Below are 230,686 nucleotides of genomic sequence, written 5' to 3' on the forward strand. Positions count from 1 at the left end.
GTTCAGCGGAAATAAAAAGCCTCATAAAAGTGAGGCTTTCTAAATGGGTTCTTATTTTTTATATCAGTAAATCTAATTTAGAATATTAGATGAGCTACACCAGCGATAACTGGAAGCGTAACTAGAGTACGCAGAATAAAGATAATAAACAGTTCCAAGATGTTCACTGGAATCTTACTACCTAGAAGCAGAGCGCCTACCTCAGACATGTAAATCAGTTGAGTTACCGACATTGCTGCAATAACAAAGCGAGTCATCTCGTTGTCGATAGAAGCTGCAAGGATTGCTGGGATAAACATATCCGCAAAACCAACAACGATCGTTTCAGAGGCTGCAACAGCTTCAGGAACACCAAGTAGCTCTAGGAATGGGATGAAAGGCTGACCTAGGAATGAGAATACAGAAGTGTATTCCGCAATTACCAACGCCATGGTACCAAGACCCATAACCACAGGCAGTACACCAAAGACCATATCAACAGCGTTACGAACGCCTTCGCCAAACACAGACTTAGCCGACTTCACTTGTGACGCTTTGTTTACTGCTAGCTCAAGACCCCAAGATAATGTTGAGTGGCCTGCAGGAATCGCGTCAGCGTCTTTGTGCGGCTTGCTACCGTCAATGAAGGTATCTTTCTTCATGCTTAGTGGTGGGAGGCGAGGGATGATTACTGCCGCCACAATACCCGCTAGACAGATTGCTGCGTAGAAGGGCAGGAATAGGTGCTCTAACTCTACTTGAGCGATAACTACAAGACTGAAGGTAATAGATACTGCAGAGAAAGTCGTACCAACAACCGCAGCTTCACGTTGAGTGTAGAATTTCTTTTCGTACTGTTTGCTTGTAAGAAGGATACCAACGCTGCCGTCACCCAACCAAGAAGCCATACAGTCGATAGCACTACGACCTGGCAGGTTGAAGATTGGACGCATCACTTTGCTTAGCAAGGTGCCAAACAGTTCAAGCAAACCAAAGTTAAGCAGCAGTGGCAATAACAAACCAGCAAAGATAAACACTGAAAACAGTGTTGGAAGTAGGCCTTCTAGAACTAATCCACCAGTGTTTTCTTCCCAGATAAACTCAGGGCCTACTTGGAAGAAAGCCATGAATGCTGCTGCACCACCGATAAGACGTACCAACAACCATAGAGGAGATGGGTTGAAAAGGCCGTTCAAAAATGAGTTCGATGTAATGAATGTAGGCTTGAAAATGGTGCTTAAAACGGAAGCGACAGACATGAAAGCGACGATCGTAGTGATGATAGGGATTAGGTATTCACCGAAAACCGCTTGAATTGACTTGGCTAAGATAGCAACAGGGATGGTGAGATCGCCTTGATAGCTAATTGGCGCCATGAAAAGGAATAAACCAATCAATGATGGGATTAAGAAAACCCAGAAACTGCCTTTAGATTTCTCTGTTGGAGCAGTGTTCGTGTTGTTAGACATGTTATTATTCTCGAATTTCTACACGTAAAAAAGCCATATCCGTGGCATTTTTATTCATTAAACATCCGTATTTTCTTATTGGATGCAAGATTACCCAGTATTAATATCGCTTGCAATACTATTCATCAAATATCGCTAAGTATTCACACTGGTTATTCTGTAACTCTTTAAAAGTTTAGAATAAAGTGTTGCAGATGTTACTTATTTTGAGGATATATTGCCAGTTATTTATAAGTTTACTGGAGTTTCAGTTCGATAGGTTAGGTAAAGCCAATAGCTAAATGCGATAATAAAAGCGAAAAAGGCAGGTAAAGCCAGCGCTAAAATTTCGAAGCGTTGGAACAAGCACGCACCCGTTAACCCTCCAAATAGAAACCCCCGATAATGAACATCAGTAATTTGGCTTTACGTCGATCGAAAGGCGTACCTTTTAAAAGTGCGCCAATCATGATGCCAAGATCAGTGATGATCCCGATCATGTGTGTGGTACGAATAATCGCGCCGCTATAGGTGGTTATCATCGCATTCTGCAGGCCACACGCGACAGTATTGTTGCAGTTTGTCTTGATGTTGTTTCTATATAGAGATAAAGGTCAGTAATAAGCTAGTTGTAATGGCTCATCTGATGGTCAAACTTGACCCAACCGTGTTTACGTTCTTCATAGACTGAAAAGCTTGGTAATGGGAAATCTTGCTCTTTAAACAATCCTAGTGGGACGATATAAAAATCGGCGGCGGCAACGGACTGTAAAAGCATGGTGGTGCCACACTTGGGACAAAACTGATAGGTAACTTCATTGCCAGTATCGCTGATGCGTGAAAAAGAGGTCACTTCTCCGCTTAGCGTCACTTGCTCTATTGGGTACCGAGCCTGAACGCCGAACACACTTCCGGTGCGCTTCTGACATTCATAACAATGGCATACCGAGGTGCGTTGAGGTTCGCCTCTGCATACTAGGTTGACCGCTCCACAGCGGCACTCGCAACTTCTGATACTTCTATCTTTAATATGATTGATATCCATCCATGCTCCACTTCCAGTTAACCCCATATTGATAATTATACTAAAGCCCTTTATGGTCTGCACAACTGGATGAAAATAAAAGAATATAATTGCTCATGAAAAAGAAAATCTTACCTATACCTCTGATTTTACTGATTCCGATTGTCATGTTAGTGGTGGTGATAGTGGCGGGTATCTATCGCTTTAGCTTAAGTGACGAAGAGATCTTGGCGAAGTTTCCTTCCTCTCAAGTCAGTTACGACCCAGTCGTTGAAACCGTTTTTGATTTGAAGACGACCAACCCATGGACAATTAAAGTACCTGAGACCAACGCTTACGCCTTTATAAATGAAGTCGATGAGACAAAAGCAATCGCGTTTGGACGTTATGATTCTGGTATTGAACGTGGTGTGGCGACAGTAGACACCAAAAGCCTGTCAGCGGTGACATTGGGCAAAGCGAGTTTCTTTGTTGCGCCAATGTGGATATCTAACCAAGGCAGTGGTGTATTCTATTACCTTGGTCTGTTTAAACACGATCAGCAACGAAGCCGTGTTGTGCTCGTCGACCAGCTTTTACTAGGCGATCGCGTACAAATCCAAGCCTTAGATGTGACTCAGCCTCCTGAAGGTACCTCAAATAGTAAACTCACAGGGAAAGGTTTTATCGGCTTTACTCAGCATTCTTCGGAACAATCATTTGCAAAAGCACCGTCTGAAAAGGTGTTAATGAGCTTTTCTTTTGATACACAATCAATTGGTAAGCAATAACGTTTTGGTTCGTGTAAGGATCTGTTGTTTATGTGAGCTAAATTACATATTATCGTAGTTAGATGAATGAAATTTAGACACTCTTCAAAGCCGTGTCTGCTTATATTTTTACAAATGGAGCTTGCGAATGATTAACAAACGTTTTTTTAAAACCAAAGATGAAGTGGAAGTGACCTTCGAGCTGGAAGCTCAAGAAGCAAACTCAGTTTCTATTGTTGCTGACTTTCTTGATTGGAAGGCAACCCCAATGAAAAAGTTGGCGAAAGGGAAAGTCTATAAATTCAAAGCTCGTCTGCCTAAAGATGGCGAGTTTCAATTTCGTTACCTTGTTGATGACCAAGAGTGGGTGAACGACGCGAATGCTGATCGTTATATCCCCAATGATTTTGGCGGTGATAATTGTTTGGTATCGACGGTTACTGTTTAACGCAGTTACTTAGTTATTTAACTACTGACTCAAGATACACACTGTTATATAGGGCCCGAATTCAACTCCGAAGTGCGACACTCTCCAATATCAAGCAGCCAATACCATTTCTTTAAAGACAATCGCTGGTTGCTTGAAGTCTAAACACTTTTTCGGTCGATAATTTATCCGTGATACAGCGAATTCAATATCGCTGTCTGTTACCGTTGTTAAGTCGGTTCCTTTCTTCACATATTGCCTTAAAAGCCCGTTAGCATTCTCATTGGCTCCACGCTCCCAAGAACTATAAGGGTGGGCAAAGTACACATCAGCCTCCAACGCCTTTGCGATGGTTTCGTGGCCTGCAAACTCTCTCCCGTTATCTGCCGTGATGGTATGGACATGTTCCTTATAAGGCATGAGTAGCTCGATGGTGGCTTTGGTGACATCATCTGCTGACTTCGATGGCACTTTCTTGACCACGTAAAATCGTGTTTTACGCTCTAAAATTGTCACCATAGCACCAGTGCCATGTTTGCCTAATACGGTGTCGATTTCCCAATCACCCAATCGCTCCTTACTGTCAACGATGCTTGGCCTATCATCGATAGAAACAGCATTCTTGATCGCTGGCGCTTTCTCTTTTCTACCGCGACGATACCGCTTGTGACCTTGCCTCAAGTGGCGATATAACTTGCCTCCCAAGCGTTTATCCTGCGCAACAAATCGGTAGATCCACTCATGGCTGACAGCGGCACCGACTCTCGTTAATACACTGGAAATCTGCTCTGGACTCCAATCCGATTCCAAAAGGAGACGGATAAAATCAACACGCTCCTGAGGTATTCTGTATTTACGAGCTGATGTGCGTTTTTTGATTGAGAATACCTGAGCTTCGCTTGGGCAATAATGACTGCCTCTACTGCCGCGTTTAAGCTCACGATATACCGTAGAGCGATGGCACTGAACAGTTTTAGCTATTTCAGAAACCGAAATCCCCCGTTCCAAAAGAGCAGAAATCTGGTATCTTCTGCCCTCGGTCAACTGCTGATAATTCATGGTAGTACTGCTTGTTTCTTTGGCGAGAAGAGCGTACCACTTTCAGCAGTTGGCTTCCTCTTCTACACCTTTCCATGAATGTCGCACTTATTATCTGAAATCGGGCTTTAAAATCATTATTACCATACTGATTAAATATGTTTATTTCTGTTAACCTCATTTCAAATTTTCTGCTTAATGCTGATATAACTAAAACTGAGTTTTTTAATTTTAATTATCCTTCCGACGTGTTTTACTAACTTTAAAGTTAGTATATTCATTAAGATTGAAGTATGTTTCGAGTTCTTGACAGTGATTCAAAGTAAACTATTTACACTTTTAAATTGCTCATTGATGGGGGGAGTGAGAGTAATATGCTTTCAGCTCTTCGATGAATACTTTAACTTTTTTCGGCGTGTTGGTGCGTTCACGATATAGCGCATAGACATTCCGTTTGGATAGTTGGTAGTCGTTCAGTACTTCAATCAATTGACCTCTTTTGAGTTCTTTTTCTGCTAATTCTCTGGGTAGCATAGCTACGCCGAAATGTTGCTCTAGTGCGATTTTTACGGCTTGCACGCTGTTCACTGAAAGCGATGGCACAATCTGTAAGGCCTGCTCCTGCCCTTCTTTAGTAAATTGCCATATCTTGTGATTCATTAAATTAAGGTCTTCTATAATCCGGTGCGAGTGCAAATCAATTGGTTGTCGAATTGGAGCATTGGTTCGCAAATAATCTGGAGACGCACAAATTACATTGTGATGTTCAGTGATTTTTTTGGCCACGAGGTCCAAATCTTGTTTAACTAATTGCCCTGAACGAATTGCCACATCATAACCTTGCGCTGAAATATCACTTAGATTATCACCCAGAAGTAAATTTACACTTAACTCCGGGTATTGAGTAGTAAAGTTGCATATGAAGGGCATCATCGTAATTTCAGTTAAGCCGTTTGGGGCAAGCACATTTAAAGTTCCTGACATTTCATGACTTGCAAGTCTTACGGAATCATTTAGCGATTCTAGCTGAAAAATCAGTGTATGCGCCTCTTGATAATATTGTCTCCCAGCATCGGTGAGAGACAGCGTTTTTGTTGAGCGATTCATCAATCGAGTTTCCAGATAGATTTCGAGGTCGCGCACATTGCGGCTGACAAGAGATTTAGATACTCCTAGCTTCTTGGACGCATTGGTAAAGCTGCCTTCTTCTACCGTACTGATAAATGATTTTATCAACGTAATTAAATTCATAATTGGATCTACTGTTTACTATTTGTTGACAGCCTATCGACCTTTTGAGGCCTATTCAAGCTTCATTTATTCATTAATAATACAATGAATTCAATAGCAAACTATAAGGCGGGAAAATGACAAGTGAACAAGTTCAAACTGTAAAAGATTATTTTAAGTTTTGCGTTGACGGAAAAGAGACAAATCGAGTTGGAGAGTTCTTCGCTGAAGATGCCCTTATCCATCGGCCTGATTGTGGTAAAACCTTAAAAGGGTTGGTGCAATTTGAAGCTAAATTGAAGTCTTGTGTTACTGAACGTTATGAGAGTGTAGAAACAAGCTTTCAGCGTATTGTTGAAGGAGGTGATCAAGTTGTTGTCGCACTCACTCACAAAGCAAAGAATGCTAATACTTGGATGGGGTTTGACGTAACAGGCAAAGACTTAACGTGGACAAGTCTCACCTATTTTCGCTTCAATAAGGAAGGCAAGGTTATTGAAGAAATTGTAGAAAGAAACGAGTTAAGTATGGCAACTCAGTTGGGGCTGCAGGTAACTCAATGAAGATAGGTTGATTGAAGAATCATAGCATCACCCTAACTTTTTGCCTTAAAGGTAATGAACAGATGGCTTAGCTCTTGCTTAATTGACTCATAATACCGAACCAATTATCAGTGTACAGTAGGGGTAATGTTAAAAATTGGGGTATTAGTGAGATAGTGAGGCTTAAACCATCTTAACTCAATGCCTGTGGTAATTTTCTTATGTATTGTCCCGTCTATTACACAGTGGAGGGAGCCGATTAACGAGAGGTAAATCAATCACCACTCGGAGGTGGTTACAGTGACTATTCTACCTCGATAGCGATCTTTCGCTATCGAGGTAATCTCAATCTTCTTATTCAAAATTGACGTCTGAATTTAGATCTCAAGCAGGTAGTTTTTTCCTTCATTTTGTAGACGATCAATCAATTTATGACAGTGGTCTAAATCAAGATCTTGCTTGAAGCGTCGCTTGAGGTTCATTAAAAAGAAGATGTCTTCACACATCGCTTTTTCTGGTTCATCGCTGATCTTCGCTACTGGAGAGCCATTGCATGTTACCATTTTGATTACGATCGAAAGCGGTGAATACGCTTTACCGTTATCATTGGAGTAATTACCCATATCGTTTGCTAAAAAGGTTCCGATACCAAAGCTCACTTGAACTCGGTGTTGAAAGTGTTCGCAAATATCTAGCGCTTGCTCAAAGTTTAGTCCATCAGTAAACACTAATGTTTTACTCATTGGATCGATGCCATGTGATTGATAATGTTTAATTACTTTCTCGCCCCATTCAAAAGGGCAACCACTATCATGTCTTACGCCAGAATAGGCATGGCTTAAACTTTCATCAAAGTCTGTTAGGAAAGCATCAATACCAATGGTGTCCGTCAAAGCAATGCCTAACGCTCCATCGAACATATTATGCCAACGTTGTAGAGCGACTTTTTGTGAGTCTTGGACATTCGCAAGTGCTTGATGCCCCATAAACCATTCATGCGCAACGGTTCCGATTGGAGTTAGGCCTAGTTTATGAGCAAGATGATAATTACTGGTTCCCGTTAAACACTCAGGTAATGTCGAGCTAATATAATCTAACATCAACTTTTGCGTTTTATATGAAAAACGTCGACGAGTAGACATATCAGCAAATTTAAAGTTAGTAATATTACGCCGTTTCAATTCTGCTTTGAGGAAATGTACTTTTTCATGAAGCACTGCAAGAAAGTGATCAGATGGAATCTCTGCCCAGAGTGTTCGGCTTCGCACCTCGGAAACGATACTCATTATGAGTGTTTCATAGAGAATAACTTCCTGCCATAAACCTTCGATAGTAATGTGCAACTGATTTTTACCATTCGAGTTGCATCTAATGTTAAAAGACACATTTCGATTAGGTGTAAAGCAAAATGATTTGAGAGACTCAATAAACTCTGTTGGTAAATATGGCGCAACATTTTTAATGTATTGAAGCTGCTCAGAGGTAAATTTAATCTTTTGAAGCTGATTTACTTGCTTTTTTACTTCAGGCAGCAAAGTGGAAAGATCTTCGTCGCTTCGAACAATGAACTTATAAGTCACTTCAATATCTGGGCAATATGATGCTACGGCTGCCATCATATTTACTTTATACACGTCAAAATCTAACGCACTTTGGATGATACGAGAAGAAAATAATTTATCGCTCATTTGGAACCCTTTTGATATCGACTCAAGCTTGTTCCAGACTTCTGAATAGTTAGCATATTACGACACTGAAAAGTTGTGATACCGAAAAATTTGAGTTTATAACTATTTGTTACTTACTGGTTGCGTAAACAATAAATACTTCAAATTTTTTTGTCAACTTTTGTTACCAGCTCTTTTTAAGACTTACTTGTTTAATAGTCTGCCATGCTTCATTACCTCTTGATAAAGCTCTGATGAAGTTATGAATATCAACGACATATTTGCTTAACCTTTGGTGGGATCGCTCAAATGATCACAAACTGCTGAAGTTTGTATCACACTGTTGTTTACCTGTTGATTGAGTCGCGCTTATAAGCTAAATTGCCCACAAATCATATTTAAGGACTTACTATGATTGTTTGTGTCGATATTATTCCGTTTCGATTGTCTGGGTGCGTTCAAAAAAAACTTGAGGTGCTATTGTTAAAGCGATCCAACCCTAGTCGCCCTCACTATGGTATGTGGGCACTACCCGGGGGCGTCGTTTTTGATAAAGACATGACAGACCAAGGGGGCCAACTAGCGGATGAAAGTTTTGAAGCCGCACGTCGTCGAATTTGTCGAGAAAAAATTCATACTTACCCCCGTTACTTTAGTGAGGCTTTCTTCGACAGCGATGCAAAACGAGACCCGGAAGAGTGGAATTTAAATGTCACTCACTATGCTTTGTTGGATAGAAATAACGTAGAGCAAATCAATGAGAGTGGTATAAAAGAGTATCAACTAAAATGGTGTTCGTTACAGTCTCTTCTTGATGGAGATGAAGCTCTTGCCTTTGATCATAAAGGAATGATCGAAATTGCCAGGAAAAAGCTACGAGCATCCATCGAATATACCTCTGTTTTATTATTTGCTTTAGATAAAGAATTTTTGGTCGCTGATGTTATCGCTGCTTATAGAGAGTTTGGTGTTCCTATTAGCCGAATGACCATTAAACGTCGTTTGATTGACTCGGGTGTAATAGTACCAACCAATAAGATTGCATCAACGAGCAAGGGAAAAGGAGGTAAGCCAGCTATGGTTTATAAACTCGCTGATGATGGCGTGACTTTCTTTCAAAACTGCTTACGTGGCTGAGTAGTGTTTCGTTACTAAATGAGACTGAACCAAAGGTATCGAAAATTTTTATAAAAACTCTATTGTGTCAACAATCAAGCATAGAAGGGTAGGAACTTTATGACCATTCAAGTTAGGTACCAAAACACAGCAGTTATTGATGTCGACCCTCAACAGGGGTTTACTGAGCTGTGCCCTAATGAACTTCCAGTAAAAGGGGCTTTGGCCATTGTTCCCGAATTGATAAAGAATCACACCAAAGGCCGGTTCAAGCTTGTCAGTCGTGACATGCATCCACCTAAAGCGGCTTGGGTTGCTGAAACACCAGCGAATATGTTACAGCCCGTTGGTTTGCCAAATGTTGATGTTAAATGGAACCGACATTGTGTGGTCGGCACTCCAGGAGTCGAGTTACTCGATGGGTTGCCTCAAGTTTTAGAGTATGATTTTCAAGTTAATAAAGGCATGGATCCTAATGCTCACCCTTATGGGGTGTTTTTCCATGATATTGCAAATACCATTTCAACAGGAGCAAATGAATTTCTTAAATTCAACCGAGTCGACACTCTTATTATTGGTGGACTGGCGCTCGATTTTTGTGTCAAGAAATCCATCTCTCAGGCTCTTGCTTTAGGCTTTAATGTGATTGTTAATCTCGCATCAACCCGAGCGGTTTTACCTGAGAAAAGCAACGAAATGATCGCTAATTTAGAAAAGCAAGGTGCTATTTTTGTCGCAACAGCTGACGAAATTGTTAGTGATCTAATACTATAATTTTAGTCTTTGTTAGCTTATTGGATTCAGTATTTAGTACTAGCTATAAGTACAGACTTAAGAATGCTTGACTGGCTGTATTACTCTTATTGACAGCGATTTAAGGCGTTTTGGAATGTCTTGAGGAGTGTTTGATAAGTGATGTATGTATTATGGACTTTTGCTTAGCGGTCGACCATATCGTTGCGGTTAAACCACACATTCTACACAGCTCTTGATCGAAACCTGTTACTTTCTGGCCAGCGCAGATGGTCTATTTATCGTAGATAAAATAATAAAGCTTCTTTAGTATATTCGTATTATATTTATTCTGACTATGATAATAATGTTATTATAAGTATTGGAAATTATGCGCCCCGATTTGAAATTTAAAAATTTTTTATTCGTTGTTTTTTATAGTTATTAAAATAGTATTCTCTAACAATTAACTAATCACCCTTAAGGTCAGTGTATGCTGGAGAAAATTAAATTTTTATTACTATTATTACCCTTGCTGTTTACTAACTCAGTGCTAAGTTCAGCTTTATTTATAAAGAATAGTTTGGATTTTTCTGGAGAAAGTGCCAGCGAAGGAATGAAAGTTTTCTATTCCATCAATAAAGGCGCTTGGATTGATATTAATCAGCTTGATATGAATGATCCGAGTTCCTTGTCTAATCTCATTAATTACAACGATGGTGATAGGCTAAGAATCAAAGTCATGACACCACGCTAGTATTCGAACCATCAAGCTAGTTTGGTTTAAGTCTAGTTTGGCATAGAACTGCTACGTAGTTTTAGACTTACCTTGATACTAAAAGAGCCTCGATGAGGCTCTGTTTTCTGTTTTCTGTTTTATGATATGTGTCATCAAATGGTTGCTTTCATCGGGTTATCTGAAGTTATCCATCATCAGCTCGACAAAGACAGCGCGAACGACAACAAAATAGGCAAGGTAACTACGCTCAGGAAGTTGCCGAACAACACCATGGACGCGACCTTGGGTGGCTCTATATTGAACCTTTCTGCAAACAGGTAGTTCATCACGGCAGGTGGCAGCATGGTGAACAGCACCATCATTTGTAGCTGAAGCGTTGGCAGCGGAATAAAGAAGTAGATGATGCTGAAGGCGATGGCGCCAGTAAACAGCGATTGAGCCTTGCACAACAAGCCAACTTTCAATCCGCTCAGTCTCAAGTTGACCATTTGCGAGCCCAACGACAGCAGCATTATAGGGACGGCAGCTTGCCCAAGCAGGGATGTTGCTTCATAGATTGGATTCCACACTGCAATGCCAGATAGGTTCAACGTCATCGCTAATGCAGCGGCTAAGAATATCGGCATTTTGAGGATCTGCTTGATCGGATTACCTTCACTCAACAGCGCCAAACCAACGCTAATGTGCACACACGCCGAAACCACAAACAGCAGTACCGCAGGGGCTAACGCGCTCTCCCCAAAGGTATAAGTGAATAGGGGAATGGCCAGGTTGCCACTGTTGCGAAACATGTGTGGCGGAGCCCAGGCTTTGAAATTGAGCTTAAAGACTTTACAGATTGGAATCATCAATAAGGCTGGTACCAACACCGCTACTAAAGAGGCGGAAATCAGCGGCAGTTGTTCGGTGTCGAGAGGCATGGTGGTCAGCGATGCAAACACCAACGCAGGAATACAAACATCCATGTTGATGCGATTGATCGGCTTGAAATCGGGTTTGAGCCAACGACCGACCGCAAAGCCAGCACTGGCTAAAGCAAAAACGGGAAACAGAATGCTGACGACCTGTTCGAACATAGAATTCCTTTCTAGATTGAGTGCTTCCATTTAGCTACGAAACGAATGTTTTAGATATACGCCAAACGAAGTATGAAGTCGATATGTATAAACATTAACCTATCAATATAATGACTTGGCGTCACCGAAGATGGTTGTCTGTGAGCGGTTAATTTATATTTCTTTGAATGAAGCACAAAAAAGACCAGTGGCATTAGCAACTGGTCTTTAAAGGCTAGATAAATCTGGACGGATTTTTAATTAACGACTGCTGTCGCTGTCTAGCGATTGTTACTCGGTTTTAAGTCTAGCTAACGAGCTTTTTGTAATCTTTGAAATTCACGTCGTAGGCTTTTTCACCGTAGATGTAAGTCTCGCTGACGGTTCTGTCGTCACCCAAGCTCATCATTACGAAGAGCTTCTCTTCAAGCTTGGTGGCTTGTTCCATTCTAAACCGCATCAGCTGTGTGGTATGAAGATCCAACACCACGAAATCCGCTTCTTTACCCACTTCCAAGTTGCCGATCTTGTCTTCTAGATGCAGGGAACGTGCGCCGCCCAGAGTAGCTAAGAACAGTGATTTAACTGGGTGCAGTTTCTCTTGTTGAAGCTGCATGATTTTGTAGGCTTCGCTCATAGTTTGCAGAATCGAGAAGCTGGTGCCTGCGCCCACATCGGTTCCCATACCGACACGAATGCCGTGTTCTTCCATTTTTGGTAGCTTGAATAAGCCAGAACCTAAGAATAGGTTCGAAGTAGGGCAGAAGGCGATTGCAGAATCGGTATCCGCGAGTCGTTTACATTCGCAGTCTGATAAGTGAATACCGTGGGCGAATACCGAACGTTTGTGAAGTAGACCATAGTGGTCATACACATCCAAATAGCTGTTGCGTTCCGGGAACAGCTCTAACACCCAATCGATCTCTTTCTTGTTTTCAGAAAGGTGCGTATGCATGTACACATCTGGGTATTCTTCTAGCAGTTTACCTACCGTTTCGAGTTGTTCTGGTGTACTGGTTGGTGCGAAGCGAGGTGTTACGGCATAGTGCAAACGACCGCGCTTGTGCCATTTTTCGATCAGCTCTTTTGAGTCGGCATAGCCAGATTCTGGTGTGTCGGTCAGGTAATCTGGCGCATTGCGATCCATTAGCACTTTACCTGCGATCATACGTAGGTTGCGCTTCTCAGCTTCTTCAAAGAAAACGTTAACTGACTCTTTGTGCACGGTACCGAATACCAGTGCCGTGGTGGTGCCGTTGCTTGCTAATTCGTCTAGGAATAGCTTCGCCACTTTGTGTGCGTAAACTGGGTTTTTGAAGCGTTTTTCTTCTGGAAAGGTGTAGTTCTCTAACCAATCAAGAAGTTGCTCACCGTAAGACGCGATCATCCCTGTTTGAGGGTAGTGGATGTGCGTGTCAATAAAGCCAGAGGTGATCAGTTTGTCTTTGTATTCTTTTACTTCGAGTGCTTTAGGTTGGCGAGCCAATACCTCATCGGCAGGACCTAAGTCGACGATATGGCCGTTCTCAACCACTAAAACACCGTCTTCAAAATAGTCGTAAGACTCATCGATACCGACATCTTTTGGGTCGGCGACGCTGTGTAAAATACTGGCGCGATAAGCTTTGCGTTGTGTTGTCATGTTTACTTCCTTTTAATGACTTCAGCGACTTGATGGCCACTGAAGCTTTGCGACTTTTGTTAGGCGATCTTCTCTTCCAATAGTGGTTCGCCTACATCGCTTGGTTGACTGTGTTGATCGGTCAAATCCTGATTTCGATATTGTTTGGTTGGGCGCTTTTGTTCAAGTGCTTGGCCTTGATAGTGTGCGATCAGTTCACCCGCAACCGATACCGCAATTTCCGCTGGATGTTTACCATTCACCGCGCTTATACCAATCGGGCAAAGCATGGTTTCAATTTGCTCTTGGCTGTAGCCGCGTTGCTCTAAGCGGAAATCGAACTTCTTGCGCTTAGTCAGAGAACCAATCATACCAAAGTAACGGCTGTCTTCACGGTCGATAATGGCTTTGGTTAAGTCAAAATCGAGCTGGTGGTTGTGGGTCATCACTAGGTAATAGCTGTTCGGTGGCATGTGTTTCACTTCGCCAACCGGATCGTCTGAGACAAGCTTTTTCACACCGTGTGGTAGCGTTTCGGGGAACACTTCTTCACGTTCATCAATCCAGGTCACACGGAAGGGCAAGGTTGCGACAATGTGCAGCAGCGCTTTGGCAACGTGCCCAGCGCCAAACAGCACAAGGTGATTCTGTTGAGTGCCAATCGGCTCAAAGCTTAACGTTGCCATTCCGCCACAACATTGGCCTAAACGAGCGCCTAGGTTGAAGCGTTCCACTTTGAGCGATTTTTCGCTGGCAATCAGCATTTCACGCGCCATTTTAGTAGCCACATGTTCAAGGTGACCACCACCAATCGTAGCGATGATTCGGTCACGAGTAACAAGCATCTTGGTACCCGCATCGCGTGGAACGGAACCTCTATCTTCGAGCACCGTCACCATCACACATGGTTCATAGCTCTCTTCCAGTTTTGCCAGTTCGTGAATCCAATTATCCTTAAACATATGTCCTCCTAAATCCTTTTTATGCTTCCTAAGCTATTTATTACGCCTTAAACGATCCACATGAGCCTTAAGCCGTTTCTGATTGAGCATCGACCGAAGTCGGAGTCGTTTCAGTTACTTCCTGTATTGCCATCAGAATGCGTTCTGGCGTTGCAGGGGTGTTGAGCTTAGGAATCGCTCCATCGACAGCGACATAGCTAATGGCATCTTTCAGTGCGCTCCATACCGACATACCCAACATGAAAGGCGGTTCACCCACGGCTTTCGAGTTGAAGACGGTGTCTTCTGGGTTGTTACGGTTTTCTAAAAGGTGCGTCCTGAAATCAATTGGCATATCAGCAATTGCTGGGATCTTGTAACTCGCAGGGCCATTGGTCATCAAGCGACCTTGCTGGTTCCAAATCAACTCTTCCGTCGTTAACCAACCGACACCTTGCACAAAGCCACCTTCGACTTGGCCGATATCAATCGCAGGGTTCAATGAAGCGCCCACGTCATGCAGGATATCAACACGCAGAATCTTGTTTTCACCGGTTAGGGTATCGATGATAACTTCCGAGCACGATGCGCCATATGCGTAGTAGTAGAAAGGGCGACCGCGTGCTTTCTCGTGATCGTAATAGATTTTCGGAGTGCGGTAAAAGCCGGTGCTCGATAGCGAAATTTGGTTAAACCATGCCAGCTCAACAAATGAGTTGAAGGTCATGATCTCATCGCGGATCTGTACCATGCCATTCTTAAATACAACCTCTTCAGGCCACACTTTGAAGTGCGAAGAAGCGAAGTCGATCAGGCGCTGCTTTATGGTCATTGCGGCGTTTTGCGCGGCCTTACCGTTGAGGTCGGTGCCCGATGAGGCTGCGGTTGGTGATGTGTTCGGAACTTTGTCTGTGTTTGTAGCGGTGATCTGGATACGTTCGACATCGACTTGGAACTCCTGTGCAACGATTTGTGCCACTTTGATGTTCAAGCCTTGCCCCATTTCCGTACCACCGTGATTCAAATGAATACTGCCATCGGTGTAGATATGGATGAGCGCACCTGCTTGGTTCAAGAAAGTCGCAGTAAACGAGATACCGAATTTCACTGGTGTGATCGCTAGGCCTTTCTTCAAGATAGGGCTTTGCTTGTTGAACTCGGCAATGTCTTTACGACGGGCGTGATAGTCACTGCTGCGCTCAAGCTGTTCGGTTATCTCAGGTAAAAAGTTGTCTTCAACGGTTTGGTAGTAATGGGTTACGTTACGGCCTTCTTCGCCGTAGTAGTTCGCCTTACGTACTTCCAAAGGATCTTTTTTCAGGTAACGCGCAATCTCGTCCATGATGTGTTCGATGGTCATCATGCCTTGCGGGCCACCAAAGCCACGGTAAGCTGTATTCGATGCCGTGTTGGTTTTGCATCGATGACCCACTACAGTTGCATCACCTAGATAATAGGCGTTGTCTGAGTGGAACATCGCACGGTCTACGATTGAGCTTGATAAGTCTGGTGAGTAACCACAGTTACCTGCAACGGTAATGTCGGCACCTTGAATCACACCGTTGTCGTCAAAACCGACTGTGTATTGGTTGTAAAATGGGTGGCGTTTACCGGTTTGCTGCATGTCTTCGTTACGCAGCAGACGCATTTTGGTAGGTCGGCCTGTAAGGTGGGCAATAACCGCAGCCATACACGCTGGAGAGGCTGCTTGGGTCTCTTTACCACCGAAACCACCGCCCATACGACGCATATCAATCACGACTTTGTGCATCGGTATGCCAATCACTTCCGCAACCAGTTTTTGAACTTCGGTTGGGTTTTGTGTCGAGGTGTACACGATCATGCCGCCGTCTTCGGTTGGCATTACGCTACTGATTTGGGTTTCTAGGTAGAAGTGTTCTTGTCCGCCGATCTCTAGGTCACCAGAGATTACGTGTTTTGCTTTTGCCAATGCGGCTTTTGAGTCCCCACGTTGTTGAGTGTGGCTTTCTGTCACGAAGTGTTCTTTCTCTAGTGCTTCTTTTACATCAAGAATCGCTGGCAATTCTTTGTATTCAATAATGGCTGCATGTGCGGCTTTACGTGCCGTTTCTAAATCGTTGGCTGCTACAGCAATCACGGGTTGGCCGTAGTATTCAACTTTGCCATCGGCAAGAAGTGGGTCACCTGGAAGAATCGCACCTATATCCAGTTCACCTGGTACGTCTTTGGCTTGAATGGCAATCGCCACGCCTTCGAACTCGTAACACGGTGATAAATCTATCTTGGTGATGTTCGCGTGTGCTTGCGTGCTCAGGCGTGCGTATACGTGCAGCTGATTTGGGAACTCAAGGCGGTCATCAATGTATACCGCTTCGCCCGTAACTTGCTTGGCTGCACTGTCGTGTTTAACGCTTTTACCTACGCCAGTTTTTAGGTCTTGTTTTGCAATGGTAACCATCTCTTCGTGGGTCATCGCATGCTCGTGTGATTTAGACATAAGACGTTACCCTTGTTTCGATTTGGTTGTTTTTGTTCTGTCGTTCAATGAAGTAGCGACGCAGCATGTTGGCCGCCGACAATGAACGGTATTCTTGGCTTGCACGGAAATCAGAGAGCGGCTCAAAGTCGTTATACAGTTCCTGCATCGCTAACTTAATATTAGTGTCTGTCCACGGTTTGCCTAATAACGTATTTTCACAACGCGCTGCGCGCTTAGGTGTTGCTGCCATACCGCCAAAGGCGATGCGAGCATAGGAAACCTTGCCATCTTCAATTTGAATATCAAACGCACCACAAACCGCAGAGATATCATCGTCTAAACGTTTCGACACTTTGTAAGCTCGGAAGCTGTCATTGGTTGGCTTTGGAATAATAATCTGTTCAATGAATTCACTCTCTTTCTGCGCCGTCACTTTGTAGCTGATGAAGTAATCTTCGATCGGCATGATGCGAGACTCATCCCCACAGCGCAGTTTAATTTTCGCGTTAAGCGCAATTAGTAGAGGAGGCGTATCACCGATAGGCGAAGCATTGGCAACATTACCTCCGATGGTGCCTTGGTTACGTACTTGCAGCGAAGCAAAGCGGTGTAGCAGCTCACCAAAATCTGGATAGTGTTTTTTCAGTAGTGAGTAAGAGTCACTGATTGGAAGGTTGGCACCAATGATTAAGTCGGTGTCTGTCTCTTCACATACCTTCATGTCTTCAACAAGGTTTACGCTGATCAGTGTTTCAATCTCGCGATGGAATTGCGTCACTTCCAGTGCTAAATCCGTGCCGCCAGCAACCAGCTTAGCGTTTGGATGCGCTTGAAAAAGCTTGGCCAACTCATCAGTACTTCTCGGGGAAAAAGCAGTGAGGTGGCCAAGACGTAAGTTGGCTTCGGTGTCTTGAATACTTTCGAGTTTCTCGATGGTTTTTCGCTCGAGTTCAGCAAATTGATCAATCAAAGGTTGGTCTGTTGAAAGCGACATTGCAGCATCAACAATAGGGCGGTAGCCAGTACAACGGCATAGGTTACCTGCCAATGATTCCATTACGTCTTCTTTGCTTGCATCAGGCTTGTTTTTACCAAGCGCAAACATCGACATGATGAAGCCCGGCGTACAGTAACCGCATTGAGAGCCGTGAAAATCGACAACCGCTTTCTGTACCGGGTGTAATGACTTATCTCGGTTTTGCAGATCTTCTACTGTGATCAGCTGCTTACCGTGTAACGCTGACACAAATGTAAGGCATGAGTTCACCGAACGGTATTGCAGTTGTCCATCAACTACTTCACCGAGAACGACGGTACATGCGCCACAGTCACCAGACCCACAACCTTCTTTGGTACCGGTTTTATTAACCTTGGTACGAAGGTAGTTGAGCACTGTCATATTCGGCGACAGATTGTCTTCACGTCTTATTTCCTGATTGAGCAAAAAAGTAATCAAGAGACCTCCTTGTAAATCGACATTGTTCCATGTGTATTCTTTTTGACTTCTAGGTCAATAATTATCCATCCTGACCCTGTGGTCAACTATTTATTTACAAAAATGCAACAATGTAGTGCTCATTGGTATTGTGTACAATCCGATTTCATATTTAGGACTATGTTCTATATGGGGTTTTGCTATAGGTATTCAGTTTTATGCTATGACTGAATTGTTAGCTATGCATACAAAATGAAGGCAAAGTTTTTGGTGCTTGTTGCATTATGTAAACGAGAGCAAATTCGTCGTTTAGATCTGAATACGGAGTGTTTAGAGGCGAAAATGAACCGATCTTTGTGTTTAGTAAGCTGAGGAGTGCATAAAAAAGAGAAGTAAACATAGAGGCTTACTTCTCTCTTGTCTTGTTAACAAAAAGTTGTTAACAAAAAGCGGCTAAAAGAAGGTTGGTAACAAACAATTGCTAGCGGTTCGTTAGAAAGGTCGCTTGTTACGATTTGCTTTTAAGTAGATCAGAGAACACAACATGCAAGTCGCTTGATGCGGTGCTGCTGTCTAGATTGAGCTTAGATCGGATGTGGCTTAGGTGTTCTTTCATTAAGTCAACTGCCTGTTGTTCGTCGCCGGACTCAATCGCATCGAGTAACTGTTCGTGCTCGTCTTGAGAGCAGTTTGAGTGGATACCTGTTTCGTATTGAGCGATTAACAGGGACGTTTGAGAGACTAAGCTGCGTTGGAAAGCGAGCAGTGGTGCGTTTTCTGCCATTTCAGCAAGTTTGATATGGAACTCACCAGACAGTCGTAAACCAGAACCATAGTCGCCTTGTTCAAAGGCGCAGTTCTCTTTCGCAACCAGCTTTCTGCACTCATCGATCTGAGCTTTAGTCGCGTGTTTAACGGCAAGCTCTATGATAGCAAGCTCCATGACTTCGCGCGCTTTAAAGATCTGTTTAGCTTCATCTACTGTTGGTGCAGCAATCATGGCACCTCGGTTAGGACGGATCACCACAACTTGCTCTAAAGAGAGACGAAGCAAGGCGCGGCGGATGATTGTGCGGCTAACTCCGAAGATTTCTGCTAAAGCTTCTTCGCTTAATTTTGTGGCTGGAGGCAGCCTTTGTTCTAATATCGCGTCGAAGATATGGCAGTAAACAACATCGTCTTGAGTCTGGCCTGTTACTTTTGTTTTTACACCTTTGGAGACAGAGTTTTTGAGAGCTGTCATAGAGATAAGGGCCCTTGTTTAGTCGAGTCGAGTTGGTCGAGAGTAATTCATGAGTATTACTCTATATTGTATACATTTATCTATACAATGCCACCGAGTGAAAGTGCGATGCGCGCTTATTTGTTAATGACTTATAACATTTAGTTTGCAGGGAACTGTGTGCAATCTAAAGGTTTAAGCCATTATTCTTTAAACTAGACGCGATTATCACCACAACTGTACGCAACGATCTGGCTAATTTCGCTCAGGCTACGACCTGATTGCTGCTGCCATTCATTGAAAGCTTTACTTGCCGCAACTTGGGCTCGCTTGGTGTTACGTCCGCTGTCGATCACATCTGTACTTCTCAGGTGCGCTTCAACGTCAGAAGAGAGGATAAAGGTGTCTTTACCCATTTGACGCAGGGTGTAGGCGCCTGTATTTCCGCCCAATCGCTTGCCGTGTTTTTTCAGGTAATCCCACAGCTCAGTAATCCGTTCTGAAGGCCAGTCGGCTACCATTTGAGAGAAAGAATCCGCTTCACGCTTGGCATTGCGGATCATCATGGCATTAGCAGGAATCGTCATTACCTTGGTGAGGTGACGGATAATACGCGGGTCTTGCGCTTTCTGCTCCCACATTTCATTTGGCAGCATCAGCATTTTTTCGATGTCGAACTCAAAGAATACTTCTTCAAATTGCGGCCATTTCTTCCTCACTACACCCCATGAAATACCACACTGGAATACCTTTTGTGTGAAGGCTGCCAGCCAACGGTCGTCGGTGATTTTTGATAAATCGTCTTGTGAAAGAGGTGCACGAACAATCTTTTCGAGCTCTGTTGCACCGCCTTTACGGTGAGCTGCTCGTTGGTAAATGGTGTCGAATTTTTCTTGGGTCATGGAAGGTTCCAAATTAATGCGATTTTCTAAGATATGGGGTCGAATCTGGCAATTAAAACGAATTAGCTGAGCTTTAATTCCATTTGATACAAGGACCGCGTTTGGTTTTGTCGCAAAGTTAGGATGAAGTACAAGTGTACTGATTTTTAGATATAAATAGGCTGCTAGGACGTAAAATTGTTCCCAAGCAGATAAGCCTTCAGGATTATAGAGCTGTCCATCGTTAATTATCGACCATAGTTCCACGCCTGCTAAGGTGGAACTGGCTCCCTCATTAGATTTCTATCTTAGGCACTGATGCAATTTACCTTTCACTTTTCGGTGACTTTGCTCAACTATATTGTTCAGATATTTAACTTGAAACACTTCAACCAAGTTAATTATCTTTCTCACTAATCAGAGTTGAACATTGATGTTATGCAGTGCTAACGCGTTGGCTCCACTCTTATCGATAACCACTTTTTTGGTAACCCATTATGGCCGATTGCTTTAGTGAATAAAGCGCGAGCCACTTTCTCATCACGGCGATCGCAGAGTAAAAAATCAACCGCCCGGTAGTAATATTTCCACTGACCCTTGACGTTAATGTATGTTTCGTCCATTCGTCACGAAGAAGCGACTGGCTTTTTTATTTTACGTGACTGGTGCTCGAGTAAGGGAGCGTATTTAATGACCCAACGGTTCAATGTTGAATGGTTAACATTGAGGCCGCGATCAGCTTGTAGAAAACATAGTAACGAACGGACTGCCGTATGGTCTCAGAAGGAATGTAACGGCCAGTAAACTTAATAGTTATGATGTTAAAGCTGATGAATGTTAAGGGTGATCATAACCTATAGCCTTGTTTGCGACAAAACCTGAAATCATGATTTGTCAGATTTGTTCGCAATGCTCTCAATATACGTCGAGAGGTGGTTTTAGTCTCTCGTCCACTAGGCTTTAACCTTTTTGCTTCGCCTTGAGTTGAATTACATTTTTTTGCCAACGCTTGGTATAAGAACCACTTCGGGATTTGGAAAAATCATCAACGCTCCAGATGAAGACATGCTTGGGAAGTGATTTGAAGGAAGAGTGGTTCGGCTTTCTATTGGATATCAATACCGTGGCAAACTCTTCATCTAGTATGTCGTTTTGCTCAACGATTGGAAGTAACGTTGAAGAGGCGAGATCTTTTAGCTCTGGTTTATCAATCACGACTTGCATGAACTCTAAATCAAATAGAGCGGTCTCTAATTGAATCTGGCTTTGACGCAATGACTTGTGCATTTGGTCAAAGTTCTGATTTAACAGACGTTTAACCTTGTCTAATTCTTCGATTTGATGGTGCTCAATGACTAGCAATAGATCGCGATGGAGAATACCAAGCATGATTAAGCTGTTTGCAGGGCTTAGCCAAAAGTAACTGGCTGATTCACCTTGATGCTGTAAAGTCGCGACTTTCTCGCCCTTGGGTAATAACGCTTGTGCGACATCAATTGGTATAACGGCGATATTTTGGTTTCTCAGGGCAGGGTAAGCGTCTACATTTTTCCAAACAGACGATATTCCGATCACAGCATCTGCCATAGGGTAGGCTTCAGGTGGTTGTCGTTCCAACCAACCCGGAATACGTTTTATGTTGTACTTTGTAGGAGGTAACAGTGTCATTTCTATAGATGTATTTTCTACCAACTCTTGAGTCATGCTCGCGACAACGGGGACGATGGTAACCAGTTTTAAATGGGCAGACTGTTCAGTCGAATTTGCGTGAGCACAGCTAGAAACGAGAAGTAGCCCAGCGAATATGGAAGATATAAATTGAGTGGCGAATCGAATAGAAAACATGATTACGCAATCCTTTTTTGGGTTTGTCTATGAGCAAGGCTGACCAAGAACCATCCACAAGCAAATAGGGTAATTGCAGGACCTGCTGATATCGGCCATTGCAAGTACATTGGTATCAGCACACCAAATACAGATGCGGTACTAGAAAATAGAACGGATAGAATCAAAAGCTGTTTTAGATTTTGTGCGACTAATCGCGCACTGGCTGCAGGAATCAAAAGTAGCGCTCCAACCAGCACCGCCCCAATGATTTTCACAGATGCAACGGTAATCAGGGCAATTAAGATAACGAATGCGTAGTCGTGAGCTTTCACTTTAATTCGTTGGCTGTGTGCAATTTCTGGCGACACAGCAACTAAGTAAGCATGGTTGCCGTAGAAATAACTCATAGCGGCTACCATGATGCAGATGCTCGCTAGCATAATTAAATCAGTATGGCTGGCGACTAAAATCGATCCAAACATAACTTGTTCTATTAAATGTGCATTTACCTTCTTTGCCACATAAAGAAGTAATGCTGCACCCGCCGCCAAAGCAAACGACAGAAATACACCAATTAAGGCATCGTATGGGATCGTTGAACGTCCTTTCACCCACTGTAGCAGCAGAGCGAACAAAATGGAGAAGCTAAATAGACTGATAAGAGGGGATGTAGCGGGCTCGCCGAGCAGAATACCAATACTGACACCCGTTAAAACACTATGGCCAACCGCTTCTGAAAGGAACGCGAGGCGCTTTACTACAACAAGTGTTCCAAGCAGCCCGAGTAGTGGGCCGATCATCATGCTGGCGAACAGTGCATTAATGAGAAATTCGTACTCAAACATCTCAGGCAATAGACCTTGCTCAACCCAGTGAGCAAAAAACTTATAGATAATGTCCATGTTATTGCCTTATGTGGTTGGAATGGACTGTAACTTTGAAGGTTGCTGATACCTTTCAAAAAAGTCTTGGGCGCTAGATTGAACCTGCAGAGTCTTATCGATCCAATAGACGTTATGACAGTGTTGTTGAACTACTTCCCAATCGTGTTCCACCATCAGAATTGTACCGCCAGCTTGTTGGAATTTAGACAGCAATGCCAAGCACTGCTCTTGACCTTGTTGATCCAGTCCTGTCATCGGCTCGTCTAATATCAGTAGGCTTGGTTCTTTTAATAGGGTGATTCCTAGCACCAATCTTTGACGTTCACCGCCCGAGAGGTCACCAAGCTTTCGATCTAATTTTTTACTCAATCCAAGCTCTTCCAGTACTGACTGGACATTTGGACTCAGTGCTCGTTTGAACCATACTGGTCGAGTCGATAAGCTCATCAAAACATAATCACGAACGGAAATGGGTAGACTCGAGTCGAATGGTGATAACTGTGGCATATAACCGATGTTATGCGATTCTGTATTTGGCCAGTGAATCGCGACTTGTCCCGAATGATGAGTTAACCCTAATATGGTTTTTAACAGTGTGCTTTTACCACCACCATTCGGCCCCAAAATTGCGTGCCAACCACCGGCTTCAAACTGAGTTTCAACATGCTCTAATATTGTTAGGGCCCCTTCTTGTAAAGTGACGCTGTTGAGTTTGACGCTTGGTCCAGCAATCATGTCTGGTATTAATTGGCTCATGACTTCGGACTTTCCTCAGCGTATTTTAGTGACTTTACTAATGTCTTGAGGTTGTGCTGCATGTCTATCTCGACAAGGTCTTTGCGATAGTCCCCATAGGTCATATGAGAAAAGTGAAAGATGCGAGTACCAGTCACGTTTTCGATGACATTGATGTATTGGTTCGCCATGTTCAATTCGGTAAACAGGACTTGTACGTTGGCATTGCGGATTTTATTGATGGTATCTTGCAGTTGTGAAGCGCTCGGGGAGACGCCATGAGCCGGCTCAACCACCGCTGATACGGTCATACCAAACTCTTGTAAAAGGTAGCCGTATGCACCATGTGTGCTTGCGATACGAATGTCGCTGATATTTAGTTTTGCCACCTCTTTTAATGCACTAGATTTCATTTTTCGGAGTTTCTTTGCGTACATCAAAGCATTGCGTTGGTAATACTTTGCGTTTGCAGGATCGAGGTTGGCGATCCCTTTAGCTATCGTATAAATCTGGCGGACTGCGGCGTCAATGGAAACGAAAGTATGTGGGTTGTGAACTTGTCCGCCACTTTTGCTAATCAGTGGAACGTCTGCATTCGCCTGAATAACGGTAAGATCGGAGAGGTTCAAGCTTTCTAAAGCTTCAATGGCGAATTGGTCGTGTCCAATGCCATTCACAACAATGGCGTCCATTGACTTTAAACGAGTTAAATCTGCCGGTGAAAGTTTGTAAGCATGTGGATTAAATCCAGCATCAATTAGAGGAGTGACTGTGGCTTTATCGCCAACAATGTTACTAACGTAGCTGTAGTAAGGGTGTAACGTGATCCCAATATTCAGTTTAGCGAAAGCCAAAGAAGGGAATGTTAAGGGTAACACTGCGATAAGAATAGCAGCAGGAATACGAAAGATAGACATTAAGAAACCTTCATTAATGGCTGTGTAAATGGTTGGGGTTGATGGCGTTGCTATCGCGCCACAGCGTCATGTTTTGGGGTGAACATAGCTCGTCTACAGAAAGCGCATCAGATATACGCCAGTCTGTTGAAGCACTGTTGTTTTCATCAAAGATCAAACGAATTTGGTAGTCTGTGTTGCTGATTTGGGTGTTACCGATAAAACAGTGATTAGCTTGCGCCCAACTAACATTTGGTAGGCTCGCAATCGCATTTTGAGCGAATGGCGCTATTTCAAGATCCGACAGTTCGGAAAGTGTCGGTACGCCCATGTCCAGTTCCATCATCATACTTATTTCATCTGCCGCGATTGATAGACTGGTTAAGTGCGCGTGTAAACCTTCAGGTATGATGACTTCCTGTTCTTTTTGAGCTGGATACAACCAAAACAATAAAGATGATGCGATAACAATGATAGAAACCACGCACATTAGGACGACTCTATTTTCAACAACGCCATCAGCTGGTGGGACGACTTCAACAACCGCATCACCAGAAAGTGCTAGCTCGTCTTTACAGTCGATAGTTTGGTTCATTTTATGAGTTCCACTTAAATACAGTTTCTAGCTAGAGGGTATTGCTAACTTCGTCGTTAGATATCTCTAAAACGTGGCCAGGGCCTGCATCCATCAATATGAAATAATCACTGTCCGGTAAGGGGAACTGGTACATCGCTTGGTCATCGGTCGTTCCAGATGCGAGCACTTCGTCTTCGTCAGAAAAGATTTCCATAATGACATTCGGTGCTTTAGCGCGATTGGAAAAGCTTGCCTCGCATATCACTACTTTTTTCTCATTTGTTTGTTGTACGCTGCACGTGAGAATCGGGTAGTGCGCAAAACTTAATGAACTCATTAAAGTACTGCATATTGCGATTAAAAGAAAAATTGTCTTTCTTAACATGTTTAAAGCCTTCTCTACGCTTATTGGATATTGGTTGTTCGTTTGTCGAATGTCACTTTGCTGTCTGGTATAAGTGGCCAAGAAGTTTGATAAAACTCTCCGCTCCAGTCTTCGATGGTTAGCCATAGCTTAGGTTCTTCTGGCAGGGTTCTAGGGACTACAACATGAGCGGCTAAGTTGCCTGTCACACCATGAATAACAAAGCCAGGGGCTCGTAGGGTTCGTGGCTTTTTAAAATCCACATACATAAACTTAATGTTTGAAAAGTCGCCTTCCACAAAAGCGTTAACGTTAGTTTTTCGTCCTGGTGTTATTGGAGGTAAGTCTTTTTCTAAAAGGCCAAGCACGACTTGTAGGCTCACTCTCCACTCTCCAATAGTTTGTGGTTGGTAATGGTAACCGCCGCTATTTGTGCCTTCTCTTTGAAGTTTGAAAGCAATACTGATCCCGATACACATGACTAAAACGAACAGCCAGTTGAGGTACTTAAATCCTGACATTGGTCCACCCCAAGGTCGAATGACTAACCAAGTTCTTAATAGGTGTTTCTTGGTGTTAGACATTGAAGGTCTAATGACACGAGACACTTCTGAGCGAGTACGTTTGTAGTAAATGATCGTCCCGGAGATAGAAAGTGCTGTCATTGCAAACCCGAAAATGAACCAAACGCTCTTAACTAGTAGATCGGCTAAACCTGACTCACCGAAAGTACCGTAGTGGAGTGGCTTCATGGCTCTATCGAATCGACGCCCAAAACTTGCGTCCTCCATTAACCTAGAACCGATGATTGCTCCGGTATAAGGGTGAACAAAGTAAACACTGTCAACGGTGCTCGTCAGTAAATCGTCTTTCATTCCGCGAACGGAGTAAGCCATACCGTTGTGTTCAGGTGGCCTCAGTAATATGACGGTGAAGCTTGGGTCATGTTTGTTTACGGCCTCAATAATTTCGGCAGATGACAATTTAGTTGGTGTGTTTGTACCTAGCTGTTTAATGTCTCTTCTGGACAACCCCGGTTCGATGGGCATAGCCTCTACTACAGGAGGCGCAAGCTTATAAAGAACTAATGGGTTGTGATAAAACCACCAACTGCCGGATACGCCAATGATGAGTACAAACCAAAGCGACCATAGCCCAATGAATTTGTGGAGATCGGCGAGGAAGCGATGAAATTTAACCCCTCGATAACGAGGTAAAGTGAAAAAATGGCGCCAGAAGCGTCGATATGCAATAAGGCCAGTCACTAGCCCAATTAAACAAAGTACACCGAAGAAGTTGACGAACGCGCGACCAACCAGTGGCATGAAAAGGTTGGTATGCAGAATTCGAATAAAACTACCGACCGTTAAAAAGTCGGTCTCCCCTTTGAACTCACCTGAATAGGGGTCTATGTGTACAACGGTGAATCCACCACTTGTTGTGCTCTTTAATGCTGTCGCAGCCGTTTGTTCGCGATCAGCTGCTGTATAGAACGAAGAAATTCCGGACTCCGGAAATTGAGCTTGGAGTTTATCGTAGACGGCACCAGGATTCATTCGTTCTGGTGCCACGGTCGCTCTTTTTTCTGCATAAAGTAACCAATCGATCTCTTCATGAAAGACGGCAATGGTGCCACTTAGCAAGACGACGCAAAAGATGACGGATAGTTTCAGCCCAATAAAACTGTGTATTAAAAATGCAAGCCTACCTGCTGTAACCTTCTTGTTTTTTTTGTTCCTAAAAATGCGCTCGTTACTCTCGTCAACTGAGCTTCCAGACACTGACACATGCGTGTTCACACTGCTCTCCCTGCAATTATTTTTATTCTTAATGCTCTTCTAGACTTTTCATTTTTAGCTAAATCCAACTAAATCAGGGCATTATGTTCATTTATTTTTTTGGGTGATGATTATTAATAAAACCAATAACAAATGCAAATGATTATTATTATTATTATTATTACTGATCTAGTATCTTCGTCACATTCATAGCAAAAATATAAATAAGGAGATGTGTTTTGAGGATTTCAGCAACCGCATTAGCAGTTTTAGCTGCATTGTCTAGTGAGGCTGTTGCTCAGTCGGATAACACTGATATGAGTGAAGCAGAAGTGATCGTGGTAACAGGCCAGAAGATTGCTCGCTCAACACAAGAAACTAAGGAAAGTGTCGCAGTCGTAACCGATCAAGATATTGAAAGGTATGAATTGCAAGATCTGAATGACGTTTATGCTCTCTCTGCCAACGTTTATGACATGGGGGCTGGAGAGACGTTTGGTATACGTGGTGTATCACAAAACTCTGCTTCTACAGGTGGGGGCACTGGAGAGATGGGTAGCCTTTACATTGATGGCGTTGCTTATACTGGTTATGCGAGTCGTTTTTTGGCAAAAGATCTTTGGGATATGGAGCAGATAGAAATTCTCCGTGGTCCACAGTCTACTAACGTGGGTCGAAACGCACTGATCGGTGCCGTGGTTGTTGAATCTAAAAAACCTGAGCTTGGTTACTATGATGCTGCGATGCGAATTGGAGCGGGCAACTATGGACGTAAAGTGCTTGATGGCATGTTTAATGCGCCGATTAATGATGACGTCGCCCTAAGAGTTACCGGTCAATTTCATGAATCTGACGGATTTATGGAAAATGCTGAGCTAGGTAATGATGACTTTGATGCTCGTGAAAACCATAATGTTCGAGCACAACTTTTGATTGAACCGAGTGATGAGTGGAGCCTGAATCTTATGGCCCAGTTCGCTAAGTCGGATCGTGGACAAGATATCTACTACGTTAACCCAGCCAATGGTTACCCACTTGATAGCCGCATCTCTTATGATGATGTAGTCGCCCGAGAAAACTATGATGGTTTCACGGCAGCAATCGATTTTACTTATTATCTTACTGACCAATGGACTCTAAGTTCGCTCACCTCTTATCTAGATGGTGATTACGTGCGAACGGATGACTCTGACAGAATTCCGGGTGTAACAGGAAATCAGGTTGATCGAACGGTAGAAGATAGGAACATCGCTCAAGAAATTCGCTTTAACTTTGATGGCCAAGATTTTCGTGGTGCGGCTGGTGTTTACTTGACCCAAGTTGACCAAAAGATATCAACTAACCGTTTGCAGTTAGTTGGTGTTCACCCGTTGATTTCTAGTGGCCTAAACAACTTAGGTGCAGGTGCTTTAGAAGGGGCCATTCTTCCGCTTTACATGGAAAATGCACAGGTTGATGACCGCATCGCTTACGATAAGAGCGTTCAGAACGTGGCGTTTTTCACCGAATGGGATTATGACGTAACTTCAGCATGGACAGCTTCAACGGGTTTCCGTTACGACTATGAAAAGAGTGAAATCGCACCTGCTCAGCAGTCACGTAATGTCGTTGGTGGATTGAACTTACCTGATGCTGCTGGCACAGGTGCTGCAATTGACGCTGCTGCAGGATTGCCAGCTGGTATGGGTCAAACGATTCTATCAACGATCAACAATCAATTGAGTTCTTATGTCGGTTTCTCTGACCAACCTAAGCAAGAAACGTCTTACCACGCACTATTGCCACAAGTCGGTTTGACCTACAACGTGAATCAAGATGCGTCAGTCAGTGCTTTCTACAAACGAGGCTATCGTTCTGGTGGTACAGATATCGATGCTACAGGCGTTTCTCGTCGCTTTGATCCAGAACACTTAGATAACTTTGAATTGGCGATCCGTACTGCGTGGCTGGATGGAGATTTAATTTCAAATGCAAATATATACTACGGTGATTGGAAAGATCAGCAAGTGAATGTGTGCCCAGATGGAAACTCGATAAACTGCTACACCGAAAATGCGGGTTCATCAGAAATCTTCGGTTTAGAGTTTGAAAACACCTATCTGTTTAATCAAGACCTAACGTTATTCGCTAATCTAGGTTTTGCTAAAACAGAGTTTAAGGACTACGTAGGAGCACAGGGCGATCTGTCTGGAAACCAATTCGCATTTAGCCCTGAATTTACTGGATCTTTAGGCGCGAATTATTTCTTCACTGAGCGTGTTTATTCAACGGTGAGTATGGATTACATCGATGAAATGTACAGCGACCAAGAGAATAACGAGTTTTACAAAACCGATGCTCGTACCGTTTATAACCTAACGGCAGGCTATTTAGGTGATAACTTTAAAGTTGATGCATACGTGAAAAACCTAACGGATGAATTTTATATTCAAGGTAACTACTCTGACTACTTAGGCAATCAAAATATTAGAGCGGGCGCACCAAGAGAATTTGGTGCGAACCTAACAATATTTATGTAGTCAATTTTATAAAACAAACTGGTAAGGGCAGAGTTAATCTGCCCTTTTTTGTTACTATGAACTTGATTAATAAAGTTTTTTACCGCAAAGTTAAGATGAAGTACAAGTGTACTGATTTTTAGATGTATTTAGGATGCTAGGGCATAAAATTGTTCCCAAGCAGATAAGTCTTGAGGAGTATCGAGCTGTCCATTGATAATTATCGACCATAGTTCCACGCCTGTCAGGGTAGAACTGGCTCCCTTATTAGATTTCGAACCAAGGCGCTGATGCATTTTACCTTTCCCACTAACTAGAGTTGGACATTGATGTTATGCAGTACTGACGCGTTGGCTCCACTCTTATCGATAACCACTTTTTTTGGTAACCCATTATGACCGATTGCCTCGGTGAATAAGGCACGAGCCGCTTTCTCATTACGGCGATCGCAGAGTAAAAAATTAACAGTATGGCCGTACTTATCAACCGCTCGGTAGTAATATTTCACTGACCCTTGACGTTAATGTATGTCTCGTCCATTCGCCACGAAGAAGCGACTGGCTTTTTATTCTCGTGACTGGTGCTTTCTTCCTTGTTGGCTAACTATTTTTCTAAGCAAGTAGGCCGTTAAACTTCTGCGCTCAACTGTTCAAGAAAGCCACGCATGTAGTCGGTGCGTTTGTTGGCCTCTAACTTGGCGGATTCGGTATTCATGGTTTCAGCGAGCTTAAACAGCTTCACGTAAAAGTGATCGACGCTGTAGTGCTTGTCATCCAAGTCACGTTGCGTCGCGAACGGGTCTTCGTGGTTGTATAGTTCAGCGTTAAAGCTTTGACCAACGTACAGGCAGCGAGCAATTCCAATTGCACCGAGAGAATCAAGGCGATCCGCATCTTGCACGATTTGCGCTTCTAAGGTTTCCGGTGTGATGTTGGCGCTATAGCTGTGCGTGACAATGGCATGATGGATCTCATTAAGATAAGACGCGGGGTAGTTGATAGATTTAAGGAAAGAGATCGCCTTGTCTGCTGCCATTGTTGAGCTTTGGGCTCTATCCGGGTGGTTCTTAGGAAAGGTGAAGCAATCATGAAGACAAGCAGCTGGTAACACGACTTCAAGCTTAGCTTGTTCTTGAGCACATAATGTCTTTGCAGTTTTGACGACGCGCTTGATGTGGCTGATGTCGTGCGCTGCATCTTGTATCATCTCTCGCTGTGCAAAATCAAGCAGCTGGTCTTCAAACTTTTCCTTCACGCGTCTCTGTCTCCATATTTAGACGTTAGCAATCTTGTTGATTACCTAGCATTTATTTCACATCGACTATAACAGTTTCAAGCGCGAGTTTTTATCTTTTATAAAAGGAATATCCACAAAAAAACCGACTCTGTGAGTCGGCTTAATAGAGAGGTTTGTCTACGTTGATAAAAGGATTATCAACAGCAGTGATAGCTTAAGCTGCAGCTTGTTGAAGCTGTGCCAATACATCATGCAGAGAAGGGCTGATCGTGTGTCCAAGCGTTTTTACTTCGTCACATGGTTCGACTAAATCAGGGATCTGGAAGCAGATCATGTTGGCTGCCATAGAAGCGCGAATGCCGTTGTTTGAATCTTCAAACGCTAGGCAGGTTTCAGGGGCAACACCTAGGCGTTCTGCCGCCAGCAAGTAGATCTCTGGATGAGGCTTGCCGTGAGTCACTTCGCAGCCTGTGCTTAGTGAAGTAAAGTAAGAATCTAGGCCAGCCAACTCAAGTTTTTTCTTCGCGATATCAAGCTGAGTTGAGGTCGCCACCGCGATTGGAATCTCGTTTGATTTTAGCCATTCAAGCAGTTCAATTACGCCGTCTTTTACAGGGATCGCTTGGTTTTTAACAATTGCACTGTAGCGCGTGCGCCATTCGTTATTCAGTGCCGGGTAGTCTAGGTTTTCACCGTAGCCATTTCGAAAAATCTGTTCGATGGTTTTTGCGTTACAGCCAATGATGCCTAGGTAAATATCCTGCAAAAACGGAACACCTTGCGCGTGACATGCTTCTTCAAAAACCTGCATACAAAGTCGCTCGGTGTCGAGCAGCAGTCCATCCATATCAAAAATAGCAGCTTGAAATTCATATCCGTGGTTCTTTATGTGTTGTCATCGTAAGGGGGGTATTTTGACATAGTGTCTTGATATAGGCGAGTCAGTGTTCAGTTAGAATATGTCGAATTGTCTCGATAATATGCTCTTGAGTGACCTGGGGCGCGATTGGTTTCACCTGAAACAATATCGTTTGGTTATGAGATTGGTGTTTTATAGGCAATGCAGATCTAACAGAAACAATTATGGTTATCCCACATAACAAATCTAGGTTGAGTGCCTGTCTTCCTATTACAATTCATGAACTTACAGGCATATTAACGTGACCATAATCTTATAAAAAACAATTTGTGGAAGCATGCAGTGATAGTGTGACCAAGCAAAAAGTAAATGGAGGAACTTACGGACAAAATATAATTAGTCCACATTTTTATCAAGGTTTCTTATGTTGTATTTTGAGTTTCTATTTTTATTGGTCGTACTTTATATCGGCTCTCGGTATGGTGGTATTGGCTTAGGTGTTGTTTCTGGTATTGGTTTGGTTATCGAGGTGTTTGTCTTCAAGATGCCACCAACGTCTCCACCTGTCACCGTAATGCTGATCATCCTCGCTGTTGTTACCTGTGCTTCTATTCTTGAAGCGGCTGGTGGCTTGAAATATATGCTGCAAGTAGCGGAAAGGGTGCTCAGAAAGAACCCGAAACGCGTCACCTTGATAGCTCCGTTTGTTACCTACTCAATGACTTTTCTATTGGGTACTGGCCACGCGGTTTACTCAATCATGCCGATCATCGGTGATGTGGCATTGAAGAATGGCATTCGTCCTGAACGCCCGATGGCGGCTGCGTCTGTTGCATCTCAGTTGGCGATTACTGCATCGCCAATCTCGGCAGCTGTGGTGTACTACCTCGCACAGCTTACAGATATTCAACACTCCATAACTCTGCTTTCTATTTTGATGGTGACGGTTCCTGCAACGCTGTTCGGCACACTTTTGCTTTCTCTGTATAGCTTGAAACGCGGCAAAGAATTGAACGAAGACCCTGAATACCAAGCGCGTCTAAAAGACCTTGAGTGGAAAAAACGCATCGAAAGCACCACCGCGACTTCTTTGGATGAAGTTCTGCCAACTTCGGCTCGTACTGCGGTATTGATTTTCCTATTGTCGATTGTGGTGATCGTTATCGTGGCGATGGTGCCTGAGATCAGAACCATTGTAGACGGCGACAAGCCAATCAAGATGTCGGTCATTATCCAAATGATGATGCTCTGTTTCGGCGGTATCATCTTACTGGCAACCAAAACTGATCCGCGTGATGTACCAAATGGCGTGGTATTCAAATCGGGTATGGTGGCGACAATTGCTATCTTCGGTATCGCCTGGATGTCGGATACTTACTTCCAATATGCAATGCCTCAGTTCAAATCGGGCATCGTGGAAATGGTAACTAACTACCCATGGACGTTTGCGTTAGCACTATTCATCGTATCGGTTGTAGTGAACTCACAAGCCGCAACAGCACGTATGATGTTGCCTGTGGGCCTTGGTCTAGGGTTAGACCCAGCCTTGCTGATCGGCTTGATGCCAGCTGTTTACGGCTACTTTTTCATCCCGAACTACCCATCAGATATCGCAACAGTAAACTTCGATGTCTCTGGCACCACCAAGATTGGTAAGTGGTACTTCAATCATTCATTCATGTCGGTTGGTTTAATCGGTGTGGTCGGTGCATGTTGCTTGGGCTATGCACTAGCACAGATTTTTATCGCTTAATTGAACTAGCGATAACGAGATAAGAAACGAAAAACAGCGCCTATTGAGGCGCTGTTTTTGTATTGGAAACCCCTGCAGTTCGCTCCTACTAACTAACCTCATTAACTTTGGTTAAGTGAAAGTAGTTAACGAAACAATAGTCGCTGATGCTAACTTTTTAGGCCTTTACTATATGATCTAGCAAAATCGAAGAAGATCTTTTTGATCGGACTCTGAGCTGGATTGAATGTAATCAATTCTGTACTGATGGTGTCGAGATGATCGTTGATATCGATGATCTTGACGCCTTTTCGATAGTAATTCTTGACCGTTCCTGCATGTAAGCTGATACCAAACCCAGAGCTGACTAAGCCTAAAATGGCTTCGGTATCATAAGCTTCTTCCACTATGTTTGGCATGAAGCCAGCATTGCGACATACCCTTTGAATGATCTTGAAAAAATGAGTCCAGTTATTGGCATTCCCTAAAATAAACGACTCATGTCTTAGATCGATAAGGTCTATAGATGGTTTATATGACAGTGGATGAGAGTCTGGAACGATTGCGACGAGTGGGTCTTGCTGAAAAGGAAATGACGTGATGCCTTTATAGATTAATGGACCAGTAATGAAGCCAAAATCTAAACGTTCTTTTTCTAGAGACTCAATTTGATCGGCTGAAAACTGATGAATAAGTTCTAGTCGAATCAACGGGTAAGAATCTTTGAATGCCTTTAGAAGTTGAGGTAATTGACCTGTAATCGCAAAGTTCGTATAGCCAATTCTCAATGATCCTTCTTCCCCTATCTTCACGCGCATCGCACTCTTTTCTGCGTCGATTAACGATAGAAACGCTTGGTGTGCTCCCGCATGAAATGTTTTTCCCGCGTCGGTCAATTCTACGAGGCGAGTGGTTCGAATAAAAAGAATTACTCCCAGGTCAGATTCGAGTTTTTGTAATGATCTCGATAACGCTGGCTGAGCGATGTTGAGCTTCTCTGCAGCTCTTCGAAAATTCAATTCTTCCGCCAATGCAAAGAAGTGTTTTAGATGCCGGATTTCATAATTCAAACTCATACTCATTCCTAAAAGGTATCAAGATATATCTTTCTGATGCTTTACGGGAATCTATCAAATAATTAACATCCTGGAAACATTAAATTAAAAAGAGAATGATTAATGAACAATGTACTCGTCGCAGCAGATATTTTTTCTTTGGCCGAACAGGGTGAACTATGGGCAGGTCATTTGATTCCTGACCACTGTGTAAATCGTGAGTTGTCTTTTCCTACTATTGCTCCACATAACAAGTCTGTGATTGGTGCAATTGAATCTGGTAGTCCAGAAATCGTTAATCTAGCTGTGAATGCAGCTCGTGAAGGATTCAATAACGGCGAGTGGTCTAAATTGAACCCAGCGGAGCGTAAGGACGTGATGTACAAGTGGGTTGCGTTGCTTGAAAAGCATGCCGAAGAGTTAGCAGCACTCGATTGTATTGAAGCAGGTAAACCTATCGCTGAGTGTCTTGAAACTGATATTCCAGAAACTATTTCACTTATTAAGTGGTACGCAGAAGCGGTAGATAAGCAGTTCGGTAAGGTTTCACCAACTAATGGTGATGCGATGGGACTCATCGTCAAAGAGCCGATTGGTGTTGTAGGGGCGGTACTACCTTGGAACTTCCCCGCGTTAATGTTCGCATTCAAAGCTGGCCCAGCATTAGCTACGGGTAACTCTGTGATTGTAAAACCTGCAGAACAAACCTCATTGAGCACGTATCGCATGGTTGAATTAGCGCACCAAGCAGGTATCCCTGAATCGGCGCTTCTTATGGTCACTGGTTATGGTGAAGACACAGGCCAACCGTTAGGTTTGCACAATGATATCGACATGATTTCATTTACTGGGTCAACTGAAGTTGGTCGCAAGTTCTTAGAATATTCAGCACAAAGTAATCTAAAAGAGATCGTTTTGGAATGCGGTGGTAAGTCTCCTCAAATCGTTTTCTCAGACATCCCTGATATGGATGCCTTCATCGATGACATGCTAAACGCTGCATTTTGGAACATGGGTGAAAACTGCAGTTGTGGTTCTCGTTTAATTGTTGAGCGTACTATTCGCGACCAAATTATCGAAAAAATGATCACGAAAATGCGTGATTGGAAGATGGGCGACCCAACTCAGGCTGACACTATTGTTGGCCCAATGATTGAAAAAAAACACTTCGACAAAGTGAAAAGCTATCTAGATAAGGCTAAAAGCGAAGGCGCGCAATTGGTTTACGGCGGTACAGCCTCTGATGAGGTCGGCCTGTTTGTTGAGCCAACCATTTTTAGTGATGTGACTGCGGATATGAGCATCTTCAAAGAAGAAATCTTTGGTCCGATTCTAGCGGTAACGGCCTTTGATACCGAGGAAGAAGCTCTCAAGCTTGCCAATGATACTGATTACGGTTTAGCTGCCTCGATTTACACCTCTGATATCTATCGTGCTCAACGCGCAGCGGCGGCTGTGAATGCTGGCACTATCTCGATTAATGGTTTTTCTGAAGGGGATATCAGCACACCTTTCGGTGGTTTTAAGCAGTCTGGATTTGGCGGTAAAGACAATGGCGTTGAAGCATTTGACCAATACCAACAGACGAAAACTATTTGGTATGTAAATAAATAGCCGTTAATAAAAAGTATAGAAACTGATGCATATGTCGTTATATCGAGGATGATAGCGACATATCGTAGCCATAAATGAAAGGGGCGATTTTATGATTAAACCATTTGAGGTTAACTTGAGTGATGATATTTTGTTCAACATTAGAAAAAATGTTGCTGAGTACCAATGGGGTTATATGCCTGACGACGGTGGTTGGGATTACGGTACGAATATAAAATACCTCAAGGAGTTGTGTGACTACTGGGTGAACGAGTTTGATTGGCGTGAACAAGAACAAAAAATGAATAAGTTCTCGCAATTTACGGCTTCAGTTGATGGGATGAATATTCACTATATCCATATTCGCGGCAGCTCTGTAGAACCTCGCCCTCTACTTATTAGTCACGGTTGGCCCGGTTCTGTTGCTGAGTTTCTTGATTTACTTGAACCTCTTGCTTTCCCTGAGTTGTTTGGCGGCAAAGCAGAAGATGCGTTTGATCTTATTGTTCCTTCTCTGCCCGGTTTTGGTTTCTCTGACCGACCAGAAAGACCAATGGGACCAAGAGCTATGGCTAAGGTACTCAACAGCTTAATGACTGATGTACTTGGTTACGATGATTATCTGGCACAAGGTGGGGACTGGGGAAGCGCGATTTGTAGCTGGCTGGGTCATGATTATGCCGACCACTGTAAAGCGATCCACATCAACTTCCCGACGATGCGTCATATTGATGGCCCTCAAGATGAAGAAGAGCAAGCATGGTCAGATCGCGTAGATAGTGAATCTGTTATGGAGGATGGCTATCGAACTTTGCAAGCAACACGCCCACAGACACTAAGTTACGCTATGCAAGATAACCCAGTTGCTATTGCAGCTTGGATAGTTGAGAAGTTTTACTCATGGTCGGATCTAGACGATGGGGACATTGAAAGCGTTCACAGCAAAGATGAGATGTTAACCAACATCATGATCTATGTGGCGACAGGGACTTTCAACTCTTCCACTTGGATCTATTACGGACGCCGTGAAGAAGGCGGTCGTATTTTAGGTGAAAACGGTAGTCGTGTAGAGGTACCGACAGGAGCTGCACTGTTTCCGAAAGAGACATTGGCGTGGCCACCGAGGAAATACTCAGAACGTATGTATAACATCAAGAGCTGGACGGTTATGGAACGCGGCGGTCATTTCGCTGCAATGGAGCAACCTAAGGCGTTGATGGCAGATATTCAGCAATTCTTCCGCGGCATGTAACTTCGGTTGACTTACAAACTTTGAATTGTCTGTAAATTTTGGACTGTATTTGGGCGGTGATCTTTCCCTTTTCACTGAATGTTATTGTGGAAAGACCTCGCTTTGAAACTGATAGGAACACGTATTTGCGTGAGTGAGCAGTAATAAAAACGTGTTAGATCAATAAAGGATTATTTTATGTCATCATTGTTTTTTCCATACGTAGGAGCCTTTTTTTGGGTCGGTGTATTGCTGTCTTTTGCAGCTTTCCTACGCTCAAGAGTTACCTTCTTTCAGAAGAACCTGATTCCTTCAGCTCTGATTGGTGGTGTGATTGGCTTTGTACTCATGAACTTCGGTTTAATAGGTATGCCAACTCAAGAAGGCTGGAAAGAGATACCAACCAGCGCGTTTGGTGTTTTGGTTTCTCATTTGTTCGTGTTTGGTTTTATCGGTATTGGTTTAATCCAACAAGATGAACCTGAAACTGACAAAGCTAATTCTAGCTGGATAAGAAGTGGGGCACTTTGGCTTGCTCTGATTTACTGCCTTATCTACGCGATACAAGGGATCACTGGGCGTACTGTTTTTGAACTTTATTCGTACCTTACCTCGGGCGAAATCTTTACTGGCTACGGCTACCTAGTAAGCGTTGGGTTTTCACAAAACCCTGGAGCTGCTCAAGCTATTGGAGGTATCTGGGAAAATGAATATGGCGTACAAAGCGCAAGTACAGTTGGGTTAGCCTTTGGTGCCGCTGGTTTTCTGTTTGCTGTACTCATCGGTATTCCATTTGCCAATCAAGCGATTAAGAAAGGTTGGTTATCTGAAAAGCATTTATCCAGTATGCCGAAGCCGTTATTAACCGGCATCATGGGTAAAGGTAATTCTGAGCCTTGTGCACAATCTACGACTCATAGTGCGAATATCGACACTTTTGCTTTCCATTTTGCTGTGATGTTCGTGTTGTACGGTGCGGGTTATGTTTTCGCTTTGGCATGGGCGACATTCAGTTGGCCTGAGTCCATTGAGAAGGTGAGAGGCCTTGGCTTCGGGATGCTTTATGTTTGGGGTATGCTAGCTGGCGTTATCACGAGAAAGACATTAAGAAAGGTCAAATCGTGTCACGTGTTAGATAACTCTACAACGCGCCGTATTACGGGCACAACCGTTGATTTCATGATTTGCGCGGCCTTGTTGCTTAAATCGATGGAACTAAATCAGGAAGCTACGATCTGATCGGATACACCCATCAATCGTCGTAGTCTCATGCCTAAACCTCGTTACAAAACAACTAACTGGAAGCAGTATAATAAAGCCTTAATCAACCGTGGCTCTCTGACCTTTTGGATTGATGAGGAGACGTTAGCCGAGTGGAAGCAAAACAAACAAGGCAAGCGTGGTAGACCTCGCCGATTCAGCGACTTAGCCATTACTACCGCTCTGATGGTGAAACGCGTTTTCTCTATGCCATTGAGAGCGCTGCAAGGTTTTCTAGACTCCGTCTTTAAGCTGGCTAACATCCCTCTGGTTTGCCCACACTACACCTGTATAAGTCGTCGATCTAAGGATGTTGAGGTTTCATTTAAAACTAAAACCAGAGGTGCGATACAACACCTAGCCATTGATGCCACTGGTCTCAAGGTTTATGGCGAAGGTGAATGGAAGGTCAAGAAGCATGGAACTGATGGGAAGCGAAGAGTCTGGCGTAAGCTGCACATCGCAGTAGATACAAGCACCCACGAAATAGTCGCAGCAGAGCTGAGCTTATCTAACGTAACCGATGCCGAAGTGCTCCCCAACTTACTCAATCAGACACGTCGGAAAATCATTGAGATATCAGGTGATGGCGCTTATGACACAAGGGATTGCCATGATGCCATACGGATCAAGCGAGCTGTTCCGCTCATCCCACCAAGAGAAGGGGCTGCCTTCTGGGAGCGTGGTCACCCCCGAAATCTCGCCGTGGGTTGCCAGAAGTTATATGGCTCAAATAAGTATTGGAAAGAGCGGTATGGCTATCATAAGCGCTCTCTATCAGAGACCGCGATGTACCGAGTAAAACAGCTGCTAGGTGGGAAATTAAGCCTGAGGAACTACAACGCTCAAGTTGGCGAGACTTACGCTATGATTAAAGCCCTGAATAAGCTTACAGGGCTTGGTATGCCTGAAACACAGTATATCGATTAAGAATTAAGCACAATGGGGCAGGCATGCCTTCTCTCTGAATTAAGCAACAAAGCCGATTTGCGCAGTGTTCTTGGCGATTGGTATTAACGATATCCAGCAGATCATTGTCCCGTTCTTAACGACAACGATTTGTGCGTCAGTGATCAGTTTCTTCGTAATTGTGTGGTTTGCTCGTCGTATGCCTAAATATGGATTTGAGCGAGGCCTAGCGGCATTTGGTTGTTATACTGGTACGGTTGCTTCAGGTTTATTACTGCTGCGTATTGTTGATCCTGAGTTCAAATCACCTGCAGCATTTGAGTTGGCAATTATGAACATATTTATTTTGCCAATTGTGCAGGTTATCTACATTAACCTGCCATTTGCTCCATCAAGTAACTCGATCATGTTGCCTGTATTGACGGTCTATGTAGTGACGATGATTGCGTCTTTGTTCTTACTTGGTTTTGTTAAAAAGCGAGCTTGGTAGAATCAACGATTTAAGTTCATTCGGACATAAACTAATAATAAAAACTGCGCCTAACTAGGTGCTGTTTTTGTTTAATTTGTCTTGGGAATTAACTTTGATAGGAGCTCTAAATCAATGTTAACGTGGCTCAAGAGCCAAAGACTGAATTGCTTCTTCTACAGTTAGGAAGTGAATTTTCATCAGGCATACTTCTGCTTTCTGGAACTCGTGATTTCGAATCAGTTTAGTCACGCTTTCAACCGAATAGTGGTTTGCTCGTTTAGCGAGAGACAGTTGATTTGAGCTCGATTGAAGCGAGTAGCTGTCACCTTCAGAATCAATTAGATAATCATCTTCGCCTAAGATCATGTCTGAGCATTCTGCCTGAAATTTTTTTTCGGATGCGACGTAAATAAGCTCATCATCACCGTCGAGTTTTACTAAAGATGGCCAACTGATCATTACTGCCTCTGGATCATGTATGTTGAAGTTGAGTCTCGACTATAAACAGTTTTGAGCCTTGGATCATCTATTGTCTTAGCTGCTCAAAACTCTACTTACTTAAAGACCGCCCCAACGGCGCGAAATAACCTTGAAGCGCTTGATAAATCTCTTTGCGATGCGTGAGGTCTGGGTACAGAGGGAACATATCCGGTTTGGTTGTGCCATCGACTAAGTAAGAATTCTCGATATCTGAGCAGGACTCAATCGTAGCTTCAAAGGCTCGCGCCATCATTTCTGTTGGTAGTGAGAAGTAACGAGCAGACGTTGCCTTGTCTGCAATGACACTGCGTGTAACGTAGTCGTGTTTATCTAGGTTGTTGTCACTGAGTAGTGTGGCATCAAACACAGACATTAAACTCTCGTTTAATTGATGAGGTCGCACCTTTCTATCGTGTAACCAACAATCGCTAGCAAACAATATGTGTTTACGGGGTCCTGAGGTATCGCCAATCTCAAACGCCTTTTCAGCGATATAGTGGTCAAATGCATGCCAAAACTCGTGAGCGAGCGCACCGGCACCTGCGTTTTTAGCAAGCGCTAATTCACGTTGGTTTGGCGCGTAATGTGCTTGCACGCCTTTTCTGCCGCCACTGCCGAACGCTAAGCCTAATGTGCCACGTAAGCCAATTGCTTCTGGCGGCAGAGCCAAGATGTAAGCCAAATCTGCTAGCGAATCGAATATCAGATTCGCGGCTAGTTCTTTCTCTTCTTTCGTAACCCAGGCACCTACGCGAATACTGCCCATACCGAAGGTCTGTTTGATGTCCATGAAAGACACCTGATCGCCATGCCGATAATCTGGGCCTTTGCGCGTTTTGTATTTAAAGTGGGTTAACTTCAAAGGATTCCTTGGAAATGGGCGTAGATTTAGTTTAGCTCTGTAGAATGCGTATTAGGTGCTGGTGTGAAAGTTAGCACCTTTGTGAGTAAATTACCGAACAAAATTACCCTAAATTCAGCTCACGAGCTTCCCATGATGTTGGGTTTCCTTCACGAGTAAGCGGAAACAGAGACTTATTTGGCTTGGCATAGCTTAGACGATGTAGTCTTTGCGTGACGTGGTAGCTATCGAGCCCTGAAATTGTGACTAGATCTAACGCTTCTAAATCAAGATAGCCATCCGGCATCACGGCACGCTTGGGTGCTTGAATCGTAATAACCTCTCCAATCAGCATCTGAGTTTGATTACTCTCTATTGATATCTGCTCTTTCAAAACCAAGCCAATTTTGAGTGCACTTTCTAATACGAACGGCGCGGGAAACATATCGTCATAGTAAGGGGTGAGTCCGACGGCTTTGAATTCGGATGCCGACTTTGGATAACGAGCTGAGGTTTGATGCGATTTTTGAACAAAATCAGCGCCGATGCTGTTGATGGTGAAGTGTTGAGTTTCTAGGATATTCTCTAATGTGTCGCGACGACTTTCTGCTGGCCGAACTATGAAGCCAAACAAAGGTGGATTCGATCCTAGATGAACAACAGAACTCACCACAGCAAGATTTTCCAGCCCTTTTTTATCACACGTGCCAATTAGGTTTGCGCTTTTGAACCCCGATAAGGAGTTAATTAAGCGAGCACGTTCTCGCTGATCCATCGTTTGGATATCTTGTCTTGAAAGGGTCATGTCCTTCATATCTTCTCTTCTTCTCATTTTTAATTTTCGACGACTTGCTCACTAACCAGACCATATTTACGTAACATCCCCTTCAACCGATCAAAGAGTTTGTCTATCAACTGGTTCATTTGGTTCGGTTATCTGGAGTGCTGATGCTTGATTGACGTGAGTTATGAGCTTGATATCAGACACATACTGACTGTTCGAATTGTGCCTCTGGATAGTTGATTGTTGGCACTCGCCAAAAAGGAACGAAGTTACTCAATTTTCTATTGCAGCGGTTTGCTATTGAGCGATACCATGTATAGCTGTTTTATTGGTAAAGATTGCAAAATGTCAGATGAAAAGCTCGCGTTAGAGTGGATGCGCCAACAAGCGCACAAAATTGATCCGTATGTTATAAATCCATCATTTGATGAGTGTGTTGAACTGCTTGAGCCTGCTTTCAAAAAGGGGAAAAGTGTCGCGCAGCTAAAATATCTATTATCAGAAGCCGATCGCCGAGCGGGGGCTGCCGAGCGTAAACATGCCGCCTTAAAGTTCGCTAAAGAAAAAAGCCCAAAGGCAGGCCAAAACCTTCGTCTGCAAAGCAAGCTCCAGCAAGTGCAGTTAGCGCTAAAGCTTGCAACTGGCGACAATAACATGACCATATCGCAGTTTTGTTCTGAATATGATGTTAGCAAGCGAGACGGTAACGTAGCGTGGAATGAAAAGCTGGTTGAGCAGAACAAGAAGAAGTGATTTTCGTAATGCCTTATGCCTTCTGAAGTGATAAGTGATAAGGTTTCATTGATCAAATACCAATTTCAAACCCTACCAATAAATGCCGTTCGACTTTATTTCAAAAGCCTGAAAGGCATCTTTTCTTCTCAGGCTTTACTAGCGGCTGCTCAATGATGTAATAGGCCCATTGCTTCGCAAGCGCTAGAGCCTCTTTTTCTCCGGTAAGATGATAAAGCACACCATAAGCATCATTTTGACGCGATTTCATGCGCGTAAATTCTTTGCCAGAGTGTGGCGTGATCCAGCCTCGATCTAACTCAGAACAAACGTTGGTCACATCAAGTAGTGTCCCGTCATCACAACGAAGTGTCGTGAAGTTGCCTATTGGTTCTCCCTGAGCGCTAGGCATCAGCCAGTAAAGTGACAGCCCTTCAGAAGCATTATTGATCCAGTCTTCTCTAGAGGGAAGGGTGACATTGGCAGATACAGTGAAACTGGGCAAGCTGAGTAATGTGATCTTTGCTCGTAACGTGATGTTTATCTTAATGATTTGAGTTTTGTTGAATATAAACAATCACATCTGCACATTGTGATTAGGCGATCACAATCGATCAAATTATTAGGAAGTAAATGGAAGTCTGATGAAAATGGATTATTGGGTTGGAACTTTTAGAACCCGGAGGTTGACATCTCATTTTATTGATAGAACGCATACTAGATTGACTTTGTGTTATTAAATTTAAATCGATATTAAAATATCGTTTTGCGATAATTTTTTGTTGATTATCATTTTTCTTTGGCTTAATGTTGCCTTCATCAATTCAACAGGAATCTAAGTATGTCTAACATTCAAAAACAAAGCCGACGTGTTCGTATGCTATTACAATCCCTTTTTGCACTTGTACCAATCATGGTGTGTTACTTTTGGCTCGCCGTTCAAACTCCCTATGACTTCCTTACTAATATGGGTATTGTTCAGTTTTCTTACGAAATTGAATCTTTTACGACATTGCCATTAACATTGACCACAAGAATCATCGCGATGCTCACAAGTTTGGCCGTGTGGAGCATTGTTTTGTATGCGTTAATGGTTCTTACACGTCTATTCCGTAATTATGAACGCGGAGAAATCTTCTCACTAGCAAATGCAATGTCTTATCAGAAGCTTGGTTACTGCTTGTTTTTCTGGGTATTTGGGTCGGTTATCTACGGTGCAGCGATGTCTGTAGTGTTGTCGTTCAATAATCCTCCTGGTGAACGAATATTGGCAATTAGTTTTGTCGGCATGGACTTTTTAACCCTGATATTGGGTATGATTATCTTGATCATCTCATGGGTGATGAAAGAGGGGTATATTTTGGCCGACGAACACAGCCACACGATTTAAAGGACTTGTCATGACTATCTGCATTAATTTAGACATTATGATGGCCAAACGAAAAATGCGATTAAAGACATTGGCACAAGAGGTCGGGATTACCGAAGCCAACTTGTCGGTGTTAAAGAATGGCAAAGCCAAAGCGGTAAGGCTATCTACACTAGACAAGTTGTGTGAAGTGTTAGAGTGCCAACCGGGTGACATATTGGAATTTGAAGCGAACGTTCACCAAGACAGCGTTACTGCTGAATAGCGACTCAGTAAATCGTATTCCCTTACGAAAACAATGAGTCTCGAAGTTATTCGAGACTCATTCGATCTAAATTAAACAGGTTCCCCTGCCTCGTCTTCTTCAATGATATCTTTTTCTAAACTTGCCTCTGCCAACCATTTCTTTATCGACGGACTATTCAACACACGTTGTTGATACTGTTGGGCTTTATCCGAAAGCTTGATGCCGTAGGTTTCGAATCGCAGCGCTACAGGTGCAAACATCGCATCAGCAATCGACCATTCACCAAATAGCCAGCCTTCTGGATATTGCTCCATCTGTTCTGACCAAATTGCATTGATGCGGGCGATGTCTTTCTGGGCGCTCTCACTCAAAACTGGCTTTCTATTGGCTCTGCAATTCATTGGTAACTCATTTCTGATGTTGAAAAAACCAGAATGCATTTCTGCCGAGATGGCGCGGGCTAAGGCACGTTCAGCGACTGAAGCTGGCCAAGCGACGCCGTTTAGATAGGCATCGTTAACGTATTCGAGAATTGCCAATGAATCCCACACCGCAACGTCACCATCAACTAGGGTTGGAACCTTGGCCGTTGGTGTCACTTTCGTCAGGGTGTCGTAGAAATCAGAGGTGAATAGTTTGAGCTTGATGACTTCTGCATTGAGATTGTAGTTGTCGAATATTAGCCATGCGCGCAGTGACCAAGTTGAGTAGTTCTGGTTTCCAATATAAAGCTGCATAGAAGCTTCCTTGCGTTTAGTGGGTATGCTTTTGAGCTTAGGGGATTGTATTGCGGCGCACTAACGGATAATTTTGATGTAATACATTAATAAAAACGATGGGTAGTGATTTCAATATGGATATTGATGCGTTGCGAGGTTTTCTCGCGTTTGTGGAAACCAGTAGCTTCACGCGTGCTGCGAAACAGATCAATCGCACCCAATCCGCGTTTAGTGCTCAGATGCGTAAATTAGAGGAAGAACTTAACGTCACCCTGTTTCAAAAACAGGGACGCAACTTAGTTTTGACTGAGGCGGGCTTGGCGCTGCGCTCTCACGCTGAACAGCTGGTCGCACTCCACAATACCGCGCTTAAACAAGTAAAGCGTTACGAAGACAAACAGCCCCTGCGATTAGGTTGCCCTGAAGATTACAATAACACCATTCTTCCGAAAGTCATTCGCCTGTTACAGCAAGCAGAACCTACCTGTTCCATCCAAATATTTAGCCTACCAAGCATTACGCTTAGAGAGTGGCTTGATGATGGTAGGCTTGATGCTGCGATTGTGACCCGTTCTCCCGATAGCGAAGAGGGATATTGGTTAACCAATGATGTAGGCGTTTGGATAAGCAGCCCTGATTTTGTGTTTGATGACTCTAAACCTGTCCCGCTCGCTCTGTTCCAGACTGATTGTAAATACCATGCTGCGGCGGTGAATGGCTTAGCTAAGCAGGGAACGCCTTATCAATTGTTGGCGTGCAGCAATACGGCGTCAGCGCAGCGCGCTATCGTAAAAGCAGGGTTGGCGATTGGAGCTATGGGTAAGCTCAGCGTGACTCCGGATTTAAAAGTTCTTGAAGATATGCCGCCGTTACCTTCGGTCGATATTGTGCTGATCTTAGCGAGCAAGCATCATCCTGTATTAGACAAAGAAGTGCTCAATCAACTTGTCGAGTTAGACTCTGATTAGCTTTGTTTCTTGGGATAGTTTATTCGGAAAGTTTTGTTAGGCGAGCTTGGTTCCGTAAAAATTAATAGATGAACTGCAACCGATGAGTTTGAAGCTGAATGGGAATTAAGAAATGAAGAGGCCGAGAACATTGCGTTTCTCGGCCTTATTTTATGGAAGACTGAACGTGAGTTAAGAGAGCTTAAACTTACTCAGTTCTCCATGCAAATCACCAGCTTTTACTGTCAGATCGTTACTAATTTGGACCGACGATGTCATGGTGCCCATCACCTCAACGGCAGTGTCATTGATGATCACCACATTGCGGTTAATCTCTTCTGACACTGAGCTTTGCTCTTCAGCAGCCGAAGCAATCTGATTGTTCATGTCGTTGATCACTTCAATCGCTTGGTTGATTTCCGACAAGGCGAGATGTGCTGCTTGAGTTTCACCTTTGGTATCGTTCGCTTGCTTTTGGCTTTGCTCCATCAATACTACGATAGATTGAGTCTCTTGCTCTAGGCGAGCCAACATAGAGCGAATCTCTTCGGTTGAACCTTGAGTGCGATTTGCTAGGTTACGTACTTCATCAGCAACCACTGCAAAGCCTCGTCCAGCTTCACCCGCACGGGCTGCTTCAATGGCAGCATTAAGTGCAAGCAAGTTAGTTTGCTCTGCAATACCACCAATCTCGCTCAAAATGCCTTGAATTGCAGTGCTCGAATCGACTAAGTTTTGCGTTTGTTGCTGCGCATCATTAACCTGAACTGCTAAGCTATCCACCGCGCTGGCAGCATTGTTCATACGTGTCATGCCGTTAAGGCTATTACTTTGTACTTGGCTAGCTGCGGCAGCGGCTTGCACGGCTGAGTTCGCCACTTCTTGCGCAGTTGCACTCATTTCATTGATTGCAGTGGCGAGTGAATTCACTTCGTTTACTTGGGCGTTCAGCTGCTCACGGGAAACCTCTGCACGAGCTTGACCTTCAGTCGCGTTTTTATCGACTTGGTCTGCTGTCGTCATTACAGTGAGCAGCATCCCTTGTATACGAGATAGGAAGGTATTAAACCAGTGAGCCAGTTGCGCGGTCTCATCTTTTCCTTTTACTTCGATGCGGTAGGTTAAGTCGCCTTCGCCTTGTGCGGCATCTTTGAATCGCTCGACCAAGTTATTGAGGACTTTCCCCAGAGAGTTGGCGATCAATGCCATAGATATAATGCCTATAAGAACGGCGATGACCCCCGCCCATACACCTTTTTCAAGCGCTTTCGAATTCTGTTCATCACTCCACTGGGTGTACTCGTCGACACTTTTTGTAAGGTGACTACTGGGAACCGATACCATGACTACCCAAGGTGCGTCGCTGGTCTCTATAGCAATTATGGCGTACTCATCTCCGCCAAATGTAACCAACCCAGCCCCAGACTGTTTAGCAATAGACTGAACGCGCGACCACTCTTTTTCGAGCTCTGGTGAAACTTTTTTACCAACCATGTTTCCAGCACTACTGTTGGCTAGGGTAATACCTTTCCATGAAGTGATGAGGATTCTACCTTGTCCGTCGAATAGCTGACGAGCAAGACCTTCACTCTGGCTTTGCAGTTCATGAAGTGACAAATCGAAGCCAAGTGAGCCGATGATCTTACCGTTCTGTTTGATTGGCTGGCTGATAGTAGTAATAAGTTCTTGCTTACCACGAACCGGATAAAAGTACGGTTCCATTACGAATGTTTTACCGGTTTGATAAGGCATTAAGTGCCAGTCGTCTTTGCGTTCGCCATTACTGTTTAACTCGGTATTGCTGAAGCTCTCCATTGCGACCGCATCAAAGCTGTTTTGGTCATTGGGAGAGAAGAAAGGGGCAAGATAGCCCTGACTATTAAAGCCTAATTCACTGTCCAAGCTGATCTCGCCATTGAGATCGGTTTGTCGTGGCCAAGTTTTGTTTTCCCACACCATGTAGCCAGCAAATACGGCTTTGTTTTGTGCTTCTAGTGCGGCAGTGAACTGTTTAACGATAAAGTCTGCGCTAGCGTCAGTTTCTGAACTTAACTCTATGATTGAACGTGCTTGTGTTAAGTTGGCGAGTACCGGGTTAAGTTGGTTGGAAATGTTCAACCCTTGCTGAAGTGCCGTATTCTGTAAATCGGTTGTCGTAGCATCGGTTAACTGGAGTTTTACTTTCTCTGTGACTTGTTTGTTCACATCAGTAAAAGCGCTAGTGGTCATGCCCATTGCGATCAACAGGGTGAAAGCCATCGCTCCGCCTGCACTCACCGCAATTCGCGTTCGTATACTGTTAAACATATGATCTCTCTAGCTAAATAGTGTTAGTTTTGCAGAGATTTTAAACAAGATAAGTGAACGGAAAATGCAAAAAAATGAACACAAAAAGAATAGGGAGATCAAAAATATAAACAAGATTGTATAACGTGCGGTTTTGGCTTTGGTCGCAACGTTTAGAGGAAGATGAAAATCATCATTTAGCAATCACTAACTTTCTGTATTTATTCGTTTTAATGATATTTAGGACAGCTTGATGCTTTCCTCAGGCTGCGATTTTGCCTGTCTAGTTTGTGACCGCGAGTCTAATACTCATTATATGATGACGGTCACAATTAATTTTATTTAAGCCAATGAATGACCACTCTTTTTATAAGTAATATCAAAGAGAGACCGCGTTGTATTAGTTTGCTCGTGTTGTTTTGCTTTGTTTCTCCGGTGGCCTAACGTGGCGTGCCAAAATACGACTTCGTTCTTGTTTCACTTCCGTCAGCTTTCTCCATGACCATAAACGCACTCGTGCTTCTTTAGCGCTAGCTTCGAGATCGACGACTGGATTAAGGTAAGGGGAATCTGGTTCAAGCTCATGCATTATTACTTCCATAGGCGTCATCTTCCAAGGCTCAAACAGAAGTGGAGTGGGTATGTCTGAAAGTTCTGGTACCCATTTTCGGATGAAGTCCCCATCAGAGTCGTGTTCTTGGGCTTGCTTTGTTGGGTTGTAAATTCGGATGGTGTTGATGCCTGTTACCCCTGCTTGCATTTGAAACTGCGGGTAATGAATACCGGGTTCAAAATCGAGGAACAGCTGAGCCAAGTGAGTGACACCATCACGCCAGTCCATGTTCATATGGTGAGTGAGAAAGCTCACCAGCATTGAGCGCATACGGAAATTGATATACCCCGTATGATGCAAACAGCGCATACAGGCATCGACCAATGGCACACCTGTCATCCCCATCTTCCATGCTTCTAAGCGTGCTGGATCTTTTACCGTCTCTTTTTGTAAGAGTGCTTCGTAGGCGTGGTTGATGCAGATAAACTCCATCTCGCATTCCGATTCAAACTTCTGCATGAAATGACAGTGCCAGTGAAGCCTTGAAGAGAGCGCAATCAAGCTGCGACGAAATCCCGCGACTTGCCAGTGCCCCAATAGGTGTTGATAAACCTCACGCAGCGATATGTTACCCCAAGCTAAATATGGAGATAGACGTGTACAGGCATGTCGCGAGGCTTCTGGGCTTGAGATGCTGCGGTAGTAATCTCGACCACGGCGCTCAAAGAAGTCGTGTAACGTTTCCCATGCCAGTGCACTTCCGCCCGTTTGTATACCCTTAACTTTGGTTAACCATGCTTCTAGAGGTTCCATAGCGAGTTCAAGCTCTTCAGCGTCAAGAGTATGCAGTGATTCCGTGGTCAACTGACTTTTTGCTGTGGGCGTGCGCATGACACTGTTCCAGTGTTTGTCCCAACCGATTCGGTCTTTTGACCCTCTAACGACAGCGCCCTGTGCGAACTCTTGCCAATGGATGTTGTGTTCTCTAAGCCAAGCTGAAAGTTGTATGTCACGCTCAAAGGTGCAATTTAAACCTATCTCTTGATGGGAGAATACATTTTGGATGTGGTAACGAGATTGGATCGCTTCGAAGCAGTCCAAAGCACTGCTTTGAAGTATTGAAACCTGATGTCCATGCTCTTTTAATGACTGGTTCATACATTGCAGTGACTGCCAAACAAACCGCCAGTGTCGCTCAGAATAATGGGCATTGTTTAACAGTATGGGTTCGAATATGTAGAGCAATATCGTTGGGTGTTGTTCTGATAAAGCGTGTTGTAAAGGTGCGTGGTCGGTGAGTCTTAAATCGCGCTTTAGCCACACTATGTTGATTGTTTGCATCTGAGCCCTCGTTCGTTTTGAAGCATTACGAATCAGAGGGCAAAATGTCTCACTGGAAGTGAATTTTATTTATTGATAACGAAAGGGCAGGCCAAGATCGTACGTGGCGATTATTGGAGAATCCCCAAGCTTTTCAGCTTTCGATAAATGGTATTGCGGCTGATGCCAAGTATTCGTGAAGTCTTGCTGATATTACCTTGGTTGGCTTGATAGGTTTGCAACAAGGTTACTTCAACGGTGCTTCTTAAATCGGACTTTGACCTACCTTCGGTGGCATAGGTTGTCATGAACTTATGATGATCATCTTGCGCTAATGACGTGAGGTGTTGAGTCAGATGGCTAGGAACATGTTCTAGCGTGAGTTGTGGTTCATCACTTGCCAATAGAGCAGCAACTTTAAGCAAGTTGTCTAGTTCGCGGATATTACCGGGCCATGAATAGGCGCACAGCAAATTCATTAAGTGCGGACAGATTGTCTGTTCATCTTCTGCGTATTTATTGTGAATGTGCTCGATTAAGGCGTGTTTGTCTTGTCGGTGTTGCAAGCTTGGCAGAGTAAAGGCCAAGCCATTCAGGCGATAAAAGAGATCTTGTCGAAATTCTCCAGTTGCGACTAGCTGCTCTAGGTTTTTATGAGTCGCGGCGATGATCTGACAATCGACTTGGTAGCTTTGGTTCGAACCCACAGGCACCACGGATTTGTCTTGCAGAACATGCAGCAATCGACATTGAGCCTCCAATGGCATGTCGGCAATTTCATCGAGAAACAGAATTCCCTTGTCTGCTTGGCGGATCTTACCTTGGAAACCTTTGTGGCTTGCGCCAGTAAAAGCCCCCGGCGCGTACCCAAACAGTTCTGACTCGATAAGATCTTTCGGTAGCGCCCCACAATTCACCGCCACTAAGGGCGACGATTTACGCTGGCTTTGCTTGTGTAATGCTTTAACAAACTCGCCTTTACCAACCCCAGTTTCACCTAAGATCAGGAGGCTAATTCCTTTATCGATAACCTTATTAGCTTGTTGCCAAGCGTGCTCTATCTGTTGTTCTCCATGGTGCAGATCACATGATGCTGAAATGGAGCGCGTACGTTTGGTGGTTGGTTGTTTGAGGTGCTGTTTTTCAAATACAAAGGATGCATCAAATGAGGCTCGATTAAAGAGGGTCTCGATGTATTCGCCGACGATCGAGGTTTGATCCAACAGTTGAGAGGCGACCTGATTGTGCGCGACCACCTCTCCAGCTTCATTAGCGATTACAATCCCTTGCCAACCGCTGTGCAGTAGCGATTTATCGCACGCGAGATCAATACGAGTCGTGCCTTGTGGGATATGGCTCAATAGCTGGTTCTCAATAAGCTGAACCATATTCTGAACAAGTAGCTGTACCGAACCGTCGTGTTGTTGCTGCTCACTGGTAATGTCCAGTATGCCAACCATGTGCCCTTGGTGATCAAACACAGGGCTCGCTGAACAGCTGATAAACCGATGCTGGTGGATGAAGTGCTGTTCACCAATGATAGTCACGGGTTTAGCTTCTACAATCGCCGTGCCGATGGCGTTGGTGCCTTTGAGTTGTTCCTGCCAACACGCACCAGAGCTGAGTGCAATCGAAGTCAGTTTTTCCCTAAACCGCTCTTGTCCCCAACTAGACAGAATCACCCCTTCAATGTCGGTCAAGATCAAACGACTGTCGGTACGTGCAAACATCTGGTTGAACAGAGGCAGTGCATTGCGCTCGACGATTTGAATCAAGCTCGATGACTGATGACGTCGCTGCTTAAGAATCGACTGTGGCAGGCGAATATCTTCGGGAAGACGTCTCTGTTTTAGCCCCGCTTCTGTGCTGCGGTGCCAAGAAGATGAAAGCCAATCTGATGTGTTTGCTTGTTGAAGGTGCATGACTGTTCCATGTCGTAACAGTGAGAGTGTACCAAATTGGAACAGTTGAACACTGGAGTGGTTTCCATACGGCCGTTCAATGCCAACTCACTTTGGGTTGTAAATCTTTGGCAATCATAGTTTTACAATTTATTAACAACAAGTTTTGAGGTTATGGCGTGTGATTTGCGTTGTTCTTGTTGTGAAGAAAGTACGAAGTATCAGTGTTTTAAACAGAAAGCATAAGCATGGGCGTCTTGTTATGAGTTCTCTTCGCAGGAGAAGTCGCCAAAAAAAGACAGCTCTCGCTCAATAACGAACAACAAATTTAAGAAGGATCTATCTATGATTTACGCACAGCCTGGTAGTGACAATGCAGTGGTGAACTTTAAAGCTCAATACGATAACTTTATCGGTGGTGAGTGGGTGAAGCCTGTCAGCGGCGAGTATTTTGATAACACTTCACCAGTGAATGGTCAGGTGTATTGCCAAGTGGCGCGCTCAACTGAGGCTGATATTAGCTTAGCACTCGATGCAGCACATGCAGCTCGTGCAAGTTGGGCAGCCACTAGTGTGACAGAGCGTTCTAACATCCTACTTAAAATTGCTGACCGTATTGAAGCAAACCTAGAAGAGATCGCAGTGGCTGAGACATGGGAAAACGGCAAACCAGTTCGTGAAACTCTGGCGGCAGACATCCCGTTAGTTGTCGATCACTTCCGTTATTTTGCGGGTTGTATTCGAGCGCAAGAAGGCAGTGCAGCCGAGCTTGATTCAAACACCGCTAGCTACCACTTCCAAGAGCCAATTGGCGTAGTCGGTCAGATCATTCCTTGGAACTTCCCCATTTTAATGGCGGCTTGGAAACTTGCACCAGCACTGGCAGCGGGTTGTTGCGTGGTGATGAAGCCAGCTGAGCAAACACCGACATCGATTTTGGTGATGATGGAGAAGATTGCCGATCTTCTGCCAGCAGGCGTGGTCAACATCGTGAATGGTTTTGGTTGCGAAGCCGGCCAAGCATTAGCAACCAGTGATCGTTTGGCGAAGTTGGCCTTTACTGGTTCAACAGAGGTCGGCCACCATATTCTGAAATGTGCGGCTGAAAGTTTGATTCCATCAACGGTTGAGCTTGGCGGTAAGTCTCCAAACATCTACTTCCCAGACATCTTTAACCATGAAGATGAATACCTTGATAAGTGTGTCGAAGGTATGTTGCTGGCGTTCTTCAACCAAGGTGAAGTGTGTACCTGTCCATCACGTGTGTTGATCCATGAATCGGTGTACGACAAGTTCATCGCCAAGGTAGTCGAGCGTGCTCAAACTATCAAGCAAGGTAACCCGTTAGATACCGATACGCAGGTGGGCGCACAAGCTTCTAAAGAGCAGTTCGATAAGATTCTGAGCTACCTTGAGATTGGTCGCCAAGAGGGCGCGAAAGTGCTGACAGGTGGTGAAATTGCTCAGCAACCAGATGATCTTGGCAATGGTTATTACATTCAACCAACCATGCTAGAAGGACACAACAAGATGCGTGTGTTCCAAGAAGAGATCTTCGGCCCAGTTATCGCAGTAACGACGTTTAAAGACGAAGCAGAAGCGTTAGAGATCGCCAATGACACCGAGTATGGCTTAGGTGCAGGAGTGTGGACGCGTGATGCAAACCTAGCGTATCGGATGGGTCGTAATATCGAAGCGGGCCGTATTTGGGTTAACTGTTACCATGCTTACCCAGCGCACGCGGCGTTTGGAGGATATAAGAAATCAGGCATCGGTCGTGAGACGCACAAGATGATGCTCGACCACTATCAAAATACCAAGAACCTGCTGATCAGCTACGATACGAATCCGCTAGGCTTTTTCTGATTAGACAAAAAATCGATTCTGAGTTCTATTTTGAATCAATAAAAAGCGCCGTATCAACGGCGCTTTTTCCCATTTTATTGTCCCGATCCTGAAGGGCCTGACTCACTTTTGGGCATTGTAATCGAGTCGAGTTCACCTAAGTGTTTTACAAACAACTCGAGTAGTTTGGGCTGTCTAGGGTGGTATGCACTCAGTAGTACCATCTTTCGGTTGTATTTCTTGTTGGTTATTGGTGTGATGGTGATGTGTTCGTCAAAGAGCTCCAAGCCAGGCCAGACTGGAACAATTGATACTCCAACCTCTTCCACCACCAGTTGAGCAATCGCCTCAAGGGAATCTAGGTCGAAAATGGTATTTTTAGTCATGCCCATGTCGTTCATGAATCGTTCCGACATTTGCCCGCCCCAACAGGTAGGGTCGTACCTAATGTAAGCGTTGTTATCGAGTATACTTGCAATAGACCCTTGAATCGTTTTGTTATGAATTAACGCAAGAGGCTCATTTCTCAGTTCTCTACATCGCAATGTTTTTGGAATGACTGAGGGAGGGGCAACGACAATCGCTGCATCAAGGTCGCCATTGATAAGGCTCCGATTTAAGTCGATAGAATTCCCAGGAATGATATGAAATTTTGCCTGTGGCGCAGCTTCCCGGATGGACTTGAGAGTCGATGGGATAAACGCGGTTAATGACGTTGAGTTAGCCCCCACTCTCAACGTGCCCTCTAATCCCGACCCTTGTGCAACTTCAATAAGATCACGAGTCTCCCTGATAATCGATTTTGCTTTAGGGACAACTGCCAAACAGGCATATGTGGCCTGGACAGTACTTCCTGCTCGTCTAAACAGCTTACAGTTAAACTCGCTTTCTAACGCTTGAATCCTTTGACTGATGGCTGCTGGTGTTATGCCTTGCGCACGAGCCGCAGCGGCTATTGATCCTTCCTCTGCGACTGCGACAAGGCTTTCAAGAAATCGAGTGTCCATAGATTTCCTTACGAGTGAATAAATAAAAACTTAGTTTTTCTACCTTTGTGTGATGAGTAAACTAACTACAACTGCGGCTTAAGTCTAGAGCCGATCTCACTTTAGTAGGAATCTTAAATGAATTTTGATTTGTGGTTTACGTTTTTGATGGCGTGTATTGTTTTGGCTATTTCTCCTGGTGCAGGAGCTGTGAATATGATGTCAATAACAATGAGATACGGCTTTCGCCGAAGCTTGATTTCAAACCTTGGATTACAAGTTGGGAATATGTTCAATATTGCGATAGTTGGTGTTGGACTTGGTGCTGTTCTTGCCCAATCAGAGGTTGCGTTTATCGCTATAAAATGGGTTGGGGCATTCTATTTAATTTATTTAGGCATCAAGAAGTTCACAGAGACGGTGGATAATACAGATTACAAAGGACAACAGCAGAAGGTCAGTGGCTTAAAAATGTTTTGCCAATCGGTAATTGTCAACGTTACCAACCCCAAAAGTATTGTTTTCCTTGTTGCTCTTCTGCCTCAGTTTATTGTGTCAAGCAGTCTCCACTTAGAGCAGATACTAGTGCTAGGCAGTACTTTACTTACTGTCGATATGCTTGTGATGTGTGGTTATGCACTGTTAGCTAGTCGTTTTACCGGATTAGTGAAGAATCGCCGTCATATGATTGTGCAAAACCGTATTTTCGGCAGTGTATTTATTGGAACAGGCAGTTTATTAGCGGTGGCTGGGCGAAGCTAATATGGGCTTTAAAGGATATGATGAGTTTATTGATTTATTTAACTCAGATATTGCCTCTTTGAAAGCGCCTATTAATGGCGCTTTTTTCATGGTGTAAACTTCTCGAACAAACTTTTTATTATTCGCTTTTAGAAAAGAAGATTTCTGGCTTATGAGTAGGCCCTGAATTGCCTTCGAGTTGAGTCAGCTCCAACCCTTGTTTGCCAACCAAAGAGGCGACCATTTGACGGTTGAACGGGTAGTTTTCAGTGTTATTGATAAATTCTTCCACATTCAACCATTTGGCTTCTGCAATTTCGTCAGTGTCTTGAATCGCAATCTCTTGCGTTTGAGCGATGAGATGACAAATAAAGTAAAGATTCGATTTTCCAAACTGGTATGGATGGCGGGTTGCCATGCCAACTACCGATACAAACTCTGCTTTGATGCCAGTCTCTTCCATAGTCTCTCTAACCACAGACTCTTCAATACTTTCGCCTAGTTCAATGTGGCCGCCAGGTAATTTATAGCCCGTCATACCATGCTCTTTGATCATCAGTACTTGGTTGTGTTCATTGGTGATCAATGCGCCAGCACCCAAGGTGTGAGTGGGAATAAAAGGCACAAACTCAACAATCTCGGATTTGTGAATCAGCGTAATTTCGTCCTCTAAGCAGTTGTGGAACACAAAACCAAGTTCAGTCGCTACAGGGATAAGGTGTGATAATGCAATTGGTAAGCTGATCCAAATGATGCCTTTGTTGTTTTGCTTTGAAAATTCGGTGATCTTGTTGAGTTCAGCATGGAATGAGTCAACATCATATGTGACTGTTGCTGGATTGATGATGATGCCGTTAAATTTATCGAGCGTAAATTCCACAGATGATCCTTTATTTTTTTGATTTATTAGACGTCGAGAATTGGGGCAGCTTATACCATCTTAGGTGTCGATAACACTCCAATCATTAAAGGAGATGTAAGAGGTAACCCCATGCCTTAGTAAATACGATCATAAGTTGAGTGTTATTGTTAAAATAGTAAATTAAATATCCTAACTCTTTATTTTAGCGATCGCTTAGGAAGTCAATCAATAACCTTAAATCCCTTTTCTATTAAAAAACTGTGCCTGCCAAGGGCATGCCTCCCCTTATCTAAATGTGTTTTATGTCAATATAATAAGCGGGCCTTTTTTTATAAATTATATACCCTTTCAACTTGAAGATGCAGGTATCAGTACCTGAAAATTATCTGTAATTCTGGATACAAGTGAGCCTGCAACTTCTGGTAACGTCACATCGAAAAACTTTTTGATAGCAGAGGTGAATGCTGTTTTGGAGGGAAAATAGACATTGTTCCTCACATGCTCATTCATTACTTTCCAAAGCCGCTCTATTGGATTTAAGTTTGGGCTGTATGGGGGTAAGTAATGAAGCTCTATATTGAGTACTTTTGCCGCATTCCTAAACATTTCTGACCGATGGTAGGCTGCACCATCAAGCACAATATGCACGGTTTGCTCTAGTGGATAATGCTCTTTCTTGAGTTTCCAAAAGAAGCGAACAATACTCTCGCTATCTATCGTTTCATAAGTATCTGTGATCGTTGCGCTGATGTTTTTCAATGACAGAGCACCGATTAGATTCACTCGAGTGCGGCTACCTGTCGTTTCAATTAGCTTATCCTGTCCCTTACGGATCCAGCCACAGCTAAGTTTTGTTGATTGAGTTGGATGAACGGCGTCCATGAAAAGTACAGGCGCATCCTTGGGCTTAAGTACCTCGTTGTAATACTCGATAAATGCTTGCTGCTCTTCAGGCTTTAGTTTATGTGGTACACCTTTGGGCTTTTTGTATGCAAAACCGTGGTGATGTAACCACTTATTAATCCCAGAAACGGTGTAGCTCACACCGAATTCAGCTTCGACGTAAGTAACGATTTGACGCGTATGAAAATAGGTTTTCTCAGTCAAATGCTCGATGAGCTGCATCGTCTGAGTATCAGAAAGTAGACTCTGGCTCCCGCCATTCTCAGGTTTAAGTTTTTCAGATAGAGCATAATCACTAAGATGACGAGCAACTGTAGATTCATGGATACGAAGGGCTTGAGAGATCATAGGCGGGCTCCAACTTTCGGAAGCTAGCAAGACCGCTTTTATACGGTCGCATACTCGACGATCACGCTCAGTATTGTGCATCTGTTCGAGTTGTTGTTTTTGCTCAGGAGTTAGTACCATTTTCATGGTGAGTAGCATGATCCTGATTTCATTGAAAATCAAGCATCTTCAATGATCACGGGTATAGTTATTTGCATTTATGTGCGATACAGGGAAATATAGCGCACGCAAATGAGAATCGTTTGCATTATTATTACTATATTCGTTTGTTTTTTATTAGATATTACTTATTTATGGATAAAGGTTGGACCTATGGCGTTAAAAGTATCTAAGCTAGCATTTAGTGTGTGTTTATCATTAAGTTCCTTTACTGTATTAGGGGAAGCTATTGACCCTGATAAATTAGAAGTTATGGTGGTGACGGCTGGAAAGGTAGCCGAAGAATCACAAAAGTCCCCGATTAGCATTTCAGTGTTATCGGATTACGATGTTGAAAGAGCTGGTATCGAAAACACGTTTGATATTGTAAAAAGAACCCCAAATGTCTCCATGATTAAAGCAGGTAACCCTTCCGATGCGAGTTTCCTTTCTATGAGAGGAATTACCCCCACCATGGAAGGCTCACAATCTGTACTGTTTTTAATTGATGGTGTCATGTATCAAACCTTTGACACAGAATTACTCGATATTGAACGTATTGAAGTATTGCGTGGGCCATAAGGTACCCTATATGGACGGAATGCTTCATCAGGTGTCATTAGTATCCATACAAAGGATCCTGACTTTTTCACTGAAGGTAGCGCCGGGTTAACCTACGGAAGTTATAACCAAATTAAGGGCAATCTTATTTCGGGCGGTGCTATTGCAGATAGCGATGAGTGGGCATACCGTACTGCGATTCAATATTCGACGGATGACGGTTATTTTACAAGGGACTATGACGGTAAAGACGACGTTAATAACGTAAAAGACTTTAATGGTCGATTAAAAGTTCGTTGGATACCCGTTGATCAGTCATGGGATGTAATTGCGACTGTCGATGCCCAAAATCGTAGAAATGGCAATATGTCATTCGCTACGCTAGAGCAGATTAGTCAAGATAGCCACAAAGTCTACTCCAACTTAGAGGGGCAAGCGAAAGCCGATATCCTGACTGGTTCAATTCGTGCAAATTATGCTGCAGATAATTTCGATTTTACGTCTATTACGGCTTATACCAAAGAGGATAAAGTTGATAATCAAGATTTAGACTTTACTCAAGTTGACGACCAAGAACTGTTTATTGATTCAGACTTCTCTCGCATGACACAAGAGTTCCGATTGAGTTCTGATCAAAATGATGCCATTCGTTGGCTGAGTGGCCTGTACTTCTTTGATGAAACTGCCGAAAATGACATTGATATGCGTATGAAAAATTACGGTAGGTTTAATAAAACTAAAACAAAAACAAAGGTAAGTAATTACGCTGTATTTGGTAATATTAACTATCGATTCTCTGACAAATGGGAAGCGATTGCTGGTTTACGTTATGACTATCAAAAAGTTAAGTTTGATTATCTTGACCTTTGGAATACGCAATTTCCAAATTCAAATGGCTCAGATGAAGCTAACTTCAATGAATTGTTGCCTAAAGCGGGTCTAAATTACTACGCGACCCCCGACATTATGATGTTTGCGAGCATCGCGCGCGGTTATAAAAGTGGTGGTTTTAATATGCTAACTCCGCCAACTATGTCACCAAAGTATGATCCTGAATACACAATAAACTATGAAATAGGAATGAAGAGTGAATGGTTGGATAATCGTATTCGCTTTAATTCGTCAGTATTCTTGATTGATTGGAAAGATCAACAAGTTGAACAGCAGATTTATCCTAAGTCCTTTACCCAAAATGCAGGAAGTACCGTTAGTAAAGGGGTTGAGTTTGAACTGTCATGGTTAATCCAGCCTGGGTTAACGACTTGGGTTAACGGTGGTTTTAATGATGCAAGCTTTGATGACTTTGTTAGCAAGGATTACAGTAACGGTGGTGACGTAACAGGTCAACATGATTATAGCGGTAATCGCCCTGCTAACTCCCCTAAATATACTTATAGCCTGGGTATAGATTATAACTTCTTAGAAAACTACTTTATTTACGCTGATTATAACGTAACGGGTGATTTTTATTTCGATAGTGCTAACACGACTAAACAAGATGCTTATGGCGTTCTGAACTTAAGAGGTGGTTACACAAGCGATAATATTGACCTGACTCTTTGGGCGAAAAATGCATTAGATAAAGAATACCTCACACGCGCTTTTGAGATGGGCGGTGTTTGGTACGGCCGCTCTGGTGACCCTGCGACAATTGGTGCCACTGTCAATCTAAAATGGTAGTTCTCCAATAATATACTCCCCCTCTGTTTGAGGGGGATAACTACAAATTAATCGTGTAGGAAAAAATAATGCAAGAAATTGTAGCTGGCTGGGTGCAGCAAAGGTTAATGCATAATTTTGAAAATAATGCATTAGAAACAGCATTGAATGATTGCACTGGTGAAAAACATCAGAGCTATAGTTATCAAGAACTATTTTATGAAGTGAGTAAAGTTGCTCGAAATATAAAGTATTTTTCCGGGGAAAGAGCATTATTATTAGTACCAGGGGACTCAAGTTTTATTTTTTCGTACCTAGCCTGTCTGATGGTGGGGGTTACTGCGGTACCTGTCAATTTGCCTGGTGTTAAACGGTTACAGCGAGTTAAATCTAATATTGAGCATATCCTGGATGACTGTGAACCCAACCTCATTGTTGCTTTGTCAGCGACCAAAGGAGAAATTGAAAAATTTGGTTGGGATATAAACCGAGAAGTTGTATATCTGGATGAGTTATTCGGAGAGGAACAACCACTTTGTTGGAATGACCTGTGCCCACCCACAGGCCCCGTTATGTTGCAATATTCATCGGGCTCAACGGGAAGCCCAAAAGCGGTTTGTAATTATGATAAAAATATTTATCATCAATTCGACATTATGCTTCAAGTAGAACCAAGTCTTCAGCATATCCACACCGCAAATTGGTTACCTTTTTATCATGATCTAGGCTTGTTCTACGGTCTTATGTTCCCTTTATTGTCTGGTGGTACGTGCAGTTTTATCCGGCCAAGTCAGTTTTCTGTAGAACCAGAAAAATGGTTAAACATGATAGAGCAGTACCAAGCCACAATTACCGCTGCGCCTGATTTTGCCTACCAACTGTGTGTTGATTCTATTTCAGATCTTCAAGCCAGTGAGCTGGACCTCTCATCTTTGAAGGTCGTGATGAATGCTGCTGAGCCAATTCGAGCTTCAACGATAAGGAGCTTTTCTCAAAAGTTCGAATCGTCAGGTTTCCAGTTATCTAGATTCTTACCTGCATATGGAATGGCAGAAGCCACGCTTATTGTGAGCCATAAACCCGCGAATACCCCTGCAGTAATGAAGACTTTTGATGTTGGCTGCCTTGCTGAAGGACATGCTGTTGAATCTATGTCGGGGCGGGAGTTAGTGAGTAGCGGTAGCCAGTTTAATTCTTGGCAAGTTGAGATTGTTGACCCTCATACCGGTACTGCTTGTGAGTTGGGACAGGTTGGTGAAGTTTGGGTTCGCGGTAATAGCGTGGCGAAAGGTTACTGGAATAAAGCTTCGCTCACTCAACAAACGTTTAATGCATCGATGAATTCAAGTTGTAACAATGGGGAGTATCTGCGCACCGGAGATCTGGCTTTTAAGTGGGGTGGTGAATTGTATATTTGCGGTCGCTTTAAAGATGTCATTATTGTTTCTGGTGAAAACCATATGCCTAACGACCTAGAATCTACGATTGAGAGTATGTGTAGTGACATCGAGGTTGGGGGGGCTTGCTTTGTTCAAGATATTGAGTCAGGTGAAATCCATGGGTTATGCGAAGTGCATCGCCATACAGAACAAAAGCAATTAATAAAAATTACCAAAACAATTAAGTCGCTTATCGCTAAAAATCATAAGTTGCCAGTTAGTCAAGTTACCTTCATCGCAAGAGGTTGCTTACAAAAAACTTCTAGCGGTAAGATCCGTCGAAGCTTGATGCTATCAGAGCTCCAAGCACAAAAATTAAAGCCACTATATATATCGTCGCTACCAGACACTCCCACTTTCATTACTGATAGTTCTGAATATTTGCGAAATTCCCTTGAAGCTATTGTCGGTATTGAGCTATTTGGTGACAAGCAAGGTTTCACTGATGTAGGACTGACAAGTTTGCTTGCGACACAGTGGTGCGCACAAATTTCGAGTCAGCTTGGTGTCTCGATTTCACCTGTGCAGTTATTTGCTTATCCAAATCTATCCGCTTTTAGTCAGTTTGTTCAACAGCAACACAGGCAGCAGTCCCCAAAAGAATTAGTGGAGGAGTTTTCATCACGGTCAACTGATATTGCGATTATTGCAATTAGCAGTCGTTTACCGAAGCAACAAAACGCAAGTTGGGTTGAGTACGCAGATTGGCTAATTAAAGGCGAATCAGCACTAGCGAGTGTGAGTGATGAGTTACGCACATTTTCTTTACCCATAGGTGCGGTTGATAACATAGACAAGTTTGATGCTAATTTCTTTGCTATGTCTTCTCGAGAAGCTTGTTTGCTCGATCCACAACAACGCTGGTTGATGGAGTCAAGTTGGCACCTTTTTGAACAAGCGGGTTGGTTACCTTCGAAATTAAAAGGGTTGCCATTAGGTATTTTTGTCGGCCAGGGAAGCCAAGACTATAGTGATCTGTTGGCTAATCAAAACGCTCCTGAGTTTTTAAAAAGTTATTTAATTACTGGTACGAGTCGTAGTGGTAGTTCTGGTCGACTTGCTAAATATTACGGTACAAGTGGCCCAGCTATTACTTTAGATACCGCTTGTTCATCGTCTATCGTTGCCATTGATATGGCTGTCCAAAATATTCAATCAAAGCGTTGTGAATCTGCAATTGCTGGTGGTGTAAACCTTCTTCTCTCGTCTCAAATAGAGAGTGCTTTACAAAAAGCAGGGATGCTTTCTCCGAACGGGCGATGTGCCACTTTTAGTGTTGATGCTGATGGTTATGCTCGTGCTGAAGGTTTAGGGTTACTACTGCTAAAAGATTATGATGCAGCTATACGAGATGGTGACCCTATTTTAGCGGTTATTGAGGCTACAGGTGTGGCACAAGACGGTGAGAGTAGTAGCTTGACGGCACCTAATCCCCTTGCACAGCAAACACTGTTGAAAGAAGTATTAGCGCGCAGTGGAAGAACAGAAAATGATATTGATGCAATTGAAATGCATGGCACCGGTACACCGCTTGGCGACCCTATCGAATTAAGTGCTATTGATGGTGTTTATCAGAGTCGTATTCAACCGCTGCATTTGACTGCAGGCAAAGCGCAGTTTGGTCACCTAGAATCTGCTGCTGGTGTTGCGGGGGTGATTAGGGCGATTGCTCAAATGCGTGCACAGACTGTTTTCCCTCACCCAACATTTAAATCATTTAATCCTGAGCTACGGCCTTGGGTTGAACGTTATATTTTTGAGAACGACGTTCGTCCAATACCGCTCAGACGCATGGGGGTTAGTTCCTTTAGTTTTACTGGGACTTTGGGTCACATTATCATTCGTAATCATCAAGATGTGACGGACAAATCAGAGTATGTACTACCACATATAGGGTTTATTCCCTTAACAGCAAGTCATATTGATAGTCTTAGTCAATTGGCTAAAGCTTGGATTCAAACTATAGAATCACACCGTCACAATGCTGTTGAGCTATTCCATGCTTGGAGAGATAAACGCGAGCATCACTTACCAATCCGGCGATGTGTTCCATTTACAGATATTGAAGACTTACTATGTAAATTAAAACAAATTGCCGTAGGTCAATCTTTCATTCCGTCGGCATTACCAGCCGAGCTTGAACAATGGTGCAATGGTGCTGATTATGACTGGTCGCGATTTAGTGAGAAAGTAGCTTATCCAACCGAAATTTTATTGGCTTTACCGCTATACCCATTTAAACGAGAAAAATACTGGGTTGAACAGCAAAATACAGGTAGCAAAATTTATATAGAGGAAGCCACTCTACCCACAAAATTAATCTTTGATCATCAAGCATTCTTAGCTGAATGGCTGAGCGATGTGCTACTTATCGAGCCAGGAGAAATAGGCTTAGACGATGATTTGATTAACCTAGGCTTGGATTCATTGCAGATGATGGATCTTGTTGATGAAGCGAAAAAGCACAATGTTGCGTTTGAACTTGTTCGGATGTATGAAGCGCCAACTTTAGCTGCGTGGTCTGCATTATGGCAATCATCAGTAAGTTGTGACCAATTTGCTGAAAAGTATTTAGATGCTAAAAAAGAGCAAGATACTGAAACAGTGTTAACTCACCCTTTCGAGTTGACTAGTGTTCAACAAGCGTATTGGCAAGGTCGGAACAGCACACAAACTCTTGGTGGGGTTGCATGCCAGGTCTACTTAGAGCTTGATAGTGAATGGATTGATAGTGACAAACTTCGTTTAGCGCTTGATCGCCTATATGTCCGTAATAGCATGTTACGAATGAGGATGAATAGCGATGGTCTTGGCTATATTACAGCGAATGCTCCAACGCAAATCCATGAATATGATTGGAGAACTCTTGACTGTGAATTAGCAACAAGTAAACAGGCAGATCTAAGGCGTAATTTAGAAGCGCAGATTCTGGATTTAGAAAATGAATCTGGCTTGGCAATTCATTTGAGTCATAGTCCGCGAGGTAGTCGTCTTCACTTCAATATTGATATGGTGGTTGCTGATGCATTAAGCATTCAAATCCTGCTTGATGATCTAGCTCAGTTCTATCTCGATGATAATTGTGAACAACTTGCGCAACCAACCCTGCATTTCCCTCAATATCTATCAGCAATACGTGAGCAAGCGCAGGTAGAGGCTGATCGTCAATATTGGCTAGAACAACTGCCTAGCTTGCCTTCGGCGCCGCAATTACCGTTGGCAAAACGACCGGAAGAAATCAAGCAACCTGTGTTTGTTCACCGTGAATGGCGTTTAGCTGCTGATAAATGGCGAGCATTACAGCGAGCATGCCGTCAACACCGTATTACACCCTCAATGATGTTAGCGAGTTGTTATGCGGAGACCTTAAGAGGTTGGAGTGATAATAAAGATTTTTGTTTAAATCTTACGATTTTCAACCGACGTCATACCGCCATGGATGTGTCGGGTGTTGTTGCTGATTTTACTACGCTGATGCTATTAGCATGCCGTGATGGAGAAGCATCCAATATCTTAGATAATGCAAGTGCATTGAATCGCCAATTTATGGCGAATCTTGACCATAGTGACTTCGATGCAATTCGCTTGTTAAGAGAGCTTTCCAAGCAGAGAGGCTCCCAAGTTGCCATGCCGATAGTTTTCACTAGTAACCTAGGTAATGACTTCCTTGGTGATAGTTGTCTGGGTGAGATGAATTATGTCATCTCTCAGACGCCTCAGGTTTGGATTGACTGTCAGGTAATGGAGAGAAAAGGGGAGTTGATTATAAGTTGGGATACAGTCGATGATTTATTCCCAGCCAATATGGTCGATCAGATGTTTGCTAGCATGGGAAGGCTAATCACTGAAATAGCGCAGCGACCTAACATGCTGAAACAAACGGTGCCCGCGTTTTTAACCGAAGAAGCAAGAAAAGATCGTGCTTCGAGAAACAGCAGTGACGTGATTTCGTACGCCCCGCGTACTCTCCATCAGCGATTCTTTGAATTGGCAGAGGCGCAACCAGATGCCATTGCGGTTATTGAAAATAAAGCGTCGATGTCTTATCGCCAGTTGTCAGAAAGTGCTGGTGAACTTGCCTATCGTCTCAAGCAAGAAGGTGTACTGCTTGGGGATCGTGTGGCGATTTTATTGCCAAAGGGAGCATCACAAGTTGTCGCGGTGTTGGCAATACACTTATTGGGCGCTAGTTATGTCCCTCTTGATATTGAGCAACCAGTCGCTCGGTTGAATCAAATTATTGAGCAAGCAGCAATTAAAATCGTTGTAATAAATCAGGATGCAGTAGAGGCAATTGCCAACCAAGAATCAATGGCTGGTTGGTCATTACTCGATATTGATGAACGTGGGCAAGAGCACATCATAGCAACACAAATTGCTTCGGTATCACCACACGATGTTGCTTATATTATTTATACCTCTGGATCTACTGGTATTCCTAAAGGCGTTATTACTACCCATCAAGCAGCGGCCAATACTATTGATGATATTAATCAGCGTTATCAGTTGGTTAGTGACTATCGGACATTTGCTTTATCGGCACTGAACTTTGATTTATCTGTCTTTGATATTTTCGGACCACTTTCTGTGGGGGGCTGCGTTGTTGTTCCTCAACAGTCAGAACGAAAAGAAGCAAAAGCGTGGATTTCATTGATTCATGAATATCAAATTACGATATGGAATAGTGTGCCTGCACTGTTCGAAATGTTGTTAATTGCAGCTGAAAATGACACTCGTCAATTGCCAAGCTCGATGACAAATGTTCTGTTGTCAGGCGACTGGGTTGGTTTGGATTTACAACCAAGATTAAATGCTTTGAACCCATCAATTCAATTGACGGCATTAGGAGGGGCAACAGAAGCTGCGATTTGGTCTAATGCTTTTGATGTCAACTACGTAGAGACGGATTGGACAAGCATTCCATACGGTTATTCATTGAGTAATCAAAGTTACCGAGTGATGGATGCCTTGGGCCGAGATTGTCCTGATTGGGTGATTGGTGAGCTCTGGATTGGTGGTCAGGGGGTTGCAGAGGGGTACTTTGCTGACCCTGAAAGAACAGCAGCACAATTTATTTTCCATGATGGGCAACAGTATTACCGAACTGGTGATATGGGACGTTTTTGGTCTAACGGGATCGTTGAGTTTATTGGGCGAAGAGATAACCAGGTCAAACTTAATGGCTTTAGGATTGAACTTGGGGACGTTGAGCATGCGGCAGAGCAATTTTCTGGGGTGCAAAAAGCGATAGCGCTATTGCTAGATAAACCACAGAAACATATTCAACTTTTTGTTTCTAAACAGCAGGGTGAGGTGAGTGCTCTTCAAACAGAGTATGAAGCTGATATGACGCTGCTTAATACAAAGGTATCGCAACCCACACCACAAAAGTCTGTCGATCACACCGCTATTGAGCAAGCAATGGCAACGCATGTTATGCGTTTGGTGCTCGATAAGATGGTGATAGCAAATAACGTTAAACCGGGTGCGTCACTGACGCTGGATGAGTGGCTATGTAGTTTGCATATTACACCTCGTTTTCAAGCTGTATTTGAAAGCTGGTTGCATGTTCTCGTTGAAACAAAGCAATGGTCAGCTGAGCGGGGATATTGGCGTCAAGAGCAAGAAGTCGCTAGTCCAATGGTTGCCTACCAAAAGACGGTCGCGCATATGCCTGCTCATGCTTCAATCTTATCGGCATTAGAAAATAAGGTTGATTGGTATGTTGATTTGATGCAGGGCGAGGTGAGTGAAATTACGCTTATTGATGACCCGGTGTTGACACCTGAAGCGTTAGCATTAATCCACCCTGATTTTTCATCAACGGAACAATATATTGTTGAAACAATCGTCTTACTTTCTAAGCAATTGGGTCGAGCTGTAAACGTTGTCGAACTCAATGGTAGAACGGGTCATTTAGCATCACATATATTGAATCAATGTGACGCTAGTCAGGTAAGTTACTGCGTAGCTGAACAAGCTAAGTCGGTTCTTGATCAAGCGACATTTCGACTAGCGGGCTATGGGGATCATGCTTTTGTTTGTGCATTAAGCGACGTTGAAAGGCATCACGCTGATTTGGTGATCAGTAACAATGCACTCCATCGTTTTAATGATGTGAATGAAGGGATTAATCTAATGTCTTCACTTATCGCACCAAGTGGTCATTTTGTTGCGATAGAGACGCAAGCGCTTAGCCCTCTTGCATTATTAACGGTGACATTAATGCAGCCAGAAGCGTTAATGAGAAGCGTAGATCAAAGCCCTTATCATGATTGTCGCCGAGGGGAGTCTTCACCTCTACTTGATGCCCAACAATGGCAAACTAGTTTGCAAGCTTCATCACTTAGCATGAATGTCTTGCCTGCAGTAAATAAAGCGAACTTATTAGTGATGACGGGGCGCCAGGCTGAAACCCTTGCTGTGTCTGATACCTCTCAACTGGCTGACTGGTTAGCATTACAGCTACCCAATTATATGTTGCCTCAACACATTGTCGTTTGTTCAACAATGCCTTTAACAAACAATGGCAAAATTGACCGTGCTCAACTGCGCTTATCAGCTGCCAATATTTCTATGGTTACTCATGAAGATAAACAAGATTGCGTAACCGACAATGAAAAGTGTGTTGCAGAGGTTTGGGCGCAAGTTCTTGGTGTAACACCATCACGTGCAGATAATTTCTTCCTGTTAGGAGGCGATAGTCTTCATGCAACAAGAATTACGGCGGCATTGGGCGATGTTGGCTTTAATAGTGTGAAGTTGTCCGATGTCTTTTCGCTTCCTGTGTTGAGTGACTTTGCTCGCCATTTAGAATTTGATGCAGGTGAAATTTCATCACAAATCACGTTAGTGCATAACGAGAATGAACGTTATCAACCTTTTGCGCTGACTGATGTTCAACAAGCCTACATTATGGGGCGAAACGAAGGCTTTGTGATGGGCGGTGTTGGCACACATTTCTATTCTGAATTTGAAGCTGATGGCTTTGATGTGATGCGTCTAGAGCAAGCGCTTATGCGTTTAATTGAGCGTCATGACACCCTTCGTATTGTGTTTGATGACAAAGGGCAACAAGTTTGTATTCCGTCAGCACTTTACTGTCCGATGGAAATTGTCTCTTGTACTGAAAAACAATGGGAAGAAGTTGTTACTCATCAACGTGAGGTGCTATCTCATCGAGTGTTAAATCCTCAGGTATGGCCGCTTTTCCACCTTACACTCATTGAGTCTGAATGTGGGAAAAAACGGCTATGTATCGGCTTAGACAATGTCATTCTTGATGGTCTTAGCATGCGGATTTTCTTTGCTGAGCTTGGAATTTTATATCGTGATTTGGAAGCCGACTTGCCAGAGTTGGGGATTACGTTCCGTGATTATCAACAGCAAGTTTATCTGCAAGAAGAGCATGAATCCCAAACATTAGCGAAGAGTTATTGGTTAAGCAGACTACCTAGTTTACCGGAGGCTCCGCGTCTGCCGTTAAGCATGGAGCCAAATCAATTAGAGAAACCACGCTTCGTTCGACGCCAATCCTGCTTGTCTAAAGAATTATGGAGCCGTTTAACAGAGAAAGCACGAGAGTGTGCGATCACGCCGTCTTGTTTGTTGCTTAACTGTTATGCGCAAGTATTGGCAAAATGGTCCGAATCCTCATCGCATTGCATCAATGTTACTTTGTTTGACCGCAAGCCTGTCCATGACAATATTCAGCACATTATGGGGGATTTCACCTCACTGTTGTTACTCGAGACCAATCAAATTGCAGGTGAAAGTTGGTTGCAAAGTGCTGAGCGTTTGCAACAGCAGTTATGGCAAGACTTGGAATACGCCGATGTTTCTGCTGTTTGGGTGATGCGTGAGTTAGCCAAGTTAAAAGAAGTGACTGATTTGAGTATGCCTGTGGTGTTCACTAGTGCACTAGGTGCAGACACTAGCCTTGATGAGCCTTCTAAGTTAGGCATTACCCGATCTGTATGGGGCGTATCTCAAACACCTCAAGTTTGGATTGACCATCAAGTATTTGAGCAAGATGGAGAATTACACTTTAACTGGGATGTTGTCGAGGCGTTGTTCCCTGACGGCGTAATTGATGCAATGTTTAATGCATATTGCCAATTATTGGAGCAACTTGCTGACTGTGATTGGTTACAGCCATCGCCAATAGCGTTACCTGCATCGCAGCGAGAAGTTCGCACTCTTGTTAATAGCACTCAAGACGTCGTGCCTCTGCGAGCAATGCACATTAGTGTGTATGAAAAAATGCAAGCAACACCTGAGGCGACGGCGATTGTCGCTAATGGTCAGAGCTATAAGTATCGAGATCTGCATACAAAAGTGAGTCAGGCAGCGTACCAGTTGCAAAAACATGGAGTTGCTCAAGGTGATTGCGTTGGTGTCATGTTGCCGCGCTCTATTGAGCAGATTGCTTCTGTCCTTGCAATTCAGTGGATTGGAGCGGCTTATGTACCATTAGCAACTGATTGGCCAAAAACTCGGGTTGAGTCTGTATTGGCGCAAGCATGCATCAAGTTCGTGATTTATGACCGTAACGAGTTGTTTGAGAATGGTGGCCAAGGGATCAATGTTGAAAGCTTGCAGGCTTCCGAAGAAGCTTTGGTTGAGCCGTTTCAGAGCGCGCTTGATGAGTTGGCTTATGTGATCTTCACCTCAGGCAGTACAGGAACACCGAAAGGGGTTGCGATCACTCATGGCGCGGCCATGAATACCATTGAAGCGATCAATCGCCAGCACAATGTAACTGCAGATGACAGTGTCTTAGCGTTATCAGCCTTGTACTTCGATTTATCGGTATATGACATTTTTGGCTTGCTGTCTGTGGGCGGGAAATTGGTGCTTATCAACGATGAACAAACCAGAGACGTTAGCGTTTGGTTAGAGTTGGTTCAGCAGCATCAAATTACCTTGTGGAATACCGTACCAGCATTGTTAGAAATGCTTTTGATGGGGAATGAGTCACAGGCTGAACGTCAGCTATTGACCTCATTGCGCTGCGTTATGTTGTCTGGTGACTGGATCAATCTGGAATTACCTGAACGCTTACGTCGCAATAGTTGCCTTGCCAAATTCGTGGCGATGGGAGGCGCGACTGAAGCTGCAATTTGGTCGAACTATTGCGTTGTTCAGCAAGTTGAAAAGCAATGGCGTTCAATTCCTTATGGTAAGCCTTTACCAAATCAAAGTTTTAGAGTTGCAAGTGATATTGGTGATGACTGCCCTGATTGGGTTGCCGGTGAACTATGGATTGGGGGAGATGGTGTCGCCCAAGGTTACATTGGTAATGAGGAATTAACTCAGCAGCAGTTCTGTGAATATCAATCGCAACGTTGGTATCGAACCGGTGATATGGGGCGCTACTGGCCTGATGGAACCATAGAGTTCCTCGGGCGTCGTGACCACCAGGTTAAAGTGGCAGGGCTGCGTATTGAATTAGGTGAAATAGTTAAAGCGCTTAAGTCATGCGCTGAAGTGAAAGATGCGATTGTATTGATTGAGCATCATGATTTTCGTCCTAAGATTCATGCTTATTTGTTGTCGAATATGGCAGTCGAACTGTCGATTATTCAGCAGCAATTATTAAATTATTTACCAAGTTACTCTATGCCTGATGGCTACGCCGTACTTCAAGAATGGCCACTCACAGCTAACGGTAAGGTAGATCGAAATATATTAAAAGCCTTGGAACTTTCAATTTCTATTGAGAGTGAGTTTGTTGCACCAAGTACAGATGAAGAGATTGTTCTGACTCAAGCAATGCAACAAGTTCTTGGTATTAATACGTCAATTAGCGCGAGTGATAACTTCTTTGCCTTAGGCGGAGATTCATTTGTTGCGATTCAGCTAGCGAGCATTCTCCAACAACAGCACGGTATTACTTTACCACTTCACGCTGTGTTCAATTTACAAACTATTTCACGTATAGCACTTGCTCTTGAAACCTCAGAAAAAAAAAGCAACGAGGTTGATTTTGAGGAAGGAACATTATGACAAAAGGAACAACATTAATGTCACCATTAGCGTTACTGCAACATTTAGAAGCAAAGAAGGCCGAGTTTTGGCTTGAAGCTGAAGCCTTGAAGTTCAGAGCTCCACAAGGCGTGATGACCAAAGAGATTGTTGAGCAACTGAAAGCAGTAAAAAGTGAATTAATAACAATACTAAAAGAGCGTGAATTGGGCGCTGTTCTTTGTCCTAGTACGGATGATAAACATGAGGCTTTTCCGATAAATGATGTACAGGCCGCCTATCTTATTGGACGACAAAATGTGTTTGAGTTCGGTGGCACAGGCTGCCACGGTTACTTTGAGCTCGAATTTGCACTCCTTGATATTGAGAAACTAAGCCAAGCTTGGAATAAGCTCATTGAACGCCATGAGATGTTGCGAGCTGTAGTTTTTTCTAATGGTACTCAGCAAATATTGTCACAAGTACCTGATTATAATATTGAATGTGATTTGCAAACGGATACGAGGTTAACGTATCGGGCAAACATGTCCCATCGCGTTTATGACACTGAAGCATGGCCTCTGTTTGACTTAAAAGTAAGTAAGTCGGAAGGTAAATCATGCCTGCATTTTAGTATTGACCTATTGATTGCAGACTTCATGAGTATTCAGGTGATCTTGTCTGAGTTGATTCATTTTTATCATGAGTCTGAATTGGTGCTAGCGCCTCTTAGCTTATCGTTCAAAGATGTCATGGAGTTTGAAAAGCGACAGAAGCTGACAGATAAATATGCGCAAGCGAGGCAGTACTGGCAAGAGCGGGTGTCTCATTTGCCAATGGCACCTGAGTTACCACTTTTCGCTGATATTAATGATGTTTTGACGTCGGTAGCTAAGAAAGAAAAACCGCATTTTACTCGCCATGAAATGCAATTAGCGCCAGAACAATGGGCTGAACTCGAAAGTCAATGTAATCATCAAGGGGTTAGTCCTTCATCGCTATTACTGACGCTCTTTAGTGAAGTGTTAGCTAAGTGGTCTAAATCAAAACATTTTTGCTTGAACATGACGGTAATGAATCGTGAGCCGATTCATCCAGATTTACTCAATATGGTGGGGGATTTCACAAGTGTTAACTTGCTGGAAGTAAATCTTACGGAGTCGCGAACCTTATTAGCACAAGTGAAAGAGCAGCAGAATCAATTGTGGCAAGACTTAGAGTATAAAGCGTTTAGTGGCGTTGAGGTTATGCGTGAAATAGCCCGACAACGTGGTGCTGATTATGCTCGCATGCCAATAGTCTTCACGAGTGCATTAGTCGGTAGTAATAGAGAGCAAGTTTCAGAGACCAAAACTCAATATGAGATGGGGATGGAGGTTGCCTATGGTATTAGTCAAACGCCTCAAGTTTGGATTGATTGCCAACTTATGAATCGAGACCGCTGTTTGTGCATCAATTGGGATGTACTTGACGGCATATTCCCTGACTCAATGATCGAGTCAATGTTTACATGTTTTGAAGGTGCGATTGAACAAGTCATTGCTGGTGGGCTTCAGCAATGGGATCAAGCTACTCGCCTTGCTTTACCTAATAAACAACAACAGGTTCGCGAACAGGTAAACAATACGGTTAAACCTGTTGCTGAATCTATGTTGCATCAACTGGTGTTAGAGCAAGCAGTGTTAACGCCATATGCGACAGCACTGATTACGCCCGAACAAACACTGACATACAATGAGCTGATTGTTCGCGCAAAGTCACTGGCGAGTAAGTTACCTAAGGGAGCTCGTATTGCGATTGCGATTGATAAAAGTGTTGAACAAGTTGTTTCAACATTAGCAACGTTATTAGCTGATGGGGTGTATTTACCGCTTGACGTTAGTCAGCCGGTTTCTCGTATGAAGCAAATTCTGTTTGATGCCGATGTAGAGTTGGTGTTGACGCGCTCAAATGAACTTGCCCAACAGCTAGCAGACGATGGGTTTGAGGCCGTAAATATTTGTAATGCTCAAGCGCTACAAGGTCGTGTTAATAACATGGGCAGTGCAGAGCTAACTCAGCCATCTGAACGACTGGCTTACATTATTTATACCTCTGGTAGTACAGGAACCCCCAAAGGTGTCATGGTAAGCCATCAAGCCGCTGTGAATACTGTGGTCGATATCAATCGTCGCTTTGACATTACAGCAAATGATGTGGTGTTTGGCTTGGCTAAATTAAGTTTTGATCTCTCTGTTTATGACATCTTTGGTACCTTGGTTTGTGGTGCTACATTGGTGTTACCTTGCGAGAAAGATATTCAAAACCCAGCAGAATGGACTCGTCAAATTCGAGAACATAACGTCAGTGTTTGGAACTCTGTACCTGCGCAGATGACAATGTTAACGCGATATTTAGCCGACGAATCACTACCTACGCTGGATAGTATTAAATGCGTAATGATGTCTGGTGATTGGATTCCGGTCGCATTACCTAAAGCGATTGCTACCTTGATACCTGCCGCCCGACTATACAGCTTAGGTGGCGCAACAGAGGCCGCTATTTGGTCTATTTATTTCCCAATTGATCCTACCTTTGATTATTACACTTCTATTCCTTACGGTACTCCGTTATCAAATCAGATGTTTGCTGTACTGGATGACAAAGGTATGGCCTGCCCTGACTGGGTTGCTGGTGAACTGTGTATTGGCGGTAGCGGGGTAGCGGGGTAGCGCTCGGGTACTGGCAAGATGAAGAGAAAACGGCTGCCCATTTCTTCCAAGATGCGAATACCGGAACATCTTGGTATCGAACGGGTGACCGAGGTTATTACCGAGATGATGGTGTGATCGTGTTTGTTGGTCGTGATGACAACCAAGTAAAAGTTCGAGGGTATCGAGTTGAGCTTGGTGAAATAGAATCAGCGTTTGAGCGTCAACCATCAGTATCTCAAGCTGTCGTCTTAGCGCGAGGGGATAAGCATAATTATCACCTTCAAGCTTACATTGAGCCGGCTATTTACCAAAATGATGCAAAAAGTACTTTGTTCTCGCATCAATTTGCAGAGACTGAAACCGAGTTAACTTTGACGGCAGAATCTATTAGGCAAACAATGCCAGAGAAGTCGGTAACAGACTTTGTTTATTATTTAGATAGAGTCGCTTTGCTTCATATGGTTCAAGCATTGCAATCAAGTGGAGGATTAGGTGAAGGTCAACAGAAAAACATCGATGACATGATTGCTGATGGTAATTATGCGCCTCGTCATAAACAATTATTAAGTCGATGGCTAAAAGCGCTTATTGAAAATCAGTTAGCACGACATGATGGAGAAACATACGCTTTACTTCAGCAAGTGAGCGAAGATGATATCTCGTTATGTTGGAATGGATGTTACGAAGCACTGGAGTGTTTGGATGGTGATAAAGGCTTAGTTAACTACCTTGAGCGAAGTAGTCAATGTTTGCCTGAGTTACTGCAAGATAAGGCCGATCCTCTTGATTTGTTGTTTCCTGATGGCAAATTAGATGTCGCGACATCAACTTATCAAGATAACTTGATCAGCAAAATGATGAATAAAATGTTGATCACAGCGGCGTTAAGTAGAGTAAAGCACTTAGCAGAACGTGATCAGCCAATTCGTATTCTAGAGATTGGTGCTGGTGTTGGTGGTACAAGTAACGAGCTGATTCCCGCTCTAGCAGCACATAATGTCGAGTATACCTTTACTGATGTTTCATCATTTTTCCTCAATGAAGCCAAGCTTCGTTACCAAGGTTATGATTTTGTCGATTATCGCTTATACGATTTTAACCAACCTGCGTTAGAGCAAGGCTTTGATTGCGGTCAGTATGATCTGGTTGTTTCTTCTAATGTGTTGCACAACGCCGTTGTTGCGCGTGAAGGATTAAATCACTTACGTGAGTTAATGAAGCCAGGGGCTTGGTTACTTGTAATTGAGGCGACAAGAGATAATTACCAACTTATGACTTCAATGGAATTCAAACATGGCTTGACCGCTCATAATGATGAACGTTTAGCATTAAATTCTCCATTTATGCCTCAGGAACGTTGGTTAAACGCAATGTCGGATGTAGGGGCTGAGAAGTTATTTGCGTTCCCAAATAATCAAGAAGCCTTATATCAATTAGGTCAGAGTTTTATGCTGGCCCAATTCAATGGTCAGAAGCATGAATGTGATAAGACTGAAATCTTAGAACAGCTTAGTAAAGATTTACCTAGTTATATGGTACCTGCGCAATTGGCTGTCTTAGACCGTTTTCCGCTTACGAATAACGGTAAAATAGATAGAAAGGCGTTACCTGAAATTATAGGCCATCAAGAGACTCTACAAAACGAGGTATCAGAAGATCTTGATCAACTTGAGACGTTATTACTATCGTCATGTCGGGATGTGATTGGTAATCCTAATATGGGGCCAAATGATGATTTCTTTGGTGCGGGTGGTGACTCATTATTGATAACGCAGTGGGTGAGTAGGATCCGCCAAGAGTTAGGTGAAGAATCTGTTCCCTGGGAAGGAACACTTCGCCAGGTATTGCAAACCCCCACTATTAAAGAGCTTGCGATCTTCTTACGAAAACAAAAGCCAATTCAGCAGCACAGCAGTGCGATTGAAGATAGTTCAACTCCTTTGCAACGTATTAAAGAAGGTGACGGCGCGCCTATCATTATTCTTCATGATGGTAGCGGCACTGTGATGCCTTGCTTAGCACTTGTAGAGCACCTCACAGCGCCGGTTTATGGCATTAGTGTTCAAGATAGACAGCAATATTTAACCATTCCAAGTGAACATTTGATCGTTGAATTAGCTGATCAATACAAAGCCTTGTTGGAAGACAATTTTGATTTGTCTAAATGCCATCTTTTTGGTTTTTGTATGGGGGGATTAATAGCTTTTGAGCTGGCAAGACAAGCGATGGAATGTGGCTCTCCGTTCGCATCATTGACGATCGCAAGTAGTTATCAAATTCCGTACAAAGTAAATGACCCTATGATGACGGATGTCGCTCTTGCTAAAGAACTTAATGTACCAAACCCTTGGAGCGGCATTGATCTACTCCAGCTTGAGCAAACTTATTTGGCTTTATTAGCCACTAAGCCTAATCAAATTAATATTGAAGATGTAGTGGCTAAAGCTAAACAGCTCGGTTTTGATGAACTTTCACTAAATTATGCGAGTAACGCAAAAGCAAATGAAGCACAGCGTATCGCTAATTTTCAAACAGTGCTTGATATCCAATCAAATCAACAAACGGTAAAAGTAGGAGATATTTCTCAGCTCTATCCAGTGTTCCATCACAGTTTACAGGCTGTGACTCATTATGAGCCATCTTTCTATAGTGGTGATTTCACTTTCGCTTGTCAGCAAGATGAAACTTATTTACTGCCCACGCTTAAAGCCGATATGCATGACTTTTGGCAGCAATATAGTATTGGTGACATTGATGTTATTTCACTTGAAGGTGATCACTTTACCTGTATGCAATCATCTCAAGTTTTACCCCTAGCCAAGCACTTAAACACAGTTGCTATGCAAGGAGGAAAGTATGAGTAGAGTCGCAATCTTCGGAGCTTGTGGTGAAGTGGGACAGCATGTAGACCAAGCGCTTTGTGCGCTTGGTTATCAAGTTACTCGAATAGGACGACAGCCACGTCCTGACTTAACACATTATAGGGTTGTTGATTTGTTTGATCAGAAGGAGGTGGCAGCTGTTTGCCATCATCATGATTTGATCTTAAATGCAGCAGGGCCTGCGTCGGCGATTCGAGACAATATAGCTCGCGTTGCAATAGACACTCACACCTTATATGTCGATGTGGGGGGGGAGCATGATGTTTTCGGTCACGTTCAACAGCAGTTGCAGGGGCGAGACTTACCAGTTAGCTGTGTTTTTGGAGCGGGCTTTGTTCCCGGTTTTACCTCGTTGCTTCCTTTTATTGCCAAAGAAAAGCTACAAGAACTGTACAGGATTGAGCTTTATGTCGGGGGTATTGAAGCATTTACATCAACGTCTGCGATAGATTTTATTGCAAGCTTAGGGGGTAATGATGCTTTAAGCGGGGTGGTAATTAGAGATGATATAAAGGTGAGAGAGGGGACAAGAGAGGGGTATCAACCACTACCTGAGGTAAAAGAATTTACCGCATTACCTTATTTGAGTGCTGAGCATCAACGCGTCGCTAACACACTTTCAATATCTAACTTCGCGGCCTTTAATTTAGTCGCTGATCGACAGTTATTAATGTCAGCACATGAAAGTGATAAGGAGCAAACTGCAGCGTTAGTTAGCCTGAGTCAATCCATGGTTCAGAAGTATGGTACTCAGCAATATTGCGCAATGGATGCGCAAGGTTGGATTGCTCAACAGCCAGTTAATTTAACGCTTCGTTGTAAGTTTAATGATGGCTATCGAATGACGGGACTGGTCGCCGCTTTTACTGCGCACCAATTGTTAACGCAATCATCGTCTCACTTAAATAATGGTGTGTTTTGGCTTTCTGAAATAATTGAAACAGGTCATTTAATCTCGTTTTTGCACGAACAAAATATGTTTAGTCATTGGGACCTCTCGATTGAGCCTAATTATGAATTGGCGTTTGAAGAGGGGGCTTTGTGATGAAAACATATCGTGTTGTTGTATGTGGAACGCTTTTTGGTCAGGTATACCTTTCCGCATTTAAACGCCAATTCCCAGGATTTGAACTTGCTGGAATTTTAGCAAGAGGGAGTGAACGCTCGTTAACAATAGCTAAGGAGTATGGTGTGCCTTTATATCGTGAGGTATCAGAATTACCTCACGATATTGATATTGCATGTGTTGTTGTTCGTTCTGCAATTGTAGGGGGGGCTGGGTCACAACTTGCCCGCGCATTATTAGAAAAAGGCATACATGTTCTGCAAGAGCATCCCGTTTATGAAAAAGAAGTCGTGGAGTGCTTAAAGTTAGCGAGGAAAAATGGATGTCATTACCAAATTAATACTCATTATCCGAATGTGCCAGCTGTTCGCCACTTTGTTGAGTACTTAAAGAAAGCGCGTGAAACTCAGCAGCCTTGCTTTATTGAAGCGACCTGTGGAGTACAAGTGATTTGCGGCTTGCTCGATATGTTGGGGCAGGCATTAGGAGGGGTTACGCCATTTGAGTTCCATTCTAATGTTGATTGGTCTGAGGTGAGAAAATTAAAGTCAGAGCTATTACCGCCTTATCAAGTAATTCACGGTGTCTTTGCTGGGATTCCGCTCATCTTGAAGATTCAGAACCAGTTGGATCCCGGCGACCCTGATAATCATTTCCACATTATGCATCGCAGTACTGTGGGGTTACCGAGTGGCAATTTGGTGTTAGTGAACACACATGGCCCAGTGTTATGGAATAGAGCTTTTCATATACCTCGAACCCCTGAGGAAAATGGGGTGAGAGAGTTGCTCGATAAACAACAAGCTCCAGAGTTTTATCAGCCCGCTTCTTGCGAGTTTCTATACAAAGAAATGCCAAGCTTAGAAGAAATTATTGACGAGCATTGGCCAGAGGCAATCAGAACTGCATTACATGGCATGGTAAGTAATATTGAATCACCAACCCCTGCATCAGCACAATTCTTACTAGGGCAAGCATCAGTATGGCGATCTTTAATGGGGTGCATTGGTAATCCTGAAGTCATTTCGGCGCAAGAACCAATGTTGACGAGACCTTCTATTGAAGGTTGGTTGGTTGAATATCATCAGGAGAGTGAAAATGCATAAGCAATTGAAACTCATTAAACCAGGCACACGTAGGCAGCTAATCTGTTTTCACTTTGCTGGAGGGAATGCGGAATATTTCATGCCGTGGCGTGACCATATTGATGATCATACTGCTGTGTATGCAGTTCAACTCGCAGGTCGTGGTCATCGATTGTCAGAAAAACTCAAGACTTGCTTACATCAGTGTGCTGATGAGGTTGCGCAAAGTTTATCTTTTTTGCCTCATCGTCCCACCTCTTTTTTTGGCCACAGTATGGGCGCTGCTTTGGCGTTTGAAACCGCAATACGCTGGGAGCAGAAGGGTCGTAAATTAGCGTATTTCTTTGCTTCAGGACGAATTCCACCGCATAAAAGTAGAGGAACCGACTACCATAAGCAAAGTGATGATGCTTTGGTTAACAAAATCATGGGGTTGGGAGGAACATCAGAGGTTGTGTTTGATAACCCAGCCCTTAGAAAGTTAATGCTACCTATTATTCGTGCTGATTTTGAGGCAATAGAAAAGTATCAACGCGACTCTTTACCAACACTTTCTTGTCCTCTTAGTGCTTTGCTAGGTGAGGGAGATACAGAAGTAACAGAAGGTGAGATTCTAGATTGGTCATTAGCAACTGCGGGGGAGTTTGATTTTCAGCGTTTTTCTGGTGGGCATTTTTACCTTAATAACCTTTGTCCTACATTGTTTGACTACCTTAAAAATAAAATGTCTTAGTTCTTTATTGGGGGCGTAAGGTGAAATCTTACGCTTTTGTTTTTATTTCTTTATATAGGCAAAAAAATGAAAGGAACGCCGTTTTCATGGTTAATTCAATTGGTTGCAAATCAACGCCGTAAGCTTTTATCGTCTATGGTATTAGCCGTTGCTTATTCTTTACTTACGGTTGTACCAAGGGCGGGATCGAACTTTAGTTATTGAAAATAAATAACTTTATTTTCAATTGGAACTTTTCCTGATAGTCACGATCAGATCATGAAATAAAAAATATGAGAAACTCGCATGATTATCATTGAACAGCTAAAAAAAGTGAAAGATACCCGTTCGCACATCAACCAAGTCTACCCTGTTATAGAAGTCGCTTTTGTTGTCATAACAGCCATGCTTTGTGGTCAAAACAAGTGGACGGATATCAAGGATTTTGGTGAAGGAAATATCGACTGGTTACGTGAGTATTTCCCCTACGAAAATGGCCTTCCTACTCGTCATAATATTGCAGCAATTATGAGGACTATTGTTCCTGAAACACTCTTAGAAGCTATGGTGGGCTGGGTTAATTTGCATAGAGAGAGGCATGCTCAACCTATCATCAGTGTTGACGGGAAGGTACTAAAAGGTGCTAAAGCAAACAAACAAGATAACCCCCTTTATATGGTCTCGGCATTCGATGTTGATGAAGGTTTGACCCTCACACATCAACCCTGTAAAGGCAAAGGGACGGAGCTAACAGCGATAAGAAACCTGTTAGATACTTTAGATATAAAAGGATGTCTATTAACGGCTGATGCCCTGCATTGTCAGGTTGAAACTCTGAATAAAGTGGTTGATAAAGGTGGCGATTTCTTAGTGCAAGTCAAACTGAATCAGCCCAGTTTGCTTGCAGAAGTGGATGCACAATTCCAAGACTATTGGTCTTTGCCTGAAGATAAACAAGAGTCATACATCACCGAAGATAAAGGGCATGGCAGAAAAGAGGTTCGTGAGGTTTACGTTCTCCCAGCAGCCTTCAGTGAAGCACTCAGAGAAAAGTGGTCTGTCGTTAAAAGTGTTGTTGCAGTGGTGAGAGATAGAAGTGTCAAAGGGAAAGGAAGTTATGAAACATCGTATTATATTTGCACAGATCACTTGTCGTTAGAGTTAGCCTTACAAGCGACCAGAAAACACTGGCACATCGAGAACCAGCAGCACTGGGCGTTGGACGTTATTTTCAAAGAAGATGAACAATGTATTTATGCTGGAGATTCAGCACTAAATATGGCTTGTTGCAGACGTTTTGTTCAGAACTTGTTTAGAAAATCCGAAGGGAACTTGTCAGTACCCAGGAAGATGAATAAAGCGGTATGGGACAAAGATTACAGAGCTTCGGTTTTGTTTACATCAAATTAACAAAGTACATTCGTGCCCTTCGGTTGTACCATATTTTATTATTTACCATTTGGTTGATGGATTTATCAATGACGCTATTGCTGACTCTTATATTGTCTGGCAATTAGTTTTGCTTGCTGCGATTGCATTAGCAATGAAAATGCTGTTGCAACTAGCATCTGGATTATTGTCGCATAAAGCTGCTTTTCAACTGTTATTTGAAATACGCCAACAAGTTATTGATAGTGTAGGGCAGTTATCATTAGGTGAAAGTAATAAACAGGCTGCGGCATCAATGAAAAAAATCATTTCAGATGATGTCGACAGAATTGAGACTTTTATTGCCCATCATTTACCAGATATGGCTGCTGCGATTGTGAGCCCTTTAGTCGCGTCACTGCTCTTGTTATATATCGATTGGCGATTGGCACTTATAGCTCTTTTGCCTTTACCTATCGCCTTGGTTTTACAAGCTCTTATGTTCAAAGGCTTTAACGTTAGAGTAGATGAGTACCATAAGGTTGTTTCCAATTTGCATATTAGTGTTGTCGATTTTGTAGCATCTATACCTGTAGTAAAAGCGTTTAACATGACGGTTGATTCGCATCAAAAATACCGAGATGCGGTGAATGAGCATCATACACTGGTGACGAATTGGTTGTTAGATACAAAAACGCCAGCATCTTTATTTAAGTTATCGCTTGATCTTGGTTTACTTTTTTTATTACCTGTTAGCGTGTGGTTATACGCCCAAGGTGATTTAACGCTATCGACATTATTTATTTTTATATTACTAGGTATGGGGTTGATGGAACCTCTTTATAACCTTATTCAATTTGGTGGTATGTTCAGTGAGATGCTAAAAGGAGTTGAAAAGATAAAATATTTCTGTGAAATAACTCCTCAGAGTGAAGGCTCTCAAGAGCAAACTATATCACATACAGGTATCACTTTTGATCATGTAACGTTTAGACATGATAAAGCGATTAAAAGTACTGTTGATGATGTTTCTTTTACTGCTATGCAAGGAAAAATTACCGCTATTGTGGGGCCATCTGGCGCCGGTAAAACAACAGCGGCTCAGTTGATTCCTCGATTTTTTGAATACCAGAGTGGTGAGATCACTATAGGTAATAAGCTGATAACTGATTTTCCATTTGATCAGTTGATGTCGCTTGTTAGTTTTGTTTTTCAGGATGTTTATATTTTTGAGCAGACTATCAAAGAAAACATTCGCATGGGGAATAATGAGCTCTCTGATGAAGACATAGTTAATGCAGCGAAGGCAGCTTGTGCTCACGAGTTTATTTTGTCATTACCAGAAGGCTACGAGACGATAGTTGCTCAAGGGGGTTTAAGTGGGGGGCAAGCTCAAAGACTTGCGATTGCTCGGGCTATTGCTAAAGATTCGCCTATTTTGATCCTTGATGAAGCAACGGCTTATGCTGATGCGCGCAATGAAGTTCGCATCCAGCAAGCAATTTCAAGTTTAATGCGAGGCAAAACAGTATTAGTTATTGCGCATCGTTTAAATACGCTTACTCATGTCGATAAAATTATTGTTATGGATAAAGGTAAAAAAGTGTCAGAAGGTACACATGGTGAATTGCTAGAAGGCTGCGAGCTATATCAGTCCATGTGGGAAGCACACCAAGAAACTAAAGCTTGGCACTTTGGGCAATCATCAAATGGTGAAGAGACTATGACAGTGTCAGAGGGTGTCGAGTCATGTTAAGAATAAAGACCTTAAAGCGTTTAACCGGTACGTCTCTGAAAGGTTTAAATCGAACTGTATTTCTGACAGTGCTTGATGCTTTCTTTGCTTCTGCTCCCTATGGCTTTCTTTATTATATTCTGCTGGATATGTTAGCCGATAAGCCAGATATACAGCATCAATTTATGTTGGTGATCGGGTGTGCTGTCATGATGATCATACGGGCCCTATTGGCACGAATCATTCACGTGAACATTTCTCTCATTGGTTTTGATGCAGGAAAGCAAATTCGTCAGCGTTTAGGTGACCATTTACGGAAAATGCCAATGGGTTTTTTCCAGCGTTCTGATTTTGGCAGTGTTAATAACACCTTGCTAAAAGACATTGATATGATTGAGCGGATTTTTACTCATTTGTATGCGCCAATTATAGCCACTGGTTCAGTATTGTGCTTTTTTGCCTTAGGCTTGATAGCTAAAGATTGGCGAATGGGGCTGGCTATGATGTCAACCCTGCCATTAGCTTGTTTCGCTTACTTACTAACTCGAGCTTATGCTAGGAAGTGGCAGAGTCACATGCAGCATTTGATGCATCAACTGAATGATGCCGTAATGGAGTATATGAATGGCTTAAAGGAACTCAAGTCATATAGCATGATGGGGAAAGCTTTTTCACGTTTAAATGATGTTTTAACATCAACACGTAATCAAGCCCTAAAAGCTGAGAAGGCAGCTGTATGGCCTGTATATAGTTTTAATGTACTGGTGGAGTCAGGCTTAATTGTATTGCTGGTTGTACTTACTTGGGCTTGGTTAGAGCATACTATAGCTTTACCGGAAGTATTATTATTTTTGATTGCAGCAGTTCGCTTTTTCAGGCCGCTACTTAACATGTCAATGTTTTTGGCTGAGCTAAATTATTTAGATCTGGCTGTAAACCGCGTTGATGAAGTGTTGTCATTACCTACTATGCCACATGGTCAAGGCCGACCGCAGATTTCAAATATGGCGATCACCTTTAAGGATGTGAGTTTCACTTATCCGGGTTCAAAATTTCCGCTTTTTGATAGTTTAAACCTAACGCTCCCTCACAATAAAGTAACCGCACTTGTCGGGCCATCAGGTTCAGGTAAATCGACAATTGCGTCATTGATAGCTCGTTTTTGGCAGCTTGATTCAGGCTCAATCTCAATAGGAGAACAAGGAAGTCAGGTTGATATTGCAAGTATGCAAGTTGAGCATTGGCTTCAGCATGTCAGTATTGTGTTTCAATTGAATTATATTTTTAATGACACACTAGCGAATAACCTTCGTGTTGCTAAACCAGGTGCGACAGATGATGAATTGTGGCGTGTTATAGAGCTCGCGAAACTCAAAAATTTAGTGTTGGAGATGGAAAAGGGGCTTGATACCGAGATTGGTGCTGGTGGTGTACACTTATCAGGCGGTGAAAAACAGAGACTTTCAATTGCTCGCGCGCTTCTTAAAGATGCGCCACTTGTTATCTTAGATGAAGCCACAGCCTCTCTAGACCCTGAAAATGAGCGAGATATCCAGGTTGCAATGCAAGCTTTAGTTCAGAATAAAACCGTACTTGTCATAGCTCATAAGTTATCAACAGTTCAATACGCTGATCATATTGTTGTTTTAGACTCAGGGAAGATCGTTGAGCAAGGGGGGCACGACACTTTGCTGCAAAATAAACTTCTTTATAATGAGCTTTGGAACCTTCAACAGCAAGCTCAAAGTTGGCACTTTATTTCGTAGCTTTTTGTTGTTGAGAGAAAGCTGGCAAGATAACTTTTTTGCCAGCTTTTAGTTTCTTGGTTTATACAAGCATAGCGTTGTGATCTCATTTCTCTTGGTGTCATAGCGATAGTTGCACGTGATAATTTTGTTGATGTTAAAGTTTTTGTTAAGGTTCGTGGATGTAGAAAAGGTCAGGATTGATTTATGATGATTAATATTGACCAAATTAACAGCATCAAAATTGACTATTTCCATAATATGTGGGTATATAGCTTTGTATATGCTCTCTTTAGCCGAAAATAACAATGTAGTGCAATATTCATTAGAGTAATTAAGCTTCTTCAATAGCAATAATTCTGTTATTTCAGCAACAAGTGGTTGGATGCTTTTGCTCTGTTGCTGCGACATTAAAGTCTGGATATCGATGCCAAATGAAAGGTTGTCGCCTGAGTGTTCTTTTTTACCCACTATTGCAATAGCACTATTATCGGTATGAGATATTGAACCTGTTAATCCGCAAGGCCATTTTGGCGAACGATCTGCGGAGATTGGTACGTCGATTGCGTAACCCAAATTCTTTTTTATCAAGTACTTGGTGCATATCCGGCCTGCCAAAAACTCCCTCTTTCTTTTGGGTACAGACTCTCTGACTGAATTTGGACATTCTATATCAAAGTGAAAAAATAAGTTTTCCCTAAATTTATCTGGAGAAAAACTAATTTTCATTATATCTAACGATTTACCTTGATAATCAAAATTAAAAAACTTGAAGTCATTAATAAATTCTGATGATAAATTTTCCATTACTTTAAAATTATGATTAAATTACTTGTTGCAAATAATTATCATTTACTTTTTTTTATATGTAAAGCATAATTTAGTTTCTCAGAAAACCATACACTAATTTACCTATTGAACAGAAATGAAATTAAGGACTTTTATGGAAAGCTGCAATATTAAAGGTGAGAGTGAAAATTTAAAATCTAAACAAAGTAATGTCTTTTTTGTCATTATTTGTAGTCTGTATTTTGTTCAAGGTATTCCTATTGGTTTAACATTCCATGCTATTCCTACACTATTAAAAACACTCGGTTTACCACTAGAATTGATCTCAATGGTACCGCTCGCTGGAATTTTTTGGGCAATTAAATTTTTATGGGCGCCATTAGTGGAAAATAATTGGCTAGGCTCTCTTGGGCGAAGAAAGTCATGGATCATACCTATGCAATTGGTGATGGTAATGACACTGATAACATTAGCGATGATTAACGTTACTGAACAGACTTTAGCCATAGTAACATTATTACTCGCGATAATTTCTATTGTGGGAGCGACGCAAGATATTGCGACTGATGGTTTAGCAGCAGACCATACAGAGAAGTCACAACTCGGTTTAGTGAATGCGATTCAGGTTTCAGGAATTATTATCGGGATGTTAATTGCAGGCCCGTTTGCAATGGTTGCTTTTGAATATGTTGGGTATCGGGTGACTTTACTGCTACTGGCCGCAATAGTGTGTGTATGTCTAATACCAATTATCACCTGGCAAGAGCCGAAAGTGAAGCACAGCAGTACAACAGCAAAGGCATCCCTTCTCAAGTTTTTCAAAGCCCCAAGAGCGACTTCAACGTTGGTACTATGTTCATGCGCCACTTTGTGTGGAGTCATCACAATGGCGCTGTCAAAATTTATCTTGGTTGACTTATCTTGGTCTATGTCGCAAGTAGGAATGCTAACAGGAGTTGGTCATTTGCTAGTAATGCTCGTAGGTTGTTTCATTGCTAGCAACATGATAAAGCGTTGCGGATATCGTTCAACATTGCTGTTTGGCTTGCAGTTGGTTATGTGCGGCGGTTTTCTTTGGATAGCGATCGCCGAAGATTGGCTTTTGGGTGCATGGTGTGTGTGGCTAACATCTGTCATTGTAGGTTTGGGGATGGGTTTTATTGCGGTGAGCACCTATACATATTCAATGCGTTTTTCTCAGCAGACTTTACAGCCTGCAACAAACATTGCTTTCTTTCAGGGAACACAGACTTTTGGAGAGATAGTCTTTTCTTCTTTAGCTACCAGTTTAGCGGGGGTTAGTGGATATAGTAGTGCTTTGGTACTCGGACTAGTGATTGCATTGTTTTGCTTATTTGCAGTGTTGAAATCGACTCATTATCGCCACTGGAGTGATGCGTACAATGACTGAGTTTTATCGATACTTGAGCAAGTAAGCAAGCGCCATGGACTGAATATGTATTGTTCTCTAGGAGCACATTGCGCTCGGCTTGGACGCTGGAGCGCAGTTTTAAAAAGGCTAAACAAGTAGTTAGTTAACGGACGTAGTTCGCATCAACGCTGACATACCAGTGCTGAAGCGTACCGTCCGTTTTTTTGATCCACAAATCGTTTGTGTAACTCTCGATCTTACCATTTACCGTTAGCTTAAACGTGTTTTCGTCGAACTCGCCAAGTTTTACAAACTGGTCTGTCGTAATCAAAAACGGGTCTATATCATCGATATCAACAGCATCTGAAATCACGTAGTAGTGATAAGTAAATGGCTTACTCGTATCATTTGGATTACTACGGTACGCCACAAGTTTGAACGGTTCCGTCAATGGAACATCAAGTGTTTGCTTATCTATCGTCGCGGGGATTGAAATAAACAACCAAGCCGTGAATAGACCGCAAGCTAAAATCATCAGTAGAAAAAGAGTCTTAATTGCTTTCATGGCAACTTTTAAAATAGGTGATGTTGAAGGTGATATGGTAACAGGTTTGACTTGTCAATTGTAAGAGTAAGTATAAGTGAAAGCGGCATCACTCTGTAAGGAAACCTGAAAGAATTGACGCACTGTTCAGAATTTTCGGTTCAGACGCTTTCTATCTAAAAGCGCCTGGATAAATGAGTGCGCGTGGCCTTGTGATAGGTTGATCAACATGACGCCTGTGGCAACAAGTCCCATGCCAATCCAAACTTTTGTGTCTAGGTGTTGGCTGTAAACGAAGCTAGAGATTAAGCTCACCGTCAAAATCGCTAGTCCAGCCCATAAAGAGTGCACCACACCAACTGGCATCTCTTTCATGGCTTGGCTTAAGAATAAAAATGCGGCCAAGTGTCCTGAGATAACCAGTAAAGCTGGGACTGGTTTAGACAAACTAAAACCATCGGTGGCTTTAAGTGCAACGTGAGAAAGTGCTTCCGCCATTACGCCCATTATCAAGAAAAACCAGCTCATAGTCGTACCTTTTGGTTGTATTGTTTTTGTGGGTATAGCGGAGTGTTTGAAAGAGCGAATCTTTGTTGTTGCTATTACGTAATCGCGGTTTCGCCTAGATAGCAGGTACAAAAAAGCCCACACCTCACGCTTTTGCAAGTTGTGGGCTAAATAGGAGTGACTACTTGTTTAGGTAAGCAGCGTGGAACTCAATGTGCTCGTCAATAAAGCTAGAGATAAAGTAGTAGCTGTGGTCATAACCAGGCTGCATACGTAGCTCTAAATCGGCATTGTTTACTGTGGCTGCTTCAACTAACTGTTCAGGTTTCAGTTGTTCAATTAGGAAGTTGTCCGCTTCGCCTTGGTCAACCAACATTGGCAGCTTAGTGCCTTTCGTTTTTAGAAGCTCAGAGGCGTCGTACTGTTTCCACTCTTCAATATCTAAGCCTAAATATTGGTTAAATGCTTTTTGGCCCCAAGGGCATTGCATTGGGTTGGTGATTGGGCTGAATGCCGAGATAGAACGGTAGCTATCTTCGTTCTTGATGCCAATCGTTAGGGCACCGTGTCCGCCCATGCTGTGACCAGAAATCGATTTCACAGAAGTCACAGGGAAGAAAGACTCAATCAAGGCTGGGAGCTCTGTTACCACGTAATCGTACATGTGGTAATGGCTGTCCCATGGTGCTTGAGTTGCATTTACATAGAAGCCCGCACCTTGGCCTAGATCGTAGCTTTCATTGTCGGCAACGCCTTCGCCACGTGGGCTAGTATCGGGTGCAACAATCGCGATGCCTTGCTCAGCCGCGGCTTTGAAAGCGCCTGCTTTTTGCATGAAATTTTCATCGGTACAGGTTAAGCCTGATAACCAATACAAAACAGGAACTGGGTTTTCTTTGCTTGCATTTGGCGGCAAGAAAATCGCAAAACGCATGTTGCAGTCAAGCGTTGCAGAAAAGTGGGTGTATTGTTTGTGCCAACCACCAGCAACCTTTGCTTGGCTAATGTTTTCGATTGTCATCTATTGTGCTCCGTTAGGTTGATGGTTTTGGGGAGTAACATGTCTATATCATTTAAAGTTTCACCACCCACCGGGCAGGAGGTGGTGAAGACAGTTTGTTGCTTGTGATTTATAGCTTTGGCCTCGATGTTCGAAAGAATCGAGGCCAAGAGCTGTTACTTATCCATATGTAGAACAGTACGGATAGATTCGCCTTTGTGCATTAGGTCGAATGCTTCGTTTACGTCTTGCAGACCCATAGTGTGAGTGATGAACTCTTGCAGACCAAACTCACCCGCCATGTAACGGTTAACGATTTCTGGAAGCTCAGAGCGGCCTTTAACACCACCGAAAGCAGAACCACGCCATACACGACCAGTCACTAGTTGGAATGGACGAGTTGCGATTTCTTGGCCTGCACCTGCAACACCAATGATGACTGATTCGCCCCAACCTTTGTGACAACACTCAAGTGCTTGACGCATCACGTTTACGTTGCCGATACACTCGAAAGAGTACTCAACACCACCGTCTGTCATCTCAACGATAACGTCTTGGATTGGTTTGTCGAATTTAGTTGGGTTGATGCAGTCAGTCGCGCCAAGCTGTTTTGCTAGCTCGAACTTGCTCTCGTTGATATCTACACCGATGATGCGGTCAGCACCAGCCATGCGAGCACCAATGATTGCAGAAAGACCGATACCACCTAGGCCGAATACAGCAACGTTGTCGCCTTTTTCAACTTTAGCTGTGTTAAGTACCGCGCCCATACCTGTTGTTACACCACAACCTAGAAGACAAACTTCTTCAAGCGGTGCTTCTTTGCTTACTTTCGCTAGTGAGATTTCTGGAAGTACTGTGTACTCAGAGAAAGTCGAGCAGCCCATGTAATGGAAAATCGTTTCGCCATTAATAGAGAAGCGGCTTGTACCGTCTGGCATTAGGCCTTTACCTTGCGTTTCACGAACGGCTTGGCATAGGTTAGTTTTACCAGATTTACAGAACTTACATTCGCCACATTCAGCTGTGTAAAGTGGGATAACGTGGTCGCCAATCTCAACACTTGTAACGCCTTCGCCGATCATCTCAACGATGCCGCCACCTTCGTGACCAAGAATTGAAGGGAAGATACCTTCTGGATCGTCACCTGATAATGTGAATGCGTCAGTGTGACAAACGCCAGTCGCTACGATGCGAACTAGAACCTCACCAGCTTTAGGAAGTTGTACATCAACTTCTTCCATTTTTAGTGGCTCGCCAGCTGCCCATGCAACCATTGCTTTTGATTTGATATGCGTTTGACCAGGTTTAATTTCGATTGTCATTGGATGTTTCCTATATATGTCAGTACAGCGGATAACCGTGTAATTAAATTCAACCCGTTAAGAGTAGTTGAGCTTAATTGTTTCCGCTCTCTCGTTTTGTTGGAGCCAGTATAGGTGTGATTCTAATTTTTGATAATCCCCTAAAATGGAAAATGATTGTTACATATATGTAATAATAAATATTGGGGGGAACGCATGAACAAAGCCTGTTAGTCATGAGTTAGAAGGTTTTTTATTGTTGTGGACTCAAACATGCTTTTATCTGTCCTGCCTCCAGTGATGCTGTCACTTGCTATCGTGCTTGAAGTTGCCGTAACTTCTCTATTACCTAAAACGCAGCAATTTACTTCTTTACCTACCACTGCCGCGGTATTAGATAGCTACGGCTGTGCCTTTTATCTGTTGTCTCTCACAGTGCAAACCATGCCCTTGGGTGTGGCGTATGCGATTTGGTGTGTGGCAGGGATCGTGTTGGTCGCAGCGCTGTCTTTGCTAATCTACGGCCAAAAGTTAGACATCTACGCGATCATTGGCATCACTTTGATTTTGGCAGGAGTGGTGATTATCAACCTGTTTTCGACGTTGGTGAGTCATTAATAGTCTATTTTCCACTTCTGAAGGAACAAACTAATTGGAATGCTAGAGTTGTCGACCTTAAGATTAAGATATTGAATATAATATATTAACTTCAATAAATGCATTTTGTGCATGTATTTTATGAAAACAGCTCACTTTACTCATAGATTGGTCGGTTTAGTATAGCCAGCAGAAACCAATGATTATAAATAATCATCGATATTATTTGTTTATCAATAACTTAGGAGGTCACTATGACTATTCCGACAACCAATATGATGGAAGCTTGGGTGGGATTTCAAGCTGGCGACTGGCAAACATCCGTTAATGCACGTGATTTTATTCAGCGAAACTACACCCCTTATGAAGGCGATGAGTCTTTTCTTGCGGACGTGTCGGATTCGACGACACAGTTATGGGAATCTGTGCTAGAGGGTATCAAAGAAGAAAGTCGTACTCATGCCCCTGTCGATTTTGATACTGATATCGTTTCAACTATCACCTCACACGACGCAGGCTACATTGCAAAAAACCTCGAAAAAATCGTTGGTCTACAAACCGATAAACCACTAAAACGCGGAATCATCGCTAATGGTGGTATTCGAATGGTGAAAACGTCGTGCGAAGTTTACGGTCGTGAATTAGAGCCACAAATCGAAAAAATCTTCACTGAGTACCGTAAAACGCATAACCAAGTAGCGTTTGATCTTTATACTGACGAAATTAAAGCATGTCGCCGTTCTGGTATTATTACTGGCCTGCCAGATGCTTATGGTCGTGGACGCATTATTGGCGACTACCGTCGTCTTGCTTTGTACGGTATCGACTTCCTGAAATCAGACAAAAATGAGCAGTTCAAATCGACTCAGAAGATGCTTGAAACGGGTGGTGATTTAGATAAGACATTACGTTTACGTGAAGAGCTTACTGATCAAATTCGTGCTCTTGATGAAATGCGAGAAATGGGTTTGAAGTATGGCATTGATATGTCTTCTCCTGCTCTTACTGCGCAAGAAGCAATCCAATTTACCTATTTTGGCTACTTAGCTGCGGTTAAGTCTCAAAATGGTGCTGCGATGTCATTAGGCCGTACATCAACTTTCCTAGATGTTTACATCGAACGTGACCTTAAACTTGGTCTGATTGATGAAAAACAAGCGCAAGAGTTGATTGACCATTTCATCATGAAGCTTCGTATGGTTCGTTTCCTACGCACACCTGAATACGATTCATTATTCTCTGGCGACCCAATTTGGGCAACAGAAGCAATGGCTGGTATGGGCGTTGATGGTCGTACTCTCGTTAGTAAAACGACTTTCCGCTACTTGCACACATTGCACACGATGGGTCCAGCACCAGAGCCGAACATGACCGTTCTATGGTCTGAACAACTACCTATCGCTTTTAAACAATACGCGGCTAAAGTGTCTATCGAAACCTCATCACTTCAGTATGAGAACGATGATCTAATGCGTGCAGATTTTGATAACGACGATTACGCTATTGCGTGTTGTGTGAGCCCACAGGTGGTTGGCCAACATATGCAGTTCTTTGGTGCTCGTGCAAACCTTGCTAAAGCGCTGCTTTACACCATTAACGGTGGTGTTGATGAAAAATCTAACATGCAGGTTGGCCCTCAAGTTGCTCGTATCGAGGATGAGACTCTTGATTTTGACCGCTTAATGCCTCGCTTTGATGACATGATGGATTGGCTTGCAACGCAATACGTCACTGCGCTGAACGTGATCCATTACTCGCATGACCGTTACAGCTATGAAGCGTCGTTAATGGCATTAATGGATCGCGATGTTCATCGCACAATGGCTTGTGGTATTGCAGGGCTGTCGGTTGTTGCTGACTCGTTAGCGGCTATCAAATACGCGAAGGTAACACCAGTACGCAACGAAGATGGCATCGCTGTCGACTTTGAGATTGAAGGCGAATATCCCAAATTCGGTAACAACGATTCACGTGTCGATGATATTGCTTGTGATCTGGTTGAACGTTTTATGAAGAAAATTCAGAAAATGAATACCTACCGTGAAGCGGTTCCAACTCAATCTATTCTTACGATCACTTCAAACGTTGTATATGGTAAAAAAACCGGTAACACGCCGGATGGGCGCCGCGCTGGTATGCCATTTGGCCCAGGCGCAAACCCAATGCACGGTCGTGATGAAAAAGGTGCGGTGGCTTCACTTTCTTCAGTTGCCAAACTGCCGTTCGAGTACGCTAAAGATGGTATATCTTACACGTTCTCAATCGTACCAAATGCACTAGGTAAAGATGACCTAAGCCAAAAAGTGAACCTTGCAGCACTAATGGATGGTTATTTTCATCATGAGGAAAATGCAGGATCGATTCGTGTTGAGGGTGGGCAACATCTTAACGTGAACGTGCTTAACCGTGACATGTTGTTAGATGCCGTTGAACATCCAGAAAAATACCCGCAATTAACTATTCGAGTGTCGGGCTATGCAGTGCGATTCAACTCGCTAACACGTGAGCAGCAACAAGATGTAATTAGCCGTACATTTACTGCTAAGATTTAGCTGTAAACCTCGAGTTATACGGTTCTAAAAAAGCGCGAGAATGACATCCGTCTCTCGCGCTTTTTTATGCGTCGAATATAGCGTAATGATGCTGTTGGGCGGCGTGCGGTCTTAGCTAGACTACGGGCAAGAACTCGATATCTTCTCAATCATCGGCATTGCTTTGATTCTGGCTGGTGTGGTGATTATCAACATGTTTTCGACGTCAGTGAGTCATTAGGGGAACTAGTTGTGTTATGCGTGAGGGGGGCACAACTTTGTGACTCGTTATGTACGCAACACAAGAGTTTCAGCTACTGAACTTGTTAAGTTTAACCCTCAAGAACTTATTCCTAGTTAACTTCTCAATAGTCGAATCGGTTGATTCTCGACTGACACATCCCTGCCGGTTTATTTGACAGATTGAATACTCTACACAATTTAGCGACGAGCCTTTCCCGACTAGAATTCACTCAAACGCAGTAAATATTCAAAATATGCAACAACAAGCATTTTGTTTGGTTGACTTTCTTCTAACTTATTGATTTTATGGAAAGTTACAAAGAGAAGATCGCATTATCTTATTACTTGCTATTTAAAGGTCGCTATAGCGACTTTGCTACTACTTGTTATAGATTTTGTGGAAATCACAAGTTACACACATAAATAATAATTATTACTTATACAACAGAGTCAGAGATGCGAATTTTAATTTTCTTAATAGTTTCTATTAGCTTGGCTGGGTGCACTCAAGATCGACATCAAGAAGATATTGAAGCAAAAAAAGCTGCATACTTTCAACAGGCAGAGCAAGGGGACGCTCATGGTCAATTTAATCTAGGCGTTATGTATGAAGACTGAAAAGGTGTATCTCAGGACGATACACAAGCAGTGTTTTGGTTTAGAAAGGCCGCTGAGCAAGGACACGCGCTAGCTCAAAACAATCTAGGCACCATGTACGCAGAAGGCCGAGGTGTTTCTCAGGACTATAAAGAAGCGGTGTCTTGGTATAAAAAGGCCGTCGAGCAAGGACATGCGCTAGCTCAAAACAATCTAGGCGTTATGTACGGAGAAGGCCGAGGTGTTTCCCGAGATGATAAAGAAGCGGTGTTTTGGTATAAAAAGGCCGCTGAGCAGGGGATTGTAGATGCTCAACATAACCTTGGAATGTCTTACGAGCAAGGTGCGGGTGTTTCTCAAGACGATAAAGAAGCGGTGTATTGGTATGAAAAGGCTGCAGAGCAGGGGCATGCGAGATCTCAAAACCATTTAGGGTGGATGTACGATGAAGGCATCGGTATTTCTCAAGATGATAAAGAGGCGGTGTCTTGGTACGGAAAGGCCGCTAAGCAAGGACTTGCGACAGCTCAAAACAATCTAGGCGTTATGTACGCAAAAGGTAGAGGTGTTTCTCAAGATGATAAAGAAGCGGTGTCTTGGTATAGAAAAGCCATGGAGCAGGGTGATGTAGATGCTCAAAACAATCTAGGTGTTATGTACGCAAAGGGCACCGGTGTTTCTCGAGATGAAAAAAAAGCGGTGTCTTTGTACACAAAAGCAGCTGAGCAAGGACTTGCGACAGCTCAATACAATCTTGGATCAATGTACGCAGAAGGTAAAGGTGTGACTAAAAACAATAAAACAATAAAACATCTTACATGTGGTTAAAATTAGCTCAATATAATGGCAAGGAAGGGATGCAAAACGACTTCGATATAATGACTAAAAGAATGACATTAATCGATGTCAATGAGGCGAAAAAAAGAGCTAAAATATGTTTGGAGTCTGATTACATTCGATGTAATTAAATACAACCTTCATGCAACGTCGATAGTTGATTGAACTTAACCGCACTTAATCCGCTCCGAGATTTAGACATATAACAGGCTCCCATAGGGAGTAATGCCGATCAGTTAAAGCCAAAGTGATCGGTTGAACGATCCTCCAGAACTGTCAAAATCCAAGTGTATTTAATGCACTTGGATTTTTTTATGGATGTTTCCCAAGCTCTAAACATAATTAATGATTGGAAACCTAGCAACGTTGAAACTTTGTCTGACTTGCTTCCAATTGACCTCATCGATGAAGCTTATTCTCTTACTGATACTGTCACTATGAGAAAGAGGAAATTAACTCTAGAATCCATGGTTTGGTTACTTGTTGGAATGGCTATCTACAACAATAAATCCATGAAAAACTTAGTTAACCAGCTCGATATTGTCGACCGTACAGGTAAAGCTTTTGTCGCACCGAGCGCGTTGACTCAACGACGAAAGACGTTGGGTGAAGACGCAATTAAAGCGGTCTTTGAGCGAATGACAACCTCATGGTTAAAAAGTGCAAAGTTACCCCAGTGGAATGGATTAACGCTGCTTGGCGTCGATGGAGTTGTTTGGCGAACGCCCGATAATCCACAAAATGAAAATGCATTTTCTCGACAAAAAGGGACACAATATCCGCAAGTGAGAATGGTCTGCCAAATGGAACTAAGCAGTCACATAATCACGTCCAGTGCCTTTGATAATTACAATACAAACGAAATGGTATTAGCTGAAAAACTGATAGAAAAAACACCGAATCATAGTGTGACAATGTTCGATAAGGGTTTCTATTCTTTAGGTTTATTACATAAATGGCAAGACTCTGGCTCAGAGCGCCATTGGCTTATTCCCCTCAAGAAAAATACACAATATGATATTGTTCAATCTTTAGGGCGAAATGACAAACTGGTTCAACTACACAGTAATCCAAGGGCGAGAAAGCTATGGCCTGATTTACCAAAGTCGATAACCGCTCGACTTGTCACTCGTAAAATTAAAGGAAAAGACTACCAAGTATTAACTTCCATGACGGACTCTCTGCGTTACCCATCAAAAGATATTGTAGGCCTCTATGAGCATCGTTGGGAAATAGAGTTAGGCTACCGAGAACAAAAACAATACATGCTTGGAAACCGTCTTACGCTGCGAAGTCGTTTACCGGAGCTGGTAAAGCAGGAGTTATGGGGCATCTTGCTTACTTACAATTTAATCCGATATCAGATGGTCGAGCTTTGCTTCAATTTAAAGGGAAATTATCTTCCCTATCAACTGAGTTTTAACGGCACATTGGCTCATGTATCAGCGTTACTTGTAGGCTTACCTTACTCAACACCAGGCGCAATACCTCGGCAGTTAAAGGGGTTCCACAACATGGCTGAAAGCTTAATACTTGAAGGGCGAAGGGAAAGAACATTCCCTAGAAAAGTTAAACCTAGGCCACAACGATATGCTAAGAACAAAAATGCCGTTCACTCTTAAGTGAACGGCATTACTCCCATAGGGAGCCGTTTTTACACTACAAAGTCAATTCGAAGGGTGAATGTCTTCTAGCTACACCGCTAAAGGCTTTTTATTCAATAATAGTGGTTTGAGTGGAACCGCATTTAGTTGGCATCTAAACTAACCTTTTACTAGTGCGATTTTACGCATCGTGCTCGCTCTCCAATACTCACCTTTCCATACCTAAAGTTACCCACGACTTGCTAATTTAGAGTAAGTCCTGAGACACTTTTGTCCAACAATGAGCAGGGCTACCCTTTCTCACACCCCAATACAGCCAAAAACGCATCCAAATACTGCTCAATAGTCAAATCCGCAGATACTGGCGGTAGTTCTACAGTAATACACGGTAGGCTTCTTTCTTGGCACCATGTGCCGAATGAGCCAGGGGTTTCGTAATCGACGTCTTCGACGAGCGGTAGGTTGAACTGTTTGCTTAGCCAAGAAGCGAGTTCCGATTGAGTTGGGTCGTCGACCATAGCGAGTGGTTCGTGGAAAGAGATGACGAATTTGGGCTTACGCTGTTCAATGAGCTTGATGAGTGACTGCACTTCTGGCTCGATCTGGTTGGTTTGCCCCGTCTTTACTTTTACGTCTCTGACTGGGGTGTTGGAGCTCCAGCGATAGACGGTGCCGTTCTCTGTCCAGTTTTGAGTCGGGAAGGCTCGGTTTAAATCGACTTGATTGGCGTTAGCGCGAGTGCCTAACTGGTTGCCATCTGGGTTCATCGACAGAATCACATCGTGTCGTAAGTTGGCGGCAGGCAAACTCCTTAGCGCGCAAGACAAACCCACGATAGAAGCAGTTTCATCGCCGTGTGTACCCACTAAAATTAGCCCGCGAGATTCGCTTTTTATTTGCGCTGGGAAATAGAGCAAGGGTGCGCCCAATACTGACTTGCCATATGGCAGCGGCTTTATTGAAAATGCAGCTCTTTCCGTTCTTGGAATTAAACTCACCTTAATCTCCTGATTGATCAAGTACTATCAAGTATTGACTATTACACAAACCTACTTAAATAAACTAAAGCGTTAAAACTCGTCAACAGTCGCATTGTTAATTTTATTACTTGCTTCAAAGATAGGCTAGGAGAGCAAAAACATATGGATTTTAAGAAATATTCAACGGCGTTACTTATTTCATCTCTATTGCCCCCTTTTATCTCAGTGACTGCCGTTGCTGACACATTGCCTGCCGGAACTTCTCTGGCGAAAGAACAACACTTAGTGCGTGCGAGTGATGCAGAAGCGGCGACACTCGATCCTGCAAAGGCAGAAGGCTTACCTGAAATGCACATACTACGCGATCTGTTTGAAGGCTTAGTGATCCAAGACCGCGATGGTAATATTACCCCAGGTGTTGCACAGTCTTGGGAAACCGAAGATAACCAGACCTTTGTATTCCACCTGCGTAAAGACGCGCAATGGTCTAATGGCGATCCGGTGACGGCCGATGATTTCGTGTATGCGATACGACGAGCGGTAGACCCTAAAACGGCATCGCCAAATGTGTGGTACCTGAAGCTCACCAAAATCAACAATATTGCAGATGTGGCAGAAGGTAAGAAGCCGATTGAAGAGCTAGGCGTGTCGGCTGTTGATAAACACACGGTGAAGTTCGAACTCGACAGCCAAGTGCCTTACTTTGTGGCCATGACGGGCCACACATCCATGATGCCAGTGCATAAATCAGCCCTAGAAAATAGCGACAAGCCGTGGAGCGATCCTAAGCAGTTTGTGGGGAATGGCGCGTTTGTATTGGACGAGTGGGTGGTTAACGAGCGCATTGAACTGAAGAAGAACCCGAAATATTGGGACAACGCAGATACGCACTTAACCGAAGTGACTTACATTCCGTTCGAGAACCAGAATGCCTCGATCAACCGTTATGCGGTGGGCGAGGTTGATATTACTTCAGACGTGCCGACACACATGGCGCAGCAGCTCAAAACCAAATACCAAGATGCGTTTACTGCAGTACCTTTGTTGTGTACTTACTACTACGCGTTCAATACCACGCGACCTCCATTTGATGACGCGCGAGTGCGCAAAGCGGTGTCGTATTCAATGATGCGTGATGTTATCACTAACGGTGTCACTCAGGTGGGTAACTTACCGGCTTATACCTTTGCCCATGAGTACACGGCTGTTTTGATGCGACTCAGCCTGAATACAGCACATGGACTCAAAAGGAGCGCGACCAAAAGGCGAAAGAGCTGTTGAAAGAAGCGGGCTACGATGCAGCTAATCCATTGGATTTCAAATTGCTCTACAACACCAGTGAATCGAATAAGTCGATTGCAGCGGCGATTGCTTCCATGCTGAAAGGTAATCTAGGCGCGCAAGTTGAGCTAGAAAACCAAGAGTGGAAATCTTACCTAGTATCACGTCGCCAAGGTGATTTTGATGTGATGCGGGCTTCTTGGTGTGGTGATTACAATGAAGCGTCGACATTCTTGAGCCTACTGCGTTCTGAATCTTCCGGTAACTTCGCGCGCTACAACAACGACAAATACGACACAGCAATGGACAGCGCATTGGCCGCAACCAGTGAACAAGATCGTCAAGGTTTCTATGATCAAGCGGAACAGTTACTGGCTGAAGATATGCCTATCGTGCCAATTTATTACTACATGCAGGCTCGCCTAGTGCGACCAAGTGTTGGTGGCTTTGCGAAGAACAACGTGGAAGGGCGCATCTATTCTAAGGATCTCTACATCACTGAGTAATTGAGCCTCTGACATATCAATAGAAATAGAAGAAAAGGGACGTTGATCATAAATATCTGATCAATGTCCCTTCGTCATTAATCTGTAACTGGAACCGCAAAAAACTGAAACCTGATTGAAGTATTTTTCACTTTTATTTCAATCAGGTGAAGCCATGTTACCCCTTTTACGTGCCCTTGTAGCGTTCGAAGCTGTTGCCCGCCTCGGTTCTATCGGCGCTGCTGCCCGAGAGCTTTGTGTTACGCAAGCTGCGGTGAGTCAGCAGCTCAAAAGTTTAGAAACCTTTCTCGATACCACCTTGTTTGAACGCAGCTCTAAAGGCGTGAAGCTGACGTCGGCTGCCCAGCATTACCAACCGATTGTGGCGGGCTCACTCGCTCACCTGAAATTGCAGACTCAAATCCTGTTCGGAGAAAAAGAAACCGACGTGTTGAGCCTGCGCGTTAACCACACCTTTTGCCATAACTGGCTGTTACCTCGCCTGCCATCTTTTTATCAAAAATACCCTTTTATCAGGCTCGATATTCAGCTGGTGGACTGGCCATCAACCACTCCTTGTCAGAATGTTGATATGGAGCTGACCAACGGCAAGGTCGAAAGCGAAGACACTCATTGCGAGCGATTGTTTCAAGAACATTGGCAGTTGGTGTGCAGCCCTCAGTTCTAAGCCGACCATCAAGAACTACTTAGTAAGCCTGACTTCGCTGCGCTGCCAACAGTTCAGGTGAAAGGCTACCGAGAAAACTGGTTGCAATGGCTCAGTCATAACCAATTCGAGATGACATTGCCCAAAGTGTTGCTCGAAGTGAGTAACTCTCTGCATGCCTTAGAAGCGGTCAAGCATGGCATTGGAATGTTGTTAGTGCGCTCCCTCGCTGTGTCTGAATTGCTAAAGAAAAACGACCTTGTATTAGCAAGTGATTCGTCAATGCCTGCCGAATCGGCCCACTACCTGATTACCAAACACAGTCGCAGTGCCAAGGTGAATTTCTTCTGCGATTGGCTCTATCACCAGATGGAAGACGGTGAACTGGAGGAAAGATTTTCTAATGGGTAGCCATAAAAAAAATGAAGGGCGCTCTTACTAACCTGTCACACAAACCCCTTAATTTAACCGCATACAAATAAGGACGAGGTCACTATGAGTGCTTTCTCAGAACCAATGAAAAACCGCTTAAAGGTACTGTTATTTACCGCACCGTTGTTGGTGCCACTGTTTACTTTTTGGCTCGTACCATTTGGTTATTCGATTTATATCAGCTTCACCGATTGGGATTACATCTCGCCAGATTATTCGTTCATCGGTTTAGAAAATTATCAGTACATGGTTGAAGACTATGAGTTCATTCAAGCGGTACTCAACACGTTTTGGTTCTCGGTTGGTGTGGTGATTCCCACCATCATTCTTGGTCTTGTGTTTGCGATGTTGCTACACAAAAACTTCAAGGGCAGCCAGTTTTATTCTGTGGATACAGAAAACCACGGGTTTACCCGTGGATGAATGCCTTTGGAGACGGTACGATGGATAAATGCAATATTACACCTCATCCCATAGTGTCTACTACACGAAGTATCACGTAGTTTGGGTAACTAAGTACCGTCGGAAAATCCTGAATCCTGGTATGTGCAGCTACCTACGGAAGGTTATGCCAAAGTTACTGCGAAGTTTACCTGGCGTTGAGATTGAGACGATAGGCTTTGATGAAGATCATCTGCATATGATGATGCTTATCCCACCGAAATACAGTATTTCAGACGTCATGGGTAAACTAAAAAGCCAATCGTCGCACCACATGCGAAAAACGTTCAGTTGGCTAAGTAAGGTTTACTGGAAAGAGAACATTGTGTGGTCGCCAGGTTACTTTGTCAGTAGCGTAGGCGTGAATGAACAAGTTATAGCGAATTACGTTAGACACCAGGGCGAAAAGGATTCTGGTCAACTCCGCATGGAGTTGTAACAGTAAGTACCCCGTGCATGCACGGGGGTATCTACCGTGCGGTGATCTTCTCCCCTTGGATTACACCAACCGTCGCGGTGTCGATTGTGTGGTCTTGGGTTTTTGAAACTAAATCGGGTTTGGCAAACCACTTACTAGAGTCGGCAGGGTTTAGCGCTATTCCATGGTTAGAGAACGGAAATACAGCCTTGATTGCGGTGATTATCGTGACGGTGTGGCAGGCGATTGGCTGGACGATGCTGTTTTACATCAGTGCGCTTAATAAGATTCCTGAGTCTCTGTATGAAGCCTCTTTGATTGATGGTTGCAGCAGCTTAACGCGATTTTTGAAGATAACGCTGCCGCTGATTTCCCCAACGACGTTCTTCTTGGTGGTGGTCAACATTATCACGGCAATGCAGGCGTTCGATCAGTTCCAGATCTTAACGCAAGGTGGGCCGGGTGGTGAGACTCGTACCTTGTTGTACTTGTTCTACCAACAAGCGTTTGAACGTTACGAAATGGGACCTGCGGCCGCGACATCGTTAGTGATATTCCTGATTACTGGATTACTGGATTACTGGATTGCTGGCACTTATTAATACCTACATCGGCAAGCGCTGGGTGTACTACTAGTCGATTTTTGAAAGGACAGAATTATGACCACGCAAGTATTGGATGCCAACCAAGTATTAAATCAGAGCGCAGCGAAAACCAAAGTTAGAGCTCAAGTCAAAGCGACGAAGTCAGAAGTTGCGTCAAAGAAAGCCTCAGCGGATTGCCGTTCGTTCCTCACACTGGCGAAGCACCTTTTCTTGGCAACCTGCGGAACCATTATGGTGTTTCCGTTCTTATGGATGCTGTCTGGTTCGCTGAAAAGTAACGATGAGATCTTTACTAACCCGCTGGACTTGATTCCAGAGCAGTTTCGCTGGGAAACCTTTGTTGAAACTTTCCACAGCGCGCCGTTTGGCTTGTACATCTTCAACAGCTTTAGTGTGGCTTTGTTCACTACCTTGTTGGTGATTGTGAATTCAGCGATGTTTGCATACGCGCTGACTCAGCTGAAGTTTCGCTCGAAGACAGTGCTCTATTTCGTCGTGATGGGCTGTTACATGCTGCCGGGCGCAGTGACGTACATTCCGTCTTACATCACCTTGGCAAAACTGGGTTTGTTGGATTCACACATGGGCTTGGTGGCGTCGAACGCGGCGTCGGTGTTCGGTGTGTTCTATTTACGCCAAGTGTTTATCAAGGTGCATCCGTCGCTGATTGAAGCGGCACGAATTGATGGTGCAGGTGAGCTCAAGATCTTATGGGCAATCATCTTACCGCAATGCCGAGCAGCAGTCGCAACACTGTTCCTCATCACTTTTATTACCAATTATAACAGCTACATGTGGCCAAGTCTGGTGATTACGACTCAGGATTTAAACCTGATCGCTACTGGTATTCGTCACTACTTTATTGCCGAAGGTAACTATGGGTTGAACTGGTCGCAAATCATGGCGGCGAGCACCATTGCAGTATTGCCTTTGTTAATTCTATTCGTCATTTGTCAAAAGACGATTCTTTCAGGTATCGCCGATAACGGCGTAAAAGAGTAAACGGAAATGAAACTAAAAACTCTCGCACTAGTGTGTGCTGGCGCAGCAAGCGCGTCTATGTTCTCTAGCAGCGTTCTTGCCGCAACCGAAGTTAACTTTTGGTATTCCGGTGGTACTAAGCCACAGCAAATGATGACTAAGCTCATCGAAGAGTTCAACGCGAGCCAAGATGAGTATGTGGTGAAGCCAGCATTGCAAGGCAACTACACGGAAACCTACCAGAAGCTACAAGCTGGCTTGGCGTCGAAAACCGCGCCTGAACTTGTGTTGTTAGATTCAGGTCGTGCGGAAGCGATGCACGGACGTGGTTTGAGCCGTGACTTAACGGCTTTCATGGATGAAGAGTTTAACTTCTCTGACTTCATTGGTGCGTTTAAAGATCAAGTCACCGCAGACGATGGCACCATCATCGGCTTGCCTGCTTACGGCACAACTCAAGTGTTTTACTACAACAAGCAGGTATTGGCAGACAACGGTTTTACCGAGCAAGACCTAAACACATGGCAAGGCGTGGCTAAGGTCGCTGAGAAAGTCACACAACGTGATGAGAAAGGTAATGTGACCTTCTACGGCTGGGAGCCGATGTGGGGGCAAGACAACATGATTGACGCGGCATTTTCTAACGGCGCTAAGATCATCAGTGATGACGGTAAGAAGGTGCTGATTGACTCTCCTGAGTGGGTTGAGGTTTGGGACAGCTTCCGTAAGTGGATTCACGATGATCAAATCATGCGTATTCACTACGGTGGTCAAGGCTGGGAATACTGGTACAAAACCATTGATGACGTGATGAAAGACAACGCTCTAGGCTACACCGGTTCATCGGGTGACCAAGGTGACTTGGACTTCACTAAGCTTTCAGCAACCACGCAACCAGGTTGGGGCTCAAACCCTTCTGCACCACAAGCGGGTGCGCTGGTTTACGTAATGCCAAAAGGCACAGATGACGCTGCGGCGAAAGGTGCATTTGAGTTTGTTGAGTTCTACACCAACGCGAAAAACACCGCAGCTTGGTCAATGTTCACCGGTTACATCCCAGTGCGCAACAGTGTTTCTGAAGTTCCAGAATACCAAGCGTTCACCAAAGATAACCCGCAAGCCCTGATTCCGTTGAAGCAAGCAAACACGGCGACCAAAGATTTCCTCGACCCTACCAACGGTAAGATCATGGATGCGCTGAAGGTAGCTACGGACCAGATTCAAATCCAAAACGTGCCTGCTGATAAAGCGCTAAAACAAGCGGCTAAGAAAGCACAACGTGCACTAGACCGAGCGAATCGTTCTTAATCTGTAAAGTGGTTAGCTCTTGGCTATTAGTAACGAAGAGCGATTAACTAACAAAGGCCCATCTATTCGGGTGGGCCTCTTTTTGACCCAGTCCTTCAATTAGGACGAATTTGGTGAAGACAATGACCCAATTTCAAGGTGAGCTGCCGTTTGGCAGAGTACGTATCTCCTTTGATGTGCCAGCAGGTTCTCACAGCGTAATGATTACCGGCACAACGGTGAAAAAAGGATTCTTGTACGCAGCGGCGTATGATGCTAACCAAGCATTTCGTGGCAAAGTGCTGTTTGAAAAGGCGCACAAGTCACTCACTATCCAACCGGAAAACTCTGGGCTAGGCGCGATTGATGGTGCGATTCCATCGGGCGAGTGGTTTTTAGAACTTTACAACCTCGAAGGTGAGTTTCGTACCGAGCGTGCGATGCAGTATCAAGTCGATGTACTTTGTTCTGAAGAGTTAGTTAATAGCGATGCTGAGTTAGAACTGACCCCAACGGTGACAAGTTCTCACGATATCGAGTTTGATTACAGCCACATACTGAGTTCTGATTCGCGTTGGTATCGTGGCGATTTACACGCTCACACTCAGCTTTCTGATGGTCACAATACCTTGGCCGCGGCTAAAGACATTGTGGAATCACAAGGGCTCGATTTTTCTTCTTTACAGAGCACAACATCTGCCAGCCCAAGTTGCCTGTTTCTAACCAGTGTTTGTTTTTGCCTGCGTTAGAAGTCACGACCGATCTTGGGCACTTCAATGTTCATGGCCCAGTTAAGTCTTTGGACCTTAGAGACGTTGAACACAGCAGCCAAGCGACCATGGAAGCTGGATTGAGCTTAGCTAGAAGTGGACACAATGTCGGACACAGTTCCCTTGGCATTAATCACCCGATGATGAAGCCGTGGCACTGGCATTACGATCAAGTCGATCTTAGCCAAATTTCTACGTTTGAAGTGTGTTGTGACCCAACTTGGTCGACTTCACCCAAAGCGACCGAAGAAGCGTTGTTGGTGCTTAATGAAATGTGGAATTGTGGCCAGCGACTTACCGCAATTGGCGGCAGTGATTCGCACCTTGAACCTCATGGGCGTAATCCAAAATCGGATGAGCCTTCTATTTACGGTGACCCATCAACTTTCGTATACAGCCACGGCTTGAGTGGTGAAGGCATCTTGTCTGGTCTGCGTAATGGGCAAGTTTACTTAGAGCGACGTTGCGGCTTGAAGTTTGACATCAACTTAGGTGATTTACTGCCGGGCAACGATTCTCAAGGCCAACCACTAACATACCGAATTGCGGTCTCTGATTCAGAAAACCCTTACTACGCAGAGTGCGTGGTGGATGGCGAGATTGTTGACCGAACCGCTTTAAATGATGAGCTGCAAAGTATCCATATTGATGAAGGCTACCGTTGGTGTCGTGTCGATATTCGTCGTGGAGATCTTCCATGCTCAACAGGATCGAACAGCACTCAACCTTCATCTATTAATAATGAATTTGAAGGCTGCATCAATGCCGTATTCGACGGCAAACAACCAGAATTTAACCAACCCCTAGTGCGTACTTGGGGAGAACTAATGGAGCGAATGAGCCGTGATGGAGTTTAAGGCGATGTTATTTGATAAAGACGGCACATTGTTAGAGTTCCACAAGATGTGGCTCAACGTTTCTCGTGGTGCTTGTGAGCGTGTGAAATCTTTCAGTGACCAGCATCAGGGTAATCAAACTATCACACCTGCTGAGTTACTCTTGGCCATCGGTGTTGAAGGTGATGTGGTTGATAACTATGGGCTATTAGCCTCAAACCCAGTGGAAGATACCGCGACAGCGTGGTTCAACATGCTGCAACCTAATGTCTCACTCGCTGAGTTCACTAAGGTGACCAAAGCCGCTTTCAATGACGAAGTGGAAGAAAACCCAAGCTGGATTGAAGCACTACCAGGTGTGGCTGAAAAGCTGGGTGTGTTTAAACAGCAGGGCATGATTTTAGGCATCGCGACCGCAGACACCAAAGACTCAACCATCTACACACTAGAGCAATCGGGTTTGAGTGAGATGTTTGATTATATTGGTTATTCCGATGGTGATATCGAACCTAAACCAGCGCCAGCACTGCTCAATGCCTTCTGTGAGCAATGCGGTATTGAGCCACATGAAGTGATCATGTTTGGTGACACGGTTTCGGATATGGAATTTGGCCGCAATGCAGGCGCAAGCAATGTCGGCGTGCTGACGGGTACAGCACAACACAGCGAGTTAGAGCCAGTGGCGGATCTGGTTATCGCATCAGTCGCTCATTTTGAGCTCAACCAATTGCAAGAACGTGGCTAAAACGTCCACGACAGATTGCAAAGATAGTATTTAACCAATTGATTTAAGGACAGGTTATGGCTGAAGTAACACTGCGAGGGGTAGAAAAAACCTACCCAAATGGTTTTAAGGCCGTGCACGGTGTCGATCTGAATATTCGCGAAGGTGAGTTCATGGTGTTTGTTGGGCCGTCTGGCTGCGCAAAATCTACCACACTTCGTATGATCGCAGGCCTTGAAGATATCTCAGAAGGCGATGTCTACATTGGCGATAAGCGTGTAAATGAATTGCCACCTAAAGATCGCGGCATCTCGATGGTGTTTCAGAACTACGCGCTTTATCCGCACATGTCGGTGTATGAAAATATGGCTTTTGGTCTTAAGCAACAGAAGCTGCCAAAGCATGAAATCAATGAACGTATTGAAGATGCAGTCAAGACTCTGGATATCGAACACCTGCTAAATAATAAGCCAGGTGAAATGTCGGGTGGTCAAAGGCAGCGTGTGGCTCTTGGACGTGCAATGGTGCGTAAGCCAGATGTGTTTTTGTTTGATGAGCCTTTGTCTAACTTGGATGCGAAGCTGCGTGTTTCAACGCGAGTCAGTATTGCGCAGCTACACAATAACCTGAAGCAAGAAGGGCAGAACGCCACCATGCTCTACGTGACACACGACCAGGTGGAAGCCATGACTCTTGGTGACCGCATCTGTGTATTGAATCAAGGCGAGATCATGCAGGTCGATACACCAATGAATCTTTATCAGTACCCAGCGAATAAGTTTGTTGCAGGCTTTATTGGTTCTCCAGCCATGAACCTTATCAAGGTCAGGGTGGATGAGATTGACGGTGTAATGAATGTGGTATCAGAAAGTGGAGCACGCTGGACGCTGCCACAAGACAAGCAGGCTATCGCCTGTGAAAAAGTAGGAGAGTGGTTGTGGTTTGGTGTTCGCCCTGAGCATATTCAATTGGCCAACCACGATGCATCTTTGTCGGAAGTTAATACTCAAACGCACAGGCTTGATGTGGTTGAGTCTATGGGTAATGAGCTGTATCTCTATTTCAAACTCGGTGCAGACAAGCTGGTGGCACGTGTACCTTTCGATACAGATCGCATTGCAAACAGCGGCGAAGAGACAGTACTCCATTTTAATACGCTACAGTGTCACTTGTTTGATTTGGAAACCGAAGAGACGCTTGTCCCTCAAGGTTGATCAAACTGACGTTACAGAGCCAAAGTTTGTTACCAATTCGTCTAGTAACTAAAATCCCCATTCGCTGACAAAACGAGCGGGGATTTTAGTTACTAGGGGGTTAGTAATTTTATCTTCTAACTTGTTTCAGATTTTAGATAGCCACCATAGTCGCGGCTTTCTTCATGGCTTCCTTGGTTGAACATTCAATCACGTTCGCGTTAGCAAAGCGGTGAGCGTCTTTCACTTGAATGTCGTGTGCCAAGATAACCAGTCTCGCGTTCGCTACATCTAGGTCGCTGATGCGGTTCTGAATACCGTTTTGACCTTGAGTTTCTACCTTAATCTTAAGGCCAGCTGCTAAGCCTGCTTTCTCTAGTGCTTTCGCTGCCATGAAGGTGTGTGCAACACCTGAAGGGCAACATGTTACGGCTACGATGTCGTACTTACCTTGGCCTGTTACAGGTGCTGTTTGAGCTTGTACTGGTGCTTCAACCATGTCTTCTTCGGTTTCAACCGCTACAGGTTTCCAGAAACCAACGATAACCGCTGTTGTCAGTGAGCCTAGCGCAATACCGACGACGTACATTGGAATGTTGCTAGATACTGGTGCTGTGATTAGGCCGCCCCAAGGTGCGTGTAGCAGAACGTCTGTCATGAAGCCGAATACACAGCCCACGATACCACCGGCAACGATTGAAGGAAGTACGCGCATTGGGTCGTTCGCTGCGAACGGGATAGCACCCTCAGAGATACCGATAGAACCCATGATTGCCGCTGCTTTACCTGCTTCTTGCTCTTGTTTAGAGAACTTATTTTTGAATAGGAACGTCGCCAGTGCCATGCCTAGAGGTGGTGTACAAATCGCGATGCCTACGCCGCCCATTAGCCAAGGTTGCGTGTCTACTTGAGTTTGAGCAAATAGGGTCGCTACTTTGTTGATAGGGCCGCCCATATCAAACGCAGTCATACCGCCAAGGATTGTGCCTAGAACCATCTTAGATGCGCCAGCCATTGAAGCTAGGAACTCGTTCATTGAAGACATGAACAGTTTGATTGGCTCACCGATGCCCCACAGTACGATACCTGCAGAGATTAACGTGCCTAGAAGCGGGTAGATGAAGTAAGCACCCAGCGCCGTCATGTTTGCAGAAAGCGGGATCTTCTTAAGTTGGAACACCACGCCACCGGCGATAAAGCCTGCCACGATACAACCAAGGAAGCCGCCGCCCATGTCAGCCATGATGCCAGAAGAGATCATCGCTGGCGCTAGTGCTGGTTTATCTGCAATGGAGTAACCAATAAAGCCGCCAAGAATGATTGGGAAAAGGACAAGGCCCTTGATACCGATATTAGAGATGTCTGCCAGCAGGCCATCTGCAGGTACAGCGCCTTTGCCTGATGCCATTACCGCTAAGGCCAATAGAACACCCCCGGCTACGATGAAAGGTAGCATGTGTGATGTTCCGAAAAGCAGGTGGCCTTTCATGGTACTAAGGATTTTTTTATAGTCGCTACTATTATTTCTATTGCTAGTATTGGCAGCTTGATTTGCTAGGGTGCTCATAATTTTCTACGCCTTATGAATTAATTAAAATATTAAGGATTTGATGTTTATCTTTTGCGTTATGGATATTCTGGATAAATTCATCGCTGAATTTTCCAAACAGTTCTTGTAGTACATAAATATGATTGTCAGCACAGTTGTCTGGTGATGCGATCATAAAAAATACGGTTGGATTGATGCCGTCTTCATCGCCATAATCAATGCCTTCACGTTTAACACCGACAGCGATAGCCGGCTCAGTAACAGCCTTGCTTTTTGAGTGCGGGTAAGCGATGCCATCCATCGAGGTGATACTTTGAGATTCACGAATTTCAATACCTGATAGGAAAGTATCTTTGCAATTAATTCGGTCGTTCTCAAATAACATGCCTGCCAATTCTTCAAACAGTTCTTTTTTATTATTCGCTTGAAGATTGTTATTAATTAAGTTGACGTTAGTTAGCTGTGTGATCATTTATTAACTCATTCACTATTGAAGTTCTTGAATTAAAATTAATGGATTAACCCGATTCGCGAAATAGCAAATAAAAGCCCTTCACTGTACATTTGTATCCAGCAAAATTAAGTGTGATTTGCATCATTCATCCAGTGTGAGATGAGTCATATTTGATGGTGTACTTCGGTGTTGAGATAGCATTCACTAGGGACAAAAATGCCCCGCAAAGCAGGGCATGATCGGTGTTTGTATCTACTCGGAAGAGCTAGCTGTAAGCACGCGCTACTCGGCCAACGCAGTCCAGTTTGTAGCTCTCAGCATAAGCAGGAATGAATACCGATTGGCCTTTCTCTATCACGCAGGTTTCGCCGCACTGGTGAGTAAGCACCATAGATTCGTCGATAGGTAGTAGGATCTCGGCACCTTCGGTAGTGATCTGTCGCTGATGTGAGTTTTGCACGATAGAGAACTTAAAATCTTCGACCGGAATTTGGTATTCCATCACATCACCTTGCTCTATCGGGCTTAGCAGCAATCTATCCGCGGGCTTTTCATTAAATCGAGTACAAGAAACCAGCTCATTCACGTCCATATATTTAGGCGTCAACCCTGCGCGAAGCACATTGTCTGAGTTCGCCATGATTTCTAGGCCCGTCCCTTTGATGTAAGCGTGGGGCGTTTCTGCATCCAGATACATGGCTTGCCCCGGCTTTAGAGTGATCACGTTCAATAGCAGTGGAGCAAACAACCCGACATCACCCGGGTATTGCTCTTCCAGTTCTGAAATCAACTGGAACACAGGTGTATCTGAAAGCTTCGCCTTCACCAGCAACATGGTCAGCGCCATGCCTTTTTGTTCTCCTTGCAAAGACAATAAGCTCGCGAAGAAGCTCGCTAATCCATTGGGAGTTTGGTCGCCCTCTAGGTCATTGACCATCGAATGCAGCTCTGGAATATCAAGGTAGTGGAAGTGCTCAAGGATCTCGCTGATTGATCTAAAACCATTCATCGCGGTGTAGTCAGTTAGGGCATACACCAATTCTGGCTTGTGGTTGGCATCCTTGTAATTACGATTGCCAGCCGTCATCGGAATGCCTTGCTGCTCTTCAAGAGCGAAGCCAGATTCCGCTTGTTGCTTGTTCGGGTGAACTTGCACCGATAGCGCTTTCTCTGCTGCTAACACCTTGAATAGATATGGCAGCTCACCAAATCGACTTGCGACTTTCTCACTTAGAAACAGGTTTAGGTTCTTAGAAATCAAGCTCGACAACGTGGTCTGTTGCCCGTTGTCAGTGACCATTGAGCAACCATTAGGATGAGCGCCCATCCAGATCTCAGCTTGTGGCTCACCAGATTGGTTATCAATACCAAACAGTTGGCTGAACGAAGAGGGGCTACCCCATGCGTAGTTTTGAATCACGTTGGTCATAGGATAGAAAAAGCGTTGTACGAACGAGTCGTTCGCTAAGGAAAAATCAGACATCGAAATCACCATGAGGGAAACATGGCTTGAGCTCCATTTGTTCCTAAAAAAGGAGTGTAGAAGGCCTCAAGCCATTGGAGTTGAAATGGCTTAAGCCGCTGCTGCTGTTAGCTTGACTTTACGTAGATTTTTAAGTGCGATACAAGTAACCGCAGTTACGCCCGCACCTGATGCCATGCACAGAAGTGCCATCACTGGGTAGTTCATAGCACCTAACAGAGCCACAACTGGACCACCGTGAGCAACGCTGTTGGTGATGCCGAATGAGAACGCCATAACCGCTGCAGTCATTGAACCAAGTACGTTGGCAGGGATAACCGACATCGGGTCTTGAGCCGCGAAAGGAATCGCACCTTCAGAGATACCCACCAAGCCCATCGCGCCTGCTGCTTTACCTGCTTCAATTTCAGAAGATTCGAACAGGTCGAACTTACGGCCAAGTCTGGTTGCGATAGCCATACCCAGTGGAGCTACAGGGATTGCACACGCCATCGCACCCATGAATTGAGTTTGACCGCTGGCAATCATGCCGACCGAGAATAGGAATGCCACCTTGTTGAATGGGCCGCCCATATCAAAACCAGCCATACCACCCAGTACGATGCCTAATAGAACCACGTTGCCTGTGCTCATGCTCGTTAGTAGTGCAGTAAGAGCATCCATCAGGCCAGCGATAGGTGCACCAATAACAAAGATGAACAGACCCGCGATGAACAAAGAGCCAGTGATCGGAGCGATCATGATAGGCACAAGCGGTTGCACGAATTTGTGGTAGTTAAACGAGGTAATCCATTTAACGAAGTAGCCGACTAATAGGCCAGCGATGATTGCACCAATGAAGCCTGTACCCGCGTCAGCGCCATAGAAAGAGCCGTTGTTAGCAATCCAACCACCGATAAGGCCAGGGGTTAGGGCAGGGCGGTCAGCAATCGCGTAAGCAATGTAGCCAGCCAAGATTGGGATCATCAATGTGAAAGCAACCACACCGACTTCTAGAATTTGGTTCCACATGCTGCCAGCAGGAATTGCCATGCCAGATTCACTTGGCTCGCCACCAATCGCCAGTGCTAGGGCAATCAATAGGCCGCCAGTCACTACGAATGGGATCATGTGTGATACTCCATTCATCAAGTAACGATAAAGGTCTGAACGCGCTTGTGATGCTTTCTCTACAACAGATTGGTTGGTCGGCGTTTGGTCAGCTTGGTAACTAGGTGCGTTGAGTGCTTGCTTAATCAAGCCTTGCGCATCTTTGATTGGCGCTTTTACGTTGGTGCAGATGACACGTTTTCCGGCAAAGCGAGCCATGTCGACCTGCTTGTCACAAGCCACCACAATGGCGTCTGCACGTTCGATCTCTTCTTGAGTAGGGCTGTTTTTAACGCCGATAGAGCCGTTGGTTTCGACCTTGATGTCGTAGCCAAGATCTGCCGCGCTTTTCTCTAGCGCTTCAGCTGCCAAATAAGTGTGTGCAACGCCTGCTGGGCAGCCTGTCACACCTATGATGAAGCCTTGCTTCTCAATGTTGGTTTCGGTTGCTGATGGTTCAGGTTTGGTAAGCAGTAGTTCCAACGCGGATTGTTCAGAGTCGGCGTTCATGAAGTTTTCGATAAAGCCTTCTTCAATCAGTTTTGAAGAAAGCTCTGCCAATACTTCAATGTGGTGATTATCGCCGCCGTCAGGAGAGGCAATCATGAAGAACAGTTTTGATGGCTGACCGTCATCTGCCCCGTACTCGATGCCCTGTTTATGGACGCCGATAACAACTGCGGGTTTGATCACCGCGCTACTTTTTGCGTGTGGCAGGGCGATGCCCTCTTCAAACCCTGTATTACCTTGTTCTTCACGCGCCTTAATGTCGGCAAGAAACTGTGTTTTGTTTGAAATTCGACCTTGCGCATAAAGTACGTCTATCAGCTCTTTAAATACGTCTTCTTTTGAATCAGCGCTAAGCGAAAGCTTAATCAAATCTTGATTGATCAATGTCGTGATCATAATGAACCCCTACTCTGTTTTTATTTTGTTAGGGGTATTCTGGAATCTACGTCTTATCTTCTGTAGTGAAGAAAAAATGCATTTACTGGATGATTAATGCGTTCTAAATGGAGTGTGATTTTGATCGGTTAGTGGTGCGTTTTTTGGTCACTGTTGACAGCGTTTTTGAGGTGATGACGCGTTTATTTATAAGGGCTTCAGCGTGTTGGGCTGTTAGAGGGATTACGTACTATATCAGATTTGTGACTGGAGATTTATGTCTATGACTGGATTTTTGTAACCTAGATCTCAAATTGTGATTTTGCTCAATAGCACTATTTTTTACTAAGGAGTATATCTACTCCCGTAGCCTTATTGCTGCCTATAAGAGTTCGAATAAATGATTTTTCATGACCTAATCTCGTCGGTGTTAAACGAGCGAGGACCATTTCACAACATCTGGTTTGCTGGAGATTTTCACACGCCTTCAGCATGCAGTTATCAGGTGAGCTTTCCGCGCTTAGAGCTGGTGCTAGATGGAGAGTATATTAATGAAATGGAGAGTCATGATCGCAAGATCACCAACGTTATTGCCGAAACCGGAGACGCGATTTTCATCCCACCCAACTGTTGGAATAAACCAAACTGGGATACCGATTGTTCGGTGTTGAGTATGTTGTTTGGTCGTCGTCAGCTAGGTTTAAGTTTGGTGAGCAAACGCAAAGGCGAGGAGAGTTTTTATGATATTCAAAAGCACAGTATTCAGACTCGATCTGGATTTGCGATTGATAACATTCTAGAGGCGCTTAGCTCACTCGCGAGAGAGAGTAACAAGCAGCCAATGGACGAGCTATTACTGCAAGCGCTGCTTCAATACAGCAAGACGATGTTAGATGCACCTATCGAGAAATCCCACAGCCGAGTGCAGGATGTGTATCAGGGCATTTGTATCTACATTCAAGAGAACTTTCACCGTCATATCACCCGGGACAGTATCGCCTCGCGCTTTAGTATTTCATCCAACCATTTGTCGCGAATGTTCCGTCAACAAGGCCACATGACGCTGGCAGAGTACATTACTCGCGTTCGTGTTGACCGCGCTAAGTTCATGCTCAAGAAGTACAACTTCAAACTCAATGAAGTGTCAGTCCGCTGTGGCTTTAAAGATGTGAACTACTTCTGCCGAGTATTTAAAAACCGCACCGGAAAAACCCCAACCGAATATCGTGGGTCAATCTAGCCCCAAGCTATTTGATGAATCAAATCAGACGTGAAGAGATGTACATCAATAGGGCTTGTAGGTCGACGCTGCTCCGGGTCTTCTGTAAACGTTCATTGACTTGATCGTGAAGCAGGTTTCTGGTTAGGTTAGTGGCCGCCACAATGTGCTCTCGCTGTGGCTTCGTTGGCAATACCAAAGCGATAGCAACGTGCACCTCACCAATGCGTGAAGCCCAATCAATCGGGTCGTCACTGACGATGACCGCGATCGAGAGATCTTGGGTGGATTTAAACATCACATGGGGTAGTGCGATCCCCGGGGATACACACGTAGAAGAGCGTTCTTCTCGTTTAATAAACGCGAGAATCAGTTCATCTGGGTCTTGTGGATATACCAGATGAGCAAGCCCCTTAAGACATTCAAATTTGGTTAGTTGAGTTTGTGCTTTGGCATGGTGCCACTTGATGTCACAAGGTGGACATATCTGCGGCATACGCTGGATGAGATCTTTCGAGAACTCATGGTTCACTTGTGAGCCAACCATAGCGTAATGCTCAGCAATTACGTCTTTAAGAACGAAGCACGCTAGTTCGGCATCAATACCGATCGCGGTGATCTGACACAAATCGCCACGAAGTAGGCCCACTTGCAACATCGCAACAGATTTGGAGAGATCAGCCGTTCGGTTTTGAGTGATGTTGATAATACGGATGGTACTTTTGAATTTCTTTGCCAAGCGGCTAAGTGGCTGTGAAACGTGTGAGTTAGCTGCAGGATCGTCAACGAAGAAGGTGATCTGATATTCGTTCATGAAAGGTTTAGGTTCGACAATGCTTAATAAAGACTTTATCGACACTCAACAACACTTCTTCCATTGGGATGAATAAGGTTTTAGCTGGGTCGAAGCGGCTTGGTTGTTCAATGTCGACATCAGAGACGATCAATACCTTGTCTGCGAGGCTAATGTCCTGTGCAGAGAGTAAGTTTTCAATACCCATAGCACCTTGTGTTTCAACCTTGATTGAAACGTTGAATTTAGGGGCTGTCTTATTTAGAGCATCAGCTGCCATATAGGTGTGTGCAATCCCTGTAGGGCACGCAGTTACCGCTACAATTTTCATTATTATTCTCGGTGTACTTAGATCGACAGTTTACTTGGATCGATAGGGCTATCTGAATCTGTGATTTTTATGGATTTCCGTTTTTAATTCAAAGGTGGACGTCACATTCTAGATTCTTGGTTACAATAATCTAGTTAATGCACCTTTCGTCCTATATATTGAGCGGGCTTGCATCGTTAATCTTTTCATATCATTAACCTCTTTACCTCATTTACTTAAATTGGTATTTGTACGAGGCAGCACATGGACATCACTAACATCATAGAGCCTGAGATTATCTGCTTAGATTTGAAGGCAGATTCTAAGCAAGCAGTATTTGAAGAGCTTGCTGAGATGCTTGATTCAGCAGGAAAGCTCTCCAGTAAAAGTGATTTCCTTGTTGATTTGTGGAAGCGAGAAACCATAGGTAATACAGGCTTTGATGATGGTATTGCGATACCACATGCGAAAAGTTCTGCTGTCGCTAAACCAGCAGTGGCGGTTGGAGTTAGCCGGTCGGGTATTGATTATGGCGCAGACGGCGGTGAACTTTCGGATGTATTTTTCATGCTCGCTTCACCAGACAATAGCGATGACCATCATATTGAGGTGTTGGCTCAGATCTCGACTCGATTGATTGAAGATGGCTTTGTTACAAAATTGAAGGCGGCTGAGTCAGTAGAAGAAGCGCAACAACTGTTCATTGAAGCGAATTCTGAATCTTTCGATAGCTACGCTTCTAGCCATCACGAAGTGTACAGCGAACCATTAAGTCCTTGGGCACAATCTCTTAATCGTCTCAAAGAGCACTTGTTGTACGGCACTTCGCACATGATCCCATTCGTGGTTGCGGGCGGTGTGCTCTTATCTTTGTCTGTGATGATGTCTGGCCACGGTGCAGTACCAGAAAGCGGCGTGCTTGCTGATATCGCACAGATGGGCATCGCGGGCTTAACCCTATTTACAGCAGTACTTGGTGGCTATATCGCTTACTCGATGGCAGATAAGCCGGGTTTAGCGCCCGGAATGATTGGTTCTTGGGTCGCGGTGAACCAATACAACACCGGTTTTCTTGGTGCGATTGTGGTTGGCTTCTTCGCAGGTTTCGTGGTTAATTTGCTCAAGAAGATCAAACTGCCAGACAGCATGATCTCGCTGAGTTCTATCTTTATCTATCCCTTAGTTGGCACCTTCATTACCTGTGGCGCCGTGATGTGGGTGATTGGTTCTCCTATCGCGTATGTGATGCTTGAGATGAACCAAATGCTCACCGGCATGGCGGGCTCAGGGAAAGTGGTGTTGGGCAGTATTTTAGGGGCGATGACGGCCTTTGATATGGGTGGCCCAATCAACAAAGTGGCGACGCTGTTTGCTCAAACGCAGGTGAATACTCAACCTTGGTTGATGGGAGGCGTCGGTATTGCCATCTGTACGCCACCATTAGGCATGGCTCTTGCCACTTTCATATCACCTAAGAAATTCAAACTAGACGAACGCGAAGCCGGAAAAGCGGCGGGTATTATGGGAATGATCGGCATCAGTGAAGGTGCGATCCCATTTGCAGCGGCTGATCCTGCACGTGTTCTGCCTGCAGTGGTTGCTGGTGGCATTGTCGGTAATGTGGTTGGCTTTATGTTCCATGTTATTAACCATGCACCATGGGGCGGTTGGATCGTGTTGCCAGTGGTTGATGGCAAAATTGGCTACATTGTTGGAACACTAGCGGGCGCGCTAACAACAGCCTTTATTGTGATACTACTGAAAAAGAATGTCGTTGAAGACGAGTCGCGATTGAATCGAACAACAGGTGGCTCGGTCACGGAAGAAGGATTGGCTGATGTGCTGGCTGTTACTTCTTGTCCATCTGGTGTTGCCCATACGTTTCTAGCGGCGAAGTCTTTGGAAAAGGCTGCTCATCATCTCGGGGTTAGAATAAAAGTTGAAACGCAGGGCGCCAGCGGGATAGGCAATCGCATCACACAAAAAGATATTGAACGGGCGAGGTTGGTGATCTTCGCTCACGACGTGGCGATTAAAGAAATCGAGCGCTTTGCGAACGTCAAAACCTTAGATGTCAGCACCAAAGAGGCGATGCTCAATGCGCAGACGTTGATTATGAGGAAAGTATAAAAGTAATCGGCTTTAAGATTGTCTGAAAAGCGATAAATAAAGAGACGCTCAAGTATTGTTAGTAATACTTGAGCGTCTTAAAGTAACTAACCCTTTGATACTGTTTAGCTATGTTCTTACTTTTCGAGAGAATGGTTAGGCTAAGTATTTACTTGCCAAGGAACGCACATACTCAGGCTCAAGCTGCCCACCACACAGGGTTTGGTGGGTTAGCAGGCCGATGAGGATGCTGTACAGCTCAATCGCATTCTCGGCATCGATATATTGGGCAAGCAGTTGTTGATACTTATTGTTGGCGATTTCGATGCTGGCATCTTCAGCTACAGCTTCTTGACCAATCACATCAATGTAATCAAAGACCAACTTCATTTCTTGGAAGTGACGTGATTCGATGGCCTGAAAGATATGGACGAAGTTTTCAATCTTCTGCTCAGTTGTGGCATCCACAGCTAGAGGCAAGTCGGCGAGGTTACCGCTATCGTGTCGAACAATCGCTTCGGTCGCAGCCTTGAACAGCTCATCTTTACTTTTGTAATAGTGATAAACCGCGCTTTTGCTCATGTTGAGGTGTGAGCACAGTTGTCTCATTCCCAGCTCTTTATAACCAAACTCCAAAAACACACAAGCGGCTTTCAGTGCGATCTCTTCGCGTCTTTTGTCATGATCGACGATCTTTGGCATGAGTCTTCCTCGGAGTTCATTAGTTGAAGGTTTAGTCAATTTAGGCAACTGAAGCAATAGCTTAATGCATCTGATGAGTGTCATCTTAGTTTAAATTAGTCCAGGTGGTCAAAATAATTCTTTACAGTGGTTAAACTTCGATCTAATTTAAAAAGACCAAGTGTTCTAAAAAATTAAACGACGATTATTCGAGGTAACTATGGGAATTGATTGGAACCTACCCCCATTCAGAGCGGGCTTCTTAGGCGGACTAGATAAATTCATCGGTCCGGGTGCGACATCCGCAGAGAAGAACCTGCAGCTGTACATTCCGTTCATAGCGGGTGCGCTGATTGCTGCGTATGCCAATCATGCAGAGTTGGGATGGTCTTGGGGACAATACCTAGCAGCGGTTCTGCTAACCATTGACGTGTTGGGGGGCGTGATCACCAACGCGACATCAAGTGCCAAGCGTTGGTTTCACAGAGAAGGGGAAGGCTTTAAGCAACACATGACCTTTATCGCTATTCACTTCATTCAGTTAACAGTATTCAGCTGGCTGTTCTTGGATTTGAACCTAGTGTGGGTAGCAGTGACGGGGAGCTACATGATGTTGGCGTGTGCCTTGGTATTGAAAACCGCACTCTATCTACAACGTCCGGTTGCTTTGATTCTGTATACACTGAGCTTTATCTTATCGCTTTATGTTTTGGAATCACCTGTCGGCTTAGAGTGGTTCTTACCTGTGTTCTATTTGAAGTTATTAATCAGCCACATTCTACGAGAAGAGCCTTACCGTCCGAAAAGTGAAGAGGTTTAATCTATCTGGAAGAGAGTCACAATATGTGTTTACGCTAGTTCGGATGGCTTGAATTCAAACTAGCGTTGGCTGTCAACTATCAACAACTTCGACGGTTTTATGCTGCGCGCCGTAATAGGTGCCTTCATCGATAGTGTACATCAGCGTTTCTTCGCACTCTGGGCAATCGAATTCTTCATTAGGTTCGATTGCTGCTTCTTCTACCCATTCCCATCCAATGTGTTCTTCGCAAGCGGGACAGTCCATAAAAACCTCTAATTATGCTTCTACGTTAATTGAATTCGTAACTTTTTAAGCCCGGCATTATACATAGTTGGCGCTGAATATGTAGCGACAACTGAGCAGAAAAAGGGTGAGCACATACCTCTTTAGGGTTATAGAAAACTTTCATTTTTCAGTCACTTGCGTCGGGAAAATGTTGTTGCACGGTTTTTATGTTTTCTAAAGTTGCATAGCTAACAGTTTTACAAATAAGTCAATGAATTTTGTAAGGTTAAATGCTAGCGTTATCGATTGTCGTCCAATATGGCACGGTAATTGATAAAACTAAATATTATTATGATCTCAGTAAAGGTTCACCGTTTTAGAAGTGTGTCTAATTACACGACAGATATAGATTCATTAGCCGCTAGGAAATAAAAATGAAATTAACCGATATGTCTTTTAAGCAAAAAATCATCGCTTTGCTTATTTTACCGATCTTAGGGTTTCTCTGGCTCAGTGTTTCTGCGATATCCACAGGCGTAGAAACAAAGACAGAAATGTCCTCATTGAATCAACTGACACGCCTTTCGGTTGTGTACAGTGAGTTAGTGCATGAGTTACAAAAAGAGCGAGGCATGACAGCGGGTTTTATTGGCTCTCAAGGAACCAAATTTGTCAGTGAATTAGCCGCGCAGAGAACCAATACCGACAACCGACGTAATGAAAGAAACGATTACTGGCAGTTTTCCAATATCAATCTGCTGCAGATCAATCGCCTGAACACAGAGATAAGCCAAAGCCTTAATCAGATAACGACGATTCGAAATCGAGTGGACTCTCAATCGATTCCGCTTTCTGAGGCCTTGGGTTACTACACCCAACTGAATGCAAAGCTGCTTAGCGTATCGGCGTTAATTGCTGAGTTAAGTTCTGATGCCACCATCACTAATGAAACCATCGCTTACTACAACTTCTTGTAAGGTAAAGAGCGAGCGGGTATCGAGCGTGCTGTCCTAAATAACACCTTTTCTAAAAATGAATTTGGCCCGGGTATGCTGGTGAAATTCATCTCTTTGGTGACAGAGCAAAATACCTACTTCTCGAACTTTGAAGTGTTGAGCAACCCAGCGAACGTTCGTTTCTTTGAGCAACAGCTAAATGACCGCTCTGTAGCAGAAGTTGAAAAGCTTCGTAGTTTGGCTGAATCTAAAATGAGCGGTTTTGATGTTGACCCTGTGTACTGGTTCTCTCAATCTACTGCTCGTATTGTTCAGCTAAAGAAAACAGAAAACCACCTAGCAGAATCACTGATTGTGCTGACCGAGAAAAAGATGTCAGAAGCGCAGTCTGCGATGATGATGAGTATTGGTCTATTTGCTTTGATTACTTTGTTCGCAACCTTCGTCAGCTTTAAGGCGATCAGCGACCTGACGATGAGAGTGAAAGATCTGACGGTGATGTTGTCTAAAGTTCGTAATGACAATGATCTAACGGTTCGTGCTAAGTACGTTGGTAATAGCGAGCTTGGCCAGATCTCTTCGGCACTCAACGAAACGCTAGAGAAGTTTTCAAACGTTATCGACAACTTGTCTCAGTCGAGCCTGACCTTAGCTTCTGCTGCTGAAGAAACCTCGCAAACTTGTCACTACAACTCAAATACGTTGGTTCAACAACAAGATCAAATCGGTTTAGTTGCGACGGCGACAGAAGAGTTATCAGCAACGGTAAATGAAGTGGCCGCGAAAACTCAACAGACAGCTAGCTCCGCTAAACTGGTCGATGAGCAGTCGCAAGAAGGTTTGAGTACGGTTCAAAACTCTTACCACTCTATCGAAAAACTGGCATCTGAAATTAATGACCTAGCGGAAAAAATCACGCACCTGCACGAGAGCAGCAATAACATTAACAGTGTGATTGATGTGATTAAGTCGGTTGCAGACCAAACTAACTTACTGGCATTGAACGCGGCGATCGAAGCAGCGCGAGCGGGCGAGCAAGGCCGTGGATTTGCGGTGGTTGCCGATGAGGTTCGGACACTGGCACAGCGCACGCAAGAGTCGACATTGGAGATTGAAGGCTTCATCAGTTCACTACAATCTGATGTGCAGACAGCCTTCAATGTGATTGATAACAGCAAGAAGATGTCATCAAAAGCAGTAGAAGATTCAAAAGAGGTCGAGCACACCTTACAAAGCATCTCAGCTGCGATAAGCGAGATCTTCAGCATGACAGAACAGATCGCTACTGCTACAGAAGAGCAAGCGGTTGTGACTCAAGACATCGCGCAAAACGTGATGGCTGTTGAGCAGAAATCGACAGAGTCGACCACTGGCGCAACACAAATTGCAGCAACAGCCAAAGAACAAGCTGAACTGGCGGCGTCATTGAAAGAGATCGCTAGTACGTTTAAGAGCTAACCTTTAAAAACAGCCAAAGGTAGTTTGATTAGAGCCGCCTTAATGAAAACTAAAAAGCCCGTGAATGAACTGACCCCCAATAATTGGGGGTCAGTTCACATGTGCTGGCTTTGCAATTCTTGTGCGATGCTATTTGTTAGCGCGCTTCTACTGTGGAGCTATACTAACTTCATCTCTTGGATGATATCTGAAGCGATTTCTGGCTTCGTACTGGTTGGCTTCTCGTGTAGGTCGGATTTCAATTGTCCCTTACGGTTGCTTAAGCCTGCTTCAAGTTTCTTAAGCGCTGCAGCGATAGCTGGGTACATAACATCGTCTGTAGCTTTGGCTGTTACTCGTACACCTTCGTAGTTGGTGAATACTTCAACCTGATGTTGACCGTGTTCTTTAGTAATGATGATGTCGCAACTGATCAGTGATGGGAAATGGTTAGATATCTTCTCGAATTTACCTTCGATGTCTTTGCGTGACTCGTCGTTAATTGATACATGATGTGTTTGAACATTTATTTTCATAAATCATACCTTTCCAATGACTGTGTCATTTAAACGTAGCAAACATCGCACAGATTAACCAACTGAGAATTAGCACATGTGTGATTCACTTCAGTGTTATCAAATATTCTCTTGTTACTCCCTTGAAAGTCCGATGAACTGATCGCATATTATGTTTCGTGAATTCCAAACGTGTTAAAAAAAACTCATTCTCGAAATATTGCTCCAATTGACTTCGCTCACTTAGATTTTATCGCCTTAATCAAGCACCACCACAATGACTTATTCTAGTCTTAAATTTATAAACCACCTGTTTTTGATACAGATTCCATTCTTTCACTCAATATCACAATTACAAATATAAGCCTTTGCAGCCCCTGTTGAGTTTCAGAAAATCCCAGAGATGATGCAGCAGTTTTGATAGCGCTGATTTGTACGTTAATAAGTCGGTTACTCTAGGTCGTTTGTCTGCTGAATCTGAAATTGGCGTTGATTTTCTTACCTACGTTTCGATGTAAAGGGCGGTGACAGCTTAGAGACCAATAACGTAATAACGTAATGACGTGCGATGTGGTTATTGCGAGCATGCCGAAAGCGATTGTTGATGATGTTTTCAACCAATGGCTAGTACCTAAAGATACTTGGATCAGCAGCTACGGTTTTTTGCCAACCTCGACCACTGAATTTAAGCCGTTTAAGCGCATTAAAACCATCAAAGCCATTAAGATTGATATAGAAATGCTTAAGCTGCTAGGCAGTTAAGATGGGAATACAGCGATGAGCAAAGTGAGCAGGGATGAAAAAGGAATGAAGGTTTATAAGGATGGCTACTTAGCTGATTATGAGTAGGGGATTGCCCCTCATGAGATGCAAGAAAACTACGAGCTAGCACCTAAGTAATTTGATTCAACTTTAGAAAAGCGCCCTATTTTTATGGGGCGCTTTTTTGTAGGTAAAAGGGCTATTACTGATGATTATTGATTGATCAGTATTGAAGTTTAGGCATCACTAAATTCATAAGAAGAGGGCACCACGATAACGCCCTGTTTCGATATGTGGAAGCGTCTAGAATCAGCAAGGCTATCAATGCCGATTTGGGTTCCATCTGGCACCTTTACATTTTTGTCGATGATGCAGTTTTGAATGTGGCAATTTCGACCAATCTCAACGTCTTCAAACAGAATACTATCAATCACAATCGCGGCATTGCTTACTTTGACCTTAGGGAAGAAGATAGAATTTTGCGCCGATCCCCCTTCAATCACCACCCCGTTCGCGATCATCGAGTTGATGAATATCCCTTGGTTCCCTTCTACAGAAGCGATGGTTCGTGCTGGTGGCAGTTGCGGATCATAGGTGCGGATTGCCCAATCCGGTTGATATAAATCGATAGGAGAGGCTGGCTTTAACAGGTCCATGTTGGATTGGTAATAAGAGTCGATAGTACCAACGTCTCTCCAGTACGCATCTTGGGTCACTCGGCCTTCTTCATCACCAAACTTATACGCGTAAACGCTGTTGTTGCCGACTAACTTAGGAATGATGTCTTTACCAAAATCGTGGCTCGAACTTGGATCTTCTGCATCCGCCAGTAATGCTTGAGTCAGTACTTCCTTATCAAAGATGTAAATTCCCATTGAAGCCATGCTTCGAGTTGGCCTACCGGGCACGCAAGCGGGGTAACGTGGTTTCTCAGTAAAGCTATTAATCTGCAGAGATTCGTCTATCTCCATCACACCAAACTCTTTGGCTTCATCAATCGAAACCTCCATACACGCTACCGTTAGATCTGCTTCATTCTGCTTGTGTTGCTTGAGCATTGGTGCGTAATCCATACGATAGATATGGTCGCCAGACAACACTACTACATGCTTGGCTTCACTGCGAGACAGCAAATATAAGTTTTGATAAATCGCATCAGCAGTACCGCTATACCAGCTGTCACCTGTGCGCATTTGTGGGGGAACATTGGTGATGTATTCACCGAGCTCGGGGTTAAGCACCGACCAACCATCTCTTAAATGTTTTTGTAAAGAGTGAGACTTGTACTGAGTCAGCACCAGTATTTGACGAAGCCCTGAATGCAGGCAGTTCGCGAGTGTGAAATCGATGATTCGATATTTGCCACCAAAAGGTACCGCTGGTTTTGCGCGGTTATCGGTGAGGGGAGAAAGCCGAGAGCCAACACCGCCGGCCAGAACGATTGTTAGAGTGTCTTGCATATTCAGAACCTCAATGTATTTATGATTATGAACATAGACTTGCAAGCACTAAGCCAAATGTAACTCATTGAATATTAAATGAGGTGAGAGTGATTATTGTGGTAATGCACCAAATTGATGCGTACGAGATATTGGCTTGCTCTATTTTGATCCAAAGAGCTCGGGCCAAAATGGAAGGGTTGACCTTAACAAAATGATGCACGGAAAATTACATTACAAAACTGTCAATAAAATGAAGAGGTAAAGTGATCGAGTCGATATAAATTTACATAAATAATCACCACTTTTCACAAATTGATTTCCATCAATAAAGTAGGGCTATTCTATGCTACCTTGCACGAAAATAAGAAATGATTACTCATTCACCAATAAAGAATTAAGCCCTCAAAAGGAAATGACAATGAAAAAAACAGTATGTGGTATTTCGGTTATTGCGGCTCTTATGTCAACCAACGTTCTTGCTCATAAAGAAGGTGATTTCATCATCCGTGCAGGTGCAGCGACAGTATCTCCAAACGACAGCAGCGGTGACGTTCTTGATACGGCTGGAGTTAAATTTGGTGTCGATTCTAATACTCAACTTGGTCTTACTTTCGGCTACATGTTTACTGATAACATCAGTCTTGAAGTATTAGCAGCTAGCCCTTTCTCTCATAACATTTCAGCTACTGGCCTTGGAGACATTGCAGAGACTAAACACCTACCACCAACGTTTATGGTTCAGTACTACTTTGGCCAAGCGAACAGTGACTTCCGCCCTTACGTAGGTGCGGGTATCAACTACACTGTATTCTTCGATGAGTCACTAAACCAAGGTGCGAAAGATCTAGGCTTAAGTGACTTATCTCTTGATGATTCTTGGGGCTTAGCGGCAAACATTGGTATGGACTACATGATCAACGAAGACTGGTTCCTAAACGCATCAGTTTGGTATGCAGACATTGGCACTACAGCAAAATATAAGTTTAATGGTCAACAGTTCTCAACAGACGTTGATATCGACCCATGGGTATTCATGATCGGTGGTGGTTACAACTTCTAATCCCCCTTATTCGTTTACTAAAGGCGCTCAAGCACCAGCCAGCTTGGGCGCTTTTTTTTTTGCTTGCTTGTTAATGAAATGCTTAATCCAACTTACTGTTATTATGGGTAAAGTAAACTGATTGTTGTCATTTATTGTTAATAAAAGAGAAAGACAACTGTCATAACAGCCCTCTATGATCGCGGTTCTAATTATGGAGGATATATGAATCGTAAATTTAATAAGCTGACTTTATTACTGCCTATCGCGGTAAGTTCTGCTCTGGTTGGGTGTTCTCAGTCAACTTCAACGACTGCAGCATCATCTCAAACATCACTTGATGCTTTTAGCCTTCAATGCCAATCCATCCAACAACCGAACAAGACAGATGCCACTGTTACTGGGATTAGTCTGGTTGGTCGTGCTATTGCTAACGCCCCGTTTGGTACTTCTGCAGCCGAAATCGTCAGCTACGATTCATGTACCGATAAGCTTTATGTCGTCAATGCTCAAGCACAAAAAGTCGATGTGTTATCGATGAACTCTGACAGCGCACCAACATATGAGGGCTCTATTGACCTCCAGTCAGCGGCTGCGGCTTCTGGTATTGATATCGGTGCAGCAAACAGTGTGTCTACTCATCAGGGTTTAGTTGCGGTCGCGATTGAGAACACCGACAAACAACAAAACGGCATTCTTGCGCTTTATCGTTCAGACACATTAGAGTTGATCACCACTTACGTTGCTGGCGCATTGCCAGACATGGTGAGCTTTTCTAAGGACGGCCGTTACATTGCATCTGCAAACGAAGGTGAGCCGAATGCGGATTACAGCATTGACCCTGAAGGCTCAGTGACTCTGGTTGATTTAGCCGATGGTCCTCTGCAAGCGAAAGTGACTCAAATCGATTTCAAGGCATTCAATCAAGGTCAGCCTCGCCATGCAGAATTGACCGACAAGGTTCGAATTTCAGCGTCTAATGCGACTGTTGCTCAAGATCTAGAACCTGAATACCTAACGTTTGCGGATAACGGTAAGCTTTACGTTGCCCTTCAAGAGAACAATGCATTAGCAGCGATTGATGTGGCGAGTGCACAAGTCGATGCGATTCTGGGACTCGGTGGAAAACCTTGGGGTACCGCTCAGTTGGATGCGTCAAACAAAGACAAAAACATCGGTAACCTACAAAGTTACGCAATGTTAGAAGGCCTTTACATGCCAGACAGCATCATCAGCTACAGTGTTGATGGTAACACCTACATCGTGACGGCGAACGAAGGTGACGGACGCGAGTATGGCATCAAGACAACGCAAAAAGTGTGTGACGATAAAGGCTTTGAGTGGGATGGCGATGACTATCAAGGCTCTGAGAACTACACCACAGAGAAAGACTTTTGTATCGCATATGTTGATGAAGTCCGTGGCAAAAAGTTAGATGTTGATGCTAACCACCCTTTGGCTGTTGCATTGAAAGATAATAAGCAACTTGCACGTCTTAAAGTGATCAAGCCACAAGGCACGCTTGCTGCTGACCAAAATGTTCAAGCATTCGGTAGCCGCTCTTTCTCTATCTGGAATGACTCAGGCGAATTAGTGTTTGATAGTGGTGATGACTTTGCTCGAATCGTACTTGAGCAAGATCCTGCAAACTTCAATAGTACCAATGATAACAATCAGAGTGGTGACGATCGCAGCGATGATAAAGGGGTAGAGCCTGAAGCTATAGAAGTGGCTGAGATTAATGGTAAGCACTATGCCTTTATCGGCCTTGAACGCCAGGGTGGCATCATGGTTTACGACGTAACGCAGCCTATGAACGCAAGCTTTATCAGCTATCTCAACAATCGTGATTTTACTCAGCCAGTGTGCACTAAGGTTGATGAAGACGGCGATTGTGATAACGATACTTACAACTCGAAAGCCGGTGACTTAGGTCCTGAATCAATCAAATATTTTACTCGTTCTGGTAACCACTTTATTGCGATTGGTAATGAAGTAAGCGGCAGTACATCAGTTTATCGCGTTGATTTCTAATCACTCTACTGCTCGTCATTAAACTAAATCAAAACAAAAGCGCCACTATTGGGTAAGTAGTAGCGCTTTTTAGTTTATGGCTTATTTTACCGCTGATTCATTAGCGATAGATAAGTCCTATGGCTGTTGCTTAGTTGGTGCTAGAGCAATTTCACGGATACATACGTTCTGTGGTTGTTGGTAAGCGAATGATACCGCGCGAGCAATATCGTCAGCTGCCAATACGCCTCCCATGTCTTCTTTCCAAGAATCGTAACCGTCTTTGATCTCTTGAGAGGTTGTGTGAGACAGAAGTTCTGTTTCTACAGCACCCGGTGCGATAGTGGTAACACGAACATTTGAAGCAGCAACTTCTTCACGAACGTTTTCAGAAATAGCGTGTACCGCGAACTTAGTACCACAGTAAGCAGCATGGCTTGGGAATGTTTTCTTACCCGCAATTGAGCTGATGTTGATGATAGTACCTGTGTTGCGTTCCATCATCGGAGCGAGTACAGACTGCATGCCGTTTAGAAGACCAATTACGTTCACGTCGAACATTGTCTTCCACTCTTGAGCGTCTTGAGTGTCGATTTGACCAAGAAGCATTGCACCTGCGTTATTGATAAGCGCATCGACGAGACCAAATTTCGCTTCACCTTGTGCGATTGCTGCATCAAAAGACGCTTTGTCTGTTACGTCTACTTTTACAGATAGAGAGTTTGGTAGGTTTAGCGCTTCAAGGCGGTCAATACGACGAGCTAAAAGTAACAGAGGGTGACCTTCATCGCTTAGACGACGAGCGATTGCTTCACCAATACCAGAGCTTGCACCTGTAATTACGATTAGTTTTTTCATTTTATTTCCTCTGTACTTTAATTGCGTCGGTTGGCTACGACGTATTGTTTAAGTGCATTCGAATCAAGTGCTTGTTGCTTTGCTTCGTTGCGATGGAGGTATATTAAGGAAAATAGCATTGTTGATATATAGCTCTTTACTTGAAACACTGTTGCTGTGATGCAACAATAAACACGTTCACTTTATTACTTCATCACCTTCAAATTACCAAGTAAGCTGCGGCCATGCTCAATCAAATTAACCTATCTGATATTCGTTCTTTCGTGCTTATCGCTCGTTTAGGTAACTTCACTAAAGCGGCGGAGGAGCTTGATGTCTCGCGCTCCCACGTTTCACGCCAAGTGAGTAGCTTAGAAAAGCAGATGGGTGTAACGCTGTTTATCCGCACCACTCGAACCTTGAGGTTGACTCACGCAGGGCAAGATCTATACGCGAGATGCGAACAAGCCTTAGATAATATAGACCAAGCCTTGATTGCTGCTGTGGACGATGTCGAAGAAGTGCGCGGCGACATAAAAGTAAACTGTGTCGGGGGTTATCTTGGTGAGGTGATCATCGCGGATCTGGTGAATGAGTTTATGCAGCGCTACCCAGACATCAGTATTAGCCTTGATTTCAGTAGTAACCGAGTCGATCTGATTGAAGACGCTTTCGATATCGCTTTTCGCATGGGGAGCTTAGAAGATGCAGGGTTTATCGCAAGAAAGCTTCTGGACATTGAGATGGGAACACTCGCGAGCCCTGATTATTTTGCTCGTAAAGGAAAGCCTAATCACCCCAAAGATCTGATTCACCATGACTGCTTAACGGGTTCGGTGCGTAAGTGGAGTTTTCAAGCTTTGGATGACACCAAGAAAACGGTCGATGTACATGTGACGGGCAGGCTGCAATGTAAGAATGGACGAGTGTTGGTACAGGGTGCGAAATCAGGTAACGGAATTATTCGCGTTCCTACCATCTATTGTTTACAAGAACTCAACGACGGGCAACTGCTGCAAGTGTTTGATGAGTGGGTGGTGCCGAAAGTGGACTTTTCAGCGATCTACCATCTAGACCGCTATCAACCAAGCCGAATTCGAACCTTCATTGATTTTGTGAAAGGGCGTTTTGAGCAAATGCCAGTCAGTTAAATGCTGCTTGCTGTCTTCCTTCTTTTATCTTCTGTTTTTTGTCTTCCGTTTTTGTGAAAAGAGTTTGACTGGCTCGAACTTACATCTCGTCGATTTCGTTTTGTAGATTTTCCAACTGATCCAGTATCCGTAAAAATTTCTCACCGAACGGCGTCACTTGGTATTCAACCCTTGGTGGCAGTTCGTTGAACATTTGCTTATCTAAAATCCCAAATTCTACATTTCGCTTCAAACATTCATTCAAAACCTTGGTTGATAGCCCTTCTACTGAGCGCACCATTTCTCCGGGGCGATTAATGTCATTTGCTAGCAATTGGTAAACCGTTAGCGACCATTTACAGCCGTAGATGGTTTCCACCATGCGAGCTGAACGCTCTGGCGCTGATTTTCTTGAAAAAAAGTTTTCCTGATTTTTCATAAAGATGTACCAATAAGTACCTACCTAACCGATTTGTACTTACTATTCATAGTGTTAGTTCAAGGCCTAAGATTACCACGTTCACATGACTTAGGAGATAACAAAATGAACTTCACTAAAAATGGTATTGCAGTCGTAATCGGTGGCACAAGTGGTATGGGTTTTGAAACAGCGAAGCAGTTAGTCGCTCAGAACATCCATGTGATGGTTGTCGGCAATAACCCAACTAAGTTAGATAAAGCGGTGTCAGAGCTGCAATCGTTAGGTCACGCTGCTGGTTGGCAAGCTAACCTTTATGATGACGCGAGTGTGTCTCGCCTCATTGAACATCTTGAGTCGTTAGATGAAGGTATTGGTTACCTTGTTAATGCGGCTGGCTACTTCAACCCTAAAGCGTTTATTGAGCACCAAGAATCTGATTATGATCAATATATTCAGCTCAATAAAGCAACCTTCTTTATCACTCAAGCGATAAGCAAATTGATGATCAAAAACGGCGGTGGCAGTGTGGTTAACGTTGGCTCTATGTGGGGTAAGCAAGCAATAAAAGCGACGCCATCTTCTGCCTATTCAATGGCTAAAGCTGGCCTACACGCATTAACACAACATATGGCAATGGAACTGGCTGAACATAAAATTCGTGTGAATGCTGTGTCTCCGGCAGTGGTTAAAACGCCGATTTACGAATCTTTCATTAAACCAGAAGAAGTGGATCAAGCGTTAGAAGGCTTCAACGCATTCCACCCTATTGGTCGAGTAGGTTTGCCGAAAGACATCGCGAATAGCATCTCTTTCTTACTGTCAGATAGTGCCGATTGGGTAACGGGTGCAATCTGGGATGTTGATGGCGGTGTGATTGCTGGTCGCAATTAATTAGGATTCTTTTTAGGTGGCTGTCGCGCAGGAAAATAGCAGCGAGATGGCCTCCTTGATGAGTATTCGCGTAGAATAAAAGCTAGAAAGATAATAAGAATAATTAAAACGATAATAAGAGTAAGGTCGGCATTATGTACAACATGGACTTTTCAAAAAAGCTGGTTATTGAAACCGAATCATTAGACTGGATTGCAAGCCCTGCCAAAGGGGTATGGCGCAAGCCGCTTGAAAGAGAAGAGAAAGAATCAGGTCACACGACTAGCGTGGTGAAGTACGATCCTGAATCTTCGTTTTCTGAACACCCGCATCCGCAAGGCGAAGAGATCTTTGTGTTAGAGGGTGTCTTCTCTGATGAAACCGGAGATTTCCCTGCAGGCACTTATATCCGGAACCCTCCGGGCAGTGCGCATTCTCCATCAAGCAAAAATGGCTGTACGATCTTAGTTAAGCTTAATCAGTTTGATGCGAGAGACTTTACTCAAGTTCGTATCAATACGCTAGAAACGGAATGGCTTCCGGGTATTGGTGGTTTACAAGTGATGCCACTGCATGGTTTTGAACACGAAAATGTGGCCTTGGTGAAGTGGCCCGTTGGCGAACGTTTTCAGCCGCATCGTCATTTTGGCGGTGAAGAGATCTTTGTGTTGTCCGGCACCTTTAAAGATGAACATGGCGAGTATCCAAAACATACATGGATACGTAGCCCTCACATGAGCGAGCACTTCCCCTATGTGGAAGAAGAGACTGTCATCCTAGTGAAAACAGGTCACCTGCCACTGGATTAAAGGAATGCTTAATATAAAGATGAGAAAGCCGCATTGTTTTGAACAAGCGGCTTTCTTAGTTTTTACTTACTTACTTTTTATATATCTCTTTTGTACAGGCTTAACTTTTACATATAGGTTGACTAGTAAGCGACACCAATACGTTGGCGTGAGAACTTGCCAGCTTCTAGTTCATCAACTATCGCAATCGCGTAATCGCTGACGGATATTTTTTCGTTGCGACCTTCGTCGGTGAGCAGTTGGTCGCCACCTGCACGTCAGTTCATTGATTTTGCTGCAGAAGCTTGGTCTAGTGATATTAAATCTGGGGATGTTTGAGGCTATATATCTTAAGTACACAAGGCATAAACACATAAATACAAAAATCCGATATCAAAGGTGATATCGGATTTGAACTCAATAATTTAGAGTTCCAGCACGCTCTCCTCTCACGAAGTCTTTACATGTAATGATGTACGGATAATCGAGTATTTATCACTTTTTCGTTGATGTCTGGTAAAGGCTGATACAAGCTTCTCGTAATGTCGGATAATACTTGGTCGTAGACTTGCAACACAACGCTAGAGATATCACTGGTTAATTCGTACATGCTATCTGCCGGTTGGGTCGCTTCGTTGCTTGATGCGATCTCTGTGAGTGCATGCATCGCTCGTGTGCAAACCCGTGACCCACTGCTAATAGGGCAGATAATCGATAATTGGTTGAGTTTTCTGTGTGTCTGAGATGCGTAGAATTTGAATCTCGCGTACTCCTCAGGCTTCTCCATATCCGCCTTCTCTATTCCAGGGATAGACATACGTAACTTGGTCAGGATTTCCATGCAATCCAAGATCTGTTGCCAGTTCATGTGGTACTCGCGGCTCATGTCTTCTCGTTCAGACTGAATCAACCAAATGATCATCACCTCATCCATCAAAAACATACTGTGACGAATTGTTTTGCCATGAATTGATTGGTTACGCACCAAGCTACGGTTTTGCCAGTCGCTGTGCATGGCGATGAGTTTGAGGTGGTAGATCCGATACATAGGACGGCTATCGAACGACACATGGGATTGAAGCAGTTCAGACACTTCAAGTATGTTGTCGTAAATCTCATTCACTTTTCGAATCGAGTCGCTAGACAATTTATAAGCCAGAGCATAATGCGTTGCTGCACGATGTTTGCGTGATAACAACAATAATTCTCTGAGCAGAACCAAGGTTTCAAACCTGTGTGATAGCACCGTTTGTCTCTTCCTTGAAAAATGAAATAGGGCAGCAAGTACTGCTATGGATAAACCAACTGAAATAATTACAAACATATTTAACTCCTAATATGTGTATACCTACTTAGTGGTAGTGCAGACGCCGTGCCAAAATCAATAATTTTTATATTTCAGAGGTTTATGTTTTTTTATTATTTATAGATGATCAATGATGGTGCATGACTTCACCATTCGAGTGAGTGTTTCTCATATTTTTGCAGGATTTTTTGAGAGGTTACGCTTTTCTAACGATAGGTCGGGGAGGTTTCGATAGGTAGAGACACTTCGGCGATCAATCTCTAACTCGTCTCAAAATACGGAAATTAAAAAGGCCTCATTTTTTAATGCTATTGACTATAAACAGCATTAAAAAGTGAGGCCTTTCAATATTTATTAGCGATTCAATTATCGCCAGCGCTGGGCACTGACGATTAAGTGTTATGCAAGCTTAAGGTCGAACTCAGTGCGGTACATAACCATATCTTCAATGGTCAGCACTGGCATGTTGTGTAGTTTTCCGAAAGCAACGGTCTCTGGCGCTTTTGCCATTGTGCCGTCTGGGTTGGTTACTTCACACAATACACCAGCCGATTGAAGGCCTGCCATTTGCATCAGATCCACAGTGCCCTCTGTGTGACCGCGGCGAGCAAGTACACCACCTTTACGAGCGCGTAATGGGAATACGTGACCAGGGCGAGCTAGGTCAGTAGGCTTAGCTGTTGGGTTTGCAGCTGTCTTGATCGTTGTTACACGGTCAGCGGCAGAAACACCTGTCGTTACGCCTACTTTCGCTTCGATAGTTACGGTAAACGCAGTTTGGTTTGCGCTGTTGTTATCAACAACCATAGGTGGAAGTTCAAGTTGGTTCGCTTGCTCGTCAGTTAGACATAGGCACACAATGCCGCTGCATTCGCGGATCATAAGCGCCATTTGAGCATTCGTTAGGTGTTCTACTGAGTAGATGATGTCGCCTTCGTTCTCGCGATCTTCATCGTCAAGTAAAAGTACGCCACGACCTTCGCGTAGAGCTTGCAGTGCGTTTTCAACGCGAGTGATTGGTTCGCCAAATTCGGCAAGTAGTGAAGACTGATTCATGGTTAAACTCCTAAAATATCACCAGAATCAGGGCTGTATGAGGGATCTCAACCGAGCACAACAAAGCCTACTCATTACAAGTAGACTTGTACCAATCGTAGTAAACAACTGGTCATTCTAGCTGGTTAAAACCCTTGATAACGGCGTTAAAATTTTTGACTGTAGAATAACTACTTATCGAAAAATTTTGCCTTGTTCTCAAGCGTTTTTCCTGTGCTATCTCTGATCATTTATTTACTGTGATTGGTATTAGCTCATTATGGTTTTATCCAAAACGAAATGCACCCGCCTAAGTTGGAGGCACGAACCCAACTCACGCGGGTACGCCTTTCCAACTTAAACGAGTGTGTTTTCATTCTCTCTCATCCGGACTATGACCGTCGGCTCTGGCATCTCACCAGATCTGCTGACCTCGACGAATCGAGCGCTCGCGGGCTTATCTTTAGATTTTGCTAAGGACATACCGCCGGTGGGGAATTTCGCCCCGCCCTGAGAATAAAAATTAATAATCTGTTTTGCTTTGAAAGCAGATAAGATGGTAATCCTTTCAATAGTGGATTTAAAGGACTGACAGCAAAGTTTTTAAGATTCTGGCCTTATAATCCGGTAAGTGTTCACTTTATCATCAGAACGCTTCAGTCAGTCTTCAGTGGGATGATGCCTTTGCTTCGTCTGGTTTCAGTGGGCTTTGTTGTCTCTATGAACATAAGTGGATGTTGAACATTATTGATGCGGGTGTGGCAGTTCACCTAATCAATACTCAAGCTCCGCATTAATCGAATATTGTTACACCATGACGGCTTGCTGACCGTTTTGACATAAAATTGATGTTGGCGATGCTAAGCTGCGATAGCATCCGACCACTTTATCCAAAAGATCTTAGCCATGACTTCTCTGTTCTCTAACAAATCCAAAGGCTTATTACTGCTCGTTCTAAGTCTGTATTCTCTCGTACCCTTTTTGATCTTTGGATCGGACTTTGACTTTGGAAATGCGGTTTTGCCTTTCTATGGCGCCTTCATGACGTTCGTGACTTACTCAGCGGGTAATCAAGGATTCTTGGTCACGTTAGCTGTTTTGTCTTTGGCATTACTCACGATGAAATTTTCCAAAGCTAAGCTAGTCAGCCTTTGTCTGCAGCTTGGCATATTGTTGGTGCTTAGCTTTGCAGCTAAAACCTTCTTAAAGCATTCAACAGAAAGCCCGCGTCCTTATTCTGAGTATTTGGTGACACAAGAAGTAGTTGAAATGCCAGAAGTATTTTATGAAATGCTACTAGTAGAGAAGAACGCAGCAATTGCATCTGTGCAAGATAAGGTGAGCGAGTGGCGAACGCGCCATTGGTTGGGTGAGACGGACTATTCTTTCCCATCTGGACACATGATTTTTGTTGGCGTGTGTCTGGCGTTTTTTGGTGGTTTGTTCCTAGAAGCGAAACGTTTTTACTTAGTGGGCGGTTTGCTGGTTTGGGCTGGTGGCGTTGCTTATAGTCGTGTTTGGCTTGGTATGCATCGACCTGAAGACTTGGCGGCGTCTATAGCCTTTGCAGGTCTTATCTATCTATTGGTGCCAGTGGTTCCAACACAAAAAATAGAACCTTTACTGCCTAAGTTCTTAAGAGCGACCTAATCTTTTAAGAGCCTTTGAAATTTCTAGGATCTGCCTGAATTCTAAAGCGTTAACATAGTATTGGATAACCGATGACAAGCAGACAGTCTCTTTATTGATTGAGACAGAGTTCTGCTTGTTTCTTTTTGGTTAGCCCTAAAGACACAATTCGGTGTGACTCAGTGAGGTAGTATCTCAGCTCCTCATCCCTTTTTGGTGTGCTTTCAAAAAGCTGAATCCACTTCATACCACGCGAAGCAAAGTAGGGAGCAGGTTTATAACCGGGCTCCTCTTTCAGAAAGTCGAAATTCTGATCGGACGCTTTGAAGATAAACGCAGGCTCGTCGTTCGGCCCCCAACCACCAATCGCAAACACTTTCCCACCCACTTTCCAAACGTGAGAGTTATTCCACTGCATCACATAGCTGGTGGCAGGTTGTGACTCACAGAATGTATTGAACTCGTCGTATGCCATAGAGCGTCCTTTCAATAGGTTGGTGTTGGATTTGTGCTTATTTCTTTATCAGCATTTTCGTTATGAATTAGCCAGCTAAACCCTGCCAGATAGCAGTAAATCCACTGATAGAACATAATAATAAAGAACCGATACGTATCTTCTCTTTAGGAATGCTTTGCGTTATCATTAACGCCACTTTGTAGCCCAACCAAGCCGCAGGAAGCAACGGGATTGTGATGATCAAATGTTGCATCGTGAAGAAGCCAATTGGGATCTGTACCAGTAATGAAATGATAGAACTAAACACGAAAAACGCAGAAAGGTTACCACGAAGCTGATTGGCATCTTGGTGTTGCAGCAGCAGTGCCATCGGTGGACCACCAATACCTGAACTGGTGCCAAAGAATCCTGAGAAGAATCCCGCGATGCCCATTTTGGTTGGTGTCGGCTCTAACCTAAACGGAAGCAAACTGACAATCACCGCAAACACCACCAATAAACCTAACCACAGTGATAATACGCTCGTTGAAACCATTACTAATAAAGCACCACCTGCAATTGAACCTGGAATACGGCCAAGCAGTGCGATTTTTAATCCGCCGATAGAAATGTTTGCTCGGTGTTTAAACGCATTGAATATAGAAATGAACAGGCCAACGAGACAGATAGGCGCGGGTACATAGTCGGGCGAGACTAAAAACAACAACGGGGCCGCCACAATAGCCAAACCAAAGCCGATAGCTGTTTGCACAAATGAGCCGACGAAAATAAGTGCCATCGCGATAAGGGCGGTCTGATCTAGGTATTCCATAAGCCTGCGGATTAGTTTTAAAGGAGCGAACGAGTACTATAAATTAAAACGATGGAAATAGTCTTATTATTCAGTGAGGTTTATGCAAGTTTCGCTAGTTATCATTTCGATTATAATGACCAACAAAAAAGCGAGTAAACATATCAGGATATTTCCTTTCAATACTCACTCGCTTATTGGAACGACTTGTTGTTTACGCTAGTGGGGGAGTCAGCATAAAACGTTAAGCCATTGCCAATTTCAGTCGCTCAATCGGCTTGTCATTGATGGGTAAATGGATAAGTGCTGCTGCAAATGCCAGTACCACCGTTGACCACCAGATTGGCTCGTAAGATCCGTAGTAATCGTAAATACGACCGCCAACCCAAGCGCCTAAGAAGCTACCCACTTGGTGAGTAAAGAAAACCAAGCCGTACAAAGTCGACAGGTAACGAGCACCAAAGATCTGACGAACTAAACCAGATGTTAGCGGAACCGTACCTAACCAACAGAAACCAATCGCCGCACCAAAGATAGCAGCGGTTGACTCTGTTACTGGCAGAGTCACAAACGCACCAATAACCACAGTACGCACTAAGTACAGTGCCGACATTACATGACGCTTGCTGAATTTATCGCCCATCACACCCCAGAAGTAAGACCCGAAGATGTTGAAGATACCCACATAAGCTAGTGCCATTGCTGCGCTGCTCGCGGGTAGACTTTTGTCGGCTAAGTAACTCGGTAAGTGTGTCGCAATGAACATCACGTGGAAGCCACACACGAAGAAGCCCGCGTGAATCAACCAATAACTTTTGTTCGCAAACGCTTCAGACAGCGCTTCTTTTAGTGTCTGGTTGTCTTCTACTTATTTATTGGTTGCCGACTTCGGCGCTCGCATAAATAGGGCAAAAGAGATCATCAAACAACAAAGTACGCCAAATACTTGCATCGCACTCTGCCAATCAAATTCGTTCAACATGTATTGCGCACCCGGAATCACCGCGAACATGCCAAACGAACCTGCTGCTGTTGTTAAACCAAATGCCTTAGCCGCGTGCTCTGCAGGTACTACTTTTGCTACTGCGCCTAACACGATCACATAGCTCGTGGCACTTAATCCAAGGCCAACTAATGCGCCTAATGAAACGTAAAGCATGCTTGATTCGGTAGAAATAGAGGTAAGAAGTAAACCCAAACCGTAAGCACATGCGCCTGCAATAATGATGCGTCTTGCTCCCCATTTATCAGCGGCCATGCCCACAAAAGGTTGGAACACGCCGAACAACAGGTTTTGTAGAGCTATAGCGAAGCTGAAAAATTCGCGACCCGTGTCGAAATGCTCTGAAATTGGCATCATGAAAATGCCGAATGATTGTCTGATCCCTAGACTGATAATAAGTGTGCCGATCCCAAGCCATACCAGCAAAGGAAAACGGAAAATGCTCATTCTAATACTCTTAAATTAATGGTGATGATGTGAGTGGTCTTGTGCTGACATGTGTTGGTTAGTCATATCATGGTGATGTTCGTTCCCAGAGTGCCCATGCGCCGACTGCTGATGACATCCACTACTCACGGCATGCTGAGCCAAGAGATCAATCAATGGCTGACTGTGATGCACAATAACCAAGCAAATGACGAGAAATAGCGTCATTCTGGCCAGTTGTGCAAAAAGAGATTGTGAAAACATAAGGTGTTTACATGCGCTCAATGTTGTAAGAAGTCGCGCATCATAATGACGAGTGAGATATGTATCAAATGACCATTTGTGATTTAGTCTATGCGTTTTATGCATAGATCTATGTATGGTTTTATGTGTCTCTAGAATTAGGGCGAAACGTGACCAATAAATAGGAAAACTCGAAGTTTGTTGGTTAATAGACAGAAGTCTGTAGTTAAGAATAAAAGTTCAAATACAAGATTATAACTTTATGTTTAACTGAAGATTTAACAAGACTGTAAAAAATAATATACAAATCAATCAATAATTAACATTGGCTGTTCACTCGACTTATCTGTCAAACATCGTAAATTTGGGCGTAAATCGTTTCAAAACTACTGAAACGCGATGTTAAAAGATTCAGGGAGAGTCATTCACATGGATAAAGATCATAACCTTCGCGAAAACTTACTGGCACTGATCTTAGGTAGCGCATTAGTTTCACTCGGCGTTATCTTTTTTAATCAAGTCGGTTTGCTCACCGGAGGCACGGCTGGTCTAGCAATCTTCATTACCAAAGTGACAGACCTAAGCTTTGGCCAAGTGTTCTTCGCACTTAACTTACCTTTCTATATTTTATCTGTCGCTCGTATGGGATCACGCTTTACCATCAATACGTTTATCGCAGTTTCGATTGTTTCGTTCGCAGTGGATCACTTGTATCACGTAATTCAGATTGCCGAAATTCATGCGTTGTATGCAGCGTTAATTGGCGGTGGCCTTATTGGTACCGGCATGCTGGTGATCTTCCGTCATAAGATGAGCTTAGGTGGCTTCAACATTCTGGCGTTGTTCTTACAGGAACGGTTTGGGATTCGCGCAGGCAAGGTTCAGATGGCATTAGACTGTACGATTGTTGTGCTTTCACTGTTTATTGTTGATGCGTCACTGGTTCTACTGTCTGTGCTTGGCGCAATAGTCACCAACTTGATTCTAGCGATGAACCATAAACCGGGCCGCTATCAACCGGTCGTCAAAGCGGAAGCAGCGTAACTAGATTCGCTCAAGCACTAGGTTAGTTAGCTTAAGCAAAGTGATTTAAAGATTCCAAAAACAACAAAGCCAGCATCAATTTGGCTGTCACGTTGCTGTCGAGCATGTTTACGACAGAAAATCGATAATCGTGTGATTGGCTAATTGGAATAGCCACGATTTTACGCTGCTCACATCTTGCACCTTATCTAAGTTCTGATAAGTCTTAATCAAGATCTCTTGTAGTAAGTCGTCTACATCTGCGGTGTTGTTGACCTTGGAATGCAAGAATGACTTTAACGCTTGCTGATACTCAGCTCAAACTTGTTCCAAATTCAAAGATACTCTATTCAAAGGTGCCTTAGTTGCACTGTTCATCCACGCAACACTCGTCTTGTAAGAAATTAATCACGCCTTCTAGGCATTCATACTCTGCTACGCAAAATAGGGTTCTTCCCTCACGTCTTTGGCTGATTAGGCCTGCCGACGCTAGGCTTGAAATGTGGTGAGACAAGGTAGAACCAGGAATACCGAGTTCTTCTTGTAGGCCGCCAACTGCAATGCCTTGGTAGCCAGCTTTAACGACACTCTTATAAATAGTTAGGCGAACAGGGTGCCCCAACTCTTTAAGTGCTTTCGCAACGACTTCTAAGTTCATATTAACTCCTCAATATTTAATTTCGATATTAGTCGAAATGTAATCAAAATACAAATGTAAAAACCGTGATTCTGTAACTCATTGAAAATCCGACTTTTTAAAATTCAATTCGATTTTTATCGAAATAAAACTTGATCTGTTACGAAATATTTCTATAATTCGAGAATATTCGAAGTTAAGGGTTGGTTACTTTCCTTATAGAGTCCCGCCTTAAATCCAGTTTGGAGTTAATTATGAGTAATGAAATGTTAACAATGCTAAAAGACGCACTTGATATGTTCGCTTTCCTAGCGGTAGAGCTAATCATCCTTTTCTTAGCGATTAGCTACATTGTTGGGATTCTGCAAGAATTTCTTACGCCAGAAAAGATTCAATCTATCTTGAGCTCACGTAATGGTAAAGGCTATGTGGTTGCAGCGCTATTGGGTGCAATTACGCCTTTCTGTTCATGTTCAACGATTCCTTTCCTTAAAGGGTTGCTGCGTGCTCGAGCAGGTTTCGGTCCAATGACGGTATTCCTATTCGGTAGCCCTCTATTGAACCCAGTGATCATTGGCTTGTTCGTGATTACGTTCGGCTGGCAAGTGGCTGCGTTCTACTTCATAGTAGCAATGACGGTATCGGTGGTGGCAGGTTACGCACTTGAGAAGCTCGGCTTTGAGCGTTACGTAAAACCTGAAGCGTATGAATCGACAGGTTCTTCTTCAAGCTGTGGCACTAGCTGTGGTGATTCTGCTCCTAAGAAAGCAGCGCCAGCGAAGGCTGAATCTTCATGTGGTACAAGTACATGTGGCGAACCTGCACCAGTAATGGCTAAAGAGGCATCTTGCTGCGATTCGAAAAAAGAAGAGCCACTAGTAACGGTTTCATGCTGCTCAATCGATGGAAGCGCAACGGCTGAAATCGCAGAGAACAAAGAGCCTAGCCGTTGGATGAGAATTTGGTTCTCAACTTGGAAAGATTTCAAACAAGTTTTCCCTTACCTAATGATGGGTATCGCGATTGGTTCATTCATCTACGGCTTCATTCCTACAGACCTAATTGCTGAATATGCTGGTGAAGATATGTGGTATGCGATTCCTGTAGCGGCTGTGATTGGTATTCCACTGTACATTCGTGCTGAAGCGGTAATTCCACTAAGTGCTGCTCTAGTTCAGAAAGGCATGGCGTTAGGTTCGGTAATGGCGTTGATTATTGGTAGTGCAGGTGCAAGTTTGACTGAAGTTATTCTTCTTAAGTCAATCTTCAAAAACCAAATGATTGCAGCATTCCTATTCGTTATTCTAAGCATGGCGATGGGCGCAGGCTTCCTATACAGCTTCATCTTTAGTTAATCAGTTCTGGTTACGAGATAGCACCATTGATACCAAGAGGTAGATAACAGAAAGAGAGCTCACTAAATGAGCTCTCTTTCTGTTTAGACTATTAGTTCGGAGATTAGAACCCGCGAATGTCCATCTCATTGTTGATCAACACAACACACTGAGAAGCAAACAACATGTTTGGACCTAAGCTGATTTTCTCTGTCCCTAAACGCTTCAAGCTGTTGTAGCTTTTCTTCGGCATAGGGATATGGTCAGTTAGAAGGAAACATGGGCTTTCCGCAATCTCTGCGTCACGAATAAAGTCGCCTTTCTTATCCATCATGTACAGCTGGTGGTCTTCAGCCAGTTCTTTAACCAACTTTTCAAAACTCATAGTACGAACAGTGATGCCTGGTTCAACCTGACGCGTCTGTTCTTTCGTCATACCCTGAGAAGTATCAACCGCTCTTACTACCGCAGATAACAATGCAGACTCATGGAAGCCACCAATGTTAGTGATCTCGTTTGAATCGAATGTAATAGTACGTGAAAAGTCTTTAGTACTTTCTAACACAAGGTGCACGGTGACATTTTCACGGTGAGATTGAGCAACGAAGATCGTGTTCATCAGAGTATGAGCCAGAATCTCAGTATGAGCGTCTTGCCCAACACCTTCTAAGATAAGTTTGCTCTCTGTAGGGGCTGCGCGAGCGCGTAATACAAATGAACGCATGAAATGTACCTTGTCAGTATGTGATAAAGCGAAACAGACTTTATCAACATGAATTGATGAATAACCAAAATTATGACGGTATGTAACTCTTTTCTAATAATGAAGTCAAATGGAGTTATGTATAGTACTGATCAGAAGAACTCTACGTATTAAATAGAGAGTGACCACATTAAAAGGTGGTAAAGGTTGAAGCGCCCCAAGGTTTACATAGATAGTATGCGCAAATTATTAGGTGACTTATACCAATCACGGTAAGTAAGTGATCATAAATAGCGCAGGAAAAAGGCTTGAGAACAAGGCTGCTCTATTCGACAAAGAGTTTCGATAAGTAGTTATTCTACAATCAAAATTTCTAATGCAGTTATTGAGCGCTTTAACCAGCTAGGGTGAACAGTTATTTACTACGATTGGTATTATATAAGGAAGTAGTCGATGAAGTTACAAAAGATTAATAAAGAAGAATATAGAAAGAAGATGAACCTGCTGTTGGTTTCATTGGTTGGGTCACTTGCCTTGTTTGCTATCGTATTCGGTAGCATTCTGATTGAACTTTTTGGTTCAGCTGGATCCGCTACTGGGGAAGTGACAGGTAATTTCCATTTGAATGTACTCGGGGTGATTTTATCAGTCGCAATGAATGGGTTTATTGCGAGTCGTGTGAAAGGGCATGATTACTTTAAAGAAGCGCTTTATGTGTGGAACCTAAAACAAATGCACAATCAAATCTATCGTAAACTTAAGCGTATTCAACCAAAAGCAGAGCAAGGCGATCGAGAAGCATTAACGATCCTTTACTTCTATTACACTACGCAAAAACAGGTATACGACCTAGATAACAATACATTGACGATAAAAACGGTTCAGCAATCGCTAGATAACATTATGGGGCTGAGTGAAAAGTGGAGTATCGAACTGGATATAGAGGAGTTTTCGAAAGATCTAGTCGCGAAATTCTAAGTTATATGCTCTTGATTGTATTTTCTTTAGCCCGTGAAAGAGGGTTTTGACGTAAAAGTAGCCGCTTAAGCAACTTTTATGAATTTTTATCAAAATAGGGGTTGCCATGTTTTCGATGATCTCTATAATGCCGCTTCACTGACACGGCAGACGCCACAAGGCTTCAGCGGTAATCAGTAAGACGGAAAGTTCGAAAGAAATTAATTTTAAAAAGTGTTTGACACTCAAAATTAAATCGCTAGAATCCACGTCCGCTTTCAAGGATTTCTCTGTAAAAAGAAAGTTTCGATAAGCAAAGCTCTTTAACAATTTAAACCTATCAATCTGTGTGGGCACTCGTTGATGAATATCAAAACGTTTTATCTTCCCTTTTAATTAAGAGAAGTAAAACAGATTCCTCGGAATCAACTTTGGTTTCAATGAACTGAGTGACCTGAGCTAGAAATAGTTCGAATGCTTTTTGATTTTGCTTTTTATTAAAAAGTGAAAACAACAAGCGGCACAGTCAATTCATTATCTTTCTGTTCCTATTTATTTAAGAAGAGAGAGATAATAGCTTTAGAATTACTTTTTGTAGTTTTGAAGTCAGTATTCATTGAGCCGACAAAATCTTAAATTGAAGAGTTTGATCATGGCTCAGATTGAACGCTGGCGGCAGGCCTAACACATGCAAGTCGAGCGGAAACGACACTAACAATCCTTCGGGTGCGTTAATGGGCGTCGAGCGGCGGACGGGTGAGTAATGCCTAGGAAATTGCCTTGATGTGGGGGATAACCATTGGAAACGATGGCTAATACCGCATAATGCCTACGGGCCAAAGAGGGGGACCTTCGGACCTCTCGCGTCAAGATATGCCTAGGTGGGATTAGCTAGTTGGTGAGGTAATGGCTCACCAAGGCGACGATCCCTAGCTGGTCTGAGAGGATGATCAGCCACACTGGAACTGAGACACGGTCCAGACTCCTACGGGAGGCAGCAGTGGGGAATATTGCACAATGGGCGAAAGCCTGATGCAGCCATGCCGCGTGTATGAAGAAGGCCTTCGGGTTGTAAAGTACTTTCAGTTGTGAGGAAGGGGGTAGTGTTAATAGCGCTATCTCTTGACGTTAGCAACAGAAGAAGCACCGGCTAACTCCGTGCCAGCAGCCGCGGTAATACGGAGGGTGCGAGCGTTAATCGGAATTACTGGGCGTAAAGCGCATGCAGGTGGTTCATTAAGTCAGATGTGAAAGCCCGGGGCTCAACCTCGGAACTGCATTTGAAACTGGTGAACTAGAGTGCTGTAGAGGGGGGTAGAATTTCAGGTGTAGCGGTGAAATGCGTAGAGATCTGAAGGAATACCAGTGGCGAAGGCGGCCCCCTGGACAGACACTGACACTCAGATGCGAAAGCGTGGGGAGCAAACAGGATTAGATACCCTGGTAGTCCACGCCGTAAACGATGTCTACTTGGAGGTTGTGGCCTTGAGCCGTGGCTTTCGGAGCTAACGCGTTAAGTAGACCGCCTGGGGAGTACGGTCGCAAGATTAAAACTCAAATGAATTGACGGGGGCCCGCACAAGCGGTGGAGCATGTGGTTTAATTCGATGCAACGCGAAGAACCTTACCTACTCTTGACATCCAGAGAAGCCAGCGGAGACGCAGGTGTGCCTTCGGGAGCTCTGAGACAGGTGCTGCATGGCTGTCGTCAGCTCGTGTTGTGAAATGTTGGGTTAAGTCCCGCAACGAGCGCAACCCTTATCCTTGTTTGCCAGCACGTAATGGTGGGAACTCCAGGGAGACTGCCGGTGATAAACCGGAGGAAGGTGGGGACGACGTCAAGTCATCATGGCCCTTACGAGTAGGGCTACACACGTGCTACAATGGCGCATACAGAGGGCAGCAAGCTAGCGATAGTGAGCGAATCCCAAAAAGTGCGTCGTAGTCCGGATTGGAGTCTGCAACTCGACTCCATGAAGTCGGAATCGCTAGTAATCGTGAATCAGAATGTCACGGTGAATACGTTCCCGGGCCTTGTACACACCGCCCGTCACACCATGGGAGTGGGCTGCAAAAGAAGTGGGTAGTTTAACCTTTCGGGGAGGACGCTCACCACTTTGTGGTTCATGACTGGGGTGAAGTCGTAACAAGGTAGCCCTAGGGGAACCTGGGGCTGGATCACCTCCTTATACGAAGATACTTACGATGAGTGTCCACACAGATTGATTAGGTTTAGAAAAGCAAAGAGATGAAGAACTCCCAAGGTTCTTCGAAGTTTATTTCTACTTTTAAAGTGGAGATAAATTAGCAGTGTCCCGTTCGTCTAGAGGCCTAGGACACCGCCCTTTCACGGCGGCAACAGGGGTTCGACTCCCCTACGGGATACCATTGGGTCGTTAGCTCAGTTGGTAGAGCAGTTGACTTTTAATCAATTGGTCGCAGGTTCGAATCCTGCACGACCCACCATTTCCTCCCAAGGAAATAAAATTTGGGGCGATTAGCTCAGTTGGGAGAGCACCTGCCTTACAAGCAGGGGGTCACTGGTTCGAGCCCGGTATCGCCCACCATCTTTAAGTATTCTCGTAAGAGAGTATTTAAAAATGGGTTTAAAAGTTTAACGCTTATAACTCTTGCTCTTTAACAATTTGGAAAGCTGACTGATTTGATTACTTACGAGTAATTCAAATCAAATTTAAAAGTTCTCAATGTTTATCTGCTCTTAGTTAATAAGAACAGTATAAACACAATAAACACATTCAAGTGTCTTGTATTCGAACGATCAGAAATGATTGTTCATTTTTTTATTCTACTTTTTATTAAAAAGTGGAAACAAAAAGTAAATTGAGTCCGGCAAACAGTCATTAAGAATTAACCCTTCTTAATGACAACCAAAAACCTTGGTTAGTTGCCATACGCTTATTTGTCTTCACTTTTTAAAGTGAAAGCAAATAGAAACCCTTTCGGGTTGTATGGTTAAGTGACTAAGCGTACACGGTGGATGCCTTGGCAGTCAGAGGCGATGAAAGACGTAATAACTTGCGATAAGCCCAGATTAGGTAGTAATAACCTTTTGAGTCTGGGATTTCTGAATGGGGAAACCCACGTGCATAAGCACGTATCCTGTTGTGAATACATAGCAACAGGAGGCAAACCGGGGGAACTGAAACATCTAAGTACCCCGAGGAAGAGAAATCAACCGAGATTCCGAAAGTAGCGGCGAGCGAAATTGGATTAGCCCTTAAGCTTTTAATGATGCAGGTGAAGCCTCTGGAAAGTGGCGCAATAAAGGGTGATAGCCCCGTAACCGACACATCATAATCAGTGAAATCGAGTAGGGCGGGACACGTGATATCCTGTCTGAATATGGGGGGACCATCCTCCAAGGCTAAATACTACTGACTGACCGATAGTGAACCAGTACCGTGAGGGAAAGGCGAAAAGAACCCCTGTGAGGGGAGTGAAATAGAACCTGAAACCGTGTACGTACAAGCAGTAGGAGCACCTTCGTGGTGTGACTGCGTACCTTTTGTATAATGGGTCAGCGACTTAATTTTAGTAGCAAGGTTAACCGTTTAGGGGAGCCGTAGGGAAACCGAGTCTTAACTGGGCGTACAGTTGCTAGGATTAGACCCGAAACCAGGTGATCTAGCCATGGGCAGGTTGAAGGTTGAGTAACATCAACTGGAGGACCGAACCGACTAATGTTGAAAAATTAGCGGATGACTTGTGGCTAGGGGTGAAAGGCCAATCAAACCTGGAGATAGCTGGTTCTCCCCGAAAGCTATTTAGGTAGCGCCTCGGACGAATACTACTGGGGGTAGAGCACTGTTAAGGCTAGGGGGTCATCCCGACTTACCAACCCTTTGCAAACTCCGAATACCAGTAAGTACTATCCGGGAGACACACGGCGGGTGCTAACGTCCGTCGTGGAGAGGGAAACAACCCAGACCGCCAGCTAAGGTCCCAAAGTATAGCTAAGTGGGAAACGATGTGGGAAGGCTCAGACAGCCAGGATGTTGGCTTAGAAGCAGCCATCATTTAAAGAAAGCGTAATAGCTCACTGGTCGAGTCGGCCTGCGCGGAAGATGTAACGGGGCTAAGCTATACACCGAAGCTGCGGCTACGTACCTTAGGGTATGTGGGGTAGGGGAGCGTTCTGTAAGCCGTTGAAGGTGGTCTGTAAGGGCTGCTGGAGGTATCAGAAGTGCGAATGCTGACATGAGTAACGATAAAGGGAGTGAAAAACTCCCTCGCCGGAAGACCAAGGGTTCCTGTCCAACGTTAATCGGGGCAGGGTAAGTCGACTCCTAAGGCGAGGCCGAAAGGCGTAGTCGATGGGAAACGGGTTAATATTCCCGTACTTCTTACAATTGCGATGGGGGGACGGAGAAGGCTAGGTGGGCCTGGCGACGGTTGTCCAGGTTCAAGTATGTAGGCGGAAAGTTTAGGTAAATCCGGACTTTCATTAACGCTGAGATACGATGTCGAGCTACTACGGTAGTGAAGTCATTGATGCCATGCTTCCAGGAAAAGCCTCTAAGCTTCAGATTGTAAGGAATCGTACCCCAAACCGACACAGGTGGTCGGGTAGAGAATACCAAGGCGCTTGAGAGAACTCGGGTGAAGGAACTAGGCAAAATGGTACCGTAACTTCGGGAGAAGGTACGCTCTTATCAGTGAAGTCCCTTGCGGATGGAGCAGACGAGAGTCGCAGATACCAGGTGGCTGCAACTGTTTATTAAAAACACAGCACTGTGCAAAATCGTAAGATGACGTATACGGTGTGACGCCTGCCCGGTGCCGGAAGGTTAATTGATGGGGTTAGACTTCGGTCGAAGCTCTTGATCGAAGCCCCGGTAAACGGCGGCCGTAACTATAACGGTCCTAAGGTAGCGAAATTCCTTGTCGGGTAAGTTCCGACCTGCACGAATGGCGTAATGATGGCCACGCTGTCTCCACCCGAGACTCAGTGAAATTGAAATCGCTGTGAAGATGCAGTGTACCCGCGGCTAGACGGAAAGACCCCGTGAACCTTTACTACAGCTTGGCACTGAACATTGAACCTACATGTGTAGGATAGGTGGGAGACTATGAAACTGCGTCGCTAGATGTGGTGGAGTCGTCCTTGAAATACCACCCTTGTAGTTTTGATGTTCTAACGTTGGCCCCTGAATCGGGATTACGGACAGTGCCTGGTGGGTAGTTTGACTGGGGCGGTCTCCTCCCAAAGAGTAACGGAGGAGCACGAAGGTGGGCTAAACACGGTTGGACATCGTGTGGTTAGTGCAATGGCATAAGCCCGCTTGACTGCGAGAATGACAATTCGAGCAGGTGCGAAAGCAGGTCATAGTGATCCGGTGGTTCTGAATGGAAGGGCCATCGCTCAACGGATAAAAGGTACTCCGGGGATAACAGGCTGATACCGCCCAAGAGTTCATATCGACGGCGGTGTTTGGCACCTCGATGTCGGCTCATCACATCCTGGGGCTGAAGTCGGTCCCAAGGGTATGGCTGTTCGCCATTTAAAGTGGTACGCGAGCTGGGTTTAGAACGTCGTGAGACAGTTCGGTCCCTATCTGCCGTGGGCGTTGGAAAATTGAAAGGGGCTGCTCCTAGTACGAGAGGACCGGAGTGGACGAACCTCTGGTGTTCGGGTTGTCATGCCAATGGCATTGCCCGGTAGCTAAGTTCGGAATCGATAACCGCTGAAAGCATCTAAGCGGGAAGCGAGCCTTGAGATGAGTTTTCCCTGGCACTATAAGTGTCCTAAAGGGTTGTCGTAGACTACGACGTTGATAGGCAGGGTGTGTAAGTGCTGCGAGGCATTGAGCTAACCTGTACTAATTGCCCGTGAGGCTTAACCATACAACACCCAAGGGGTTTTGTGGACTCAAAGACAGACCTTGAATGCGTTTGAAGAGATACAACTTTTATCGCTCTATTGAATAGAGAATCAGCTTTCCAGATTATTTTGCCTTCAGTTTTAAAAACTGAAAGTAAAGCAAAATTTGCTTGGCGACCATAGCATTGTGGACCCACCTGATTCCATGCCGAACTCAGAAGTGAAACACAATAGCGCCGATGGTAGTGTGGGGCTTCCCCATGTGAGAGTAGGACATCGCCAGGCTCTAAATTTATTTTCACTTTTTAAAAGTGAAGACAAAAGATATCGTTACTTGCATTAGCAATTAACAACATCATTAGTGTACTAATCTATTGATGACAATTTGTTGGAGGGATGGCTGAGTGGTCGAAAGCACCGGTCTTGAAAACCGGCAACCGTTAATAGCGGTTCTAGGGTTCAAATCCCTATCCCTCCACCACCATTGAAAAGCCCGCTGAGAAATCAGCGGGCTTTTTCATATCTAAAATCCACATGATTCAATTTTCCATTTGAATCCAGATTTCCGAATAAAGTTTTGCTCTGTGTTCAATAATTGATAAAGTTTGGCGAGCGCGAGGTTTTTGCAAGATACAAAAAATCGCATGTTCTTAAGAACGATGCGATTTTTTAGTTGAAGTAGAGGCTGTATAGCCCACCCGGTATATACAGGTTACAGTATCAAGTTTGAGTCTTTTGCAGTGATAACTTGTTTGATTGGTTTAGTACCGTCGTAAAACCAAATCTCTGCCAGTAAGTCTCCTTGGCTATCAGATACATTAAATTCAAAATCTGCCTTGCCATCTTGTAACGGGATAGAGGCGACTTTACTTGAGTAGCTTGCTTTATAGTTTCCAGAGCTGTCCTCTTCGAATTGCTTGTACAAACTCAAATGTGCACGTTGTGTTGAAAAACTACTTATATCTACGCTCAGTGTGCCAGATTTTACCGGGTTGTAGTCAAAGTCCTGAGGCACAACTAAATCATGCATGCTTGGTACCTCATCTGATTCGACAAAAGCTACTGGAGGTGGAGTGGAACTGCCCTCATTGCTGGAGTCTCCGTCAGAGCCGTCACCACCCCCGCATGCAGCCAATGCGAGAAGTACTAAGCCAATAATCATTGCAATTAAATATTTCATTATGTCCTCTCTTTATGGCTGGTCGTAAGTTTTGTTAGCGGCAGGCGATTGGTGCCAATCTTGACTTGTCGTTCCTCCGGACTCTGCCCAAACTTGGAACTCTGGGTAGGCCTCGACGATGTCAACGCGTTCAAGTGGCCATTCCCAATCTTCAACGATGAGTAGTGCCCAAGGAAGGTAGGTTGCAGTTTTAAAGTAGTTGTTTGAACCGTTCAAGCTCGCGTCAACACCGATACCGTATAAGCTGACATCGAATTGTTCCGTTGGTGCTTGCCCCGGTAAATGAATCTCCAATGTTCGTCCAGGTTGGAATGGGAGCCCTTCTCCATGATAAGTACTTGGTGTTGCGAAGATGAACGGGTCATACGGCATGTTGGTAACGGCGGAGCGATCCGAGTCTTCAGTAAAGTATATATCGAGTGAAAAGTTGAACAGCGAGGCACTGGTATCACAACCCAATTCAGTTCTGAAGTAGTCACAACCACTACTTGCACTGGCATGAATACTCATGTCTTCGTCGATAATAAATATCGCTTCATCGGAGATAGATTCAAGACCGTTCGATGCTTGAGCTACCCCATCAAATTTTAAGATTGTTAAGGCATTCTCAATACTACTTCGAGTGATGCCTGGTAGTCGAATCGCGAAACCATTTTTGTAGCTGGCACCATAGGCAGCTAACCTGCCTGAGATTTTTATAATCTCAACATGGCCGGCGAGCGTTGTTTCTGTTATTTGGAGGTCCATAACAACATCATTCATGTCGTAATCCGCAGTGTAAGGCCAGTTATCCTCGTAAGCGACGGAAGCATAGATGTCGACACTCGGGAAGTGTTCAACGGAGTAACCATTCCCTGTGATAGTAATTGGATGATCTTCTACCTCACCAGATGTTGAGCCACCAGTATAGTTAAGGCCGGTTTGTTGGCTAAAGCGGAACCGGCTCCAACTTGAGCCTGCAGTTGCAGAGTCAGATACAATAAATGGAAGAGTGTTGCTGCCAGCGTCAAGTAGCTTATCAGTGAAGACTTGCTCACCAGCGTCATCAAAATCACCATCTCGGTTCCAGTCAAACCACGCGGATAAATAGCCAGTCGTGGAAGCTGTGACCTCAACAACAGAGCTTAGGCCTGGGTCGAGGACAGATACGAAGCCGACCCCTTCTTCATCGGCCGTGTCGACGGCATTATCATCGACTTGTCCGCCAACATCGCCATCAGGTGCGACACTACCGAGGTAAGTGACACCATCAACTTCGTGGCGAGGACCATTCGATGTAAGGCTCGTACTGTAGGTGTCTGGTGCATCACCAAAGTCAATCGGTTCATTGGGATCGATAATCGGAGCATTGGCACAGCGGGCACCATCGTTTTGATTGGATACAGGGCCATTAGAAACGAATTCGACGGCAGGTACATTTCCTGAAGCGAGATTCGCCGCTGACAAGTCCATTCGGAAGATTTTACCATCGGAGTTACGTGACACGTATAGATTGGCTTCGACATCAAAGTAAGCTGCGCCAAAGCTGCCTGTTACACCAGTGTCACCGACCAGTGTCGTTGAGCCACTAGTTCGATCTATGCTATAGAGACGACCAGTATTCGTATCTACCGCATATATGTTGCCGTTATCGGGATGAAATGCAAAGTCAGCAATAGTAAGCGTTGCGGTAGAGTTCACTTGGACCAGTGATAGCGTCGCATTTGGATCGCTGTCGAGTGGTAATAAATCTATTTTATAGACACCTTTATTTTTTCTGTATAAATAGTAAACGTGATCGTAAACATCACCAACGAAAAAGTGATTCCCGGTGCCAAGTAAGCCTGACACATTTAATACTTCTGCTTGAAAGTCCTGCCCCAATCGTACGACGCGGTTTTCGGTTGTATCATAGCCGTAAAGATAACGGTCGGTGAAATTAAAACCAACTGCATTGACGTTTCCTGGTATTTCCGTGTCTGATTGTAATAATACCGTTGAGCCGGTTACAAGGTTAACCCCATAGATTTGAGTGGGGTGGATTGGAATAGGTATGCTTTACTTGGACATGTATCAAACGGTGCGGCATGTGCGCTAGTCCCTAATAAAATAGACCCGAGTAGTAATGATATTCTTCTCATGGTAACCCCCTTAACAATGTGTGGAGAATTACATGAAAAAATCATACCATTAATAAAGTATTGAAAATAATGAAATTTTTTTTGGTTTTGTTATTTTTAGAATATGCATGTCAATATGAGTAGCAGTTTAGGAAAAAGATTCATTAACACGCTGAATAAGGTTTCGACGAAGCAATCAAATATCGTTTTTGAATGCTCAGTTTTATATTGTAGAGATGCAAGGAATATTTTCTGGGCGCATTCGAAAAGGGCTGGAAGAAAATAATAATGCCTACAGTGTTAAATAATATTGCCAGCATAAGCGCAGTCTTAAACTATGTATTAGTTGCACTCCACTATAGCGAGAATGTCTATCACACCAGTCTCAAGTACTACCGGGCTTAATCTTTGGAAGTTCTCTACTTCAAACACTGCTCTGCGAGTGCAAACGACTTCGCTGTTATTGATGTCAGTATTTTAACGGTAGCCCCTTCGTTGGAAAGGCATTTTTACTCTCATACTCAGGAAATGCGACCTAATTTTTCTCTACATTATCTTGGATACGTATTCCTACTTCCGACACTCTACCCTGATCTAATTGTTCAGGTGTCGGAGAAGCTGTGCGCGCTTTTTGATCAAGCACCCACTCTTAAAGCTGGCTATTTTAAATCTTTCAGAAGGGATGCCGCTGCGATTGTTTATGAGGATAACTTCACATAGTAATAGGTTTTATTCATATTTTTGTGTGGATCTTATTATAATTGAGTTAACGTCTTGACTATAAAAGATTTATAAATTTGGTCGTGAATAACCTGAATTCAAGAAAGAACGAAACCCTTTATGTAGAAGTAAGGTGTTATGTAAGGTGCGCTACTCGTAAAAGGTCGTATTTGGGCGAGCCATAAATCGTAAAAAGGTAAGAAAAAGCAGTCCGAGTGGCTGCTTTTTGTATTTAACAACTAAAAGTTAAAAGCTTGCTAGCGGATTAGCTGGTAATTTTAGCTTCAACTTGGCCTAAAGCGCGTTGGTACATAAACCATGCGCAGGTTCCTGCAAACACGTTACCGACCATGGCACCCCAGAATAGGCCTTCAATTCCAGCCAGATGAGAGCCAATCCATAAACAAGGCAAGAAGAAAGCGAACAGACGCAGTGTTGAAATCGTTAATGCGGTATAAGACTTACCTAATGCGTTAGAGACAGAAACCATCAGCATACAGATCCCTAATGGCCCTAAGCTAATAGGCACGATCAGTAGGTGGTAGTTTAAAATCGTCGAGACTTCGCTTTCACTGGTCATCAGGTTTGCTAGTCCGCCAGAGAATAACCAAGTCACCAGTGCAATCACCAACTGGAAGCCCAATACGAACATCACTGCAATCTTAACGAGCTTGCGTATGTTTTCGAGGTTGTTCTCTCCTAGCATGCGGCCAATCATTGGAGGCATCGACATTGTTAGTGCCAATACAGCGACAATCGAGAAGAATTCAAAACGTGAACCCAGCGCCCAAGCTGCAACGGCAGCGGTGCCATAGCCAGCAAGTAGCTTAGTGGCGAACATTGATGAAACCGGTGGCAGCAGCTGACTGATCATAGCTGGCCCCATAATGTTACCAATAGATCGAACATTCTTACCAATGTCAAGATCGTGCCAGTCGAACGTCATCCAATGCTTCTTAGTCACCTTAGGAGCAACGATAAAGATACCCGCACCGAATGCCAAGATGGTCGCAATGGCGGCTCCATTGATGCCCATGTCGAGCGTAAAGATGAAAATAGGGTCCAATATTAAGTTGATGATACTGGTCGCGATCATCATTGAGCCGGGCAGCATGGTATTGCCATTGGCACGACACACACTGTAGAAAAAGTAGAGCAATGCACCTGTCCAAGAGCTGACTAGCCAATAGATCCAGTAAGAATCAATGATTGGTAATACCGTCGGTGGCGCATCCAATAACTGTAGAATTGGCCCACGTAACAGATAGATGATGACGGAGAAAAGCGCGACACTCACACTGCCCATCGCAATCACTAATCCACCGAGTTGTTTAGCGTAGCGCGTTTCATTCGCGCCAATGGCTCTAGCGATTACCGCGGTCGTCGCGATACCTAGCCCGACTTGAATACCAATGATGATCATCTGTATTGGAAGCGTGAAGCCCTGAATAGCGAGCGGTAGCACGCCTAGCTGGCCAATAAAAGCACTGTCTATAAGCTGGAAACTCATTAGGGAAAGTACCCCAAACAGCATTGGCCATGTCATTGTATAGAGTTGTCGGCCAAGAGAAGGCGAGGGAGTTGCGGTAATAGAATTCATAACACTCTTATCGGTCTTGAAGTTAGGCTTGTGATGACAAACCTCTCAATGAAGAATTGTGTAAAGGATAACGCAAGGTCAGCGCGATACCAATGTTTGTTATGATAGGCAGGTTATCTTTGTTGGCTTTCGGTGAACAAAAAGCCAGTCCCAATGACTGGCTTTGTAATGTCTACTTTTCGTTGTATTTACTTGTTGAGCTAAGCGTTACTTATTAGCAACGTTACCTAGCTTCAACCACGTGTCGATAACCGTATCTGGGTTTAGTGAAACAGAGCTGATGCCTTGTTCCATTAACCACTCGGCTAGGTCGTCATGGTCAGATGGGCCTTGGCCGCAGATGCCTACGTATTTACCCGCTTTAGCTGCTGCATCGATTGCCATTTTCAGCATCGCTTTAACCGCTGGATTACGTTCGTCGAATAAGTGAGCAACGTCACCTGAATCTCGGTCTAGGCCAAGTGTCAGCTGTGTCATGTCGTTCGAACCGATAGAGAACCCATCAAAGTACTTCAAGAATTCCTCAGCCAAAATCGCATTCGATGGAAGTTCACACATCATGATGACTTTCAGACCTTGGTCGCCACGGCGTAGATTAAACTTAGCCAGAATGTCGATAACCGATGCCGCTTCGCTTGGAGTACGAACGAAAGGGATCATGATTTCAACGTTCTTCAGTCCCATCTCGTTACGAACGCGTTTTAGCGCTTGAGTTTCAAGCTCGAAACAGTCTTCAAATACTGGAGATATGTAACGAGATGCACCACGGAAGCCCAGCATTGGGTTCTCTTCATGTGGTTCAAACGTTTTACCGCCAACAAGGTTGCTGTACTCGTTCGACTTGAAGTCAGACATACGTACGATCACACGCTTAGGCCAGAATGCAGACGCGATAGTCGCGATGCCCTCTGTTAGCTTGCTTACGTAAAAATCGATAGGATCTTTGTAGCCACGAATACGCTGGTTGATTTCTGCTTTGATCTCATCCGTTTGCTCTTCGAAGTTCAACAGAGCTTTAGGGTGAATACCGATCATCTTGTTGATGATGAATTCAAGACGAGCAAGACCAACACCTTCGTTTGGAATTTGAGCGAAGTCGAAGGCACGATCTGGGTTACCCACGTTCATCATTACTTTGGTTGGCAGCATTGGTAGCTCATCAACTTCAGAACGCTTGATCTCAAAGTCGAGTTCGCCGTTGTAAACGTAACCTGTTTCGCCTTCTGAACATGACACTGTTACGGTGTCGCCGTCATTTAGGCTGCTTGTCGCGGTACCACAACCAACAATTGCAGGGATACCGAGCTCACGAGCAATGATTGCTGCGTGACAAGTGCGGCCGCCACGGTTAGTCACAATCGCAGACGCTTTCTTCATCACAGGTTCCCAGTCTGGGTCTGTCATGTCAGTTACTAGCACGTCGCCTTCTTGAACCAGTGACATTTGGTCTAGAGAATCAACCAAGCGAACAGGGCCAGAACCGATACGTTGACCGATAGCACGGCCTTCAACCAAGACATCCGCCTTGTTGTTTAGCTCGTAACGCTCGATAACGTTTTGGTCGCTTTGAGAACATACGGTTTCAGGGCGAGCTTGAACGATGTAAAGTTTGCCGTCGATGCCATCTTTTGCCCACTCAATGTCCATAGGGCGTTGGTAGTGCTTCTCGATGATCATCGCTTGTTTTGCTAGCTCTTTGATCTCTTCATCGTTCAGTGAGAAGTCGTTGCGTTCTTGAGTATCAGTATCGATGATATCAACTTGCTTGCCGATCTCTTGGTTGGTTGAGTAGATCATCTTGATCAACTTAGAACCAAACGTCTTTTTAACAACGGGGTAGTGACCAGCCTCTAGCATTGGCTTATGAACGTAGAATTCGTCTGGGTTCACCGCGCCTTGTACGACCATTTCACCTAGGCCCCAAGAAGAGGTGATAAATACCACTTGGTCGAAGCCTGACTCAGTATCAAGTGTGAACATCACTCCTGAAGAAGCTTTGTCTGAGCGAACCATACGCTGGATGCCCGCAGACAATGAAATACCTCGGTGGTCAAAGCCTTGGTGTACTCGGTAAGAGATAGCACGGTCGTTAAACAGGGAAGCGAACACGTGTTTAGTCGCTTCGATAACTGCATCGATACCTTTCACGTTAAGGAAGGTTTCTTGTTGGCCTGCAAAAGAAGCATCTGGAAGGTCTTCAGCCGTTGCCGATGAACGAACCGCAACAGACAATTCTTCGTTGTCTTCAATCAGTTCGCGGTAGTTATCACGGATGTCTTGCTCTAGTGATTCTGGGAATGGTGCGTCTAGAACCCATTGTCGAATCGTTGCACCTGTCTTACGCAGTGCATCAACGTCTTCAACATCAAGTTCATCAAGGAGTTGGTGAATGCGCTCATCAAGACCTTTGTAGTCAAGAAAGTTATTAAACGCATAAGATGTGGTAGCAAAACCATTAGGTACTGATACGCCAGCGTTGGCTAGGTTAGAAACCATCTCGCCAAGTGAAGCATTCTTACCGCCGACTTTGTCGACATCTTCCATGGAAAGGCCATTGAACCATAGGGTGTTATTTTGCATTTATTTCTCCAGAAACATAGCAAGCATTGTAGGGATTTAAAGGCAAACGATTACGTATCAGTTTAAAAAAATGTAAATTATTTTTAAAAGCTGTGGGGGACGTAATAGTCAGCAGGGTTTCGTTATATATATTATGGTTCCCATCCTAATCAAAATAATTTTAAACATTAAATAAAAAATGCAAATTGATATTCAAAGTCGTGATGTATTCTATGTTTCTGATGGAACGGCCATAACATGTGAGACTTTAGGGCATGTTGTTCTAGGCCAATTCCCATTCAAAGCTAATGAGAAAACCTTTCCGTTTGTCGAAAGTGAAGACAAACTTTCTGATTTATTAAAAGAGATCGAGATTTCATATCGAGCAACAGGGCATGAACCTTTGGTGTTCTTCTCGATTGTGATTCCGGAGATAAAACTCAAGTTGCTAGATGCGCCTGCACACTGTTATGACGTGTTAGAGAGTATTGTGCAGAAAGTACAAGATGACATCCATATGGCGCCGACTCCTAAGCTGCAACGCTCACGTAGTGTAAACAAGGACTCGGTGAAGTATTTCGACCGTATTGCTGCTATCGAATACACGTTAGCGCACGACGACGGCATTACCTTAAAAGGCTTGGAGGAGGCAGACATTATCTTGTTGGGTGTCTCTCGTAGCGGTAAAACGCCAACGAGCTTGTACATGGCAATGCAGTTTGGTTTACGAGTCGCAAACTATCCGTTTATCCACGATGATATTGCTCGCTTAAGGTTGTTACCGGAGTTTGAGATTTATCGCCATAAGCTGTTTGGTTTGACAATTGATGCGGAAAGGCTGACCGAAATTCGTGAAAATCGATTGGCTGGCAGTGAGTACGCGAGTGACTCTCAATGCTTGTATGAGCTGCAAACGGTAGAAGGTTTGTTCAGACGTGAAGCCATTCCATACATCAACACCTCGTCACTGTCTGTTGAAGAGATTTCGACACGAATCTTGGAGCGTACAGGGTTAAGAAGACGCTTGCTCTGATAAAGGGAATTAAGTGTATAAAGAAACGAGAATCTCATTTGGTGAGATTCTCGTTTTTATTTGTTACTTGTTATTTTTTAACGAATTAACGAATTAACGAATTAACGAATTAACGAAGCAGAGACAGTTTAAGTGTTTCGCTTTGCTTCTCTAACCAACGTTCAAGCGCTGGTGGCCATGTGATACTTGGTTCAACACAGAAGCCTCGTAACATAGAGAAGTACACCGCTTGATCGATAAGTGGCAGCGAAGACTCACCGTTTTCTAAGTTCAGTAGTAGCTCTGCATCTTTCAGAAGCGGGTTAATCTGTTCAACAAACTGCGGTGTTTGTTCAATCAGCTTGTCGAAGTTGAGCTCTTCGGTTTCTTTGGCTGCGCGCCATGCTTCTTTGCTTGCTGGTGATTGGTACTCGGCAAGGTCCAGTTTCCACCAACGTGGTAGGCCAATGCGCTGGCTTAGCGGGAATGCGCGAGTTTGGAACAGCGTTACTTGCTCTGATGGTACACGCTGCTCATCACTTGATTTCAAGTCCATGAAGTAAGCGATGATATCTAGGCTCTCAGCCATGATAGAGCCATCGTCTTTTTGTAATACAGGTACCATCTTTTTACCGAGTAAATCGATAAGAGTTTGGGCATCATCATAATCCACAGAAACAAGTTCGATGTTTAAGCCTAGAGATTGAGCAATGTAGGCGACTCGTGCACAGAAAGGGCAGTGGTCGTAAATATAAAGCTTCATAGCTTCCCTCAGTTCATGGTCATTGTAAGCATAAGATGATGCTAATGTACCAGAAACTTCTGTAAACACTAAGCATCAATAGAGAGTGCGTATTAACCGGCAATAAGTGCTTGGTGTCGTTATGCTTTGATTCATTCTATTGTCCGTCGGATTCGGCTTTGCTGCAATGACTAAAACTGTGGAGAGCTTGGCGGGGAGTAGCAGATATAAAAAAGGCCCTGGCTGCTCACTCTAATGCAGAAGAGTAAAGCAGCCAAGGCCTCAATTCTGTTACTTTTAGCAGAGTGACTACTAAAAGAGCAGAGTGGTTAGACTATGCTTTTTTAAGATCTTGCACTGGGTAAGTAAGCGTCATTGCGCCTTCTACAGTTGTAACGTGAACGTAGCCGCCACCAGCGCTTAGGCCAGTCACTACCATTTCACCAAGTTCAACACCTTATGTTGCTAAAACGCGATCATCAACTGAAAACACTTTACATACCTTCAATAAATTAAATAAGTACTATAGATATCGAACGCGGATTTAAACAGATGACTCTCTAATCAACTAATCCAGTTGTTTGTCGTAAAGATTAAATTTGGTTATGTATAAATGACTACTTCTTAGTTATCAGACCATTAGCGTATTTGTAGTGCCTATTTGTCTGCAGGGTAAACGACACCAACTTGCTGACGCATCTCTGTAATTAGCTTGGCAACGGTTAAAGCGCGCTGTGTTGTTTGAGCTTTGGTTGATTGATCGCCATGGATACAATCGGCAAAGGCTTGCGCTTCATAACTCATTGAGTTCTCACTTTGATGCTGCGTGAGGCTTTCTAGTGTGCCATCACGATAGCGGATCTTAACGTCGGTGCATTCAGCGATGTGATCGATAATGATCGCCCCTTGTTCACCTTGGATCTCACTAGGCGCATAGGAATCACTGACCTTAGAGTGCGCTAGAGTCACATCAAATTGAGGGTATTGGAAGATCGCACAGCCATGAGCATCCACACCAGAATCAAGCAATTTAGCAGAAGCGTGAGCTGCTTGAGGCTTGCCAAACAGTGCCACGGAAGCGGCGACGCAATAAAAACCAATGTCGACCATTGAGCCGTTTGAGAAGGCAGGGTTGAACGTATTTGGATTTTCACCGTTGAGGTACTTTTGGTAGCGCGATGAATATTGGCAGTAGTTGATGTGCGCTTTATGCACTTTGCCTATTTTTTCTAACCCAAGTTGGATTTGCTTAAAGTTCGGTAGAAACTGAGATTTATACGCTTCAAATAACACCACGCCGTTTTGCTCTGCGACTCCAAACATTCGAGTCGCTTCATCAATATTCGACGCAACAGGCTTTTCACAAATCACATGCTTTCCGTGCTTCATCATCAAGATCGATTGCTCACAGTGCATTGAGTTTGGAGATGCGATGTAAACCGCTGTTATTATACTGTCACTGGCTAATGCATCGAGTGAGTCATAAGTCGTTTCAACATTAAATTTTTGGGCGAACTGTGCCGCGCTGTCTAAGTTTCGTGAATAAACCGCAGCAAGTTGCATCGATTGAGTTTCATGGGCAGCTTGAACAAACTTTTGTGTAATCCAATTGGTTCCAATTACAGCAAACTTAATCATATAGGTATCCAGTCGTTAGTGTATTGATTCTGCAGAGATAGTAGCATTCAAAGGTCGTCAATGTGCCTTAGATTTGCGGAACAATTCCCGCTAAAATACATCCTAATATCCATTTTTGGCCTCAATAACATACCTGAGTTGGCTAGGGCAACGGTGCACAAGTAAGTCATTTTTGCTAAGGTATTATGGAATTCAAACAAGGTGATGATATGCAAATTCGTACCGCAAAGGTAACTGACATCCGCTCTATTTTAGCGCTTTCTGAGCAGATAAACCGTCAACATCATCTTGGTGCGCCTATGGTTTTCGCGCCGCCATCACAGAGCAATGCAGACGGTGAAGAGTACTGGCTCGGCTTAATGATTGACCCGATTGGGGCCTTCTTTGTCGCTGTTGAACAGGATGTAGTGCTTGGCTTTCTTGCTGGTAAGGTGACGCAAAACAAAGGCGTGAGCTTTATCCAATCACACAAGGTGGCAAGAGTGAACACTATTGTGGTGAATGACCAAATTCAGAGTAAAGGCGTGGGTAGAGCACTGATGAAGTCATTCAATCAGTGGGCGCAAGCTCAGGGGGCGATAGAGTTAAGATTAGAGGTGATGGAGTTTAATCAACAAGCCCTGAGTTTTTATGAGTCGCTTGGAATGGAGACTCAGTCTCGAATCATGTCGATGCGTTTTGAGGAGATATAAGGGTGCGTCCGTTTTTACCATTATCACTATGCTTATTCTTGATGAGTCCGCTCGCGCACGCCGAGAAGAGCGTCGTTGAGAAAATAGTGTCTGACGCTACCGCTATTGAAACCATTGTCTTTGAGTCAGCACTGGCTCATTCGCAACGTATCTCAACTTCCTCTCCTAACTCCACTAGCACTTCAAAATCAAAGCATGTGATTAATGTGGATGAGGTGCTGGGTGAGGACCAATCCACTCACATTGCTCAGCTGGCACAAGGTTCATCGCAACGCTTATCTAATGCTTCTACTCAAGCTTCATTATTAGAGCCCTACATGGCGCCAGACTCTTTTTCTGAAATCGATCCTCTGTTGCAAGTGGTGACCTTAGTGAAAGTCGATAAATCGAAACGCAGAATGTATCTACTCAAAGGGGATGAAGTGGTACAAGAGTTTCGTATCGCTTTGGGTAAGGAACCGCAAGGGCATAAACGCTTTGAAGGGGATAACCGAACGCCAGAAGGGGAATACACGCTCGACTATATCATGGAGCGCTCTGAGTTTTACCGTTCGGTACACATCAACTATCCGCGCTCTTCTGATAGGCAGTGGGCTGCAGAGAATGATGTTGACCCGGGTGGTAACATCAAAATTCATGGTATTAAAAACGGTGAACGTCGTGCGCCAGGTTTTGTCCAAAGTTTCGATTGGACTGATGGCTGTATTGCATTAACCAACCAAAATATGGATGAGTTTATTCAACTGGTCAAAATGGGCACCCCTATCCATATCGAATGGTAGGTATGGGTACCCATCTTCCTTTCAGAAATTAGACCGCTCGTTACAACAGAACTCGACCTGCACTGAAAAACGCAATCACGATAAGCAGCCCGATAGTGACAGGCTTAAATTTCTCGCCACCAAATCTTTCGAACAGTTTCGAACCAAAATAGCCACCAAACATACTGCTTGGTAACAGTGCCAGTGTAAGCCAAACCACATCACGGTCGACGAGCCCAGCAATGGATGCAGAAACAAAGGCACTCGAATCCGCTAATACAAAGAACGCAATCAATCCAGCTCTGGCGATGTGCGGAGCCACAGGGTTCGCTAATGCATGGGTGCCAATAGGTGGACCAGACATAGAAGCCGCACCATTCATTACTCCAGCAAGGCTTCCTAGGATATAGGGAGCAAATCTCGGTTCACTTTTATATTGAAAGCCTCGGTAGATCATAAGTGCAGACACGAAGATAAAGGCGCTGATGATCAAGATAATACTGTCTTGGCTAACTGACTTGAGTAAAAGCAGGCTAACAGGTGTGAACACAAGATAAGGGATAAATACCTTGGCTACCCAACGCCAATTGACATGTTTCTTGACCTTAGGCAGTAATTGAACGTTACCAAGTAGGTCGATAAGCATGAACACAGGGACAAGCTCAATAACCGGTACGAACAACGCACTTAAAGGCAATGCGACTAAAGTGAACCCGAAGCCTGAAAAGCCACGAACGATAGCGGAAAAATGAAGATTGCACCCAAAATTGGGTAAGTTGGACTAAAAATGAGATCCATAAATTGAGTAACCAATGAAGCTGTCTGAATAGAGCGAGCTAATGAAACCAAGTGAGCAGCGGAATGTACTCCTACTCACTTGTGTTTGCTACTTAATTTTGAGGTTTATCGAGGTAAATTTTCCCGTCTTAAACGTTTATCATTTTGGTATTTATCTGGTCAATTTTTCGCGCCAAATCTATCTGGAAAGTCAGTGAATATTACATCGACGGTGGATAGAAATTTAAACTGAGACGGATCATTGACGGTGTAGCACCATGTTTGAATGTTTGCTTCTGCAAGCGTATCAAGATCATCCTGATTGACGTTTTCGTAATTCATATGACAACTGAACGCTTTTACCTCATTGATAAGCATAAGATCGGCTTGGGTCAGTTGCTCTGTGATCACGCCAACTCGGTATCTCGGTAAATGGTGAGCCATTTCAGCAACGACTTGGTGACTGAAGCTTGAAAGTAAGATCCTGTCGGTATCCAGTGTTGAGCGGAGCAGTTCAGTGTGCAGAAGATCGACCACATGAGGCGCTTGGTGTTTGCTATCGACTTTAATTTCTAGATTAACACTCAGATCATGCGCTTCAACCAAGCTCAACAGCTCAGTGAGAGTCAGTATTTTTTCACCGGTGAACTGTTCTGATTTCCAGCGACCAAAATCTAACAGGCGCAGCTCTGCCAAGGTGTGTTCATCAACTCGGCCTTTACCATCACTACAGCGTTCTAGTGTGTGATCGTGACAAACGACAAGTTGGTCGTCGAGAGTCACTTGAATATCGACTTCGACCCACTTCAAGCCAAGATTAGCGGCTTGCTCAATGCTTACTTTTGTGTTTTCTGGGTGGGTACCTGCCACACCACGATGACCTACGATGATAGACGACATAATTAATCCTTCTTTAAGACGCATCGTAAATGTTTATTAAATATCAGTTTTCTCTATTACGCCAGAGCAATCGTGGAGCCAAATCGCCGTGTTGTGACTCTGCTAATGAAAGCGGTCGATTAGACTTGTCACTTATTGTGATTCTCATCTACGAAAGCCTATCGATGGAGAGGCGTTCGATGACATAGGCTCGGGATAAGATAGAAATTGGACTGGATTAGATTGGCTTAGCTTAGTGTGCGATGTCCAATTGGTTGTCTTTCACGCCATTAATACGGAACCAACCAGCGATACTGAATCGCTCGGTGTTGGTTGGCAAAACCTCGTGTGGGAACTGTTCAGATAAGAATATCAACAGTCGACCACCTTTTGGTGGAATGGTCGCAATGTGATTGTCTTTTAGATAGTAAACCACGAGCTCCCCAGCGTCTTCCTCAGACCATTCGTCATTCATGTAGAACACGACGGTGGTCAGACGGCGGTTTTCGTTGCCTTTAAAGCAGTCTAAATGCTTCTGGTAGAAGTCGCCTTTTTCGTATTTCGCAAAGTGCGCTTCATATTCGAACAGACCTAAAAAGAACGCTTGGTTTGCTTCTAAACGAATTTGTTCCATTTTGTCGAGGAACAGAGATGCTGGTTCGCCCATATCACGGCGTACCCACTGAATTTTGTCACTACGAATCGTTGCTTCTCGTGCTACGTCATCGTTACGGCCAATCCTAGCCTTTTTCTAGTTCTCTGGAATGCAATCCCTAAATGCCACCACTTCTTCATGAGTTAAGAAGTCATCCCAAACAAAGTAGCCTTGGGTAGAAAGAGCATCGATTAGTTGGTTCATGTATAGCACTCAGACAATAAGTTAGAGGCGCATATATAGTCTTAATAACTTAGGTCAACAAATCACGTATTTTGTCGTCATGATAAAAGTGCGGAAGAGTATGGTACTTTGATGTAATTTTCTAGTTAACAAATTTGTTACAACTGAGTCTGAGTTTGCTATGGTGTAGGTCTGACCAGTTGGTTTATCACAAGGAGTGGGTTTGCAGCTGCATACCATTAAAGGTTACATCCAAGATATGTATTTGGTGGAGTATCCAGACAAATTACTGTTACTTGATGGCGCATGTCGAGCCGACATCCCGCATTTGAAAGCTTTCATCGAAACAGAGCTTATGCGTGATTTTGCTGATCTGCATACGGTTGTGGTTACACACATGCATCCAGATCACGCAGGGGCAGCACACAAACTCAGAAAGCTCACGAACTGTAATTTGGTGGCAGCAAATCGAGATAAGGATTGGTACCACGGCATCGATGGCATATTGATGCATTTGACCGATCTGGCATTGGCTCGATGGATGGCAAATCGATTGGGTAAGCCCAAAGCAAATCTATGGTATTCAAGAAGGTTGAAGCCGGACTACAAGTTGTCGGATGGTGATAGCATTCCTGGCTTTGACGACTGGTTAGTTCTGGAAACGCCAGGCCATACCGACAGAGATCTTTCTGTTTATTGCCCATCTCACAGTGTCGCCTATGTTGCGGATTTAATGGTCGAAGTGAAAAAGAAGCTGATTCCACCTTTCCCTATCTTTCATCCGAATAAGTACCGAGAGTCGATATCTCGTATTTATGACATGCAGCTCGATACCTTGCTGGTGGCGCATGGTGGGCAAGTCGATTTCAGTCAGAAGGCTTTTGAACATCTGTTGATGAGTGCGCCAAGAAGGCCAGTGACGCATTGGCGAGTGACCAAAATCAAAACCAAGAAATTACTGTTATCGATTTGGCGATTTGGTTTTCAATTTCATGGTAAATCGAAGAAATAGATCAGAAGTCTGAATGCAAAGCAGTGTATTCAGAGCTGAAAGTAGAAAGCGGAAATAGAAAAATAGAACTCAATAAGGCCAGTCATGAGACTGGCCTTATTGCGTTGTGACTAGCTTTAGTTATAACCTGTGGAGCGGTTACGATGACTCGGATTAGTGAGTCAGCAGGAATTCACCCGCTGGGTCAACAATCACTTTGTCACTCATGCCTTGACGACCAAGTAACATCATGTAAGTCATGTCTTGACGGTTGCTTAGCGTGATATCGATAGGCCATTGTTGGCCACCGATTCTCAGCATGGTTTCAATCACACAACGGTGTTCAACTTCGCCGTTAGATGATTTAATCTTTTTACTTGTTTTCAGTTTTGCCTTGCAGCGCACCGTCTCTTCTAGGTGATAAACGTCTGGGTGAAGGTCGAACTCTACGAATTTCTCACCGTTTGATTTAACACATAGTAGATTGTCTACGTGTAGAGAAGAGGTTTGAGCTCCTGTATCAACACGTGTATGTAGTCCAGTTATCCCTAACTCTGGTAAGCAAAGTGCTTCGATATTCCCTATGATCATTTTATTGTTCATTTTCTTTCCAATCATGAGTTTTCGGTATTCAATCAGCCTTTGCCACGAGTACGGTTAGCGTTTGGTTTTGCATTCTTCTCGATGAATTCGAAAATCATGTCAGCTACGTCTTTACCCGTTGCCTTCTCGATGCCCTCTAGGCCTGGAGAAGAGTTTACTTCCATTACCACTGGGCCATTCTTAGATTGTAGAATATCTACACCACATAGGTTTAATCCCATGATTTTCGCTGCATTGATTGCTGTCGCGCGCTCTTCTTTGGTTAGTTTAACCAGTTGAGCTGTGCCGCCACGGTGCAGATTAGAGCGGAATTCACCCTCACCAGCTTGACGCTTCATTGCTGCGATTACTTTGTTGCCAACAACAAAACAACGGATGTCTGCACCATTTGCTTCTTCAATGAACTCTTGAACCAAGATGTTCGCTTTTAGGCCCATGAACGCTTCGATAACGCTTTCTGCTGCTTTATTTGTTTCAGCTAGAACCACACCGATACCTTGAGTACCTTCAAGCAGCTTGATCACAAGTGGCGCGCCACCTACGTTTTTGATCAGGTCTTGAATTTTGTCTGGGCGGCTAGCGAACCCTGTTTTTGGTAAGCCAATACCTTTACGAGACAACAGTTGTAGTGAGCGCAGTTTGTCGCGAGAACGACTGATAGCTACTGACTCATTGATACAAAAAGTGCCCATCATTTCGAATTGGCGAACAACCGCAGTGCCGTAAAAGGTAATGGAAGCGCCAATACGTGGAATAACAGCATCGTATTGAGGTAGCTCTTCACCCATGTAGCGAATCTTCGGATTGTTAATCGCGATGTCTATGTCACAGTGCAGCGTGTCGATAACATCGACCTGGTGACCACGAGCTTCTCCTGCCGCTTTTAAGCGAGAAGTAGAGTATAGATTTTCGTTGCGAGAAAGAATTGCGATACGCATGGCGTTTCCTTAGTTAATACCTGATTGGTAACTGCAAAATTATTTAGTTGTTCGCTGAGCTTTCAGTTTTTTCTGAGGCTCCTTGCTTGCTTCGGGGCGAACCTTAAGGCTTTTTGTTTAACTAAGAAAACGAATTAAATTTGTCGAGTCGACAACGGAAAGTTATCGAATGTGTGAGTGATTGGTACTGCAGGGTTGAGAGTGGGTTTGGAATGGAAAAGCGAGTTGAGACCTAACTCATATTGGGGGTAGGAGCATATTAGGTTGTACTCAACTCGCGTTAACTCGGTGCTAAAAAGTGTACTAATAACGCCAGTTACACAGCTCTATAAGTGTTCGTAATGCTTCTCTTTCGAGCTTACTGCAGGTGCTTTTTAACTTATTAAGATAGTATTTTCTCATGGTCATTACTCTCTCTAGTTAGGCTTTATTTACAACCTATGGTTTGTTGCTGACCCGTTCATTATGGTTAATTAAGAGGAACTAAAAAACAGATAGTATTTTTATTGGTTGTTCCTGTTTTGGTCATATCACACTACTTTTTTACGATTGTGTTTTATAATGGGCTTAATTAGGAAGAGCTACGTTTAAAAGGTTCATTATTTGTCTGATCTAAACATGATGCGTTACTACACGCGGCTAGAATCGTTCGAGCCAAACATTTCTCACTCCGTGACCTTAACGGAAGTGGCAGATAAGTTGTTTACAAGCTTGCGCCACGCTCGAACCTTGTTAGGTAAAATGCATCAAGCTGAATGGGTCGTGTGGGAACCAAAAGTTGGCAGGAATCAACGTTCTAATCTGACCTTACGTTTTAGCCATCAAGAATTGACTCAACATGTTGCCAGTAAATTGATAGAGCAGGGCAAATACGAAAAAGCACTGTCAATTCTAGACAATGACCGCGCTGTATTTGGGTCTCTCCTCCAAGAAACCTCTGGCGCGACGATGCGTGAAGGGCTACTGCACGTTCAATTAACCTACAAACGTAAGTTTGAAGACCTATTCCCACACCATATTCACCGTAGTAGCGAACGATTTTTGATCAGGCAAGTGTTCAGCTGCCTCGTCACTTGTAATGGCAAGGGCGAGTTAAAGCCTGAACTGGCGCACCATTGGGAGTATGATGCTTAAAATTTGGTTTGGACTTTCTATTTGCGCCCTGGCCTAACTTTCCACGATGGCCAACCCGTTGACGCCACACAGCTAGTTTCGTTGTTTACCGCTTTACAACCGCTACCTTTCTATCAGACAGAGTTAGCTCATGTTGCATCGGTTTACAGTGAGCAGCCGTTAAGGATCAGCTTCCAACTGACCAAAGCAGATACCGGCTTCGCGGGCTTACTTGCTGGCGTTAAGTATTCGATTCAACCCGCTGCGCAAGTGACCCGTGAGCCATCGCTCTTAAATTCGGTCTATCATGCTGTGATTGGAACCGGCCCTTTCAAAGTGGTTGAGACCAATAATGAACGCATCAAGCTCGCGGCATTTGAGCTTTATTATGGTTGTCGCTCTTTGACTGATGAGGTGACTATTTGGCAGTTTGAAGAATCGATGACGGGCAGCGCTCGTTTCGATGACAGCCAAATGCAGGTGTCGCCTTATGAAGACTCGTCTTGTTTTCATCAACTCGGAAAAAGCGATGCGAAGCTGGTGTCGGCTGAAACCGATGGCCTTCGTAGTCGAGTTGAGGATGGGTGTTTATTTATTCTATTCAATCAGAATTCAGCTTCTAGTCTGTTCACTGATGAGCAGCGTAAGTACATCGCTGGGATAGCTAACCCACAAGCGGTATTGTCTCAACTTGAAAAAAATCAAGGATTGTTCAGCGTCTCTTTTGCTCAGAACATTCTACCAAGTTGGCAAAAATTGTATCGAACGCCTTCGAAAGAGACGCAACTTCCGAAAAAGATGAGGATTGCCGTTTACAATTATTACGCGCTCTATCGATGTGCTATTTGCGTATCAGACATACTCAAACGATATGGTGTGGAAGTTGAGGTGAATTCCTACAGCTTTCGAGAACTGGCACAGCTCTCTCAAAGTGGCGATTTAAAAGAAGACTTGGTGTTGTGTAACCTCAATCTCGATGACAATGCCCCTTCTTCATTGTTCTCGTGGTTGATGAATGACCCTGTTTTGCACTCGGCACTAGGAGAGATGAACAGTGATTGGCTCAAACAGCGCTTAGATCATCACAAAGCATCGGTTGAACTACCGAATTATTTGGCAGAGTTGGAGCCCGTTGCATCCACGTTGATTTCTGATTATTGGTTAGTCCCGATGTTCCATCACTTACAAACTGTGCGTTTCCAAGGGATTCTGAAAAACGTAGCCATCACCAACTGGGGATGGCCAGATTTCAAGAATGTATGGTCTGCTGACTAACTTGAGTGGAGTGGTCAGCGTATTTCGCGTTCCATTGAAGTTAGCATTTGAATTGAGAAACCAAACTCGTTAAGTGCATTGCCTTAGCTCGCAAGTGCTGGCACTCCTGAGCTGTTTTCTCAATCATGCTATCGCTCTCTCTGGCGATTTCAGAAATGCCTGAGATGTGCGGTGAGATCTCGTTGATGACGTTAGATTGCTGGCCCGTTGCTGAGGCGATCTGCATGTTCATCGCATTCATCTCATCGACACTTTGAGAAATGCTTGATAGCTGCTGCTCTGAATTAGAAGCCTCAACCTGGCAGTTACTCCCAAGAGTGGTGCTAGTATCAATCGCAGCCACGGCTTGTTGAGTACGATGCTGAAGCTTCTCGATAATGCCGCGTATTTCTTCAGTTGATGCTTGGCTTCGTGAGGCGAGCGTTCTAACTTCGTCAGCAACCACCGCAAAGCCACGGCCTTGCTCTCCAGCCCGAGCGGCTTCGATTGCTGCATTCAATGCCAACAAGTTCGTTTGTTCAGAAACATCGCTGATCACATCCAACACAGTGTCGATAGAGTTGGCATCTTGAGCGAGTTGATTAACGATTGCCGTGGTGTCGTCGAGTTGCTGGTTCATGTGTTCGATACTTTCTGAGGTGACGGTGACCGATTTTTGACCGATAATTATCGCACCTGAAGCTCTGCTCGCGCTATCGGCAGCACCGTTAGCGTTTTGGGCTATTTCGTCAGAGCTGGCTCCCATCTCGTGAATGGCTGTGGCGACTTGTTCTATTTGGCTAGTTTGTTGTTTGATGTCTTGTTCCATTGATTGAGCCATTCCATCCACGCTCTGAATGGATTCTGATATTTGTTGACCCGTATTCGACACGTCTTTAAGCAGGTCGCTAAGGTATTGAACAAATTGGTTATATCCTTTTGCAATCTGGCCTATTTCATCATGACGTGAGTCATCCAAGCGAAGCGTTAGATCGCCACCGCCTTTTCCTATCTGTTGCAATAGTTCTGCAACCTCAACGAAAGGCAGCAACAGTTTGTTGGTCGCCCATGCTGCGATTGGTGTGTAGATTGCAGCGATGAGTAAAGCCATAAAGATAATAGTTTGACTGAAGTCGTTTAATTCACTTAATACTTCTTGCTTGGGGATTTGAGTAATCAAAGTCCAACCAATACCCGGCATCGATTTGGAGCCTAGAATTTGAGGCTGTCTGTCAACAACACCCTCATGAACAATGGTTTGCTGACTACCGAGTAACAGGCTACTTTCAATCCCGATAGAGTCCATTGATTGACCAATTAGGTTTTTGTCAGGGTGAACCTTGATGATCCCTTGTTTATCGACCAGAAAAACAATACCGTTTTCATCCACGCTGTGATTGCTGATCAATTGGGTAATACTTTCCAAGGTTAAGCCGATGCCAGTCACACCGATACGTTCGCCGTTTCGAGTCACCACATAGTTGACAAATAGCGCTGGGATGCCAGTACCGGCATCAATATCTAAAGAGAGCTCAAATGTTTTGTCTGACTGGATGAAGCGGTAGATCCATTGGTCATTTTGTTCATTGGCTGAGATGGTTTTTAGTATGCCGTTGTGGGTGTAGTAAGTGCTCGCTTCGTTGGAAACGTAATAGGCACTGATCGCGTTGAATTCGTTTTTAACAGATTGAAGATAGGTCCGAAGCTCTTCTTCCGAGAGTGTGGTTTGCTGCATTAAAGGCGAAAGCGTCATCATCTTTGATGCGAGAATAGGAGTTTCCAGCTTAAGGTTGATTTCATTGCTCACCTCGCCAAGTGACGCGGGCAGTTCTCTTTCAAAGGTCCTATCAATCAGGATGGCTCGGCTTGATTGAAATGAATATATCCCCATTACGCTAATAATGGCCAGAGTAGCGATGATCGTCGCCAATATTGCCTTAGTTCGTATAGTAAATTCCAATTTAGAGTCCCTTCTAACAACGTCCAATGTTTATTTGTAAATATAATGTTAATTAAAACCTGACCTAATGGTCAATAAATGAATCCTAGAAATGAGCGCTGTGCGATATTTGTACAGATTTGAGGCGTCACATTTACTTGTCCTTTGACTGAGGGCTTTTTCCGGAGTTAAATTCAATTAATAAAAATTACACTCATTGGTTTACTTGTTTGATATGTAAACATTGCTAATGTAGTTTTTGAGTTGGGCCTACCCCAACGTTGAAGAGAGACCAATGAAAAAATATCTATTACCGATTTTAGGAGTACTTGCCATGGTCGCTATCGTCAGCACAGGTTCACAATCAAATGACAATCTAGATAAGCTTCCGAAGAAGTTTGTTAACAGTGAATTGGAATACAAATCGGGTATGTCGGATATTTTTTCAATCTTGAAAGCTTATGTGACAGTGGAAAGAAATGAGCCAGTGCCACGAACCGCATTGCCTCTCGTTCCAATGACTGCGGAACAGTTGATTGAAGAGCAAGAAGAGGTTGCGTACCGCTTAGGTCACTCAAGCGTGATGATAAAGCTGGATGGCAAACTAGTTATGACAGATCCTGTGTTCAGTGATCGTGCATCGCCAGTTCAATGGATGGGGCCAAAGCGTTTTCATCCAACACCAATCACATCGCAAGATCTACCCGATATTGATGTGATGGTGATCAGCCACGATCACTACGACCATTTAGACAAAGGTGCTTGCCGATAAAGGAGGTACGTTTTTGGTGCCAATTAGAGTCGGTGGGCTACTGGAAAAGAGCTGTCATCCAAATAGACGTAGCTAAACCGTTAATGTGTATAAACCTAGCTTATACACAAAACGCCACCGATCTTACTATTCGGTGGCGTTTTTTGCTTTTTGAAAAGAGTGGCTTGTTCGAAAGGGCTGCTTGTTACTTAGATCAATTTTCGAGGTTCTTAGCCATTTTGTTCGCTATTTTGCTGAACTGTTCTAATTCATCTTCGGTCATGCCTTTGGTCATTCGTTGTAGCATGTCTCGATCAATATTAGAGACTTTACCCATGATCTCTTCACCCTTATCAGTCAGGACCAACAATTGGCTACGTTTGTCTTCAGGGTTTAGAGACTTCTTCACAAGCTCTTGATTGATCGTTGTATTTACTAGTCTCGTGACTTGTGCTTTATCACGGCATAGGCAGTTTGCGATATCGATAGCGGTACATGGAGATTTCTTAGTAATGATCTTCATGACACGAATGTTCATAGGTGCGATCTCAGAATCTAAGCTCTCAATCTGTTCACGCATTTGGCGTTTAAAAGAGTGTACTAAGCGAAAGATGGATTCTAGCGATGTGTTATCAGACATAAACGATCCTCGGGAATACAGCTGATAGTATCAACCATTGTGCTTGTAATTGACATTATCACTTAGCGGTTCGTAAATTCAAGTTAGGAGACAGTAATGACGATGCAAATAATCACAGGCAAAAACAATAACTATCGTATCACTATTGAAGAGTTGAGTGTTAAAGAAGACTGTGAACTTTAAACCATGCAGCTTGAAATTGAAGACAGAGAAAACATGTTCACGATTGTTGAGAAGATCAAAAAAGACAATGGCTTAGATGAGAAATCAACAGCGCTTCTTCGACAATGACATATTTAACAAGTTAGCAAACTGATCATCAGGTGCTGGCTTTTCTTTTGTTATATTGACTTAGAGGTATGTGTTTACTTGCGGTACATGTGACAATAAGCCTTTGAACACTTTACGGTGCAACCATCGTATGAGTGATGCAATTGTCCAAGCCTATTTCTAATCGTTCTAAATTTAAACGGTATATTATGACAAGTATATTTGAGCAGGCGGCTAAAGAGTTATTAAGCCGTCGCACCGCGGGAACTAAAGCACCAAGGTTAATCGAACAATATCGCCCAACCAGTTTAGATGATGCGTTATCCATTCAAGAATCAATGATTGAAATACACGCAGATAGAGTGGGGGGCTGGAAGTGTCTGTTACCTCTTGCAGAAAATAAATTTATCGTAGCGCCTATTTTCGCTGACAACGTGCAGCAAGGAGATGTTTGTGAACTGTTCGCAGACACAGGGTCTTTACCAGGCAAAGGGGTAGCCCGAGTTGAGCCAGAAATCGCTTTTGTGCTGACTAAGTCATTGCCTGCGAACTCAAATGGCTACAGTGAAGTACAAATCAATAATGCAATTGGTTCATGTCGTATGGCATTGGAGTTGATTCAATCTCGCTTTGCTGATGACAGTGGTGCAGAGTTTTACGAAGTTTTAGCCGATTGTTTGGCAAACCAAGGCCTATTTCTTGGTCCTGAAATAGAGAAAGATGAAGCGTTTGCGGCTGCCAAGGTCGAAGTGGCTATAACTCAAGCTGGAAAAGTTCAGGCATTTTCTGGCGCTCACCCTAACGCATTAGCTCAAAACCCTATCTACTGGTTGATCGATACGATGACCAAGCGTGGAGTCAGTTTTGAAGCGGGCGAGGCGATTATTACAGGGTCTTACTGTGGTGTGGTTGAGGTTGACTTCGATGAGCTAACAACCGTTGCTTATGATGATATCGGAGAGTATCAAGTGACTTTCAACCAAAAGCGCTAAGTTCTTTACAAGCTCTGTTTATCAAGAGAGCAGCTCTCTAAAACTCTGCTTTACGCATAGGCAATTTGTTCTCGAAAGGCTATTTACTGGTGAGTAAATAGCCTTTTCTATTATGTGATCTTCAATAGAGTTCTTATTACTTTGCATTAAATTGGGCGTTTAGACGTCTAGACGTTGACAAGTCCTAAGTGTGACATTAGTCTGCTCTCCTCCCTGTTCTATAGTGTTGTCGTTCCATGTCCAATTCAAAAAATTCTAATGCGGTTATTGCTCCTTCGGCAGTTGCGCTTATCCCTCTGATCGTGTTCCTAGCGCTGTTTATTGGCGTAGGCACGTACTTGTCACTGCAAGGCGTCGATTTTGCTTTCTATCAGCTGCCAGCTCCGATTGCGGCTTTGCCTGCTGTGGTGCTGGCGTTGTTGCTAAGCAAAGATAAATTGAACCGTGCTATCGAACAATTCTTAGGTGGAGTCGGTCACAAAGACATTATCGCAATGTGCATGATCTACCTATTGGCGGGTGCTTTCGCAGCTGTGGCTAAAGCGTCTGGTGGCGTTGACGCGACGGTAAACCTCGGTCTGTCGGCGATCCCGACGAGCATGATTCTGCCGGGGATCTTTCTGATTTCAGCTTTCATCGCGACAGCAATGGGTACGTCGATGGGCACCATCGCTGCGGTTGCACCTGTGGCGTTAGGCATTGCTGACTCAGCAGGCATGAGCATTCCACTGACTGCAGGCGTTGTTTTAAGTGGTGCTATGTTTGGTGACAACCTTTCTATTATCTCAGATACCACGATTGCCGCGACGCGCTCGCAAGGCTGTGAGATGAGAGACAAGTTTAAAGAGAACATCCGTATCGCACTTCCTGCTGCACTTATCGCGGTTGTTATCTTTGCTTTCAATAGCACAGCGACTCAAGTGCCAGAAACGGGTCCTATTGAGTGGCTTAAAGTGCTGCCTTACATCACGATCTTGATTCTTGCAGTATCAGGCATGAATGTGTTCGTTGTGCTGACCATCGGTATCTTACTGGCGGGTGGCGTTAGCTTAGGTTCAGTGGAGAACTACGGCTTAACGGATTACGCGCAAGATATCTATGCTGGCTTTGGCAACATGCAGGAAATCTTCTTACTGTCGATGCTGATCGGTGGTTTGAGTGAGCTGATGCGTCGCCAAGGTGGTCTAGCGTTCTTGACTAACCTGGTAAGTAGCATGATTCGTGCGTTCGGCTCTTCACACTCTAAGCAAGCGAATGGCCGCGCAAGTGAGTTAGGTATTGCTGGTTTGGTATCTATGGTGAACATGTGCACGGCAAACAACACAGTAGCGATCATTGTCTCTGGTAGTGTTGCTCGTCAATTAGCAGAAGAGAACGATGTATCTCCACGTCGCTCGGCGAGCTTATTGGATATCTTCTCTTGTGTGATTCAAGGTGTGTTGCCTTATGGTGCGCAGGTGCTGCTATTAGGTTCGGTATTTAACCTATCGCCGTTAGAGATCGTTTCTAACTCATACTACTGTTTCGCATTGGCTATCGTGGCAGTGATTGCGGTATTCATCAAACACCCTACGCGCCAAACTGCAGCGACATAATGAAAGCTCGTTTCTAGTAAAAAGGCGCCTTAATCGGCGCCTTTTTTTGTGCTCTTAATATGTAGACCGTCAGTTTAGGCGGTCAATCACGAATCTGAGTGCTTACCACTAATACGGATCTTGATTAAAGCAGCTTCTCTAGCTCGTTTGTTGTTGCAACGTTGCTATAACCAAAGCTAAGTGCTGCCATGAATACGGCGTGCACATGTGCTGCAGGTACTTTAACGCCATTGAACTCCATATCTAAGGTTGTGCAAGCATCATGCGCTACGTGGCATTCATAGCCTAAATCGGTTGCTGCACGAGTCACAGCATCAATACACATGTGACTCATTGCACCAACGATGATCAGTTTTTCAACGCCTTGCTCTTTTAGCACCTTGTTCAGCTCTGTGTCTCTAAAGCTATTGATTTGATGCTTTACGATAACAGGTTCACCTTCTAGCGGAGTCACGCTGCTGTGGATTTGAGCACCGTCTGATTCTGGCAAGAAGAATGGAGCATCATTCGTCGGAAACTCATGACGTACATGAACCACAGGAAGTTGCTTGTCTCTGAAAGCGGATAATAACTGTGCACCTTTTTCGGCTGCTTTTTCTGTTTCAGACAGCGCCCATTTTGCACCCTCGTATGAAGGGAAATAGTCATTTTGAAAGTCGATAAGTAGTAGGGCTGTTTTCTTCATAGTCTATACCTTTGTATTTAGTGTGTTGCGGTGTAGGGATATTATGAATACTCTGTAGTTTTTATCACACGTCAAAAATGACAGACTCTATGGCAATAGTGACAAAATCAGTAATGGTCGAAATCATCGACTATCCAGGCTCTCTGCAAAGTGCCGTGTTTGGAGTGAAAGAGTTTCTTCAATTGGCTAATAGCCTCGAACCTTCCAATGAGCAGGTTCAGTTTCATGCTGAAATTAAGCCTTACGACGATTGGTCTAAATCGGTTGATGGATTAATCGAGAACTCAAAAGCAGACATCATTTTGGTGCCGCCAAACCTAGATGGCAGCTACTACTTAGAACCAGATGAAGGTTTGTTGGATTACCTTGTTCAGTCTCATCAACGTGGGTCGATACTCTGTTCTGCTTGCGCGGGCGTGTTTATTTTAGCTGGAACGGGGTTGTTGCAGGGACGAACCGTGACAACGCATTGGCAAGCACAGAAACAATTCTCGGAGCAATATGCTGAGGTCGATGTTGATGTGGATAAAATATTGATCGATGACGCTGACATTATCACCGCTGGCGGTTTGATGTCGTGGATGGATCTCGCTTTGTTTATCCTGACCAAATATACAACCCCGACCAATACTCGCAATCTAGGTAAATACCTCGTGCTTGATACGGGGTTGAGAGAGCAACGCTACTATCAAAGCTTTGTGCCGAACTATGCTCACGGCAATGACAAGATTGTGCCAGTGCAGCGTTTTATTCAAAAGAACCATCATCTTTCGTTGTCTCTTGACCAATTGGCTGAAGAAGCGTTTATGAGTCGGAGAACCTTTATCCGTCAATTTACCAAAGCGACGAGCTATACGCCGATCAATTATATCCAACACGTACGTATTCAAAGTGCGTGCGAGCTACTGGAAAGCTCTCATAAACCGGTTGAGCAGATCAGCTACCTAGTGGGCTATGAGGACGTGAACAGCTTCCGAAAAGTCTTTGTGAAAATCATCGGCTTAACGCCATCAAGATTTCGGTCTAGATTTCTCTCTGAGGAATGATTTACCATAGATTGATATTCAATACTTATCACTCGCACTGATTCAATGGTTCACTTACTGAATATGTGACGTGATATTGAAATGATCTTTTCTCGAACATAAATGGAATTTTGATGCTCGCTATTCCCTTGCCATTTGTTGCTGCTCTACTGTTATTTATCACGGCCGTTTTGCTTCGATATCGTTACCCACAAACAAGTCAAAAACCATTTTGGTTTATCATGTTGTGCGCGTTGATGATTACTGTTGTTGGGTTACGTTGGACGGTAGATATCGCATTGTTTCGTTTCTTACAGCCAGTACTAGGGGCAAGCGTACCTGTAACAGCATGGCTCTGCTTTACGGGGGGTCACCGAAGTAAGCCCAATACACATTTGCATTGGTTAGGTCCAGTCGCTGTTCTGGTTGGCTCATTTTTTTATGAGCATCTTTGGGGCGGAGCGATAGATATATTACTGATCTCGCTCTATCTCGGCTATGGCTGCTTGTTGTTGAAATCATCGTTTAACTTTCCAGAGCACGTCAGGTTGAGTGATGTATCGAATGTTTTGCTCGCTGAACGTGTTGCTGGTTTTGCTTTACTGTTTTCAGCTCTCGTGGATGGTATTATCTCGTTTGATATTTTGCAGCTCAACGCACAACACATTGACTTGATCCTATCCATTAGCTATTTAGTTCTTATTCCCGCAATTGTTGGGACTGTGATTTTTGTCAGTACCAGTACGTCTCTGATTCAGAAGCAAAATCAACAACAGAGCGAACTTCCAATACTAAATAGCTTACCTGACGCAGCTGATGCACTGATAACAACGGTAAGCTTTGACGAAGACAAAAATGTCACGCAGATAGTCGCTAAGTTTGATGCATTGATGAGAGATCATCAGGTGTTCAAAGATCCAGATTTATCTCTCAATCGATTGGCGAGAAAGTTAGGCATCCCAGCTCGGAAAATATCGTCAGCAGTTAATCAAACTCATAATGAGAACATTTCGAAGGTGATCAATGCTTATCGAGTTGAGTATGCCAAGATTCTATTGAAGCAAAGTGATGAGACGATAACCGATATCTTCCTTAATTCAGGTTTTCAAACCAAGTCCAATTTCAATCGTGAGTTTTCAAGGATTACTGGGCAAACTCCGAGTGAATTTCGAAGCTCGCCACAAGTCTTAGATTGAGTGTGTTTGCTTTTGGTTTATCAATTCAGAAAGTTAGCGATGTCATTGAAGAACAATTGATGTAACTGGTCGCGTGATGTACCAATGCCATCTTTACAAATAATGCCATCCCCTGGCACCTCCTCATTCAGCATGGCTATAGCACCGGGTTTACAGCCTTGAATGAAGCTAAAATGGGTGGTGTTGTCATAGACTTTGTAGCGTCTTGAATTGATAGGTACATGTTCGGCAATATAGCCAGACTCTAATGCTTGAGGAAGATCTCCAATATCGCTCCCAGCTGCCAGTATCAAGGTTGGCACTTTAATGTCATTTAAGCTAACGATTGAAAAGCTGCGAGCAGGCCCTAGATCAAGGCTAACCACGCGCTTTATTCGAGGGTCTGATAGGCCTTTATCGTTTGGTTCAGCCGTTTGGACTTGTGAGAGCCCTAATTCTTCAGGAAGCCCACAGGTACGTGGGTTGGGGTATATAAGACACTCAGCCTCGAAGGTCGCCCTATCGATTTTCGCTCCTGCCAATTGCATCACTGTCCAGCCTCCTAATGAATGTCCAATTGCAGTGATATTGTTGGCATTAACCGATTGCTTCCATAGAACTTCGCTTAGCAGGTAATCGAGAGTTCGTGTGATATCTCGCGGTCTTTCCCACCACTTGGCTGCTTGCTCTGGAGATTGGTCAAAAGATGTGGTTCCCGGATGGTTGACTGAGGCGACTATGTATCCACGATGTGCGAGTGCTGTTGCCAACCAATTCTGGTTTCGCCAGTTTCCTCGGTAGCCGTGTGATAAAAGCACCACAGGAAAAGTGCCAGATTGAATTTCTCCATCTTTGACGACTTGTGTGCCGATGAAGGCCGGGTTATCGCCAATCAAGGTCGTGTTTGATTTATCTTGTGTGGGATACCAAATCGCAGTGTTTAGCGGGCGATTAGAATCGTCAGTTAAGGTGACTTGAGTGAATCCGACATCGGAAGCTATGGCAGAAGTACAAAAGGAAAGTAGGAATACGAACAGTAAGTGTGTCCACTTCATGAGGTTGACTCCAGTTGAGGTAATTGGAGCTAATATGCGCTAAAGCCAGTGAGGGCGAGGCCTCAAACACGATCGAGGACGTCCTAAACCGTGTTTAAGTACCAAAGTTAGAGACTTAGTTTTAGTTATCTTCTTCTAGGGTATTCCTCTACCAAGCCGTTTCTTTCTAAGCCACGTCTTACACTGCTGCATAGCTTACCGAAGCGACGCAGTTCTTCGAAGTTCGGTCCTTGTCCCATTGAAATACTGTGTTCCCAGTACATCAATTCTGTGTCGACCATCTCCAATAATTTCTTAGAGCAACCCGAGCAGTTACCCTTTGGACTACAGATAAACGTTTCTGATTCGTAAAGAGGGAGTTCGTTTTTTACTTCTTCGATGAGACTCAACATTGCTGAATTTAGGTCTGGCTTTTTGTCCGTGAGTGGTTTCAAGCTCAATCCTTGTGAGGCAATCACAGAAGAAGTTGATGTGTTGGTGTGCAAATTCAAAGCAGCTGATGACATATCAAAGGCCTCAAAGAAAAAAGAAGAGGCGCATGCTACTCGTCGCAAGAAAATGAACCTTGATGTAGTGCAATAAGTGTGGAGATATACCCCAAAGAGGTAGGTGAAAGAGGGAATCAGAGTCACAAACGTTTTGTGACTCTGGTTTATCTCTTAGGCTTAATGCAGAAAATAGTCTTAACGCAGAAAATAGGCTTAACGCTTAGAATTCAGCGTCGAACTGGAACACCATCCACTCTTTGGTGATAGGGTGGTGCAGCGCAAGCCTTTCAGCATGTAAGTGCAGTCGGTCGGCTTTGTTGCCGTATAAGCCATCACCCAAGATAGGCATATCTAGCCCTTCTTGGTGTGAACAGTGAACACGTAACTGGTGAGTGCGGCCAGTTTTAGGGTGTAGATAAACCTTGGTGGTGTCTTGGTTTCGCTCAATGACTTCCCACTTGGTTTCAGCTGGCTTACCGTGCTCGTAGCAGACAATTTGACGAGGACGATCGTACAGGTCACCACGCAGCGGTAATCGAACATAACCCTCATCTTCGGTCAGAACGCCTTCGATCATTGCCACGTAGCGCTTCTCGACTTCACGAGTAATGAATTGTTTCTGCAGGCTTTTGTTTGCACGTCGAGTCAGAGCAAATATCAGAATGCCAGAGGTCGCCATATCCAAGCGGTGGATAACAAATGGCCCCTCAACATCTTGATGCATTTCTTGAACGCGAGTGTAGGCCGAATCTTTGATGGTTTTACCTGGTACGGATAGAAAACCTGCTGGCTTATGTACCACCACGATGTGATCGTCTTGGAACAGGATGTCGAGATCTTTACCTTCTGCTGGGTTTTCTAGCAATGGGTTTGGATCGACTTTTAGGCCTTTCAACATATGGCCAAGGATCGGCACACACTTACTCTGACAAGAAGCGTAGTATTTCTTGTGCTTTCGGATTTCAGACTTCGGTGAACGACCCCACCAAAATTCAGCCAATGCCAACGGTGTATAACCATTTAGATACGCGTATTGCAGCAGCTTGGGGGCAGCGCATTCGCCAGAACCTGCTGGTGGTATCTTGTTTGGGGTGTCTTCAAAGATCTGGTTTAGATCTTCAATATTTCCTTCCGCATTTTGGAAAGCGTATTGTGAAAACAGTTTGTGCTGAAGCTGATGAGAAAGGTGTGCTCTTTGCTCTTTGAGTTCAGCTAATTGAGTGGTGAACACACCAACTTTGCTTTGAAGTTCATTTAGGGTTTGTTCCCAGTTGAGCTTAAGATATTTCTGCTGATTTTTATCGGCAACGCTGGCTTTGTTTAACTCGTTATTCAGCTGTTCGAAGGCTTGCTCATCAAGGTTTTCTTTACCTTGTTCACGTTGTTCTTTACGTGTTTTTCGGCCTTCTACAATTAACAAACGTTGAGCTTCAATCTCTTGTTCTGCCAGTGCTTTCTGTTGTACTAGTTGTTCACATAACTCAAGGTATTCAGCGTTCGTTTGCAGCGCTTTAAATTTCGCATTCACAGCCATCATGTCGGCCGTGTCTTGATGGAAAAAACTGTCGCTGCTGAGCATGTCGAATACGGGAGGTACAAAATGGGGCAGTAAGTTTTGGTCTGCGATTTTGCCAGAGAAAGCAGAGAAGTAACCAAGCTCACCTTCTGGACTTTTCACTAGCAACACGCCGAACATCTTGCCGCGACCTGTATCAGAGTCTAGCCCGAAGTCATGTTGCCAATCGGTTTGTGTTTCTAGGTATTGTTGAAGTTGGTGAGAAGCGATTTCACACAGTGCGTGCGGTTCATAATAGAACGGGAAGGTGAAACGCTCAGGCAACGAATATGACTCGATCGGCTGTTGAAAGCGAGTGAAGCAGTTCTCAGGTGTGTGGCTGTTTTCTGAGGCGTGCGTTGGTTTGGATGAGTGCATGTTGTCGTCTTACTACTTATATCGTGGTGATAAATGGTTGTGAGTCTACTGTGTATGATTATAGAGCCTAGAAGCTGAGCGACCAAAACAGAGGCCTTTAAAAACAATGCTTCTAGAAACCGACGTTCTAATAATAAAAACTGAAGAAACACATTACAAGGCGGGGATTCTACTCTTTATCGAAAAGCGCCTCAAATAAGAAATGGCTCAATGATGGGATGAAAGAGTTGTCATTTTGAATGTAAAACTCAGGAATATCGCTTGATAGCCATAAATTGCTGAGTGACTTCTCGTTTCTAATCAGAGAAGGTAACTTTACAAACTAAGGGTGGTAGCCTTGCCGCCCCTTATTCAATCTAAGGTAACGTTATGATTCCACTCAACACTTCCATCGTAGCTGGTGTCGCTCTTTCAGAGATCGACGGACAAACGAAAATGCTATTAATGAAGCGTATGAAAGGCGAATTTTGGTGCCATGTAGCAGGCTCGATTGAAGCGGGGGAAACAGGCTGGCAGGCCATTGTTCGTGAGTTTGAAGAAGAGACCAAAATTGAAGTGGAAGCCTTGTACAACGCACAGTTTCTGGAGCAGTTCTACGAGGCGAACGTCAATGTCATTCAACTTATCCCAATCTTTGCTGTGCTTTGTCCGCCAGACCAAGCGGTAGAACTAAACCATGAACACACTGAGTACCGTTGGTGTAATTTAGAAGAGGCGAAAGCGTTAGCGCCGTTTCCTAACCAACATGCGGTCTACGATCATATCTGGTCATACTTTGTCGATAAGCCAGTTAATCCGCTTTACCGTGTGAAATTAAATTAACACTGACTGTTTAAGATCTAGGACTTACCAATATACGGGGTTAAAAAGGCGCTCACTTGTGCTTGGCATAGCCCTACATCGACTCTCACGCTATTTGACTCGAGTATCGCGACACCACGACCATTATTGCGCGGATCTGGGTCTAGCATGGCAACGACGACGTGTTTGATGCCTGCTTTAACCAATGTATTGGCACAAGCGGGTGTTCTGCCAACAAAAGAGCAGGGCTCTAGAGTTATATAAGCGGTAACACCTTCCATTTTTCCGTTATAGCTATTTAACGCTTCGACCTCTGCATGATTTCCACCGACCTTTTGTGTGTACCCAACCGACACGACCTCACTGTCTTTGACCAAAACACAGCCCACTGGCGGGTTTGGTTGGCAATCAGGTAGGGCTTGGCGCGAAGCTTCAAGCGCTTGCAGCATGTATTGTTGGTTCATGGTCGTTACTCTGTATGACGAGAAGGCGCAGCAGTTAGTCGCCAGGCGCGGTTGATGAGACTAGTGACTAACTTACTAAGCTAATAAGCGTGGACATGTTAGATCTGATTGGCTTTTTAGGCAATGGTTTTCATTTTGCATCCGGCCGATCGTTGGCTGTAACCGCTAATTAACTAACTGTGGCTAATCGTTAACTTTTTCCAATCGTTAACTTTTTCCAATCGTTAACTTGGGCCAATGAGTTAACCAGTTTTTAGATTGGACTCGTTGATCAAACACGTCGCGGCTGCGATTGGGGTTCGGTGTGATTTTCAAATTAAATAAGCTCTCTAAACCAAAAGCAGAAATACACTCGATTTCCCCTGTCGGGCTTTGTTTTACGGCGATCGCCGTCTCTTTCTCTGGCCAGTAACTCATCGCACCTAATGCACTTTGATAAGGTTTGTCGCCATTTCGGGTGTGCATACTGGCTTGATTGCGAACTTGCCAATCCAATTCCGGTAACCACTGTTGAAGTTGAGCTTCGTATCGAATAACCGATTCGTAAGAGGTATCATCGCGATCAAAGTAGATCACATCAATGTCATTGAATGGTGTAGGGGAGTCAAAACCATGCAGGTGATCCCATACTCGATTTCGCACGAAGCCTGCGGCGACATAGCATTGTGGTAAACCCAGTTGAGAGACACATCCTAAAATCTGCATTCGCAAGGGATCTTGCTTGATCAACTTGACGATGCGGTCAGTTAATGGCTCGGACATTTATGAAGTAGTAACGTCGGTTATTTGATAATGACGAGTTACGTTCTTTGAGATGTCGCACCATTCAGAAGCTTTGACTCGTTGTTGGTGGGCTTCGAATGTTTCTCTACTAGTGAACTCTTCATAAACTTCAAATCGATTAGGCTGAAGTGAACTTTGACTGACTCGAAACACGATACAGCCGGGTTCTGAGAGGGTAAGTTCCTTATGAACGACCAGCGCTTGTGTGACCGCTTCTAGGTCGTTGTCTGGCACAAGAATATGCCCTTGTAGAATGACTTTACTCATAATCACGTCCATTTAATCTTATCTATTACTGTCTTTTTCTATTAAAAGCTCTTCCGTTACAAACATAATCCCATTTTGAGTTTGTGTCGTATAGCTCTATGTGAATAAAAAAATAACCAGCTCAACAAGAATATTAGTTACGTCGTAACTTAAATTGTAGAGGAGGTAATTTGTAGGAGAGAAGAGACAGTTAGTGGTAGGGGCAGGAAAGGTAAGTTATTGGGAACTAAATCCGTGTTAGCCCGGTCTATTAAATATGTATCACTGAACTGTATTGATACTGAAATGAATTTGTCATCTGAGATAACTAATCTAAATTTCGAACAACGGCTTAAGAGATTGAATTGAGCCATAGTTGATAACTAGGTCATACTTTGATGTAAATGGTACTCAAAACTCTATATATTTTGTGATTTGTATCATTGATCTGGCCGTCAAACACCGTTAGATTCGAATTGTTAGCAATAAAAATAGCTCATGAAGAGCAGTTAAAGAAAAGGAAATATCCCTTATGAAAAAAATGAGAAGAGCACAGCTTCATCGCGTTCGCATCCAATACTGGAAAGACACAGCGAAAGAAGCTTCAAAGAAATAAGCTTTATATCGATAACTGAAAAGCGAAAGAGCTTGAAGTTAAATGATGAATTAAAAGCTTAGCAACAGAACAGGTTACAAGATCTGTAAACGCAACAAACCGATTTCAATAGCACTCTCAAGGACATTCATCTGGTCGGCGACTAAAGAAATCATCCCCCAAAGAGCTGGCAGGCATTAACAATAATGCAATTCAATGTCAGCTCATTAATACCCCCTAGTTTATCTTTGCCTCACTCAGTAATCAGCATCCAAAACCAAAATAAAAACTTATCACCATTCTGTATCTTTGCCTCTATCACTAAAACCATTGTTAGGGTTTAAAGCGCTTAAAAATAAAACAGCAGCCAATAAAAAAGCTCCCGATTTCTCAGAAGCTTTGATTTAGATTTGATATCTGATGAGATTCGCCGCTTAGGGCTTAGGGCTTAGGGCTCAGAATCAGAACAAGTGACTCTAGCGTTGGAACAGCGTCTTCAAGCTCACATCATCAGTTCGGTTCAACTTAAGGCTCAGCAAGTAACCACCAATACCGAGCAGTACGTAAATACTTAGCGACAGAATAGAGACTTCTGAAAGCGCACTGAATGGATTGCTTGTCGTCAACACTTTCATCGGCAGTGAGGCAATGACAGAAAAGAAGTCATTGATGCCATAGAATCCGAATAGCGCGATAGCTAGCCACTTAATCGCAAAGCTTGAGATTAAAATAACAAGCAGCGGAGAGTTAACTAGTTGCGAAATCGCTAGAGTCATCGTTGCTAATGGCAATAGAACTAATGCAACCAGCAGCATTCGACCAAAGAAAACCACCCAATTGGTTAGCACATAGAATAGCGATTGTTGCTCTACTATCAGTGCTAATTGTTGTTCGCTTGAAATGTTCAGAATCCAAAACAGAGAATCAGCGAATAGCACCAAAAGCGCGCAGATAGCGGGGATAACCACTAAACCGAAACCTAGCTTCACGGCGTGAGTCATGACATTCGACACAGGCATACTTCTCCAAAACATTGAGCTGCCTTCTTGGCGCTCTTTACGCAGTGTTTTAGGGATGTAAAGCGTCGAAAGCAACAGTGAAATTAGGCCCGCGCCAAAGTAGATCATTGAATTGAGGTCTCGTGAGAAGTCTCTGTGCATGCTACTTACGTCACCGTTAACTTCCATCTGGAAGAAAAAGTCGTGTTGTGCTTGACCACTAAAGAACAAGCTAACGAAAAGCAAGAAACCAAACAAACCGATAAACAGAGGCAGTCGAGTGTTAATTTTGTGCTCGATAAGTTCTTTTTCTAGCATGTAAAAACTTGGATGCATTATGCCTTCTCCGTCTGTGTTGCAAGGAATAGGTCTGCGAGACCCACCTTGTAGATGTTACCCAATGATTCAACTTGCGCTTTATACTGGCCTTCCAGTAACCACTTAGTTGTTCCTAGCCCAGGTTGTGAAGTCAGTGGATTGAGTTTCTGGATCTCGCTCGAGTGGTTGTTTGCGACATCGATAATGAAATAGTCGTTCTCGATGTCTTCCATGCTCTTTTGCAACACACAGTGGCCTTGTTTCAGAATCAACACGTCCGTTAATAGGTGTTCGATCTCTGAAACCTCATGGCAAGCGATGATCATCGCGCGTTCGCCGTCATGGAACCACTCTAGAAGGTGGCGATAAAAAGTATCGCGGTAGAGTAGATCTAGGCCCAGTGTTGGCTCATCTAAGATCAATACCTGAGTGTCGGTAGCAATGATGATCGCAAGGTGAAGTTGTACCTTCATTCCTTTAGAAAGCTGCTTGATCGTTGAAGAGAGTTTTATGTTGGTGCTGCTGAGCGTTTGTTTAGCTTTTTGCTTATTGAGGCTTGGGTGTACACCCTCTGTGTAGCGAAGCAGTTGTTTAACCGTCATCCACTCAGGCAACACGTTTACATCTGAAATGTACGATAAGTGTTGCATGAGTTCTGCGTGCTGGTGGATAGGGTGGTAACCATTCACCTCAATCTCACCTTGATAGTTGTGTCCACCAAGCAGTGATTTGATCAGTGTCGATTTACCCGCGCCATTGTGGCCAAGCAGCCCAAGCACTTGCCCCGGCTTTAACTCAAAACTGATGTTCTCGACACCCACTTGATTTAAATAGGTTTTGGTTACGTTTTTCACTGAAAGTAAAGTACTCATGACTTGTCCTTTATATGTTGTTCTAGCTGTTTCACGAGTTCTTCGACACTCATATCAATGATGCCTAGCGTCTCAGCGATGGCTGGGATCTGTGTGTTAATGAAAGCCTGGTGTGCCGATTCTTTCAACTTTTGAAGTGCACCTTCCGCCACATACATGCCTTGGCCGCGTTTTTTCTCTACTAGGCCTTCATCAACCAGTAACTGATAGCTTTTCATGACCGTCAGGTGGTTGATCTTGAGATCGGCAGCAACCGCACGCACAGAGGGCAATGCTTGTTGCTCTAACCAAACACCTTGAAGAATTTGGTCACTGATCTTCGCAGCAAGCTGCCTGAAGATCGGTTGGTCGTCTTTCCATTCGGTCATAATTAAAACTGCATGGTGATATACATGTGTATAACACTAACCTTTTTATTCGAATTGGCAAGGGTTTTATAGAATACTTTTATGCCTAAATGAAAAATATTTAGCATGATGGGGGGCTTTAAGCCGACTTCCCTGTCAGCTATCAGTAGTTGTATTAAAGGTGGCTATTTGAATAGGCAACCATTGCTTGTCTATATTTCAAGTAGGGTGAGAGGCTTTTATTCCTCTGAGTTACTGGGTCTGCTATACAAGTAACCTTGATGCAGGTTGTAGCCTAGCTGGCACAAGATATATTGCTGTCTGCGAGTCTCTACGCCTTCGTAAATCATTGTAATGTTGGACAAGCGACCAATTTCAGAAATGTTGAGCAGCATGGCCTGGTGATGCTCACCAGACTCGATGTCTTTGACAAAACAACGATCCAATTTGAGATACGTCGGGGAAATGATACTGATGATTTCGATGTTATTGTTTCCGGTTCCAAAGTCATCCAGCGCGATAGTAATCCCTAGCTTTTTAATGTCTCTGATGTTATCGAACACTTCACATCCATAACAGATATTTGAGTATTCGGTTATCTCTACTACAAACTCATTGGCTTCCATTACGGCTAAGTGATGTCTGATTTTCTCGAAGTTCGTTCCCACCAATGCACTTGGGCAAACATTCACGCCATAGATCTCGTGGCTGTTATTGGCCTTAGCATTCTTGACGGTTTCAATCAGTAAAATCGTATGGAAAGTGAGTAGGTTGATGCGTCTCATGGTGTTGATAAAGTCCAACACACCGACATTTCGAACTCTAGATAACAGCTCGTAATACAACACGCTATTATCTTCTGTATTGATGATGGGCTCTTCTTCAAAAGATATGTTTTTCCAGCGAAATATATAGACCACAAAACCTAAAATATAAGAGTGATAGAGAAGGGGGACTAATAGCATTGCCAACGTAACCCACAACGCGACAATGTCGTTGCTGTAAAAGGTAATGGACGCACCGCTTGGAAGCGGGGCTTGATAGATAGATTTACTATTTTCCCCAAGGTTTAGAATGTAGTAACCGTTCTTTTGTATGGAGACAGAGTCAACTAACAAAGGCAGTAATGAGTTTCGGTAGCGGGCTTCAATTGAACCTTTGGAGATCCGCACAGTAAGATCAATGTCATGTTTAGGGTCGGTGAATCGTGAGTAAGCAAAATCAGCACTGTCGTAAAAGCCATCAATCTGGTCGAGTTCTACCATCTTCGACCGTGTTTTGGATACATAACATGAACCCAAAGACGTCGTCATCACTACTGAATCCAGATTGAGTGAGTGCCTTAACGCATGCACTGTGCCTTCGTTGTTGCAACCGTAATTCATGACTTCTTCAGCAATTTCTTTGGTGTTTTGACTGTATTCATCGGCGATTTTCGTCGTATAAAGGATTTGTAAAAAGTAGACAACGAATAAGATAATTGATGAAACAGTGAACACAAGTATTAAAGCTCTTATCAACTCTTTTTGGTAAGCGTTGAACATCAGCTTTAATACTTCTTTGTGGCTAGATTTGAATTGGTTGATGTTGTACTTCGGTGCAATTCGATTGGTAGAGCTTTTATCAAGGTCGATGAAGTAACCGACTTTATAGAGATTCGATATCAGTTCATTTTTATTATTTACGTTGGCCTTTTTACATAGTTTACGATATTTCTTTCTTATCGACGCGATAATGTTTTTTAATGCATACAAACTGAACTCCTCATCAAAATGTAGTTTAAATGATTCCTCAACATCTCTAGCCGATTGAGGGTTTGATATTGATGAATGTTCTAATAAAAATTTTAGAACAAAACTCTCTTTACTATTAAGGGTTTCTTCTGATATTTTTTTACTGTTCCTTTTGATATATATTTTTTCTTCATTATAAATTAGTTGCAAGCTCTCATTATTATTATTTATGTTGAAAGAACAGTGCATGGCTCAACTCCTAAGCGATAGTTATTATATTTGTGTGATTGATATGTGATGGCTGGGATTGTCATTCAACCCAAGAGTCCGTTCTAAATAACATAACTAAAATGTCACCATTTCCTCCTAATATATTGATACTAATCGCAGAATTCGGGCTGTAATGAAAGGTTATAGAGATGTTCACCCAAAACTTGAATTTATAAATGAAAGCCGATGTTTTACAAGAGACAAGGGGGATTTATCCATTTGTTTTGGTATTTATCCATTTGTAATCCTCTATATCAACAGTTTCAACCATAACTTTAGTGATTGCTAATGTAGTTGCGCATGGTATTTGTGGTGGTTATTGATGAGGCTGATTTATCAGGTTTTTCAGGATGAGAATTAATTACAAATAAGTAGGTAATATTAATATCATTTAATTAAGGCGTTATATTCCTATATTTAATGAAACTTTTAATTGATTGTTATATTAATAATGATTTTTCGGGGTTTAATGAATAGGATTCATCAATTAATTTAATAATATTAAAACCTTGTTTATTTTAACTAAGAAGGATGAAGCGCAAAGCGTTAGGTCGGCCGAACTGTGATATTGATTCCATGATTAAGCTGTTTTTGGTTGGTTTTCGTGCTCTACTTTGTTGAAGAATATTTCAATTTGATATGAGTGAGGTTCACATAATGTCTATGTTACTGGTGAAATCTTACTATATTAACAATTTGATTCAATAAACATTCTTTTTGAATGAGTTATAACTAGAAAGCAAAATTGGCTTTTGATTAATTTACATGCACTATCAAACATAGCTCTAAGTAAATCGGTCTCGCTTTATGTACAGGGTTAAAAGAGCCTCTAATTAGACTGGCTAATAGGAGCTCTTGACAGGTTCTTTTGAAGACTTCCTTGTGATGCCTTTCCTTTTAAACGTTCTTTTAGCAGCTTTTATTTCTACCGCTAATGAGAAACCGTCCCCGGTAACGATGGTGTTCGAAAGCTCTTTACTGTAGCCGAAGCTTGCCAATTCTTGATTTCCGATGAAAGGCACAGCAGCTTCGATAGAGTTGTCACGGTTATTTGCAAATGCAGACAATGACATACATACCGTTGAAATGACGAGGCTCAAATATGAGTCGCGACACAATCAAGAATGAGCTAAACAAGAACTGACATAAAGTGAATAAAACTAACTTGAACCTGAAGACGAAAGTACGGTTTTATATGTAGGTGGCAAGCGGTGAATGTCGATTAACATGCGCCATTTGATAAATAAATCTTTAGTTGCCGATTTATCAAGCGGATAAAAATTGAATTTCGACTTCATTTGATGGAATAGGCTTACTGACAAGAATCCTTGAAGATACTGGTATCCACAGTCGATTAATAAGTCTTTTTGGGTTTCGGTCTCGACGCCTTCCGCCACTACCTTTAACCCCAGTTTGTCACAGATAGCATGGGTCGCTTGGACAATCGCTTTACTTCCTTTGTGCGAACCGTGGACAAAGCTTTTATCGAGTTTAACTGTGCTAATTGGTAGGTCGTGCAACATCGAGAGGGAAGAGTAGCCAGTGCCGAAGTCGTCAAGGTGAAGCTCGACACCCAGTTTGGATATATCATTCAGCGCCTGCCTAACTTCACCGTGTTTGAAAATCATTGAAGATTTGGTAATTTCCAGGGCGATACTTTGAGGGTGGATATTGTAGAAGTGAAGCATGGCTGACAGTTGTTCAGCAAAGGTCGCGTGCATCTGAATACTCGAGATATTAATGCTCATCATCAGTTCACTATCAAACTCTCGATGCCATATCGATAGCTGCTTAAGTGCTGAATTGAGCACCCACTTGCCTAGCGGTACTATCTGACCTGTTTCTTCCGCCAAGGTGATGAATTCATCAGGGCGAATGTGACCGAGTTCTTTATCTGACCATCGAAGTAGCGCTTCAAAGCCCTTCACCTTGCACTATTGGTGTTCATGATCGGCTGATAATGCAGATTGAGATCTTCGTTTTCTAGCGCTTGCGTCAATCGATGGCGGATTTCTACTTTTCGGTGAAGCTTTTGTGCCAAGTCTGGAGTGAAGGTTTGGAAGCGGTTTCGACCATTGGCTTTAGCAATGTGCATCGCCATCCCTGCTTGTTTTAGCAGATACTACCGAAACTCAGGCGTATTGGTTGCTGAACGACGTATTTTGTAAAGGTGTATGTACAAAAGTGATCACAATATTTTGCGTACGGTAAAGTTAAGGCTCTAATAACAATATTGATGATATATGATCAGTATATATACTACCCTCGCTTTTAATAAATACTGGTGATAGGAATGTCGAAAACCAAAGTGCTCATTGTCGAAGATGACCAAGAGATCGCTCGTTTAACGACGCTTTATCTTGAAGCGGAAGGTTACAATGTCAGCGTTGTTCATGATGGGAATTTAGCGCTTGAAGCAATTCGTAATACTGAACCTGATCTTGTTCTGTTAGACCTGATGCTGCCCGGTTTGAGTGGTGCTCAAATTTGCCGCCAGGCTCGCGAGTTCTACAACGGAATCATCTTGGTGCTTACTGCTTCAGCGGATGAGATGAGCGAAGTTAGCTTATTTAAGTTTGGTGCAGACGACTACGTCACTAAGCCTATTCGTGGCCACGCGCTGTTAGCTCGCATTGAGGCTTTGTTGCGCAGAGCGTCACCTGTTGTTGGGATAACGGATACTGGTACTGAAAAACAGTGTGATATTGTCATTAATAATACGGCGCAAAGTGCCACGTTATATGGACAAAACCTCAAGCTGACCTCTGCAGAATTTGAAATCCTAAACCTTCTGGTTAATAACATCTGTCAGGTTGTGACTCGAGATCAGTGCTGTCAGTTATTCAGAGGGATTGATTACGCGTTTAATGACCGCTCGATTGATATGCGAGTTTCAGGATTGCGTCGCAAGCTGCGTATGCACGCAAAAGACAAACAGTTGATCCGCACGGTTCGCAACAAGGGGTACATGCTGGTTGCGTAAGTTCATTGTTACTAAGTTACGTTCGGTTTCTATGTTCGCCCGTTTATACCTCGGCATTGTGACTGGGATGTCAGCGACGATTTTCCTGTTCTTGAACCTTGGTGAAGGGCACATGCGAAGAACCGAGATAGAAACGTTTCTTAACGATGGTTCTTACTTTGTTGAACAATATATCCGTCAGCATAATCAAGTGAACTCGCTATACCAAGCACTCGATAAAACAGGCTACCAACAATTTTATATCTTCAATTTACGCCTGTTAGAAAATTGGTCGGGAGAACTTCCCTGCCAAAAATGCGAGTTATATACAACATTAAATGGTGTGCCGATTTATCTCAGTGATAACAATCTCTATTCGGCTGTATTTCAACTTCCAAACTCAAAATTTAGCTTCGTATTCAGTGAGGTAGGCGATTTTTTCTCTCCTGATATTGAATGGTATGAAGACTCTGAAAGGCATTTTTTATTAGGACTATTGCTGGCGATTATTGTGGCAATTGGTGCAAGTGTTTACTTACCTGTAAGACGTTTTCAAGAACGAATCGAGTTACTGGTTGAGAAGCAGAAGCAGTTTGGTCGAGGTAAGTTGAGTACCCGTTCCAGCATGGATGAGATACATCCAGTGTCTGATCTTGCGAGTAGTTTCAACGTCATGGCTGAAGAGATCGAAAGCAAAGTTAAACAAAGTCATATCTTTGCCCAAGCGATCCCACATGAAGTTCGTACGCCGTTGAGTCGTATTCAGTTAGCGACGGATCTCTTAAGGAGAGGCGCACCAAGTCATCATCAAGCGTTGTTTGATGATATTGATGGTTATATTGAAGACATCAACGAGCTGACCTCGGAGATTATCATGCTGTCGAAGTTGAACGTGATGGATAACTTTTTCTTTGAGCTGGTGAAGGTGAGAGCGGATCTTGCTGAGTATTGCTTGGATAGGATTCGTTATTCGGAATTAGACAACATCAGCTTTGAATCTAAGATAACGCGAGACTTCGATATTAAGTGCGATTGCATGATGGCTCGTTTGGTGTTCGATAATATTCTCAAGAACGCGGGTAACTATACGCAAGATAAAATTTGGATGACCCTGGATGAAAACTCCAAGAGTTGGTTAGTCGTTATTGAAGACAATGGTTCTGGAATTCCAGAAGATAGACGGGATGAAGTCTTTTTGCCGTTTGCTCGCCTAGACTCAAGCAGAACGTCGGCCACGGGAGGCTCTGGGCTAGGGCTTGCGATTGCCATTTCGGCCGCTAAGAAGCTTGATTGGGATATCAAAATAGATGACAGCAATCACGGTGGTGCTAAATTTAGTATCGTGATTCCTAAGGTAGCATAGCTGGGTGCTTTAAGATCTACTTAAGTTCTAAGTTCTAAGTTCTAAGTTCTAAGTTCTAAGTTCTAAGTTCTAAGTTCTAAGTTCTAAGTTCTAAGTTCGTAAAACAACAAAGCCACGGTCGAATGCTGTGGCTTTGCTGTTTTTGATTTACATGTGTTTAAAGTGAACTTGCTAGCCACGCACTGGAATTTTCAAATAGCTATCGCTTATCGCTTTGAACGATGCAGGCCATAAATAGCGTGGTCGATGATGCGACCATTCAAGTTCTCGTTACGAGTGATGATGCCTTCCAATGTGAAATGTAAGCGCTCACAAACTTTACGGCTGCTCATGTTCTCAGTGGCGGCTGATATTTCAATCTTTTCCATATCTAACTCATTGAAAGCAATATCAATCAGTTTCTGAACAACACGAGTGACAATGCCTTTGCCTTGTTGAGTCTGTGACACCCAATAGCCAATCGTTACTTTCTTGGTATTGTGGTCGATGGTATTGAAACTGCAGTTACCTACGATTTTCCCTTGATACACGATGGCGCATGTCATGCTCTTCCCTTCAGCATAATCGTGTAATGAACGCTGGATAAAAATCCTAAAGTCTTGTTCTGTTTTACAGTGCGGTGGCCATGCTAGCCACTGGCTAAGATACTCATTTTGGCTTTGTGAATAGTCAGCGTAATGGGTAGCGAAGCTTTCTTCGACCAATGCGATGGAGAGCTCTTCGTCTATAAGAGTTTCAAACATACGTGTTTAAGTCCTCGGTTGGTTTGAAAATGTACGATTAACTGCAAGATATAATGTCGCATAATAAACAATATGCAACAACTTGTAGCACGAATATTACGTGATACGTTAGTTCTATCACGAAACTCGTTAAACCTTACAATAGTTGTGTATATAATTATTGGCTATGCATTAGTATTGGCAGCCTAAATATATAAAAACTATAAAAATGCTAGGCTTAAATAATGATTCAACATTGCCAGAATGTAACCGTAGACCTTAGAAAGGCTCTATTTGGTATTGCGAAGGCGCTTGATAACGTCGGTTTTGAAAGCAAAAATCATGGACAGAGGGTGGGTTACATCGCGTATCGATGTGCTCTGAGTGTCGGGTGGGAGGAAGAGCAGGCGCAACTTGCGTTCTCCTTAGGGTTAATTCACGACTGCGGTGTATCACAAATTGATGAGCAACTTAGTCTGACTTCAGGGTTTGTTCCCGATGCGAGCTATCACCATTGTCAAAAGGGCTACCAAATACTAAAACAATGCCCGGTTCTTTCTATATTCGCTAAGCCGGTGCTTTATCACTATACCCCTTGGGTTGAACTTAAGGCGATGCCGATCAGTGAGTTAGAGAAGGAGTTGGCTACGATTGTCATGCTCGCGGATCGAGTGGACTACCTATACGGCATCACTTCTTCAGATCGGTATGGAAACCTGACACCAGATGGTAAAGCGAGCATTATTGAACGTTTGACTGAACAAGCAGACGAGATGTTCGAAACCAACCTTGTACAACATATGTGTGAGCTCGTCGATCTGGATGATTTTTGGTTCTCGATGGAGATCCCTTACATTGAAAACATGAGGGATAACTTTGAACCAGTGCCGTTCTTCTCTCAACAAATGTCGCTGGATGAGACCGTGGCTTTTGCCGAATTTATTGCTAATGTGGTTGATACCAAGAGTTCGTTTACCTTTAAGCACTCTTTGAAGGTTGGGCAACTCTCAGAATATCTTGCCAAGCAGCTGGGTTACTCATACACAACTCAGCGCAAACTCTATTTAGCAGGGTTAGTCCACGACATCGGCAAACTGCAAACACCTAATGACATTCTGCATAAGCCGTATTTGCTAACCGAAGAGGAGTATTGTTGTATTAAGCGTCATGCAACGGATACTCGGTTTGCACTGCAAGAGTTGTTTAGTTCTCCTCAGATTTGCCAGTGGGCATCCAATCATCATGAAAGGTTAGATGGCTCAGGCTACCCGATGGGTAAAACGGCGGAAGAGTTAGATCAACCGAGTCGGATCGTTGCAGTAGTTGATGTGTTCCAAGCATTATCTCAGTCACGTCCGTATCGTGCTGGTATGACGTTAGAGCAGACGATGGCCATTTTGAGAGACCATGTTGAGAACTGTAAGTTAGATCGAGAAGTGTTTGAATGTCTTGAAAAACACGCACACTACTGCTTTGAATTATCGACCGATAAAAGAATGTACGCGTTTTAACGCTAATGAATACTTAGTGGCGTGATGAACTTGTAAATCATGTATTTGTAAGCCATGAATTTTTGTAAACCATAGATTGGCAAGCCCTAAGTACCAGAAACAGGAAAGCGATAGCCGAGGCTAACGCTTTTTTAAATGGGGCTTTCAGGAGATAAACATCAGCACGAGCTAAGGCTAAGACCTAAAAATTGAAGCTAGTATCGCTTTAAGATCTCGATGATCTCTTGCTCTGTTTTCGCTGCGATAATGGCATCAATGTCATCATCATTTTGGAACAGTTCAGACAGCGCCATAATAGTATGGATATGGCTATCTGAATCCATGGCCGCCAGAGTAATTGAAAGATAAACGTTACCGTTATCTTCCGACTCTAAATCAACACCCTTCCTGAATACAGTCACTTGCAGTGATGCTTCGTTAACGCCATCTTCAGGACGAGCATGCGGCATAGCAATCTTTGGTGCTAGAACATAGTACGCGCCAATGTCCTTGTGCTTTTGCTTGATAGCTTCAACATAGCTTGCTTCGATTTTGTTGCTCGCGAGTAGTGTTGAACATGTCACATCAATCGCCGCATCAACCGTTAGGTTTTCTTCAGAGTTGATAATAACACCTTGGTTACCAACTAAATCAAACAGGCTCATGAAACAATCCACCCTAGAATCAGACCAACCACACCGAAGTCGAAGTCAGCAAACGTTGTTGCTTCAAGACCCAGGCCACCCAGAACAGGAAGTAACAGCATCGGTAGGAAAGAGATACACAGACCTTGCGTAAATGAACCAAGGATTGCACCGCGTAAACCGCCTGTTGCGTTACCGTAAACACCAGCCGCGCCACCAACGAAGAAGTGAGGAACAACGCCTGCTACAATGATTGTCCAACCAAGAGCACCTTGTACTGCCATTGCGAGTAGACCAGCACCGAAAGAGCATAGGAAGCCGATAAGTACTGCATTTGGAGCTACTGGGAATACCATAGGGCAGTCAAGATCAGGTTTCGCACCCGGCACAAGTTTGTCAGAAATGCCTTTGAACGCAGGTACGATTTCAGCGATCAGCATCTTCACACCTTGCAGTACGATGTAAACACCACCGGCAAATACAAGAGACTGCATGAAGGTGAACACTACCCAGTTTTGACCATTTGAAACGGTTTCAACAAAGTCACCGCCAGCAACAATAGAAGCAAACATGAAGAAGATTGACATTGTTGTTGCTACTGCTACAGGTGTATCACGCAGGAACATTAGGCTCTTTGGCACGTTGATGTCTTCTGTTGATTTCGAAGTGTCACCAAATTTGCTACCAATGTAACCTGATACTAAGTATGAGAACGTTGAGAAGTGACCCATCGCTAGCTGATCAGTACCCATTACTTTCTCTGTGTATTTCTGAGCAAGTGCGGGCATGATAACCATCAGTGAACCCACAATGATCGAACCGATTGCAACTAGAGCAGTGCCTTCAATGTTCGCTGTAGACAGGATTACCGCTACCAGCATAGACATGAACATTGTGTGGTGACCCGTTAAGAAAATATATTTTAGAGGAGTAATACGAGCCAATAAAATATTCACAATGAATGCGAAAAACATAATTAGGGCCATTTCATAACCGAATGCATCTTGTGCTAGTGCAACAATTGCTTCGTTATTTGGAATAACACCACTTACGCCGAATGCTTCAGTAAATACCACTGAGAAGTTATTTAGAGCGCCAACAAGCGCGCCAGCACCAAAACCTAAAATGAGGAAACCCATCACGGTTTTAATTGTGCCTTTAAGAATGGTAGAAATATCTGATTTTTGTGCGACAAGGCCAATAAACGCTATTAAACCTACCATGATTGCCGGCTCTTTTAATAAGCCGAGCATGAACTCGAAAAAGTTTTGCATAATTTTGACCTTACATGAAAGTTTTTAGTTGTTCTTCAATTGATGCTTTGTCAAAAATATTTTTAAGGCTGATGATGTTCTCTTTACCAGCATCTTTTAGTTGGTTGGCAACATCTGTTGCTGCAACCCAAATATCCGCATTGCTTGATGCTGCAGATGATAGATCTTCGTGATCAACTTCTGCTTCGAAACCGATTTTTTTAGCAACTTCTTTCACTGCCATTTCCATCATTAGAGAAGTACCAAGGCCGTTACCGCAAACTACAAGAATCTTTTTCATAATATTTGTCTCAATTGGATTTTAGGGGTTGAGAAACTTCGTTCTCTTATTGTGTGAGAGCATAGTAATGGAAGTACTTAGATTTCAATAAGATCTCAATCACAAAACTAAAATGAGATTGTGACGTAGATCTCGTTAGTTTACAGTAAAGATCCAGAGTGAGACTTTGATCAAATTTAACTTTTCACTCGAACATGCAACGTATCTTATTGGGAAAGGAGGGGACTAATTAATTTTTACGTTAGGGTATAAATATTTAGATGATTTATTTTAGAAATGAGTAATTAATCGTATCGACCGTAGTCAGTAAGCATTTTCTTAAGCATGCTATTAACGTCTTTGGTCTTTTTATTTCTTTTCGTCAACTGGCTAAGCGAGGTCGGTTTTGGCGAAGCAACATTTTCATTGTCTACGTCTTCAGTTTTATCTTTCATTTTTTGTACTGCAGGCAATAACATTCTAATTTCTTCATTATTTACATTGGTCAGTACAACAATATTTTCAGATTCAACTTGAGTAATGGTTAATATTCCGTGTTTAACAGATTCAACCTTTTCTCCAATCATAATTGATTCAGGTGCGACAGAGCGATCGGTTAGCTGGCCTATACGTAATTTCGCCGCACTGATAGCGCGGATATTTCCGGTGTTTTCAAACGCGACGATAACAGTATGGGTATTATAATATTCAACTACTGTCACATAGCCATGTCTATTTGTTTTGAATCTAGCTCCAATGTTCATATCGTGCGGAGCTTCCATTTTCTTCACGTGTTTCCTCTCTTAGTCCCGATGGCTGTTATATCTAATCAGCTCTATTGGTATTTTATAGATAATTATTTGGTGAGATTATACAAAGTATATACGCATCTAAACTTAAGATGAATCTTGAAGTCTCGGGAAATGAGGCAGAGCACAGAAAACTGCTAATAATCACACAGAATTAACCGAGAGGTTACGCTCATGCGCTTAAGGGCTTAACATTCTAAATTCAATCTTATACAGATTGTTTACAGTTTTTGAAGCACGAAAACGATGACAAACAATACGTTTTGTTTAATCCTTGACCGCGCGACCGTTTGCGTCAATAAATGTGATGAAAGTCTCACTTAACTGTTTATACTTCTTTTCCGGTTTTAAGCCGGTGCTTAGCCAATACAAGCCGTCACATGGATATGTGAATGACCCCACGGACCGGACCAGCTACGTTCCACTGCTTGTATAAGGTGAATTTTTACATGAACAACTCGTTGTCACACTCGCTAACGTTGTTAGCTCCTTCATCGCGTAGCGTTTTGCTTGAGGTTCTTTGTCCTATTCCTTTGATGTCATTTGTTTGGCTCATGTTCACTCTTTAAGGATTACTAGGACACATTATGAATATTCTATTTGGTCTTGTCGGTGTTGTTGCACTGATTGCTTGCGCATGTCTGTTATCTGAGAGTCGCTCTTCTATTAACTGGAAAACCGTGTCTCGTGCATTGTTACTTCAAATTGGTTTTGCAGCCTTAGTGTTGTATTTCCCATGGGGACAATTGGCACTAACGAGTTTGAGTAATGGTGTTTCAAGCCTGCTTGGTTTTGCGGACGCTGGTATCGCTTTCCTTTTCGGTGACCTCGCTACTGATGGTTTTATTTTCGCGATTCGCGTTCTTCCTATTATCATCTTCTTTAGCGCTTTGATCTCGGCACTTTATTACTTAGGCATTATGCAAAAAGTGATTCAAGTTCTTGGTGGAGCCGTGCAGAAACTGCTGGGCACCAGTAAAGCTGAATCTTTGGTCGCTACGGGCAACATCTTCCTTTCTCAGGGTGAGTCTCCTCTTCTTATTCGTCCGTTTTTAAAATCTATGACTCGTTCTGAACTGTTTGCTGTAATGGCTGGTGGTATGGCGTCTGTTGCGGGTAGTGTGCTTGGTGGTTATGCAGGATTAGGTGTTGAACTTAAATACCTTATTGCAGCAAGCTTCATGGCGGCTCCAGGTAGCTTACTGATGGCGAAAATCATTGTTCCTGAGCGCAGTACGCCAAGTGACTACGAGCACATTGAGCTAGATAAAGCTGACCAAAGCAATGTAATCGATGCATTGGCAAGTGGTGCGATGAACGGTATGAAGGTGGCGGTAGCCGTTGGTACTATGTTGATTGCATTCGTGAGTGTGATTGCAATGGTTAACACAGGCTTAGAAAGCTTAGGTGAAACGTTCGGTTTTGCGGGCATTACGCTGCAAGCTATCTTCGGTTACCTGTTCTCACCATTTGCATGGCTGATTGGCATCCCGAGTGATGAAGTATTAATGGCGGGTTCTTATATCGGTCAGAAGATCGTAATGAACGAGTTTGTTGCTTTCATCGACTTCGTTGAGAACAAAGCGCTGCTATCTGAACATAGCCAAGTAATCGTGACTTTTGCTCTTTGTGGCTTTGCTAACATTGGCTCTATTGCGATTCAATTAGGGTCGATTGGTGTTATGGCACCAGAGCGTCGTGCTGAAGTAGCAAACTTAGGCCTAAAAGCCGTTGCTGCTGGTACACTCGCCAACCTAATGAGTGCCTGTTTAGCGGGTATCTTCATCCTGCTTTAAGCTAGACTCAGTTCAAGCGCTTAAAGTCAGTAAAAGCGGATATCTTGCTTACGGATTTAACGTGAGAAGAGTGTCCGCTTTTTTGTGCCTGCTCGTTAGGTTAATTAGGATTTAAGCCACTTGTCTTATTATTACTAGTGCATTTCAGGCTCACTCGGAAGAGTAATAGAGCGAGCCTGTTTTATCCGATATACTTGAATATCATCAGGTTGCGATTAAGAATATTCGGTTTCGATTTATAATAACGGCAACCAAGTCCAATAAATCAAAGGTCTCCCCATGAACATGCGCGTCTTCTTCGGTCTTATCACCGCCTTTATCGGCTTGTTTGCGATGGTTTATCTTATTGCTGGTGGTACTCAGTTTCGTATCTCTCAGTGGCCGCAAGAGGCTTATCTTGGTTTGGTGTTCAGCGTCGTGTGGGGCACTGGCGTAGCGGCATCGGTGGCGTACTTCTTCTCGGCACTGGTGTTTGTGACTGTCGCCGTGGTTTGCTATGCGATTGGTTATAAAATCGGTGGCACTTTGTCTAAATCATCAAGTTTATGAGTGAGTCAATGCTATTGCTGTTATGAGAGATATCCTAAATGCATTGGCGTGATCGTTTTAAGGTGTATTGGTATCACCGAAAGCAGGCTAGCCTCTCGAACGGCGATAAGGCGAAGTCTTTAGGCTGGACTAACGAAGAGAGTCAATTATGTCGCTTTGAAGTTATTGCTCACTCGGCCGACTTTGAGAAAAAAAGTATTTTGGATTTAGGATGTGGCTACGGAGAATTGTTTGAATTGCTCGACAGTATCTATCGTATTCAATCTTACACCGGTGTTGACCAACATGCAGGCTTTCTAAAAAAGGCTAGGCAGAACTACACAGAAGACCGTTGTCAGTTTTTGTCGGGTGACATGAGCAAAATGAACCTTGAGGCGCATGACATTGTTATCGCCAGTGGTTCACTGAACTACATCACTCGTGATTCTGACTACTTGACTAACATGATCACTCGTATGTTTGAGTTGGCGAATCAAACTGTGATTTTTAACCTTCTCAATTCAAGCCAATATCCTTCGCGCAATACTTTAATGAGTTATCACCCTCAAGGTGTTTATCGCTTCTGTAAAACGCTGTGTGACGATGTCTCTCTGATAGAAGGCTATGCAGAAGGGGATTTCACGATAGTGATGAACAAAGCCGTGACAGGGGATTGATGTCGTCTTTATCTTTACGCAGGTTTGATATTAACAACTTTTGATAAGAGTACAGACGTAGCAAACAGTAAAAAGCCGCAGACCTTGAAAGGTTTGCGGCTTTTTAGGTTTTATAGATGAACTCCGGAGTTTCTATTTACTCAATAGCTGGTTTTCAATTAGCCCGTACGGAATCGTAGTAAACACTTTAGGGTTACCTTTTAACGTTGGTGCTTCGTTCACTTGTTGCCAATCGAGCAGCATGATCGCTAACACGTTGCGGTGTTCACCGTACTCAAGGTCAAAATCACCCGTAATGGAAGGAATCATCCCGCCTTTCTCATCGATAGAGGCTTGGATCGCGAGTCGAGTTTTCTCTACAACCGGGTCATCTTCTAAGCCCGCAAGCAAGAAGGTCAATCCAACCTCTGCAATCACATCTTCTTTAGCGCGCAGTAGAATAGTATCGATGTTCTCTCTGAAGTAATCGTAGATCCATTGATGTGCTTGCTCGCTGACTTGGTGTTGGTAATATTCTGAATCACCAAAGATTACATGTGTCATGCCATAGATCTTATTGCCGTATTGCTGGCTTGAAAGCTTCTTGTCTTTGTCGTCTGGGTACGCTTTTTTGAAAGTATCGACGAACTCATCAACGACATCTTGCTCACCCAGTTGGCGCAGCCAGTAAACCTGATTAGCTAATTGTGCTGCCCAGGCTTTTATCATGTCTTCATTGGTTGCGTAGCGTGAAAAGTCATATCGACGAATGATGTCACGTAGCTTGGCATCGTTCTTGTGTTCTAAACCATACTCATTGGCACGCGCCATAGAGCCAAGGAGGTCAACGCCAAGGTAGAGGTATTCCGGCATGTGTTTGGTGATATTGTAGCGTCGAACACTACGTTCATCGTCATCACCCACATACGAAGCCACGCGCTTTTCTGAGTAGAGTACGATCTGTTCCATGGTTTGAACATCATTAGACAGGCGGCTAAGCTTGCTTGATACACGCGCCATGTCACTCCACACCGCGGCAGAATATTTATCGTCTAATGTTTGTCGATACATACGCAAACCATAGTGACCTTGTTTGAAGGCTGGCAGGGTATAAAGTTGGCTTTCGTAGGTCGTGCGAATCAGATTAGCAGATTGCTTGAAAGATTGTTCTTGAGAGTAGAGAGAATCAACAGGGGACGGGACATTTGGTACGCTTGTTGCTTGTTTGTTGTCTTGTATGTTAACAAGCTGTTGTGTGTCAAAGTTTGTTTGCGCATCAGACGTTGCTTGTGCGTGAACCGCAACTGCAACGGAGGCTGATAACAATGTGCACAGAGTTAGCGTTTTTAGCTTCATGTTCGTAAGGTACCAAGCTAATTAATGGTAAGGATAAAATAACACTGATGAATCCTTTAATGTAAGGTTTGGGTCAATAGAATGTAAGCTTTATAAGCTTCATTAAGGTTTTTTGATTTAATAATCAGTGTAGTTAACTCACGGTGAAGTGATGAATGGCTCAATAATGAAATGAGACCCGACGCAAAGTATGGATTTTTAGTTCCTTGTTGGCATACTGAACGAATTAGCCAGAAATGAGCCGATTTAAGGCAGTAAACAGAACAAAAGTGTTAGAGGTTCGTAAATGCCCAGTCGTTCTAGTAAGCAGTGGCCTGCCAAATTATTATCTTTGTTGTTGTTCTTGGTGGTGATAACCGCCATAGAGGTTTTTCACGCCAAACAATTAACCTTCCTCAAAAATGAATCATACTCTGAGGCAAAAAAGCAGCTTTCCATCATTCGATCTCGCATAGAAGCCGCGATCGTATCGGATATGTATATCCTCAATAATTTCTCTACGCTTGTGACGATAAACCCAGACAGCGATATGAAAAGTTGGGACAAGATAGCCCAAAACATCATTCGAGATGGGTACCACATTCGCCTGATTGGCCTCGCTGAAGATGACATCCTTAATTTCGTTTATCCAATGGAAGGTAATGAGCAGATTCTGGGTATTGATTATCGAGATCATCCAACCCAGTGGGAGTCGGTTGAAATAGCGCGAAATATTGGTAATACCTTTATCGCTGGGCCCTTTGACTTGTTTCAAGGTGGGCAAGCCTTGATTACGCGTACGCCTATTTTCAGAGACCCCCCTTTTAATAAAGATTATTGGGGAGTGTCTAGTGCAGTGATTGATCTCGATGAACTGTACGAAGATGTCGGTATTGGCAAGATTGAAAACAAATATGAACTCGCGATTCGTGGCGCGAACAGTTCAGGTAAAGAGGGTCCTATCTTCCACGGTGAACAACATGTATTTACGAATGCGTTTGCCACTGAACAAGTGAATTTCCCTTATGGAGGTTGGTTTTTGGCGCTCTCTGGGAACGAACATGTGTTGATGGATGTGCCTTGGTATCGAATTCAAATTGTCAGGCTGGTGGGTTACACCATTATGTTTGTGTTGGCGATTGGCTTTATGACCATTTATCGCCTATACCGCATTGCCGATAGCCGCTCTATGCATGATGAACTCACCATGTAGCCGAATCGCCGATACTTCATGTATAGCTTAAAACAGGCATTCAAGGTCACCCAAAAGCAGAGAGCGAGAACCTTCGCCGTTGTGAATATCGATCTCGATGGGTTTAAAGCGATCAATGACACTTTTGGTCATGCAGCTGGCGATCAGGTGTTAATTGAGTGTGCTAAGCGTATCAAGAGCGAACTGCGCGTTTCAGATCTCGTCGCAAGGATAGGGGGCGATGAGTTCTTAGTCTTGCTACCTCGCATCATTGATGAGCAACATGCCTCTTCGATTGTGGCTAAACTTAGAAGAGCGATATGTACCACGCCAGTAGTTTATGAGGTGCACTCCATTTATCTTCGAATTAGTGTTGGTTGGATTCTCCATAATAATAACTACGATGACGTCGATGCGCTCTTGAAAGCGGCTGATGAAAAAATGTACGAACAGAAGCGACAAGTTATCTAGGTTGAATTTGAGCTACGATTAAAATTTAGTTGCTGAATGTGGGGAAAAGCCTCAGAATACCGCGCTTTGCTTCGCATCAATCTAATTGATAAGTAAAAGCTGTAGCAATACGTCTTCATGAGGTATTGCTCATACTAAATGTTATTCAACTGAGAAAATAATCTATGAGTTTTACCTCCCTGGGCCTTTCTGAACCGATCCTTAAAGCTATTGAAGCACAAGGTTACGATAAGCCATCACCAATCCAAGAGAAAGCCGTACCAGCTGTCCTAATGGGCAAAGATGTAATGGCCGCTGCTCAAACAGGTACAGGTAAAACTGCTGGCTTCACGCTACCTATTCTTGAAATGTTATCAAAAGGCCCTCGCGTACGTCAGAACCAAGTGCGTGCGTTAGTGCTAACACCGACTCGTGAGCTTGCTGCGCAAGTGAATGGCAGCGTAGTTAAGTATGGTATTAATCTACCTTTGACTTCTACGGTTGTATTTGGTGGCGTGAAAATTAATCCTCAGATGCAAAAACTGCGCAAAGGCAGTGATGTATTGGTGGCAACGCCGGGTCGTCTGCTTGATCTATACAACCAAAACGCAGTCCGTTTTGATCAACTAGAGATCCTAGTGTTAGATGAAGCCGACCGTATGCTAGACATGGGTTTCATTCGCGACATCCGTAAGATCTTGGCTTTCTTGCCTAAGAAGCGTCAGAACCTACTGTTCTCAGCAACCTTCTCTGATGATATTCGTGGCTTGGCTAAAGGCTTAGTAAACAACCCAGTTGAAATCTCGGTAAGCCCTGCAAACTCAACAGCACCAACTGTTGAACAGAGCATTTATCCAGTAGACAAAAAGAAAAAAAGCGCAATGTTAGCGAAGCTGATCAAAGATAATGATTGGCGACAAGTACTTGTGTTCAGCAAAACGAAACACGGTGCGAACAAGCTTTCTCACTTCCTTGACGAGCAAGGCATCTCTGCGGCACCTATTCATGGCAACAAGAGCCAAGGCGCGCGTACTAAAGCCCTAGAGAACTTCAAAACGGGTAAAGTACGAGTATTAGTGGCAACTGATATTGCAGCGCGCGGTATCGATATTCCGCAACTGCCTCAAGTAGTGAATTTCGACCTTCCAAACGTATCAGAAGATTACGTTCACCGTATTGGTCGTACTGGCCGTGCTGGTGAAGTGGGTAAAGCAATTTCATTGGTATGTGCTGATGAAGTGGGTGAGCTATTTGGTATCGAGCGCCTTATTCAACAAGTGCTGGAGCGCCGTGAACTTGAAGGTTTTGCACCTGTAAACAAACTGCCTGAATCTCGTTTGGATTCGCGTCCGATTAAGCCTAAGAAGCCGAAAAAGACACGTGGACACTCAGATGGTCAACGTTCTGGTGAGAATGCTCGCGGGCACAAACCAGCAGGTAAAAACAAGCGTCATGTTTCTGGTTCAGGCTCTGCTCCTAAGCGTAAGCCAAACACGAACAAGCCTAACTCAGGTAACAAAGGCTCTGACAGCAACTCTGCAGTTGCTGGTGATGATAAGTCTGTAAGAAACAATGGCAGCAACTACAAGCGTGGTAATGCTGCTGGAGGCGCTGAGAAGAACACCAATTCAGGCGGTCAAAACGGTGCTGGTAAGCCGAAGACATCAGGTTACGGTGGTAACTATGGCCCTGGCCGTTTATCAAACCAATCGGCGTCTAACAAGCCTTCTGGCAATAAACCTTCGACGAACAAACCGTCTGGTAACAAGCCATCTAGAAATCGTTCTAAGCCTGCTGCTCAAAAATAAAGACGAGTTCAGTTTAAGTTGATTACTGTGGAGGTCGCTTTTTTAGAAAGCTACCTTCTGTAATTAGCAATTAGCAATTAGCAATTAGCAATTAGTAATTAGTAGTTAGTAGTTAGAAACTAGAAGCGATACGTTAGAAGCTTTGAATCGAACCCAATGAAACGCGAATGTTGATATTCAATGTTCGCGTTTTTTTATGCATGCTATATGGAAATTTTATGGGTTGTTAGTTTGAAAATAGGTTGAGGGAATGGAATATGGCAGGCTCTGAGAGGATTAATCGAACGTTAATTATTATTTAATAACAACATAATCACTAGCGTTTTTGTTTTATTTTGCAATTTGCAATTCCACTTTGCAAAATAAACAGCAATTCGTGTCTAATACGTGTCCAGATGCGTAGTAAATACGTAGGTGAAAAGTTGGCACGCATACTGCATTGGTAATGGTGACCCTTCTTAAGCCGAGGGTCACCTAGCCAACTGACGTTGTTAGTGAACCTATATTGTTCACACAAAATATATGACCAATCACCTTTATTGTGATTGGTTTTTTTTTGCCTGAATTTTGAGTTATATTGGTTATTTTTACTAAGCTCGTGAATCGAACATAGCAAACGAATTTACTATGTTTTTATTCGAGAGCGTGTTCTTATTTGAGAGCATGTTGCTGCTTTGCTGCATTAGATTCGCTAAAAAGGTCGCTAATCCTCACCACACTTTGAATAACAGCTTGGTTGGCGTGGGCATTCTCCGCCTCTGGAGCAGATAAGCCTCGCCTCTGTTTCGATCCCGCGTTCAATCCAATTGATATTTAGAATCTTGGCTACTGTCGTGAGATCTTTCTTGATGTTACGTGGTATTGCTACCGAGCCGCCATTGCTGACGCATGACGCCTTAAGCTGCTCTGCGATATCTCTTGAATTACCACCTTGGGCATCAATCGCAGGGTTTAAGTCTATCCCAGCACACAACACACGATTGTTACCCGCAGGATCCGTCATATTGATGGATTCACAGCAGTAGATTCTTGGCTCATCTCCCACATTTAAAATGGAGATTTGAGCTGAGCTGCCCGCTCGGGGCTCTGATAATCGACGGAACACAGCCCAATGTTGACATGGGTCGGCGACCGTTCTCATATTCCCCCAAGGCAGTGGAATCCCATTCCCTCGGTATACCGCCTTGAGTTTCCCCGGCCCATAAGCATCAAAGTAGTGCCAGTGAGGGTAGGGCGATACTACCGTCATTCGGCGCATCGCAACAGAGGGGGAAACCCCCGCTCTTTTGTGAACGTCGATTTCATAACCAGTACGATCGAGCAGCTGTCTAAATGGAACTTTTGGGCACAGTAATGCGCCGGCAAAGAAGCTGGATTCGAAGTCTCGCCATGCTTGAAGAATGTCTTGAGAGTTCAGCTGAGAAGACCCCGATATTTGGTTATCATCCCAAGTGTTGTTGTTCCCAACCGACAACACACTCTTAAGCCCTTCCTTACTGTGCAAAATGCAATGGCCGATATAAACCGACAAATCGTATTTCAGTCGAGTCGGGTACTCTTTGAGGATTTCGTTCAAGAAAATAGTACCGGGTGGTTCGAAGAACGAAGTCACCAATTGCTTGGCATTGATTCCGAGCTCATCCACCACGTCTTGAGGCGTGCGTGTTACCCAGCGGATTTGAATGCCTAAGTTTCTCGCGATATCAATAAGATCTTCGACGCTAAGGTTAAGGCGTTTCAAACCAACTTCTTCTGCTGCTCGTTCTAGATCAGGGAAGTGGTTTTGATTGCTTTCTTGGTGAGCTCTAATCAAGAGGTGGGCGAACTGACGACCAGAGATACCTGTTTGCGACAACATCTCCGGTATCGCAATTTGGAGGATGTCGTTAGAGAAAAGAAAGCTTGGCTCGAGTGCCATGCCACTTATCCCACCACGATTCCCTTTGTCAGGTGCAATGGCTTGTTGTTCTGATTCATCGTCGAGGAACCACGTGGGGTTCTTCTGAAAGACCTGCGCAATGACTTCTAGCATATCGATGCTTGGAACCCGCTTTCCACGTTCAATCATTGAAAGGTAAGAAACGGAAGGTGCGTACTCTGGGTTGATTCGAATACAACGCGCAGACAGATCTTCCATGGTTAAATGGTTACGCTTCCTTAGGTTACGGATCTTAGTACCTAGGAAATGTGACTGCCGAACTAAACTTTTTGACAAGGCCATATTTGTAAAATTCACATTGTAAAATTTTTGTTGTGAAATTGTATGTAAAAAAGCGCTAACCTACAAATTAAGCAATTCACAAAATGACAAATTAATTAAACGTTAGTTTGGAATAATTGCTCTAGGACACATTTTTGCTTTAAAAATCGGTGAATATTCACCGGGTTAGTTAAGAGGGAAAGACTATGAATATGCTTACATTCGATAAAACAGAAATCCAAAAACAAACAAAACCCTTTATCGCTGAAGCTGTCTTTGCCATGGAGATTATCAGTGCCAAACAGCAAACTGAGAAGCAAGTCAAAGCGAAGCAACTGCTAGACCGATTGTTCCCACTAGAGAACGGTTCACATCAAGATGTAACGAGCTACGTAGTTGACTACCACCATATCATGGCTTACTTCAAAGATGGCCAACACAGCGGCCTAAAACATCCTAAGCAGTTTGTGGCTTACATGGGGGAGAAGTGTGACCCAGACTCAATCTTGTTCAGAGACAGCAGTGGAAGCCATTTAGAATTGATGTTTGGCAGTCACAAAGGGACAGGTTGCATTGAACTGGTCGATATTGATGATATTCAGTTAGAGTCGAGCACTACTTTTGGCCAGTCATCAATGGAAGCGGTACAAACGAATACTGAGCGTGAAGGAATCACGACAGCAATACGTCACTGGATCAGCCTAGTTCAAGGTGACGAGAAGGGTAAACCAAAGGCATGCAGCGAAGACAAAGAGTTCAGAGCTAAGAGCGGTGAGGATTACTGTCTTAACTATTGTTACGCCCTTTAGTTCTGCAGCTCCCCCTTTGGTATTTATGAAAGATGTTGAGTCATGAGTTAGCCATTTTGGTTGTCTTTAATATCAAACACTGACGACTGAGCATAAACGACAAAGCCCCAATGATTAACTTACTGGTTATTGATTGGGGCTTTTTGCTTTTCGATATTAACTGCGAGTCTATTTTAATGCCTAAAAAGCAGGCTGTTTCATGGTAATCTGTTTAGATGATTGCAGACTACAGTGGCATGACTCTATTTCGGCCTAGAGATTTTGCTTCGTAAAGTAGCTTATCAGCGCGCTCGATCAGTGATTCCGCTGATTCACCAGGTTCAAGCTCTGCAACGCCAAATGATGCGGTGATGCTACCGACCTGTTGTCCACTGCGGCGATCTTTGATCGACAGTTTTTCCAGAGATCGTCTATTGGTATCAGCAAGTTGACGTGCAATGCGTAATGATTTGTTTGGAACGATGAGCGCGAACTCTTCGCCACCAAATCGGTAAGCAGAAATGCCTTCGCGGCACATTTGTTTTAACTTCCGCGCGATGCCTTTAAGAACCATATCGCCAAATAAGTGGCCATAGGTGTCGTTGAAGTTTTTAAAATGGTCGATATCGAGAAGAATCAGGCATAACGACTGCTTAGCTTCGCACAATGTTTCTAAATCGCGGTCCAGAGAGCGTCGATTATAAAGCGTAGTCGTGCTATCAAATAGTGCGTCTTTCTGTACTTCGACAAGCTGTGTCTTGAGCTTGCTGATTTCTGACGTAGCAGAGTTCAGTTGAGAGCTTAAGAACTGAGTCGAGTGTCGAATGTTGCGAGATTCTGAAACCAGCTGACGAACCAACGACATCACTTCATCGATAGACAAACTTTCATTTTCGACACGAGATAAGTCTTCGAAGCTCTTATCGATCATCTCAGAGAAAGCTGAAGTGTCGGTAAGAGTATCGTTCATTGAGTTAGAAACCTCAGATACTAACAGTTCTAGGTTTGCTCGTAAGTCATTGATATTGGTTTCGGATTTACTTGCAACGTAGTTGTTGTAGAGCTGTTCACCTACCGCAGGGGGGCAGATACCGTAGTGCTCTAACACACCATCCATATCTTTAGTGAGCTGCGGGATAGCATTGTCGACATAGGTGTACCAAAGTGCGTAATTTGCAGGAGTTGTCGACACTCTATTCTTCATCATAAGAGGCACCGCTTTTTTCAAATTAGCGGTGGATTTCTGAAATTCATCTTTGTTCATTATTTTTACTACAGATACCAAACCAACTAAAGCCATTTGCGAACAAGGTTAGCGGATTTTGCATGTATTTGCTTTAAAAATTATATAATTAATGGATAAGGGTTGGATAAATCAATCATTTTTATTGTGGACATCGATTGCATATTTATATCGAACATTAAATAGAGTGTTATTTGACCACAGAGGAGATGATCAGTTTTGGAGTTTCACTAAGTCGATTGGTCAGGGGTCAGCATAAAATTGGCAACGGCCAAGAAGAATCGCAATGTTTTTTAATAGATAGATTGGCTGTCTTTTCGGTGCTTTGAGAATCAGTAGTTGATGAGCTTTGATAGGTAAGTTGAGAGAGTCGGGGAAAGCGGGTCGCTGAAAGTAGGTAATGTGACGTAGTGTGGAGGTGATGGTAACGCGGCAGAAGTTTTATTTCAGGCATAAAAAAGCGCCGATAAAAATCAGCGCTTTAAAATTCTTTTTAGCTAAAAGCTAATTATTGAGCAACAACGTTTGCTGCTTGTAGGCCTTTTTGACCGTTTTCAACTTCGAAAGAAACCTTTTGGCCTTCTTTCAGAGTTTTGAAACCTTCTGAAGCGATTGCACGGAAGTGAACGAATACGTCAGCACCGCCGTTGTCTTGAGAAATGAAACCGAAACCTTTCTCTTCGTTAAACCATTTTACAGTGCCAGTATTTGTGTTAGACATAATTTGTCCCTTATTCATAAATTTTCTAAATTGTTGATTGCATTACTGCAATGCGCTGATAATTGAATTATTTAATATTGCTAAGAAATAAGGAAAAACTACTTACAAAAACGGGTAACGATTTTACATGTCATTTTTTACTATTTATCTAACTTAAATAACTCCGGCTAACAGAGCGAATGCATGTTAACACAGTCTTTCCGGTTGTACACTCATTGATTGAGAAATCAGCGAGTTTTTTTGTCATGTTATGCTCGTTAACAAAACCACGCTTAATAGCTGATAGTTTTATAAAGTTACACGCCATGTCAAAGTAAAAAGGAAGCCTGTAGCTTCCTTTTCTTCATCAGTATAGACGATATTAACGCTTGAAGTTGATATCTTCTGTCTGATCTAAGTTAATTTTTGTTTTCGCAGGTTGCGTTTCAGCGATCACCTTGCCGTGTCTTACCGAGTATTGAACGGGCACTTGGCGACGAACTGCATCAAAACCATTGTCTGCGGGCAAGATCAATAGGCTACCAGGCTTACCTTCTCCAATACCGTAGTTGTCTTGAATGTTCAGAGTACGAGCCGAGTTCTTGCTGATCAAATCAAGTGAGGTGTTAATTTGGTCGTAGCCCATAACTTGTGTTACGTGCAGTCCCATGTGCAGAACTTGAAGCATATTCGCTGTACCCAATGGGTACCAAGGGTCAAACACATCATCATGGCCGAAACACACATTGATGTTAGCCGCTAGCATCTCTTTAACACGAGTCACGCCACGACGCTTCGGATAGTCATCGAAACGACCTTGTAAGTGAATGTTCACTAACGGGTTCGCGACGAAGTTAATGCCCGACATTTTTAGCAAGCGGAATAGGCGAGATGCGTAAGCACCATTGTAAGAACCCATTGCTGTGGTATGGCTTGCCGTTACCTTTTCACCCATGTCGAATTTATGAGCAAGAGCCGCCAGTGTTTCAATAAAGCGAGATTGCTCGTCATCGATTTCATCACAGTGAACGTCGATCAGGCAGTCGTACTTGCGAGCAAGCTCGAACGCATAGTGCAGAGATTCAATTCCGTACTCACGAGTGAATTCGAAGTGAGGGATAGCACCAATAACGTCAGCGCCGATCTTCACAGCTTCTTCAAGCAATTCTTTGCCGTTAGGGTATGAAAGAATGCCTTCCTGAGGGAATGCAACGATCTGAATGTCGACCCACTCTTTCATCTCTTTACGAACTTCAACCATCGCTCGTAACGCAACTAACGTTGGATCCGATACATCAACGTGAGTACGCACGTGTTGAACACCGTTAGCAATCTGCCATTTCAGTGTTTGCTTCGCACGAGACTTTACGTCTTCGATTGATAACAATTCTTTACGCTCAGCCCAACGCTCAATACCTTCAAACAAAGTGCCAGAGATGTTCCAGTTAGGCTCACCAGCGGTTTGTGTCGTATCTAGGTGAATATGCGGTTCACAGAAAGGAGAAACTGCAATGCCACCTTCAGCATCAAGGATTTCACCTAGATGATTGATTGGCGCGTCATTATCGAGAATGCGAGAAAATTGACCATTTTCAATCAGGATTTGTTTCAAGCCATCTTGGTCTTGAAGCTTCGCATTCTTGATTAATAAGGTTGTCATAGTGTGTCCTTAAGCGGCCTGAGATTTCAGAGCGTTTTTATTCAATAGAGGGTTAAGTACGAGGTAACTGATCGCACCACCAAACACGGCGTTCAAAGGAACGATGCCAGGAAGGAAGTGACCAGCGGCTACGCCTGTTGCTACCGCGATAATGCCAGCCCAGTTAACGGTTTGGAACTCTGCTTTTGGAAAATTTTTGTAACGTTTACGGTTCGCAAAGAAGTCGGCGATTATTACGCCACCAATTGGTGGAATTGCCAGCGAAAGGAAGGTTAACCAACCGACGAAGTTGTTGTACAACCAAAGCGCGAAAATCGTACCTACGATACCGTTAATGATAGACATTGTAGTACTTGAGCGACCAGTGATGTTGGATAAACCAAGACCTGACGCATAAAGTGCGTTTTCATTGGTTGTCCAGATGTTCAAGCCCAGAACGATGATGGCAGGAAGTAGAAGACCTTGTGCGATCATCACGTCTGAAATGTCAGAGAGGCCCGTCGCTGCTGCACCTGCCGCGCCAAAGATAAACATCAGTGAGTTACCGACGAAGAACGCGACCATTGTAATTAACACGGCGCTTGCTGGCTTTTTACCAAAGCGAACGAAATCGGCAGTCAACGTGCCCGCACTCACGAATGAACCGACAACCATTGCAAGCGCCATAGAGAAGTCCATTGGTGTTTCCGGTTCTATGAGTTGGAGCTGTTCTAGCCCGCCAACACTGTCTACCGCAGTCAATACTGAGTAACCACCCAGAATTGCAATCGCAGGAACGGCAACTGCTGAGAGTACCATCAGCGCTTTAATACCGAAGTACACCGTACCTGTCATCAACAAGCCCGATACAACAATCAAGGTGTTGGTATCAATGCCCGTGGCTTTTTGTACCGGAATCGCAAACATGGCAACGCCCACGCCAAACCAACCGACTTGTGTACCACCAAGTAGAGCAGAAGGAAGCCATGAGCCTTTAGTACCGAAAGAGAAACGAGCAAGGAGGTGGGTAGAGAGGCCAGTAGATGAGCCGATGTAGCCAAGAAAAGAAGTGTAAATACCAAGAATTAGGTTACCGATGAGAACGGCGAGGAAGAAATCGTTGAAAGAAAGACCTGTCCCGAGTGAACCGCCTGTCCACATACTTGCAGAGAAGAAAGTGAGTCCAAGCATTACCATGGTGAGTGAAGCAACTCCTTTCCTAGCCGACGTTGGAACCGGCCCAAGACTGTAGTTATTATCCGCAGCCATTTTTTACCTCCGCAATTGATCAAAATTAAAAATAATGGTCGCCGTATTGCAGGCAAACGAGCGCATTATGGTGATATAAATCACATAGTCAATGCTGGTTTTGTCAATAAGTCCGCCATTAAGACAGCTTTGTTAAAAATAGGCATTTAAAACATCAGTTTACTTTTTATATTTATTTTTTAAAAATAATTAGAAAACGTTTTCTATGGTGTAGATGATGAGTCAGGATTGATCTTCACTATGAATGCTAGCGATTATGAGTGTGAATGGGTGTCTGTATATTGGCTGGGCGATAGTTCTTAAATTGCAGGCAAAAAAATGGCCAATCGCAATATTCGCAATTGGCCTATATATATCGTGAACAAGAAAGGTTCACTAACAACGTCAGTTGGCTAGGTGACCCTCGGCTTAAAAAGGGTCGATGTATACATAGCAGATAGCGTGCCAACTTTTAAACCCATGAGTTGGGCTATTTTAGAGCAATTTGGTGCGTATTTGAGGGGTGTTTTTGCATTATGAAAATGCAATTTGCGAATGGTTGATGCTCTGCAACCAATTTTACAGTTTATCAGTAAGGGAATTTGAGTATTTTCAAGTGTGGTAAGTAAGCGATAAAGACAAGAAGCTAGCGTGATACTAAAATCAAGACAGGTACTAAAACTAAGGCAAGCACTAAAACAAAAAGCCCACATGACATCAGTCTATATAGGCTTACGATTGGTTTTAATTTATTGAAGTCGTGTTATATCGAATAGAAGAAGTACAGTTGCGACTTTATTCTGATAATGATTCCACGGATAACATCTAAGAATGCCATAAAGCTGATTGGCTTCTCGCCGCTCACCCATGCCAGTCCAACAGAGCCTACTGGGATATCGTAGCCTTCTGTTTCTTCGATTTTTAGTCTCACGAAGTGGTGTTTGTTTTGAAGGTTCCGTCCGGTTGTGACGCGAACCTGTTCATTAATACCAAGCAAACTGGCTTGTGCTTCACCTGTCGCTTCAACAATACCTTCAACGGTCGCAGAGAAAACTTTCCCTGGATAAACCGGTGTTGCAAATTCAGCAGGCTGGCCCACTTTTACGTTACGAATCGCTTGGTGATTGACTCGCATCAGCACGTATTTCTCTTCGATATACATCTGGATACGCGGCATCATTGAGACTCGTTGTCCTTCACGTAGAATAAAGTTAGTCACAAAGCCATCTGTTGGGGCGGTGACTTTGGTGCTGTTAAGGTCCCATTGCGCTTGGGTTAAGGTTGCCTTTGCAGAGTCGACTTCAGTTTGCTTTTTACTGACGTTCGTTTCTGCTTTGTGAATGTTTAACTTCGCATTCTCGGCATCGACTTCTTTCTTACTCAGTTGAGATTCTAACGTCGTGACATTATGCGTCGCTAAGTCTACTGCCGCTGTCTGTTGATCAATATCTGACTCTGTAATCGTATGTTCAACAACATTGTTCTGACGTTGGTAACGAGAGAGTGTCTTCGATTGAAGGACTAAGTCTGTTTTTGCTGATTCAATTTGTGCGATAGACGCTTTGATGTCTTCAAGCGCAGACTGATGGCTGACCCTTGCGATACTGACTTCTTGGCGAGCGGTATCTAAGGCAACGTGAGCCGATTCAAGTTGAACGCTCGCTTTGTCTCTCGCGATGACATATTTTGTGTCATCAATCTCGTAGATTAGCTCACCTTTCGTCACATCTTGGTTTGGACTGATGTAAACCTTGGTGGTTTTGCCTGTCACCGAAGTTGAGTCTGGACGCAGCTGAATATGCGGAGACTGAACAACCGACCCGCCAGACAGATCCATCGGAGTAAAGTTGACCAATCCAACCCAGACGAACAGTAACCAAGACGTACCCCCTAAGTAAGCAAACGCCTTAGTATCTTTGTTCCACGGCATACCTATTAAGCGCAGCAAATAAATAAAAAGTGCCCATACAGCCAAACCTTCTAACATGCTGGGTTCTCCTTATTATCAACCGATTGGGTGCTGTTTACGTTGCCGATAGTATTCGCATTGTCATTACTCGTACTCTCTGTGCTGGTGTTGCTTGGCGCACGCCATGTATCCCTGAGGTTGATAATGGCTTTTTCCATATCAACAAACGACACGATTACTGCGAGTACCCATACCCAGTGCCATATGAAGCCAATCCACGTTAATGCGGTAATTAAACCGAGCTGGTGATGCTCTTTACTGTGAGCTTTATTGATTGGTAATTCATGAACACGCCAAAAGCCGTAACATGCTGCTGCGATTGTCGCGACCAACACAATGCCAGCTACTACATGCAGTGCAGTATCTGCGCCTGTTCCGACAAATGGGACACTAAGTAAACTCATTGATAAACCCTAGGTTAAATTTGAGCGCCGAGTGTGATGGATATCAGATTTATAGGTTGAAAATTTACTAATTACTTTAATAATGAGTTCTATATGATGCGATCTGTAATTTGAAGCTAGGGGCTTAGTAGCAAATGAACAATTGTAACTTCCTAAGAGCATTAGGAAGTTTAGGTGTATATCAGTATGCAGCGGCCAATCGTGACTTAGATATGGACTCTTTAGGTATTCCCAAGTCAGTATTTGCTAACGCGATGAACCTTATTCCAGTGAATGAAGTGGACCAATGGTATGGCTTACTCGAACAGAAAACCCGCGATCCCGACATTATTTTGAAACTGGCAGATAGGGTGGATATTGAAAAGTTAGGGCCACTTGCTAACTGGTTTTTCTCGGGTCACGATCTCGCGTCAGCGATTCGCCGAGTCAATATCGGGTTGCACTGTTTACAGTCGGGGGCTTTCTTATATGGCGCACAAGTTGGGACACTCATTAAATGGTGTTATGACAACCCTGAGTATTCTGAGGTTGGTAAAGTACACGACTCAGTGCGTATCGCGATTTTTATGATGAAGATCCTAAGGCATTACTTAGGGCCTGACTTCAAACCAGCAGCGGTATCCATCGCTGGGTATCGTGAGAATACAGAACTTTATCACGAGTACTTTGGGTGCAATATCCAATGGGGACAACCACGTACAGAGGTTTGGATTCCAAGCAAACTGAGATTATCCATTAATCAGTCTCCGGCGGCAGGTAAAATGAGCTTGGCGATGAATTTCCACGATTTAGACAATTATCTCAACATGCCAGATGCAGGTGATGAACATAAGGTGACCTATGAGATGATCAACTACAGTCGTCATTTTGGCCTTCCTACGTTATATAAAGTATCCAGCTTATTAGGGCTCTCTGAGCAGCAGTTTCAACGCCGTTTGCACAAATTGGGCGTCAACTTTTCCACCATCATGGGTTATGCACTGAGCAATGTCGCAGTGGAACTGTTGAGCTATAAACTCCCGGTTGAAGAGGTCGCGAAACGTTTAGGCTACACCAATGTGGCAAGCTTTAATCGAATGTTCAAAAAGCATCGTGGCTTAACGCCGAAGCAATATGTTGAGCGATTTTGGACGGATCTATAGTTTGCGCTTTTAGGCCAAGCTTCGTTTCTGCAATAAGCCTGATAAGTAAACCGCTGTCCAAGTACTCAGAATGAATGGTGCGGTAAGGGGAACGAGCTGCAATTTGTGAAAGCCCAAGGTGACGAAGCAGCTTAGTAGTATAGAAAGGATTATGAGCGGCCAAGGGATACGTTGATAAAGCACAAGAGCTAAGGTCGCAAGCACAGCATTGTAACCATACAGGCCTTGTTGGATCAGTTCGTCGGACACTCCGATTAAATAGCTGAAAGCTGTGCTAAAAATCACCGCAAGCACGACCCATAACGCATGCTTGATATTGTTGAACGCAATCGCAGCCAAGATAACTAACCCCGATAACTCGTTGTTGATGAAGCTGACTTGGCTGATGCCTTTTAACAACGTTATCGCCATGCTTGGTAGGCTCAACCAATCATTGAATGCTAAAAACGCTGTCGAATGTAGCGTAGTGTTTGAGGGTGTGAAAAAGGGGAGGTCCAAGCCTAATTGAAGCATGTAGATAGACCAAGAGGTGACAATAAAGGCACTTGTGTAACCGCGATACTTTTTTAAGCTAAACACGATCTTGGCGATGGGTACGGTAATTAGTGAACCGAGAGCGACGATTAAAATAAGCCACGCATTCACATCAAAGAAATTCCCGATAAACAAAGCAATCAGTGCGCCGTTTAACCCATACATACCATTATCAATATCTTGAGACGGCTTATTGGTATACAGGGCAAAACCATAGCTGCAACTCGCACCGAATAAGGTAAGAAAAGCCAGTGGCAGAGACTCAATTGAAATGGCGAGCAATAGCAGAAGAGAAGTCACGACAGATGACGTGAAATAGACTTGCCCAATACCATTGAGCAAGCCTTGAAGTGGGAGAATATCCTTATTCTTCTGCATTTTCTGACTATGTTAAATTTTTGATAAGTCAGATTGTATACAATTTTATCGCGTTGACCATTATAGAATACTAATTCTGATACCAACGTTCACCATAGGCTGCTTGGTAGTCAGGCTTATCGACAAGGCCTTCTTGTTCAGGAACCGTCTCTAGTGGCCCAACAACGGTGCGATAAGGTAATACGCCTGCCCAAACGGGGGTATCCATATCGGCTTTATCATCATTCACACCATGCTTACCAATTTTTACAGACGCTTCGGTTAACGGTATCGCTAATAGCTCGGTCACGGTCAGCTCTTTCTCATTACTGAGCCTGACTTCATCGGTTCTACCTGGTGCGATTTGCTCATCGCCCTTATACAAGCATGCAGGGGCTAGCGGGTAAGCTAGGTTTTGACGACCGAATTATCTATGTTGGCTCACTGAGTAAAGTCATGTTCAACGGCTTACGCTTGGGGTATTTGGTCGTGCCTGAGCATTTAGTGGCGAGGTGCCTCGAGATCAAGGACGCGCTCACCGGAGATACGGCTGCACATACACAAGAAGCGCTGGCTGATTTCGTCCATGAAGGTGACTTGCTACGATATATCAGAAAGATGCGTCGTTCGTACAAACTTAAGTACGAAGCGATGATCGATGCTATTGAAAGTGAGTTTAATGGTGACCTTCAGGTGATAAGCCAAGCGGCGGGACTGCATGTAACCGTCAAATGGGATGGTGGTATTTCTGAAAATGAATGGAGCATAAGAGCTGAGCTCGATAGTATTATTATTCGCCCATTTTCTTTTTACGAATATGGTTCTAGTGTTGAGCGTGATTGGAATGGAGCGTTATTGGGTTTCGGGAATGTTCGTTTGGTAGAAATAAAGCCGAAAATCAAAGAGATCGCTCGGCTTTTTTATCAATAAAGGTATCGGTAGTATTTACAACTAATCGATAGAAACAGCGGGTTTACCAAACCACTTCTGCCAAGGGAGTGACAATGTCACAAAAATCGCTACAGCATATAACATTGACCAACTTAGGCAGATAAACACCACAGTACATATACCTAATGAAATCATTGCGATGTATCGAGAAGCGCCATACAGAAGTCGGCAAGCGGCTAGCATTGCGAGTAGATAAACCAGCACAAAAATACCATTTGCGAGCTTCAAAAATACTTCAAGGTCTAAATCGGAAAGTTCCCTAATGATAGAAGAGATAAGTGCGATAGAGCAGACTATTAGTGTTGGGTAAAGTGGCACCCCATGGGTATTGAGCTGAGCCATTTTACCTTCTGGGCGATGTTGACGAGCCTGAGCCCAGATCATGCGGGACAAGCTTTGTGTGTATAGATTCAGACTAGCGAAACAGGCAAAGAAACCAAGAACACTGATAACAGCTTTAAACCCATTCCCAAACAGTTGTTCAGTTACCCATGGGATTGATGCGGCATCAAATTCCGCAGAGCCATACGCGCCTAGTTTGAGGATAACCACGGAACAAGCCCAATACACCAAGCCAGCAACCAAACAACCAACTACAATAGCAATAGGGAAATCTCGTTGAGGGTCCTTAAATTCTTCTCCCATATGAGCAAAAGCTTCAATCCCGACAAAGCACCAAAACATCACAGCCAGCGCTGTACCAATAGACCACATGGAGTCTAGGGAGAGGCTCGGTATTGCAATATCGGATGCGGTGATTTTAGCTTTCCAAAAAAAAGCGCTGACCAAGACAAAGATTGACAGAGCGATCACAGCTTGTAAGCGCCCCGAAGACTTACTGCCCATAAGGTTAACCACGATAAGTAACATTACGGTAAAAAACTGAGCAACAAGCGGTGTGTTGAGCGGGGCTGGCAATAGCTGTTGAGCAAATCCGCCTGCTAATGCGATCCCCGCAGGTATTGCAACTGGAACAACACTGACAAATAACCAGGCTACGCTGGTTTCTAGTTTGGCGCTAAACGCTTGGCGAACAAAATAGGCGGTACCTCCCGCATTCGGGTAGCGCTTACCTAGCGCGGCGAAAGTAAGAGCAATAGGGCAAATAGCGATAAACAGGATTATCCAAGCAACCAGAGATAATTGACCTGCAATACCTGCCGCGATAGCGGGAATCATAAATAAACCTGTACCAAGTAAAGTGGTTGAAAGCTGTCCGATCCCCGACATCAGTGTGATTTCTTGTTTTAGTTGTGTCATTCGCTCTCCTGCTTTTGATGGTTCTTATCTGGGTAAGAGTGTGAATGAAAGCTTACATTTTCGTAATCAGTAATACAGCTAGCGAAACGTCAGAAGCAGCCGTCATTTTAACGGTATTTGTTGGATTAAGTGTGAAAGTGCCGGCTGTCCTCTGCGACGTCTGTTATAAGTGCCAAAGTTGTGTCAAATTAGAAGTTAGAAATAGAACAATAAATCGGAAGAAGTAAAAGTATGGATAAATTTGATCGCCAAATTTTGGATATCCTAAAAGCCAGCGCTCGCAGCTCAGTGAGCGATATTGCGAGAGAAGTGAGCCTCTCTCGTTCGGCGGTGAATGCAAGAATCAAGAAACTAGAAATCGACAAAGTGATTACGGGTTACTGCGCACTGGTTGCTGAGTCCAACCAAACTAAAAACGTATGTGCTTACATCTTGTTGAAGTTCGACCTGTCGAGTAGTGACCATAGCTTCGAGTCCTACGCGAATCAAATTCATGGTGTTGATGGTGTGCAATGGTGTCACGCCATCAGTGGAGAGACAGACATGATGCTGTACGTCGAAGTCGAGAGTATGGAACGTCTAAATCAAGTTCGCGATCAGCTGCAAAGCTATCCAGATTTGCGCCATCTAGTGACTCATACTGTGTTGACTGAGTTTTTTAACAAACTGAATCCGACGGTATATTCATGTTAGGCAATATCAATTTAAACCTGCTACGCTCGCTGCATGTACTTCTAGAAGAATGTCATGTAAGCCGTGCCGCTCAGCGCTTGCATATTACGCAATCGGCGGTCAGTCGTCAGCTCAGCCAGCTGCGAGACTTGTGTGGCGACCCTCTGTTAGTTCGTGATGGCAATAAGCTGGTTCCGACCAACCGTGCGCTGCAACTTAAAGATAAACTCGATGACTTGTTAAGTGAGTTTGACCATCTATTAGATGATAAGCCGTTCGAACCCAAAGATTGGCAAGGCGAGTTGGTGTTGTCTTCGAGTGACTATGTGGCTCAGTATATCCTGCCTGTGATTGTTGCAAGGGCACGAATGTACTTTGTTAATTTGATGTAAACAAAACCGAAGCTCTGTAATCTTTGTCCCATACCGCTTTATTCATCTTCCTGGGTACTGACAAGTTCCCTTCGGATTTTCTAAACAAGTTCTGAACAAAACGTCTGCAACAAGCCATATTTAGTGCTGAATCTCCAGCATAAATACATTGTTCATCTTCTTTGAAAATAACGTCCAACGCCCAGTGCTGCTGGTTCTCGATGTGCCAGTGTTTTCTGGTCGCTTGTAAGGCTAACTCTAACGACAAGTGATCTGTGCAAATATAATACGATGTTTCATAACTTCCTTTCCCTTTGACACTTCTATCTCTCACCACTGCAACAACACTTTTAACGACAGACCACTTTTCTCTGAGTGCTTCACTGAAGGCTGCTGGGAGAACGTAAACCTCACGAACCTCTTTTCTGCCATGCCCTTTATCTTCGGTGATGTATGACTCTTGTTTATCTTCAGGCAAAGACCAATAGTCTTGGAATTGTGCATCCACTTCTGCAAGCAAACTGGGCTGATTCAGTTTGACTTGCACTAAGAAATCGCCACCTTTATCAACCACTTTATTCAGAGTTTCAACCTGACAATGCAGGGCATCAGCCGTTAATAGACATCCTTTTATATCTAAAGTATCTAACAGGTTTCTTATCGCTGTTAGCTCCGTCCCTTTGCCTTTACAGGGTTGATGTGTGAGGGTCAAACCTTCATCAACATCGAATGCCGAGACCATATAAAGGGGGTTATCTTGTTTGTTTGCTTTAGCACCTTTTAGTACCTTCCCGTCAACACTGATGATAGGTTGAGCATGCCTCTCTCTATGCAAATTAACCCAGCCCACCATAGCTTCTAAGAGTGTTTCAGGAACAATAGTCCTCATAATTGCTGCAATATTATGACGAGTAGGAAGGCCATTTTCGTAGGGGAAATACTCACGTAACCAGTCGATATTTCCTTCACCAAAATCCTTGATATCCGTCCACTTGTTTTGACCACAAAGCATGGCTGTTATGACAACAAAAGCGACTTCTATAACAGGGTAGACTTGGTTGATGTGCGAACGGGTATCTTTCACTTTTTTTAGCTGTTCAATGATAATCATGCGAGTTTCTCATATTTTTTATTTCATGATCTGATCGTGACTATCAGGAAAAGTTCCAATTGAAAATAAAGTTATTTATTTTCAATAACTAAAGTTCGATCCCGCCCTTTGATTGTTGCTGAGGTGTCTGCCGAAGCGCCGAATATCAATTTGGCGTATCGCTTGTGGCAGCCAAACTACCTTGAAGCACTGAATGAGTCAGGTATTCACTTGGCTTCGAGCATTTTCCCTAAGAAACCAGAACATGTTTCTAGCATCAAACTTGGTGAAGATAAGTCGGTGTGTTTGATGCGTATGTCCCATCCATTAGCTCAGCAATCGACTTTGAGTATAGAAGATATCGTCAGCTACTCACACATCAAAGTGACTGGTGGGGGAGACAAAGACAGTTATTCTGATATTGCGTTAAAGAAATTGGGGCATAAGCGTAGAGTTGCTTTACAGGTTCCGTTCTTTTCATCGGCTGGTACTGTGTTAATGCAAGACGATTATCTGATGATCGTTCCTGAACATATCGCTTATAACTTAGGTCGACACCTTGAAACGACCTACTTTTCGTTGCCATTTGAAACGGAGATGCACACCTATTGGTTAATGTGGCATCCGAAGTATGACAACGATTCTGCTCACAAATGGGCGCGAGAAAAGGCATTCCAAGCGATGCAGAAGTCGAGTTACAATATCAGTATGACTTAAAATCATAGGTGTAATGATAATCTTTGATTTTAATTAATGCCAAACGCGGATTATCGTAAGTGTTAATTATTGAGTATTAATTGTGGAGTGTTCAGCTGGAACGCTTGGTTTTACTAGGAATGGAATGATGACAGTAACAATTTGGTTTTCTTTATTAGCTATCTGCTTGTTGGGTGCAATGTCTCCGGGCCGAAGTTTGGCGATGATCGCTAAACACAGTTTGGCTGGTGGCCGTATGAATGGTCTTATCGCGGCTTGGTCACATGCTGCTGGCATCGGTATTTACGCGTTCGCAACCATTGTCGGTTTAGCGGTGTTGCTTGAGCAATCGCCTATGATATTTAAATGCATCAGTTTGGCGGGTGCGGCGTATCTACTTTACCTTGGTGTGAATGCGTTGCGCTCAAAAGGTGGGGTTGCTGCGAAATTGGAAGCAGGTGAACAGATGAGCTATATGCAGTCTGCTCGCGAGGCTTTCTTGATCTCAATCTTGAGCCCAAAGATCGCGCTGTTCTTTATTGCTCTGTTTAGCCAGTTTGTCGCGCTCGGCAATGAGCTGAGCAACAAAGTGATTATTGTCTCGACCCCACTGATTGTTGATGGCCTTTGGTACACCTTTATCACCTTGGTGTTATCTAGCCCTCTCATTGTTGAACGAATCCGTTCAAAAGCGCAGTTGATTGATCGACTTTCAGGTATCGTTTTGATTTTGCTTGCTGTGCGCGTGGTGTGGACCATATAGCGTTAAACAACGGAATCGCAATAAAAAGGTATGTATTAAAAAAGCTCACAGCTAATCGCTAGTGAGCTTTTTAGGTTTTATGAGTTTGTCTGGCTAACCTGCCGAGTTTAACACTGAATCTAGTTTGGCCATTGAGTCGGAAAAGTAAGGGTTATACGTTAGGCGAGCGTGATTTTTACCCTCTTCACGGTATCCCCATGCTGAATACCACACTTCGCTGTTCGCATTACACTTCTCCTCAAAGCCCTTTTCTTGTCCGTTAGAGCAGATTTTTTCACTACCATTGATACCGTAATACGGATTGTTTGGTGAGAATAATAAGCCCATGTGAGAACCGTTCGAGATACGTTGCTCTGGGATTTTCATGCTGTATTGAACGGCGCGAGGTTCATTGAGCTTAGTTTCCCCTTGCCACACCAAAACGTTATTCGGATTTGGCATAGACTCTGTAAACGCCTGCTGAACAAAACTAGTGTCAATTACACTATCGCCTTCACTCATCATAATGAACACTGGCTTGTCGAATTGCTTCTCTCTTAAGTCCTCACGAACGATTTCTGAGGTCTCGTAGTATACCGATGCACCGTTCATTGGCAGTGAGTTATAACGTAGTATGTTGTCTTCAGGATCTTGGTCCGCCCATGTAACAAAGTAGCTTGCTAGCCCTGCATATTGAACCGCAGACGAACTCGGTTGGAACGCAGGAGAGAACAGAAGTAACCCAGAGATCTTAGGGTTGTTTATTGCCTGAGAAGTCACGAGATTCGCGCCTGTTGAATAGCCGCCAAGCCACACAGAATCATACTCTTGCTCTAGCAACTTAGTGTGGTGAGCCACCACGCCTTGCCAGTCTTCCAAGCTTGGCTGCATTAAATCGCCAACACGGCTGCCGTGACCGGGTAGTAATACCGTTCTCACTAGATAACCTTGTTCGGCTAAATGTGTCGCGATGTCTTTGAATGAGTAGGGTGAATCGCCCAATCCATGAACAAATAAAACGGCCTTACCGTTCGGTGTGGCAGGCTGATATTCGGTGGGTGAATTGAGTTGAATCTCTAGCTGCTTGTCTTTGGTCATGAACACACGGTTTTTCAGTAACCAATCTTGAGTGTCGTTCACGTAGGCGTCAAAGCTGTCTTGCTGATATTCAGGCAAGTTAGGAGATGTTTCGTAAGCGGGGACGATGGTCTCGTTGGAGCAACCAACGAGACTTAAAGTCGTTAAAGCGAGTAGCGTTAGAATAGTCTTGCTATGCATTTTTTAATCTTGTCTCTGTCATGTTTTAAGTTGTCTTTAGCAAACAGCTTAGATTACTTATCACTTGTTACTCACTACTTATTTTTGTGACTACTTCTTGCTTGAAAGGTCTTCGTATTCACCTTCAATAACACCAGCATCATTGGTTGATGACTGACGAGTGTTCATATGAGCTGCGAAACCTTGTTTCTTCATTTGATTCTGAATGCGCTTGCCGGTAATTAAAGCTGCAATAGCCAAAGGAATAGCAAGAATCAAACTTGTGAATAGCGCCAAAAGGCCAGTAAACAATGCAACAATCGTAACTAAAATATTTTTCATATTCATTCCTCTCTTTCTATGTTGTTACTTTATCGCTTCTATTCTGAACGAAACATGAACGTCGTTAAATATTCTTCAGGAGTCACTATGACACAGGTGTGTGTGGTTTGCGGGTTTATATGTAGTCATAAATACGCACTAAAACATGGGTTTTAATTAAGTTATTTAAAATCAGAAACTTAAAAGTTGGCACGCTTGATGCGTTATAGGGTTTGGAATAAGTGACTGTAAGCAAAGCACTTACAGCTAATAAAAATTACTGGAGCCCCCTATATGTTCTGTATTCAATGTGAACAAACAATTCAAACACCCACGGTGATAGGCTGTTCTTTCGCACAAGGTATGTGTGGCAAAACTTCGAAAGTATCCGACCTTCAAGATGTGTTGGTGCATTCTCTCCAAGGTGTCTCTTTTTGGGCAAATTTAGGTCGCACTTGCGATGTAATTGATACTGAAATTGATGAGTGGGCGCCAAAAGCGTTTTTTGTAACTCTGACCAACGTTAACTTCGACCCTGCTCGTATCATCGAATTTGCACAGCAATCTCACGAATTTAAACAGCGTTTAGAGCAACAAGTTCGCGCAGCAGCGACTTTGATTGGCTTTGAAATCCCAACGCTTTCTGCAGCAGCGCAGTTCGATCTTCCAACGGATTCTTCAGAGCTATTGGCACTTGCACTACAAGCCGCGGTTAACCGTGGTTACGACTCTCAACACGAAGATGTGATTGGCCTTCGTCTTCTTTGCTTATACGGCCTAAAGGGCGCTGCAGCTTACATGGAACATGCTCGTGTTCTTGGTCAAACTGACAATGCTATTTTCGCTGAATACCATGAAATCATGGCGTTCCTAGGTACTGACCCATCAGACCTAAAACAGTTACTTGATACATCAATGCAAATTGGCTTGATGAACTACAAAGTAATGGAAATGCTAGACAAAGGCGAGACAGATACCTTCGGTCACCCGCAACCAACAAGGGTCAATGTGAAGACTAAGCAAGGTCACTGTATCCTTGTTTCTGGCCACGACTTGCATGATCTAGAAAAGATCCTTCAACAAACCGAAGGCAAGGGTATTAATGTTTACACTAACGGCGAGATGTTACCTGCACACGGTTACCCTGAGCTAAACAAGTACCCACACCTTGCGGGTAACTACGGTAGCGCTTGGCAGAACCAGCAAAAAGAATTCGCTAACTTCCCTGGCGCAATTGTAATGACGTCTAACTGCCTGCTTAACCCTGATGTAGGTTCTTACGCAGACCGTCTATTTACACGTAGTATCGTAGGTTGGCCGGGTGTTGATCATCTTGAAGGCGACGATTTCAGCGCAGTAATTGATTGTGCACTGGAGCAAGAAGGCTTCAAACACGACGAGATCGAGCAAATGATCACTGTTGGCTTCGGTCGCAATGCACTGATGGAAGCCGCTCCAGCGGTTGTTGAGCAAGTGAAAGAAGGCAACATCAAACATTTCTTCCTAGTCGGTGGTTGTGACGGTGACAAATCTGAGCGTAGCTACTACACAGATTTCACCGCTCAAGCGCCAGAAGATTCAGTAATCCTGACATTGGCATGTGGTAAATTCCGTTTCAACAAGAACCAATTTGGTGACATTAATGGTATCCCGCGTCTGCTCGATGTTGGTCAATGTAACGATGCTTACTCGGCTATTCAGCTTGCTATCGCACTGTCTCAAGAGTTTGATTGTGGCATCAACGAACTTCCGCTAACGCTGGTTCTATCTTGGTTCGAGCAAAAAGCGATCGTTATTCTGCTTACGCTGTTCGCTCTAGGTGTGAAGGGTATTTACACAGGCCCTACAGCACCTGCGTTCCTAACTGAAAACCTACTTAAGATTATGCAAGACGAGTTCGATATGCGTTCTATCTCAACGCCAGAGCAAGATCTTAAAACAATCTTAGCGGCTTAATTTAAGCGCAATCCTAAGCCTCTTTGTTGCTGTTCTCTTGGAGTTGGTAATGTCGGGGCTTTTTAGATTTAAATCTTCAGTCATTTAATCAATTAGTCATCAGCAAGGTGTGTGAACTATGTATGCATGGTCGGATAGCGATTCAATCAATTTAGTGTGTTTAAAGAAATGGCATGAGACGCTAGATACGGTCAGCTTTGAGCTTGGCAGTATTCCACAAGACCTATATTTCAATTTTAAGCCAGGCCAGTTCATTACGCTGGGTTTGGACATGCCGACAAAAACCGATTACCGCGCGTACTCTATTGCTTCTTGTCCTGAAGACAACCGCATAAAGCTGACAGTAAAACGTGTGGAAGGTGGCTTGGTGTCTAACTTTATTGTCGATGAACTTGATGAAGGTGATGAGGTTGCTGTTTTAAAGCCGGCAGGTGGCTTTAACTGCATTGATTGCATGCCTACTGCTAGCAAGAAAGTGACGCTTGTCAGTGCGGGTTGTGGGATCAAACCGGTCATGGCGATGGTGAAATATTGGTTGTCTCAAGATAGCGAGATGGAAATAGATTTTGTTCATATGGCACGTAATAAGCTCGAGACTACCTACTTTCAAGAACTTCATCAGCTCGACGAAACACATGCCAATTTCAACTTAAAACTGTTGCTGAAAGATAACGAAGGAACAACCGCGCCTCAAGGTCGATTGGATAAGAATTGGTTGGTGAAACTGAGCCCTGACATCTTAGACAGAACCGTTTATCTTTGTGGCCCGGTTGGGTTCATGCAAGATATAGAAAGTTACCTAAAAGAACTAGAGTTCAACATGGATAACTTCTATCAAGAGAACTTCACCCCTGCTGCTAAAGACACGCAGCAAGCCGTAGAGGCGGACGTGAACAATTTTGAAGCGAATGATGGTGGTTCTGTAAAAGTCTTCGTGCCAGCATTTGGTAAAGAAGTGGAAGCCGACGCGGGAACGCCACTGGCAGATTCATTAGAAAATGCAGGCGTTCCAATTATCATTGCTTGTCGTAGCGGTATTTGTGGTTCGTGTAAATGCAAAGTAACCAAAGGTTCGGTGGAATCAAGCAGTCAAGAGACACTGACAGCCGAAGAAATAGAGCAGGGATACGTGTTGGCGTGCTCAAGTACGATTCAGTCAGATGTTGAAGTTGAATTGTAGCCATCTTATACAGGCAAGAATGAAGTACGTGAGAACGGAGCTTTGTTCGTTTGGAAGACACAGTGTTTAGAAGACATAGCGTGTAGCAGATATAAAAAGGCCACTTAGATCGTTAGAGAGAGCAAATCTAAGTGGCAACCCTATTGTTTATACGGGGTAGTAAAACAAAAGGGGGTTGCGAAGCCCGTAATAGACTTCGCAGATATAGTTATTATGTTGTGGAGCTGGTTGCGCTGAATTCGTTACAATATCGAAGTCGTTTACACTTCAGGGTATGTCTTATAACGAACGCCCATCATCTGCTCCATACAGTGAACAACTTGGCAGCTGTAGCCAAATTCGTTGTCGTACCAAATGTAGAGAACAGCGCGGTTGTCTTGCGCGATAGTTGCAACACCGTCAACCACACCTGGGTGACGAGAACCCACTAAGTCTGTAGATACAATCTCAGTTGAGTCGGTGTAATCAATCTGTGCAGATAAAGTTGAAGATAGCGCCATTTCACGCAGGTATTCGTTCAACTCTTCTTTGTTTGTGCCTTTTTCAAGGTTTAGGTTTGCTACCGCCATTGAAACGTTTGGCGTCGGTACGCGAATCGCATTACCTGTTAACTTACCTTCCATTTCTGGCATCGCTTTTGATACTGCTTTTGCAGCACCTGTTGATGTCAGTACCATGTTCAATGAAGCAGCACGACCACGACGATCACCTGAGTGGAAGTTGTCGATCAGGTTTTGGTCATTGGTAAATGAATGAACCGTTTCGATGTGACCCGATAGGACACCAAATTTGTCGTGAACCGCTTTCAGTACTGGCGTGATCGCGTTGGTTGTACAGCTTGCAGCAGAGATGATAGTGTCTTCTGGTTGAATGTCATTTTGGTTTACACCAAATACGACGTTCTTGATCTCACCTTTGCCTGGCGCAGTCAGTAGAACCTTCTTCGCACCATTACACGCAAC

174 protein-coding genes, 4 tRNA genes, 3 rRNA genes, 26 pseudogenes and 1 riboswitch (1 of these 208 running past the window's edge) are annotated in these 230,686 nt (G+C 43.7%); of the genes and pseudogenes, 97 read left to right on the forward strand and 110 right to left on the reverse strand.

Translation table 11 applies throughout. The annotated features are described in order from the left end of the window. Nucleotides 1-77: 77 nt before the first annotated feature. The 3 genes and pseudogenes from ACMAZD_RS20425 to ACMAZD_RS20435 form a co-directional block, all read right to left on the reverse strand. The gene (locus ACMAZD_RS20425; RefSeq protein ID WP_435250374.1) at nt 78-1,448 is read right to left on the reverse strand and encodes a YjiH family protein; all 1,371 of its coding nucleotides are present in this window, start codon (nt 1,446-1,448) and stop codon (nt 78-80) included. Between the two features lie 228 nt (nt 1,449-1,676). Further along, nucleotides 1,677-1,996 (reverse strand): annotated as a pseudogene (locus tag ACMAZD_RS20430) (YoaK family protein); the annotation flags it as partial. A gap of 56 nt (nt 1,997-2,052) precedes the next feature. Then, entirely contained in the window at nt 2,053-2,535 is a 483-nt protein-coding gene (locus ACMAZD_RS20435) for a GFA family protein (RefSeq protein WP_435250375.1), read from the reverse strand. Between the two features lie 32 nt (nt 2,536-2,567). Between ACMAZD_RS20435 and ACMAZD_RS20440 the strand changes: the two genes are divergently transcribed. Together ACMAZD_RS20440 and ACMAZD_RS20445 are read left to right on the forward strand one after the other, a co-directional pair. Further along, nucleotides 2,568-3,221 (forward strand): hypothetical protein, encoded by a 654-nt coding sequence (locus ACMAZD_RS20440; protein WP_435250376.1) that lies wholly within the window; start codon nt 2,568-2,570, stop codon nt 3,219-3,221. A gap of 127 nt (nt 3,222-3,348) precedes the next feature. Further along, nucleotides 3,349-3,648: an isoamylase early set domain-containing protein gene (locus tag ACMAZD_RS20445; RefSeq protein ID WP_435250377.1), complete on the forward strand. Its 300-nt coding sequence runs from the start codon at nt 3,349-3,351 to the stop codon at nt 3,646-3,648. Between the two features lie 90 nt (nt 3,649-3,738). Here the strand turns inward: ACMAZD_RS20445 and ACMAZD_RS20450 are convergent, their stop codons facing one another. Together ACMAZD_RS20450 and ACMAZD_RS20455 are read right to left on the reverse strand one after the other, a co-directional pair. Beyond that, complete coding sequence (locus ACMAZD_RS20450) at nt 3,739-4,686, reverse strand: IS30 family transposase (RefSeq protein WP_435248156.1); 948 nt, start codon at nt 4,684-4,686, stop codon at nt 3,739-3,741. Nucleotides 4,687-5,013: 327 nt separating this feature from the next. Next, on the reverse strand, nt 5,014-5,916 hold the full coding sequence (locus tag ACMAZD_RS20455) for a LysR family transcriptional regulator (RefSeq protein WP_102276720.1): 903 nt from the start codon (nt 5,914-5,916) through the stop codon (nt 5,014-5,016). Between the two features lie 116 nt (nt 5,917-6,032). Between ACMAZD_RS20455 and ACMAZD_RS20460 the strand changes: the two genes are divergently transcribed. Then, complete coding sequence (locus tag ACMAZD_RS20460; RefSeq protein ID WP_435250378.1) at nt 6,033-6,458, forward strand: ester cyclase; 426 nt, start codon at nt 6,033-6,035, stop codon at nt 6,456-6,458. A gap of 356 nt (nt 6,459-6,814) precedes the next feature. Here ACMAZD_RS20460 and pncB read toward each other — a convergent pair whose 3' ends face one another. Next, nucleotides 6,815-8,125: a nicotinate phosphoribosyltransferase gene (gene pncB, locus ACMAZD_RS20465; RefSeq protein ID WP_435250379.1), complete on the reverse strand. Its 1,311-nt coding sequence runs from the start codon at nt 8,123-8,125 to the stop codon at nt 6,815-6,817. Nucleotides 8,126-8,515: 390 nt separating this feature from the next. On the opposite strand from pncB, the gene ACMAZD_RS20470 reads away from it, so the two are divergent. The 3 genes from ACMAZD_RS20470 (at nt 8,516) to ACMAZD_RS20480 (ending at nt 10,709) form a co-directional block, all read left to right on the forward strand. Further along, nucleotides 8,516-9,241: an NUDIX domain-containing protein gene (locus ACMAZD_RS20470; protein WP_435250380.1), complete on the forward strand. Its 726-nt coding sequence runs from the start codon at nt 8,516-8,518 to the stop codon at nt 9,239-9,241. A gap of 99 nt (nt 9,242-9,340) precedes the next feature. Beyond that, nucleotides 9,341-9,994: an isochorismatase family protein gene (locus ACMAZD_RS20475; protein WP_435250381.1), complete on the forward strand. Its 654-nt coding sequence runs from the start codon at nt 9,341-9,343 to the stop codon at nt 9,992-9,994. Between the two features lie 451 nt (nt 9,995-10,445). Next, nucleotides 10,446-10,709: a hypothetical protein gene (locus tag ACMAZD_RS20480; protein WP_435250382.1), complete on the forward strand. Its 264-nt coding sequence runs from the start codon at nt 10,446-10,448 to the stop codon at nt 10,707-10,709. 176 nt (nt 10,710-10,885) lie between these two features. Here ACMAZD_RS20480 and ACMAZD_RS20485 read toward each other — a convergent pair whose 3' ends face one another. The 15 genes and pseudogenes from ACMAZD_RS20485 to ACMAZD_RS20555 form a co-directional block, all read right to left on the reverse strand. Then, nucleotides 10,886-11,767, reverse strand: coding sequence for an AEC family transporter (locus ACMAZD_RS20485; protein ID WP_435250383.1), 882 nt, complete (start codon nt 11,765-11,767; stop codon nt 10,886-10,888). Between the two features lie 286 nt (nt 11,768-12,053). Continuing rightward, a complete protein-coding gene (gene guaD, locus ACMAZD_RS20490) occupies nt 12,054-13,388 on the reverse strand; it encodes a guanine deaminase (protein WP_435250384.1) in 1,335 nt (444 codons plus the stop codon). Nucleotides 13,389-13,447: 59 nt separating this feature from the next. Then, nucleotides 13,448-14,329 (reverse strand): xanthine dehydrogenase accessory protein XdhC, encoded by an 882-nt coding sequence (xdhC, locus tag ACMAZD_RS20495; RefSeq protein WP_435250385.1) that lies wholly within the window; start codon nt 14,327-14,329, stop codon nt 13,448-13,450. A gap of 67 nt (nt 14,330-14,396) precedes the next feature. Further along, the gene (gene xdhB, locus ACMAZD_RS20500; RefSeq protein ID WP_435250386.1) at nt 14,397-16,787 is read right to left on the reverse strand and encodes a xanthine dehydrogenase molybdopterin binding subunit; all 2,391 of its coding nucleotides are present in this window, start codon (nt 16,785-16,787) and stop codon (nt 14,397-14,399) included. Continuing rightward, nucleotides 16,780-18,225: a xanthine dehydrogenase small subunit gene (gene xdhA, locus ACMAZD_RS20505; protein WP_435250387.1), complete on the reverse strand. Its 1,446-nt coding sequence runs from the start codon at nt 18,223-18,225 to the stop codon at nt 16,780-16,782. Before xdhA ends, xdhB begins: the two co-directional genes overlap by 8 nt. Nucleotides 18,226-18,712: 487 nt before the next feature. Beyond that, nucleotides 18,713-19,447 (reverse strand): GntR family transcriptional regulator, encoded by a 735-nt coding sequence (locus tag ACMAZD_RS20510; protein WP_435250388.1) that lies wholly within the window; start codon nt 19,445-19,447, stop codon nt 18,713-18,715. Nucleotides 19,448-19,641: 194 nt separating this feature from the next. After that, nucleotides 19,642-20,328 (reverse strand): DNA-3-methyladenine glycosylase I, encoded by a 687-nt coding sequence (locus tag ACMAZD_RS20515; RefSeq protein WP_435250389.1) that lies wholly within the window; start codon nt 20,326-20,328, stop codon nt 19,642-19,644. 282 nt (nt 20,329-20,610) lie between these two features. Then, nucleotides 20,611-21,124, reverse strand: a pseudogene (locus ACMAZD_RS20520) (IS6 family transposase). Between the two features lie 143 nt (nt 21,125-21,267). Beyond that, nucleotides 21,268-22,152, reverse strand: a complete 885-nt coding sequence (locus ACMAZD_RS20525) for a hypothetical protein (protein WP_435250390.1) — start codon at nt 22,150-22,152, stop codon at nt 21,268-21,270. 2 nt (nt 22,153-22,154) lie between these two features. Beyond that, complete coding sequence (locus ACMAZD_RS20530) at nt 22,155-23,036, reverse strand: metal ABC transporter permease (protein ID WP_435250391.1); 882 nt, start codon at nt 23,034-23,036, stop codon at nt 22,155-22,157. Between the two features lie 9 nt (nt 23,037-23,045). Next, on the reverse strand, nt 23,046-23,774 hold the full coding sequence (locus tag ACMAZD_RS20535) for a metal ABC transporter ATP-binding protein (RefSeq protein WP_435250392.1): 729 nt from the start codon (nt 23,772-23,774) through the stop codon (nt 23,046-23,048). After that, entirely contained in the window at nt 23,771-24,670 is a 900-nt protein-coding gene (locus ACMAZD_RS20540) for a metal ABC transporter solute-binding protein, Zn/Mn family (protein ID WP_435250393.1), read from the reverse strand. Before ACMAZD_RS20540 ends, ACMAZD_RS20535 begins: the two co-directional genes overlap by 4 nt. A 13-nt stretch (nt 24,671-24,683) precedes the next feature. Further along, nucleotides 24,684-25,244, reverse strand: coding sequence for a DUF6162 family protein (locus ACMAZD_RS20545; RefSeq protein WP_435250394.1), 561 nt, complete (start codon nt 25,242-25,244; stop codon nt 24,684-24,686). 31 nt (nt 25,245-25,275) lie between these two features. Beyond that, a complete protein-coding gene (locus ACMAZD_RS20550; RefSeq protein WP_435250395.1) occupies nt 25,276-25,563 on the reverse strand; it encodes a hypothetical protein in 288 nt (95 codons plus the stop codon). A gap of 68 nt (nt 25,564-25,631) precedes the next feature. Continuing rightward, the gene (locus ACMAZD_RS20555) at nt 25,632-27,389 is read right to left on the reverse strand and encodes a PepSY-associated TM helix domain-containing protein (protein ID WP_435250396.1); all 1,758 of its coding nucleotides are present in this window, start codon (nt 27,387-27,389) and stop codon (nt 25,632-25,634) included. A 218-nt stretch (nt 27,390-27,607) separates the two neighbouring features. Here ACMAZD_RS20555 and ACMAZD_RS20560 point away from each other — a divergent pair, with 218 nt between their 5' ends. Further along, nucleotides 27,608-29,887: a TonB-dependent receptor gene (locus tag ACMAZD_RS20560; RefSeq protein WP_435250397.1), complete on the forward strand. Its 2,280-nt coding sequence runs from the start codon at nt 27,608-27,610 to the stop codon at nt 29,885-29,887. A gap of 292 nt (nt 29,888-30,179) precedes the next feature. Here ACMAZD_RS20560 and ACMAZD_RS20565 read toward each other — a convergent pair whose 3' ends face one another. The 3 genes from ACMAZD_RS20565 to ACMAZD_RS20575 form a co-directional block, all read right to left on the reverse strand. Continuing rightward, complete coding sequence (locus ACMAZD_RS20565; protein WP_435250398.1) at nt 30,180-30,374, reverse strand: DDE-type integrase/transposase/recombinase; 195 nt, start codon at nt 30,372-30,374, stop codon at nt 30,180-30,182. 119 nt (nt 30,375-30,493) lie between these two features. After that, entirely contained in the window at nt 30,494-31,120 is a 627-nt protein-coding gene (locus tag ACMAZD_RS20570) for an HD domain-containing protein (protein ID WP_435250399.1), read from the reverse strand. A gap of 196 nt (nt 31,121-31,316) precedes the next feature. After that, complete coding sequence (locus ACMAZD_RS20575) at nt 31,317-31,991, reverse strand: HAD family hydrolase (protein ID WP_435250567.1); 675 nt, start codon at nt 31,989-31,991, stop codon at nt 31,317-31,319. Between the two features lie 394 nt (nt 31,992-32,385). On the opposite strand from ACMAZD_RS20575, the gene ACMAZD_RS20580 reads away from it, so the two are divergent. Then, nucleotides 32,386-33,714 carry an anaerobic C4-dicarboxylate transporter gene (locus ACMAZD_RS20580; RefSeq protein ID WP_435250400.1) on the forward strand — a complete coding sequence of 443 codons (1,329 nt, stop codon included), beginning with the start codon at nt 32,386-32,388 and terminating at the stop codon, nt 33,712-33,714. A gap of 149 nt (nt 33,715-33,863) precedes the next feature. Here the strand turns inward: ACMAZD_RS20580 and ACMAZD_RS20585 are convergent, their stop codons facing one another. After that, nucleotides 33,864-34,769 (reverse strand): LysR family transcriptional regulator, encoded by a 906-nt coding sequence (locus ACMAZD_RS20585; RefSeq protein WP_435250401.1) that lies wholly within the window; start codon nt 34,767-34,769, stop codon nt 33,864-33,866. Between the two features lie 102 nt (nt 34,770-34,871). Between ACMAZD_RS20585 and ACMAZD_RS20590 the strand changes: the two genes are divergently transcribed. The 5 genes from ACMAZD_RS20590 (at nt 34,872) to ACMAZD_RS20610 (ending at nt 40,231) form a co-directional block, all read left to right on the forward strand. Further along, nucleotides 34,872-36,362: an aldehyde dehydrogenase gene (locus ACMAZD_RS20590; RefSeq protein ID WP_435250402.1), complete on the forward strand. Its 1,491-nt coding sequence runs from the start codon at nt 34,872-34,874 to the stop codon at nt 36,360-36,362. Nucleotides 36,363-36,453: 91 nt separating this feature from the next. Beyond that, entirely contained in the window at nt 36,454-37,593 is a 1,140-nt protein-coding gene (locus ACMAZD_RS20595; protein ID WP_435250403.1) for an epoxide hydrolase family protein, read from the forward strand. A 177-nt stretch (nt 37,594-37,770) separates the two neighbouring features. After that, entirely contained in the window at nt 37,771-38,811 is a 1,041-nt protein-coding gene (locus tag ACMAZD_RS20600; protein ID WP_435250404.1) for a sodium/glutamate symporter, read from the forward strand. Between the two features lie 30 nt (nt 38,812-38,841). After that, a complete protein-coding gene (locus ACMAZD_RS20605) occupies nt 38,842-39,762 on the forward strand; it encodes an IS5 family transposase (RefSeq protein ID WP_435249092.1) in 921 nt (306 codons plus the stop codon). Between the two features lie 70 nt (nt 39,763-39,832). Next, on the forward strand, nt 39,833-40,231 hold the full coding sequence (locus ACMAZD_RS20610) for a hypothetical protein (protein ID WP_435250405.1): 399 nt from the start codon (nt 39,833-39,835) through the stop codon (nt 40,229-40,231). A 117-nt stretch (nt 40,232-40,348) separates the two neighbouring features. On the opposite strand, the gene ACMAZD_RS20615 is transcribed toward ACMAZD_RS20610, so the two are convergent. From ACMAZD_RS20615 to ACMAZD_RS20625, 3 genes are all read right to left on the reverse strand, one after another. Next, nucleotides 40,349-40,672, reverse strand: a complete 324-nt coding sequence (locus tag ACMAZD_RS20615; protein ID WP_435250406.1) for a DUF4144 domain-containing protein — start codon at nt 40,670-40,672, stop codon at nt 40,349-40,351. Nucleotides 40,673-40,763: 91 nt separating this feature from the next. Next, on the reverse strand, nt 40,764-41,555 hold the full coding sequence (locus tag ACMAZD_RS20620) for a CLCA_X family protein (RefSeq protein WP_435250407.1): 792 nt from the start codon (nt 41,553-41,555) through the stop codon (nt 40,764-40,766). Nucleotides 41,556-41,658: 103 nt separating this feature from the next. Beyond that, entirely contained in the window at nt 41,659-42,348 is a 690-nt protein-coding gene (locus ACMAZD_RS20625; RefSeq protein ID WP_435250408.1) for a flavin reductase family protein, read from the reverse strand. Between the two features lie 315 nt (nt 42,349-42,663). On the opposite strand from ACMAZD_RS20625, the gene ACMAZD_RS20630 reads away from it, so the two are divergent. Continuing rightward, nucleotides 42,664-43,071, forward strand: a complete 408-nt coding sequence (locus tag ACMAZD_RS20630; RefSeq protein WP_029223609.1) for a hypothetical protein — start codon at nt 42,664-42,666, stop codon at nt 43,069-43,071. A 145-nt stretch (nt 43,072-43,216) separates the two neighbouring features. Here the strand turns inward: ACMAZD_RS20630 and ACMAZD_RS20635 are convergent. Further along, nucleotides 43,217-43,588: pseudogene (locus tag ACMAZD_RS20635) on the reverse strand (N-acylglucosamine 2-epimerase); the annotation flags it as partial. A 303-nt stretch (nt 43,589-43,891) separates the two neighbouring features. Here ACMAZD_RS20635 and ACMAZD_RS20640 point away from each other — a divergent pair. Continuing rightward, nucleotides 43,892-44,440, forward strand: coding sequence for a DUF2975 domain-containing protein (locus tag ACMAZD_RS20640; RefSeq protein WP_435250409.1), 549 nt, complete (start codon nt 43,892-43,894; stop codon nt 44,438-44,440). Between the two features lie 10 nt (nt 44,441-44,450). Then, entirely contained in the window at nt 44,451-44,684 is a 234-nt protein-coding gene (locus ACMAZD_RS20645) for a helix-turn-helix domain-containing protein (protein WP_435250410.1), read from the forward strand. Nucleotides 44,685-44,755: 71 nt separating this feature from the next. Here the strand turns inward: ACMAZD_RS20645 and ACMAZD_RS20650 are convergent, their stop codons facing one another. Continuing rightward, nucleotides 44,756-45,403 (reverse strand): glutathione S-transferase family protein, encoded by a 648-nt coding sequence (locus ACMAZD_RS20650; protein ID WP_435250411.1) that lies wholly within the window; start codon nt 45,401-45,403, stop codon nt 44,756-44,758. Nucleotides 45,404-45,501: 98 nt separating this feature from the next. On the opposite strand from ACMAZD_RS20650, the gene ACMAZD_RS20655 reads away from it, so the two are divergent. Next, nucleotides 45,502-46,353 carry a LysR family transcriptional regulator gene (locus ACMAZD_RS20655; protein ID WP_435250412.1) on the forward strand — a complete coding sequence of 284 codons (852 nt, stop codon included), beginning with the start codon at nt 45,502-45,504 and terminating at the stop codon, nt 46,351-46,353. Between the two features lie 171 nt (nt 46,354-46,524). On the opposite strand, the gene ACMAZD_RS20660 is transcribed toward ACMAZD_RS20655, so the two are convergent. From ACMAZD_RS20660 to ACMAZD_RS20670, 3 genes are all read right to left on the reverse strand, one after another. Beyond that, entirely contained in the window at nt 46,525-48,639 is a 2,115-nt protein-coding gene (locus ACMAZD_RS20660; RefSeq protein ID WP_435250413.1) for a methyl-accepting chemotaxis protein, read from the reverse strand. Between the two features lie 379 nt (nt 48,640-49,018). Beyond that, nucleotides 49,019-50,512: a deoxyribodipyrimidine photo-lyase/cryptochrome family protein gene (locus tag ACMAZD_RS20665; RefSeq protein WP_435250414.1), complete on the reverse strand. Its 1,494-nt coding sequence runs from the start codon at nt 50,510-50,512 to the stop codon at nt 49,019-49,021. 110 nt (nt 50,513-50,622) lie between these two features. Continuing rightward, complete coding sequence (locus tag ACMAZD_RS20670; RefSeq protein WP_435250415.1) at nt 50,623-52,413, reverse strand: sigma-54-dependent Fis family transcriptional regulator; 1,791 nt, start codon at nt 52,411-52,413, stop codon at nt 50,623-50,625. A 324-nt stretch (nt 52,414-52,737) separates the two neighbouring features. Here ACMAZD_RS20670 and exaC point away from each other — a divergent pair, with 324 nt between their 5' ends. Further along, nucleotides 52,738-54,258 (forward strand): acetaldehyde dehydrogenase ExaC, encoded by a 1,521-nt coding sequence (gene exaC / locus ACMAZD_RS20675; protein WP_435250416.1) that lies wholly within the window; start codon nt 52,738-52,740, stop codon nt 54,256-54,258. Between the two features lie 74 nt (nt 54,259-54,332). On the opposite strand, the gene ACMAZD_RS20680 is transcribed toward exaC, so the two are convergent. Beyond that, on the reverse strand, nt 54,333-55,244 hold the full coding sequence (locus ACMAZD_RS20680) for a LysR family transcriptional regulator (RefSeq protein WP_065614871.1): 912 nt from the start codon (nt 55,242-55,244) through the stop codon (nt 54,333-54,335). A gap of 117 nt (nt 55,245-55,361) precedes the next feature. Here ACMAZD_RS20680 and rhtB point away from each other — a divergent pair, with 117 nt between their 5' ends. Beyond that, nucleotides 55,362-55,985: a homoserine/homoserine lactone efflux protein gene (gene rhtB / locus ACMAZD_RS20685; RefSeq protein ID WP_435250417.1), complete on the forward strand. Its 624-nt coding sequence runs from the start codon at nt 55,362-55,364 to the stop codon at nt 55,983-55,985. 118 nt (nt 55,986-56,103) lie between these two features. On the opposite strand, the gene ACMAZD_RS20690 is transcribed toward rhtB, so the two are convergent. Together ACMAZD_RS20690 and ACMAZD_RS20695 are read right to left on the reverse strand one after the other, a co-directional pair. After that, nucleotides 56,104-56,844 carry an NUDIX domain-containing protein gene (locus ACMAZD_RS20690; RefSeq protein ID WP_435250418.1) on the reverse strand — a complete coding sequence of 247 codons (741 nt, stop codon included), beginning with the start codon at nt 56,842-56,844 and terminating at the stop codon, nt 56,104-56,106. Between the two features lie 330 nt (nt 56,845-57,174). Continuing rightward, the gene (locus ACMAZD_RS20695; RefSeq protein ID WP_435248897.1) at nt 57,175-58,203 is read right to left on the reverse strand and encodes an IS630 family transposase; all 1,029 of its coding nucleotides are present in this window, start codon (nt 58,201-58,203) and stop codon (nt 57,175-57,177) included. A gap of 186 nt (nt 58,204-58,389) precedes the next feature. Between ACMAZD_RS20695 and ACMAZD_RS20700 the strand changes: the two genes are divergently transcribed. From ACMAZD_RS20700 to ACMAZD_RS20750, 11 genes are all read left to right on the forward strand, one after another. Next, nucleotides 58,390-58,797 (forward strand): TonB-dependent receptor plug domain-containing protein, encoded by a 408-nt coding sequence (locus ACMAZD_RS20700; protein WP_435250419.1) that lies wholly within the window; start codon nt 58,390-58,392, stop codon nt 58,795-58,797. Between the two features lie 177 nt (nt 58,798-58,974). After that, nucleotides 58,975-60,456 carry a TonB-dependent receptor gene (locus ACMAZD_RS20705; protein WP_435250568.1) on the forward strand — a complete coding sequence of 494 codons (1,482 nt, stop codon included), beginning with the start codon at nt 58,975-58,977 and terminating at the stop codon, nt 60,454-60,456. A 68-nt stretch (nt 60,457-60,524) separates the two neighbouring features. Beyond that, complete coding sequence (locus ACMAZD_RS20710) at nt 60,525-71,882, forward strand: amino acid adenylation domain-containing protein (protein WP_435250420.1); 11,358 nt, start codon at nt 60,525-60,527, stop codon at nt 71,880-71,882. Continuing rightward, nucleotides 71,879-74,551, forward strand: a complete 2,673-nt coding sequence (locus ACMAZD_RS20715) for an AMP-binding protein (protein WP_435250421.1) — start codon at nt 71,879-71,881, stop codon at nt 74,549-74,551. The genes ACMAZD_RS20710 and ACMAZD_RS20715 overlap by 4 nt, the downstream gene beginning before the upstream one ends. A gap of 440 nt (nt 74,552-74,991) precedes the next feature. Further along, on the forward strand, nt 74,992-77,397 hold the full coding sequence (locus ACMAZD_RS20720; protein WP_435250422.1) for a class I SAM-dependent methyltransferase: 2,406 nt from the start codon (nt 74,992-74,994) through the stop codon (nt 77,395-77,397). Further along, the gene (locus ACMAZD_RS20725) at nt 77,390-78,460 is read left to right on the forward strand and encodes an NAD-dependent epimerase/dehydratase family protein (protein ID WP_435250423.1); all 1,071 of its coding nucleotides are present in this window, start codon (nt 77,390-77,392) and stop codon (nt 78,458-78,460) included. The genes ACMAZD_RS20720 and ACMAZD_RS20725 overlap by 8 nt, the downstream gene beginning before the upstream one ends. Then, nucleotides 78,460-79,587, forward strand: a complete 1,128-nt coding sequence (locus ACMAZD_RS20730) for a Gfo/Idh/MocA family oxidoreductase (protein WP_435250424.1) — start codon at nt 78,460-78,462, stop codon at nt 79,585-79,587. Before ACMAZD_RS20725 ends, ACMAZD_RS20730 begins: the two co-directional genes overlap by 1 nt. After that, a complete protein-coding gene (locus ACMAZD_RS20735) occupies nt 79,580-80,299 on the forward strand; it encodes a thioesterase II family protein (protein ID WP_435250425.1) in 720 nt (239 codons plus the stop codon). Before ACMAZD_RS20730 ends, ACMAZD_RS20735 begins: the two co-directional genes overlap by 8 nt. A gap of 285 nt (nt 80,300-80,584) precedes the next feature. After that, entirely contained in the window at nt 80,585-81,688 is a 1,104-nt protein-coding gene (locus tag ACMAZD_RS20740) for an ISAs1 family transposase (RefSeq protein ID WP_435247125.1), read from the forward strand. Between the two features lie 49 nt (nt 81,689-81,737). Beyond that, the gene (locus tag ACMAZD_RS20745; RefSeq protein WP_435250426.1) at nt 81,738-83,402 is read left to right on the forward strand and encodes an ABC transporter ATP-binding protein; all 1,665 of its coding nucleotides are present in this window, start codon (nt 81,738-81,740) and stop codon (nt 83,400-83,402) included. Next, nucleotides 83,396-85,147 (forward strand): ABC transporter ATP-binding protein, encoded by a 1,752-nt coding sequence (locus tag ACMAZD_RS20750; protein WP_435250427.1) that lies wholly within the window; start codon nt 83,396-83,398, stop codon nt 85,145-85,147. Before ACMAZD_RS20745 ends, ACMAZD_RS20750 begins: the two co-directional genes overlap by 7 nt. 48 nt (nt 85,148-85,195) lie before the next feature. Here the strand turns inward: ACMAZD_RS20750 and ACMAZD_RS20755 are convergent, their stop codons facing one another. After that, nucleotides 85,196-85,933 carry a 4'-phosphopantetheinyl transferase family protein gene (locus tag ACMAZD_RS20755; RefSeq protein WP_435250428.1) on the reverse strand — a complete coding sequence of 246 codons (738 nt, stop codon included), beginning with the start codon at nt 85,931-85,933 and terminating at the stop codon, nt 85,196-85,198. A gap of 136 nt (nt 85,934-86,069) precedes the next feature. Between ACMAZD_RS20755 and ACMAZD_RS20760 the strand changes: the two genes are divergently transcribed. Beyond that, a complete protein-coding gene (locus tag ACMAZD_RS20760; protein WP_435250429.1) occupies nt 86,070-87,326 on the forward strand; it encodes an MFS transporter in 1,257 nt (418 codons plus the stop codon). Between the two features lie 124 nt (nt 87,327-87,450). Here the strand turns inward: ACMAZD_RS20760 and ACMAZD_RS20765 are convergent, their stop codons facing one another. From ACMAZD_RS20765 to ACMAZD_RS20780, 4 genes are all read right to left on the reverse strand, one after another. Then, complete coding sequence (locus ACMAZD_RS20765; RefSeq protein ID WP_435250430.1) at nt 87,451-87,852, reverse strand: hypothetical protein; 402 nt, start codon at nt 87,850-87,852, stop codon at nt 87,451-87,453. 126 nt (nt 87,853-87,978) lie between these two features. After that, nucleotides 87,979-88,359: a DMT family transporter gene (locus ACMAZD_RS20770; protein WP_435250431.1), complete on the reverse strand. Its 381-nt coding sequence runs from the start codon at nt 88,357-88,359 to the stop codon at nt 87,979-87,981. A gap of 160 nt (nt 88,360-88,519) precedes the next feature. Next, a complete protein-coding gene (fghA, locus tag ACMAZD_RS20775) occupies nt 88,520-89,359 on the reverse strand; it encodes an S-formylglutathione hydrolase (protein WP_435250432.1) in 840 nt (279 codons plus the stop codon). Nucleotides 89,360-89,514: 155 nt separating this feature from the next. Further along, nucleotides 89,515-90,663 (reverse strand): S-(hydroxymethyl)glutathione dehydrogenase/class III alcohol dehydrogenase, encoded by a 1,149-nt coding sequence (locus tag ACMAZD_RS20780; protein WP_017064961.1) that lies wholly within the window; start codon nt 90,661-90,663, stop codon nt 89,515-89,517. Nucleotides 90,664-90,915: 252 nt separating this feature from the next. On the opposite strand from ACMAZD_RS20780, the gene ACMAZD_RS20785 reads away from it, so the two are divergent. The 6 genes and pseudogenes from ACMAZD_RS20785 (at nt 90,916) to ACMAZD_RS20810 (ending at nt 97,069) form a co-directional block, all read left to right on the forward strand. Then, entirely contained in the window at nt 90,916-91,260 is a 345-nt protein-coding gene (locus ACMAZD_RS20785) for a DMT family transporter (RefSeq protein ID WP_435250433.1), read from the forward strand. A 233-nt stretch (nt 91,261-91,493) separates the two neighbouring features. Beyond that, nucleotides 91,494-93,791, forward strand: a complete 2,298-nt coding sequence (gene pflB, locus ACMAZD_RS20790) for a formate C-acetyltransferase (protein ID WP_435250434.1) — start codon at nt 91,494-91,496, stop codon at nt 93,789-93,791. Between the two features lie 115 nt (nt 93,792-93,906). After that, nucleotides 93,907-94,011 (forward strand): annotated as a pseudogene (locus tag ACMAZD_RS20795) (QacE family quaternary ammonium compound efflux SMR transporter); the annotation flags it as partial. 458 nt (nt 94,012-94,469) lie between these two features. Continuing rightward, the gene (locus ACMAZD_RS20800) at nt 94,470-94,631 is read left to right on the forward strand and encodes a hypothetical protein (protein ID WP_435250435.1); all 162 of its coding nucleotides are present in this window, start codon (nt 94,470-94,472) and stop codon (nt 94,629-94,631) included. Nucleotides 94,632-94,661: 30 nt separating this feature from the next. Then, on the forward strand, nt 94,662-95,438 hold the full coding sequence (locus ACMAZD_RS20805) for a tetratricopeptide repeat protein (protein WP_435250436.1): 777 nt from the start codon (nt 94,662-94,664) through the stop codon (nt 95,436-95,438). Between the two features lie 323 nt (nt 95,439-95,761). Next, nucleotides 95,762-97,069, forward strand: coding sequence for an IS4 family transposase (locus tag ACMAZD_RS20810; protein WP_435250437.1), 1,308 nt, complete (start codon nt 95,762-95,764; stop codon nt 97,067-97,069). Nucleotides 97,070-97,341: 272 nt separating this feature from the next. Here ACMAZD_RS20810 and mpaA read toward each other — a convergent pair whose 3' ends face one another. Next, on the reverse strand, nt 97,342-98,049 hold the full coding sequence (gene mpaA / locus ACMAZD_RS20815; protein ID WP_435250438.1) for a murein tripeptide amidase MpaA: 708 nt from the start codon (nt 98,047-98,049) through the stop codon (nt 97,342-97,344). A gap of 144 nt (nt 98,050-98,193) precedes the next feature. Here mpaA and ACMAZD_RS20820 point away from each other — a divergent pair. The 10 genes and pseudogenes from ACMAZD_RS20820 (at nt 98,194) to ACMAZD_RS20865 (ending at nt 108,172) form a co-directional block, all read left to right on the forward strand. Continuing rightward, nucleotides 98,194-99,818: pseudogene (locus tag ACMAZD_RS20820) on the forward strand (ABC transporter substrate-binding protein). A gap of 154 nt (nt 99,819-99,972) precedes the next feature. After that, a pseudogene (locus ACMAZD_RS20825) lies at nt 99,973-100,875 on the forward strand (LysR substrate-binding domain-containing protein). Nucleotides 100,876-100,959: 84 nt separating this feature from the next. Next, a pseudogene (locus ACMAZD_RS20830) lies at nt 100,960-101,280 on the forward strand (carbohydrate ABC transporter permease); the annotation flags it as partial. Between the two features lie 67 nt (nt 101,281-101,347). Beyond that, nucleotides 101,348-101,776 carry an IS200/IS605 family transposase gene (gene tnpA / locus ACMAZD_RS20835; protein WP_140150538.1) on the forward strand — a complete coding sequence of 143 codons (429 nt, stop codon included), beginning with the start codon at nt 101,348-101,350 and terminating at the stop codon, nt 101,774-101,776. Nucleotides 101,777-101,808: 32 nt separating this feature from the next. Further along, nucleotides 101,809-102,391: pseudogene (locus ACMAZD_RS20840) on the forward strand (carbohydrate ABC transporter permease); the annotation flags it as partial. A 23-nt stretch (nt 102,392-102,414) separates the two neighbouring features. Next, nucleotides 102,415-103,362: a carbohydrate ABC transporter permease gene (locus ACMAZD_RS20845; protein ID WP_435250439.1), complete on the forward strand. Its 948-nt coding sequence runs from the start codon at nt 102,415-102,417 to the stop codon at nt 103,360-103,362. Nucleotides 103,363-103,368: 6 nt separating this feature from the next. Next, nucleotides 103,369-104,649, forward strand: a complete 1,281-nt coding sequence (locus ACMAZD_RS20850; RefSeq protein ID WP_435250440.1) for an extracellular solute-binding protein — start codon at nt 103,369-103,371, stop codon at nt 104,647-104,649. 122 nt (nt 104,650-104,771) lie between these two features. Continuing rightward, nucleotides 104,772-106,255, forward strand: a pseudogene (locus ACMAZD_RS20855) (CehA/McbA family metallohydrolase). Next, nucleotides 106,245-106,979, forward strand: coding sequence for an HAD family hydrolase (locus tag ACMAZD_RS20860; protein WP_435250569.1), 735 nt, complete (start codon nt 106,245-106,247; stop codon nt 106,977-106,979). Before ACMAZD_RS20855 ends, ACMAZD_RS20860 begins: the two are co-directional and overlap by 11 nt. A gap of 56 nt (nt 106,980-107,035) precedes the next feature. Further along, nucleotides 107,036-108,172, forward strand: coding sequence for an ABC transporter ATP-binding protein (locus tag ACMAZD_RS20865; protein ID WP_435250441.1), 1,137 nt, complete (start codon nt 107,036-107,038; stop codon nt 108,170-108,172). Nucleotides 108,173-108,305: 133 nt separating this feature from the next. Here the strand turns inward: ACMAZD_RS20865 and ACMAZD_RS20870 are convergent, their stop codons facing one another. From ACMAZD_RS20870 to ACMAZD_RS20885, 4 genes are all read right to left on the reverse strand, one after another. Then, nucleotides 108,306-109,718: a fructose-specific PTS transporter subunit EIIC gene (locus tag ACMAZD_RS20870; RefSeq protein ID WP_435250442.1), complete on the reverse strand. Its 1,413-nt coding sequence runs from the start codon at nt 109,716-109,718 to the stop codon at nt 108,306-108,308. A 13-nt stretch (nt 109,719-109,731) separates the two neighbouring features. After that, the gene (locus ACMAZD_RS20875; protein ID WP_435250443.1) at nt 109,732-110,172 is read right to left on the reverse strand and encodes a PTS sugar transporter subunit IIA; all 441 of its coding nucleotides are present in this window, start codon (nt 110,170-110,172) and stop codon (nt 109,732-109,734) included. 247 nt (nt 110,173-110,419) lie between these two features. Next, nucleotides 110,420-111,637: a mannose-6-phosphate isomerase, class I gene (gene manA, locus ACMAZD_RS20880; protein WP_435250444.1), complete on the reverse strand. Its 1,218-nt coding sequence runs from the start codon at nt 111,635-111,637 to the stop codon at nt 110,420-110,422. 90 nt (nt 111,638-111,727) lie between these two features. After that, nucleotides 111,728-113,632 carry a PTS fructose transporter subunit IIABC gene (locus tag ACMAZD_RS20885; protein ID WP_435250445.1) on the reverse strand — a complete coding sequence of 635 codons (1,905 nt, stop codon included), beginning with the start codon at nt 113,630-113,632 and terminating at the stop codon, nt 111,728-111,730. A 379-nt stretch (nt 113,633-114,011) separates the two neighbouring features. Between ACMAZD_RS20885 and ACMAZD_RS20890 the strand changes: the two genes are divergently transcribed. Further along, nucleotides 114,012-114,851, forward strand: coding sequence for a helix-turn-helix transcriptional regulator (locus tag ACMAZD_RS20890; RefSeq protein ID WP_435250446.1), 840 nt, complete (start codon nt 114,012-114,014; stop codon nt 114,849-114,851). A gap of 19 nt (nt 114,852-114,870) precedes the next feature. Here ACMAZD_RS20890 and ACMAZD_RS20895 read toward each other — a convergent pair whose 3' ends face one another. Together ACMAZD_RS20895 and ACMAZD_RS20900 are read right to left on the reverse strand one after the other, a co-directional pair. After that, nucleotides 114,871-115,644: a PTS sugar transporter subunit IIA gene (locus ACMAZD_RS20895; protein WP_435250570.1), complete on the reverse strand. Its 774-nt coding sequence runs from the start codon at nt 115,642-115,644 to the stop codon at nt 114,871-114,873. A 7-nt stretch (nt 115,645-115,651) separates the two neighbouring features. Continuing rightward, nucleotides 115,652-115,954: a PTS fructose transporter subunit IIB gene (locus ACMAZD_RS20900; protein ID WP_435250447.1), complete on the reverse strand. Its 303-nt coding sequence runs from the start codon at nt 115,952-115,954 to the stop codon at nt 115,652-115,654. A gap of 243 nt (nt 115,955-116,197) precedes the next feature. Between ACMAZD_RS20900 and ACMAZD_RS20905 the strand changes: the two genes are divergently transcribed. Then, nucleotides 116,198-118,063: a fructose-specific PTS transporter subunit EIIC gene (locus tag ACMAZD_RS20905; protein WP_435250448.1), complete on the forward strand. Its 1,866-nt coding sequence runs from the start codon at nt 116,198-116,200 to the stop codon at nt 118,061-118,063. 135 nt (nt 118,064-118,198) lie between these two features. Here ACMAZD_RS20905 and ACMAZD_RS20910 read toward each other — a convergent pair whose 3' ends face one another. Then, the gene (locus ACMAZD_RS20910) at nt 118,199-118,744 is read right to left on the reverse strand and encodes a TetR/AcrR family transcriptional regulator (protein ID WP_435250449.1); all 546 of its coding nucleotides are present in this window, start codon (nt 118,742-118,744) and stop codon (nt 118,199-118,201) included. A gap of 199 nt (nt 118,745-118,943) precedes the next feature. Between ACMAZD_RS20910 and ACMAZD_RS20915 the strand changes: the two genes are divergently transcribed. Beyond that, the gene (locus ACMAZD_RS20915; RefSeq protein WP_435250450.1) at nt 118,944-119,543 is read left to right on the forward strand and encodes a hypothetical protein; all 600 of its coding nucleotides are present in this window, start codon (nt 118,944-118,946) and stop codon (nt 119,541-119,543) included. A 72-nt stretch (nt 119,544-119,615) separates the two neighbouring features. On the opposite strand, the gene ACMAZD_RS20920 is transcribed toward ACMAZD_RS20915, so the two are convergent. Beyond that, on the reverse strand, nt 119,616-119,789 hold the full coding sequence (locus ACMAZD_RS20920; RefSeq protein ID WP_435250451.1) for a hypothetical protein: 174 nt from the start codon (nt 119,787-119,789) through the stop codon (nt 119,616-119,618). 395 nt (nt 119,790-120,184) lie between these two features. Between ACMAZD_RS20920 and ACMAZD_RS20925 the strand changes: the two are divergent. Then, nucleotides 120,185-122,164 (forward strand): annotated as a pseudogene (locus ACMAZD_RS20925) (methyl-accepting chemotaxis protein). Between the two features lie 158 nt (nt 122,165-122,322). Here ACMAZD_RS20925 and hpf read toward each other — a convergent pair. Next, nucleotides 122,323-122,679 (reverse strand): ribosome hibernation-promoting factor, HPF/YfiA family, encoded by a 357-nt coding sequence (hpf, locus tag ACMAZD_RS20930; protein ID WP_435250452.1) that lies wholly within the window; start codon nt 122,677-122,679, stop codon nt 122,323-122,325. Between the two features lie 343 nt (nt 122,680-123,022). Here hpf and ACMAZD_RS20935 point away from each other — a divergent pair. After that, a pseudogene (locus tag ACMAZD_RS20935) lies at nt 123,023-123,507 on the forward strand (hypothetical protein); the annotation flags it as partial. Nucleotides 123,508-123,656: 149 nt separating this feature from the next. Here ACMAZD_RS20935 and glgC read toward each other — a convergent pair. Beyond that, entirely contained in the window at nt 123,657-124,880 is a 1,224-nt protein-coding gene (gene glgC / locus ACMAZD_RS20940; RefSeq protein WP_435250453.1) for a glucose-1-phosphate adenylyltransferase, read from the reverse strand. 400 nt (nt 124,881-125,280) lie between these two features. Between glgC and ompW the strand changes: the two genes are divergently transcribed. Both ompW and ACMAZD_RS20950 read left to right on the forward strand, forming a co-directional pair. Continuing rightward, on the forward strand, nt 125,281-125,922 hold the full coding sequence (gene ompW / locus ACMAZD_RS20945; protein ID WP_435250454.1) for an outer membrane protein OmpW: 642 nt from the start codon (nt 125,281-125,283) through the stop codon (nt 125,920-125,922). A gap of 204 nt (nt 125,923-126,126) precedes the next feature. Continuing rightward, nucleotides 126,127-127,935, forward strand: a complete 1,809-nt coding sequence (locus tag ACMAZD_RS20950; protein WP_435250455.1) for a choice-of-anchor I family protein — start codon at nt 126,127-126,129, stop codon at nt 127,933-127,935. 117 nt (nt 127,936-128,052) lie between these two features. Here the strand turns inward: ACMAZD_RS20950 and ACMAZD_RS20955 are convergent, their stop codons facing one another. After that, the gene (locus ACMAZD_RS20955; protein WP_435250456.1) at nt 128,053-128,772 is read right to left on the reverse strand and encodes an SDR family oxidoreductase; all 720 of its coding nucleotides are present in this window, start codon (nt 128,770-128,772) and stop codon (nt 128,053-128,055) included. Between the two features lie 224 nt (nt 128,773-128,996). Here ACMAZD_RS20955 and ACMAZD_RS20960 point away from each other — a divergent pair, with 224 nt between their 5' ends. Further along, nucleotides 128,997-129,902: a LysR substrate-binding domain-containing protein gene (locus ACMAZD_RS20960; RefSeq protein WP_435250457.1), complete on the forward strand. Its 906-nt coding sequence runs from the start codon at nt 128,997-128,999 to the stop codon at nt 129,900-129,902. Between the two features lie 79 nt (nt 129,903-129,981). Here ACMAZD_RS20960 and ACMAZD_RS20965 read toward each other — a convergent pair whose 3' ends face one another. Beyond that, nucleotides 129,982-130,320, reverse strand: a complete 339-nt coding sequence (locus tag ACMAZD_RS20965; RefSeq protein WP_435250458.1) for a winged helix-turn-helix transcriptional regulator — start codon at nt 130,318-130,320, stop codon at nt 129,982-129,984. Nucleotides 130,321-130,425: 105 nt separating this feature from the next. Here ACMAZD_RS20965 and ACMAZD_RS20970 point away from each other — a divergent pair, with 105 nt between their 5' ends. Both ACMAZD_RS20970 and ACMAZD_RS20975 read left to right on the forward strand, forming a co-directional pair. After that, nucleotides 130,426-131,193: an SDR family NAD(P)-dependent oxidoreductase gene (locus tag ACMAZD_RS20970; RefSeq protein WP_435250459.1), complete on the forward strand. Its 768-nt coding sequence runs from the start codon at nt 130,426-130,428 to the stop codon at nt 131,191-131,193. Between the two features lie 134 nt (nt 131,194-131,327). Next, a complete protein-coding gene (locus ACMAZD_RS20975; RefSeq protein WP_435250460.1) occupies nt 131,328-131,981 on the forward strand; it encodes a cupin domain-containing protein in 654 nt (217 codons plus the stop codon). 122 nt (nt 131,982-132,103) lie between these two features. On the opposite strand, the pseudogene ACMAZD_RS20980 reads toward ACMAZD_RS20975, so the two are convergent. The 3 genes and pseudogenes from ACMAZD_RS20980 to ribB form a co-directional block, all read right to left on the reverse strand. Next, a pseudogene (locus ACMAZD_RS20980) lies at nt 132,104-132,238 on the reverse strand (NAD(P)-dependent oxidoreductase); the annotation flags it as partial. Between the two features lie 182 nt (nt 132,239-132,420). Beyond that, nucleotides 132,421-133,284: a hypothetical protein gene (locus ACMAZD_RS20985; protein ID WP_435250461.1), complete on the reverse strand. Its 864-nt coding sequence runs from the start codon at nt 133,282-133,284 to the stop codon at nt 132,421-132,423. Between the two features lie 381 nt (nt 133,285-133,665). Next, on the reverse strand, nt 133,666-134,322 hold the full coding sequence (gene ribB, locus ACMAZD_RS20990; RefSeq protein WP_435250462.1) for a 3,4-dihydroxy-2-butanone-4-phosphate synthase: 657 nt from the start codon (nt 134,320-134,322) through the stop codon (nt 133,666-133,668). A gap of 350 nt (nt 134,323-134,672) precedes the next feature. Beyond that, nucleotides 134,673-134,823, reverse strand: a riboswitch (FMN riboswitch). A 384-nt stretch (nt 134,824-135,207) separates the two neighbouring features. On the opposite strand from ribB, the gene ACMAZD_RS20995 reads away from it, so the two are divergent. Then, nucleotides 135,208-135,951, forward strand: coding sequence for a phosphatase PAP2 family protein (locus ACMAZD_RS20995; protein WP_435250463.1), 744 nt, complete (start codon nt 135,208-135,210; stop codon nt 135,949-135,951). A gap of 91 nt (nt 135,952-136,042) precedes the next feature. Here ACMAZD_RS20995 and ACMAZD_RS21000 read toward each other — a convergent pair whose 3' ends face one another. From ACMAZD_RS21000 to ACMAZD_RS21015, 4 genes and pseudogenes are all read right to left on the reverse strand, one after another. Beyond that, complete coding sequence (locus ACMAZD_RS21000; protein ID WP_435250464.1) at nt 136,043-136,405, reverse strand: MmcQ/YjbR family DNA-binding protein; 363 nt, start codon at nt 136,403-136,405, stop codon at nt 136,043-136,045. A gap of 67 nt (nt 136,406-136,472) precedes the next feature. Then, the gene (locus tag ACMAZD_RS21005; RefSeq protein WP_435250465.1) at nt 136,473-137,198 is read right to left on the reverse strand and encodes a sulfite exporter TauE/SafE family protein; all 726 of its coding nucleotides are present in this window, start codon (nt 137,196-137,198) and stop codon (nt 136,473-136,475) included. Nucleotides 137,199-137,421: 223 nt separating this feature from the next. After that, nucleotides 137,422-138,627 (reverse strand): annotated as a pseudogene (locus ACMAZD_RS21010) (MFS transporter). 15 nt (nt 138,628-138,642) lie between these two features. Beyond that, entirely contained in the window at nt 138,643-138,870 is a 228-nt protein-coding gene (locus tag ACMAZD_RS21015) for a hypothetical protein (protein ID WP_435250466.1), read from the reverse strand. Between the two features lie 408 nt (nt 138,871-139,278). Here ACMAZD_RS21015 and ACMAZD_RS21020 point away from each other — a divergent pair, with 408 nt between their 5' ends. Further along, nucleotides 139,279-139,893, forward strand: a complete 615-nt coding sequence (locus ACMAZD_RS21020; RefSeq protein ID WP_435250467.1) for a YitT family protein — start codon at nt 139,279-139,281, stop codon at nt 139,891-139,893. 71 nt (nt 139,894-139,964) lie between these two features. Here the strand turns inward: ACMAZD_RS21020 and ACMAZD_RS21025 are convergent. Further along, nucleotides 139,965-140,160, reverse strand: a pseudogene (locus ACMAZD_RS21025) (sigma factor); the annotation flags it as partial. A gap of 73 nt (nt 140,161-140,233) precedes the next feature. Beyond that, nucleotides 140,234-140,530, reverse strand: coding sequence for an ArsR/SmtB family transcription factor (locus ACMAZD_RS21030; RefSeq protein ID WP_435250468.1), 297 nt, complete (start codon nt 140,528-140,530; stop codon nt 140,234-140,236). A 233-nt stretch (nt 140,531-140,763) separates the two neighbouring features. Here ACMAZD_RS21030 and ACMAZD_RS21035 point away from each other — a divergent pair, with 233 nt between their 5' ends. After that, nucleotides 140,764-141,864, forward strand: a complete 1,101-nt coding sequence (locus ACMAZD_RS21035; protein WP_435250469.1) for a permease — start codon at nt 140,764-140,766, stop codon at nt 141,862-141,864. Between the two features lie 103 nt (nt 141,865-141,967). On the opposite strand, the gene trmY is transcribed toward ACMAZD_RS21035, so the two are convergent. Further along, nucleotides 141,968-142,567 carry a tRNA (pseudouridine(54)-N(1))-methyltransferase TrmY gene (gene trmY / locus ACMAZD_RS21040; protein ID WP_435250470.1) on the reverse strand — a complete coding sequence of 200 codons (600 nt, stop codon included), beginning with the start codon at nt 142,565-142,567 and terminating at the stop codon, nt 141,968-141,970. A gap of 432 nt (nt 142,568-142,999) precedes the next feature. Between trmY and ACMAZD_RS21045 the strand changes: the two genes are divergently transcribed. From ACMAZD_RS21045 to ACMAZD_RS21080, 8 genes are all read left to right on the forward strand, one after another. Next, on the forward strand, nt 143,000-143,524 hold the full coding sequence (locus ACMAZD_RS21045) for a DUF3087 family protein (RefSeq protein WP_435250471.1): 525 nt from the start codon (nt 143,000-143,002) through the stop codon (nt 143,522-143,524). 613 nt (nt 143,525-144,137) lie between these two features. Beyond that, nucleotides 144,138-145,692: ribosomal RNA gene (locus tag ACMAZD_RS21050) — 16S ribosomal RNA — on the forward strand. A 123-nt stretch (nt 145,693-145,815) separates the two neighbouring features. Next, nucleotides 145,816-145,891, forward strand: a tRNA-Glu gene (locus tag ACMAZD_RS21055). Nucleotides 145,892-145,893: 2 nt separating this feature from the next. Further along, nucleotides 145,894-145,969 (forward strand) — tRNA-Lys (locus ACMAZD_RS21060). 25 nt (nt 145,970-145,994) lie between these two features. Beyond that, nucleotides 145,995-146,070: transfer RNA gene (locus ACMAZD_RS21065), tRNA-Val, on the forward strand. A 404-nt stretch (nt 146,071-146,474) separates the two neighbouring features. Next, nucleotides 146,475-149,368: ribosomal RNA gene (locus tag ACMAZD_RS21070) — 23S ribosomal RNA — on the forward strand. Between the two features lie 146 nt (nt 149,369-149,514). Then, nucleotides 149,515-149,630 (forward strand): 5S ribosomal RNA (rrf, locus tag ACMAZD_RS21075). Together the 16S, 23S and 5S rRNA genes with 4 tRNA genes alongside form the textbook arrangement of a ribosomal RNA operon. 105 nt (nt 149,631-149,735) lie before the next feature. After that, a tRNA-Ser gene (locus ACMAZD_RS21080) sits at nt 149,736-149,826 on the forward strand. Between the two features lie 231 nt (nt 149,827-150,057). On the opposite strand, the gene ACMAZD_RS21085 is transcribed toward ACMAZD_RS21080, so the two are convergent. The 4 genes and pseudogenes from ACMAZD_RS21085 to ppsA form a co-directional block, all read right to left on the reverse strand. Further along, on the reverse strand, nt 150,058-150,525 hold the full coding sequence (locus ACMAZD_RS21085) for a hypothetical protein (protein ID WP_435250472.1): 468 nt from the start codon (nt 150,523-150,525) through the stop codon (nt 150,058-150,060). 12 nt (nt 150,526-150,537) lie between these two features. Next, nucleotides 150,538-152,645 (reverse strand): annotated as a pseudogene (locus tag ACMAZD_RS21090) (LruC domain-containing protein). 964 nt (nt 152,646-153,609) lie between these two features. Then, nucleotides 153,610-154,944, reverse strand: coding sequence for an MATE family efflux transporter (locus ACMAZD_RS21095; RefSeq protein ID WP_435250473.1), 1,335 nt, complete (start codon nt 154,942-154,944; stop codon nt 153,610-153,612). A gap of 207 nt (nt 154,945-155,151) precedes the next feature. Beyond that, nucleotides 155,152-157,524, reverse strand: a complete 2,373-nt coding sequence (ppsA, locus tag ACMAZD_RS21100) for a phosphoenolpyruvate synthase (RefSeq protein WP_435250474.1) — start codon at nt 157,522-157,524, stop codon at nt 155,152-155,154. Nucleotides 157,525-157,702: 178 nt separating this feature from the next. Between ppsA and ppsR the strand changes: the two genes are divergently transcribed. Beyond that, nucleotides 157,703-158,536, forward strand: a complete 834-nt coding sequence (gene ppsR / locus ACMAZD_RS21105; protein ID WP_435250475.1) for a posphoenolpyruvate synthetase regulatory kinase/phosphorylase PpsR — start codon at nt 157,703-157,705, stop codon at nt 158,534-158,536. Between the two features lie 109 nt (nt 158,537-158,645). Here the strand turns inward: ppsR and grxB are convergent, their stop codons facing one another. After that, nucleotides 158,646-159,278: a glutaredoxin 2 gene (grxB, locus tag ACMAZD_RS21110; protein ID WP_435250476.1), complete on the reverse strand. Its 633-nt coding sequence runs from the start codon at nt 159,276-159,278 to the stop codon at nt 158,646-158,648. Nucleotides 159,279-159,914: 636 nt separating this feature from the next. Further along, on the reverse strand, nt 159,915-160,895 hold the full coding sequence (locus ACMAZD_RS21115) for a Gfo/Idh/MocA family protein (protein ID WP_435250477.1): 981 nt from the start codon (nt 160,893-160,895) through the stop codon (nt 159,915-159,917). Between the two features lie 209 nt (nt 160,896-161,104). Between ACMAZD_RS21115 and ACMAZD_RS21120 the strand changes: the two genes are divergently transcribed. Together ACMAZD_RS21120 and ACMAZD_RS21125 are read left to right on the forward strand one after the other, a co-directional pair. Then, nucleotides 161,105-161,587 (forward strand): GNAT family N-acetyltransferase, encoded by a 483-nt coding sequence (locus tag ACMAZD_RS21120; protein ID WP_435250478.1) that lies wholly within the window; start codon nt 161,105-161,107, stop codon nt 161,585-161,587. Between the two features lie 2 nt (nt 161,588-161,589). Then, a complete protein-coding gene (locus ACMAZD_RS21125) occupies nt 161,590-162,369 on the forward strand; it encodes a L,D-transpeptidase family protein (RefSeq protein WP_435250479.1) in 780 nt (259 codons plus the stop codon). A 40-nt stretch (nt 162,370-162,409) separates the two neighbouring features. Here the strand turns inward: ACMAZD_RS21125 and ACMAZD_RS21130 are convergent. From ACMAZD_RS21130 to ACMAZD_RS21140, 3 genes and pseudogenes are all read right to left on the reverse strand, one after another. Next, nucleotides 162,410-163,146 (reverse strand): annotated as a pseudogene (locus tag ACMAZD_RS21130) (sulfite exporter TauE/SafE family protein). 159 nt (nt 163,147-163,305) lie between these two features. Then, nucleotides 163,306-164,025 carry a glycerophosphodiester phosphodiesterase family protein gene (locus ACMAZD_RS21135; RefSeq protein WP_435250480.1) on the reverse strand — a complete coding sequence of 240 codons (720 nt, stop codon included), beginning with the start codon at nt 164,023-164,025 and terminating at the stop codon, nt 163,306-163,308. Nucleotides 164,026-164,257: 232 nt separating this feature from the next. Next, nucleotides 164,258-164,863: pseudogene (locus ACMAZD_RS21140) on the reverse strand (2OG-Fe(II) oxygenase). A gap of 202 nt (nt 164,864-165,065) precedes the next feature. On the opposite strand from ACMAZD_RS21140, the gene ACMAZD_RS21145 reads away from it, so the two are divergent. Beyond that, nucleotides 165,066-165,854, forward strand: a complete 789-nt coding sequence (locus tag ACMAZD_RS21145; RefSeq protein ID WP_435250481.1) for an MBL fold metallo-hydrolase — start codon at nt 165,066-165,068, stop codon at nt 165,852-165,854. Between the two features lie 153 nt (nt 165,855-166,007). On the opposite strand, the gene ACMAZD_RS21150 is transcribed toward ACMAZD_RS21145, so the two are convergent. Both ACMAZD_RS21150 and rimK read right to left on the reverse strand, forming a co-directional pair. Next, on the reverse strand, nt 166,008-166,436 hold the full coding sequence (locus tag ACMAZD_RS21150; protein WP_435250482.1) for an ATP-dependent zinc protease family protein: 429 nt from the start codon (nt 166,434-166,436) through the stop codon (nt 166,008-166,010). Between the two features lie 32 nt (nt 166,437-166,468). Further along, nucleotides 166,469-167,374, reverse strand: coding sequence for a 30S ribosomal protein S6--L-glutamate ligase (rimK, locus tag ACMAZD_RS21155; RefSeq protein ID WP_435250483.1), 906 nt, complete (start codon nt 167,372-167,374; stop codon nt 166,469-166,471). 603 nt (nt 167,375-167,977) lie between these two features. Here rimK and ACMAZD_RS21160 point away from each other — a divergent pair. Next, nucleotides 167,978-169,762: pseudogene (locus ACMAZD_RS21160) on the forward strand (SgrR family transcriptional regulator). Between the two features lie 40 nt (nt 169,763-169,802). On the opposite strand, the gene ACMAZD_RS21165 reads toward ACMAZD_RS21160, so the two are convergent. Further along, nucleotides 169,803-171,701, reverse strand: coding sequence for a methyl-accepting chemotaxis protein (locus tag ACMAZD_RS21165; RefSeq protein ID WP_435250484.1), 1,899 nt, complete (start codon nt 171,699-171,701; stop codon nt 169,803-169,805). Between the two features lie 274 nt (nt 171,702-171,975). Here ACMAZD_RS21165 and ACMAZD_RS21170 point away from each other — a divergent pair. Further along, a pseudogene (locus ACMAZD_RS21170) lies at nt 171,976-172,501 on the forward strand (MBL fold metallo-hydrolase); the annotation flags it as partial. Between the two features lie 144 nt (nt 172,502-172,645). On the opposite strand, the gene ACMAZD_RS21175 reads toward ACMAZD_RS21170, so the two are convergent. Beyond that, nucleotides 172,646-173,071 (reverse strand): MarR family winged helix-turn-helix transcriptional regulator, encoded by a 426-nt coding sequence (locus tag ACMAZD_RS21175; RefSeq protein ID WP_435250485.1) that lies wholly within the window; start codon nt 173,069-173,071, stop codon nt 172,646-172,648. Nucleotides 173,072-173,173: 102 nt separating this feature from the next. Here ACMAZD_RS21175 and ACMAZD_RS21180 point away from each other — a divergent pair. The 3 genes and pseudogenes from ACMAZD_RS21180 to ACMAZD_RS21190 form a co-directional block, all read left to right on the forward strand. Next, a pseudogene (locus ACMAZD_RS21180) lies at nt 173,174-173,353 on the forward strand (DUF3861 family protein); the annotation flags it as partial. A 197-nt stretch (nt 173,354-173,550) separates the two neighbouring features. Then, nucleotides 173,551-174,333: a hydratase gene (locus tag ACMAZD_RS21185; RefSeq protein WP_435250486.1), complete on the forward strand. Its 783-nt coding sequence runs from the start codon at nt 173,551-173,553 to the stop codon at nt 174,331-174,333. Between the two features lie 236 nt (nt 174,334-174,569). Beyond that, nucleotides 174,570-175,928 carry a Na+/H+ antiporter NhaC family protein gene (locus ACMAZD_RS21190; protein ID WP_435250487.1) on the forward strand — a complete coding sequence of 453 codons (1,359 nt, stop codon included), beginning with the start codon at nt 174,570-174,572 and terminating at the stop codon, nt 175,926-175,928. A gap of 124 nt (nt 175,929-176,052) precedes the next feature. Here the strand turns inward: ACMAZD_RS21190 and ACMAZD_RS21195 are convergent, their stop codons facing one another. After that, the gene (locus tag ACMAZD_RS21195; RefSeq protein ID WP_435250488.1) at nt 176,053-176,613 is read right to left on the reverse strand and encodes a cysteine hydrolase family protein; all 561 of its coding nucleotides are present in this window, start codon (nt 176,611-176,613) and stop codon (nt 176,053-176,055) included. An 89-nt stretch (nt 176,614-176,702) separates the two neighbouring features. On the opposite strand from ACMAZD_RS21195, the gene ACMAZD_RS21200 reads away from it, so the two are divergent. Both ACMAZD_RS21200 and ACMAZD_RS21205 read left to right on the forward strand, forming a co-directional pair. Further along, nucleotides 176,703-177,659, forward strand: a complete 957-nt coding sequence (locus tag ACMAZD_RS21200; protein WP_435250489.1) for a GlxA family transcriptional regulator — start codon at nt 176,703-176,705, stop codon at nt 177,657-177,659. Between the two features lie 110 nt (nt 177,660-177,769). Further along, nucleotides 177,770-178,834: a helix-turn-helix domain-containing protein gene (locus ACMAZD_RS21205; RefSeq protein ID WP_435250490.1), complete on the forward strand. Its 1,065-nt coding sequence runs from the start codon at nt 177,770-177,772 to the stop codon at nt 178,832-178,834. A 20-nt stretch (nt 178,835-178,854) separates the two neighbouring features. Here the strand turns inward: ACMAZD_RS21205 and ACMAZD_RS21210 are convergent, their stop codons facing one another. The 3 genes from ACMAZD_RS21210 to ACMAZD_RS21220 form a co-directional block, all read right to left on the reverse strand. Continuing rightward, nucleotides 178,855-179,868 carry an alpha/beta hydrolase family protein gene (locus tag ACMAZD_RS21210; RefSeq protein WP_435250491.1) on the reverse strand — a complete coding sequence of 338 codons (1,014 nt, stop codon included), beginning with the start codon at nt 179,866-179,868 and terminating at the stop codon, nt 178,855-178,857. Between the two features lie 125 nt (nt 179,869-179,993). Further along, nucleotides 179,994-180,374, reverse strand: a complete 381-nt coding sequence (locus ACMAZD_RS21215; RefSeq protein WP_435250492.1) for a hypothetical protein — start codon at nt 180,372-180,374, stop codon at nt 179,994-179,996. Nucleotides 180,375-180,576: 202 nt separating this feature from the next. Further along, a complete protein-coding gene (locus ACMAZD_RS21220) occupies nt 180,577-182,289 on the reverse strand; it encodes a pseudouridine synthase (RefSeq protein WP_435250493.1) in 1,713 nt (570 codons plus the stop codon). Between the two features lie 369 nt (nt 182,290-182,658). On the opposite strand from ACMAZD_RS21220, the gene ACMAZD_RS21225 reads away from it, so the two are divergent. Then, nucleotides 182,659-183,111, forward strand: coding sequence for an NUDIX hydrolase (locus ACMAZD_RS21225; protein ID WP_435250494.1), 453 nt, complete (start codon nt 182,659-182,661; stop codon nt 183,109-183,111). Between the two features lie 17 nt (nt 183,112-183,128). Here ACMAZD_RS21225 and ACMAZD_RS21230 read toward each other — a convergent pair whose 3' ends face one another. The 9 genes and pseudogenes from ACMAZD_RS21230 to ACMAZD_RS21270 form a co-directional block, all read right to left on the reverse strand. Further along, entirely contained in the window at nt 183,129-183,554 is a 426-nt protein-coding gene (locus ACMAZD_RS21230) for a bifunctional diaminohydroxyphosphoribosylaminopyrimidine deaminase/5-amino-6-(5-phosphoribosylamino)uracil reductase RibD (RefSeq protein WP_435250495.1), read from the reverse strand. Between the two features lie 207 nt (nt 183,555-183,761). Then, nucleotides 183,762-184,316 (reverse strand): nucleotidyltransferase family protein, encoded by a 555-nt coding sequence (locus ACMAZD_RS21235; RefSeq protein WP_435250496.1) that lies wholly within the window; start codon nt 184,314-184,316, stop codon nt 183,762-183,764. Next, nucleotides 184,317-184,604, reverse strand: a complete 288-nt coding sequence (locus ACMAZD_RS21240; RefSeq protein WP_435250497.1) for a putative quinol monooxygenase — start codon at nt 184,602-184,604, stop codon at nt 184,317-184,319. Between the two features lie 1,050 nt (nt 184,605-185,654). Next, nucleotides 185,655-186,512, reverse strand: coding sequence for a hypothetical protein (locus ACMAZD_RS21245; protein ID WP_435250498.1), 858 nt, complete (start codon nt 186,510-186,512; stop codon nt 185,655-185,657). Then, the gene (locus ACMAZD_RS21250) at nt 186,512-187,366 is read right to left on the reverse strand and encodes an ABC transporter ATP-binding protein (RefSeq protein WP_435250499.1); all 855 of its coding nucleotides are present in this window, start codon (nt 187,364-187,366) and stop codon (nt 186,512-186,514) included. Before ACMAZD_RS21250 ends, ACMAZD_RS21245 begins: the two co-directional genes overlap by 1 nt. After that, nucleotides 187,363-187,734 (reverse strand): GntR family transcriptional regulator, encoded by a 372-nt coding sequence (locus ACMAZD_RS21255; protein WP_435250500.1) that lies wholly within the window; start codon nt 187,732-187,734, stop codon nt 187,363-187,365. The genes ACMAZD_RS21250 and ACMAZD_RS21255 overlap by 4 nt, the downstream gene beginning before the upstream one ends. 218 nt (nt 187,735-187,952) lie before the next feature. Further along, nucleotides 187,953-189,695, reverse strand: a complete 1,743-nt coding sequence (locus ACMAZD_RS21260; protein ID WP_435250501.1) for an EAL domain-containing protein — start codon at nt 189,693-189,695, stop codon at nt 187,953-187,955. Between the two features lie 863 nt (nt 189,696-190,558). Next, nucleotides 190,559-190,783 carry a hypothetical protein gene (locus ACMAZD_RS21265; protein WP_435250502.1) on the reverse strand — a complete coding sequence of 75 codons (225 nt, stop codon included), beginning with the start codon at nt 190,781-190,783 and terminating at the stop codon, nt 190,559-190,561. Between the two features lie 199 nt (nt 190,784-190,982). Then, a pseudogene (locus ACMAZD_RS21270) lies at nt 190,983-191,835 on the reverse strand (putative bifunctional diguanylate cyclase/phosphodiesterase); the annotation flags it as partial. Nucleotides 191,836-192,009: 174 nt separating this feature from the next. On the opposite strand from ACMAZD_RS21270, the gene ACMAZD_RS21275 reads away from it, so the two are divergent. Together ACMAZD_RS21275 and ACMAZD_RS21280 are read left to right on the forward strand one after the other, a co-directional pair. Next, complete coding sequence (locus tag ACMAZD_RS21275; RefSeq protein ID WP_102434131.1) at nt 192,010-192,699, forward strand: response regulator transcription factor; 690 nt, start codon at nt 192,010-192,012, stop codon at nt 192,697-192,699. After that, nucleotides 192,692-194,041: a sensor histidine kinase gene (locus tag ACMAZD_RS21280; RefSeq protein ID WP_435250503.1), complete on the forward strand. Its 1,350-nt coding sequence runs from the start codon at nt 192,692-192,694 to the stop codon at nt 194,039-194,041. The genes ACMAZD_RS21275 and ACMAZD_RS21280 overlap by 8 nt, the downstream gene beginning before the upstream one ends. A gap of 206 nt (nt 194,042-194,247) precedes the next feature. Here the strand turns inward: ACMAZD_RS21280 and ACMAZD_RS21285 are convergent, their stop codons facing one another. Further along, nucleotides 194,248-194,784 (reverse strand): GNAT family N-acetyltransferase, encoded by a 537-nt coding sequence (locus ACMAZD_RS21285; RefSeq protein ID WP_435250504.1) that lies wholly within the window; start codon nt 194,782-194,784, stop codon nt 194,248-194,250. A 224-nt stretch (nt 194,785-195,008) separates the two neighbouring features. On the opposite strand from ACMAZD_RS21285, the gene ACMAZD_RS21290 reads away from it, so the two are divergent. Then, complete coding sequence (locus ACMAZD_RS21290; protein WP_102349433.1) at nt 195,009-196,274, forward strand: HD-GYP domain-containing protein; 1,266 nt, start codon at nt 195,009-195,011, stop codon at nt 196,272-196,274. Between the two features lie 194 nt (nt 196,275-196,468). Here ACMAZD_RS21290 and ACMAZD_RS21295 read toward each other — a convergent pair whose 3' ends face one another. The 4 genes from ACMAZD_RS21295 to ACMAZD_RS21310 form a co-directional block, all read right to left on the reverse strand. Next, nucleotides 196,469-196,918 carry a PTS sugar transporter subunit IIA gene (locus tag ACMAZD_RS21295; protein WP_435250505.1) on the reverse strand — a complete coding sequence of 150 codons (450 nt, stop codon included), beginning with the start codon at nt 196,916-196,918 and terminating at the stop codon, nt 196,469-196,471. Further along, nucleotides 196,915-198,171 carry a PTS ascorbate transporter subunit IIC gene (locus ACMAZD_RS21300; protein ID WP_435250506.1) on the reverse strand — a complete coding sequence of 419 codons (1,257 nt, stop codon included), beginning with the start codon at nt 198,169-198,171 and terminating at the stop codon, nt 196,915-196,917. Before ACMAZD_RS21300 ends, ACMAZD_RS21295 begins: the two co-directional genes overlap by 4 nt. Before the next feature lie 10 nt (nt 198,172-198,181). Further along, a complete protein-coding gene (locus ACMAZD_RS21305; RefSeq protein ID WP_017064872.1) occupies nt 198,182-198,451 on the reverse strand; it encodes a PTS sugar transporter subunit IIB in 270 nt (89 codons plus the stop codon). 284 nt (nt 198,452-198,735) lie between these two features. Beyond that, on the reverse strand, nt 198,736-199,212 hold the full coding sequence (locus tag ACMAZD_RS21310; RefSeq protein WP_435250526.1) for a hypothetical protein: 477 nt from the start codon (nt 199,210-199,212) through the stop codon (nt 198,736-198,738). Nucleotides 199,213-199,826: 614 nt separating this feature from the next. Between ACMAZD_RS21310 and ACMAZD_RS21315 the strand changes: the two genes are divergently transcribed. The 3 genes from ACMAZD_RS21315 to ACMAZD_RS21325 all read left to right on the forward strand — a co-directional run bounded on the left by ACMAZD_RS21315 (nt 199,827) and on the right by ACMAZD_RS21325 (nt 202,240). Further along, nucleotides 199,827-201,035 (forward strand): NupC/NupG family nucleoside CNT transporter, encoded by a 1,209-nt coding sequence (locus ACMAZD_RS21315; protein ID WP_435250507.1) that lies wholly within the window; start codon nt 199,827-199,829, stop codon nt 201,033-201,035. A 279-nt stretch (nt 201,036-201,314) separates the two neighbouring features. Next, nucleotides 201,315-201,584 (forward strand): hypothetical protein, encoded by a 270-nt coding sequence (locus ACMAZD_RS21320; RefSeq protein ID WP_435250508.1) that lies wholly within the window; start codon nt 201,315-201,317, stop codon nt 201,582-201,584. A gap of 38 nt (nt 201,585-201,622) precedes the next feature. Continuing rightward, a complete protein-coding gene (locus ACMAZD_RS21325; protein ID WP_435250509.1) occupies nt 201,623-202,240 on the forward strand; it encodes a class I SAM-dependent methyltransferase in 618 nt (205 codons plus the stop codon). A 132-nt stretch (nt 202,241-202,372) separates the two neighbouring features. Here the strand turns inward: ACMAZD_RS21325 and ACMAZD_RS21330 are convergent, their stop codons facing one another. Beyond that, complete coding sequence (locus ACMAZD_RS21330; protein ID WP_435250510.1) at nt 202,373-203,575, reverse strand: DUF3541 domain-containing protein; 1,203 nt, start codon at nt 203,573-203,575, stop codon at nt 202,373-202,375. A 286-nt stretch (nt 203,576-203,861) separates the two neighbouring features. Here ACMAZD_RS21330 and ACMAZD_RS21335 point away from each other — a divergent pair. Further along, nucleotides 203,862-205,217 (forward strand): annotated as a pseudogene (locus tag ACMAZD_RS21335) (diguanylate cyclase). A 164-nt stretch (nt 205,218-205,381) separates the two neighbouring features. Next, nucleotides 205,382-207,004 (forward strand): DEAD/DEAH box helicase, encoded by a 1,623-nt coding sequence (locus tag ACMAZD_RS21340; protein WP_435250511.1) that lies wholly within the window; start codon nt 205,382-205,384, stop codon nt 207,002-207,004. Nucleotides 207,005-207,707: 703 nt separating this feature from the next. Here the strand turns inward: ACMAZD_RS21340 and ACMAZD_RS21345 are convergent. Then, nucleotides 207,708-209,240 carry a DUF3612 domain-containing protein gene (locus ACMAZD_RS21345; protein ID WP_435250512.1) on the reverse strand — a complete coding sequence of 511 codons (1,533 nt, stop codon included), beginning with the start codon at nt 209,238-209,240 and terminating at the stop codon, nt 207,708-207,710. 170 nt (nt 209,241-209,410) lie between these two features. Between ACMAZD_RS21345 and ACMAZD_RS21350 the strand changes: the two genes are divergently transcribed. Beyond that, entirely contained in the window at nt 209,411-210,013 is a 603-nt protein-coding gene (locus ACMAZD_RS21350; RefSeq protein ID WP_435250513.1) for a hypothetical protein, read from the forward strand. A 226-nt stretch (nt 210,014-210,239) separates the two neighbouring features. Here the strand turns inward: ACMAZD_RS21350 and ACMAZD_RS21355 are convergent, their stop codons facing one another. The 6 genes from ACMAZD_RS21355 to ACMAZD_RS21380 all read right to left on the reverse strand — a co-directional run bounded on the left by ACMAZD_RS21355 (nt 210,240) and on the right by ACMAZD_RS21380 (nt 217,195). Then, on the reverse strand, nt 210,240-211,256 hold the full coding sequence (locus ACMAZD_RS21355) for a GGDEF domain-containing protein (protein WP_435250514.1): 1,017 nt from the start codon (nt 211,254-211,256) through the stop codon (nt 210,240-210,242). 487 nt (nt 211,257-211,743) lie between these two features. Beyond that, a complete protein-coding gene (cspE, locus tag ACMAZD_RS21360) occupies nt 211,744-211,956 on the reverse strand; it encodes a transcription antiterminator/RNA stability regulator CspE (protein WP_004730009.1) in 213 nt (70 codons plus the stop codon). A 361-nt stretch (nt 211,957-212,317) separates the two neighbouring features. Beyond that, nucleotides 212,318-213,595, reverse strand: coding sequence for a cytosine deaminase (locus ACMAZD_RS21365; RefSeq protein WP_435250515.1), 1,278 nt, complete (start codon nt 213,593-213,595; stop codon nt 212,318-212,320). Between the two features lie 9 nt (nt 213,596-213,604). Then, complete coding sequence (gene codB, locus ACMAZD_RS21370; protein WP_435250516.1) at nt 213,605-214,843, reverse strand: cytosine permease; 1,239 nt, start codon at nt 214,841-214,843, stop codon at nt 213,605-213,607. A 742-nt stretch (nt 214,844-215,585) separates the two neighbouring features. Next, nucleotides 215,586-216,809, reverse strand: coding sequence for an HlyD family secretion protein (locus ACMAZD_RS21375; RefSeq protein WP_435250517.1), 1,224 nt, complete (start codon nt 216,807-216,809; stop codon nt 215,586-215,588). Further along, complete coding sequence (locus ACMAZD_RS21380; protein WP_435250518.1) at nt 216,803-217,195, reverse strand: MFS transporter; 393 nt, start codon at nt 217,193-217,195, stop codon at nt 216,803-216,805. Before ACMAZD_RS21380 ends, ACMAZD_RS21375 begins: the two co-directional genes overlap by 7 nt. A gap of 134 nt (nt 217,196-217,329) precedes the next feature. Here ACMAZD_RS21380 and ACMAZD_RS21385 point away from each other — a divergent pair, with 134 nt between their 5' ends. After that, nucleotides 217,330-218,337 carry an AraC family transcriptional regulator ligand-binding domain-containing protein gene (locus ACMAZD_RS21385; protein WP_435250519.1) on the forward strand — a complete coding sequence of 336 codons (1,008 nt, stop codon included), beginning with the start codon at nt 217,330-217,332 and terminating at the stop codon, nt 218,335-218,337. A 9-nt stretch (nt 218,338-218,346) separates the two neighbouring features. On the opposite strand, the gene ACMAZD_RS21390 is transcribed toward ACMAZD_RS21385, so the two are convergent. Beyond that, on the reverse strand, nt 218,347-219,249 hold the full coding sequence (locus ACMAZD_RS21390) for an urea transporter (RefSeq protein ID WP_435250520.1): 903 nt from the start codon (nt 219,247-219,249) through the stop codon (nt 218,347-218,349). Between the two features lie 70 nt (nt 219,250-219,319). Beyond that, nucleotides 219,320-219,598 (reverse strand): annotated as a pseudogene (locus ACMAZD_RS21395) (pyridoxamine 5'-phosphate oxidase family protein); the annotation flags it as partial. Between ACMAZD_RS21395 and ACMAZD_RS21400 the strand changes: the two are divergent. After that, a pseudogene (locus ACMAZD_RS21400) lies at nt 219,589-220,158 on the forward strand (aminotransferase class I/II-fold pyridoxal phosphate-dependent enzyme); the annotation flags it as partial. The pseudogenes ACMAZD_RS21395 and ACMAZD_RS21400 overlap by 10 nt on opposite strands. Nucleotides 220,159-220,179: 21 nt before the next feature. On the opposite strand, the gene yjeH reads toward ACMAZD_RS21400, so the two are convergent. Further along, nucleotides 220,180-221,439: an L-methionine/branched-chain amino acid transporter gene (gene yjeH / locus ACMAZD_RS21405; protein ID WP_435250521.1), complete on the reverse strand. Its 1,260-nt coding sequence runs from the start codon at nt 221,437-221,439 to the stop codon at nt 220,180-220,182. Nucleotides 221,440-221,670: 231 nt separating this feature from the next. On the opposite strand from yjeH, the gene ACMAZD_RS21410 reads away from it, so the two are divergent. After that, nucleotides 221,671-222,132 (forward strand): Lrp/AsnC family transcriptional regulator, encoded by a 462-nt coding sequence (locus ACMAZD_RS21410; protein ID WP_435250522.1) that lies wholly within the window; start codon nt 221,671-221,673, stop codon nt 222,130-222,132. Further along, a pseudogene (locus ACMAZD_RS21415) lies at nt 222,126-222,470 on the forward strand (LysR family transcriptional regulator); the annotation flags it as partial. The gene ACMAZD_RS21410 and the pseudogene ACMAZD_RS21415, both read left to right, overlap by 7 nt. Nucleotides 222,471-222,489: 19 nt before the next feature. On the opposite strand, the gene ACMAZD_RS21420 reads toward ACMAZD_RS21415, so the two are convergent. Further along, a complete protein-coding gene (locus tag ACMAZD_RS21420) occupies nt 222,490-223,593 on the reverse strand; it encodes an ISAs1 family transposase (protein ID WP_435247125.1) in 1,104 nt (367 codons plus the stop codon). A gap of 105 nt (nt 223,594-223,698) precedes the next feature. Here ACMAZD_RS21420 and ACMAZD_RS21425 point away from each other — a divergent pair. Next, nucleotides 223,699-224,289, forward strand: a pseudogene (locus ACMAZD_RS21425) (LysR substrate-binding domain-containing protein); the annotation flags it as partial. Nucleotides 224,290-224,416: 127 nt separating this feature from the next. Next, the gene (locus tag ACMAZD_RS21430; protein WP_435250527.1) at nt 224,417-225,031 is read left to right on the forward strand and encodes a LysE family translocator; all 615 of its coding nucleotides are present in this window, start codon (nt 224,417-224,419) and stop codon (nt 225,029-225,031) included. Nucleotides 225,032-225,124: 93 nt separating this feature from the next. Here ACMAZD_RS21430 and ACMAZD_RS21435 read toward each other — a convergent pair whose 3' ends face one another. Both ACMAZD_RS21435 and ACMAZD_RS21440 read right to left on the reverse strand, forming a co-directional pair. Beyond that, entirely contained in the window at nt 225,125-226,288 is a 1,164-nt protein-coding gene (locus ACMAZD_RS21435; protein WP_435250523.1) for an alpha/beta hydrolase, read from the reverse strand. A 90-nt stretch (nt 226,289-226,378) separates the two neighbouring features. Continuing rightward, nucleotides 226,379-226,609: a hypothetical protein gene (locus tag ACMAZD_RS21440; protein ID WP_017061777.1), complete on the reverse strand. Its 231-nt coding sequence runs from the start codon at nt 226,607-226,609 to the stop codon at nt 226,379-226,381. Between the two features lie 273 nt (nt 226,610-226,882). Here ACMAZD_RS21440 and hcp point away from each other — a divergent pair, with 273 nt between their 5' ends. Both hcp and ACMAZD_RS21450 read left to right on the forward strand, forming a co-directional pair. Beyond that, complete coding sequence (hcp, locus tag ACMAZD_RS21445) at nt 226,883-228,544, forward strand: hydroxylamine reductase (RefSeq protein ID WP_435250524.1); 1,662 nt, start codon at nt 226,883-226,885, stop codon at nt 228,542-228,544. 118 nt (nt 228,545-228,662) lie between these two features. Beyond that, nucleotides 228,663-229,724, forward strand: a complete 1,062-nt coding sequence (locus tag ACMAZD_RS21450; RefSeq protein ID WP_435250525.1) for a 2Fe-2S iron-sulfur cluster-binding protein — start codon at nt 228,663-228,665, stop codon at nt 229,722-229,724. A 260-nt stretch (nt 229,725-229,984) separates the two neighbouring features. On the opposite strand, the gene ACMAZD_RS21455 is transcribed toward ACMAZD_RS21450, so the two are convergent. Then, a protein-coding gene (locus ACMAZD_RS21455) for a glyceraldehyde-3-phosphate dehydrogenase (protein WP_102300378.1) crosses the window boundary here: on the reverse strand, nt 229,985-230,686 show its 3' portion. 735 nt of this gene lie beyond the right edge of the window; the window shows 702 of its 1,437 coding nt (coding positions 736-1,437); the start codon falls outside the window, past its right edge — the gene reads right to left on this strand; the stop codon is at nt 229,985-229,987.

This window comes from Vibrio sp. nBUS_14, from assembly GCF_051201655.1.
Classification (GTDB): Bacteria; Pseudomonadota; Gammaproteobacteria; order Enterobacterales; family Vibrionaceae; genus Vibrio.

Excerpts from the sequence above, each read along its gene's own strand:
- ACMAZD_RS20550 (WP_435250395.1), bottom strand. The coding sequence starts at position 25,563 with ATGAGTTCATTAAGTTTTGCGCACTACCCGATTCTCACGTGCAGCGTA.
- ACMAZD_RS21255 (WP_435250500.1), bottom strand. The coding sequence starts at position 187,734 with ATGACCGAATGGAAAGACGACCAACCGATCTTCAGGCAGCTTGCTGCG.
- ACMAZD_RS20995 (WP_435250463.1), top strand. The coding sequence starts at position 135,208 with ATGACTTCTCTGTTCTCTAACAAATCCAAAGGCTTATTACTGCTCGTT.
- ACMAZD_RS20615 (WP_435250406.1), bottom strand. The coding sequence starts at position 40,672 with ATGATCAGTTGGCCATCTTTAGTAAAACTCGACGGTGATGATGAGCTT.
- ACMAZD_RS20950 (WP_435250455.1), top strand. The coding sequence starts at position 126,127 with ATGAATCGTAAATTTAATAAGCTGACTTTATTACTGCCTATCGCGGTA.
- ACMAZD_RS21190 (WP_435250487.1), top strand. The coding sequence starts at position 174,570 with ATGTCCAATTCAAAAAATTCTAATGCGGTTATTGCTCCTTCGGCAGTT.
- ACMAZD_RS20470 (WP_435250380.1), top strand. The coding sequence starts at position 8,516 with ATGATTGTTTGTGTCGATATTATTCCGTTTCGATTGTCTGGGTGCGTT.
- exaC (WP_435250416.1), top strand. The coding sequence starts at position 52,738 with ATGATTTACGCACAGCCTGGTAGTGACAATGCAGTGGTGAACTTTAAA.
- ACMAZD_RS21375 (WP_435250517.1), bottom strand. The coding sequence starts at position 216,809 with ATGTTAGAAGGTTTGGCTGTATGGGCACTTTTTATTTATTTGCTGCGC.
- ACMAZD_RS20965 (WP_435250458.1), bottom strand. The coding sequence starts at position 130,320 with ATGAAAAATCAGGAAAACTTTTTTTCAAGAAAATCAGCGCCAGAGCGT.
- ACMAZD_RS21245 (WP_435250498.1), bottom strand. The coding sequence starts at position 186,512 with ATGCATCCAAGTTTTTACATGCTAGAAAAAGAACTTATCGAGCACAAA.
- ACMAZD_RS20770 (WP_435250431.1), bottom strand. The coding sequence starts at position 88,359 with ATGAGCTGGTTTTTCTTGATAATGGGCGTAATGGCGGAAGCACTTTCT.
- ACMAZD_RS20890 (WP_435250446.1), top strand. The coding sequence starts at position 114,012 with ATGATTTTTCATGACCTAATCTCGTCGGTGTTAAACGAGCGAGGACCA.
- ACMAZD_RS20545 (WP_435250394.1), bottom strand. The coding sequence starts at position 25,244 with ATGAACCAAACTATCGACTGTAAAGACGAGCTAGCACTTTCTGGTGAT.
- ACMAZD_RS21220 (WP_435250493.1), bottom strand. The coding sequence starts at position 182,289 with ATGCACTCATCCAAACCAACGCACGCCTCAGAAAACAGCCACACACCT.
- ACMAZD_RS20450 (WP_435248156.1), bottom strand. The coding sequence starts at position 4,686 with ATGAATTATCAGCAGTTGACCGAGGGCAGAAGATACCAGATTTCTGCT.
- ppsA (WP_435250474.1), bottom strand. The coding sequence starts at position 157,524 with ATGCAAAATAACACCCTATGGTTCAATGGCCTTTCCATGGAAGATGTC.
- manA (WP_435250444.1), bottom strand. The coding sequence starts at position 111,637 with ATGTCTGATTTTTCCTTAGCGAACGACTCGTTCGTACAACGCTTTTTC.
- ACMAZD_RS21435 (WP_435250523.1), bottom strand. The coding sequence starts at position 226,288 with ATGCATAGCAAGACTATTCTAACGCTACTCGCTTTAACGACTTTAAGT.
- ACMAZD_RS21320 (WP_435250508.1), top strand. The coding sequence starts at position 201,315 with ATGAACATGCGCGTCTTCTTCGGTCTTATCACCGCCTTTATCGGCTTG.
- ACMAZD_RS20740 (WP_435247125.1), top strand. The coding sequence starts at position 80,585 with ATGATTATCATTGAACAGCTAAAAAAAGTGAAAGATACCCGTTCGCAC.
- ribB (WP_435250462.1), bottom strand. The coding sequence starts at position 134,322 with ATGAATCAGTCTTCACTACTTGCCGAATTTGGCGAACCAATCACTCGC.
- ACMAZD_RS20910 (WP_435250449.1), bottom strand. The coding sequence starts at position 118,744 with ATGCCAAAGATCGTCGATCATGACAAAAGACGCGAAGAGATCGCACTG.
- ACMAZD_RS21225 (WP_435250494.1), top strand. The coding sequence starts at position 182,659 with ATGATTCCACTCAACACTTCCATCGTAGCTGGTGTCGCTCTTTCAGAG.
- codB (WP_435250516.1), bottom strand. The coding sequence starts at position 214,843 with ATGGCTGCGGATAATAACTACAGTCTTGGGCCGGTTCCAACGTCGGCT.
- ACMAZD_RS20640 (WP_435250409.1), top strand. The coding sequence starts at position 43,892 with ATGTCTAACATTCAAAAACAAAGCCGACGTGTTCGTATGCTATTACAA.
- ACMAZD_RS20725 (WP_435250423.1), top strand. The coding sequence starts at position 77,390 with ATGAGTAGAGTCGCAATCTTCGGAGCTTGTGGTGAAGTGGGACAGCAT.
- ACMAZD_RS21095 (WP_435250473.1), bottom strand. The coding sequence starts at position 154,944 with ATGAATTCTATTACCGCAACTCCCTCGCCTTCTCTTGGCCGACAACTC.
- ACMAZD_RS21000 (WP_435250464.1), bottom strand. The coding sequence starts at position 136,405 with ATGGCATACGACGAGTTCAATACATTCTGTGAGTCACAACCTGCCACC.
- ACMAZD_RS21215 (WP_435250492.1), bottom strand. The coding sequence starts at position 180,374 with ATGTCATCAGCTGCTTTGAATTTGCACACCAACACATCAACTTCTTCT.
- pncB (WP_435250379.1), bottom strand. The coding sequence starts at position 8,125 with ATGAGCGATAAATTATTTTCTTCTCGTATCATCCAAAGTGCGTTAGAT.
- ACMAZD_RS21410 (WP_435250522.1), top strand. The coding sequence starts at position 221,671 with ATGGATAAATTTGATCGCCAAATTTTGGATATCCTAAAAGCCAGCGCT.
- ACMAZD_RS20650 (WP_435250411.1), bottom strand. The coding sequence starts at position 45,403 with ATGCAGCTTTATATTGGAAACCAGAACTACTCAACTTGGTCACTGCGC.
- ACMAZD_RS20900 (WP_435250447.1), bottom strand. The coding sequence starts at position 115,954 with ATGAAAATTGTAGCGGTAACTGCGTGCCCTACAGGGATTGCACACACC.
- ACMAZD_RS20670 (WP_435250415.1), bottom strand. The coding sequence starts at position 52,413 with ATGCACCTTCAACAAGCAAACACATCAGATTGGCTTTCATCTTCTTGG.
- ACMAZD_RS20445 (WP_435250377.1), top strand. The coding sequence starts at position 3,349 with ATGATTAACAAACGTTTTTTTAAAACCAAAGATGAAGTGGAAGTGACC.
- hpf (WP_435250452.1), bottom strand. The coding sequence starts at position 122,679 with ATGAAAATAAATGTTCAAACACATCATGTATCAATTAACGACGAGTCA.
- tnpA (WP_140150538.1), top strand. The coding sequence starts at position 101,348 with ATGCAATATTACACCTCATCCCATAGTGTCTACTACACGAAGTATCAC.
- ACMAZD_RS20860 (WP_435250569.1), top strand. The coding sequence starts at position 106,245 with ATGGAGTTTAAGGCGATGTTATTTGATAAAGACGGCACATTGTTAGAG.
- guaD (WP_435250384.1), bottom strand. The coding sequence starts at position 13,388 with ATGACAACACAACGCAAAGCTTATCGCGCCAGTATTTTACACAGCGTC.
- ACMAZD_RS20455 (WP_102276720.1), bottom strand. The coding sequence starts at position 5,916 with ATGAATTTAATTACGTTGATAAAATCATTTATCAGTACGGTAGAAGAA.
- ACMAZD_RS21150 (WP_435250482.1), bottom strand. The coding sequence starts at position 166,436 with ATGAACAATAAAATGATCATAGGGAATATCGAAGCACTTTGCTTACCA.
- ACMAZD_RS20655 (WP_435250412.1), top strand. The coding sequence starts at position 45,502 with ATGGGTAGTGATTTCAATATGGATATTGATGCGTTGCGAGGTTTTCTC.
- ACMAZD_RS20885 (WP_435250445.1), bottom strand. The coding sequence starts at position 113,632 with ATGATCACGACATTGATCAATCAAGATTTGATTAAGCTTTCGCTTAGC.
- ompW (WP_435250454.1), top strand. The coding sequence starts at position 125,281 with ATGAAAAAAACAGTATGTGGTATTTCGGTTATTGCGGCTCTTATGTCA.
- xdhB (WP_435250386.1), bottom strand. The coding sequence starts at position 16,787 with ATGTCTAAATCACACGAGCATGCGATGACCCACGAAGAGATGGTTACC.
- ACMAZD_RS21385 (WP_435250519.1), top strand. The coding sequence starts at position 217,330 with ATGAACAATTGTAACTTCCTAAGAGCATTAGGAAGTTTAGGTGTATAT.
- ACMAZD_RS20800 (WP_435250435.1), top strand. The coding sequence starts at position 94,470 with ATGCGAATTTTAATTTTCTTAATAGTTTCTATTAGCTTGGCTGGGTGC.
- ACMAZD_RS20710 (WP_435250420.1), top strand. The coding sequence starts at position 60,525 with ATGCAAGAAATTGTAGCTGGCTGGGTGCAGCAAAGGTTAATGCATAAT.
- ACMAZD_RS21020 (WP_435250467.1), top strand. The coding sequence starts at position 139,279 with ATGGATAAAGATCATAACCTTCGCGAAAACTTACTGGCACTGATCTTA.
- ACMAZD_RS21005 (WP_435250465.1), bottom strand. The coding sequence starts at position 137,198 with ATGGAATACCTAGATCAGACCGCCCTTATCGCGATGGCACTTATTTTC.
- ACMAZD_RS20905 (WP_435250448.1), top strand. The coding sequence starts at position 116,198 with ATGGACATCACTAACATCATAGAGCCTGAGATTATCTGCTTAGATTTG.
- ACMAZD_RS21015 (WP_435250466.1), bottom strand. The coding sequence starts at position 138,870 with ATGTTTTCACAATCTCTTTTTGCACAACTGGCCAGAATGACGCTATTT.
- ACMAZD_RS21175 (WP_435250485.1), bottom strand. The coding sequence starts at position 173,071 with ATGTCTGATAACACATCGCTAGAATCCATCTTTCGCTTAGTACACTCT.
- ACMAZD_RS20660 (WP_435250413.1), bottom strand. The coding sequence starts at position 48,639 with ATGTTTAACAGTATACGAACGCGAATTGCGGTGAGTGCAGGCGGAGCG.
- ACMAZD_RS20970 (WP_435250459.1), top strand. The coding sequence starts at position 130,426 with ATGAACTTCACTAAAAATGGTATTGCAGTCGTAATCGGTGGCACAAGT.
- ppsR (WP_435250475.1), top strand. The coding sequence starts at position 157,703 with ATGCAAATTGATATTCAAAGTCGTGATGTATTCTATGTTTCTGATGGA.
- ACMAZD_RS20730 (WP_435250424.1), top strand. The coding sequence starts at position 78,460 with ATGAAAACATATCGTGTTGTTGTATGTGGAACGCTTTTTGGTCAGGTA.
- ACMAZD_RS21210 (WP_435250491.1), bottom strand. The coding sequence starts at position 179,868 with ATGAAGTGGACACACTTACTGTTCGTATTCCTACTTTCCTTTTGTACT.
- ACMAZD_RS21260 (WP_435250501.1), bottom strand. The coding sequence starts at position 189,695 with ATGCACTGTTCTTTCAACATAAATAATAATAATGAGAGCTTGCAACTA.
- ACMAZD_RS20810 (WP_435250437.1), top strand. The coding sequence starts at position 95,762 with ATGGATGTTTCCCAAGCTCTAAACATAATTAATGATTGGAAACCTAGC.
- ACMAZD_RS20585 (WP_435250401.1), bottom strand. The coding sequence starts at position 34,769 with ATGAGTTTGAATTATGAAATCCGGCATCTAAAACACTTCTTTGCATTG.
- ACMAZD_RS20720 (WP_435250422.1), top strand. The coding sequence starts at position 74,992 with ATGGTTCAAGCATTGCAATCAAGTGGAGGATTAGGTGAAGGTCAACAG.
- ACMAZD_RS20780 (WP_017064961.1), bottom strand. The coding sequence starts at position 90,663 with ATGACAATCGAAATTAAACCTGGTCAAACGCATATCAAATCAAAAGCA.
- yjeH (WP_435250521.1), bottom strand. The coding sequence starts at position 221,439 with ATGACACAACTAAAACAAGAAATCACACTGATGTCGGGGATCGGACAG.
- ACMAZD_RS21440 (WP_017061777.1), bottom strand. The coding sequence starts at position 226,609 with ATGAAAAATATTTTAGTTACGATTGTTGCATTGTTTACTGGCCTTTTG.
- ACMAZD_RS20590 (WP_435250402.1), top strand. The coding sequence starts at position 34,872 with ATGAACAATGTACTCGTCGCAGCAGATATTTTTTCTTTGGCCGAACAG.
- trmY (WP_435250470.1), bottom strand. The coding sequence starts at position 142,567 with ATGCGTTCATTTGTATTACGCGCTCGCGCAGCCCCTACAGAGAGCAAA.
- ACMAZD_RS21430 (WP_435250527.1), top strand. The coding sequence starts at position 224,417 with ATGACAGTAACAATTTGGTTTTCTTTATTAGCTATCTGCTTGTTGGGT.
- ACMAZD_RS21185 (WP_435250486.1), top strand. The coding sequence starts at position 173,551 with ATGACAAGTATATTTGAGCAGGCGGCTAAAGAGTTATTAAGCCGTCGC.
- ACMAZD_RS20645 (WP_435250410.1), top strand. The coding sequence starts at position 44,451 with ATGACTATCTGCATTAATTTAGACATTATGATGGCCAAACGAAAAATG.
- ACMAZD_RS20515 (WP_435250389.1), bottom strand. The coding sequence starts at position 20,328 with ATGACCCAAGAAAAATTCGACACCATTTACCAACGAGCAGCTCACCGT.
- ACMAZD_RS20595 (WP_435250403.1), top strand. The coding sequence starts at position 36,454 with ATGATTAAACCATTTGAGGTTAACTTGAGTGATGATATTTTGTTCAAC.
- grxB (WP_435250476.1), bottom strand. The coding sequence starts at position 159,278 with ATGAAGCTTTATATTTACGACCACTGCCCTTTCTGTGCACGAGTCGCC.
- ACMAZD_RS20440 (WP_435250376.1), top strand. The coding sequence starts at position 2,568 with ATGAAAAAGAAAATCTTACCTATACCTCTGATTTTACTGATTCCGATT.
- ACMAZD_RS20695 (WP_435248897.1), bottom strand. The coding sequence starts at position 58,203 with ATGAAAATGGTACTAACTCCTGAGCAAAAACAACAACTCGAACAGATG.
- ACMAZD_RS20765 (WP_435250430.1), bottom strand. The coding sequence starts at position 87,852 with ATGAAAGCAATTAAGACTCTTTTTCTACTGATGATTTTAGCTTGCGGT.
- ACMAZD_RS21120 (WP_435250478.1), top strand. The coding sequence starts at position 161,105 with ATGCAAATTCGTACCGCAAAGGTAACTGACATCCGCTCTATTTTAGCG.
- ACMAZD_RS20865 (WP_435250441.1), top strand. The coding sequence starts at position 107,036 with ATGGCTGAAGTAACACTGCGAGGGGTAGAAAAAACCTACCCAAATGGT.
- glgC (WP_435250453.1), bottom strand. The coding sequence starts at position 124,880 with ATGCAAGACACTCTAACAATCGTTCTGGCCGGCGGTGTTGGCTCTCGG.
- ACMAZD_RS20680 (WP_065614871.1), bottom strand. The coding sequence starts at position 55,244 with ATGGACACTCGATTTCTTGAAAGCCTTGTCGCAGTCGCAGAGGAAGGA.
- ACMAZD_RS20665 (WP_435250414.1), bottom strand. The coding sequence starts at position 50,512 with ATGCAAACAATCAACATAGTGTGGCTAAAGCGCGATTTAAGACTCACC.
- cspE (WP_004730009.1), bottom strand. The coding sequence starts at position 211,956 with ATGTCTAACACAAATACTGGCACTGTAAAATGGTTTAACGAAGAGAAA.
- ACMAZD_RS21330 (WP_435250510.1), bottom strand. The coding sequence starts at position 203,575 with ATGAAGCTAAAAACGCTAACTCTGTGCACATTGTTATCAGCCTCCGTT.
- ACMAZD_RS20955 (WP_435250456.1), bottom strand. The coding sequence starts at position 128,772 with ATGAAAAAACTAATCGTAATTACAGGTGCAAGCTCTGGTATTGGTGAA.
- ACMAZD_RS21420 (WP_435247125.1), bottom strand. The coding sequence starts at position 223,593 with ATGATTATCATTGAACAGCTAAAAAAAGTGAAAGATACCCGTTCGCAC.
- ACMAZD_RS20845 (WP_435250439.1), top strand. The coding sequence starts at position 102,415 with ATGACCACGCAAGTATTGGATGCCAACCAAGTATTAAATCAGAGCGCA.
- ACMAZD_RS21045 (WP_435250471.1), top strand. The coding sequence starts at position 143,000 with ATGAAGTTACAAAAGATTAATAAAGAAGAATATAGAAAGAAGATGAAC.
- ACMAZD_RS20755 (WP_435250428.1), bottom strand. The coding sequence starts at position 85,933 with ATGGAAAATTTATCATCAGAATTTATTAATGACTTCAAGTTTTTTAAT.
- ACMAZD_RS20525 (WP_435250390.1), bottom strand. The coding sequence starts at position 22,152 with ATGTTTTCTATTCGATTCGCCACTCAATTTATATCTTCCATATTCGCT.
- ACMAZD_RS21290 (WP_102349433.1), top strand. The coding sequence starts at position 195,009 with ATGATTCAACATTGCCAGAATGTAACCGTAGACCTTAGAAAGGCTCTA.
- fghA (WP_435250432.1), bottom strand. The coding sequence starts at position 89,359 with ATGACAATCGAAAACATTAGCCAAGCAAAGGTTGCTGGTGGTTGGCAC.
- ACMAZD_RS20735 (WP_435250425.1), top strand. The coding sequence starts at position 79,580 with ATGCATAAGCAATTGAAACTCATTAAACCAGGCACACGTAGGCAGCTA.
- ACMAZD_RS21340 (WP_435250511.1), top strand. The coding sequence starts at position 205,382 with ATGAGTTTTACCTCCCTGGGCCTTTCTGAACCGATCCTTAAAGCTATT.
- ACMAZD_RS20920 (WP_435250451.1), bottom strand. The coding sequence starts at position 119,789 with ATGGACTGTCCCGCTTGCGAAGAACACATTGGATGGGAATGGGTAGAA.
- ACMAZD_RS21230 (WP_435250495.1), bottom strand. The coding sequence starts at position 183,554 with ATGAACCAACAATACATGCTGCAAGCGCTTGAAGCTTCGCGCCAAGCC.
- ACMAZD_RS21355 (WP_435250514.1), bottom strand. The coding sequence starts at position 211,256 with ATGAACAAAGATGAATTTCAGAAATCCACCGCTAATTTGAAAAAAGCG.
- xdhC (WP_435250385.1), bottom strand. The coding sequence starts at position 14,329 with ATGTTTAAGGATAATTGGATTCACGAACTGGCAAAACTGGAAGAGAGC.
- ACMAZD_RS20425 (WP_435250374.1), bottom strand. The coding sequence starts at position 1,448 with ATGTCTAACAACACGAACACTGCTCCAACAGAGAAATCTAAAGGCAGT.
- ACMAZD_RS21115 (WP_435250477.1), bottom strand. The coding sequence starts at position 160,895 with ATGATTAAGTTTGCTGTAATTGGAACCAATTGGATTACACAAAAGTTT.
- ACMAZD_RS20540 (WP_435250393.1), bottom strand. The coding sequence starts at position 24,670 with ATGTCTATCTTTCGTATTCCTGCTGCTATTCTTATCGCAGTGTTACCC.
- ACMAZD_RS20915 (WP_435250450.1), top strand. The coding sequence starts at position 118,944 with ATGGGAATTGATTGGAACCTACCCCCATTCAGAGCGGGCTTCTTAGGC.
- ACMAZD_RS21300 (WP_435250506.1), bottom strand. The coding sequence starts at position 198,171 with ATGCAAAACTTTTTCGAGTTCATGCTCGGCTTATTAAAAGAGCCGGCA.
- ACMAZD_RS21135 (WP_435250480.1), bottom strand. The coding sequence starts at position 164,025 with ATGTCGTCTATCATCGTAGGTCATCGTGGTGTGGCAGGTACCCACCCA.
- ACMAZD_RS21285 (WP_435250504.1), bottom strand. The coding sequence starts at position 194,784 with ATGTTTGAAACTCTTATAGACGAAGAGCTCTCCATCGCATTGGTCGAA.
- ACMAZD_RS20535 (WP_435250392.1), bottom strand. The coding sequence starts at position 23,774 with ATGAGCCAATTAATACCAGACATGATTGCTGGACCAAGCGTCAAACTC.
- rimK (WP_435250483.1), bottom strand. The coding sequence starts at position 167,374 with ATGCGTATCGCAATTCTTTCTCGCAACGAAAATCTATACTCTACTTCT.
- ACMAZD_RS20485 (WP_435250383.1), bottom strand. The coding sequence starts at position 11,767 with ATGTTCGAACAGGTCGTCAGCATTCTGTTTCCCGTTTTTGCTTTAGCC.
- ACMAZD_RS21365 (WP_435250515.1), bottom strand. The coding sequence starts at position 213,595 with ATGACAACCTTATTAATCAAGAATGCGAAGCTTCAAGACCAAGATGGC.
- ACMAZD_RS21350 (WP_435250513.1), top strand. The coding sequence starts at position 209,411 with ATGAATATGCTTACATTCGATAAAACAGAAATCCAAAAACAAACAAAA.
- ACMAZD_RS20895 (WP_435250570.1), bottom strand. The coding sequence starts at position 115,644 with ATGAACGAATATCAGATCACCTTCTTCGTTGACGATCCTGCAGCTAAC.
- ACMAZD_RS21240 (WP_435250497.1), bottom strand. The coding sequence starts at position 184,604 with ATGAGTAAAGTCATTCTACAAGGGCATATTCTTGTGCCAGACAACGAC.
- ACMAZD_RS20580 (WP_435250400.1), top strand. The coding sequence starts at position 32,386 with ATGTTGTATTTTGAGTTTCTATTTTTATTGGTCGTACTTTATATCGGC.
- ACMAZD_RS20475 (WP_435250381.1), top strand. The coding sequence starts at position 9,341 with ATGACCATTCAAGTTAGGTACCAAAACACAGCAGTTATTGATGTCGAC.
- ACMAZD_RS20715 (WP_435250421.1), top strand. The coding sequence starts at position 71,879 with ATGACAAAAGGAACAACATTAATGTCACCATTAGCGTTACTGCAACAT.
- ACMAZD_RS20985 (WP_435250461.1), bottom strand. The coding sequence starts at position 133,284 with ATGTTTGTAATTATTTCAGTTGGTTTATCCATAGCAGTACTTGCTGCC.
- ACMAZD_RS21195 (WP_435250488.1), bottom strand. The coding sequence starts at position 176,613 with ATGAAGAAAACAGCCCTACTACTTATCGACTTTCAAAATGACTATTTC.
- ACMAZD_RS20460 (WP_435250378.1), top strand. The coding sequence starts at position 6,033 with ATGACAAGTGAACAAGTTCAAACTGTAAAAGATTATTTTAAGTTTTGC.
- ACMAZD_RS20625 (WP_435250408.1), bottom strand. The coding sequence starts at position 42,348 with ATGAAGGACATGACCCTTTCAAGACAAGATATCCAAACGATGGATCAG.
- ACMAZD_RS21275 (WP_102434131.1), top strand. The coding sequence starts at position 192,010 with ATGTCGAAAACCAAAGTGCTCATTGTCGAAGATGACCAAGAGATCGCT.
- ACMAZD_RS21030 (WP_435250468.1), bottom strand. The coding sequence starts at position 140,530 with ATGAACTTAGAAGTCGTTGCGAAAGCACTTAAAGAGTTGGGGCACCCT.
- rhtB (WP_435250417.1), top strand. The coding sequence starts at position 55,362 with ATGAATTTTGATTTGTGGTTTACGTTTTTGATGGCGTGTATTGTTTTG.
- ACMAZD_RS20700 (WP_435250419.1), top strand. The coding sequence starts at position 58,390 with ATGGCGTTAAAAGTATCTAAGCTAGCATTTAGTGTGTGTTTATCATTA.
- ACMAZD_RS20975 (WP_435250460.1), top strand. The coding sequence starts at position 131,328 with ATGTACAACATGGACTTTTCAAAAAAGCTGGTTATTGAAACCGAATCA.
- ACMAZD_RS21200 (WP_435250489.1), top strand. The coding sequence starts at position 176,703 with ATGGCAATAGTGACAAAATCAGTAATGGTCGAAATCATCGACTATCCA.
- pflB (WP_435250434.1), top strand. The coding sequence starts at position 91,494 with ATGACTATTCCGACAACCAATATGATGGAAGCTTGGGTGGGATTTCAA.
- ACMAZD_RS20875 (WP_435250443.1), bottom strand. The coding sequence starts at position 110,172 with ATGATCACACAGCTAACTAACGTCAACTTAATTAATAACAATCTTCAA.
- ACMAZD_RS20750 (WP_435250427.1), top strand. The coding sequence starts at position 83,396 with ATGTTAAGAATAAAGACCTTAAAGCGTTTAACCGGTACGTCTCTGAAA.
- ACMAZD_RS20960 (WP_435250457.1), top strand. The coding sequence starts at position 128,997 with ATGCTCAATCAAATTAACCTATCTGATATTCGTTCTTTCGTGCTTATC.
- ACMAZD_RS20870 (WP_435250442.1), bottom strand. The coding sequence starts at position 109,718 with ATGAGCACCCTAGCAAATCAAGCTGCCAATACTAGCAATAGAAATAAT.
- ACMAZD_RS20630 (WP_029223609.1), top strand. The coding sequence starts at position 42,664 with ATGTCAGATGAAAAGCTCGCGTTAGAGTGGATGCGCCAACAAGCGCAC.
- ACMAZD_RS20785 (WP_435250433.1), top strand. The coding sequence starts at position 90,916 with ATGCTTTTATCTGTCCTGCCTCCAGTGATGCTGTCACTTGCTATCGTG.
- ACMAZD_RS21315 (WP_435250507.1), top strand. The coding sequence starts at position 199,827 with ATGAATATTCTATTTGGTCTTGTCGGTGTTGTTGCACTGATTGCTTGC.
- ACMAZD_RS21450 (WP_435250525.1), top strand. The coding sequence starts at position 228,663 with ATGTATGCATGGTCGGATAGCGATTCAATCAATTTAGTGTGTTTAAAG.
- ACMAZD_RS20530 (WP_435250391.1), bottom strand. The coding sequence starts at position 23,036 with ATGGACATTATCTATAAGTTTTTTGCTCACTGGGTTGAGCAAGGTCTA.
- ACMAZD_RS21305 (WP_017064872.1), bottom strand. The coding sequence starts at position 198,451 with ATGAAAAAGATTCTTGTAGTTTGCGGTAACGGCCTTGGTACTTCTCTA.
- ACMAZD_RS21380 (WP_435250518.1), bottom strand. The coding sequence starts at position 217,195 with ATGAGTTTACTTAGTGTCCCATTTGTCGGAACAGGCGCAGATACTGCA.
- ACMAZD_RS21310 (WP_435250526.1), bottom strand. The coding sequence starts at position 199,212 with ATGGAAGCTCCGCACGATATGAACATTGGAGCTAGATTCAAAACAAAT.
- ACMAZD_RS20850 (WP_435250440.1), top strand. The coding sequence starts at position 103,369 with ATGAAACTAAAAACTCTCGCACTAGTGTGTGCTGGCGCAGCAAGCGCG.
- ACMAZD_RS21085 (WP_435250472.1), bottom strand. The coding sequence starts at position 150,525 with ATGAAATATTTAATTGCAATGATTATTGGCTTAGTACTTCTCGCATTG.
- ACMAZD_RS20600 (WP_435250404.1), top strand. The coding sequence starts at position 37,771 with ATGTCATCATTGTTTTTTCCATACGTAGGAGCCTTTTTTTGGGTCGGT.
- ACMAZD_RS21390 (WP_435250520.1), bottom strand. The coding sequence starts at position 219,249 with ATGCAGAAGAATAAGGATATTCTCCCACTTCAAGGCTTGCTCAATGGT.
- ACMAZD_RS21235 (WP_435250496.1), bottom strand. The coding sequence starts at position 184,316 with ATGTCCGAGCCATTAACTGACCGCATCGTCAAGTTGATCAAGCAAGAT.
- ACMAZD_RS21295 (WP_435250505.1), bottom strand. The coding sequence starts at position 196,918 with ATGAGCCTGTTTGATTTAGTTGGTAACCAAGGTGTTATTATCAACTCT.
- ACMAZD_RS21250 (WP_435250499.1), bottom strand. The coding sequence starts at position 187,366 with ATGAGTACTTTACTTTCAGTGAAAAACGTAACCAAAACCTATTTAAAT.
- ACMAZD_RS20510 (WP_435250388.1), bottom strand. The coding sequence starts at position 19,447 with ATGACAGCTCTCAAAAACTCTGTCTCCAAAGGTGTAAAAACAAAAGTA.
- ACMAZD_RS20760 (WP_435250429.1), top strand. The coding sequence starts at position 86,070 with ATGGAAAGCTGCAATATTAAAGGTGAGAGTGAAAATTTAAAATCTAAA.
- ACMAZD_RS21325 (WP_435250509.1), top strand. The coding sequence starts at position 201,623 with ATGCATTGGCGTGATCGTTTTAAGGTGTATTGGTATCACCGAAAGCAG.
- ACMAZD_RS20605 (WP_435249092.1), top strand. The coding sequence starts at position 38,842 with ATGCCTAAACCTCGTTACAAAACAACTAACTGGAAGCAGTATAATAAA.
- ACMAZD_RS21035 (WP_435250469.1), top strand. The coding sequence starts at position 140,764 with ATGAGTAATGAAATGTTAACAATGCTAAAAGACGCACTTGATATGTTC.
- ACMAZD_RS20480 (WP_435250382.1), top strand. The coding sequence starts at position 10,446 with ATGCTGGAGAAAATTAAATTTTTATTACTATTATTACCCTTGCTGTTT.
- hcp (WP_435250524.1), top strand. The coding sequence starts at position 226,883 with ATGTTCTGTATTCAATGTGAACAAACAATTCAAACACCCACGGTGATA.